This is a genomic window from Pseudomonas sp. UME65 (genome assembly GCF_014170225.1).
GTDB lineage: Bacteria > Pseudomonadota > Gammaproteobacteria > Pseudomonadales > Pseudomonadaceae > Aquipseudomonas > Aquipseudomonas protegens.
The window spans coordinates 228,705-459,390 of the sequence record NZ_LZZQ01000016.1; the positions used below are offsets into that span (position 1 = coordinate 228,705).

Below are 230,686 nucleotides of genomic sequence, written 5' to 3' on the forward strand. Positions count from 1 at the left end.
ATGTCCTGGTGGCTGTAGGCATACAGGTCGTAGGCTTCGGGCGCCTTGGCCCGGGGCGCACCCTCGGCCATGAAGGCCTGGTGGGCCAGGCGCCAGGGCACATCCACCTGGTTCATGCAATTGACGATCGGTGCCAGGGCATTGGCCTGGGCGGTGCTCGGGCTGTCCTGGTGGTCCAGCCACAGGTCGAGGCGCCCCAGGGGCTTGCTGGCCCCGGCCAGGCCGACCAGCGTCAACCCCAGAACCAGGCCGATGGGCAGCAACCAATTGGGGTTCATGGCTGCCCCTCCTGGCCGTACCACTGGCGGGCGGTGGCCGGGGCCGCGCAGCCCTCGGCATTGGCGGGCATGCGCGCGCACAGGCGTTCGCTCCATTGCTGCAGGCCCTGGTTGGGGTTGAGCGTGCGCTGGCTGGTGAACAGCTGGAGGCTGCCCAGGCCTGCCACCAGCACCATGCAGCCCAGGCCGATCAACAGCCGCCGGCGCCAGGGAGCGGGTTTTTCCCAGGAAGCCTGGGCCTTGAGTTCGCGGCGCCGCAGGCTCGCCACCCCCAGCAGCACGGCCAGGTAAGTGGCGGCGCTGACCGGGCCGCAGAAATATCCCAGGGCACCGCTGATCAGCAGGGCCGGCAGCAGGTCGCGCAGGACCAGCACCTCACGGTCCGGGTCGAGCCAGTGCGGCAGGCGTGCGCCGAGTGCCTGGTCGCGTACCCAGAGGCGGTGAGCCAGAGGCTGCCAGAGCCACCCCAGCAGGGCCCCGGCGCCGGCAAAACAGGTGCTCCAGAACAGCGTCACGCCGATGATTTCCCCCAGGCTGCCGGCTTGCGGCGCATAGCGGGCCACGGCCCCCGCCAGACAGGCGAGGACAATGCCCAGGTACATGGGCCAGGCGTTGAAGGCGAACTCCCAGTCGCGCCAGAAGAACGGCGTGCCGCCGGGCATGCCGGCCGATACCTCGGGGTGATTGGCGTGCAGCCGCGAGCTCAGTTGGCGGCAGCAGGCCCAGTCATCGGGGCGCAGGCGCCGGGCGAAGTTGCGCCGGCGGGTGAAACTGATGGGCGCCAGCAGCAGGTAGGCGGCGCGCTGTTGCGGGCTGGCCGGCGCCTGGGTGGCCAGGGCCTGCTGGCGGGCAATGAATACCGGTGCTTCGTCACGGGCTTTGAGGCGCTCCCATTCCAGCGCCGGACAGGCGTTGTCCGCACCGTTGTGCCAGCCCTGGCCGGCACACACCGCGGCGAACCCCGGGCTGGACCAGTAGGGGCTGTTGAGCAGCAGCTCCACCAGTTGCAGGTTGAACCACTGGCCCTGGTCCAGGCTGTTCAGCCAGGGCTGCTGCTGGCGTTGCGCGTAGGCCTGGAGCAGAGCCTGGTCGTCGCGCTGGGCCAGGGCGTCCTGCAGGGGCTGCAAGAGCTTTTCCTGGCACTGTTCCAGCAATGCATCGATCAGGTACTCCGGCAGTTCCAGGCGCTGCCAGGCGCTGAGCCAGTGGAACGTGGCAAAGGCCCAGGCCAGCAGCTGTTGCGACTGGTCCGGGCGTTCCACGCAGTGGCGCAACAGGCCCAGCTCGAACTCCAGCAGGCAGTCGCTCTGGATCGCCTGCTGATAGCGCAGGTCCAGTTGCTCGATGCGGATGCCCTCCAGCAAGGGGGCGACTCGCTGCGCCGGCGACAGCGGCTTTGGGCCCTGCGGCGCCTGCCCGGCCAGCGGCATCGGGTCTTCGTCCGAATGTGGATCCTGCTCCTGCATGCCCAGCCACCGGGCTTGCTCCAGCGCCGATTCATAGGCTTCGCGCAGGCGCTGGAACGCCACCGGGTCTTCATCCGGGCGAGTCTGCTTGAGCAGCCTGGCGTAGTGGCGTTTGATGGTGCGGGTATCGGCGGTGGCCGGCAGGCCGAGCAGGGTCCAGCAACTCATTGGGCGGTACGACTCCATGAAAGACCGCCGCGCCCGGGCAGTGGCGCGCTGAAACTGCGCACCCTACCGGTTTCCTGAAAAAAAGTCCCAGGCCGCATGCAACGGCCCGGGATGGGCGCTTCAGCTCACTGGCCGACGAACCAGCGGTAGTAGGGGTTGCCGCCATCGACCTGGAGCAGTTCGCGGATCTCCCGGGCCCAGGCTTCGCGGTCGCCCTCATAGGCGTGCAGGCTGGCGCGGTAGAACTGCATCAGGTTGCGGCTTTCCTGGTTCATCCGCTGGCGAAACTCGGGGCTGACATTCACCAGCACCGGTGGATGGCGCAGGTTCAGCAGCTCCGGCAGAACCCGGTTGATCTCCCGTGACCGCACCCAGGGTGCGTACTCGATGCGCGGCCGGTCATCGGTGACCGCCGGGGCATCGCCGGCAAAGCGCTGCAGGCCGTCGCGGTCGCTGACCCAGGTGGCCAGCAGCGCCTGGGCGGAATTGACCCCGACTTCCCCCAGGGCGCTGCGCACGTTGTCCTGGGCAAAGCGCCGCTCGATCCTGGCCGCATCCAGCTCGATGGGGTCCGGGGAACCCACCAGCAGCATCTCGTGGAACTCGCTGGTCCACAGGGTGGCGTAGGGGAAGACCTCGAGGAAGCTCTGCACCAGGGCGCGGGAGTCTTCGGTGTTCTGGGTCGGCAGGGGCAGCCACTGGGCCACCAGGCCCTGGGTGTTGAGGCGCCGCGCGGCCAGTTGGTAGAAGTCCCGGGAGTACAGGTTGACCACCCCGGCAGCGGAGGGCGGCGGCGGTTCCAGGGTGATCAGGTCATAGTTCTGCGGGCTGCGCAGCAGTTCCTGGCGCCCGTCCTGCAGGCGGATCTGAATGCCCGGGTCGCTGGCGGCATTGAAGTTGCCCTGGAACAGCGGCGCGGCGTCCAGTACCGCCGGTAGCAATTCCGCCACCACCCGCTGTTCCAGCCCCGGGTAGCGCAGCAGGGCCCCGGCGGTGATCCCGGTGCCGAAGCCGATCACCAGCGCCGAGCGCGGCTCGCCGTTGTGGATCAGCAGCGGCAGCAGGGCCTGGATGCGCATGTAGCGCAGTGACGGCATGGCATCGCCGGTGTTCGACACGCCCTGGATATACAGGCGATGGAAGCGCCGCTCGGGCTGGCCCTGGGTCACCACCGCCACCGTGGCGCCGCGGCCTTCCTGGTAGAAACTCAGTTCGGCGTGGCGGGCCCCGGGCAGGAGTTGCGCCAGGCGCTGGGGCGGGGTCAGCAGGGCCACGGCCAGGGACAGCAGCCCCAGGGCAACCACCCCCTGGCGCCGGCCCTTGTTCACCCCGGGGCCCTGGCGCACGGCAAGCAGGCCCACCAGCGCTGCGATCAGCGCCAGCAGCCCCAGGGTGCGCACCAGCCCCAGCCAGGGGATCAGCACGAAGCCGCACAGGGCCACGCCAATGATCCCGCCCAGGGTGTTGCAGGCCAGCACGGCGCCAACGTCGCGGCCCACTGCGCGGCCGTCACAGCACAGGCGCAGGGCCAGGGGGAAGGCCGCCCCCAGCAGCAGGGTGGGCACGAACACGATGCACAGCGCGGCCACGGCAAAGCGCCCGCTCATGCCCAGCAGCGGGCTGCCCCCCAGGCTGAGGATGAGGGCTTCGACCTGGGTCTGGGCGAGGATCAGCCAGCGCCCCAGCAGCGCCATTTCCAGCAGGGCCAGCAGCCCGGCACCGGCAATCAGCAGGCCGAACAGGCCCCAGGGGTCACGTACCCGGTCGGCCCGCGGGGCCATCAGGCTACTGCCCAGGAACAGCCCGCCCAGGTAGGTGGCCAGGACTACCGCAAAGGCGTAGGTGCGGGTGCTCATGAACGGCACGATGGACTGCGACCAGACCACCTCGTAGCCCAGGGCCACGCCGCCGGCGAGGCTGTACAGCAGCAGGGCCAGGCGTGCCGGCCGCGGGTTGCGGGCCAGCTTTGCCGGCGCGCTGGCGGGCAGGGCCTGCTGTTGTTGCAGGGCCAGGGCACCGAGGGCCGCCAGCAGGTTCAGCAGCGCGGCGGCCAGGGCGCTGCCGCGCACGCCGAGGGTGGCAATCAGCACAAAGGCGCTGAGCAGGGTGCCGGCAATTGCCCCGGCGGTGTTGGCTGCGTACAGCCTGCCACCGGCGCGGCCCAGTTGCCCCGGGTCGGCCGCCAGGGCTCGCACCAGCACCGGCAGGGTGCCGCCCATCAGCACCGCCGGGGCGCCCACCAGCAGCAGTGGCAGGCCCCAGGCCAGCAGGCCCAGGTGCAGGGCCAGTTCAGCGAAGGGTGCGGCGGCGCCGGCCAGGGCCAGGGTCGCGCCCACGGCCGTCAGCGCCACCAGCAATTCCAGCAGCGCGTACAGGCGCCAGGGATTGGCCACCCGGTCGGCCAGGCGGCCGAACAGCCAGCCGCCAAGGGCCAGCCCGGCGAAGAAGGCGCTGATACCAGTGGTGATGGCATAGACCTCGACCCCCACCACCAGGGACAGTTGCTTGATCCACAGCACCTGGAAGATCAGCGCCGCAGCGCCGGAGACAAATAACAGCAGTGCCGGAAACCACTGCGCGCGGGTATCGAGGCTGTGGCTGGCAAGGTGTGGCCGCGAGAGGGGAGAACTCATGTTCCATGGCCTTATGCAGAAATCGAAATGCCCTACGGATGGGCAGGTGCCGGAGTCCCGGCGAATGCGGACTCAAGCGTAGTACAAGACTGGCGGACGTCTTCGTCGGCAAGCCGACTCCTACAGGGAATATGCGTACCCGCCCGTAGGAGCTGGCTTGCCAGCGAAGTCGTTGGCGAGGATGACGCAGGGCTTGCGGGCCTCTTCGTCGGCAAGCCGACGCCTGCTGTGTGGGGGGGGAGAGGCCGCCCGGTGGGCCGGGCGGCGTCGGGTCATTGGGCCGGTTGAGCCTTCATTTTCTCGGCGATCTTGGCATCCACCGCGGCGCGGATCTGGTCGATGCTGAAGCTCGCCGGTTTCTGGCTCGGTGGGTATTCGATGAAGGTCTCGAGGAACTTCGCCGACTTGGTCACCGCCATCCCGGCCAGGTAGACGTTCTTGGTGTTCCAGTCATAGAACTGGTCGGACACCACGTCCGCCCGCTCGTAGGGGTCCATCCGCAAGTTGAGGATCTTCGGTACCCGTAGGCATACGAACGGCTCGCTCCAGACCCTGAACCCGCCGGGCTGGCGCTGCTCGCAGAACACCACTTTCCAGTTGTCGAAGCGCATCGACACCAGCACCCCGTCATCGTTGAAGTAGTAGAACTCGTGGCGTTCCCCCTTGGGCTGCTGGCCGGTCAGGTAGGGCAGCTGGTTGAAGCCGTCCAGGTGCACCTTGAAGCTGGCGCCACCGGTGGTGGGGGCCCAGCCCTTGAGCAGCTTGTCCTTGACCCCGCTGTCGCCGGCCGCCGCCAGCAGGGTGGGGAACCAGTCGAGCCCCGAGAACATCTCGTTGGAGACTTCCCCGGCCTTGACCTTGCCCGGCCAGCGAACCATCGCCGGCACCCGGTAGGCGCCTTCCCAGTTGGAGTTCTTCTCGTTGCGAAATGGCGTGGTCGCTGCATCCGGCCAGGAGAACTGGTTGGGCCCGTTGTCGGTGGTGTAGACGACGATGGTGTTGTCGGCGATCTTCAGGTCGTCGAGGGTCTTGAGCAGTTTGCCCACATCGTTGTCGTGCTCGACCATGCCGTCGGCGTATTCGTTGCCGGGCATGCCGCTCTGGCCCGCCATGGACTCGCGCACATGGGTGAACACGTGCATGCGCGTGGTGTTCATCCAGACGAAGAACGGCTTGTCGGCCTTGGCCTGCTTCTCGATGAAGGCCTGGGCGGCGGCGGTGGTTTCGTCGTCGATGGTCTCCATGCGTTTCTTGGTCAGGGCGCCGGTGTCCTCGATCTTGCCGTCGGCAAAACTGTGGATCACCCCGCGTGGCGAGTTGGCCTTGACGAAGTCCGGGTCGTCCTTGGGCCAGTAGGGGCGCTCGGGCTCCTCTTCGGCGTTGAGGTGGTAGAGGTTGCCGAAGAACTCGTCGAAACCGTGGGCGGTGGGCAGGTACTCATCCCGGTCGCCCAGGTGGTTCTTGCCGAACTGGCCGGTGGCGTAGCCCTGGGATTTCAGCGCCTGGGCGATGGTGATGTCGCGTTTTTGCAGGCCCACCGGGGCCCCGGGGATGCCCACCTTGGACAGCCCGGTGCGCAGCGGCGTCTGCCCGGTAATAAAGGAAGAGCGCCCGGCGGTGCAGCTGTTCTCCGCGTAGTAGTCGGTGAACAGCATGCCTTCCTTGGCGATGCGGTCGATGTTCGGTGTCTTGTAGCCGACCACGCCCATGGAATAGGCGCTGATATTGGTCTGGCCGATATCGTCGCCGAAGATCACCAGGATATTGGGTTTCTCTGCCGCCCCGGCAGTTGCCGAGAACGCCATCACCGCGGTCGCCACCAGGGCGGCCTTGGGTAGCCACTTGCGTATGCGAGTCATCTGACTTGCTCCTTTTTCGGGTTCGCTCGCCTGGGGCGAGCCACGTTGAGTGCTGTCCTGCCTTGCGTCTGTTGTTGCTTCTCCTGTGGTCATTGCGCTTGCTCGGGTGCCAGGGGCTCGAAGGGGTAGATCCGCCGCCATTCGGCGGCCATGTCCACCAGCGTCCAGCCGTGCTGCTGTGCTTGATCCAGGGCCTGGTCCAGGCGCCCGACCTGGGACTTGCGGTCGTAGGCCCACTCGCGCGCTGCGTCGGTGTGGTGCACCAGGGCCATGAACCGCTTGCCACTGCCTGCGGCGGTCCACTGCAGCATCTGCAGGTCGCCGTCGGAGTTGCCGAAAGCCAGCAGCGGGCGCCGGCCGATGATCCCGTCGATGCTTTCCGGCTTACCCGGGCCGTCGTCGTTGTGGGCCAGCTTGGCGGTGCGCAGGATCGACGGCTGGCCGTCCTGGAACTGCCACTGGGTGACGAAGTTGCTGCCGATCACCTGTTCCGGCGGGATGCCGTAGGCGCTTTCGGCGAAGGCGCGCATGAAGGCGGTGTCGCCGCCGGAGACGATGTAGGTCTTGAAATCCTGGCTGCGCAGGTAGTCGAGCATTTCCAGCATGGGCTGGTAGATCATCTGGTTGAACGGCCGCCCGGTCTTCGGGTGGCGGGCCTCGGCCAGCCAGCGCCGGGCATTGTCGATAAGGGCCTCGCTGCTGATGCCGGTATGGGTGGCGCCGATGATCTGCAGCAGGCCGTGCATGCCGCTGGCGGCCAGGGCCTGGTGATCACCTTCGAGCACGGCCTGGAACGGCTGGCGGGTCTTCCACTCGGGGTGCTGGGGCGCCAGGCGCTTGATTTCGTCGAAGGCGAACAGCACCTCGAAATAGGCCGGCTGCTCGCTCCACAGGGTGCCGTCGTTGTCGAACACGGCAATGCGCTCGGCGGGTTTCACGTAGTCCGGGCCGCCCTGGGTGGTCACGGCCTGGACGAAGGCGAGAATGCCCTGCTTGCTCGGGCCGTCCTTCCACGAGGGCAAGGGGTCGCTGTTGGCCAGGGCCAGCAGCGGGGCGGCCAGCAACAGCAGAAGGAGGGGCAGGTGGCGCACGCGCCAGGGGGCTGGAAGTGTCATGGGAAATCCTTCTCGTGACGGGGGTTGAGGGGGCGCAGGCCGTGGCCTTGAGGAGGGGCTTGCGGCGTACCTTCGGCGTGCAGCGCCGGCAGCGCCTGGCGCAGTTGCTCCAGCGCCGCACCGGCGTGGGGCGCCGGGCCATAGCAGGCCTGCAGCAGGGCGCGCAGGCGCGGGCCCAGGCTGGCCAGATCGAGGCGGCCGCTGCTGCGCCGACACCACAGGTACAGGGCACCCAGTTGCGGCGGCTGCTGCTTGAGCTGGCCCGGCACCTGTTCCCAGGCCCAGGCGGCGGAGCGCTCCCAGGCGGCCTGGCGGGCGGCCCGCCAGTGTTGCCAGGCCTGCTGCCCGCGTTGCCACCAGGGGCGGCCCAGGTACAGCGCCACAACGCCCAGCGCCAGCAGCAGGGCCAGGCCGACCAGGTACTGGGAAATGCGCCAGGGGTTTTGCCGGCCCAGGGCCTGGAGATCGTCGCGGATGGAAAACACCGGTTGATAGCGGCTGGCGGCCGTGGCCTCGAAACTCAAGGCCGGCAACTCGCTGACCTGGGCCCGATGCGCCTGGCTGTTCCACCATTTGATCCGCAGCGCCGGCAGTTGGTAGTGCCCGGGGCGCTGGATCCTGTAACTCAGGCGATCGATGCGCTGGCCACCGCTGATATGCCCGCGACCGTCATCCAGGTTGCTGATGCGCGGGGCCACCGGGTAGGCCTCCAGGCCGGCCACGGCGGCCGTTTGCGGCGGCGGCAGGGACAACCCCGGCGGGCCGTCGGCCTGCAGAGTCAGTTCGCGGACCAGGGTGTCGCCCACCGCCGCTGGTGTCGCGGACAAGCGCAGGGTCTGGGTCAGGCGCAGATCATCGGCCACCAGCACCGTTTCCCCCGGGGCGAAGCCCGGCGGCTGGCTGGCGCTGAAGGCCAGGGGCGGGGTCTGCGCCGACTGTTCGGCGCTGGCCTGGGCCGGGGTGGCGCGCACCACCAGGGGCGGGATCTGGAACGAGCGGGCCTGTTGCGGGGTGATCCGGTAGCGGTAGCGCATGCCGAAGAACGGCTGCCCGTCGAGGGTCTGGTTCAAGTGCTCGGCTTCGCCGTCGGGTGCCAGCACCAGGGCCCCGGGCAGTTGCAGCTCCGGCAGGGTCACGGCCTGGGTGAACCAGGTATTGGTCAGCACATCGACCTGCAACTGCAGGGTTTGCCCGACCATCACCGAGGTATCGGGCTGCAACTGGGCCTGCACCCGCAACTGCGGCTCTGCCGCCAGCGCCTGCCAGCCCCAGAGCATCAACCCAAGCGCCACTGCCCACAGACCTCTCAACGCTACAGGGTTCATGGCGTCACCTGCGGCGTGGTGTTGTCGAGGTCCTGCAGGCTGAACTTCTGCCGCAGGAACGCCGCCGGGGAGGTGCTGAGGTTCTGCAGCCAAAGCTCGTCGCTGGCGGCCTGCTGGGTCTCGACCTTCTTGCTCTGGCCCTTGCCCGCAGGCTTGTCGAACTTGATGGCATCGGGCTTGACCTCGGGGGCGTTCTGCTGCGCGCTCTCGGTGTCTTTTTTCAGCGCCTGGGCCAGGGCCAGGTTGGCGCGGGCCTCGGCAAACCGGGGCTGCAACTTCAGGGCTTGCTGATAGGCGGCGATGGCCTCGTCGAACTTGAAGCGCCGCACATGGATATTGCCCAGGTAGAAATACGCCGCGGCGCTGTCCAGGCGGGCGAAGCTGGCCAGGGCCAGATCGAAGTCCGCCGCTTTATAAGCCGCGATGCCTTTCCAGTAGGGGTCGGTGAACAGCGCGGCGGCGGCCGGGTAGTGGCCGTGTTCGAAGGCCCAGCGGCCTTGCTGGTCGGCGCTGAAGAAGGCGTCGGCCAAGGTATTGGCCCGGGCCGTCGGCGCTTGCAGGCTCAAGCCCAGGCCCAGCAGCAGGGCACCCAGCCAGTTCAGGCTCCAGCCGCGGCGCACGCAGCAGAACGCCAACAGCAGCAGTGGCCAGCACAGCCAGTAGCCGGCGTCTTTCCATTGCAGTTGCCGGTCGGGGGCGCTGGCCGCGGTGAAATGCTGCTGGGCATGCAACTGCACCCAGTCCAGGTCGTCGTCATTCAGGGTCAGGCTGCCCAGGGGCGCGTCGCTGGCGGCGGCCAGTTGCTTGAGCGCGGCGCTGTCGAAACGCCCCAGTTGCGGGCGGCCGTCACTGTCGGTGAGCGGCTGGCCGTTGGCGTCGCGGATGATCCCGCCGTCGCTGCTGCCGGCCGCGAGGATCAGTACCTGCAAGGGGCTGTCGGCCAGTTGCTGTTTGATCGCCGCCAATTGCGAGGTGTCGGCGCCGTCGCTGATCAGCAGCAGGCTGCCGGGGCTGTGCTCGGCCTGGAGCAGGCGCTGGGCTTGCCGGATCACCCCCAGCACATCCTTGCCCGGGCGCTGGATCAGATCGCTGCCCAGGGCCTGGATGAAGCTGTCGAGCAAGGCCGGGTCGTCGCTGGCCGGCAGTACCAGGTGGGCGCCGCCGGCGTAGGCGATCAGCCCGGTGCGGGCGCCACGGCGTTGCTGCACCAGTTGCTGCAGCTTGTGCTTGGCGGCCTCCAGGCGGCTGGGCGGTAGGTCGCTGGCGTTCATCGAGGGGGACAGGTCGAGGGCGATGATCAGCGGTGCGCGGTTGTGCAGGAAATCCGGGCGGTCCTGTTCCCAGGTGGGGCCGGCAGCGGCCAGGGCGCCCAGCACCAGCAGCGCGCTGAGCAGATGCACCGGCCGCAGGCGCTGGGAGTCCTGCGGGGTGACCAGCAGGTGCGTCAGCAGGTGTGGGGCAATGGTGCCCCGCAGGCGGGCCTGCAGGTCATGCCGGCGCTGCCAGAGCCAGGGCAGCAAGGCCCCGGGAATGATCAGCAGCAGCCACAGTGGGCGCAGGAGGTGCAGGTCGCTGAGGTTGATCTGCATTTCAGGCCTCCTGCGGCGGGCGAACCCGGTTCGGGCGCAGGCGCGGCGCCAGCCAGGCCAGCAGGTGATACAGCACCAGCAGGCCCAGGGCCGCGCCCAGGGGCCAATGGAACAAATCGCGCTTGGGCTGGTGGCGCAGGGTCTGCACTTGATGGGGGGTGAGGCGGTCGAGGGTGGCGTAGACCTGGTCCAGGGCGCTGCGGTCCTCGGCGCGGAAGTAGCGGCCACCGGTGGTCCGGGCGATCTGCTCCAGGGCCGACAGGTCGACCTTGGCTTCACCTTCGGCGCTGGGGTCCCCGATGCCGATGGTATGGATCACTACGCCTCTGGCTGCGGCCATGGCGGCGGCGTGTTGTGGGGTGATGGCGCTGCTGGTGTCGTTGCCGTCGGTGAGCAGGATCAGCACTTTTTCTGGCTCATGGGCCTGTTCCAGCAGCTTGAGCGCCAGGCCGATGGCGTCGCCAATCGCGGTGTTGGGCCCGGCCATGCCGATCCCGCTGTCTTCGAGCAGCAGGCTCAGGCTGGCGTGGTCCAGGGTCAGGGGCGCCTGGGCAAAGGCGCCGCTGCCGAACACGATCAGCCCCAGGCGATCGTCCTTGCGCCGCTGGATAAAGCCCTGGACCACTTCTTTCACTGCGCTCAGACGGTCGACCCGCTGGCCGTTGGCGTCGTTGAAATCCTGGGTCTGCATCGATTGCGAGAGGTCGATGGCGAGCATCAGGTCGCGTACCGGCCGCTGCTGTTCGAGGGGAGGCTCGACCCACACCGGCCGCGCCACCGCCAGCACCAGCAGGGCCCAGACCAGCAGGTTGAGCAGCAACTGCCCGCGGTTGCGGCGGCTGCCGGACAGTTGCGGCGCCTGGCCGACCGCGCGGCTCATGGCGGCGAAGAACGGCACCCGCACCGCGCTGCGGGCCTCGCGGTAGGCGGGCAGCCAGCGGTAGCCGAACCAGGGCAGCGGCAGCAGGAGCAACAGCCAGGGAGAGTCAAGCTGCCACATGATGCTGCTCCACCCAGGTGCGGCACTGCTCGAACAGCTGTTGTTGCTGGGCGGGCGACAGGGCCTGCAATTGCGCCTGGGGCGCGTAGGCCAGCAGGGCCAGTTGCTGGCTGAAATCATCGGGCAGCGGTAGCGGGCAATGCTGTTGCAGAAAGGCCTGCCAATCCGCCCCTCGCAGCCCCGCCACCCCCCGCGGGCCTGCAGGCGCTGGCTTGCCCGTGAAAGCGCGGGTGGCTGTGGCAAGGGCTTCCCCGGCAAGCCGGCGCCCACGGGATGTGTGGGGGGCGGGGGGCATGGACAGGGCCACGCGCTTGAGCAGTTCGGGCAAGGCGCGCAGGGCATGGATGCGCTCGTCGCTGGCTTGCAGCCGGGCCAGTTGCGCCAGCGCTTCGCGCCGATAGGCATCCCGGCGCCAGCGCCAGTAGCGCCGGGCGCCCCAGGCCAGGGCGCCGAGCAGCAGCAGGGCCAGCAGCACGGCCCAGCCCCAGGTCTGCGGCAGGTAGGCGGGCGGTGGTGGCAGGGGCATTTCCTGCAACTGGTCGATGCTGGGGAGGGTCGGGTTCATCGCCGCGGCGTTCCCAGCCTGCCCAGCTCGCTGCGCAGTTGTCCCAGGGCCTCCTGGGCCGTGCTGAACATCATCAGCGGTACCTGGCTGCGGCGCAGCAGGCTGGCCACGTCCTTGAGCCGGCCACTGAGGAAGTCCCCCAGGGGCCGGTGCACCTGGCGCTGCTCCACCGCCAGTTCCACTTGCAGTTGGCCCTGGGTCACCAGCAGCCGGCCGTTGTGCGGCAGTTCCAGGGCCAGGGGGTCATAGACCTGCAGGGCGATCACGTCGTTGTGCCGGGCCAGTTGGCGCAGGTACTGCAGGGTGCGCGGGCTGGTGCCGGCGAAGTCGCTGACGATACAGACCAGATGGTCGTGGGCGGCGAGGTTCAGGCATTGCTGCAGCCCCCGGTCCAACTGCGCGTCGCCCTCATGGTCGGGGTTGCCGGCGTGCAGTTGCTGGTTGTGCTGGACGATCCGGCTGCACAGGGCTTCCACCCGCTTGCGGCTACGCAGCGGGGCGAGGCTGTCGATGCCCTGGTCGTTGAACACCAGGCCGCCGACCCGGTCACCGGCCTGGAACACCATCCACGCCGCCAGCGCCGCCAGTTCTGCGGCCAGGGCCGACTTGAAGGCCCGCCGCGAGCCGAAGAACATCGACATGCGCTGGTCCACCAGGATCAGTGCCGGGCGGTCGCGCTCTTCGGTGAAGGTACGCACCACCGCCTTGCCGGTGCGCAAGGTGGCGCGCCAGTCCAGGTGACGCAGATCGTCGCCGGGCTGGTAGCGGCGCAGTTCGTCGAAGTTCAGGCCGCGCCCGCGCAGGCGCGAGGCGTGGTTGCCGGCGAGGATGCTGGCTTGTGGCTGGCGGGCGACAAAACTCAGGGAACGGGCCTGGAACTCCAGGGCCATCAGCTGGCTCAGGGCGACATAGACCTGCCCGTCGGCTTCGTGCAGTGGCGTTGCCATGGCGGTTCTCCTCAGGCCGGGATGGCCACGCTGTCCAGCAGCAGGTCCAGCACCTGGTCGGCGCCGACGCCGTCGGCCACCGCGTCGTAGCTCAGTTGCAGGCGGTGGCGCAGCACCGGGTGCAGCACCCTGCGCACGTTGTCCGGGCTGACGAAATCCTCGCCCTGCAGCCAGGCATCGGCGCGGGCGCAGCGGTCCAGGCCGATGCCGCCCCGGGGGCTGGCGCCGATGGCGATCCAGCGCCCCAGGTCCGGGTGATAGTCGGCGGGGTGGCGGGTGGCGTTGACCAGGTCGATCAGGTAGCGGTCGATGGCCGGGGCCACGGCCACCGCGCCGACTTCGCGGCGGGCATCGAAGATCACCTGCTGGGACAAGGCAAAGCCCGGTACCCCGGGCGTGGCGCTGCCCAGGGCCTGTTCCTCGGCGCGCAGCAGGCGCAGCACCTGGCTTTCGTCCTCGGGCTGGGGGTAGTCCAGCAGCACCTTCATCAGGAAGCGGTCCATCTGCGCTTCCGGCAGGGGGTAGGTGCCTTCCTGCTCGATGGGGTTCTGGGTCGCCAGGACGATGAACAGCTCGGGCAGGGCATGGCTGGTGCCGGCCACGGTGATCTGCCGTTCCTCCATGGCTTCCAGCAGCGCTGCCTGGACCTTGGCCGGAGCGCGGTTGATCTCGTCCGCCAGGATCAGATTGCCGAACAGCGGCCCGGGCTGGAAGCGGATCTGGTTCTGCCCCTGTTCCTGGTGCAGCACTTCGGCGCCGGTGATGTCCGAGGGCAGCAGGTCGGGGGTGAACTGGATGCGCCGCATGCTGGCTTCCAGGTGCCGGGCCAGGGCCTTGACCGTGCGGGTCTTGGCCAGCCCGGGCAGGCTTTCCAGCAGCAGGTGGCCGTTGCCCAGCAGGCCGATGACGATCTGCCGGATCACCGCTTCCTGGCCCAGCACCGCTTCGCTGATGCTGGCTTGCAGGGCCTGTATATCGTTACGTGCGCTCATGCTCGGTTCCTTGTGCATAGCCATTACCAGGGGGCCGCCACGACCACGTAGCGCAGGCTGCCGCCGATGTATTGCGGCTGGTACCAGGTGTTGCCGCAGTGTTGGTAGGCCACGCCGCTGGCCACCACCGAAACGCAGTCCGGCGGCACGCTGTCGACCTGGGTGCCGATGGCGAATGCCGCGGCGGTGGTGGCGCCGACCACCGCCGCTGCGGCCCAGGGGTGGTACCAGTCGTCGCCGTGATCGGGGGGTGGTGGCGGTGGCCCGGGCGGCCCCGGATAAGGCTGGGGCCCTGGCCCTGGATAGGGGTGTGGCTCAGGGCCCGGGCCGGGATAAGGATGCGGGCCGGGCCCTGGTCCTGGCCCGGGATGGGGCTGCGGATAGGGATGGGGCTCGGGATGCGGCCCCGGTTGCGGTGGCTGGGGCATGGGGTGCGGCATCGGCCGCGGCTGGGGCATGGGCCTCGCCGCCGGGCCGCCCCCACCCCCACCGTGGGGCACGACGAAGGTGCGGGCACCGCCGCCACCGCCGCGCAATTGCCAGGCCTGGGCCGCGGACACTTGCAGCAGGCCAAGGGTCAGGACGCTGTACAGCAACCAGTGATTGCGCTTCATGGCTGTACCTCCCCCTGTGCTGCGCTGCGCTCCAGGCGCCGCAATGGCACCTGCGTGGCGCCGGCCGGGGGCTTGAAGGCGAAGCTTGCGGCACTTGGCGCCGACTTGAGTTGCCAGCGGTAATCGACACTGTGGCGCGGCTGCTCGGGGCTGTCGCGGCGGCTGATGACCAGGCGGCAGGGCAAGGGCCGGGGCCCTTCGCGCAGCCACAGCTGCCAGTCGATGTCGCTCTGGCGGAAGGCGTAGTGGGCGCAACGCTGGTCGCCCAGGGTCTCGCTGGCGATGTACAGCGCCGACGTCAGGCCGACCTTCTGCGCGGTGTCGGCGTCCCAGCGGAACAGGTCCGCCAGGGGCAGTTCGATGCCGTAGCTGTCGCTCAGGCGCTGTACCAGAGCGTCGATGCTGGCGGGCGCCGGGGCTCGGGCATAGTAGGGGCCGCGGCTGTCGTAGAGGGTGAAGGCTTCGCCGTCGTAGTACAGGCTGCGTCGCGCGCCCTGGCTTTCGACACTGACCCGCAGCCTGTCGGGTCGCTGGGCCAGCAGTTCGGTGTGGTGGCGAAACTCCACGGCCTGGCCGCTTTCCAGCAACTGGTCGGTGACGCTGTCGGCCTGGATCGCGAACTCGCGCAGGCTGCGCAGGTAGCTGCCCATCTGCTGCAGGGCGCCGAGGGCACGAGGTTCCAGCTCATCGGCGGCGTGCAGCGGGGCACCGGCCCAGAGCAGGCCGAGCAGGGCGACAAGGACCCTTGGATAAGGCGGCATGGCGCACTCCTGTCAGAAAAAGGCCAGGGTCAGGTTGACGCTGACGCCGTTGCCCTCGGGGCGGTTCTTGGTGTCGAACTCGGGGATCCAGCGCGCGCTGATGTTGGCCTGGGCATCGGCGAACTTGCCGCTCCAGCCCAGGGTCGGCCCGGCGCCCACGGAGCGCCCGCGATAGCCGTTGAGTCTGTCTGCGGTGGGGCCCTGGTCGTCGCTGATCTGCTGGATGTAACCGACCACCAGCCCGGCGTTCCAGCCGCTGCCGAAGCCGTGGGTCCACAAGCCATCGAGGCGCAGGATGTCGCCGTTGCGGTAGTCGGCGGCGTCGTTGCGGGTGTAGAACTCCAGGGCGCCCATCAGGCTGAATTCGCCGCCCTTGCCGTCCAGATGGGTGAAGGCGATGGTCGGCATGAAGGTGTAGTTGTTCTGCCCGGGGTTGGCCAGGCGGTTGTCGTTGTAGGCCCCGGTGGGCACGTAGATCGGCAGCGACAGGGCGATATGGTCGCGCTCGTTGATGTGGTAGCCGGCGGCGATCGGCGTGACCAGCAGGTCGGCGAACTGGGTGCCGCTGTCCTGGGTACCCACCGTGCGCCCGCGGGGGCCGGTGAGGCTGGCCTGGATGTCGGTGTACTGCACCGGCACGCCGATGGCCGAGGCGTAGTTCCAGCGGCCCTTGCCGGTGTCCCAGACCCGGGTGAAGTTGCCCATGGTGTAGGACACCTTCATTTTCAGCCCCGAGCTGAGATCGCCGATGATCGGCACCTGGCCGCTGCCCTTGAGCTCGCCGTCGTAGTAGATGCTGGTCAGGGACATCACCCAGCCCGGTTCCGGGGGGATGATCCCGGCATTGGAGTAGATCTGCTGGCCGGTGATGGGCCGGCCGACCCCGCCTTCGGCGGCATGCAGCAAGGGGCTGGCCGCCAGCAGGCAAAGGGCCAGGGATGAACGCAGGGGCGAAGGGCTGGGCATGACGGGCTCCGCTTATTGTTGTTCAGGGGCGACCGGCGTCAGCGGCGGCATCTTCCACTGGCCGTTGCTGACGTCGGGTTTGGGCAGGTAGATCCGCAGCACCCCGTAGAAGGGGCCGTCGGGGGCCGGCAACCAGTTGCTTTGCAGCTCCTTGGCCGGCGGCTGGTGCTGCACATGGAGGGTCAGGCCGCCGTCGGCGTCGGTTTTCAGCGAGGGCAGCATGCGTGAGTTGATCAGGTAGCGTTGCAGCGGGTTGGCCACCAGCAGCTTGCTCTTGCCGTCGTACATCGTCAGCGACCAGAAGGCATTGGCCGGGGGCAACTGGCCCTTGGCGAAGTGCAGGCGGTAGCGATGCTGGCCGGCGTTGAGCGGCTGGCCCTGGTCATCGACGAAGTAGCCGATATAGCTGGCCTCTTCGGCGGAGTTGCCGAAGATCCCCATGTTGGCCCCGGCGTAGCGGTACAGGTAGTTGTCCTGCAGGTGCTGGCGGCTGCCGAACAGGTCGCCACTGGTGATCTTGTGGGTATCGACCTGTTCTTTCTTGAAGGCGGCGAATTCGGCCTTGCCGTCGCTGATGCCGTCTTCCAGGGCCTGCTTTTGCGCGCTGCCCAGCTCTTTGAGGGGGAAGGGCTGGCCGGGAATGATGCCGATGCTGGCCAGGCGTGCCAGCAGGTCCTTTTCCTCGGGCTGGGGCTGGGCGAAGGCCAGCATGAAGTTCAGGTAGCCGAACAGTTCCGGGCTGTCGCTCATGGTGGCGGTGGGCGGGGGCCAGTGGATCGCTGCCGGTGCCGGGGGCGGCGGCCGGCCGAGGAACTGGCTCAGCGCCTGGACCTGGTAGCTCTGCTGGATCTTCTGCACCTGCTCCAGGTCTTTTTCATCGAACAATTGGGTGCGGTACAGGGCGTAGACGATGTTGCTTTCACTGTGCAGCACCTTGTCGATACCGGCTGGCGTGGGGCCTTGCCAGTCAGGCCCGGCGATCAGGTAGTGGCCGCCCTGGTTGCCGGTGCTGCGGGTGCCCAGGTAGTCGAAGTTCTGGGTGTAGAGGTCGATCAACTGCACCGAGTAGTAGCGCTGGGCATCGATGGCCGGCAGGCTCAGTACCTGGGGTTCGGCCCGCAGGTCGAGCCAGGCGAAGGAGTAGGGGGTGTCCGAGTTGGGGGTGACGAAGGCCGTGTCCTTGGGGCTGAAGACCTGGGCGGTACCGCCGATACGGTTGAACGGTGCCTTGAAGTTGGGCCCCCCCTGATCAACGGCCTGGGTGTAGAGGGTCTTGTACATCTCCACCACCGGAAAGCCATAGAGGTAGGCCTGCTTGGCGATACCCCGGGCCTGCTCCGCGGTCGCGCTGAAGGCGCCCAGGGACGGGCCGCTGAGGGCCAGCGTCAAGACCCCGAGCAAGCTGGGCATCACAACCTTGATGATCATCGTTCGAATCCTTGCGCCAAAGTCAGGGGGGCAGGCGTTACTGCACCAGAGTGATGTCATCGAGTTTCCAGCGCTTGTCGAAGTAGGCCTCGGTGGGGGCGTAGAGCCGGAAGTAGCTGAACCAGTGCTTGCCCGGCAGGGTCTGCACCCAGTTGCTTTCCAGGCCCTTGGGGGCGCTGGGGCCGAAATACAGGTCCAGGGAGCCGTCGGGGTTTTTCTTCAGGTCCTGGCGCGATGACAGATCGGCCTTGCGCTGCGGGTTGTCGATCAGGCAGCGGCTGGCACTGTCGTAGACGGTCAGCGACCAGAACTGCCTGGCCGGCGGGTTGCTGCCCAGGTGCAGGCGATAGTGCTTGCCGCCGTCCAGCCACTGGCCGTTGTGGTCGGTGTAGGCGCCGAGGTAGGTCTGGCCCAGGCCCGGGGTCTTGGACACCATGCCCTTGGTGTTGGTGACCGCCTCGTAGAACCAGGCGCTGCGTTCCCACAACTGGTCGTAATAGGCCACGCGCTGGGACGGGTCGGCGATGTTCAGCACCTTGTCCCATTGCCGGTCTGGCCAGTACTGGGCATCGGCGAAGCGCTTGGCGAAGGTATTGGCCTGGGCGATCAGCTCACCCATGCGCGCGCCCTGTTCCAGGGCCTGGCGCTGGTGCTCGTTGGGGTTGAAGGGCTTGTCCTTCTCGATGCCGAGGCTGGCGAGCATGGCCATGTAGAAGCGGTCGCGCTCGTTGACCGGCTCCTGCTGGATGATCTGGTGCAGGCGCTCCCAGTAGGCCATGCCCCGCGGCTGGGTGCCGGACCAGGGCTTGCCGCCGGGGGACAGCAGGCGGGTCGCCGGCGGCGTCGCGCGCTGGGCGTAGGGGTACATCTTGAATTGCTGCACCAGCGCCTTGCCCTTGGCCGGGTCCGGGTCGAGCACGCGAAAGCCCACCAGCACGTTCATGGTTTGCGACTTGGCCAGGTAGTACTGGTCGGCGTCGGAAGGTTCCGGATGGCCCGGCGGCAGCACCAGGTACTTGCCGCCCTTGCCCTGGTCCGGGCCGGTCTGGCCCATGTCGGTGATCGCCCGTTGCCAGAAGTCGCCGACTCCACCGGCGGTGGGGCCGGGGGGCAGCTCGACGACCATCGGCCCGGTCTGGTTGAGGTCGACAAAACCCAGGATGTAGGGCGTGGTGGCGTTGGCGGTGATCACCCCGAGCTTGTCTTCGTAGCTTTCCAGGACCATCAGGTCGCCATTGCCGGCGTGCAGCTTGTCGCGAAATTCCCCCTGCCACTGGGCGTAGGACACCAGCGGCAAGGCCCACAGGTAGCTTTGCGTGGCCTGCTGGAAGTCCAGCTCGGCAAACAGCCCGGCAATGGCGGCCCGGGCCGGCAGTTCGCCATCCATCTTGATCGCCGTCAGGCGGCTGTTCTGCGGCTCGGGCTGGGCGCCGACCCCGCAACTGGCGGCCAGGAGCAACAGGCTGAAACCGGCAGTGCGCAGTAGTGGCTGCATGGCGCGTCCTTATTTTCCGAAAGTGACATTGATCCCGGCGAACAGGGTGAACTGGGGCAAGCCGTCGCCTTTGCGCTCCACGGTCCACTGCGGCTCGACGAAGGCGTTGAGAATGTTGTCACCGGCTTTCCAGGCCTTGCCCACCCCCAGGCCGATGGGGATGTAATGGGTGTTGTTCTTCAGGTCGAAGGTCCAGGTGCCGGTGGAGCGCAGGTACCAGCCCCGGGGCAGGTTGTGGATGATGAAGGGCTGCAGGGTGGCGCTTTCGACATGGGCGCGGTCATGGTCGCCGGCGAATGAACTCTGGTACTGCACCAGGGCCCCCAGCAGGCCCCGGGGCGAGGCATCGATGGCCACTGCGGCCAGCCCGGCCTGCCATTTTCCGGTGCCCAGTTCGTCCTGTTCGGCGGTGGGTGCGGTGATCTGCGGGCCGATGCCCAGCTGCACGCCGTCGGTCTTGAGCAGAAAGATATCGAACAGGTTGAGGTCGCCGATGCCGGTGCTGTAGCCGTGGTGCGGATCGGGGCGGGTACTGACCGGCAGGGTGGCACGCAGCAGCTGGGGGACGCCGATGAAATCCGAGGGGGCGATGGGCAGGGTGCCCCGCAGCAGGGTGTCGTTGGTGTGGGCGTTGCTGTCGTACAGGCGCGGGGTGTAGTAATCCTGCAGGTTGAGGCCGGGTGCAAGGTTCAGCGGGTTGTTGCTTTTGTTGGCGGTTTCCGCGTTGTCGGCCAGGGCCGGCAGCGATGAGCTCAGGGCGACTACGGCCCAGACGGCGGGCGCAAAAAATGCTCTGGACATGCAGGTTCAATCCTTTTGCGAACGGTCACCGAGCGGCACTTCTTGAGCCGTGGGTCAACTGATAGTGTTTCTCTCTAATACCCGTAGGAATTGTCTGATGACGCTAGCAGCTAACCTTCGCTTAGCCAGTCGAAAGGATTAATTCGTTGGTTTTTGTGCACAGGATCACTGCCGGGCTGTGGACAGGCAGTGCGTGGCGGGCGGCCCTTTGAAGGTGAGCGCCGGCGAATCTCTCTTAAAGTGTTTTGTGATCATTTCAATGTAATTTGTATGGTTATAGTGATTAATTTTTTATGTGTATAAAAACCATTAAAAACAATGAGTTATTTGTTTTTAGTGAAGTGGTTTGTAGGTTTGTGTGGGTGCCTTCTCAACAGAATCAGCAAGGATGAACCAGAATGCCCGTGGTCGAACGCACGACTTTCCTGGCCGGATACAGCCCGCAGCAGGTGCTGGATTTCTGCCTCGAAGGCGCCAACTTTCCGAAGATTTTCCCCGAGCGTGTCACGCCCTTGGGGGGCCTCGATATCAATGACCTGCGCATCAGTGTCGGGCGCCAGTTCAGCTTCCTGCACTGGATGTTCGGTGTCATACCGGCGAAATGGACGGTGGTTATACGTGAGGTCGGCGATCGGCATTTTGTCGACGAGATGCTCAAGGGGCCGCTGCGGGCCTTTCGTCATGAGCACCGGGTCGAGGCCGCCGAAGGGGGCACCCTGTACACCGACCGGGTGACCTACAGGGCCATCGGTGGTGCACCTTTGGAGTGGTTGATGGTCAATGCCTACATGGCGCGGATTTTCGATGCCCGGCACCGCAACATGCTGCGGTTGCTCAGTTGATTGCCGTGCCTTGCCCTGTTTTCCAATGCCAAGGAGCATGCCCATGAGCAAGAAGATACTGGTGGTCCTGACCAGCGTGGCCAAATACCCCAACCTGGCCCGCGCCACTGGCCTGTGGCTGGGTGAGGCGGTGCATTTCGTGAAGAAGGTCGAGGCGGCGGGCTTCGAGGTGGACTACGTCAGCCCCAAGGGGGGCTACGTACCCATCGACCCCCATAGCCTGGCCATGGCAGACGACACTGACTGGCAGTGGTACCAGGACAGCGCCTTCATGAGCCGCCTGGGCTCGACCCTCAAGCCTTCCCAGGTCAGGGCTGGGGACTATGTGGCGATCTATTACGCCGGTGGCCACGGCGTGGTCTGGGATTTTCCCGATAACCCGGAGCTGCAGGCCCTGAGCCGGGAGATCTATGAGCAGGGGGGCTATGTCAGCTCGGTGTGCCATGGCGCGGTGGGCTTGCTCAACATCAAGCTGGGCGACGGTAGGCTGCTGATCGCCGGCAAGCAGGTCACCGGTTTCTCCAATGAAGAGGAGAAACTCGCCGAACTGGACCAGTACGTGCCCTACCTGACGGAAACCGAACTGGTCAAGCGCGGTGCCCTTTACCAGAAGGCCGCTGCACCCTGGGCGCCGTTCGCGGTGGAGGATCAGCGGGTGATCACCGGGCAGAACCCGGCGTCCGGCGGCCCGGTGGCCGATCTGCTCCTGGCGCACCTCAACAAATAACCGTAGGAGCCGGCTTGCCGGCGAAGAGGCCGTTAAGGCTTGTGCACGGCTAGAAATCGCTTTCGCTGGCAAGCCAGCTCCTACACCGAAACACCCAGATTCACCCCTGTAGGAGCCGGCTTGCCGGCGAAGGCGGCCTTGAGGCTTGCGCAAGTCTCGAAATCGCTTTCGCTGGCAAGCCAGCTCCTACACCGAAACACCCAAATTCGCCCCTGTAGGAGCCGGCTTGCCGGCGAAGGCGGCCTTGAGGCTTGCGCAAGTCTCGAAATCGCTTTCGCTGGCAAGCCAGCTCCTACACCGAAACACCCAAATTCGCCCCTGTAGGAGCCGGCTTGCCGGCGAAGGGGCCCTTGAGGCTTGCGCAAGGTTTGAAAGCGCCTTCGCTGGCAAGCCAGCTCCTACAACCGGTAATGCCGGTGTCGGGGTGGGTTGTTGGACAATTTGCCCGTGGGGCATAGGTGCCCGGGCCTTTTCATGCTTAACTTCGGCCTCTCAGGAATTTCTCATTGCTGTTCCATCATCACTGTTCAATAAGGACTCCGTTCATGGCTCAAGTCACTCTCAAAGGCAACCCGGTGCAGGTTAATGGCCAACTGCCGCAAGTCGGTTCCAAAGCCCCAGCGTTCACCCTGGTGGGCGCAGGCCTGGCCGATGTTTCCCTGAGCAGCCTCGCCGGCAAGCGCAAGGTGCTGAACATCTTCCCAAGCGTCGACACCCCGACCTGCGCCACCTCGGTGCGCAAGTTCAACGCCCAGGCCAACGAGCTGGCCAACACCGTGGTGCTGTGCATCTCTGCCGACCTGCCATTCGCCCAGGCACGCTTCTGCGGCGCAGAAGGCCTGGAAAACGTGCAGAACCTGTCGACCCTGCGTGGCCGCGAGTTCATCGAGAACTACGGCGTGGCCATCGCCGACGGCCTGCTGGCCGGCCTGACTGCCCGCGCCGTGGTGGTGCTGGATGAAAACGACAAGGTGCTGCACAGCGAGCTGGTCAAGGAAATCGCCGAAGAGCCGAACTACGACGCGGCCCTGGCCGTGCTCAAGTAACAGGTTTTACAATTATTCACGGCCTGGCTCTGTCCAGGCCGTTTTTATTTGTGCTTCAGTGGCTTAGCACCGCTCCTTGAAACGTCAGTCAAAGGTAAATTGCCGGTAAAGGCGCTTTGCTAAAACGGTTCCAGTGCTTATCTTTCAGCCTTCTCAAAGAAGCCTCCCACGCGCCCAATGGTTGATCACTCCATGCAATCCTCTGTCTCCCGCAACTCCCGTCGCTGGCTGTTCGGCCTGTTCGTCCTGCTGCTGGTCGTTGGCCTGTGCTGGAAATTCTGGCCGGCCAGTACCCACCAGGAGGCCGCCGGGCAGAAAGCCGCGGCCGGGCATACCGGGCGCAGCGGTAGCATGCGCCCCGGTTTCGGCGGCGCCAGCGGGCCGATCCCGGTGCGGGTGTCACCGGTGACCCAGGGGGATTTCGCGGTGTACTACAAGGCCCTGGGCACGGTGACGGCACTGAACACCATCAACGTGCGCAGCCGGGTGGCGGGGGAACTGGTCAAGGTCAATTTCGAGGAAGGGCAGATGGTCAAGGCCGGCGACCTGCTGGCACAGATCGATCCGCGTCCGTACCAGAACGCCTTGCTCCAGGCCGAAGGCACCTTGCTGCAGAACCAGGCCCAGTTGAAGAACGCCCAGGTCGACCTTGAGCGTTACCGCGGCCTGTACGCCCAGGACAGCATCGCCAAACAGACCCTGGATACCGCCGCGGCGCTGGTGGGGCAGTACCAGGGTACGGTCAAGACCAACCAGGCGGCGGTCAACGACGCCAAGCTCAACCTGGAATTCACCAACATCCGCGCGCCGATCGCCGGCCGCCTGGGCCTGCGCCAGCTGGACGTGGGCAACCTGGTGGCGGCCAACGACACCACCGCGCTGGTGATCATCACCCAGACCCAGCCCATCAGCGTGGCCTTCACCCTGCCGGAAAACAGCCTGGAAACCGTGCTCGCCCGCTACCACAGCGGCGCCAGGCTGGCGGTGGAAGCCTGGGACCGCGGTGACGTGAAGCTGCAGGCCACAGGCGTGCTGCAGAGCCTGGACAACCAGATCGACACCACCACCGGCACCCTGAAGTTCAAGGCGCGCTTCGATAACCGCGACCAGGGCCTGTTCCCCAACCAGTTCGTCAATGTGCGGCTGCTGGCCGATACCCTGAAGAACGTGGTGCTGGCGCCCTCGGCGGCGATCCAGCTCGGCACCAACGGCACCTTCGTCTACGCCCTGGATGGCGACAACAAGGTGAAGATCCGCCAGCTCAAGGTGGGCGCCAGCAACGGCGACTCGACGGTGATCCAGGACGGCCTCAAGGCCGGTGACCGGGTGGTGATGGAAGGCACCGACCGCCTCAAGGACGGCAGCGAAGTGGAAGTGGTCAACGACAGCATCGACGTGCCCACCACCCCCACCGAACACCTGCAAGGGCAGCCCGCCGGGGCACCGGCCGCAGACGGCAAGCCGGTTGATGGCAAGGCGAAAAAGGTCGGCGCATGAATTTCTCGCGGCTGTTCATCCTCCGTCCGGTAGCCACCACCCTGAGCATGCTGGCCATTGTCCTGGCCGGCCTGATCGCCTATCGCCTGCTGCCGGTGTCGGCCTTGCCCCAGGTGGACTACCCGACCATCCGGGTCATGACCCTGTACCCCGGGGCCAGCCCGGAAGTGATGACCAGCGCGGTCACCGCGCCCCTGGAACGCCAGTTCGGGCAGATGCCCGGCCTGACCCAGATGGCCTCCACCAGTTCCGGCGGGGCCTCGGTGCTGACCCTGCGCTTCAGCCTCGATATCAATATGGACGTGGCCGAGCAGCAGGTGCAGGCGGCGATCAACGCTGCCACCAACCTGTTGCCCAAGGACCTGCCGGCGCCGCCGGTGTACAACAAGGTCAACCCGGCGGACACCCCGGTGCTGACCCTGGCCATTACCTCCAAGACCATGCTGCTGCCCAAGCTCAATGACCTGGTGGATACGCGCATGGCGCAGAAGATCGCCCAGATCAGCGGCGTGGGCATGGTCAGCATTGCCGGCGGCCAGCGCCAGGCGGTGCGGATCAAGGTCAACCCCGAGGCCCTGGCGGCCAACGGCCTGAACCTGGCGGACGTGCGCGCCCTGATCGGCGCCTCCAACGTCAACCAGCCCAAGGGCAACTTCGACGGCCCGACCCGGGTCTCGATGCTCGACGCCAACGACCAGTTGACCTCGCCCAAGGACTACGCCGAGCTGATCCTGGCCTACAACAATGGCGCGCCGCTGCGCCTGAAGGATGTGGCCGAGATCGTCGATGGCGCCGAGAACGAGCGCCTGGCGGCCTGGGCCAACGAGAACCAGGCGGTGCTGCTCAATATCCAGCGCCAGCCCGGGGCCAACGTGATCGAGGTGGTGGACCGGATCAAGGCGCTGCTGCCGAGCATCACCGACAACCTGCCGGCGGGCCTGGACGTCACCGTGCTCACCGACCGTACCCAGACCATCCGCGCTTCGGTCAAGGATGTGCAGCACGAGCTGTTGATCGCCATCGCGCTGGTGGTGATGGTGACCTTCCTGTTCCTGCGCCGGGCCAGTGCCACCATCATTCCTTCGATTGCCGTGCCGCTGTCGCTGATCGGCACCTTCGGGGTGATGTACCTGGCCGGCTTCTCGGTGAACAACCTGACCCTGATGGCCTTGACCATCGCCACCGGCTTCGTGGTGGACGATGCCATCGTCATGCTGGAGAACATCTCGCGCTTCATCGAGGAGGGCGACAGCCCGATGCAGGCAGCGCTCAAGGGCGCCAGGCAGATCGGCTTCACCCTGATCTCCCTGACCCTGTCGCTGATCGCGGTGCTGATCCCGCTGCTGTTCATGGCAGATGTGGTGGGGCGGCTGTTCCGCGAGTTCGCCATCACCCTGGCGGTGGCGATCCTGATTTCCCTGGTGGTGTCCCTGACCCTGACCCCGATGATGTGCGCGCGGCTGCTCAAGCGTGAGCCCAAGCCTGAAGAGCAGGGGCGCTTCTACCGCGCCAGCGGGGCCTGGATCGACTGGCTGATCGAAAGCTACGGGCGCAAGTTGCAGTGGGTACTCAAGCACCAGTTCCTGACCCTGATGGTGGCCATCGGTACCCTGGGCCTGACCGTGTTCCTTTATATGGTGGTGCCCAAGGGCTTCTTCCCGGTGCAGGACACCGGGGTCATCCAGGGCATTTCCGAGGCGCCGCAGTCGGTGTCCTTCGCCGCCATGAGCCAGCGCCAGCAGGACCTGGCCAAGATCATCCTGCAGGACCCGGCGGTGCAAAGCCTGTCGTCCTACATCGGGGTGGACGGCGACAACGCCACCCTCAACAGCGGCCGCCTGCTGATCAACCTCAAGCCCCACAGCGAGCGCGACCTGAGCGCAGCCCAGGTGATCGCGCGGATCCAGCCCGAGGTGGACAAGCTGCTGGGCATCCGCCTGTTCATGCAGCCGGTACAGGACCTGACCATCGAGGACCGGGTCAGCCGCACCCAGTACCAGTTCAGCCTGTCGTCGCCAGATGCCGAGCTGCTGAGCCTGTGGAGCAATCGCCTGGTGCAGGCCCTGGCCCAGCGCCCGGAGCTCACCGACGTGGCCAGCGACCTGCAGGACAAGGGCCTGCAGGTGTTCATGGTGATCGACCGTGACGCCGCGTCCCGGGTCGGGGTTTCGGTGGCGAACATCACCGACGCCCTGTACGACGCCTTCGGCCAGCGCCAGATCTCCACCATCTACACCCAGGCCAGCCAGTACCGGGTGGTGCTCCAGGCCCAGGCCGGCGAGCGCATCGGGCCCCAGGCCCTGGAGCAGATCCACGTCAAGACCACCGATGGCGGCCAAGTGCGGCTGTCGAGCCTGGCCCATGTCGAGGAGCGCCAGGCGCAACTGGCCATCGCCCATATCGGCCAGTTCCCGGCGGTGATGATGTCCTTCAACCTGGCGCCCGGTGTAGCCCTGGGGGAGGCGGTGAATGTCATCGAGCAGGTGCAGCAGGAGATCGGCATGCCGGTAGGGGTGCAGACCCGCTTCCAGGGCGCGGCGGAGGCCTTCCAGGCCTCGCTGTCGAGCACTTTGCTGCTGATCCTGGCGGCGGTGGTGACCATGTACATCGTCCTCGGGGTGCTCTATGAGAGCTACATCCACCCGATCACCATCCTCTCCACCTTGCCCTCGGCGGCGGTGGGGGCCTTGCTGGCGCTGATTCTCAGCGGCAACGACCTGGGCATGATCGCCATCATCGGCATCATCCTGCTGATCGGCATCGTCAAGAAGAACGCGATCATGATGATCGACTTCGCCCTCGACGCCGAACGCCACCAGGGCATGGCCCCGGAACAGGCTATCTACCAGGCGGCGCTGCTGCGTTTCCGGCCGATCCTGATGACCACCCTGGCGGCGCTGTTCGGCGCCGTGCCACTGATGCTGGCCACCGGTTCCGGCGCCGAGCTGCGCCAGCCCCTGGGCCTGGTGATGGTGGGCGGCCTGCTGGTGAGCCAGGTGCTGACCCTGTTCACCACGCCCGTGATCTACCTGTACTTCGACCGCCTGGGCCGGCGCTTCGGCAAGCGTGAAGACGCCCAAGAGGTGGAGGCATGAAGGGCCGCAGCCTGCCTCAAGCCTGGAGCGTGTCGGCATGAACCTCTCCGGCCCCTTCATCAAGCGCCCGGTGGCGACCATGCTGTTGTCGCTGGCGATCATGCTGCTGGGCGGCGTCAGCTTCGGCCTGCTGCCGGTGGCGCCGCTGCCGCAGATGGACTTCCCGGTGATCGTGGTCCAGGCCAGCCTGCCCGGGGCCAGCCCCGAGGTCATGGCCTCCACCGTGGCCACGCCCCTGGAGCGTTCCTTCGGCGCCATCGCCGGGGTCAACACCATGAGCAGCCGTTCCAGCCAGGGCTCGACCCGGGTGATCCTGCAGTTCGACCTGGACCGCGACATCAACGGCGCGGCACGGGAGGTGCAGGCAGCCATCAACGCCTCGCGCAACCTGCTGCCCAGCGGCATGCGCAGCATGCCTACCTACAAGAAGGTCAACCCGTCCCAGGCGCCGATCATGGTGCTGTCGCTGACTTCCGATGTACTGGAGAAAGGCCAGCTCTACGACCTGGCCTCGACCATCCTGTCCCAGAGCCTGTCCCAGGTGCAGGGCGTGGGCGAAGTGCAGGTCGGTGGCAGCTCCTTGCCGGCGGTGCGCATCGAACTGGAGCCGCAACTGCTCAACCAGTACGGCGTGGCCCTGGACGACGTGCGCAATGCCATCGCCAATGCCAACCAGCGCCGGCCCAAGGGCTCGGTGGAGGATGAGCAGCGGCTGTGGCAGATCCAGGCCAACGACCAGTTGGAAAAGGCCCGTGACTACGAGCCGCTGATCATCCACTACAACAACGGCGCGGCCCTGCGCCTGAAGGACGTGGCCAAGGTCAGCGACGGCGTCGAGGACCGCTACAACAGCGGCTTCTTCAACGACGACGCGGCGGTGCTGCTGGTGATCAACCGCCAGGCCGGGGCCAACATCATCGAGACGGTGAACGAGATCAAGGCTCAGTTGCCGGCGTTGCAGGCGATGCTGCCGGCCAGCGTCAAGCTCAACCTGGCCATGGACCGCTCACCGGTGATCAAGGCTACCCTGCACGAGGCCGAGATGACCCTGCTGATCGCCGTGGCCCTGGTGATCCTGGTGGTGTACTTGTTCCTCGGCAATTTCCGCGCCTCGCTGATACCGACCCTGGCGGTACCGGTATCCCTGGTGGGCACTTTTGCCATCATGTACCTCTACGGTTTTTCCCTGAACAACCTGTCGCTGATGGCGCTGATCCTTGCCACCGGGCTGGTGGTGGACGATGCCATCGTGGTGCTGGAGAACATCTCCCGGCACATCGACGAAGGCATCGCGCCGATGAAAGCGGCGTACCTGGGGGCCAAGGAGGTGGGCTTCACCCTGCTGTCGATGAACGTGTCGCTGGTGGCGGTGTTTCTCTCGATCCTGTTCATGGGCGGGATCATCGAGAGCCTGTTCCGCGAGTTCTCCATCACCCTGGCCGCGGCCATCGTGGTATCGCTGGTGGTGTCCCTGACCCTGACCCCGATGCTCTGCGCGCGCTGGCTCAAGCCCCACACCCCGGGCCAGGAGAACCGCCTGCAACGCTGGAGCCGGCGCAGCAACGACTGGATGATGGGCAAGTACGCCACCAGCCTGGACTGGGTGCTGCGGCACAGGCGCCTGACCCTGCTCAGCCTGCTGCTGACCATCGGCGTCACCGTGGCCCTGTACGTGGTGGTGCCCAAGACCTTCATGCCCCAGCAGGACACCGGCCAGTTGATCGGTTTTGTCCGCGGCGACGACGGCCTGTCCTTCAGCGTGATGCAGCCGAAGATGGAAATATTCCGCCGCGCCGTGCTCAAGGATGCGGCAGTGGAGAGCGTGGCCGGCTTCATCGGTGGCAACAACGGCACCAACAACGCCTTCATGCTGGTACGCCTGAAGCCGATCAAGGAACGCAATATCTCGGCGCAGAAGGTCATCGAGCGCCTGCGCAAGGAAATGCCCAAGGTGCCCGGCGCGCAACTGATGCTGATGGCCGACCAGGACCTGCAGTTCGGCGGCGGCCGCGAGCAGACCACCTCGCAGTATTCCTACATCCTGCAAAGCGGTGACCTGGGCGAGTTGCGCCAGTGGTACCCGAAAGTGGTGACGGCGCTGCGCGCCTTGCCCGAGCTCACCGCCATCGACGCCCGGGAAGGCCGTGGCGCCCAGCAAGTGACCCTGATGGTGGACCGCGACCAGGCCAAGCGTCTGGGGGTGGACATGGACATGGTCACTGCGGTGCTCAACAACGCCTACAGCCAGCGGCAGATTTCCACCATCTACGACAGCCTCAACCAGTATCAGGTGGTGATGGAGGTCAATCCGAAATACGCCCAGGACCCGATTACCCTGAATCAAGTGCAGGTGATCACCGCCGACGGCGCGCGGATTCCGCTGTCGGCCATCGCCCACTATGAGAACAGCCTGGAAGACGACCGGGTCAGCCATGAAGGGCAGTTCGCCTCGGAAAGCATTTCCTTCGACATGGCCGAGGGCGTGACGGTGGAGCAGGGCACCGCCGCCATCGAACGGGCGATCGCCAAGCTGGGCATGCCCGAAGACGTGATCGTCAAGATGGCCGGCACCGCCGATGCCTTCGCCGCCACCCAGAAGAGCCAGCCGTTCATGATCCTCGGCGCGCTGCTGGCGGTGTACCTGGTGCTCGGGGTGCTCTATGAAAGCTACATCCACCCGCTGACCATCCTCTCCACCTTGCCCTCGGCCGGGGTTGGCGCCTTGCTCTCGATCTATGTGCTGGGCGGTGAGTTCAGCCTGATCTCGCTGCTGGGGCTGTTCCTGTTGATCGGGGTGGTGAAGAAGAACGCGATCCTGATGATCGACCTGGCGCTGCAACTGGAGCGGCACCAGGGCCTGGACCCGCTGCAGTCGATCCGCAGCGCCTGCCTGCAACGCCTGCGGCCGATCCTGATGACCACCCTGGCGGCGATCCTCGGCGCCTTGCCGTTGCTGCTGGGCGGGGCCGAAGGCTCGGAAATGCGCCAGCCCCTGGGCCTGACCATCATTGGCGGCCTGGTCTTCAGCCAGGTCCTGACCCTCTACACCACCCCGGTGGTCTACCTCTATCTCGATCGCCTGCGCCACAAGTTCAACCACTGGCGTGGGGTCCGTACCGATGCTGCTCTGGAAACGCCGCTATGACCGACCAATCGTCCCGTCCCGTTACTCTGCTGTCCGCCCAGCGCCTGGCCATGGCCCGGGGCTCGCGGGCCTTGAGCCTGGGCCTGTGCGTGCTGCTGCTCAGCGCCTGCGCCATCGGTCCCGACTACCAGCGCCCGCAGGTGGCCGAGCCGGTGCACTACAAGGAAGCCGAAGGCTGGCGCCAGGCCAACCCCAGCGACGCCCTGGCCCGTGGCGCCTGGTGGGAGCTGTACGGCGATGCCCAGCTCAATGGCCTGATCGACAAGCTCAACAGTTCCAACCAGAGCGTGGCCCAGGCCGAGGCGCAGTTCCGTCAGGCCCGGGCCCTGGTGCGCAGCTCCCGGGGTTCGTTCTTTCCCAGTGTCGACCTGAGCGCCGGCAAGACCCGCGCCAGCCAGGGCACCGGCAGCAGCAGTTCGGCCCTGAGCAGTTCCAGCAGCGGCATTCGCGACACCTACAACACCCAGTTGGGGGTGAGCTGGGAAGCGGACGTGTGGGGCAAGTTGCGCCGTGACCTGGAAGCCAACGAGGCCAGCGCCGAGGCCAGCTTCGCCGACCTGGCGGCCATGCGCCTGAGCCAGCAGTCCGAGCTGGCGCAGAACTACCTGCAACTGCGGGTGATCGATGAGCAGAAGCGCCTGCTGGAGGCCACGGTGGCGGCCTATCAGCGCTCCCTGACCATGACCCAGAACCAGTACCAGGCCGGGGTCTCCGGCAAGGACGCGGTGGCCCAGGCCCAGACTCAGCTCAAAAGCACCCAGGCCGACCTGATCGACCTGATCTGGCAGCGGGCGCAGTTCGAGAACGCCATCGCCGTGCTGATCGGCGTGCCGCCGGCAGAGTTCAACCTGGCCGAGAGCAAGACCATCCCCGTGCTGCCCCAGGTGCCATTGGGCGTGCCGTCGCAACTGCTGGAGCGGCGCCCGGACATCGCCTCGGCGGAGCGTTCGGTGATTGCCGCCAACGCCAAGATCGGCGTGGCCAAGGCCGCCTATTACCCGGACCTGACCCTGAGCCTGGCCGGCGGCTACAGCAGCAGCACCTACGCCGACTGGATCAGCCTGCCGAACCGCTTCTGGTCGGTAGGGCCGAAACTGGCCATGACCCTGTTCGACGGCGGCCAGCGTTCGGCGGAAGTGGACCGCACCGAGGCGGTGTACGACCAGACCGTGGCCAAGTACCGGCAGACCGTGCTCGACGGTTTCCGCGAGGTGGAGAACTACATGGTCCAGCTCAAGGTCATGGAGGACGAGGCGGGGGTGCGCCAGCAGGCCCTGGATTCGGCCCGCGAGGCCCTGCGCCTGACCGAGAACCAGTACAAGGCCGGGCTGATCGCCTACCTGGATGTGGTCACCAGCCAGACCACTGCCCTGAGCAACGAGCGTAGCGTGCTCAGCCTGTTGCAGAGCCGGCTGATCGCCAGCGTGCAGTTGATCGCCGCCATGGGCGGTGGCTGGGATGGCCAGCTGCAGGCCAGCGAGCAGAAATAGGCCCTTGAAGGCCTTGCAGCAAGGTGGCTGCAAGGCCTGCTCGACAGCCGCAGGCAGGGCGTATCCGGAGCCGTTTGCAACTGCTCGCGACTTCCCGCAAAGCCCATGCCCACAGGGCTTGTAGGGGTATGAGACAGCCGAAAACGGCGTTCTGTCCGACTAATGGCTTTTTGCTAACTTTGTAGATGCGTTCTTCCACGCAATCAGTACAATCTGCGGTTTTGCCCGCCGCGCAGGGATGTCGGCACAACGGCCAAGAGACGCCTCATGCTCATCGGTAGCTACTCCTCCGCACTGGTCCTGATCTCCATTTTCGTGGCGATCCTCGCTTCCTATACTGCCCTCGACCTGACCGGGCGCATTGCCACCACCACCGGCCGTGCCGCTTATCTATGGATGATGGGCGGAGCCCTGGCCATGGGCGTCGGTGTGTGGTCCATGCACTTTATCGGCATGCTGGCCTTCAGCCTGCCCATCGACCTGGGCTACGACATCCAGCTCACCGCCTTGTCGCTGCTGATCTCGATCCTGTCCTGCGGCTTTGCCCTGTGGCTGGTGAGCCAGCCGCGGCTGCCGCTGTGGCAGTTGCTGTTCGGCGCGCTGATCATGGGCTCGGGCATCAGTGGCATGCACTACACCGGCATGGCGGCCATGCGCATGCAGCCGGGCATCGACTACGACCCGAGCCTGTTCGGCGCCTCGCTGCTGATTGCCTTCGGCGCGTCGCTGGCGGCGCTGTGGATTGCCTTTCGCCTGCGCCAGAACACCCCCTACGTACGTCTGGCCCGGACCGGCGCGGCGATTGTCATGGGCTTTGCCATCGTCGGCATGCATTACACCGGCATGGCCGCGGCGCGTTTCGCCGATGGCAGTTTCTGCGGCGCCCTGGGCAACGGCCTGAGCGGCAAGGGCCTGGACAACCTGGTGCTGATCACCACCCTGGCGGTGCTGATCATCGCCTTGCTGACCTCGGTGCTGGATGCGCGGCTGGAAGCCCGCACCGCGGTGCTGGCGCAATCGTTGACCGAAGCCAACAAGGAACTGACCCAACTGGCGTTGCACGACACCCTGACCGGGCTGCCGAACCGCATTCTGCTGGCCGACCGCATTGACCAGGCGATGCACCGGGTCACTGCCCATGGTGGCTGTTTTGCGCTGATGTTCATCGATCTGGACGGTTTCAAGCCGGTCAACGACGCCTTTGGCCACCACATGGGCGACCAGTTGCTGCGCGAAGTGGCCCAGCGCCTGCGCGAGGATTTGCGCAGCGAGGACACCCTGGCGCGGATCGGCGGCGATGAGTTCGTGCTGCTGGTGCAACTGGCCGAGCCGGACGATGCCCTGCGCCTGGCGGCACGCCAGGTGGGGCTGGTATCGCGCTCGTTCCGGGTGGCCGAGCACGACCTGCAGATTTCCGCCAGCATCGGCATTGCGGTGTACCCGGGCAATGGCCTGAGTGCCCAGGAACTGCTGATGAACGCCGATGCGGCGATGTACCACGCCAAGGGCACCGGCAAGAATGGCTACAGCTTTTTCGATGCCTCGATGAACAGCAATGCCCGGCGCCAGCTGCAATTGCTGCAGGATCTGCGCAATGCCCTGGAGCATCATCAGTTCCGCTTGCACTACCAACCCAAATTCGACGCTGCCAATGGCCTGCCGGTGGGGGCCGAGGCGCTGCTGCGCTGGGAGCATCCCCAGCATGGCCTGTTGCTGCCGGACAAGTTCATCGAACTGGCGGAGAAGACCGGGCTGATCATTGCCATCGGCGAGTGGGTGCTCAACGAGGCCTGCCGGCAGATGCGCGAGTGGTACGTCCAGGGCTACACCGACTGGCGCATCGCGGTGAATCTCTCGGCCTTGCAGTTCTGCCATGCCGGGCTGGTCAGGAGCGTGGCCAATGCCCTGGAACGCTACCACCTGCCGGCCAACAACCTGACCCTGGAAATCACCGAAACCACGGCGATGAACGACGCCGATGTCAGCATGCTTGTCCTGCAACAGCTGGCGGACATGGGGGTGGACCTGTCCATCGACGATTTCGGCACCGGCTATTCCAGCCTGATGTACCTCAAGCGCCTGCCGGCCAACGAGCTGAAGATCGACCGCGGCTTCGTCCGCGACCTGGAGCACGACAGCGACGATGCCGCCATCGTCTCGGCCATTGTCGCCCTGGGCCAGGCACTGGGCCTGCGGATCGTCGCCGAGGGCGTGGAAACCGGGGTGCAGCAGACCTTCCTCACCCAACTGGGCTGTGATTCCCTGCAAGGCTATTTCCTTGGCCATCCGCTGCCGCCCGAAGGTTTCATGCAGGGCATCCACCGGGGCGAAGAAAAAGCCTGAGCCTCTCGCCTTGCCGGCTGCGGTCGCGATCTGGCGGCAGTTCGCAGGGATATGGCCGCCGCCCAGGCCCCAGCCGGTTTGCGCCGTCGGTGCGCGGGGCTACCGCGCACTTCTACTGGCTTGATGTGGCACATTTGCGCAGTTTTCATCGCCGCCCGCGCGGTGTTTAATGGCTCGCGTTGATATGTTCAGTGAGGGAGTCGGCAGCATGGATAAAGTCATCGTCATCACCGGTGGCGGACGGGGTATAGGCGCCGCCACGGCAGTGTTGGCCGCGCAGCAGGGATTCAAGGTGTGCATCAACTACCAGGCCGACGAGCAGTCCGCCCTGCAGGTGCTCGAACAGGTTCGCGCCCTGGGCGTGCAGGCCATCGCGGTGCGCGCCGACGTCAGTATCGAGGATGAAGTGATCGGTCTGTTCCAGCGGGTCGACAGCGAACTGGGGCGGGTCACGGCCCTGGTCAACAATGCCGGGACCGTGGGCCACAAGTCGCGGCTGGATGAAATGTCCGAATTTCGCATCCAGAAGATCATGAAGACCAATGTCATGGGGCCGATCCTCTGCGCCAAGCATGCGGTGCTGCGCATGTCGCCGCGCCATGGCGGGCAGGGCGGCAGCATCGTCAACGTCTCCTCTGTGGCGGCGCGCCTGGGTTCGCCGGGGGAATACGTCGACTACGCCGCCTCCAAGGGCGCCCTGGACACCTTCACCATCGGCCTGTCCAAGGAAGTGGCGGGCGAGGGCATCCGCGTCAACGCGGTGCGCCCGGGCTATATCTACACCGACTTTCATGCCCTGAGCGGCGATGCCGACCGGGTCAGCAAGCTGGAATCGGCAATCCCCATGGGTCGTGGCGGGCGTCCTGATGAAGTGGCCGAGGCGATTGTCTGGCTGCTGTCGGACAAGGCCTCCTACGCCACCGGCACCTTCGTCGACCTGGGCGGCGGCCGCTGAGCCCCCGCAAGTCCGCGGCCTATCCCGTAGGGGCCGGCTTGCCGGCGAAGGGGCCCTCAAGCCTTGCGCCGACCTTGCAGACGCCTTCGCTGGCAAGCCAGCTCCTACGGTTTCTCCGATCTTGTGGCCTAACCCGTAGGGGCCGGCTTGCCGGCGAAGAGGCCCTTGAGTCTTGCGCCGCGCTTGCGGACGCCTTCGCTGGCAAGCCAGCTCCTGCGGTTTCCTCAGCGGGCGCGGCGGCGGCCGGGGCCGATCAGCAGGGCCAGCAATAGCCCCAGTACGCTGGTGCCAAAGCTCATCAACTGTGGCATCAGGAACCCCAGGGTTTCCCCCGGGCGGTTGCAGCTGTAGCCATATCCTTCGCCTTGTTCATGGGCCCAGACGCCCGGAGTGGCGCTCACGTCCACAGGCGCCGATGGTGCGGGTTCCTCATTGGAGAACCCCAGGTTCGAATGGCTCGCGCTGCGCCTTTCCAGCTGCTCGATGGCCTGCAACTGGGCGTCGTTGCAGCGGTTCTGCGCCCAATTGCCGACCACCACCAGGACGGACAGCAGAAGCAGCAGCGGCACCGGGTAATAACGCCGGGTCCGCAGCAGGGGCGCCACCACCAGCCCGGCCAGGAAACCCGCCAGCAGCAGATTGACCCAGAACCACGGGCCGCCTTCCCAGCTCGGCGGTATCAACTGCACCAGCAGCGGGGGCAGCACAACGCGGGCGAACAGCAGGCACAGGGCGGCTGCGAGCAGGGTGATCAGCAGGGTCTTGATCCAGGATTTCATGGGCAATGCATAACCTTTAAGAAGGGGCGGTAAACGGGGTCTATCAGTGCGGCGCCAGCTATTGGGGCATTGGCGGCGGGGTAAAGCGCCGGGCGTAGTCGAGCAGGTCCCGGGGGAAGACCATGTGCTTGACCGCGCTGTCGTCCAGGCCGTACAGGTAGGCCACTGCCGCGGCTTCAAAGGCCCAGTAGCCGAAGTAGGATTCACCGTCCAGGTGGGAGTCGTGCCATGGGGCCTGTTCGAACGCTTCATACCACTGGTTGCAGTACTCCACCAGCAGCTCCCGGGCCTCGTCTGCTTGATCGGCGTAGATGGCCCTGATCAGCGGCGTATAGACCGGGTGGTACCACTCATCGATGTCTGCGCGGCCCGGCAGGCAGGGCTTGAGCAGGTCCTCGATCAGGGTGTCCTCGGCGTGGTAGCCGGCGCGGTCCTGCAGCGCCACCATGCGCGGCAGCAGGTCGCGGCGTTGCAGCAGGATGCACAGGCTGATGACCTGCACGTACTCCTCGTACTGGTCGAGGTAGTCCTCGATGTTCAGCGGCGCGATATCGGGCACCTCGTTGCACAGGGCCAAGGTGCGCTGATGCTCCTCGTAGCTGGCGATCAGTGCGTCCAGCTCCTGGGCCAGCTCCGGCATGGCCTTGCCGCCGGTGTAGCCCAGGATCAGATGGTCCAGGCGTGCTCGCTTGACCTCCCAGGCCTTGAGCGAGGCTTCCTGCCCGGGGTAGTCCTCTTCCATAGAGTGTGTCTGCCAATGGGCTTCGGTACCCGCCAGGAACTCCAGGAGGATGGGGTACTGCTTCGGGTCGAGAAACACCTGCCTGCGTTGCATGTCAGTATCCGGCCTCAGTGGAAGGGCATCGGCGGCGGGGTAAAGCGCCGGGCGTATTCGAGCATCTCCCGGGGGAAGACCATGTGTGTTACCGCGCTGTCGTCCAGGCCGAACAGGTAGGCCACTGCCGCAGCTTCAAAGGCCCAGTAGCCGAAGTAGGAACCCTCGTCGCCGTCCAGGTGGCTGTCGTGCCATGGGGCCTGTTCGAACGCCTCGTACCACTGGTTGCAGTACTCCACCAGCAGTTCCCGGGGTTCATCCGGATCTTCGGTGTAGATGGCCCGGATCAGGGGCGTGGAGACGTCGTGGAACCACTGATCAACGTCTTCACGATCCGGCAGGTAGGCCTTGAGCAGGTCCTCGATCAGGGTGTCCTGGCCGTTAAAGCCGGCGCGGTCCTGCAGCAGTGCCATGCGGGGCAGCAGGTCGCTGCGCTGCAGCAGGATGCACAGGCTGATGACCTGGACATATTCCTCGTACTCGTCGGGGTAGTCTTCGATGTTCAGCGGCGCGATATCCGGCCGTTCTTCATAAACCCCCATCTTGCGCTGGTAATCTTCGTAGCCTTCGATCACCCCATCCAGCTCCCGGGCCAGTTGCTCCATGGGCGCACCGCCGGTGTAGCCCAGGATCAGGTGGTGCAGGCGCGCGCTGCGCACACTGGAAGCCTTGAGGGAGGCTTCCTGCTCGGGGCTGTCGGCCATCATCGAGTGGGTCTGCCAGTGGGCCTCTTCGCCGGCCAGGCTTTCGAGGAAGTCGTGGTACTGCTTGTGGCTGAGAAACACTTGTCTGCGGTTCATGTCGGTGCCTTGTCTCAGTACACGGGAATCAGGGTGAAGGGCGCCTTGCGCTGCGAGGCTTCCAGCAGCAGGGTCGCCAGGTCGACTTCGGCGGGCTCCAGGTCAAGCTGCTCCAGCTCTTCTTCCAGTTGCTGCGCATCGGCGGGCAGGGCAACGATCGGCAGGCGCAGGTAGGGCCGCGGGTCTTCGCCGTAGTAGACCTTCACCGGGCCCTCGGGGATGCCTTCCAGGCGGGCAAAACCCTCTTCGTCGAGGTTGCCCTCGGCTTGCGAGCCATCACTGAACACTGCTCGGTAGGCGGCGCCGGGCACCGGTTCCAGGTTGGGGTAGTGCAGGTTCAGCTCCAGCCAGTGGCCTTCACCGGTGAGGTGTTCCAGGCCCTGGTTGATGTCCTGGGCGAGGCTTGCGGCGTCGTGGGCCCCGGGTTGTGGCGCGGCGGTGAGGGTCGTTGGGCGCGGTTCCAGGGACGACTGCGGCTTGGGCGCCAGGGCCGGGCCGCGGCTGTGGGCGGCGGCCGAGTTGTTGCGTTGCTCGGCGATCCAGGGGGCGATGCGCTCTTGCACCGACACCATGAGGAACTCGGTGTGTTCGCAGGCTTCGTTGAGGTTGTGCAGCACCAGGCGCTGCTGCTGGGGCGTAAGGCTGTTGAAGGTGCTGGAGGCGCTCACGCCGCGGATGATCTCGGGCAGTTCCTCGGCCAGGCGCACGGGGTCCAGGCACTTTTCCAGCAACTGTTCGGGGCTGGTCTTCAGACGGCAGGCCAGCAGGGCGTAGCGGATCAGGTCGAAGAGTTTTTCGGCGTGGCGCTGGGGGGCGCGGTTGATCAGGCGCAGGAGGATCTTCAGGCCTTGCCCGGGGCCGGGAATCCAGCCGATCAGGGCCAGGGCCAGGTCGAAGAAGGCATCTTCCTCGTCCTTGGGGTTGTTGATGGCGTCCAGCTCGAAGATCGCCTGGATGCAGTCGTAGGCGTTGAGTTCCTGGGTCAGCAGTGGCAGGCGGCCGCGCTCGATGGCCTTGATCAGTTCGGTCTTGGCCTCTGGGTAGTCGTCGTAATACAGGTCTTCGACCATGACGTGTTCCTTTCCCTGGAAAATTGGAGCGCGGATGCTGAATGAATTGAGGGGGTGGGGCAAGGTGCTTTGGCGGTTTTTTTATGTTGGGAGGTGTTCATTGTTGTGGTTATGGGGGGGCGTTTGGTTTTGTGTGGGTGGTGAGGGGGGCATATCCGTTGCTGCGGGTGGGGCGGCTTGTGGTTTCGCTCTTACAGCGAGTCACTTTGGAAAGCCGGAATGCCGGCCCAACCCAAATTAACCAAAGGCTCTTGCCCCTCCACTCTGTGCTTCGCTGGGGCTCGGCATGCCCTCACTCCGGCATTGATCCGTGGGCCGCCGCCACCGGCCATCCCTGGTCGGGTGGCGGCTAACCCGGCATCCCTGCCGGGTTACCCACGGCTCAATGCCTGCGTTCGGCCATCGTGGTTAACGGGGCGCTCAGATCAAGAGCGTGACGGCGGCCTTGCGGCCTGCCTGAAGCTGGCGCGGTGTGTAGCGCCCCATGTAGGAGCTGGCTTGCCAGCGAAGACGTCGACCCAGGCGCTGCAAGGCTTGCGGGCCTCTTCGCCGGCAAGCCGGCTCCTACGGAGAACTGCACGGCGTATCTGACTGCTGTAGGAGCTGGCTCGCCAGCGAAGGCGTCGGCCCGGGCGGAGCATGACTTACAGGCCTCTTCGCCGGCAAGCCGGCTCCTACGGGGAACTGCACGGTGTATCTGACTGCTGTAGGAGCTGGCTCGCCAGCGAAGGCGTCGGCCCGGGCGGAGCAGGGCTTGCGGGCGCTTTCGCTGGTAAGCCAGCCGCAAATGCGGGGGCTGGTGGGGCGGTTGTGCTCAAAAGGACCGAATGATCCGCCCCAGGGTTTCCATGGCCTTTTCCGCGGCTTCGTTCCACGGGCTGCCATAGTTCAGGCGGATGCAGTTGCGAAAGCGCTGGGTCGGGGAAAAGATCGGCCCCGGGGCGATGCTGATGCCTTGGGCCAGGGCCATCTGGAACAGTTTCAGCGAGTCCATCTGCGGCGGCAGCTCCAGCCACAGGAAGTAGCCGCCGGCCGGCTGGCTGACCCGGGTCTGGGCCGGGAAGTAACGGGCGATCGCCGCCAGCATGGCGCTCTGCTGTTCTTCCAGGGCATAGCGCAGCTTGCGCAGGTGGCGGTCGTAGCCACCGTGCTGCAGGTAGTCGGCAATCGCCGCCTGGGCCGGCATCGAGGCACACAACGAGGTCATCAGTTTCAGCCGTTCGATCTTCTGCGCATAGCGCCCGGCCGCGACCCAGCCGATGCGGTAGCCCGGGGCCAGGCTCTTGGCGAAGGAGCCGCAGTGCATCACCAGGCCCTCGGTGTCGAAGGCCTTGGCCGGTTTCGGCGCCTGCTGGCCGTAGTACAGCTCGGCGTAGACGTCGTCTTCGATCAGCGGCACCTGGTGCTGGCGCAGCAGCTCCACCAGCTCCTGTTTCTTCGCCTCGGGCATGCTCGCGCCCATGGGGTTCTGGAAATTGGTCATGCACCAGCAGGCCTTGATCGGGTGCCGCTCCAGGGTCTGGGCCAGAACCCCGAGGTCGATGCCATCGCGCGGGTGCACGGGGATTTCCACCGCCTTGAGCTTGAGCCGCTCCAGCACTTGCAGGCTGGCGTAGAAGGCCGGAGCCTCGATGGCCACCAGGTCGCCGGGCTCGGTCACCGCTTGCAGGCACAGGTTCAGCGCCTCCAGGGCGCCGTTGGTGATCAGCAACTCCTCCATGGGCAGCATCAGCCCGGCCACCATGTAGCGCAGGGCGATCTGCCGGCGCAGCTGCGGATTGCCCGGCGACATGTCGGTGACCACCACCCGCGGGTCCATCTCGCGGCTGGCGCTGGCCAGGGAGCGCGACAGGCGCTGCAGGGGGAACAGGGTCGGGCTGGGGAACGCCGAGCCGAAAGGCACGGTGCTCGGGTCCTTGATCGAATCGAGCACCGAGAACACCAGTTCGCTGACATCGACTTCGGTGGATTCATTGACTTCGCTGCTGATCACCGGCTCCGAGAACGGGCTCGGCGCGTGGGCATTGACGAAGTAGCCGGAGCGCGGGCGGGCGCGGATCAGGCCGCGACGCTCCAGCAGGTAATAGGCCTGGAACACTGTCGACGGGCTGACCCCGTAGGTCTGGCTGGCGTAGCGCACCGAAGGCACACGCTGGCCCGGCCCCAGGACCCCGGAGCGGATCAGTTCGGCGATGTCATCGGCGAATTTTTCGTAGCGTTTCATCTGCGGTTGAGGATCCAGTCTGGTCATCGGGTCGACATATCTGCGGTGGCGAGGGAGTGACGAACGCCGCCAGCGGGCTGGCGGCGGGTGTCCGGTTCATTGGCTCCGGGGCCGGCCCCGGGGGGAGCCGGCTCCCTCGCCAGGGCATTCTAGAGGCTCAGCGGTTCATCGGCGCGACAAAACGACTCTTGGCCACCGCGTAGACGCCCGGGTCATCGCTGTCGCTGACCTTGAAACTGATGGCCTGGGAGCTGCTCTGCGCCTTGTCCTGGGTCATCGCCACGGACACCGGCAGGTCGGTGATTTCACCGGGGGCCAGGCTCAGCTCGGTCTTGCCCTGCAGCTCGAAGCCTTCGCCATCCACCAGGGCCAGGTGGTACTGCTGGCGTTCCTGGGTCTTGTTGATGATCTTCAGGCTGTAGATGTTCTCGATCTGGCCCAGGGCGTTCTCGCGGAACAGGCCGCGGTCCTTGCTCACGTCCAGGGACACCATCGGCCGCTGCACCAGGGCCAGGGCCAGGGCGCCGATCATCACCAGCAGCACCAGGCTATAGCCCACCAGGCGCGGACGCAGCAGGTGGGTCTTGCCGCCTTGCAACTCGTGTTCCGAGGTGTAGGCGATCAGGCCGCGGGCGTAGCCCATCTTGTCCATGATCGAGTCGCAGGCGTCGATGCAGGCAGCGCAGCCGATGCACTCCATCTGCAGGCCGTCGCGGATGTCGATGCCGGTAGGGCAGACCTGTACGCACAGCTGGCAGTCGATGCAGTCGCCCAGGCCGACATCGGCAGGCTTCACATCACGCTTGCGCGGGCCACGGCTTTCGCCGCGCACCGGGTTGTAGGAAATGGTCAGGGTGTCCTTGTCGAACATCACGCTCTGGAAGCGCGCATAAGGGCACATGTGCATGCACACCGCCTCGCGCAGCCAGCCGGCGTTGATGTAGGTGGCCGCGGCGAAGAACAGCACCCAGAACAGGCTCAGGCCGCCGATCTGCAGGGTCAGCAGTTCCTGGGCCAGGGGGCGGATGGGGGTGAAGTAGCCGACGAAGGTCAGGCCGGTGAGCAGGCTGATGCCCAGCCACAGGGTGTGCTTCATGGCCCGGCGGGCCAGCTTGTTCAGGCCCCAGGGCGCGGCCTGCAGCTTGATCCGCTGGTTGCGCTCGCCCTCGGTGACCTTTTCGCACCACATGAACAGCCAGGTCCACGAGCTTTGCGGGCAGGTGTAGCCGCACCAGACGCGGCCGGCGAACACGGTGATGGCGAACAGGCCGAAGGCGCAGATGATCAGCAGCGCCGAGAGGAGGATGAAGTCCTGGGGCCAGAAGGTTGCGCCGAAAATGTGGAACTTGCTTTCGGCCAGGTCCCAGAGCACGGCCTGGCGGCCACCCCAGTTGAGCCACACGGTGCCGAAGAACAGCAGGAACAGGAAACCTGCTCCGCTCATGCGCAGGGTGCGGAACAGGCCGCTGAAACTGCGGGTGTATACGTGTTTGTCAGTGGTCTTCGTCTTCATCTGTGTAGGGCGTGAAGGTTCGAAGGTTTCTACTAATCGGACGGGGATTCTTTCGCTCATGGTCGTTCGCTCATCAGCCTCCATCAGGCCGGGCAACTATGACCACGGATCTGTTTGCATAACAGACTCAGGTATTTGATAAAAAACCGGATCAGATGGCCCTTTGCAGCGCCCCTGCGACAACTTGCCGTACCCCCTCAGGTGCCACCAGGGAGGGCTGCAGGCCGTGCTGGCACAGGGCCGCGGAGCGGGCCCTGATCCAGGTCAGTCAAATCACCGAATCACCTTCACTGGCTTTCAGATGGCGCCGGCCGTCGGTGGCACCTGCTACGGTCAATGCGTCGGCTTCTGCTTCGGTGATGTAGACCCGCTCGCCACCCAGGTCCACCGCCGACATCGACTTGGCGCTGTCGGTGATGATGGTCACGGCGCTGGCCGGGAGGTGCTGGTGCAGGGTTTCGGTGTCGAAATAGCAGGTCTGGTTTTCGATGCGCAGGCTCATGGCGGTTACCTCAAGGCAATGGCTGTACAGGTTAGGGCGCAGGGGCTGGCCAGGGTTCGACCACGGCGATCAACGGTGGCTGGGCAGGCGCTGGCAGGCGCTGGCGCAGGCTTGTGCAGGAACTGGCTGGCCAGCGAAGGCGTCCGTGGGGTTGGCAGCCGGCTTGGGGCCTCTTCTCCGGCAAGCCGGTTCCTGCGGTGGTGGTGATGGCGGCACCTTTTGCTGGCGGGCGCGGTCCATCGCTCAGGAACCCGCGAAGGGACGAGGAGCGATCGCATGAACACCTGGTGGCAAGAAGTCTGGCTGACCCTGCAAGACGAATTCGCCGATATCGGCGATGCCCGGCAACTGACCCAGATCACCCTGCGGCTGCTGGTGGCGGCCCTGCTGGGGGGCATTCTGGGCTTCGAACGCGAGCACCAGGGCAAGGCCGCCGGGGTTCGCACCCATATGCTGGTGGCCATGGGCGCGGCCCTGTTCGTGCTGGTGCCGAGCCTGTCCGGGGCCCAGGCCGATGCCATGAGCCGGGTGCTCCAGGGGGTCATCGCCGGGATCGGTTTTCTCGGCGCCGGGACCATCCTCAAGGGCCGTGAAGAAGACCAGGGCCAGCACGTCAAGGGCCTGACCACCGCCGCCGGGCTGTGGATGACCGCAGCCATCGGTGTGGCCGCCGGCATGGGCCGCGAGGCCACGGCGGTGCTCAGTACCTTGCTGGCGCTGATGGTCTTCAGCCTGATCCCGCTGATTGTCCGGCGCCTGGAAAAGCGCCAGGACGGCTGATGCTCCGGGCCTCCCCACGCGGCTGTCTATGCTTGCTGGCTGGGCGGGCGCCCGGGCTCAGGCGCTGACCACCACCGGCGGCATGGTAGTGGGCGGGTCGCCCTTGGGTGGCGGGGTGCTTTCCGGCGGTTCCTGCTCCGGGATCGGCTCAGGCTCGCTGGGGGGCAGGGTCGGTTGGTCGATGTTGGGATCGGGGGTTTCTGCCGGGATCGGGATATTCATCGCGCTGGCCTCCTTTGTGCTTGCAGATGCACGGGCTCTTCTGGTGGACCGCAGCGGCGCGGATTTGATTCCCGCCGCTTGGCCGACCAATCGCGGTGAACTTTCGCCGCAGGCTTTGGCTCGGAACCTAAGTGCATTGATTCACCGGGGCCGCGGCCCCGCCACCAGAGCGTCGAAGACGTGAAAAAGGGGTGATGCTCGATGACTGTAGAAAAACCGACCGAACAGCAATACCAGGCGCACCTGCCGTTGTCCCAGGCCCTGCTGCTGCCGCGCATTGCCATCGAGAGCATCCGCCCGGTGCTCGACGGCGGCCAGTTCGCGGTCAAGGCGGTGGCCGGCCAGGAGGTAGAGGTGGCGTGCAAGGTATTCGCCGACGGCCACGACAAACTGGCGGTGCGGGTGCGCTGGCACAACGAGCAGCAGGACAGCTGGGCCAGCCAGGCCCTGGAAGACCAGGGCAACGACGGTTGGCTGGGGCGTTTCACGGTGCCCGAAGTGGGGCGCTACCGCTTCTGTATCGAAGCCTGGATCGATCAGTTCGCCAGCTTCTGCTACGAGCTGGAGAAAAAGCACCTGGCCGGGGTTGCGGTCAGCCTGGAGCTGCAGGAGGGCCGCAGCCATGTGCAACAGGCCGCCGAGCGCAGCGAAGGGCCGCTGCGCGAGCAGTTGCTGGCGTTGCAGCGCGAGCTGTCCGGGTTGCTGGAGGCCGAGCAGGTGGCGCTGTTTCTCAGCGAGTCCAGCGCGCGCCTGATGGCCGAGGCCGATCACCGGCCCTACCTGAGCCTGAGCCCCGAGTACCCGCTGGATGTGGAGCGGCTACAGGCGCAGTTCGCCAGTTGGTACGAGCTGTTTCCCCGCTCGATCACCGACGATCCGGCCCGCCACGGCACGTTCAACGACGTTCATTCGCGGCTGCCGATGATTCACGACATGGGCTTTGACGTGCTGTATTTCCCGCCGATCCACCCCATCGGCCGCAGCCACCGCAAGGGGCCCAACAACTCGCTGAGCGCAGGCCCGGACGATCCCGGCAGCCCCTATGCAATCGGCAGCGAGGAGGGCGGCCACGAGGCCATCCACCCGCAACTGGGCAGCCGGGAGGACTTCCGCCGGCTGCTGGCGGCGGCCGCCGACCACGGCCTGGAGATCGCCCTGGACTTCGCCATCCAGTGTTCCCAGGACCACCCCTGGCTCAAGCAGCACCCGGGCTGGTTCAACTGGCGCCCGGACGGCACCATCAAATACGCCGAGAACCCGCCGAAGAAGTACCAGGACATCGTCAATGTCGACTTCTATGCCGCCGAGGCCATTCCCAGCCTGTGGCTGGAGCTGCGGGACATCGTCATCGGCTGGGTCGAGGAGGGGGTCAAGACCTTTCGCGTGGACAACCCCCACACCAAGCCGCTGCCGTTCTGGCAGTGGCTGATCGGCGAAGTGCGCCGCCAGTACCCGGAGGTGATCTTCCTCGCCGAAGCCTTCACCACCCCGGCGATGATGGCCCGCCTGGGCAAGGTCGGTTACACCCAGAGCTACACCTACTTCACCTGGCGCAACACCAAGAGCGAGTTGTCCAGCTACCTGGCCGAACTCAACCAGCCGCCGTGGCGCGACTGCTTCCGCCCCAACTTCTTCGTCAACACCCCGGACATCAACCCGCAGTTCCTGCATGACTCGGGGCGCCCTGGGTTTCTGATCCGCGCGGTGCTGGCCACCATGGGATCCGGGCTGTGGGGCATGTATTCCGGGTTCGAGCTGTGCGAATCGGCGCCGGTGCCGGGCAAGGAGGAGTACCTGGATTCGGAGAAATACCAGATCCGCCCCCGGGACTTCTCGGCGCCGGGCAACATCATTGCCGAGATCGCCCAGCTCAACCGCATCCGCCGGCAGAACCCGGCGCTGCACAGCCACCTGGGGCTCAAGCTGTACAACGCCTGGAATGACCACATCCTGTATTTCGGCAAGCGCAGCGGCGACAACTTCGTGCTGGTGGCGGTCAGCCTCGACCCGTTCAACCCCCAGGAGGCGCATTTCGAATTGCCGCTGTGGGAAATGGGCCTGGCCGATGACGCCCAGACCCAGGGCGAGGACCTGATGAACGGCCACCGCTGGACCTGGTACGGCAAGACCCAGTTCATGCGCATCGAACCGGCGCAGCCCTTCGGCATCTGGCGCATCACCGCCACGTAGGAGCCGGCTTGGGCCCATGGGCCTTGTGCAGGCCCGGCCGACGCCTTCGCTGGCAAGCCAGCTCCCACGGTGGGGCGTGGTTTGTGGCAGCTGCGAATTCAATTTTTTCAGGAGCCCGACATGGCCAAGAAACCTCGCCCCACGACCTTTATCAAGGACCCGCTCTGGTACAAGGACGCGGTGATCTACCAGGTGCATGTGAAGTCCTACTTCGATTCCAACAACGACGGAATCGGCGATTTTCCCGGGCTGATCGCCAAACTCGACTACATCAAGGACCTGGGGGTCAACACCATCTGGCTGTTGCCGTTCTACCCCTCGCCGCGGCGTGACGACGGCTACGACATCGCCGAGTACCGCGGGGTCAGCCCCGACTACGGCACCCTGGCTGACGCCCGGCGCTTTATCGCCGAGGCCCACAAGCGCGAACTGCGGGTGATCACCGAGCTGGTGATCAACCACACCTCCGACCAGCACCCCTGGTTCCAGCGGGCACGCAAGGCCAAGCCGGGTTCGGCGGCGCGCAATTTCTACGTGTGGTCCGACGACGACCAGAAATACGACGGCACGCGGATCATCTTTCTCGACACCGAGAAGTCCAACTGGACCTGGGACCCGGTGGCCGGCCAGTACTTCTGGCACCGCTTCTACTCTCACCAGCCGGACCTCAACTTCGACAACCCCCAGGTGATGAAGGCCGTGCTCTCGGTGATGCGCTACTGGCTCGACATGGGCATCGACGGCCTGCGCCTGGACGCCATTCCCTATCTGATCGAGCGCGATGGCACCAACAACGAGAACCTGCCGGAGACCCACCAGGTGCTCAAGCAGATCCGCGCCGAAATCGACGCCAACTATCCGGACCGCATGCTCCTGGCCGAGGCCAACCAATGGCCGGAAGACACCCAGCTGTACTTTGGTGACGTCACAGGCAGCGACGGCGACGAGTGCCACATGGCCTTCCACTTTCCGCTGATGCCGCGCATGTACATGGCCCTGGCCCAGGAGGATCGCTTCCCCATCACCGACATCCTGCGCCAGACCCCGGAGATCCCGGCCAACTGCCAGTGGGCGATCTTCCTGCGCAACCACGATGAACTGACCCTGGAAATGGTCACCGACCGCGAGCGCGACTACCTGTGGAACTACTACGCCGCCGACCGCCGGGCGCGGATCAACCTGGGGATCCGCCGGCGCCTGGCGCCGCTGATGGAGCGTGACCGGCGGCGCATCGAGCTGCTCAACAGCCTGCTGCTGTCGATGCCCGGTACCCCGACCCTGTACTACGGCGACGAGATCGGCATGGGCGACAACATCTACCTGGGGGACCGGGATGGCGTGCGTACGCCGATGCAATGGTCCATCGACCGCAACGGCGGTTTCTCCCGGGCCGACCCGGCCAGCCTGGTGCTGCCGCCGATCATGGATTCGCTGTACGGCTACCCGTCAGTCAACGTCGAGACCCAGTCCGGCGATCCCCATTCGCTGCTCAACTGGACCCGGCGCATGCTGGCGGTGCGCAAGCAGTCCAAGGCCTTTGGCCGTGGCAGCCTGAAGATGCTGTCGCCGAGCAACCGACGGATCCTGGCCTATACCCGGGAATACACCGGGCCTGACGGCAAGCAGGAGATCATCCTGTGCGTGGCCAACGTCTCGCGCAGCGCCCAGGCCGCGGAGCTGGACCTCTCGGCGTTCGCGGGCATGGTGCCGGTGGAGATGCTCGGCGGGAATGCCTTTCCGCCCATCGGCCAGCTGAATTTCCTCCTGACCCTGGCGCCCTACGGTTTCTACTGGTTCGTCCTGGCGGCGGAAAACCAGATGCCCAGCTGGCACGTGGAACCGGCCCAGAGCCTGCCGGATTTCACCACCCTGGTGCTGAAGAAACGCCTCGAAGAATTGCTCGAAGCGCCATCGCGCACCACCCTGGAGCAGGAAGTACTGCCCAACTGGCTGCCCAAGCGGCGCTGGTTCGCCGGCAAGGACAGCGCCATCGACCAGGCGCGGATCGCCTACGGCGTGCGCTTTGGCGACCCGCAGCACCCGGTGCTGCTCAGCGAGATCGAAGTCACCAGCGCCGGGCGCAGCGAGCGCTACCAGTTGCCGTTCGGCCTGTTGGCCGAAGAGCAGATCAACAGCGCCTTGCCCCAGCAACTGGCCATGGCCCGGGTGCGTCGCGGGCGCCAGGTGGGGCTGATCACCGACGCCTTCGCCCTCGACAGTTTCGTGCGCAACGTGCTGCTGGCGCTGCAGGGCGCCACCTGCCTGGACAGCGAGCAGGGCCAGATCCGTTTCGAGGCCACCGCGCAGCTGGCGGCGCTGGGCCTGGGGGCCGACGCCGAGGTGCGCTACCTGTCGGCGGAGCAATCCAACAGCTCGGTGGTGGTGGGCGGCAGCCTGGTGCTCAAGCTGATCCGCAAGGTGGCGGGGGGCATTCACCCGGAACTGGAAATGGGCGCCTTCCTCACCGCTGCCGGCTTTGCCCACATCTCGCCGCTGCTGGGCTCGGTGCTGCGTCGCGATGCCCAGGGCGAAGACCATCTGCTGATGATCGCCCAGGGCTACCTGAACAATCAGGGCGATGCCTGGGAGTGGACCCAGAACAACCTCGAGCGGGCGATCCGCGACGAGCTGGCCGAGACCATGTCCGAGCAGGAGCAGCACTACAACGCCCTGGGCGAGCTCCAGGATTTCGCCGGCCTGCTGGGCCAGCGCCTGGGGGAAATGCACCTGCTGCTGGCGGCCCCCAGCGACAATCCGGATTTCGCTCCCGAGCACGCCACCGCCAAGGATGCCCAGGCCTGGAACCAGCAGGTTGCCGAGCAACTGGAGCGCGGGTTGCAACTGCTTCAACAGCACCAGGCCGAACTCGCGGCAGGGGAGCAGAAATTGCTCGGCAAATTGTTGCAGCATAAGGCGCTGATCCTGGGTCACATCCAGCAACTGGCCAAACAGTTGGTGGGGGGCGTGCGGATTCGTGTCCACGGCGACCTGCACCTGGGGCAGGTACTGGTGATCAAGGGCGATGCCTACCTGATCGACTTCGAGGGCGAGCCGGCCCGGCCCCTGGCCGAGCGCCGCGGCAAGCACAGCCCGTACAAGGATGTCAGTGGGGTCCTGCGTTCCTTCGACTACGCGGCGGCCATGGCCCTGGAGGCACCGGCGGTGGACGGCGCGCAAGGCGCGGCGGCGGGGCGGCGCAAAGTGGTCACGCGCTACCTGGCCGAGGCGCGCCACGCCTTTGTCCAGGCGTATCGGCTGGCGACGGCTAATCTTGCCCATGGCTGGCAGGACCCGGCGGCCGCGGATGCCGCCCTGGCACTGTTCAGCCTGGAGAAGGCCGCCTACGAGCTGGCCTATGAAGCGGAGAACCGTCCCGCCTGGTTGCCTGTGCCATTGCACGGCCTGGTGGGGCTGTTACGTGAACTGAAACCCTTTTCCGATATTGAGAGTGGTGGAGAGCAGTCATGAGTTTCTCGAACAAGGAACAGGGAAAGCAGCAACCGGCATTGCTTCCTTCGGCCAAGTCCATCGACGCCCTGGTACGGGCCGAACACCGCGATCCATTCGCCATTCTCGGGCCCCACGGCGATGGCGCCGGCGGGCAATTCATCCGCGCTTTCCTGCCCGGGGCGCTGAGTGTGCAGGTGCTGGACCGCGACCAGCAGCAGGTGCTCGGCAGCCTGCAAGCCGGTGAGGTGCCGGGGCTGTTTGTCGGGCACTTTCCCGAGGCCCGGCCCTATCTCTTGCGCATTCAATGGGCCGGGGGCGAACAGGTCAGTGAAGACCCCTACAGCTTCGGCCCCCTGCTGGGGGAGATGGACCTGTACCTGTTTGCCGAAGGCAATCACCGCGACCTCAGTTCCTGCCTGGGGGCGCAACTGACCACCGTGGACGGCATCGACGGCGTGCGTTTTGCGGTCTGGGCACCGAATGCCCGGCGGGTCTCGGTGGTGGGCGACTTCAATATCTGGGACGGGCGCCGGCACCCGATGCGCCTGCGCCATCCCTCCGGGGTCTGGGAGCTGTTCATCCCGCGCCTGCAGGCGGGCGAGGCCTACAAATACGAGATCCTCGGGCCCCAGGGCATCCTGCCGCTCAAGGCCGACCCCATGGCCCTGGCCACGCAGTTACCGCCGGACACCGCCTCCAGAGTCGCGCCGCCCCTGACCATCGACTGGCAGGACCAGGAGTGGATGCTGGCCCGTGGCGAGCGCCAGCGGGTGGACGCGCCGCTGTCGATCTATGAGCTGCATGCCGGTTCCTGGCAGTGCGAAGTGGACGACCTTGGAGAAGTGGCCCGCCAGTACAGCTGGGCCGAACTGGCCGAACGGCTGATTCCCTACGTCAAGGACCTGGGGTTTACCCATATCGAGCTGATGCCGATCATGGAGCACCCGTTTGGCGGCTCCTGGGGCTACCAGCCGCTGTCGCAGTTCGCCCCCAGCGCCCGCTACGGCAGCCCGCAGGATTTTGCAGCCTTCATCGACGCCTGCCACCAGGCAGGCATCGGGGTGATTCTCGATTGGGTGCCGGCGCACTTTCCCACCGATACCCACGGCCTGGCGCAGTTCGACGGCACTGCACTGTATGAGTACGGCAACCCCCTGGAAGGCTTCCACCAGGACTGGGACACCCTGATCTACAACCTGGGGCGTACCGAAGTGCACGGTTTCATGCTGGCTTCGGCACTGCACTGGCTCAAGCATTTCCACGTCGACGGCCTGCGGGTGGATGCCGTGGCCTCGATGCTCTACCGCGACTATTCGCGCAAGGCCGGGGAATGGGTGCCGAACCGCCACGGCGGCCGGGAAAACCTCGAAGCCATCGATTTTCTGCGCCACCTCAACGACGTCGTGGCCCTGGAGGCCCCGGGCGCCCTGGTGATCGCCGAAGAGTCCACCGCCTGGCCCGGGGTCAGCCAGCGCACCGACCAGGGCGGCCTGGGCTTTGCCTATAAATGGAACATGGGCTGGATGCATGATTCCCTGCATTACATCCAGCAGGACCCGGTGTACCGCGCCCACCATCACAACGAACTGAGCTTTGGCCTGGTGTACGCCTGGTCCGAGCGTTTCATCCTGCCGATCTCCCACGACGAAGTGGTGCACGGCAAGCACTCGCTGATCGACAAGATGCCCGGCGATCGCTGGCAGAAGTTCGCCAACCTGCGGGCCTACCTGAGCTTCATGTGGGCCCATCCGGGCAAGAAGCTGCTGTTCATGGGCTGCGAGTTCGGCCAATGGCGCGAGTGGAACCACGACCAGCAACTGGACTGGTACCTGCTGCAATACCCCGAGCACCGCGGGGTGCAGCAACTGGTGGGGGACCTCAACCGCCTGTATCGCCAGTACCCGGCGCTGCACGACCAGGACGACGTGCCCCAGGGTTTCCAATGGCTGATCGGCGACGATGCGATCAACAGCGTCTATGCCTGGTTGCGCTGGAGCAAGAGCGGCGAACCGCTGCTGGTGGTGGCCAACTTCACCCCGGTGCCACGCCAGGGCTATCGCGTCGGCGTACCGGTGGCGGGGCGCTGGAGCGAGTTGCTCAACAGCGATTCGCAACTGTATGCCGGCTCCAACTACGGCAACGGTGGCGAGGCCTTCAGCGAAGAGCAGAGCAGCCATGGCCAGGCCCTGTCCCTGGTGCTCAACCTGCCGCCGCTGGCCGTACTGATCCTGCGCCCTGACAGTTGACCCAGGCGTCCTGTAGCCGCTGCCGAAGGTTGCGAACGGTCTGGGCGGCGCTCCGTCGCTGGGGCGTGGGGTTTGCGAGGACGCCAACGGCTCGTCTGAAGATCGCCCAGTCAACCGGTTACAGGGAGTCGGCGGCCTCGGCGATCAGCGCGGCTACGGGCCCGGGCTGGGAAGCGAGGGAGGCGTGGCTGGCGTCCAGGTGAATGACCTTGCGGGCGTTGAGCCGGGCGGCCATGCGCTCCTGGTTCGCCGGGGCGATCATGCGGTCGGCACGGGACACCTGGTACCAGGAAGGTTTATCGCGCCATGCCGGGGCCCCGAGGGCGTCGCCGAAGGTGCTGGCCAGCGGCGCCTTCTGGGTCAGGCCCATGACCAGCCCTTCCTGGGGGCTGAGATCCTGGCAGAAGCTCTGCTGGAAACGCTCCGGACGCACCCAGAGGTAGCCGTCGCTGTCGGGCGCCAGATTGGCGGCGGCTTCGGGCGGGAACTCCTGGGTCAGGCCACCGGGGCTTTCACCCTGGTCCGGGGCGAAGGCGGCGATGTACACCAGGCCCGCGACGTTTGGCGCATGCCCGGCCTGGGTGATCACCGCGCCGCCGTAGGAGTGCCCCACCAGCAGCACCGGCCCCGCTTGCTGGGCCACCAGTTTGCGGGTCCGTTCGACGTCCTCGGCGAGGGAGGTCAGGGGCAGTTCCACGGCGCGGATCTTCTCGTAACCGCGGTTCAGCAGTTCGACGATGACCCGGTTCCAGTGGGCGGCACCGCCCCAGAAACCGTGGACCAGGACAATCGTGGGTTGCTCGCTCATCGCTTGATTCCTTCTCTGGGCTCAAGGTTGGCCCGGAGGCGGGCGCCCCCAGGCTCGGGTTCGGGGAAAAGCATGGTCGACTCTGGCGGGAATACGGCTATTTATTCATGAATTCTGATGTGCGGCCCCAGGCGGCAGGTGCACTTCCACCGCCAGCGGCAGGTGATCGGAGAGGTGGGTCCAGGGCTTGTTGCCGAGGATCTGCGGGCGGTGGCTGTGGGCGTTGCGCAGGTAGACCCGATCCAGGCGCAGCAGTGGCCAGCGGGCCGGGTAGGTCTTGGCCGGGCGGCCATGATGGCGTTCGAAGGCTTCGTGCAGGTCGTTGCGCCGGCCCAGGGTGGCGTTGCCGTGCATCTGCCAGTCATTGAAGTCGCCGGCGATGATCACCGGTGCCTCCTCGGGCAGTGATTCGAGCAACTGGCCCAGCAGCGCCAGCTGCAACTGGCGATGGCTTTCCAGCAGGCTCAGGTGCACGCAGATGGCGTGGACCTCGGCGTGGCCGGGCACATCCAGCACGCAGTGCAGCAGGCCCCGGCGCTCGGGGCCGGTGATCGAAACATCGAGGTTGCGGTACTGGCGGATCGGAAACTTCGACAACAGGGCGTTGCCGTGATGGCCGTCGGGGTACACCGCGTTGCGCCCGTAGGCGTAGTCGCTCCACATGCTGTCGGCGAGAAACTCGTACTGTGACTGCTGAGGCCAGTTGTCCAGGCGCGAGGCATGGCGCTCGTGCTCGCCCAGCACTTCCTGGAGAAACACCAGGTCGGCCTGGGTACTGCGCACGGCCTCGCGCAGTTCCGGAAGAATGAAGCGGCGGTTCAGGGCGGTGAAGCCCTTATGGGTGTTGACGGTCAGAACGCGTAACCGCTGGACCGCCTCGGGGTTGGGCTGGCGGGTGGAATCGCTGCTCACGCGGGCTCCTTGGAATCAGTGGCGGTTACAGATGGGACTGGCGACCGGTGCGTGCGTTCAGCTTATTTTCCACCCGCGCAGGCCTACATCAGGATGATCTCGTAGGGCAGGCGCAGGCGCTCCAGCAGCACCGGCGACAGCGACGGCTCCAGGCCGATCTCCGGCTCGCCCTGCAACTGGCTGGCATAGGCGTGGGCGGCGTGGCGCTTGCGGGCCACGGTCCAGGTGTCCAGGCGCAGCTTGCGCGCACGCTGCCAGGGGATCTGGTGCTCCTCGCGGGCCGCCCAGTGCCAGGCCCAGATCGGAATCTCATGAAAACGCGCACCCACCAGGCTCGCGGCCTTGGCCGTGGCCCTGCCCACGGCTTCGTGGTCGAGGTTGCCATCGGCGCGCCAGGTGCTGAACACCACGTCGGTGTCGCGCAGGTAGCGGCAGATGAAGGGCACCAGCTGCTGTTCCCGTTCGCTCAAGGCGCTGTCGGCAAAGCCGCCGCGGATCCACTTCAGGCTGTGCAGGGGCAGGCCCAGGCGACGCAGGGCTTCGGCGCTTTCCTGGGGCCGGAACACGCTCAGGCGGCGCTTGGGCCACAGCTCCGACCCGGGATGGCTGGCGCTGCCGTCGCTGATGGAAATCAGTTGCAGAGGGTGGCCGTGGTGGGCCAGTACTTGCAGCAGGCCGCCGCTGGCGACCACTTCGTCACCGGGGTGAGGGGCGACTATCACTGCCCGGGAGCCGGCCGGAACCAGGTTGGCCAGATTGATGGCCGGCACCTCGGCCAGGCTGCGGGCACTGTTCCAGATTTGGCTGGGCCAGTTGCTGTCGATTGCGGGTATGGCTTTCATGGGGTGTCACATCCCTGTTTTTCGGGCCACGGCAAGAGCGGTTGAACCTCCGTTCAGTCGCGACCCTGGGTTTGCACGCACGCTGATTCCTTGGCACCTGCCTCAGCGTGAAGTACCGGTGCCCCATACCTTTGGAGCACCGCGATTCGGGGGTAATCATACACAGCCTGGAGCTTTCCACGCAGTGCCAGCCCAGGCTTATTTGCTGATTACCAAGCCCGTCACAGGGTAGACGGCAATTCTCCCCCCGGGGAGGCGCACTGACCAATGCCATGCTGTACTTCACAGCCCTGCGCAAGGTTCGTTCAGGCCCTTGAGGTAATCGCCGAACCCACCTTTGGCCCGCGAATCCAGGCGCCCGCTGGTAATCACTTGCGGATGCCGGCTCCAGGCGATGCTGGCGCCGCAGCGCTGCAACTGCCGCACCAGCTGCACATCCTCGTGGCAGGCCAGGGCCTCGAAGCCGCCGGCGCGGACATAGGCTGCAGCGCTGATGCCGAGGTTGGCGCCATGGATGTGCCGGTGGCCATCGCTGTCCTGGTAGGCGTCGTGATAGCGGATCCGGGCCTGGGGTTCGAAGCCTTCGCTCCAGCGGTCGACGGTGACGGTGCCGCAGACGGCGTCGGCGCCCAGGGCCAGTTGGGCCACCAGCCAGTCCTCGGGTACGCGGCTGTCGGCATCGGTACAGGACAGCCAGCGGGCGCCGGCCTGCAGCAGCAACTGCGCGCCCGCGGCCCGTGCCCGTCCGACATTGCGCACCTGCAATTGCAGGTGTTGCACGGCGAACTGGCGGGCAATGTCCAGAGAACCGTCGGAGCAGCTGTCGAGCACCACCAGGATCGCCACGTCTTCATTGAGCTCGGGGTGGCTTGCGGCTTTCAGGGCGCAGCGCAGGCAGTCGGCCAGCAGTTGCTCCTCGTTATGGGCGGGTATCACCACTCCGATCATCGCAGGCCCTCCAGGGTCGCGACCGAATCCGCTTCGCGGCCCCAGAGGTCGAGGAGAAAGTCCGCTTCCTGGTGTTCCAGCAAGCGTGGCAGTTGCAAATGGCGATGGAGCAGTTCGTGCACTTGTCCGGCATCCAGGGGGCACTCGGCAATGGGCGGGCGCCAGTGGCAGGCCAGTAGCTGGCCATCCGCGGCCAGGGAGCCCAGGGCCCGTGCCACCAGTTGCGCCAGGTCGGCGGCGTCCAGGTAATAGCCGATCTCGCTGATGACGATCAGATCGAAGGGCCCCTTGGGCCAGTCCTGGGGCAGGCGACCGTGTTCCACCCGGGCGTGGGGGAAGGAGCGCAAGCGCTGCCGGGCCAGGTCCACCGCATTGCGCGCGGTGTCGTAGGCCAGCAGGCTGTCGCAGCGGCTGGCCAGTTCGGCGCTGAGTTCGCCGTTGGCACAGCCGGGTTCGAAAATGCTCCGGTAGTGGCGGCGCGGCAGGCTGGCCAGGGTGATTGCACGTTTGCGCTGTTCATACCAGCGCTGGCGAAAGGCCCAGGGGTCCTGGTCCCGGGCGAACAGCCCTTCGAAATAGCGACTGTCGACACTCATAGGAACACCACCTCAAAAGGTTGCAGCAGACGCTCGATGATGTGCGGTGCCAGCACGGGCGCCAGGCCGATCTGCGGGTCGCCCTCCAGTTGGCTGGCAAAGGCGTGGATGGCATGGCGCTTGCGGGCCACCTGGGCAGGGCTGAGCAGCACCTTGCGGGCCCGCTCCCAGGGCAGCTGCCGGCCCTCGGGATCGGCCCAGTGCCAGGTCCAGATCGGCAGTTCCTTGAGGCTCGCGCCCGCGGCCCGGGCGGCCAGGGCGCTGGCCCGGCCCACGGCTTCGTGGTCGCAGTGGCCGTCCTCGCACCAGGTGCTGAACAGCACGTCACCGGCGCGCAGGCAACCCTGGATGAACTGCGTCAGGGCGGCTTCGTCCCGGGCGACGCGGCTGTCCTCGAAGCCCGCGCGCAGCCAGGTGATGCGCTGCAGCGGCAGGCCCAGGCGGCGCAAGCCTTCGGCGGACTCCTGGGGCCGTACCTGGCTCAGGCGCTGTACCGGCCAGCGCCGGGAGCCGGGATGGCTGGCGCAACCATCGGTGACCGAAATCAGCAGCAGCTCGCGCCCCTGCGCCGCCAGCAGTTGCAGGAGGCCGCCACAGCCGAGGATTTCATCGTCCGGGTGCGGGGCCACAATCACCGCCCGCGCTCCTTGCGGGACCAGGGTTCGAATATCCACCGCGGCCATGGCCTGCAGTTGCGAGGAAGCCTGCCAGGCCTGCAGCGAGGTGCCGCGACCGACAATCGGATTGGCTTTCACAGTTGCCATCCTCCCGTGTCCGCTGCAGCGTGGGCGGCGTTGGCCAGCTGTTGCCCGAGAATGGCCAGGTCACGCTCGGCATGGCTCTGGCGGATGAACACCGGCAGGTCCGCCAGCAGCCGGGCGAAGTGCCGGTCCAGGCAATAGGGGCCGGCGCCCAGCGCCCGGCCGACGTGGTGCAGCACGCTGTCGACGCTGGCCTCGGTCACCGCCCGGGCGCGCCGGGCCAGCAACTGGCAGTTGGCCTGGGGCGCCTGATCCAACTGCCGGGCACTGTGGCGCAGCACGCAGGCGGCCTGATGCAGGGCGCTGTCCACTGCCCCCAGGTGGGCCAGGGCATGGGGCTCGTCGCGTTTGGCGCAGTGTTCGCGCAGGGGGTGTGCGATGGCCTGGGCGGCTCCCAGCCAGCAGGCGGCGATGCCGATGGCGCCTTGCCAGAAGCCCGGGCGCTGCAGGTAGTCATCCGGCCCGCCGACCCATTGGCCACGAGCCTCGTGGAAGTCAACCCGCTGGCTGCCGGTACTGGCCATGCCCACCGCTTGCCAACTGCCGCTCTCGACCTGCACCCCGGGCTGGTCCAGGGCCACCGCCACCAGGCGTTGGTGGCCGTCGGCGTCCCAGGCGGTGAGCAGGGCATGGCTGAGCACCTCGGCCCCCGAGCACCAGGCCTTGGTGCCGCTGAGCCGGCAGTGCGGGCCATCGGCAACGGCGTGCACCCGGGCCTGGGGCGGCTCCGCGGCCCAGGTGCCCCAGGTGGTGCCGGGGGGCACGGGGCAGCCCAGTTCCGCCATGATCGCCAGGGCGTCGGTGTGCCCCTCGTAGAGCTTGCACAGGCCCAGGTCATGGCCGGCGACCCTGGCCAGGGCCTGCCAGCGTTGCAGGGTGGCGCCCCCGGCGGGCAGTGGCAGGCGGTCGAGCCCGGCGCCCACCAGGGCGTCCAGGCACAGGCCCAGGGCGCGGGTGTCGGCATGCCCCAGGTCGGGGGAGTGATGCAGGAAGCCTTGCAGGTCCATGTTCAGTCTTCTTCCTCATGTTGCAGTTCGAACAGCAGCAAGGAGCGCCCGGTCACCGAATACTCGTGGCCGAAGGCAAAGCGTTCCTGGCCGCGCACCGCCGGCTGGTTGGTGTCGAGCATGCAGGTCCAGAACTCTCCGGCGGGCACCTCAGGCAGGCGGAAGTTGACGATGTCGTGGTGGGCGTTGACCACCAGCAGCAGCGTGGCATCGGCCCCGGGGCGGCGGATCCCGGTTTCCTGGGCGCGGCCGTCCAGCAGCATGCCCAGGCAGCGACCATGGGGGTCCTGCCAGTGCTCGGTGGTCATCTCGCTGCCGTCGGGAGCCAGCCAGGTGACGTCCTTGACCCCGATGTCCTCGTTGTAGCTGCCCACCAGGAAGCGCCCGCGCCGCAGGATCGGGTAGCTCAGGCGCAGCTTGATCAGGCGCTTGACGAACTTGAGCAGGGACTTGCCGTCGTTATCCAGCTCCCAGTTGACCCAGCCGATCTCGCTGTCCTGGCAGTAGGCGTTGTTGTTGCCGTGCTGGGTGCGGGCGAATTCGTCGCCGGCCACCACCATCGGCGTGCCCTGGGCCAGTAGCAGGGTGGCGAAGAAGTTGCGCATCTGGCGCAGGCGCAGGGCGTTGATCTCGGGGTCGTCGCTGGGGCCTTCGACGCCGTGGTTCCAGGACAGGTTGTTGTTGCTGCCGTCCTGGTTGTTCTCGTCGTTGGCTTCGTTGTGCTTGTCGTTGTAGGACACCAGGTCGTGCAGGGTGAAACCGTCGTGGGCAGTGACGAAGTTGACCGAGGCGTAGGGCCGGCGGCCGCGCTGGTTGAACATCTCGCCGGAGGCGGTCATGCGCCCGGCAAAATCCGCCAGTTGACCGTCGTCGCCTTTCCAGAAGGCCCGTACGGTGTCGCGGAAACGATCGTTCCATTCCACCCAGCCCGGCGGGAAGTTGCCCACCTGATAGCCACCGGGGCCGCAGTCCCAGGGCTCGGCGATCATCTTCACCTGGCGCAGCACCGGGTCCTGGCGGCAGGCCACGAGGAAGCTGTGGCGCTCGTCGAAACCGTCGTGGTAGCGGCCGAGAATGGTCGCCAGGTCGAAGCGGAAGCCGTCCACGTGCATTTCCGTGGCCCAGTAGCGCAGCGAGTCGGTGACCATCTGCAACACGCAGGGGTGGCTCAGGTCCAGGGTGTTGCCGGTGCCCGAATCGTTGATGTAGAAGCGCTTGTCGTCAGGCATCAGGCGGTAGTAGGAGGCGTTGTCGATGCCGCGCATGGACAGGGTCGGGCCTTGCTCGTTGCCTTCGGCGGTGTGGTTGTAGACCACGTCCAGGATCACCTCCAGCCCGGCTTCGTGCAGGTGGGCGACCATTTCCTTGAATTCGGCGATCTTGCCGCTGGCCAGGTAGCGCGGGTCGGGGGCGAAGAAGGCGATGCTGTTGTAGCCCCAGTAGTTGGTCATGCCCTTGTGCAGCAGGTGCTGGTCGTTGACGAAGGCGTGGATCGGCAGCAGCTCCACCGACGACACCCCGAGCTTGCGGATGTGCTCCAGCACGTCGTCCACCATCAGCCCGGCGAAGCTGCCCCGCAGGTTCTCGGGCACCGAAGGGTGGCGCATGGTGAAGCCGCGCACATGGGTCTCGTAGATGATGGTCTTGTCCCAGGGCACGCTGACCCGCTGGTCGTTGCCCCAGGTGTGGGCCGGGTCGATGACCTTGCACTTGGGCACGAAGGGCGCGCTGTCGCGCTCGTCGAAACTGAGGTCGGCATCCGGGTGGCCGATGGTGTAGCCGAACAGCGCCTCGGACCATTTCAGCTCGCCCACCAGTTGCTTGGCATAGGGGTCGATCAGCAGTTTGTTGGGGTTGAAACGGTGCCCGTTGGCCGGGTCGTAGGGGCCGTGCACGCGGTAGCCGTAGATCAGCCCCGGGTGAGCGTCGGGCAGGTAGCCGTGGAAGATTTCGTCGGTGTATTCCGGAAGTTCGATGCGTTCGAGTTCCACTTCGCCGGCATCATCGAACACACAGAGCTCGACCTTGGTGGCATTGGCCGAGAACAGCGCGAAGTTGACCCCCAGGCCGTCCCAGGTGGCGCCGAGGGGGAAGGGCAGGCCTTCACGAATGCGCGAGGGTTCGCTCTCGGGAGTGGCGGCGGGCTGCTTGGATCTGCTCATGGTTGCTCCTGCAGTGAGACGGTGACGGGCCGGGCCCTTTCTTCAGGGCGAACGCGACCCTTATGGCGCGCGGGCGCGCCACGGGTTGACGAGGACGAGATGGCCGGCGGGTGTCAGTTGGCCGGCGGTTTGCGCGGCGCCCGGGGCTTCTTCGCCGCCGCGGGTTTTTCTCCCGGGGGCACTACCACGGCGGCGGCCGACTTGGCCTTGGGCTTGGCCGCGCTCTTGGCGGCGGGCTTTCCGGTGGCAGGCTTGGCCTTGCCGGCCTTGGGTGGCGTGCTTGGAGCCAGGGCTTCGGCCTCGGCGAGCTTGCGGGCCATGTCCCAGTGCCGGGCTTCCTGGCCCTCTGGCTTACCTTCCGACTCCCAGATCTGATAAGCGAATTCACGAATGCGTTTGTCGTCGGTACTCATCGCAATGCTCCTGGACTGAATTCAAGGTTGAATCAAAAGGTTGAGCGCAAAGTCTTGCAGTGCGGCGCTAAGCATCAGCTCCCTGTGGGGTGTGACTGCCACCGTGGAAAAAAGTCCATTCAGCTTTTGCCCCGAGGCGTCGAACGGTAGCTGCACCCGGGTATCGCCCCACAGCGGCGCCTCGATCAAGGGCATTGCGCGATCCCCCAGCAGGCCGGCGACCTGCACCGGCACTATCACCACTGCCCGTTGTGCACCGTGCTCGCGCATGAACGCCAGGACCCGCCCGGCATGCTGGCCAAGCACCGGCAGCGGCTGGTAGCGGCCCCGGCGAAACAGCTCCGGGTACTGGCCACGCAGGTTCAGGGTGCGGGCGATCACGGCCTGCTTGATGCGTCCGTCGTGCCACTGGGCCAGCCACTGGCGTGGTTCGCCGCCGCGCTCCAGGGCCGCCTGCCGGGCCGGGTAATCCACCGGCCGGCGGTTATCCGGGTCCACCAGGCTGAAATCCCAGAACTCGTTGCCCTGGTACAGGTCGGGGACCCCAGGCACGGTCATGCGCAGCAAGGTTTGCGCCAGGCTGTTGAGGGCGCCCGCCGGGGCAATGGCCCGGGCCGCCGCGGCAATCGACTGGCGCAATGCCAGGCCCTGGGGCGCCAGCAGCAGGGCCTGGACAAAGGCCTGCACGGCCTCTTCGTATTCTGCGTTGGGCGCCGCCCAGCTGCTTTGCAGCTTGGCCTCGCGCAGGGCCTTGAGCTGCCATTGCCAGATCCTTTGTCCATAGCCTTGCAGGGCCGCCTGATCCTCGGCAGCCAGTTCCAGGGGCCAACTGCCCAGCAGGGTCTGGTAAAGGATCAGTTCGTCCCCCGCCGAAGGCGCATCCGCCTGCTGGCGCAGGGGCGCGGCCAGGGTGCGCCAGTGCTCCACCTGGGCGGCATACCAGGGGGCCCGTTCGCTGAGCACTGCCAGGCGCGCGCGGCTGTCCTCGCCCCGTTTGTGGTCGTGGGTGGCGCTGGTCAGCAGGTTGTCGGGGAAGCTGGCCAGGCGTTGCTGGCAGGCCGTGTGGAAGGCGGCGATCGGCGCACTGAACTGTTCGGTGTTGAAGCCCACGTCGTTGCGCGCCAGCAGTACCGCCGAGCGGTAGAAGGCGGTGTCTTCCACGGCCTTGGCCGCGGCGGGCGAAGTCAGTTGCTGGAAACGCACGCAGGCGTGGCGCAGCAGCTTGCGCCCACGGCCCGGTGGCTGCTGGCGCCAGCCCTGGCCGCCGAGCCAGCGCTCCAGGCAGTCGAGCACCGGCCTGTCGGCCTCGCCCAGGCTCTGTCGCGCGCCGTCCAGGGCCTGCTGGAACAACTGCTGGTCCTGCTGCCCGCGGCCACAGGCGCTGATATAGGTGCGGTACACCGGGAAATGCACGATCAGTTCCTGCAAGGCGCGGCGGATGGCCCCCAGGGTCAGGTCGCGGCTCATCAGGTCCAGGCGCGCCACCTGCAACAGGGCCTGGGCCACGCTTTCAAAATCGCTGGCCAGGGAGCCGTTGAGAATCTGCTGACGGGCCAGCAGTGCCTCTTCGGCGAACGCCGCGGGGCGCTGGCTGTGCCGGCTCCACAGTTCGGCCAGCACCGGCTGGCCTGCAGGGGCCTGCTGCAGCAGCGACAGTTGGTTCATGAACTCATAGCCGGTGCTGCCATCCACGCCCCAGTCGCGGTGCAGGGTTTCCCCGGCGCCGAGGATCTTCTCGACGTAGATCGGCAGGTGCTGGCCCGGGCGCAGGCGGTCGATCCGGCGCCGCAGCTTGCGGCAGTAGCTGCGCGGGTCGGCCAGGCCGTCGATATGGTCGATGCGCAGGCCGTCCACCAGCCCACGCTGGATCAGCTCGAAGATCTTGCCGTGGGTGGCTTCGAACACCGCCGGGCGCTCGACCCGCAGCCCACCCAGCTCGTTGACGTCGAAGAAGCGTCGCCAGTTGATGTCGTCGGCGGCGGTACGCCAACTGGCCAGGCGATAGCTCTGCTGCTCCAGCAGATGGTGCAGGCGCTGGAAACCTTCGTCGTGGCGTGAGTCGTAGCCTTGCAGGTGGGCGGTGACGGCCTGGTGCAGCGCCGGTTGCTGCAACAGTTGGCCCAGGGCCTGCTGCAGCGGTTGTGCCTGGGCGTGGGCGTCGCCGCTGAAACGCAGGGCGGCAAAGCTGTCGGCCAGGGGCTTGAGGGCCTGGGCGGCATCCGAAGGGCCGGCGAGGCGCAGCAGTTCCCCGAAGTCGGCGGGGCAGATGGGGAAACAGTGTTCATAGTGGCGAACATGGAAACCGCAGCGATCGTCGTCCAGCTGCAGTTGCAGGCTGCCTTCCTGCAAGGCCTGCCCATAGTCGCTGCCGAGGAAGGGCAGCAACAACTGGCCTTCCATCAGCGGGTCCGGGGAATGCCACTGGATATCGAAGAACTCACCGTACGGGCTCAGGCGCCCCCATTGCAGCAGGTCCAGCCACCAGGGGTTGTCATTGCCGCCCACCGCCATGTGGTTGGAGACGATATCCAGGATCAGGCCCATGCCGTGCTGGCGCAGGGCATCCACCAGCCGTACCAGGGCCGCCTCGCCCCCCAGCTCGGGGTTGACCCGGGTGGGGTCCACCACGTCGTAGCCGTGCATGGAACCGGCCCGCGCGCAGAGCAGTGGCGAGGCGTAGAGGTGGCTGAGGCCCAGGCCGGCGAAGTAGGGCACCAGGGGCAGCGCATGATCCAGGGTGAAGCCCTGGTGAAATTGCAGGCGCAGGGTGGCCCGTGGCATTGGTGTGGCTGGCGGGCTCATCGGTCACGCTCCAGGGCCTGCTGCCGAGCACAGGCCAGCAGCTCCAGGCGCCGCGCCGCGTCGCTGTCGTCCAGCAGGCGCCGGCTGGCAGTGGCCAGGCGCCGGCGCCAGTTGGGGTGGCTGTCGAGGGTGCCGGGCAGGTTGGCCTGTTCGTCGATGCCCAGGGCGTCCTCCAGGGGCAGCAGCACCAGGGGCGCCCGGGTGTGGCCGAGGAAACGCACGCTGGCGTCTACCACCTGGTCGGCCTCGTGGCTTTCCTCGCGAAAGTTCTGCGGGTCCTGGGCCAGGGCGTGGCGCAGGCCGTTGCGTTCGTGCTGGCGATGTTCGCGCCAGTGCCGCGCCGCCGCTTCGTCCACCAGGCCCAGGCGCTGGTTCCAGTCGATATCGCGGCCATGCCACCAGCCGTTGAGGGTCGGCAGGTCATGGGTGCTGGTGGTGGCCAGGGCATTGTCCGGCCAGTCGAGGATGGGCTTGAAGTGGCAGCCGTGGTCCTGTTCGAACAACAGCACACGCATGCCGAGCATGGCCCGGGCGGCAAGTTTTTCCCGCAGCCCGTCGGGCACTGTGCCCAGGTCTTCGCCCAGCACTATGGCCTGGTGGCGATGGGATTCCAGGGTCAGCAGGCGCAGCAGGTCGTCCACCGGGTAATAGAGGTAGGCGCCATCGCTGGGAGGCGCGCCCAGGGGAATCACCCACAGCCGTTGCAGGCCCATCACATGGTCGATGCGCAGGCCCCCGGCATGGGCGAAGTTGGCCCTGAGCATTTCGATGAAGGCGCGGAAACCGTGGCGTTGCAGGCCTTCCGGGGAAAAGGCCGATATCCCCCAGCTCTGGCCCTGGCGGTTGAGGATGTCCGGTGGCGCGCCCACCGTCAGGTTGGCCAGTAACTGCTCCTGCCGGCTCCAGGCCTGGCTGCCGCCGCCGTCGGCGCCCACCGCCAGGTCGGCGATCAGGCCGATGCCCATGCCGCCGCTGCGGGCCGCGCTTTGCGCTCGCTCCAGGCTGCGGGCGATCAGCCACTGGCAAAAGGCATGGAAGCCGATTTCGTGGGCCTGTTCCTCGGCGAAATGAGCCAGGGCCGGGCTGGCCGGATCACGCCACTGCGGCGGCCAGTGACGCCAGTCCAGGTCCTCGCCACGGGCGGCGCGCTGGGCCTGGATGGCTTCGAAGCGGCAGTGGTTTTCCAGGGCTTCGCCGGCTGCCCGGCGGTAGCTGGCGAAGTCCTCGTGCAGCGGGTGCTCGCCCTGGCAGAAGCCTTCATATAGCGCCCGCAGTGCCTGCAACTTGGCCTGGGCCGCCAGGGGCCAGTCGATCAGCGGCAACTGTTCCAGGTCCTGCAGTTGTTCGCCCAGGCCACAGGCTTCGATCGCGGTGCGCCAGGCGCGGTCGCCGAGGATCGCGCCAGGGGCGGCATACAGGCTGTTGAGGAACAGCCGGCTGGAAGGCGAATAGGGGCTGTAGCGCAGCGGGTCGCTGCTGAACATGGCGTGCAGCGGGCTGATGGCCAGGGCATCGGCGCCGCGTTCGGCGGCCTGGCGCGCCAGTTCTTCAAGGGCCTGGGTATCGCCGAAACCGCCATCGCCGGGGCGGCGCAGGGCGTACAGCTGCACGCTGAGGCCCCAGGCCCGGGGGGTGGGCTGGTGCACGGCGTCGGCCACGCTGAAGCAGCGTTCGGGGGCCACTGCCAGGACAAAGTGTTCGTCGTCGATACTCACGGCGTGGTAACCCACCGGAATCGAGCCCGGCAGCCGGCTCTCGGCATCCAGGTCCAGGTGCAGCGGGCTGCCATCCTCCAGCCGCAGGACACAGGCCGTATGCGGGGGGAAGTAGCGCGCCAGGTCCAGGCTCTGGCCGTGGTCGGCGGTCAACAGCGGGGGCAGGTGCCGGCTCTGTTGCACCCCTTGCAATTGCAGCAGGCTCTGTTCGACCTGCTGCGGGTCTTCGGCCGGATGTCCCAGGCCGGCCAGGACAGCCCGCAGGACCCGGTCCTCGACCTTCTGGGCACGGCCGTTGGCATCGATCCAGTCCACTGCCAGGCCGGCGCGGCTGGCAAGCAGTTCCAGTTGCGCATCGCTCATAGGCATTCTCCATCTGGGTCGGTCGGGGAAGAGGTGGGGGCCAGCAGCACCAGCACGCTGTAGGCAGGCAGTTGGCCCTGGCACCAGTGCTTGAGGGTGTGCGGCGGATATTCGAAGCACAGCTGCGGTGCGGCCTCGGCGGCCAGTTCGACCTGATGCGGGCCGAGGTTGAGGTCGATGCGCAACAGGCTGCCGTCCCCCAGGCGCCAGCGCGCACTCAGGGCGCCCTCGGCCAGTACCTGGCAGCCCAGGGCTCGGGCGCCGGGCAGGCGCGGAACCAGCTCGCGGCGGCGGATCTGCAACAGGCTGCGGTACAGCTCGCGGGTGGCCTCGGCCTGTCGGGACTGGGCCCGTGGGCGTGAGGCCTGGAAGGTCGAGGCGGCGTTGGGGTCGGGAATGCGCTGGCGCTGCCCGGCGTCGGCGAAGGCACTGAAGGCGGCGAATTCGTTGCGCCGGCCCTCGCGCACCGCTTCGGCCAACTGGCCCTGGTGGCTGGTGAAGAACAGGAATGGTTCCTGGGCGGCCACTTCGTCGCCCATGAACAGCAGCGGAATCATCGGTGACAGCAGCAACAGCACCGTGGCCGCGTGCAGGGCCTGGGTCGGCGCCAGTTGGTTGAGGCGTTCGCCAAAGGCCCGGTTGCCGATCTGGTCATGGTTCTGCAGAAACAGCACAAAGGCGCTGGGCGGCAGGTGCCCGCTGGGTTCGCCGCGGGCCTCGCCATGGCGGTTGGCATGGCCCTGGAAGGCGAAACCCTGGCTCAGGCAGCGGGCCAGTTGCTCAGTGGGCTGCTCGGCGAAGTCGGCGTAGTAGGCGTCGGTTTCGCCGGTCAGCAGCACATGCAGGGCGTTGTGGCCGTCGTCGTTCCACTGTGCGTCGAAGCCTTGTTGCAGCAGGCTGGCCTGATTGAACTCGTTCTCCAGGTTGAGCCACACATGGCGATCGGATGGCACTGCCTGGCGGACCCGCTGCGCCAGTTGCCGCAGGAAATCCGGATCGTCGATGGCGTGCACCGCGTCCAGGCGCAGGCCGTCGAAACGGTACTCCAGCAGCCACATCAGGGCGTTGTCGATAAAGAACTCGCTGACCTGCGGGCGGCGAAAGTCGATGGCAGCGCCCCAGGGGGTGTGCAGGTCCTGGCGAAAGAAGCCCTGGGCGTACTCCTGCAGGTAGTTGCCGTCGGGGCCGAAGTGGTTGTAGACCACATCGAGGATCACTGCCAGGCCCAGGCCATGGGCGGCATCGATCAGCGCGCGCAGTTCGTCGGGCGAACCATAGGAGGCTTCCGGGGCGTAGGGCAGCACGCCGTCATAGCCCCAGTTGCGTTCGCCGGGAAACTCCGCCAGGGGCATCAGCTCGATGGCGGTCACCCCCAGTTCCACCAGGGCCGGCAGGGCTTGCTGCACCGCCTGATAACCGCCCATGACCCCCACGTGGAGTTCGTAGATCACCGCCTCGTGCCAGGGCCGGCCGCGCCACTGCGGGTGCTGCCATTGATAGCGCTCGGGGTCCACCACCAGGCTTGGCCCGTGGACATCACCGAGCTGGGCCCGGGACGCCGGGTCGGGGACCTGGATCCGCTCGTCGATATTGAAACGGTAAGCGCTGCCCGCGGGGCAGCGCGCCTGAGTCATGAACCAGCCTTCGGGCTGGGGCTGCATGGGCAGCGACTGGCCGTCCGCCAGTTCGACGCTGACGCAGCGCGCATCCGGCGCCCACAGGGCGAACCGGGTGTGCTCGGCATCCAGCAGCCGCGCGCCATGAGTCCAGGTGTGCAGCGTGCTTGAGGGCATCGGTCCTTGCCTCTTACTGTCGGGCGGCCTGTCCCAGGGCCTTGGCCACCAGTTGCTCGTAGAGTTCGGCGTAGGGTTCCACCGCCTTGCACCAGTTGAAGGGCGCGGCCATGGCCCGGCAGCGCATGGCATTGAGCAGCGCCGGGTAGGCGAACACCTTGAAGGCCCGGGTCAGGGCTTCCTGGTAGCTGGCCACGGTGGATTCGTCGAAGAGGAAACCGGTGACGCCGTTCTCGATGGTGTCTGCCAGGCCGCCGGTGTTGCGCGCCACCGGCAGCGAGCCGAAGCGCTGGGCATACATCTGGCTCAGGCCGCAGGGCTCGTAGCGCGAGGGCATGAGCAGGAAATCGCTGCCGGCGAACATGCGCCGGGCGTCGGTCTCGTTGAAGCCGATGTGCACCCCGATGCGGCCGGGGAAGCGCCGGGCCAGGGCGCGCATGGACTGTTCTTCCTCCGGCTCGCCGCGGCCGATGATGGCGATCTGGCCGCCGGACTGCACGATGAACTCGGCCACCGCTTCGGTCAGGTCCAGGCCTTTCTGGTAGACCAGCCGCGAGACCACGGCAAACAGTGGGCCGCTGGAGGCGTCGAGGCCGAACATCTGCCGCACATGGGCGGCGTTGGCTGCCTTGCCGTCCCAGTCGCCGATGCTGAAAGGCGTGAGCAGGTGCGCGTCGGTGGCGGCGTCCCAGCTTTCATCGATGCCGTTGGGGATGCCGCTGAGCAGGCCCTGCTGGGTCTTGCTGGCGAGGAAGCCGTCGAGCCCGCAACCGAAGGCCGGGGTGGTGATTTCCTGGGCATAGGTGGCGCTCACCGTGGTGATGTGGCTGGCGTAGGCCATGCCGGCCTTGAGGAACGACAGCTTGCCGTAGAACTCCATGCCTTCCTGTTGCAGGGCATGCTCGGGGATGCCCAGTTCCGGGCACGAGGCCAGGCTGACCACGCCCTGATAGGCCAGGTTATGAATGGTGAACAGGGTCGGCGTGCGTTGCCCGCGCCAGTGCATGTAGGCCGGCGCCAGCCCGGCGGGCCAGTCATGGGCGTGCACCAGGTCGGGGCACCAGTGGATCTGCGCCAGGTTGGCCGCGATGTCGGCGGCGGCCAGCCCCAGGCGGGCGAAGCGGATATGGTTGTCCGGCCAGTCGCGGCCGTTGTTGGCGCCGTAGGGCGTGCCTTCGCGCTCGTAGAGTTCCGGGCAGATCAGCACGTAGATCACCAGGCCGTCGGGCATGTCCATACGCCCGATCTTGCAGGCCGGCAGTGCCGCGTGGCCACCCAGCTCCCCGATGATGTGGATCGGGTTTTCGCTATGCAGCACCTGGGGGTAGCCGGGGATCAGTACCCGCACATCGTGCAGGTGGGCCATGGCCCTGGGCAGGGCGGCAGAGACGTCGCCCAGGCCGCCGGTCTTCACCAGGTCGGCGATTTCCGAAGTGACGAACAGCACTCGCTTGCGGTTGGGATTGGGCCGCGCCAGCGGCAGCACCGTCTTGTTCCCAGGGACCGGAACCGAGGGGGCGGCGCGGTCGCCGGCCTGCTGTTGAGGGTGATCTCCCTGAGTGTCCAATACGGCGCTGATCATGTGTCTCTCCCGTTTTATTGATCTGTTCTGGTGTCTCGAGCGCCGCGCGTGGCCAATTCCTATGGCCGGGCGCAAACGCGCCACACGTCGATCAGCCTGCGCTGCTCGAGCGTGGAAGCAGAAAGGGTGGAGGAGCCGTTGCAAGGAATGCACCAGTGGCAGCGACCCTACCTTTAACCTGACCTTGGGCCGAAGCGAAAAGTTTCGACTTTTTCTCGGCGAATGTGACTGCCCGGTCACAGTGCGAAATTCAGTCTAGGACAGAACCTAGAGCGGTGCCGGGGGAGGTGGGTGTTTCCCGGGGTTGGCAGGGCGGGCGGCGAACGCGTCCCGACGAAAGGTCGGCCATGCACTGCCCGGGAGCGGGGCCGTTGCGGCCCGGGGGCGAAAATGGGGAGTGGCTGCCGGGGGCCGGTGCCGTTGTGGTGCGGCGCCGCCCAAAGAACGGGCACAGGCGGGCTCCTGCGCCCAGCGTCCCTGCGAGCCTGGTCGCCGCCGAGCCTGCGAGGCTGCGAAAAGCTGCGCAGGACCTTGCCTGGCGATCGCCACGGGGGGCTTTCAGTTGAGCAGGCGGATCGGCTGGCCGGCGTGCCAGGCTTGCAGGTCTTCGATCATCTGGCCGAAGAACTGCTGGTAGTTCTGCCGGCTGACATAGCCGACATGGGGCGTGGCCAGAACATTGGGCAAGCGCCGCAAGGGGTGGTTGGCAGGCAAGGGTTCCTGCTCGAATACATCCAGTGCGGCCCCCGCCAGCCGGCCCTGTTCCAGGGCGGCAATCAGCGCGGCTTCATCGACAATCGGCCCGCGGGCGGTATTGACCAGCAGCGCCCCGGGCTTCATCCACGCCAGGGCCTGGGCGTCCACCAGGCCGCGGCTGCGCTCGCTGAGCACCAGGTGCACCGAGAGCACATCGGCTTGTTCGAACAGTTGCTGCTTGTCGACATGGGTCACGCCGGCCGCGGTCGCGCGTTCAGCGGTGAGGTTCTCGCTCCAGGCAATCACCCGCATGCCGAACACCTGGCCGAATTGCGCCACCCGTTGGCCGATGCTGCCCAGGCCGAGAATGCCCAGGGTCTTGCCGTGCAGATCACCCCCCAGGCCCTGTTGCCAATCGCCTGCGCGCAGGGCGCAGGCTTCGCTCAGCAGGTTGCGGCTCAGGGCCATGAGCAGGGCCCAGGTCAGCTCCGGCGCGGCATGCTTGTAGCTGTCGGTGCCGCACACCTGGATCCCCAGGGCGCTGGCCGCCTTGAGGTCGATGGCGGCGTTGCGCATGCCGCCGGTGAGCAGCAGCTTGAGCTGCGGCAGGCTGCGTAGCAGGGTTTCATCGAACCGGGTGCGCTCGCGCATCACGCAGATCACCTGGAACGGTTGCAGGCGCCGGGCCAGGGTGGCGGGGTCTGCCGGGTAGTCGTGAAGGAAGCTGACCCGGCCGATACTATCGAGCACCGACCAGTCCACTACCTCGCGCGCTACGTCCTGCCAATCATCGATTACCGCAATCTCTAGTGCCATGTTCGGGCTCCTGGCTCAGGGTTGCTTCAACCAGCCCAGCAGGGCCTGGTGGAAAGGCTCGGGTTGTTCCATTTGCGGTGCGTGGCCCAGCCCCGGGAACTGCACCAGGGTCGAATGGGGGATGCGCTGCGCCACCTTTCTGCCCAGGTCCTGGTAGTGGCCGATGCGCGCCTTGACCTCGGGCGGCGCGATATCGCTGCCGATGGCGGTGGTGTCGGCGGTGCCGATCAGCAGCAGGGTCGGCATCTTCAGGTCCTGGAATTCGTAGTACACCGGCTGGCTGAAGATCATGTCGTAGATCAGCGCCGAGTTCCACGCCACCAGGCGCTTGCCGGGGCCCTGGTTGAGGCCGGCGAGCATGTCCACCCAGCGCTGGTACTCGGCCTTCCAGCGGCCGGCGTAATAGGTCTGCTGCTCGTAGCGGCGGATACCCTCGGCGGTCTGCTTCAGCTCGCGCTGGTACCACTGGTCGACGCTGCGCCAGGGCACGCCCAGGGCTTTCCAGTCTTCCAGGCCGATGGGGTTGACCAGGGCCAGTTGCCGTACCTGATCGGGGTATTGCAGGGCGTAGCGGGTGGCCAGCATGCCACCGGTGGAATGTCCCAGCAGGCTGGCCTGGCTGACGCCAAGTTTGGCCAGCAGTTGATGGGTGTTCTGCGCCAGTTGCTGGAAGCTGTACTGGTAGTGTTCGGGCTTGCTGGAGGTACAGAAGCCGATCTGGTCCGGGACTATCACCCGGTAGCCTGCGGCGCTCAGGGCCTTGATCGAGCCCTCCCAGGTGGCGCCGCAGAAGTTCTTGCCATGCATCAGTACCAGGCTGCGCCCGTTGGCCGGGCTCTGGGGCGGTACATCCATATAGCCCATCTGCAGTGCCTGGCCCTGGGACACAAAGCTGAAATGCTGCAAGGGATAGGGGTAGTCGAAGCCCTGCAGTTCGGGACCGTAGACCGGCGCCTGGGCGGCGAGGGCAGGCAGGGCCAGGGGCAGCAGCAAGGCACTGAGCCAGCGAGGGGTAGCAAGGGGCATAAGGAGACTCCGCAAGGTTGCGGGCGATGCTGTAGCCGCCGGATTAGGGCGACGTTAAGCCACAGGCAAACCCTGGGCGTCGGCTTGCCGACAAGGAAGGCCTTGAGGCAGGTGGTTGCGGGGGCGGGCACTTTCGCTGGCAAGCCAGCTCCTGCGCGGTGATGGGGAGCTGCGGGCGCTCAGCCGATCCAGCCCAGGGTCAGCCACGCCAGCACGGCGTAGCGCGCGCCCTTGGCCAGGGTGACCAGCAGCAGGAAGCGCTTGAGGGGTTCGCCCATGACGCCGGCCACCAGGGTCAGCGGATCGCCGATCAGCGGCATCCAGCTCAGCAGGAGCGTCCAGTGGCCATAGCGTTGGTAAGGCCCCCGGGCCCGCTCCAGGTGACGCGGGCTGACCGGAAACCAGCGGCGCTCCTTGTAGTGTTCCAGGCGCTGGCCCAGCCACCAGTTGACCAGCGAGCCCAGGACATTGCCCAGGGTCGCCACCAGCCACAGCCCGAGCACTGCCAGTTGGCTGTTGTGCAGCAACCCCACCAGCAGCGCTTCCGATTGCAGGGGCAGCAGGGTGGCGGCGCCGAACGCCGCCAGGAACAGGCCGAAGTAGGCGCCGAAGATCAACGGGCCGGGTAGTCCGCGACGACCACGTCCTTGCCCTCGCGGGTCAGGCCGATGACCTGGAAGGCATCGGCGCCCATGCCGTCCATTTCCATCCCGGGAGAGCCCATGGGCATGCCCGGGGCGGCGATGCCCAGCAGGTCATCGCGCTTGCGCAGGGCCAGCACCTGTTCGGCCGGCACGTGGCCCTCGACGAACTTGCCGTCGATCACCGCGGTATGGCAGGAGCCCAGGCGCGGGGCGACGCCGAGCCGCTGCTTGACCGCGCTCATGTTGCTTTCCACGTGGTCGGTCACGGCAAAGCCGTTGTCCTGCAGGTGCTCGATCCACTTTTTGCAGCAGCCGCAGTTGGCGTCGCGGTGCACGTCGATGGGAATCAGTTCTCCAGCCTGGGCCAGGGAGCCGATCAGCAGGGCGGACAGGGCCGCCAGACGCAGTGAGGTGTTCATCGAAAGTCTCTTTGTCGCTGATCAATAAGGAAGGGTGGCATGGCCGGCCACCCGCGGTTGCACGCTCGGGGTGGTGCATTTTGCGGTTTTTTTCGCTGGCCGCCGCTGGCTTTTGTTTCAAGGTGATACCAAGGCCGGCCAGCGGTTGTGGCCTTCAGAACCACAGGCGCAGGCCCAGGACCAGGCGCGGGTCGTTGTCCAGCTCGGCCTCGTCCCGGGCGTAGTCGGCGCTGCGGCCGTAGCTGCGGTTCCAGGTCACCCCTATATAAGGAGCGAACTCGCGGCGGATCTCGTAGCGCAGGCGCAGGCCGATCTCGCTGTCCGCCAGGCCTGCGCCCAGGCCCCGTTGCCGGTCATTGCGGCTATAGAGGTTGACCTCGGCGGAGGGCTGGAGGATCAGGCGTTGGGTCAGCAGCAGGTCGTAGTCACCCTTGAGGCGCAGGGCGGCCTGGCCGTCCTCGCCGAGGTAGGCGGTGACCTGGCTTTCAAAGTTGTACAGGGCCATGCCTTGCAGCCCCAGGGCGGCCCAGGTCTGCGGCGTGCCGGGCTTGAAGTCCTGGCGCAGGCCGCCCACCAGGTCCCACCAGGGGCCAATGGCATGGCCCCACAGGGCTTGCAGCTCGGCGTGCTCGGTGACGCACCGGGTGCGTTCGCCTTCACTGCGCAGCCAGAGCCGGTCGCGGTCGCCACCGACCCAGCCCTCGACCTCCCAGGCGACGCTGCCGCCCGGGTCGGCGTCCTGCCATTCCAACTGGTCCACCAGCAGGAAAGTGTTCAGCGACGGGCCGTGGATGTGGCCGCTGGGGCCCTGGTAGACCGCCGCCCGATCGGCATCGGTCAGCACCGGGATCGGTGTGCGGCTTCGTGTGGGGGCTGGCGCCTGCATGCTGGGCATCTGCGAGTGGTCCATGGCACCCATGGCGTGGCCGGGCATGGTGGAGGGGGCCACGCCGGGCGTCGATTGGCCCTGTGTCGGCGCCTGCATGCCGGGCATCTGCGAGTGGTCCATGGCGCCCGTGGCGGTCCCGGGCACGCTGGAATGGTCCATGCCCGGCATCGATTCGCCCTGTGCCGGTGCCCAGGGCCAGGCCAACAGGAGCAGGGCCAGGCCAACGCCGGGCTGCCGGGTGAAGCGGAGGTAATCAAGCTTCATGGTGGCGTTCCTCCTCGACCCGGACTTCGCGGAACATGCCGCTTTCCATGTGGTACAGCAGGTGGCAGTGATAGGCCCAGCGCCCCAGGGCATCGGCGGTGACCCGGTAGCTGCGGCGGGTGCCCGGGGGCATGTCGATGGTGTGCTTGCGCACCTGGAAGCGGCCGTGTTCGTCCTCCAGGTCGCTCCATAGCCCGTGCAGGTGGATGGGGTGGGCCATCATGCTGTCGTTCACCAGTTCGATGCGCAGCCGCTCGCCATACCGCAGGCGCAGGGGTTCGGCTTCGGCAAAGGGAATGCCGTCGAAGGACCAGGCGAACTTTTCCATGTGCCCGGTCAGGTGCAGGGTCAGGGTCCGGCTCGGTTCGCGGCCGTCGGGGTCGGCGAAGGTGCTTTTCAGGTCGGCGTAGCGCAGCACCCGGCGGCCGTTGTCGCGCAGGCCGATGCCCGGATCGTCCAGGCGCGGCCTGGGGTTCACCGCCTGCATGTCCACCAGGGGGTTGGCGCTTTCCGAGGTCGGGTGGCTGATCGCGGTATTCATCGCGCCGTGATCCATGGCGCCATGGTCCATGCCCGGCATTGCCCCATGATCCATGGCACCCATGGCCATGTCCGTCATGCCCAGCAGCGGTCGCGGGTCCATGGCCGGTGCCTCGGCCACGAGCCCGGGGGCGCTGGTCAGGGTACCCAGGGCATAGCCGCTGCGGTCCATGGCCTGGGCGAACAAGGCGTGGGCTCCGGCACCGGGTTGCACCAGCACGTCGAAGGTTTCGGCCACGGCAATGCGCAGTTCATCCACGGTCACGGGCACCACGTGCTGGCCGTCGGCGGCGACCACGGTCATCTGCACCCCGGGAATGCGCAGGTCGAAATAGCTCATGGCCGAGGCATTGATCACTCGCAGGCGCAGGCGTTCGCCGGGGCGGAACAGCCCGCACCATGGCTGGCCCGGGGCCTGGCCGTTGAGCAGGAAGGTATAGGTGGCGCCGCTGACATCGGCGAGGTCGGTGGGGGTCATGTTCATCTGCGCCCACATGCTGCGTTCGGCCAGCGTGGCCGCCCAGCCGTCGCGGCCGACGTCCTCGATGAAGTCGCCCAGGGTGCGCTTGTGCTGGTTGTAGTAGTCGGACTGTTTCTTCAGGGTGCGCAGGATCTGCCCCGGCTCCTCGTCGCTCCAGTCCGAGAGCAGCACCACGTAGTCGCGTTCGTAGCTGAAGGGCTCTGGTTCCCGGGCGTCGATCACCAGCGGGCCATACACCCCCAGTTGCTCCTGCAGCCCGGAATGGCTGTGGTACCAGTAGGTGCCGTGCTGCTTGACCGGGAAGCTGTAGCGGTAGAGCCCGCCGGGCTCGATGCCCTCGAAGCTCAGGCCGGGCACGCCGTCCATGTCGGCCGGCAGGATGATCCCGTGCCAGTGGATGGAACTGGGCTGGTCCAGGCGGTTGCGCACCCGCACAGTCACCCGGTCGCCTTCGCGCCAGCGCAGCAGGGGCCCGGGCAGGCTGCCGTTGATGGCCATGGCCTTGCGTAGCCGGCCGCTGAAGTTCACCGGCAACTGCTGGATGCACAGGTCGAAGTCGCTGCCGGCCAGGACCTCGGGCTGGCCCGGGCTGCTGACGGCCCAGACCGGGTTGCGCCACAGGCCGAAGCCGGCTAGTACACCACCGGCAGCCAGGGCCTTGACGAAGGTGCGGCGGGAGGGGCTGTGGAACGAGGAGGGGCGCGGCATCGGAGGCTTCCAGTCAGTCAGCGGATTGGAGCGGACTCTAATCGGCGCTGGCTGTCAGGAAACTGAGGTGGGCATTACAGATTTGTCAGTCGTCGGGCTGTTCCAGACGCTGCTTGAGGTTGCCCAGGGCCTGGCTCGAAAGCTGCTCCATGCGTGCTCGCAGGCCACTGAGCTGCAGGTCGGTGGCGTATTCCAGGGTGCGCCGGAACAGTGTGCCGTCGCCCTGCTTGCTCAACAGGTAGTGGATCGAACCGTCCAGCGCGGCGGAACTGAACAGGGTCTTGAACTCCTTGGGAAACACCGCCACCAGCACCCGGTAGCTGATGGGCAGCTGCACCCCCAGCAAGTCCATGGTTTCACTGAAGCGGTGGCCGGCGGGCAATGAACCGCACAGGCCGGTGTCGGCACGCAGGCTGGAAGGGTGCCACTCCGGCCAGCGGTCCGGCTGCGTCACGTAGTAGTAGACGGTGTCGATACTGGCCTGGATAAACAGTTCGTGGCTGATCTGTTCATGCAACAGATGTGTCTGGCGCTGTCCCATGAGGCACCTCACGTCCTTGTGACCGGAGCCTGAAATATAGCCCCGCCCCGGCGGGCTGCCAGGGGCGGGGGCAGACCGTTCAGCGGACTTTGAAGCGGCTCATCAGGTGGCTGACCTGGGCATTGGCCTGCAACAGGCTCTGGGTGTTGCTTTCCCCGGCCCGGGCGCTGTCCACCAGCTCCTCGACCATGTGTCGGATGCTCACCATGCTGCGGTTGATCTCCTCGGTCACGGCGCTTTGCTGTTCGGCGGCGGTGGCGATCTGGGTGCTCAGGCTGTTGATCTGGCTCACCGAGTCGGCCATTTCGTCGAGCCCGCTGTTGACCCGCGCCGTGGCATCCGCCGCTGACTGGCAACTGGCCTGGGTGTTTTCCATGGCGCTGACCGAGGAACTCACGCCCTGGGTCAGGCGCGCGAGCATTTCGTTGATCTGCGAGGTGCTGTCCTGGGTCCGCGCGGCCAGGGCCCGCACTTCATCGGCGACCACGGCGAAGCCGCGGCCCTGTTCTCCGGCCCGGGCGGCCTCGATCGCGGCGTTCAGGGCCAGCAGGTTGGTCTGCCCGGCGATGGCGCCGATCACCCCGAGGACCTCGGTGATGCGCTGGGCGTCGGCTTGCATGGCCTCGACCTTGTGGGTGGCATCGGCGACTTCGTCGATCAAGGCGATGACGCTGCCGGAAGCTTCGCCCACCACCACCCGGGAACGTTCTGCGTGTTCGTTGGCGCGGCGGGTGAAGTCTGCGGTCTGGGCGGCGTTGGCGGCAACGCTGTCGGCGGTGCTGCTCATTTCGGTAATGGCGGTCACCGTCTGATCGGTTTCCGAGGCATGGCGCAACAGGATCTGCTGGCTGTGGGCCGAGCTCTGCTGCAACTGCCCCAGGCTCCCGGCCATGGCCTCGGTGGCCTGGGTGACCTCGCCGATCATCTGCTGCAGGTACTGGATAAAGCGGTTCACCGAGTGGCCGATGGCCCCCAGTTCGTCCTCGGCGCGGATCACGATGCGCCGGGTCAGGTCGGCGTCGCCGGTGGCCAGGGCGTCGATATTGCCCTTGAGGATCTTCATACGCTGCACCAGTTGGCGGATCGCGTAGACCTGCAGCAACACCAGCAGGATCACCATGGGGATCTGCAACAGGCTCAGGGTGCTCAGCACGTCGTCGCGCTGGGCGGTGATCAACTGGGTCGGCAGGGCACTGGCGAGAAACCAGGGCGTGCCTTCGATGGCGCGCATGAAGAAGGTGCTGGGCACCCCGGCATTGTCGAACTCGACGCGCCGTGCCCCCTGGTCACGCTGCTGCAGGGCGGCCTGGACCTGGGCGGCGAAGGGCGAGCCGGGGCTCAGGTCGCGGATGTTCTTGAGCACGATCGGGCCGTTGATCCGCGAGCTGTTGCTGATGATCTTGCCGTCGGCTTCGACGATCAGCATCTCGGCCTTGAGTGCCTGTTCCTGGCGCGCCACCAGGTCGTTGAAGAAACCCAGGGTCACGTCGATGGTGGCCACGCCCCAGGGCTGGCCGTCGCGGCGGATGGCCATGGCGCAGTTGGTGCGCGGCTCGGCGCTGGCATCGTCCTTGTAGGCCGCAGCCCAGGCGCACTGGCCGGGGGCGGTCTGCATGCCGCCCAGGTACCAGGGCTGCTCGTAGTAGTTGGGCGCCGGGTCGCTGTTCCAGAAGGTGTTGACCACCAGTTTGCCGGAGGCGTCACGGTGCCAGAAGGTGCTGGGTTTGTTGCGCCCCGGGGTGCGCTGGCCGGGCAGGGGCCAGATGCCGCCGCCGAAGACTTTCTGTTCACCGTACTGGTCCACCAGGCCCGGCAGGACCTTGTCGATGCTGTCGCTGTCGAGCAGGGGAATGGTCTGGGTGATGCTGCGTTGCTGGGCCTGGACCTTGTTCAGTTCGCCCTGGATGCGCTGCGCCACTTCGGCGATGCGGTTGAGGGCTACCTGTTCTTCGGTATGACGCAGCTTGGGCGCTACCAGTTGGCTGATGCCCACCACCGTGAGTATCAGCATCAAGACAATGAACAGGACCAGAAACAGCGTGTAGCGGGCTTGAATCGTGCGCAAAGCGGGCATGGGACCTGTCCTTACCGAGCGATTTTTATTATTCGGGAATGCGATGCCTTGTCAGGGCATCCACAGGATGTCGGCGCGGTTTTTCCGCTCTTTAGTACGATCGTCCAAAAAAAGGCATGCCCTGGAAAAAAACTGCGCCCAGGGATGGTGGGGTAGGGCAAAGGCGCCCGGTCAAGGGCAAGGCCAGGCATGAAAAGATGACGCCTTGATGTTCGGGAAAACTTGCCGGGCCTTTTAAACAGGGCCTTTGCGGTAATTGTGTCGAGTTTGTACAAAAATTGTAAATTCAGGAAATAAAGCGTTGTTGGTGCTTGCCACGGCGTTGATACTTGCGCCCATTCAGATGTTTCAACACGGCTTACATCCTTGTTCAGGCGCCTTGTCAGAAGTTTCATGGTGCTGAAAAAGGTGATTGGAAGGCCGGACTACAGGAGTTACAGCATGGCAATCGGATACGTCGGCGGATGGACCAGCAAGGCTGGGCTGCTGGTGCAGGAAAGCCCGGGCAGCTCGTCCAAGCCGGTTTCCCAAAGCGCCAAGGTACGGCAGATGCTCAGCCTGGTAGGCCAGAACCCTACCGTGCTCGACATCCGCAAGATGGATCAGTTGAAGCTGCACAAGCAGATCAAGGGTTTCGATCCGACCAACGTCACCGCCAAGTCCCTGGGCGGCATGAGTACCTTTCTCAAGAACAATGGCCTGATTTCCGATGTCACGGCGCTGAACCTGATCAACGCGGGCGATCAGTTCGACCGTTTCGGGATTCCGAAGAACCCCGATCAGCCGTTCAATGCCCTCGAGTATTTCGCCATGAAGCTCGATGACATCCAGAACAACAACCTCAAGGGCAACAAGTACGCCAACTACCTGATCCCCGAGTACAAGAAAGCCATCTATGTACTTCAGGGTCTGCAGAACTATGGCAAGGGCAACGGCACCACGGTGACCGACAAGAACGTCTCCACCAAGGCCTGATTCCCATGGCGCGCACTGCCTGCCGGTGCGCGCCACAGCTCTGCTTTCAACGCCCCAGCAAGCCCATTACCTCTTCGGCGTACCGGGTTCCGGCGGTGGTCTGCGGGCTGAAGATCTGCTCCAGTGACGCCAGTTCCTCGGCGCTCAGCCTCACCTCCAGCGCCGCCACGTTCTCCTCCAGATACCGCCGTTGCTTGGTTCCGGGAATCGGAATCAGGTAATCGCCCTGGGCCAGCACCCAGGCCAGGGCCAGTTGCCCGCTGCTCACCCCCTTGTCCGCCGCCAACTGCTGCACCTGTTGCACCAGGCGCAGGTTGTGCTGGAAGTTTTCGCCCTGGAAACGTGGGTTGAAACGCCGGTAGTCGTCGGCGGCGAAGTCTTCCGGGCTTTTCAGGGCCCCGGTGAGAAAACCCCGGCCCAGTGGGCTGTAGGGCACGAAGGCGATGCCCAGGCGCTGGCAGGCGGCGAGGCAGCCGTTGTCTTCCTGATCCCGGCTCCATAGCGAATATTCACTTTGCAGGGCGCTGATCGGATGCACCTTGTGCGCCCGCTCCAGGGTTGCCGCCGAGGCTTCGCTCAGGCCCAGGTAGCGCACCTTGCCGGCCTGGACCAGCTCGGCCATGGCGCCGACGGTTTCCTCGATGGCCACGTCCGGGTCGACCCGGTGCTGGTAGTACAGGTCCAGGGTGTCCACCCCCAGGCGCCGCAGGCTGCCGTCGATGGCGGCGCGGATGTATTCCGGCCGGCCGTCGACCCCGCGGGCCGCCGGGTTGGCCGGGTCGCGGACAATGCCGAACTTGCTGGCCAGGAACACCTGTTCGCGCTTGCCGCGAATGGCCCGGCCGATCAGCTCTTCGTTGCTGTGGGGGCCGTAGATGTCGGCGGTATCGAGCAGGTTGATGCCCAGTTCCAGGGCCCGATGCAAGGTGGCGACGGCCTCCCGGGGATCGTTGCCGGTGGTGTAGAAATCGCTCATGCCCATGCAGCCCAGGCCAATGGCGGAAACCTGCGGGCCGTCCTGGCCCAGTTGTCGAGTGCGCATCGATGAATGCTCCGGTAAGGGGAAAGAGCCTGCAGTGTGCTACTCGACAAAAAACCGATAAACAGGCTAAAAGCGCTATCACTATTATTGAATTCTAAATAATCGGCAGGTTTGCTCCATGGATCGTTTCAACGCCATGCGCGTCTTTACCCGTATCGTCGAGCTGGGCGGCTTTGCCAAGGCTGCCGACAGTCTGCAGATGCCGCCGGCTTCGGTGACCATTCTGATCAAGCAACTGGAGGCCCATCTGGGGGTGCAGTTGTTGCACCGCACCACCCGCCAGGTCAGCCCGACCCTGGACGGAGCCGCCTATTACCAGCGTTGCGTACGCTTGCTGGCGGACCTGGAGGAGAGTGAGGCGGCGTTCTCCCTGGCCCGGCACAACCCCCGTGGACTGTTGCGTGTCGATATGCCGGTGGGCATCGGCCGGTTGCTGGTGATACCGGCGCTGCCGGAGTTTTCCGCGCGCTATCCGCAGATCGAACTGGAGATCGGCCTCAATGACCGCCCGGTGGACCTGATCCGCGAGGGCGTGGACTGTGCGCTGCGCGGCGGCCCCGCCCTGGACGAGAGCCTGGTGGCGCGGCCGCTGGCGCAGTTGCAGCAAGTCACCTGTGCCAGCCCCGGGTACCTGCGCCAGCGGGGGGTTCCCCGTACTCCGCAAGAGCTGCAAGGGCATCAGATGGTGGAGTATTTCTCCAATGTCAGCGGCAAGCGTTATGGCCTGGAATTCTTCTTCGCCGGCCAGTTGCAGCCGGTGCAGTTGCCCAAGCGGGTGGCGGTGAACAGCGCCGATGGCTACCTGGCGGCCTGCGAAGCCGGCTACGGGCTGATCCAGACCCCGTACTACCACGTTGCCCGGCAGTTGCAGGACGCGACCCTGCAGCGGGTGCTGGAGGACTACCCGCTGCCTGCATTGCCGCTGACCGCGCTGTACCCGCCCCAGCGGCACCTGTCGACCCGCCTGCGGGTATTCATCGATTGGCTGGTGGAGCTGTTCGCCCGCCCGGGCAATCACATTTCTTGCCCCTGAATGGTCGGGCGCCAGGCAGCAAAACGCCCGCGACAAGGCGGGCGCTGGTGGCGAGATCGGGCGGCTCATGGGGCCGATGGGCTGGCCGGATGACTCAGCGGTGATAGTAGCCCGGGCCGCCGTCGTAGTAGCGGTGGTGCCCGCCATCGTGGGGCATGATGATGCAGCCCGACAGGGTCAGCATGGCCAGCAGGGGAATCAGCAGCGTGATTCGACGAAACATGGATCAATCCTCAAAGGGCTCGGGGAACACGGCAGGACGACAAGGAAGAAAAAACTCCTTCGCGCCTGTACCATGTGACCCCGATTTGCCCGGCACATCCCCGAATCCGGGTATGTGCTTGGCATCGATCTTGATACACGGCAGATACAATTTCAGCTTCAGGACCCGGCAATGACTCAGAAACAACGCTTGATCTACTCGATTCTGATTTCCCTGGTGGTACTGGGAATCATGCTTGGCCTTTCCTACCTGCAGAACAACGGCATCATCAGCGAGAAGCTGTTCCAGTACATCGCCATTGGCGTGGCGGTGGTCGTGGTGGTGATCAACGGCGTGATGCGCCGCAAGGTCAAGCCCTGAGCCCGGGCTCGACGGCCTCAGGAGAGACCGTCGAGCACCGCTGCGGCCTGCTGGTGCAGGCTGTAGCTCTTGTCTGCATTGAGGGTCAGTACACCCTCGCTGCACAGCCGCTTGAGCACCTCCCGCACACTGAGAAAGGACAGGGGAATGTCCAGTTCCAGCAGTTGGCTGTGGATGCCGCGCACCCCCAGGGAGCGGTCGCTCTGGGCCGCGGTGAGCAGGGCGTCGATGACTTTCAGGCGAATCAGGCTGGTACGCAGGCCGAAGCTTTTGAGCAGGTGCTTGATTCGTTCATTACTGTTGCGCTCGGCGTTCTTGCCGAAGACACCGGCGCCGGCATTCAGGGAAGGCGTGCTGTTCACGGTGTTGCCGTCCATTGGCAGTTGCGGGTTGTACATGCAAAAACTCCTTATCAGAGCCTGATCAGGAAAAGAATGATGGATGCTCTAGTAACTAGACGAACGAGCACGGCAAATCATGAAGTCCTGAATGTAGAAAATTTGTCGGTATCAGGTCGCTGACATGTGATGGCGGGGCTTTTGGCCTTTGCGGATTAAATTTTTTTCAAGCATTTCGTCTTTATGGGCAGGCAGGCGTCGGGTGATCCGTGCGCGGCTGGATTCCCAGACTGGCGGCGTTGCCAACCGCTCCTGCACACCAGTCCTGGTTCTGTATTTTTGCATCAGGAGTCGGCGTGATCATTTCCAGGCAGTTACCGAGTTTTTGCCTTGCAGCCCTGTTTCTAAGCTTCAGCGGTGGCGCCCATGCCTTGGCGCAGCCCGAGCAGACCCGCGCCGAGATTCGCCGCACCAGCTTTGGTGTGCCGCACATCCGTGCCGACGACGAGCGCGGCCTGGGCTACGGCATCGGCTACGCCTACGCCCAGGACAACCTGTGCCTGATGGCCAATGAGGTGCTGACGGTCAACGCCCAGCGCTCGCAATACTTCGGCGCCGAGGGCCAGACCCTGGAACAGCGCGACAACCTCAGCAGCGACCTGTTCTTCAGCTGGCTCAACACTCCCCAGGCCGTGGCGGCCTTCTGGCAGGCCCAGACCCCGGCGATGCGCGAGCGCATGCAGGGTTACGTGGAGGGCTACAACCGCCAGCTGGCGGAGCGCCAGGCCCAGGGCCTGCCCGAGCAATGCCGGGGTGACTGGGTGCGGCCGCTGGCCACCTCGGACCTAGTGAAACTGACCCGACGCCTGTTGGTGGAAGGCGGTGCCGGGCAGTTCGCCGAGGCCCTTGCCGGGGCCACGCCACCTGGAGCCACGGCCCAGGCCGGGCTGCCGGCCGAGCACTGGCAACTGGCCGCGGCACGCCAGCAGCGTTTCGCCCTGGACCGTGGCAGCAACGCGGTGGCCATCGGTAGCGAGCGTTCGTTCAACGGCCGTGGGCTGCTGCTGGCCAACCCGCATTTCCCCTGGGTCGGCGGCATGCGCTTCTACCAGATGCACCTGACCATTCCCGGGCAACTGGATGTGATGGGCGCGGCCTTGCCCGGCCTGCCGCTGATCAATATCGGCTTCAACCAGCACCTGGCCTGGACCCACACCGTGGACGCCTCCAAGCACTTCACCCTGTACCGCTTGCAACTGGACCCCAAGGACCCGACCCGCTACCTGCTGGACGGTCGTTCGCTGCCCCTGGAGCGCCAGACCCTGACCGTGCAGAGCAAGGGCCCGGACGGCCAGTTGCAGCCGCGTACGCGCACGCTCTACAGCTCGGTCTTCGGCCCGATCGTGCAGTGGCCGGGGGAACTGGACTGGGATCATCAATATGCCTACAGCCTGCGCGACGCCAACCTGGACAACAGCCGGGTGCTGGCCCAGTGGTACGCGATGAACCAGGCCAGCAGCGTGGCCGGCCTGCAAGACAGCGTGCACCAGTTGCAGGGCATTCCCTGGGTCAACACCCTGGCGGTGGACGACCAGGGCCGGGCGCTGTACATGAACCAGTCGGTGGTGCCCAACGTCACCCAGGCCAAGCTGGCGCAGTGCAGTGATCCGCGGGCCGGCACCCGGGTCATCGTTCTGGATGGCTCGCGCAGTGCCTGCGCCTGGGATATCGACCCGGCAGCGGCGCAACCGGGGATCTTCGCCGCCAGCCAGTTGCCGCAACTGGCGCGCAACGACTACTTGCAGCATTCCAACGATTCGGCCTGGATGGTCAACCCGGCGGCGCCGCTGCAAGGCTTTTCGCCGGTGATCAGCGAGCAGGACGTGCCGCTGAAGATGCGCGCGCGCTTTGCTCTGGATCGCCTGAGCCGGATGCACAAGGCCCAGGTCAGTGACCTGCAGCACCTGGTCACGGACGATCAGGTGTACCTGGCCGGCCAGGTGATGCCCGATCTGCTGCAGTTCTGTGAGCAGGACCTGGGGGCGGATGCCCAGCGCCTGGGGTCGGTGTGCGCCAGCCTGAAAGCCTGGGACCGCAGCGCGGGGTTGCAGGCCGGCCTGGGCTTCGTGCACTTCCAGGGCATCATGCAGCCGCTGTTGCAGGACCCCAGCGTGTGGCGCGTGGCCTTTGACCCGAAAGATCCCCAGCACACCCCACGGGGCCTGGCCATTGGCCGGCCAGCGGTGGCCCGGGCACTGCGCGAGTCGATGCTGGCTTCGGCGCAGCAGGTCGCCGAGGCCGGGCTGGGGAGTGACGTTCGTTGGGGCGATATCCAGCAGGTCAGCCAGGGCGGCCAGCCGACCCCGGTGCCCGGCGGCCCTGAAAGCCTGGGGGTGTACAACGCCATCCAGAGCGTGCCGGCGGCCGATGGCAAGCGTGAAGTGGTCAGCGGTACCAGCTACCTGAACGTGGTCAGCTTCGACGAGCAGGGGCCGCGCGCCCTGGGGCTGCTGGCGTTCTCCCTGTCCAGTGACCCGGCCTCAGCGCATTTTCGCGACCAGACCGCTGCATTCGCCCGCAACCAGTGGAGCGTGCTGCCCTTTACCGAAGCGCAGATCCGTGCCGATGGCCAGTATCAGTTGCAGGTGATCGAAGAGCCGCGCAAGGGGGCGGTACTGGCGCGCCAGTAACGATTGAGCGTGAGCATCAAGAGGAGGCCGCCCCGGCAACGGGGCGGCCTTCAGCTTTTTGGCGGGGACTGGGGCAGTGAGTTGATTACCGGGTTGCCATCGCGATTGCGCGTCAGGTAGACCGGCAGCACCTTGGGCAGCGAGGTCAGCAGGCTCTTGATTTCCCGGGTGTTGTAGATGCCGCCGACGCGGATCTTGCCGGTGTTGGCGTCGGCGACCTGCACCGGAGTGTCCAGGTAGCGGTTGATCAGCGGCAGGGCGTCGGTGAGGGCCAGGTTGTCCAGCACCAGCTTGCCTTCGCGCCAGGCCAGGGAGCTGTCGTTGCTGTAGGTCTGGCTGATCTGCGGCTGGTAGTCTCCGGCCTTGTAGCTGGCCTGCATGCCCGGCTCCAGGCGGAAACCTTCGCCGGGCAGGGCGGTGTTGCTGCTCACCAGGACCGAGCCCTGGAGCAGGGTGACCCGCACCTGGTCCTCGTACATCCACACATTGAACTGGGTGCCGGTGACCTTGACCTGGCCATTGGCGGCCTTGACCACGAACGGGTGGCTGGCGTCGTGGCTGACCTTAAAGAAGGCTTCGCCTTTTTTCAGGGTGACCCGGCGCTGGTCCTTGTAGTTGCTGTAGGTCAGGGTGCTGCCCAGGTTCAGTTGCACCTGGCTGCCATCGGCCAGGGTCACGCTGCGCAGGCTGTCGCCGGCTTCGAATCGCTGGTAGGAGGACGGCACCCAGCCCAGTTCCCAGCCGCTGTATGCGGCCAGGGGCAGGGCGCACAGGGCGATGGCCGCCGCCACGCCATACTGCTGCCAGGTGCGCCGGGGAACGAGCTTGACCGGTGCGGGGGCTGGTGCGGCAGTGAGGGTGGAGGGGGGCAGTTGATCGGCCACTTCCCATATTTCCCGCATCGCCTCGTATTCGAAGGCGTGCAGGGGGTCGGCATCATGCCATTGCTGAAAGGCCAGACGCTCCGCGTCGCTGCAGTCGGGTTCATGCAGGCGCATGCACCATTGGGCTGCCGCTTGGGTGATGGCGTCGTATTCGGCTTCTGAGAGGATCTGTTCGCTCATTGACTCTTCCTGATTTCCCGCATTCTACCCTCCGCGGCAAGTCTTGGAGAACAACCGTCATGGCTAATGAGCATCAAAGTGAACTTATTTTCATCTGGCACGCCCTAAAACCAGGCTCTGTATCGAAAGTGAATACACAAGGAGATGGACCATGTTGAAGAAGACGCTTGCCGCATTGCTTGCCACCGCCAGCCTGCTGGGCGCCGGAGCGGCCCTGGCCGACCGTCCGGGGGCCGGTTGGATCACCATTGAAAAAGCCATTGAAACCGCAAAGACCAAAGCCGGCTACGTGGAGATCTACAAGATCGAAGCGGACAACGATGGCTATTGGGAAGGCGAAGGGCGCAAGTCCGATGGCAGTGTCTATGAGTTTCGCATCGACGGCGCCTCGGGCAATGTGCTGCGCGACCAGAAGGACTGAGCCAGGCTGATACAGCCCCCTGTGCCTTGCCACGGCAGCGCACAGGGGGCCTTTTTTTTGCTCCAGGGGGATGGTTGTTCCGGCCATCCTGGCACCTTCCCTGCAAGGCGCCGGCAGTGGTTGACAGGGTTGGAGTGCGGCGTTGTTTAATCGCCAGGTTCACACGCTGTCGCCCCCTCCAATAATTACTCTGGAGCTTCAGATGTCTGCATCGTCCGTGGTTGTTGAAACACCGCCCCAATACCTTTCTTTACCGGCCCTGGTGCAGTTGCTGGAAACGATTTTCCAACGCCACGGCTGCCGTGCCGAAGTGGCCCGCTGCCTGGCCGAGAACTGTGCCGGCGCCGAGCGCGACGGAGCCCACAGCCATGGCGTGTTCCGCATTCCCGGTTATGTCTCGACCCTGGCCAGTGGCTGGGTCGACGGCCAGGCCGTGCCGGTGGTGGAGGATGTGGCGGCGGCCTTTGTCCGGGTCGACGCCGGCAACGGCTTTGCCCAGCCGGCCCTGGCTGCCGCCCGCGAGCTGCTGGTGAGCAAGGCCCGCAGCGCCGGTATCGCCGTGCTGGCTATCCGCAATTCGCACCACTTCGCCGCACTCTGGCCGGATGTCGAACCCTTCGCCGAGGAAGGATTGGTGGCCCTGAGCGTGGTCAACAGCATGACCTGCGTCGTGCCTCACGGCGCCGACAGGCCATTATTCGGCACCAACCCGATCGCCTTCGCCGCACCCCAGGCGCAGGGCCAGCCGATCGTCTTCGATCTGGCCACCAGCGCCATTGCCCATGGCGACGTGCAGATCGCCGCGCGCAAGGGCGAGCGCCTGCCGCCGGGCATCGGTGTCGACAGCCTGGGCCAGCCGACCCAGGACCCCAGGGCGATTCTTGAAGGTGGCGCCTTGCTGCCGTTTGGCGGGCACAAGGGCTCGGCTCTGTCGATGATGGTGGAGCTGCTGGCGGCAGCCCTGACCGGGGGCAACTTCTCCTTCGAATTCGACTGGTCCGGCCACCCGGGGGCCAAGACGCCCTGGACTGGCCAGTTGCTGATCGTCATCGACCCGAGCAAGGCTGCCGGGCAGAGTTTTGCCGAGCGCAGCCAGGAGCTGGTGCGGCAGATGCATGCGGTGGGGCTCAAGCGCCTGCCGGGGGATCGCCGGCATCAGCAGCGCGAGCGTTCGCAGCACGCGGGCATCGCCATTCCCGCCGAGCAGTTGCAGCAATTGCGGGCGCTGGCCCAGGACTGAAGGCATGAAAAAGGCCAGGCCGCCATTGGCGTACCTGGCCTCAACGTTGCGTGGGGGCTTAGGAACGACGGCCCAGCAACAGGCCTACCACCAGGCCGAAACCGGCGGAGATGGCCACGGTCTGCCACGGGTGGCCACCGATGTACTGCTCGGTGGCATCCACCACCGGCTTGCTGCGCTCGCGCACATTGCTGACCGAATCCAGCGCCTGCTTGAGCTTGAGGCTGACTTGCTGGCGCAGGCTCTCACCTTCTTCGCCCACCAGGCTGGCGCTGCCCTTGAGCAGCTTTTCCGATTCTTCGATCAGCGCCTGCAGTTCGCTGAAGGCCTGGTCCTTGATTTGATCGTTTTCCGCTTGCGCGGCAGATTTACGAGCCATGAAGTTTTTTCCTTGGAAATATCGCCGCTGGTGCACAACGCATCCGCCAGCGGCTACAGGTGAATGGGTAGCAAGCAATGGAGTCCGGCGCGGGGGCAAAAGTTGCAGTTGTTTTACGCCCCCTTGGCGACCCCGGGGTAAAACCCGTAGCCCCTACAGTGTAAGATGGCGCCTATTTTACGCAGCAGGAATTTCCCATGAGTTTCAATCTGGCTAACAAGACCCTGGCCGAGCGCGCCGCCATCGAGGACGAGAAGTCCCGTCTGTTCGACCTGTGGCAGAGCAACCTGGGCAAGGCCAAGGGCGAGGCCGCGCGGCTGTTCGGCGAGCGTGGCAAGCGCAAGGGCAAGTGGGCCGAGTGGGTCCGCGCCGAGCTCGACGGCATGTCGCCGCCGGAGTACTCGAACATGGTGCGCAGTGAAGTCAATCGCCTGATGGCGGCGAACAAGTAAGGGCAAAACTCTCGACAATCGCCTCGCGTACCTTCACCAGCAGCGGGTCGGTCTGCGGGCTGGTGCGCCAGCCCAGCTCGATCGGGTAGCGCGGCAGGGCCAGGGGGCAGGGCAGCAACTGCAGCCCGGTGAGTTCGGCGATGCGCCGGGCGGCATGGGCCGGAATGGTCGCCACCGCCTGGCTGCCCTTGAGCAGAAAGGGCAAGGCGGCAAAGTGCGTGGTCGAGGCGCACACCTGGCGGCTTAGCCCCAGGTTGGCCAAGCCTTCATCGGTAATCCCGATAAACCCCTGGGACGACACCAGCAGGTGTTCCCGTGCGACAAACTCCTCAAGACTGATCTGCTGTTGCCCGGGGGCCAGGCTGGCCGGGTCTGCCAGGCACAGGTAATGGCCTTCCCCCAGCACCTGGCGGCTGAGCAGGCGTTCGGCAAAGCCGCCGGCACTGATGGCCAGGTCGACGCTGCGCTGCAACAGCGCCTCGGCGACGATCTGGCTGTGGCTCTGGCGAAAGATCAGCCGCAGCTTTGGCGCCCGCCGGGCCACGGCCTCGATCATCTGCCGGCCAAAGGCAATCTCGAAATCATCCGACAGCCCCAGCGTTACCGAGCGGCCCTGATAGTCGGCGGTGTCGGGGGCGACCATGGCCAGGCTCTGGCGGCATTTGTTCAAGGCTTCGCTGACCACGGGCTTCAACTGATTGGCCTTGAGGGTCGGCGCCAGCCCGCGCCCGGTACGCACGAACAGCGGGTCGCCATACAGCTCGCGCAGCCGGCGCAGGGCAGCGCTCATGGCTGACTGGGTCACCCCCAGGCGCAAGGCGGCGCGGCTGGCGCTGGACTCGTCATGCAGCGCCTCGAAAGCCTTGAGCAGGTTGAGGTCGACACTGGCGATATTCATCTGGTTCATATCATTAAGCACTGGAGTGGGGTTTATCGATGATCAGGGGCGGCAGCAGAATGGGCAACACCTGATTGCTCAAGGAGTCATCCCATGCCCAAGTCCGTTGTCGCTGCCCTGCAGATCGGGGCCTTGCCTGAAGGCAAGGCCGCCACCCTGGAACAGATCCTCTCGTACGAGGCCGCCATCATCGAAGCCGGCGCGCAGTTGGTGGTGATGCCCGAAGCGCTGCTGGGGGGCTACCCCAAGGGCGAAGGCTTCGGCACCCAGCTGGGCTATCGCCTGCCGGAGGGTCGCGAGGCCTTTGCCCGCTACTTCGCCAATGCCATCGAGGTCCCCGGGGTGGAAACCGATGCCCTGGCCGCGCTGTCCGCCCGTACCGGAGCCAACCTGGTGCTGGGTGTCATCGAGCGCAGTGGCAGCACCCTGTACTGCACGGCGCTGTATTTCGACCCGCAGCAGGGGCTTTCGGGCAAGCATCGCAAACTGATGCCCACCGGGACCGAACGCTTGATCTGGGGCAAGGGCGACGGCTCGACCCTGCCGGTGCTGGACACCCAGGTCGGCCGGGTGGGCGCGGTGATCTGCTGGGAAAACATGATGCCGCTGCTGCGTACCGCGATGTACGCCCAGGGCATCGAAGTCTGGTGTGCGCCCACGGTGGACGAGCGGGAAATGTGGCAGGTGAGCATGCGCCATATTGCTCACGAGGGGCGCTGCTTCGTGGTCAGCGCCTGTCAGGTGCAGGCCTCGCCCGAAGAGCTGGGGCTGGAGATTGCCAACTGGCCGGCCCAACGGCCGTTGATTGCCGGCGGCAGCGTGATCGTCGGGCCCATGGGGGACGTACTGGCCGGCCCCCTGGTGGGCCGGGCCGGGCTGATCAGCGCGCAGATCGATACCGCCGACCTGGTGCGGGCGCGCTATGACTACGACGTGGTCGGCCATTACGCCCGCCCGGATGTGTTCGAACTGACGGTGGACCAGCGCCCCCGTCCCGGGGTGCGCTTTACCTGAGCCGGCGCCATTGCTCGCGGGTGATTTCCCAGATGTCCACGGGGAATCGCCCACTGACGAACTCACCGTCCTCGGAGCGGATCAGGCGCATGCCCGCGCGTTCGGAAATCCGCCGCGAGCCCTGGTTCGGCGCGGCCTTGGGCACCCGCATCAAGGGCCGTTGCAGTACCTCGAACCAATAGTGGTCCACCACCTTGCAGGCCTCGCTCATGTAGCCCTGGCCCTGCCACGGCGGGGCCAGCCAGAAGCCGCGGTTGTTGTCGGCTTCGTCCATCAGGCTGATGCTGCCGATCATCTGCCCGGGGTTGCTGCGCAGGCGCAGCGTCCAGTGCCATTCCGTGCCCCGGGCCATCGCCGGCAGCGCCATGTCCCGCAGGAAGCTCAGGGCGCCGTCGGCCGGGTAGGGCCAGGGCACCAGGGCGTTGAGGTAGCGCACCACCTCCCACTGGGGGAATAGCTGCTGGATGGCGTCGGCGTCCGCCAGTTCCAGGGGGCGCAGCAGCAAGCGTTCGGTGCACAGCGCGGGCGTGGGGTGTGAGTCCATTGGCAAGCGATCCAAGGTGGCAAGAAGGCGTTGCATAGTCCCTGCAATGTCATCGATCACGCAAGCCGCGATGGATTTGACGCGGCCCGGGCGCTGCCGTTGAATAGCCCCCTGGTTCAGCCCCGCGACTCCTGGAAACCCCCTGTGCTTAGAAACGTCACCGACATGGACCTGCGCCTGCTGCGGATTTTCTCCGTAGTGGTCAAGTGCGGCGGTTTCACCGCGGCCCAGGCCGAACTGAACATGAGCCAGTCCAATATCAGCATGCACATCTCCAGCCTGGAAAAACGCCTCGGCTATCGGCTGTGCGAGCGCGGCAAGGGCGGCTTTCGCCTGACCGAGAAGGGCCAGCGGATCCTGGCGGCGGCCCAGGCGCTGTTCGGCGCGGTGGAGGCGTTCAAGAGCGAAGCCCAGGAGTTGTCCGGGCGTTTGGTGGGGGATCTGTACCTGGGGCTGGCGGACAACATCGCCACCTTGCCCGCGGCACGCATCGACGCGGCCATCGCGCGCTTCTATCGCCGTGAGCACGACCTGCACCTGCATGTGTTCATCAATTCGCCCACCGAGCTTGAGCGGGCGGTGATCGACGGCCAGTTGGACCTGGCCATTTCCTATTTCAGCCGCAGCCTGCCGACCCTCGACTATCAGCCACTGTACGCCGAGGAAATCGCCCTGTTCTGCGGCGCCTCGCACCCGCTGTTTCCTGTCCTGGAGCCAGAGCTTGCGCACATCAAGGCCTGTGACTGGATCAAGCACGGTTTCCTGCCCGCCAGCCAGGTGCTGCCGGTAACGCCCCAGCGCGCCTCGGCCACCGCCTACCACATGGAGGCGGTGGTCCACGGGGTACTGGCGGGCACCCACCTGGGCTACCTGCCCAGCCACTATGCCCAGCCCTGGGTCGCGGCCGGGCAGATGCGCGTGCTGCACCCCGAGACGCTGCGCTACGAGGTGCAGCACAGCATGATCACCCACGCCGGGCATGCCCGTGGCGAAGCGCTGAAGGCCTTCATCGCCGACCTGCTGGCAGAGCATGGCGGCTGATCCTGCGCTTCAGCCCAGGCAGCGGGTCAGGTGCTTGATCGACTGATAGGCAGCCAGCCCCCAGGGGCCCAGTTCCCGCCCGATGCCGCTGCCCTTGGTGCCGCCCCAGGAGGTTTCGACGAACACCGCCTGCAGTGAATTGATCCACACGTGGCCCACGTCCAGGGCGGCGGCGACCCGTTCGGCGCGCTGCAGATCGGCGCTGATCACAGTGGCCACCAGGCCGAATGCGCTGTCGTTGGCCAGGGCCAGGGCCTGTGCTTCGTCACTGAAACGGCGCATGCACAGCACCGGGCCGAAGATCTCCTCTTGCCACAACCTGCTGCTGGTGGGCACATCGGTGTACACCGTGGGCGCCACGAACCAGCCCGGCCCGGGCAGGGCATGGCCGCCCACCAGGCATTCCAGGCCCTCGCTCCTGGCCTGTTCCAGGTAGGTGCACACCGTGCGCCACTGGGCCTGGCAACTCAGGGGGCCCATGTCCACTTCCTGCTCCAGGGGGTTGCCGACCCGCAGGGCCAGCAGGGCACTGCGCAACCGCTGCAGCAAAGCATCGGCAATCGACTCGTGGACCAGCAGCCGCGAGGTGGCCGAGCACATCTGCCCGGCGTTCCAGCAAAAGCCGCCGATGATCCAGTGCACTGCCTGGTCCAGGTCGGCGTCGGCGAATACCAGGATCGGCGACTTGCCCCCCAGCTCCAGCGTCAGTGGCCGGCAGAAGGCGGCGGAGCTGGCCATCACTCGCTGGCCGGTGGCAGTGCTGCCGGTGAACGACAGCTTGTCCAGCCCCGGATGCTGGCTCAGGGCTGCGCCGGTTTCGCCGGCGCCGGCCACCAGGTTCAACACGCCCGCCGGCAAGCCCAGGGCGTCGGCGATTTCGCCGTAGACCTGCTCGATCAGGGGCGTCACTTCCGAAGGCTTGAGCACCAACGTGCAGCCCGCGGCCAGGGCCGGGGCCAGCTTCCAGGCACTGGTGACCAGGGGGAAGTTCCAGGGCACGATCAGCCCCACAACGCCCAGGGCCTCGAACCTGCAGTGGGCACTGAAGCCCGGAGCCTGCAAGGGCACCGGTTGATCCTGGCGGGCGTCCAGCTGGGCAGCGAGGCCGGCGTAGTAGTCGAAGGTGGCGATGGCGTCGTCCAGGTCCAGTTCGGCTTCGTGCCGCGGCTTGCCGTTATTGCGCATCTGCAGGGCGATCAGCCCTTCGCGGCGTTGCTGCAGGTGCCGGGCGAAGCCTTGCAGGTACTCGGCACGCCGGGCGCCGCTGAGGCTGCGCCACCCGGGCAGGGCCCGGCGCGCGGCCTGCACCGCGAGGTTCACCTGATGGGCGCTGGCCGCCGGTACCTGGGCCATGATTTGGCCCAGGGACGGGTCATGCACCGGCATCGGCGCGCCGTCGCCATCGACCCAGTGGCCGTCGATAAACAGGGCCGGTTTCATGGGCGGGCTCCTGGCAGGACGCCGTGCACGGCGTTGCGGAAGATCTGGCTGTAGTCGGCGGCGCTCAGCGGTCGGGCATTGGTGTCGGAGGACGAAATATCCGCCAGGGCCTGGGCCCCGACCCACTCGGCTTCATGGCTGTCCAGGCCGATATCCGCCAGGCAGTGGGGGATGCCCAGCTCGGCGCGCAGGGCCAGGATCCAGTCCAGGAACCCCTGGAAATCCCCCCGGGGCAAGTCCAGGTAACGGGCCAGGCGCCCGATCTCCTCGGCAATCACCGGCTGGTTGGCCACCAGCACATAGGGCAGGAGGACGGCATTGAGCAGGCCGTGGTGACGGTGATAGCGGGCGCCCAGCGGGTGGGCCAGGGCGTGGACGCCACCCAGGCCCTTCTGGAAGGCCACCGCAGCCATCGCCGAGGCCACCAGCATGCCTTCCCGGGCGTCCAGGTCCTGGCCGTGGCTCACTGCCCGGCGCAGGTGCTGCTGCACCAGGCGCATGCCTTCCACGGCAATCGCGCTGGACATCGGATGGTACAGCGGCGAGCAGAACGCCTCGATATGGTGGGTCAGGGCATCCATGCCGGTGGCGGCGGTCAGCGCGGGCGGCAGGCCGCGGGTCAGCAGCGGGTCGAGGATCACGCAGGCGGGCAGCAGTTCGGGGTGGCTGATGACCCGCTTGACCTGCTGCTGGCTGTCGGTCAGTACCGCTTCGCGGCCCAGTTCGGAGCCGGTGCCGGCAGTGGTGGGCAGGGCGATCAGGGGCGGCAGGCCCAGGCGCGGAAAGTCACTGAGGCTCGGGTAATGCTCGATCACCCGGGACCACTCGAAACGCTGCAGCCCTTGCGGGTCCACGGTGGCCAGGGCGATGCCCTTGGCGGCGTCCATGGCGCTGCCGCCGCCCAGGGCGATCAGCGAGTCGTGGCCGCCGGCCCTGAAGGCTTGGACGCCGCGCTGCACATCGTCCAGGCTCGGGTTGCTGGCCAGTTCGGCAAATACCGCAAAGCCCTGGCGGCTCTGCTCCAGGTGCGCGGTCAACAGGCCAAAGGGTTCCAGTTCGAGCATGCCCGGGTCGGTGACCAGCAAGGGCCTGGCCATGCCCAGCAGGGCGCAGCGCTGGGCCAGACCGTGCAGGGCCTCGGCGCCGCAGAAGATCTCGGTGGGGTAATTCCAGTAATGGATGGACGGGGGCATCGATGGTCTCCAGAAACATCAGGCGTGAAGCGGCCGGCGCAGCAGGCGCCGGGCCAGTAGCGGGCAGGGAATGCGCTGTCGCTGACAGCGCATGAGGATTCAGCCGCGGTCGGATGCGCTGCTGTCGCGGCGCAGGTAGGGCTTGGCCAGGACCATGTAGGTCAGGCCCAGCACGGCCAGGGTCGAGAACACCAGCACCACTGCCCAGACCTGGAACCAGGGCGCTCCGGGCGGCGCCAGGGATTCCCGGGGCCAGGCCACGTTGACGCTCTCGAACAGCAGCCAGACAAAGGCCGCGAGGTTCACCGGCAGGCCCCAGCGGCCGAGGTTGAAGACCCCGGCGTCGGGCCGCCAGCGGCCACGCAGGCGATGGACCAGGGCGCAACCGATCACAATCAGGAACACCATGAAGAAGCCCCCGCTGCCGAAGGCGATCAGGGTGCCCACGGCCGTGGCGTTCAGGCCCAGGGCCAGGCCGAAACTGGCGAACAGGGTGCAAACGAGCATGGCGGCGAAGGGCACCTTGCGCCCATCCACCCGGCGCAGGAACGCCGAGGCGGGCAGGATGGAGTCCCGGGCCATGCCGAATACCGCGCGGCCGATATAGGTCTGTACCGAGACCACGCAGGCAATGAACGCCACCAGCACCACGCCGACGAAGGGCCGCTCGGCCCAGGCGCCAAAGGCATCCACCACCGCGGGGGTGACCGGGTCCACCACCTGGCCGGCCACCAGGCCCGCGGTGTCGGTGAACGACAGGGTCACGGCAAAGGCGGTGAGCATCACCGTCAGCCCCACCAGCAGCATCGAGCGCAGGATGGCCCGCGGCGTGGAGGTGCGGGCATCGGCGGTTTCCTCGGACACCTGGGAGCAGGCATCGAAGCCGAGAAAGGCCCAGCCGCCCACTGCCATGGCGGTGACGAAGCCGCTCAGGTAGGTGCCATCGCCGCTGGCGCTGTTGCCCAGGCCTTCCAGCAGCAGCGACCAGGAGTGGTTGCGAAAGAACAGCAGCAACAGCACGCCGATGCCGATGGAGGCGATGGCTTCGGCGATGATCCCGGCGTTGACGAAGTACTTCAGCGGGTTGATCCCCAACAGGTTGACCCCCAGCCCCAACGCCAGCAGCACGGCGCCGCTGGCCACCTGGGCATTGGCCGAAGGCGGCGTGCCGGTGACGAACAGCCACAGCCAGAACCCGCCCAGGTAGGCCACGGTGGTCAGGGAAGCCAGGGCCGAGGCCAGGTACATGAAGCCGGTGAACCAGGCCCAGCGGTCTCCAGCCAGGCGCTTGACCCATTGATAGCAACCGCCGGCCAGGGGGTACTGCGAGGCGAGTTCGGCATAGACCAGCGCCACCAGCATCTGCAGGGCCAGGCACAGGGGCACGATCCAGACCCAGGACGGGCCGGTGCTCATGGCGCCCAGGGCCATCACCGAATAGATCCCCACCACTGGCGAGACCGTGGCAAAGCCCACGGAGAACGACGACCACAGGGACAGGCCGCGGTGCAGCTCCTGGCGATAGCCCTGGTGGTGCAGCAAGTGTTCATCGGTGCCCGGAGCGGGCAGGAAGTCAGTCATGGCGCACCTCGTTCAAGGGGCGGGCGCCACGATGCAGGCCGACGCAAGGGCGGCGTGATGGGGTAGTTGACATAGCGGTTCCTGGAGTCGGCAGATCAGATTGTTATTGGGATGGCCTTTAGCTGTTGTTTTTGGCGTACCGACATTGCCTGGCCTGCAGCAGCAGGCCAGGACGAGCTTACGGCGGGCAAACATCAAGATGAATACATGGATTGGTAAGCTGGCATCTGCATTTGCTGATGTTTTGCAGGGGCCGGCGACTGCCCGGCCAGCGCCAGGCATCGAGGGGATATCAGCGGGAAGCGTGGTGCTTGCCCAGCTCCAGCCGTTCACCGAGAAAGTCGACGAACACCCGCAGCTTGGGCAGCAGGTGACGGCTGCTGGGCCAGAGGATGGAGAACTTGCCGCGCTCTTGCTGGTAGTCGTCCAGCACCGCGACCAGGCTGCCATCGGCCAGGGCCCCGCAGACCACGAACTCGGGCACGTAGGCGATGCCCAGGCCCTGGGTGGCGGCGTGGATCAGCGATTCCAGGTTGTTGCTGGTCAGGGCACTGCCCAGCACCAGCGGCGGGGCTCCGTCGGGCAGGCGCAGGCTCCATTGCTGCAGCAAGCTGCCGCCGGGGAACTTGTAGCGCAGGCAGGCGTGCTGCTCCAGGTCCCGGGGCGTGCGCGGGGTGCCGCGCCGGGCGAAGTAGCCGGGGGCGCCGACCAGCACGAAGCCGAAGGGCCCCAGGTTCCTGGACTTGAGTTGCGAGTCCGGCAGCTCGCCACTGCGGATCACCGCGTCCACGCCTTCGGCGATCACGTCGATCAGCCGGTCGTTGAAGTCCAGGTCCAGCTCGATGTCCGGGTAGCGCGCGGAAAACTCCGGGAGGATCGGCAGCAGCATCCGATAGCCGATGGCCGGCAGGCTGACCCGCAGCCGGCCCCGGGGCTTGTCGCTGATCCGCGCCAGTTCGGCCTCGGCCTCCTGGACTTCGGCGACGATGCGCTGGCCGCGCTCATAGAACAGCGCGCCTTCATCGGTCAGGCTGATGCGCCGGGTGCTGCGGTTCAGCAGGCGCACGCCAAGGCGCTGCTCCAGGCGCGCCAGGGCCTTGCCCACCGCCGAGGCAGACAGCCCCAGGCGCTCGCCGGCGCCCACCAGGCTACCGCTCTGGACCACGCTGACAAACACCTGCAAGCCGTTTAGGTTGTCCATCGTTCACCTCGATTGCAGCGTTTTTGTCCGTAAAGAGCGGAAGAATGCCCTGTTTTTCAGTGATTGCGGCATACCTACCATGGATTTTTCGTAGCCCACCCCTGGTTGCCAGGGCTTGAGAGGTCCGTGTGAATCCCCAACTCGAATTACCCCTGGGGCAGGCCGCCCAAAGTCGCCGGCAGTCCGCCCATGGCGTGCTGGCCGCGGTGTGCCTGGCGGCCCTGATGCTGCCCCTGACCTTTGTCGGGGTAGCGGTGGCGACCCCGGCCATCGGCCATGAACTGGGGGGCAGCCCGCTGGCCCTGAGCTGGACCACCAATGCCTTCATGCTGACTTTTGGCAGCGTGCTGATGGCCGCCGGCACCCTGGCCGACGAATTTGGCCGCAAGCGCCTGTTCAGCCTCGGCGTGGCGCTGTTCGGCCTGAGCTCCCTGGCCCTGGTGTTCGTACCGTCGCTGCTGTGGCTGAACCTCTTGCGCGGGGTCCAGGGGCTGGCCGGTGCCGCCGCCCTGGCCGGTGGTTCGGCGGCCCTGGCCCAGGCCTTCGACGGCCCGGCGCGAACCCGTGCCTTCAGCCTGCTGGGCACCACCTTTGGTGTCGGCCTGGCGTTTGGTCCGATCCTCGCCGGGATCCTGGTGGAACAGGCCGGCTGGCGCGGGATCTTTGTCTCCGGGGCGCTGATCGGCGGCCTGTCCCTGGCCTTTGGCGTGCCGCGCATGCAAGAGTCCCGCGACCCCGACGCCCAGGGCGTGGACTGGCCGGGCACCCTGAGTTTCACCCTGGCGCTGGTGCTGCTGACCTGGGGCATCCTGCAGGCCCCGCAAAACGGCTGGAGCAACCCTTGGGTTCTGCTGTTGCTGGCGGGGGCGCTGCTGGCGCTGTGGCTGTTCATCGTCGTCGAGCGGCGTGCAGCGCGGCCGATGCTGGATCTGTCGCTGTTTCGCTATCCGCGTTTTGTCGGGGTGCAGGTGCTGCCCATCGCCACCTGCTATTGCTACGTGGTGCTGCTGATCCTGTTGCCGATCCGCTTTATCGGCGTCGAAGGCTACAGCGCCATCGATGCCGGGCTGCTGATGCTTGCCCTGTCGGCGCCGATGCTGGTGGTGCCGTTCGCTGCGGGCTGGCTCAGCCGCTGGTGCAGCGCCGGCAACCTGTCGAGCCTGGGCCTGTTGCTGGCTGCCGCCGGGCTGTGGTGGCTGAGCCGGATCGCTGCGGGCCAGGCGCCGGCCGATCGGATCTGGCCGCTGCTGCTGATCGGCCTCGGCAGCGGGCTGCCCTGGGGGCTGATGGACGGCTTGTCGGTGAGCGTGGTGCCCAAGGAGCGCGCGGGCATGGCCAGCGGCATCTTCAGCACCACCCGGGTGGCCGGCGAGGGCATTGCCCTGGCCCTGGTGGTGGCGCTGCTGGCGGGGCTGCTGCAGCACGCCCTGGCGGATCAGGCGCTGCCCGCCGAGACGTTGATGGGGGCTGCCCGGCAACTGGCCGGGGGTGACCTGCCCGGTACTCTGGCGGCGTTGCCGGCGCTGGGCCGGGAGGGGGTGCTGGCCCTGTACGGGCAGGCTTTCAGCCAGTTGTTGCAGGTGCTGACCCTGATGACCCTGCTGGCGGCGCTGGTGGTCTGGGTGACGCTGCGCGAGCCGCGCCAGCCAGGGCCGCCAGCGGCTTGATCAGCGGAACTCGAAGAATTCGTAGTGCAGGTTGCCTTGGGGAATCCGGCACTCGCTCATCAGTTCCCGGACCTGGCCCAGCAAGCCCTTGGGCCCGCAGAAGCTGACCTGGATCTGCTGCGGATCGGTTTCGGCCGCGGTGCGCTTGAGGGTCTGGGCCAGGGGCTCGGTGCCGCCGCAGTTGGCCACGAAGTTCACTCCACGGGCCTGGGCCATACCCTGCAGGGTGTCGACACTGGGGAAGGCCCGGGACGGGTTGTAGCAGTACACCAGGGTGGCCTTGTCGAACTGCCCGGCAGCTTCATCCTGCAGCCAGGAAATAAACGGCGAGATGCCCACGCCACCGCCGATCCAGATTTCCCGGGCAGCCGCCTGCGGCCGCTTGAAACGCCCATAGGGCGCGTAGATGTCCGCACGCATGCCGACCTTGACCTGGCGGCGCAGGCGTTGGGTGTAGTCCCCCAGGGCGCGGATCACGAATTCGATGCGCCCGTCATGGGCCTGGGCGCTGGCGATGGTGAACGGATGGGGTTCGCGCAGGCCTTTTTCCTGCATCGAGAGGAAGGCGAACTGCCCGGCCTTGAAAGGAAAGCCCCGGCCCTGGGGAATCAGCTCCAGGTGCAGGGAGTTCTTCTCCACCCGGACCGCCGTCACCTGGTACTCGCCGGCCTTGGCCACCAGGGGGTAGAGCAGCAGCTTGTATAGGGCGCCGAGCACGCCGAGGACGCAGAGCAGAGCCAGCCAGATACCCGAGGGCGAATCCAGGGTGATGGGCGATTTGAAGCTCAGCCAGTGCAGGATGACGATCAGGAACAGCGGGCCGGAGAGCTTGTGCCACCAGCGCCACTGGCTGTAGGGAATGTTGCGGTTCAGTGCCAGCAGCACGATCAGGCCCAGGGCCACGTAGCTCAGCTGGCGGACCAGGCGCGTCCAGTATTTGGACAGTTCGAGGATCGGCACGCTGTTCCATTCATCCAGGTTGGCCTTGAACACCAGGTGGTAGCTGGCGAATGCCAGGGCCCAGATGCCCAGCCATTTGTGCGCCTCGTAGACCCGGTCAAGGCCGCCGAACAGCCGTTCGACCCAGCCCCAGCGGCTGGCCAGCAGGCAGGACATCGCCATGTAGGCCAGGGCTGCGGTGCCCAGGATCATGCTCAGGGTGGCCGAGGTCAGCCAGGTGGCGGAAGGGATCTCCAGCAGCAGGGTGGCCGTGGTGATCAGCAGGATGCCGACAAGTGTGTGCCAGGTTTTCAAAGTGCATGACTCCGGTGAGGAAATGCCGTCATGGCGCAGCAAAGGGCGCGATGCATAAAGTGGATATGACAGGTTCAAAGCCAAAGGCTGGGTGGAATGTTAACGCTTTGGCGAGTATTCGTGGTGATCTGGGTCATCGGCCTGGCGCCGATAAAGTGTTGAAAATGATCGACTATCACTCGCATTCCGATTCCCCGGCCACCGCTTGCGCAGGCGCTGGCAGGCGGCCAAGGGCCCCTGAACCGGGCAGTGCTCTTGCGAGCGCCGTCGCTGGCAAGCCAGCTCCTACAGGGTTGTGGGAAAGGTCAACGCGCTTGTAGGAGCCGGCTTGCCGGCGAAAGGGCCCCTGAGCCGGGCGTCAGCCTCTTAACCGCCGTCGCTGGCAAGCCAGCTCCTACAGGGTTGTGGGAAAGGTCAACGCACTTGTAGGAGCCGGCTTGCCGGCGAAAGGGCCTCCAAGCCGGATGCCAGCCTCGTAAACGCCTTCTACAGGTGTTGCTTGCGGCGGGTGGCGGCTTCGCGGACGGCGGGGATGATCCAGCGCCCATAGTCGATGGTGTCGTAATAAGGGTCGTAGCCACGGTTGAGGAAGGTGGTCACGCCCAGGTCGACGTAGTCCAGCAGGGCCTGGGCCACGGTCTCCGGCGTGCCCACCAGGGCCGTGGTGTCGCCGTAGGCGCCAACGGCGCTGGCGGTGGGCATCCACAGGGCGCGGTCATGGCGGTCGCCGCGGGCTGCGGCCGCCAGCAGGCGTTCGGAGCCGGTGCCCTTGAGGCGCTTCTGCCAGGGGCTGCCGGCGGCGAACTGCGGGTTGGCGCGGATCTGCGCCAGGATCTGTTCGGCCCGTTGCCAGGCCAATTCCTCGGTGGCCCCCAGGATCAGCCGCACCGAGAGGCTGACCCGGGGCGCGGCCACCCCCGCGGCGCTGGCCGCGGCCTTGAGTTTGCCGATCTGTTCGGCTACCCCCTCCAGGGGCTCGCCCCACAGGGCGTAGAGGTCGGCGTGCTTGACCGCGATCTGGTAGGCGATGTCCGAGGAGCCGCCAAAAGAGATGGGGATATGCGGCTGCTGCAGCGGCTTGACCGGGGAAAACGCGCCCTTGAGGTTGAAGTAGCGGCCTTCGAAGTCGAAGGGTTCTTCGGCGGTCCAGGTGCGGCGCACGATCTCCAGGTACTCGTCGGTGCGTCGATAGCGCTCGGTCTTGTCCAGCAGGGTGTCGCCTTCCTGGGGCTCGGCAGTGATGCCGGTAATAGCATGCAGGCGGATGCGCCCTCCGCCGGTGGTGTGGTCCAGGGTGGCGAAGGCCCGGGCCGCCACGGTGGGGGCGCTGAGGGCCGGGCGGTGGGCAATCATGAAGCCCAGGCGCTCGGTGTGGGCCGCGGCGTAGGCGGCAATCTGCAGGCTGTCGGCGCTGCCCGGGCCGCTGGCGATCAGCACTCGGTCAAAGCCCGCGTGTTCGTGGGCGCGCGCGTGCTCGCGGATGAATGTCAGGTCGAAGTCCGGGCTGCGCACGCCGCGGGTTTCGGACCATTGGCGGGGAAAGATCATGCCGACGAATTCAATGCTCATGGGGAGTGTCCTGAGGTCGCAGAAGAAGGAAAGTGCCTAGAAGCGGTAGTCCACCTGGGCCAGCACGGTGCGTCCGGGCATGGGCTGCAGGAAGGTGTTGGTGGAGCCGGCCAGGCCGCTGACGAAGTTCAACTCGTTGGTCAGGTTGAGCACCCGCAGGGTGGTGCTCCACTGGGGCTGGCGGTAGTACAGGGCCAGGTCGAGGTTGTATTCGTCGGGGACCTTCACCGTCTTGCTCAGGTTCAGGTACCAGCTGCTGGTCCACCAGCCGGAGAGCTCGGCGCCAAAGCCCGAGTCGAAGCGGTAGTCGAGGTAGCCGCTGGCGGTGTACTCGGGGATCTGCACCGCGTCGAAGCGCCCGGAGGGCCGCTGGTTGAGGCTGTTGTTGTCGCCGAACACGGTGCCGTTGTCGGGGATGAACCCGGCGGAGGCGAAGCCGGCCTGGGAGGTGAATTCGTTGTAGGCGCTGAGCCGGGACAGGTTGAGGCCGCTGCGCAGGTGCGGGTCTGGCTGGTAGCGCAAGGTCGCCTCGGTGCCCTTGATGATCAGCCGGGCGATGTTGTTGTTGCTGTCCGGGGACTGGTCCCGGGCCTGCTTGAAGGTGGCCAGGGTCATGAACAGCTGGTCGGGGATGGCTTCGACCTTCAGCCCCAGTTCATGCAGCACGCTCAGGCTCTGGAACGCCAGGGGGTTGAGCTGGTTGGCGCCACTGCCGCTGCCCCAGCCCAGGCCGTTGGAGAAGAACCCGGTGTTGACCGCCAGGGAGCGGTCGAAGGTGTAGTACAGGGTGCTGTTCTCGGTGGGTTTGACGTAGGGGCTGACCTGGAACGCGAACAGCCGGTGGTTGTGGCTGTCGCGCCGGTCGCTGCCACCTGCAAGGACGAAGGGGTTGTCGATCCGGGCGTCGATCCAGCTGCGGCTGGCACCGATGTTCAGGCCCACCCGCTCGCCCAGGCGCAGGTTGTGCTGGCTGAACAGGGTCTTGGTGGTCCAGGTGCTTTCGGCGGTGTAGGGCGCCAGGGATTCGGCGTACAGGCCGTGGCCGGCGGGGTACATGGCCGCCAGGTTGAGCCAGCCGTAGTAGTTGGAGTATTGCGGCACCCCGGGTTGGCCGATCCAGGCGCCGTTGCCGCCGGCCGGGTTGCTGCCGGTGAGCCCCAGCAGGTCGCCGGGGTTCTTGCCCGAAGGGTCCAGGGTCAGGTCGTAGGCGTTGATGGTGGAGCCGAAATGATTGTTGGCGGCGATCGACTGGTTGAACTCGCGGCGGTAGATCAATCCACTGTTGCTGTCGTCCCGCAGGGTCAGGTCGCCGATCCGGGTTTCATTGCCCGAGCGCAGCTCGAAGCGGTTGTCCAGCAGGTTGTCCCGGGATTGCACCTGGAACGCCCCGACCGCGTCGGTGAGGTCCCGGGAGCGCTGGTAGAAGGTGCTGTTGGCCAGGGTCACGCTGGGGGACAGGTCGCCCTCGATGCGCAGTTGGGTGGTGAAGCGCCGTGAACTGCTCTGGTCTTCGCCGCGCTGGCCGGCCTGTGGCGACAGGGAAGTCAAGCCGTTGCCCGCCAGGCTCGGGTCATAGACCCAGCCGCGCAGGGTGCCGGGGCTGGCCTGGGTGTTGGGCGAGGCCGCCTGGAAGCTGCCATCCACCACGCTGTACTGGCCCTGGGCGTTGCGCTGGCGCTGCACCCAGCCCAGGGTCGGGGCATTGGCGGCACCGGAGGCCAGCACCGGCGACCACAGGGTATTGCCGTTCTGGATGATCGGCGTGGCGCGGCCGGCATAGTACTTGCCGCTGTCCACCAGTTGCTGGGTGGCGCGGTTCCAGCCGTGGGTGATGTTGTAGTCGTAGTAGTTGTCGTAGCTGGCGTTCCAGTCCACCCGTAGGTTGTCGTTGCGCCAGGCCAGGGCCCCGTAGAAGGCATCGAAATTGTTGTCGACGTTGTCGTAGTAGTCCTGCTGGCGCTGCTGGGTGATGCTCACCCGGTAGGCCAACTGGTCGCTCAGGGGGCCGGTGTTGTCGAGGCTGAACTTGCGCGAGTCGCGGGACTGGCCGTCCGGCACCCAGGCACCGAGCTCGCCGCTCAGACGGGTCTTGAACCCGCTGAAATCGGGTTTCTTGCTCAGGTAGTTGACGTAGCCGCCGCTGCCGGACACCGAACCGTAGGTCACCGAAGAAGGCCCGGCGACGATGTCCGCGCCCTCGTAGGCGTTGAAGTTGGCCGGATGGCGTACGCCATAGGCGCGTTGGCCGTCCTGGAACACTTCCGAGCCCTGGGCACGGAACTGCGGGGCGATACCGGCGTTCTGCCCGCCACCGCGGGTGATCCCCGGGGCGTACTTGACCAGGTCGTCGGCGCTGCGGATCGGGTCGTTGGTCAGTTGTTCGGCGTTGACCTGGGTGATCGAGCGCGGGGTGTCCAGGACCTTGGTTTCGGTGCCCCCATACACCGAGGTCGGTGGCCGGGTGGGCAGGGCATCGTCATCGGCCTGGCTGCTGGCCTGGACGGTGACGGTTTGCAACTGGGTATCGGCGGCGAAGAGCGGCGGCGCCAGGGAAGAAAACACCGTTACGGCCAGGGCCGGGCCGAATGCGGGGCGAGCGAAGGCGTTGGAGGGCATGGCACATGAGCCTCATATTGAATCGCATGAATGTTCTGTAGGAGCCGGCTTGCCGGCGAAGAGGGCCTGGAGGCTCGCGGTGCTCTTGCGGGCGCCTTCGCTGGCAAGCCAGCTCCTACGGGGTGTGTCGCGGTTGCGGTGGTTCCTTGTAGGAGCCGGCTTGCCGGCGAAGGGGGCCTGGAGGCTCGCGGTGCTCTTGCGGGCGCTTTCGCTGGCAAGCCAGCTCCTACGGTCGGGCGGTGGGTCAGGCGCTGTTGTTGAGCCACAACCTTTCGAAACGCCAGGTGCTGAACAGCGACTGTTCTTCCCGGGCGCCGCCCACGCGGGTGGAGACGCTGTCCAGCAGGTCGGCGTAGCCCCAGATCAGCATGCCGCCCCGTTCGTACTGGATCTGCTGGGCCTGGTGCACCAGGGCCGTGCGTCGTTGCAGGTCGGGTTGGGCCATGGCCGCGAGAAACACCTCGCTGAACTGCGGGTCGTTGAAGTGGGTCTTGTTGGACACGGCAAAGGGCGCGTCGGTGTGGATGGCGCTGGCCAGGAACGGCGCGCCGATGCTGCCGCCGGTGCTCAGGGTCCAGTCGTTGCGTTGCGGGCCCTGGAAGGTCGCCAGGTCCACCTGGCGGACCTTGAGGGTCACGCCGATGCGCTTGGCCTGTTCGGCCAGCACCAGGGCCGAGGTCAGGGCCGGCCCCGGGGTGGTCACCAGTTCCAGCTCGAGGTTTTCCTGGCCGGCCTCCTTGAGCAGTTGCGCCGCACGCTGCGGGTCGTGGGGGCGGGGCCCCAGGCTGTGGTTGAAGGTCGGATCGCTGGGGGCATAGAGGTCGTTGGCCACCCGGCCCTGGCCGTTCAGGGCGCGGCGCACCAGCTCCTCGCGATCCGCCAGCAGGCGGAAGGCCTGGCGCACCCTTGGGTCGTTGAACGGCGGCTTGTCCAGGTTCATGTCGAAGGACAGCCAGTTGCCGGTCACCGATTTCAGCAGCCGCACCCGCGGGTCGCGCTGCAGGACTTGCAACTGTTCGGTGGGCATCACGTTGGCCATGTCGATCTGCCCGGAACGCAGGGCCGCCAGGCGCGCCACCTGATCCTTGAAGTCGATGATCTCCAGTTCGTCGGCGTAGGGCTGGCCGTCCTTGTAGTAGTTGTCGAAGCGGGTGAACAGCGAGCGCTGGCCGGGGGTGAAGCTTTTCAGCTTGTAGGGGCCGGCACCCACCGGGTTGGTCACCGGGTGATAGTCCACCGGGACGATGCCACCGAAGTTGACCCAGGTTTCCGCCAGGGGCATGTAGCTACGGCCCTCGCGAAAGCTCAGGCGCACAGTGCGCTCATCGAGCTTTTGCAGGTTGTCGCGATCGACCCAGTGCAGCAGCGCCGCGTAGGGCGAGGCCAGTTGCGGGTCGGTGAGGCGGCGGATGGAGAAGATCAGGTCATCGGCGTCGATGCTCTTGCCGTGGTGGAATTCCAGGCCCTGGCGCAGGCGCAGGGTCCAGCTGCTGGCATCGGCATTGGGTTCGGCGAACTCCGCCAGGGCCAGGCGCGGTTGCATCTGCTCGTCCCATTCCCAGAGTTTGCTGTACAGCGCGAAGCCTCGGACGATGCCGCTGCCGATGGGCTTGTGGGCGTCCAGGTTGCCGCTCTGGTTGCCGTCGAGAATCCCCAGGCGCAGGCGCCCGCCGTAGCGCGGCTGGTCGCTGGCGACCGTGCCCGGGGTGCTGGAATTGTCCGCGTCGCAGCCGGCCAGCAGGCTGCTGCCCAGCAGCAGGCCGCCGCCGAACAGCGCGCTGTGGCCGAGAAAACGACGGCGGCTCAAGCCCGAGTAGTCCTGGCTCATGGCGTCAGGCTCCTGCTGGGCCGTTGGCGCTGCGCAGCTCCAGCGGCGCTTGCGGCTGACGGCTCAGGGCCGCGCGCTCGCCGCGAAAGTGCGGCAGGATGTGCTCACCCAGGCGGTAGGCTTCCTCCAGGTGCGGGTAGCCGGCGAGGAAGAACAGGTCGATACCGATGGCGTGGTACTCGCGGATCCGCGCCACCACGTTTTCGTAGCTGCCCACCAGGGCGCAGCCCGGCGGTATGCCGATGTAGCCGAAGCCGGTCCAGACATTGGGGTGGATGAAGAAATCCTCGAAGCCCTGGGTCTCGTTCTTCTGTGCGAAGCCGTTCTCGTAGCTGAGCTTGCGCGCGGTGCGCAGCCCGGCATGGGCGGCCACGGCCTTGACCGCGCCCTTGGCGATGCCCTCGTCGAAGAAGCGCTTGGCCTCGGTGCGCGCCAGTTCCTCGGTTTCCCGGGTGATGACGTCGATCGACAGGCCGAAGCGGATATCGCTGCGGCCGTACTGCAAGGCGCGCTCACGAATATCGGCGATCAACGCGGCGATCTCGTCCGGGTGCTCGGCGCGCATCAGGTAGAAGTCGGCATGCTTGGCGGCGAATTCCCGAGCGGCGATGGACGATCCCGCGGTGCAGATCAGCGGCAGCTCGGCCTTCTTCAAGGGGCCGCGCAGGCCGCCGCCTTCGGCGCGGTAGAACTGGCCCTGGTAGTGGAAGTTCTCGTTGTGCCAGTAGCCCTTGACCACGTCCATGAACTCGGTGGCGCGGGCATAGCGCTCATCGTGGTCGCTGAAGTCGCCGACCTGGCGCTGAATGGCGTCCGAGCCGCCGTTGATGATGTTCCACACCAGGCGATTGCCGGTGGCGCGCTGGTAGGTGGCGGCCTGCTGCACCGCAACCCAGGGCGTGTAGTGATAGGGCTGGAAAGCGGTGACGAACTTCAGGGTGCGGGTTTCCCGGGCCAGCAGCGAGCACACGGTCCAGGGCTCTTCGCCGGAGGGCGCGTTGACCATCAGCGCGCCGCCGAAGCCGTTGATTTCCGCGGCCCGGGCGATCTGCCCCAGGTAGTCGATGTAGGTGAAGTGGTCGCCGACGCTGAAGCCTGAGACGGCACCGGTGCTGGGCCCGCCGCGGTGCCAGTCGCCGCGGTTGCGCGGGTCGCCGGGGAGGAACTGGGTTTCGCCGTGCAGGGGCAGGCGGGTAAAGAATTCGATGCTCATGGCAGGGGCTCCGGGTTATTGCACGCTGGGGCTGCAGACGGGGGTAACGGCCTGGCCGTTGATCACCTTGTGGGCGAAGGGCACCGAGTCCTTGAGGGAGGCGTTGACCGTTTCGCTGTGGCCCAGGCCCTTGTACAGGTGGCCCTCGACCACCGATCCGGCCTTGCAGGCGTCCTGCATCAGGGCCACCTGGGTGGCGGCGGCCGGGGTCTTGTCCTCGGCTCCGGTGCCGATGAACACCGGCTGGGCGGTTTTCAGGGTCGGGTAGGACACTTGTTTCTGCCAGGCGGCCAGTTGGCTGCCCTGGTAGTCCTTCTTGGCATTGGCCGGGGTCAGGCCGACCCCCACCACGTCGCTGACCAGGGCGGCGAGGCAACTGGTACGGGCCTGCTCGAACAGCGGCAGGGCCTTGTCGGTGTAGAAGTCCTTGGGGTTGATGCTGGGGTCGTACTGCTGGGCCGCCAGCAGGGTGTAGAAGCCGTAGGCCAGGGAGGCATCAACCTTGTTCGGGTCCTGTTCGCCGACATTTTTCGCGCCGATGGTGTAGATCACCCCGGTGCCGATGCTGCCCTTGACCCCCAGGTCCGGCGCGTAGGTGGAGGCGTAGGCGGCCGAGGCGAAGGCGCCGGCACCGCCCTGGGACTGGCCGACGATCAGCACCTTGTTGGCCAGCCCGGGCACCCCGGCGACCACCGCTTTGGCGGCGTCGAGAATGCCGTAGGCGGCCATGCGGTTGTTCAGCAGCGGATGGCCGCCGGGCACGCCCAGGCCCTGGTAATCGCTGGCGACAATGGCAAAGCCTTCGTCCAGCCAGCGGCTCAGGTACTGCACGTCACGGTAGGAGCGGCCCTGCCAGGACGGCGCGCAGACATCCGCCACGCCCACCGTGCCATGGCCCCAGGAGGCCACCGGCCAGCCGCCGGCCGGGGCCTTGCCCTTGGGCAGGAACAAGGTGCCGGAGACCACCACCGGGGTCTTGCCGTCGATGCCGTCGGTGGAGCTATAGAGAATCCGTTGCGCGCTGGCAGCGTTGGGCAGGCTCAGGGTGGCTTCCAGGGGTTCGCTGCGCAGCAGCTTGCCCGGGGTCGGGGGGATCGCGTCCTGCCAGGTATAGAAGGCCGAGACCCGGCCGTCGCCCTGCAACGGGTCGGGCTTGGGCGCGTAGGTCGGGCCGGCCAGGGCCGACAGGGAGAGCGCCAGGAGGCTCAGGCCAAAGGTGAATTTTGCGGACAGTTTCATCAAGAAGACTCGTGCTCAGGGTTCAGGGATGGGTGGCGACCTGGCCGCGCAGAGCGGGCCAGTAATCACTCAGGTGCAGATCGATCAGCGCCTGGTTGGTGAAACCGGTGGCCAGGGCCGGGGTGATGTCGTAGGGCGTGCGGATCAGCTGGTTGGCCAGGGCGTAGTCGCTCAGCGCCTGATAGTGGGCCTTGAGCTGCTGGTCGCTCTTGGGCGCCCAGCGCTCCTTCCAGGCCACCGGGTCGCCCTGGTCGTCGCGGCGCAGCACGCTCTCGGCGGTGCCGGCGCGGGAGGACAGTTGGTAGTAGGCGTCCTGGTTCTGTTCCTGGGAAATCCACCAGGCGGCCTTGACCCAGGCGGTGGCCAGCAGTTGGGTAACCTCCGGGTGCTGCTCGATGAAACTGTCGGTGCCCCAGAGGTCGGAGACCAGGCGCCAGTCATTGGCCCCTTGCTTGGTGGACCAGATGATCCGGCCCACGCCCTTGTCTTCCAGGGCATAGGCCTCGCTGAGCAGCACCGCGGCGTCGACCTTGCCGGCGGACACCGCCGCCGCACCGACCTGGGGGTTGAGGTTGGCGATCTTGAAGTCGTCGAGCTTCAGGCCCTTGCTGGCCAGGAAGTTGCTGAAGGCGAACTCCCAGGGCCGGCCGCGATGCAGGGCCAGGCGCTGGCCCTTGAGGTCCTCGATGCTCTTGGCCGTGGACTGGGTGGGCACCACCAGGTAGATATTGTTGCCGCTGCCGCCGGGCACGATCAGCTTGCCGGGCACGCCGCCGGCGCCAGCGATCACCGACGGCAGGTCGCCACGCACGGCGAAGTCGATGCTGTTGTTGCTGAAGCCCTCGTTGATCTGCGGCCCGGCGCCGGCGTGGGGCAGGGCGATCCACTGCAGCTTGATGCCGCGCTGGCTCAGTTGCTGTTCCAGCCAGCCATCCTCGATCACCCGCCCGGCGATGCCGCCGAACACCGGCTTGCCGCCCTGGGTGAAGGCGACGATGGCAATCTTCACCGACTCGGGGGCCGGGTTGGCCAGGGCCGTGACACTGATCAGCAGCCCGGCCATAACGGCCAGGGTATTGCGCCATAAACCTTGCATTGCACTCTCCCTCAAAAAATAAGCCCTCAGCCCCGCCAGCCCTGCGCCGGATATCGCGGTATTTCCTGTAGGAGCCGGCTTGCCGGCGAAGAGGGCCCTTGAGCCTTGCCTCGCCCTTGCGAGCGCCTTCGCTGGCAAGCCAGCTCCTGCAACAGATATCGCGGTGTTCTCCTGTAGGAGCCGGCTTGCCGGCGAAGAGGGCCCTTGAGCCTTGCCTCGCCCTTGCGGACGCCTTCGCTGGCAAGCCAGCTCCTACGAGGGTCGGTGGTGGGTACTGGTGTCGGAAGGGATAGAGCAGATTGCATGCCAGGGCCGCTACAAAGCGCTGCAGGCCTTGCCCGGCAAGGGCTTCAGGCAGATCGACAGGCCCTGGCCCAAGCCGCCGCTGCTGATCTGCGAACAGGCAGGTGCTGGCCGATTGCTGCTCCAGCAGCAGGTGGGGAGCACCCTTCAGATATATTCATAAAAGGAATATCTAAAGATTAATTAATAATTATTTAGTCTAAATATCTTCGTGCACTATTGAGCCCGCGCTTTTACTGCCAGGAATGCACCATGTCGCTGATCACTCATCCAAACGCCCGTGAATTGACCAAATCGGTACGGGCCACCGTTCTGGTGTTCAAGGACCCGCGCTCCCAGGAATTGCTCAGTCGCATCGAGCGCCTGGCCCCCAGTGAGGCCAATACCCTGATCATTGGCGAGACCGGCACCGGCAAGGAACTGGTGGCGCGCCACATCCATCACCTGAGCCGCCGCGGGCGCGAGCCCTTTGTCGCGGTGAACTGCGGGGCCTTTGCCGAAACCCTGGTGGAAAGCGAACTCTTCGGCCATGAGAAAGGCGCCTTTACCGGTGCCACCACCCACAAGGCCGGCTGGTTCGAAGCGGCCAACGGCGGCACGCTGTTTCTCGACGAGATCGGCGACTTGCCGCTGAACATGCAGGTCAAGCTGCTGCGGGTGCTGCAGGAGCGAGAAGTGGTGCGCCTGGGCTCGCGCACGCCGATCCCGATCAATGTGCGGCTGGTGGCGGCCACCAACGTCAACCTCGCCGATGCGGTGGTGGCCGGGCATTTTCGTGAAGACCTGTTCTACCGCCTGCACGTGGCCACCATCCGCCTGCCGCCGCTGCGCGAGCGCCCGGGGGACATCCTGCCCCTGGCCGAATTCTTCCTTGAGGAACACTGCCAGCGCCTGGGCTACAACCGTGCCTCGCTGACCGAAGAAGCTGAACGCAAGCTGCTGGAGCACAGCTGGCCGGGCAACATTCGCGAACTGGAAAATGCCATCCACCACGCCTTGCTGGTGTGCCGCCAGCAACGGGTGGCACCGGGGGATCTGCACCTGGTGGACATGCGCTCCTCCGGCATCCGCCAGGAACAGGCGCCCCTGGCCGTCCCCGGGCCTCAGGCGCCGGCAGACCTGGGCCGGGCTTTGCAGGCGCTGTTCGAGCAGAACATTCCCGACCTGTACGAGCACATCGAGGAAACGATCTTTCGCGAGGCCTATCGCTACTGCCATGGCAACCAGTTGCAGACCGGGCGCCTGCTCAACATCAGCCGCAACATCGTGCGCGCCCGGCTGGAAAAGATCGGCGAGTTGAACAAGCCCCTGGCGACTTCCGCTTCCTAGATCCGCTTCCTGGACCCGAGAACCGGCCCGGGGCTTTTTTTGCCCGGGGCGGTTGACGCCTGCCGGCTTGATCTTTAGTCTTTGGAACGATCATTCCAGAAAGGTAATAGCCGTGCGTCCCAAGGAGTTCGACCCCGAGCAGATTGCCGATGCGGCCATGCAGGTGTTCTGGCAGCGCGGTTACGCCGCCACGTCCATTCAGGACCTGGTGGAAGGCACCGGCCTGAGCCGCAGCAGCCTGTACAACGCCTTCGACAGCAAGCACGGCCTGTACACCTGTGCCCTCAAGCGCTACCAGCAGATGACCAGCGCCAATATCGAGCTGCTGGGCGCCGACGCACCCGCCAGGGAACTGGTCCGGCGATTGCTGATGCGCATCGTCGACAACGAGCTGGAAGACACCCGGCGCCTGGGCTGCCTGGCGGCCAATGCTTCCCTGGAAATGGCCGGGCAGGACGCGGCGGTGGCTCAGCTCGTGGCGCAGAATTTCCAGCGTATCGAGGCGGCCCTGGAGCAGGTGCTGCGTCGCGGCCAGGAGCAGGGGGAGATCGACCCGCAGAAGAATCCCCGGGCCCTGGCCAGCTTTGTGGTGTGCACCGTGCAGGGCTTGCGGGTGCTGGCCAAGGGCAGCCTGGCGGAGCAACGACGCCAGCGCCTGCTGGATGTGGTCGAGGTGGTCCTGGCCAGCCTGTAGCAGCCGGCGTGCCGGCGAAGGGCCCCTCACAATCTGCATCAGGTTCCAGGGCGTCTTCGCTGGCAAGCCAGCTCCTACAGGGCTGGGCTTTTTTTTGCCTTTTATTGGAATGATCATTCCATAATTAATTCAACATGGGAGAGACACAGATGGCCAAGCAACCAGGATCCATTGCGGTATTAGGCATCGGCATCATGGGCGCCGCAGTGGCGCGCAATCTGCGGCGCAAGGGCTTTGCGGTACGGGCCTGGAACCGCACGCTGCAACGGGCCCAGGCGCTGATCGCGGACGATATCCAGGTATTTGCCGAGCCCGCCGAGGCGGTACGCGGGGCGCAAGTGATCATCACCCTGGGCAAGGACGGTGCCGCCGTGCTGCAAGCCATGCAGCAGGCACGGGACGGTTTCGAGCCTGGGGCGCTCTGGCTGCAGATGGCCACCGTGGGGATCGAGGCCAACGACGAACTGCAAGGCTTTGCCCGGGATGGCGGGCTGGTCTTCTACGATGCCCCGGTGCTGGGCACGCGCCAGCCTGCGGAGCAGGGCCAGTTGGTGGTATTGGGCGCGGGCCCCGAGGCTCATCGGCCGGCGTTGCAGCCGCTGCTGGAGGCCATCGCCAAGCGTGTGCTCTGGGTTGCCGAACAGCCGGGAGCCGGCAGCCGCCTGAAGCTGGCCCTCAACAGCTGGGTGCTGGCCCTGACCCACGGCGCCGCGGAAAGCCTGGCCCTGGCCAAGGGGCTGGGGCTGGACCCGGCGCTGGTGGTGGAACTGGTCAGCGGCGGGCCCCTGGACAGCGGCTATTTCCAGGCCAAGACCCGGGCCATGCTCAGTGGCGACTACAGCCCGAGCTTTACCCTGGCCAACGCCCTGAAAGACGCCGAATTGATGGTAGCGGCGGCCGCCAGAGCCGGGGTCCGGCTGGATCTGGCCGAGGCCGGAATCCAGCGTTTCCAGCGCGCCCTGGAGCAGGGCCATGGCGACAAGGACATGGCGGCCTCCTACCTCGGCTGAGCGTTTTCTTCTAGCGCTGATGCAGGCGCTGGCTTGCCAGCGAAGGCGCCCGTGAGTCGGGCGCAGGGGCTGAGGGCCTCTTCGCCGGCAAGCCGGCTCCTGCGGGAGCCTGCGCGGTGTATCTGCCTGTTGTAGGAGCTGGCTTGCCAGCGAAGGCGCCCGTGAGTCGGGCGCAGGGTCTGAGGCCCATTCGCCGGCAAGCCGGTTCCTGCGGTGATTTCTGGTCTTCTTGTGTGAGCATTCTTTCATGAACATTTGCGTACCTTTGCCGACCGCCTCCAGTAGGTTGCCGGTCTGGCGCCTGCTGGCCTTTACCCTGGCCGGTTTCATCGCCATCGTCACTGAGACGCTGCCTGCCGGGCTGTTGCCGCAGATCAGCCAGGGCCTGGGCATCAGCGAGGCCATGGCCGGGCAGTTGATCAGCCTGTATGCCCTGGGCTCGGTGGCGGCGGCGATTCCGCTGATCGCCGCCACTCGCAGTTGGCGCCGTAGGCCCTTGCTGTTGCTGGCCATCGGCGGCCTGTTGCTGTTCAACAGCCTGACCGCGTTGTCGACCCACTATCTGCTGACCCTGGCCGCGCGCTTTGCCGCGGGCATGGCGGCGGGGCTGGTCTGGGGCCTGCTGGCCGGCTATGCCCGGCGTCTGGTGGTGCCCGAGTTGCAGGGCCGGGCCCTGGCGGTGGTGGGCGTGGGCCAGCCGATCGCGCTGTGCCTGGGGGTGCCCCTGGGGGCCTGGCTGGGCACCCGCATGGATTGGCCGCAGATCTTCTGGGGGCTGTCGCTACTGGCTCTGCTGCTGTGGTTCTGGGTGCGCCTGGCAGTGCCGGACTACCCCGGCCAGCCGGCCCACCAGCGCCAGCCGATCGCGCGGATCTTTCTCACCCGGGGCCTGCCCCAGGCGCTGCTGGTGATCTTCGTGTGGATCCTGGCCCACAACATTCTCTACACCTATATCGCGCCGTTCCTCGCGTCCCTGGGCCTGGCGGCCTCTCTCGACCGGGCGCTGCTGGTGTTCGGCCTGGCCTCCCTGGTGGGGATCTGGTTCACCGGGCTCGGGGTCGACCGCTGGCTGCGCGGGCTGACCCTGTGCAGCCTCGCCGGTTTCGCCCTGGCGTGCCTGCTGCTGGGGATCGCTGCCAGCCAGCCCTGGCTGGCCTGGCTCGGCATTGGCGCCTGGGGCCTGACCTTCGGTGGCGCCCCGACCTTGCTCCAGACCGCCGTGGCGGATGTGGCCGGGGAGGGGGCGGATGTCGCGCAATCGATGCTGGTGACCATCTTCAACCTGGGCATTGCCTGCGGGGGTATGGTCGGCGGCCTGCTCTTGCAACGCTATGGCGCGGCGTCTTTTCCCTGGGCCATGGCCGCCCTGGCGCTGGTGGGCCTGATGCTGGTCTGGGGCGCGCGCAGCCATGCCTTCAAGCCGGGTCAGCGCTCTGCCTGCTGCGCCTGAGGTTGGGCGTCGCGAGCCTGTTGCAGCAGGCTCGCCCATTCATTGGCGAAGCGGTGGCAGTCCCCGGGCCAGCGCGCGGTCAATAGATTGCGGTCGCGGACCACAAAACCGCGCTCGGGGTGCTCTGCCGAATCCCGCCGGGGCAGCCAGGGCCCGGGCAGAAAATCCGCCGGGCTGGCCAGGGCCGCCTTGATCTCTTGCTCGACGCTGTGGTCGTAGGTGCGGTAGTAGCGCCCCAGCCACGGCGCGGTGACCAGCCAGGCCGCCAGCTCCATGGGCCCGGCCAGCAGGGCGGTGACCTTGCGCCCATGGAGCACCGAGCGCCCGCTGGCCGGATCGATGCAGCGTGCCAGGGCCAGGGGGCCGTGGCACACCGCGGCCACGGGTTTGTCGGCCTGGAAGAAGGCCAGGATGATCCGCCGCACCTCCTCGGATTCCAACAGGCTGCGCATGCCCCGGGCGTGGCCGCCGGGAATCAGCAAGCCCTCGTAGGCCGCCGGGTCGACCCCGGCATAGGGCAGAGGGCTGCAAAAGGCCGGGTCGCGGGTCATGGCGTGGTAGCGGGCCAGGTCGGCCGCCGGGGTCATCAACAACGGGTTGAGCGGGCCGAACCCCAGGCTCACCAGGCGCGAATCGGCGTAGGCCGGCATCCCCAGGGGGGTGGCGAACTGCGCGGCAAAACCGGCGTCCCGGGCAGCCTGCCAGGGCAGGCTGCTTTCGCTGGGGTCGTAGTCGGCGTGGGGCAGCAGAATCAGGATCATCGCGCGGGCTCGCAGCACCTAAGGGTGCGTTGCAGGTTAGCAGCCCGCCAGGGGATGCCGGCACGCCGCTGTTGCGCCGTGCCGGCATTTGTCACTTGGCCGCGGCGGCGCGGGTGCGTTCGATGTCCTGCACCAGGCCGTCGATGCGTTGCAGTTGCTCGCGGTTGTCGTGGTCCCAGGGGTGAAAGCCCGGCTTGAAGAACTGCAGCCAGGGCAGGGCGATCCGCGGGAACACCCCCTTGGGGCCGTAGAGGTACTTGACCACCTGCCACAACCCGCGCCAGTGGCCGCCGCGACGACGGTCGGCGATCAGCATGCGCACATGGAAGTCGAACACCACCAGCCAGAAGCCCAGGGTGGTGAACAGCATGCTCGCGGTGCGGATCAGGTAACGCTTGGGCCCGGGCTTGATCACGCTGTTCCAGACGTCGTAGGACACGGCCTTGTGCTCGGTTTCCTCCAGGGCGTGCCACAGCCACATCTGCCGGTAGCCCGCCACCGAATTGCCGAAGCGGCTGGGGTCGCGCAGCAGCAGGTCGGCGAGGATTGCCGTGTAGTGTTCCAGGGCTACGGTGATCGCGAGGTTGAAGGCCGGCGGGAAGTGCTTCTTCTGGAAATCGAGGAAGAAGCGCAACCGCCGGTCCAGCAGATGGGCCGGCAGCCCGGCGTCCTGCAGCAGGTCGTTGTAGCGCAGGTGCTCGCGGCTGTGCATGGCTTCCTGGCCGATGAAACCCTGGATCTGGCGCTTGAGCTCGGGGTCGTGAATCTGTTCGCGGTAGTGGCGCACGCTGTCCATGAAGAACAGCTCGCCGGAAGGAAACAGCAGGGACAACGCATTGAAGAAGTGGGTCACGTGGCTGCCTTGCTCGTGCCAGTCGCAGGCGCGTTCGGCAGGCAGTTCGACCTTGATGTCGCGGCGGATGGGCAGCATGGCTGTCGCTCCTCTAGACATGAAAAAGGGTGGGCGGCGCTACAGGCCGCGTTCGTCCTGGGGCTCGTAGACCGCCGGCCGCGTCTTGCCCGGCTTGGGCGCCATGCGCCGGCTGGCCCATACCACCAGGGCCTGGTAGGCACTGGGCAGCAAGCGGATGAACAGGTCGAGCAAGTGCGCGTCGCGGCCGATCAGCACCCGGCGCTTGTTCTTGCGCACCCCCAGCAGGATCACCTTGGCGGCGGTTTCGGCGGAGGTGATGAAGAGTTTTTCGAAGTCGTCCCGGGCCTGCTGTTCGTTGTCGATCAGGAAACCCTTGACGTTGTCGCTGATGCGGCTGGTGCGGGCGATATCCGTGCGGATGCCCCCCGGGTGCACGCAGGTGGCGGAGACCCCGTGGCCTTGCAGGTCCAGCTCCTGGCGCAGGGATTCGGTAAAGCCGCGCACGGCGAACTTGGTGGCGTTGTAGCCGCTCATGCCAGGCTGGGAGAACAGCCCGAAGACGCTGGAGGTGTTGATGATATGGCCGTCGCCGGATTGCCTGAGGTAGGGCAGGAAGGCCTGGGTGCCGTGGACCACGCCCCAGAAGTTGACGTCCACTATCCACTCCAGGTCCGCCAGGCTCGAACCTTCCACGGTGCTCGACAGCGCCACTCCGGCGTTGTTGAAGATCAGGTTGATCTGGCCGTGTTCGGCGGCGCTGGCGGCGGCCCAGGCGAACATCGCCTCGCGGTCGCCGACGTCCAGTTCCTGGCTGCTGATGCGCAGCGGCAACAGGGTCGCGGCCCGGGCCTGGGCCACGGTCTGTGCCAGGCCCTGGGGGTTCTTGTCGGCCAGGGCCAGGTGACAGCCCTTACGGGCCAGGGCGACGGCCAGGGCGCGGCCCATGCCGGAGGCGGCGCCGGTGATGGCGGCGACTTTACCGTTAAAGTTTTTCATTGAGAGCGGCCTCTTCAAGGTGCAGGGGGCGCGCGGCGGCCGGTGCGGCGGCGGGCTGGGTGTGGGGCAGGTGGCTGGCCTGGTAGTCCTGCAGTTCGAAGTGCTGCAAGGTCTTCTTGAAGCTCCAGGTGGAGCCCGGCCAGAGGGTGGTGTTCTGCCCGCTGCGCGGGTCCAGGTACCAGCTGCGGCAGCCGCCGGTGGACCAGATGGCCCCGGCCAGGCGCTGCTGCAGGCGCTGGTTGTACTGGCTTTCGACCTGGGGCCGGACTTCGATGCTGGCGATACGTTCGCGCTGCATCTGGCCCAGGGCCTTGAGGATGTAGTCCACCTGGGCCTCGATCATCAGGATCATCGAGTTGTGCCCCAGGCCGGTGTTGGGGCCGACGATCATGAAGAAATTCGGGAAGCCCGGCAGGCAGGTGCCCAGGTAGGCGTGGGCGCCCCGGGCCCAGCTGTCCATCAGGTCCTGGCCATGGCGGCCGAACAGCAGGCCTCGGGGAATCGGGTCGGTGGCCTGGAAACCGGTGCCGAAGATGATGCAGTCCACGGGGTGGCGGTTGCCGTCTGCAGTGATCACCGCGTCGCCGTCGATGCGCTGGATGTCATCAGTGATCAGCCGCACGTTGCCCCGGGTCAGGGCCGGGTAGTAGTCGTTGGAGATCAGGATGCGCTTGCAGCCGATGGTGTAGTCCGGGGTCAGGCGCTGGCGCAGCACCGGGTCGGGCACCTGTTTGCGCAGATGGCGCAGGGCCACGCGCTGCACCACCTTCATCAGTCTGGGCCGGCGGGCGAAGGCGATCACCCGGCTTTCCAGGGCCCAGTACAGCGCCGAGCGCACCAGCCGCTGGGTGAAGGGCAGGTGCTTGAAGGCCCAGCGTTCCACCGCGCTGAGCTCGCGGTCGGGCTTGGGCATGATCCACGGCGGGGTGCGCTGGAACAGCTTGAGCTGAGCCACCCGCGGGGCGATTTTCGGCACGAACTGAATGGCGCTGGCGCCGGTGCCGATCACCGCCACCCGCTTGCCTTGCAGGGCGTAGCGGTGATCCCACTGCTGGGAGTGAAACCGCTTGCCGGTGAAGGTGTCGAGCCCGGGGATGTCCGGTATCGCCGGGCGCGACAGGCCACCCATGCCGGAGATCAGTACCCGCGCACTGACTTCCCGACCATTGCTGAAGCGCAGGTGCCAGCGCTCCCGGGCTTCATCGAAGACCGCCTGTTGCAGGCCCATGTTGAAGTGCAGGTAGGGCGCCAGGGCGAAATCCCGGGCGCAGTTTTCCAGGTATTCGCGGATTTCCGGCTGGGGCGCGAACTGCCGGGTCCAGTTCGGGTTGGGCGCAAAAGAGAAGGAATAAACGTGGGATTGCACGTCGCAGGCGCAGCCGGGGTAGTGATTGTCGCGCCAGGTGCCCCCCAGGGACGCGGCGTGTTCGGCGACGAAGAAATCCTCTATCCCCGCTTGCTTGAGCTTGATCGCCATGCACAGCCCTGCGAAGCCGGCGCCGATGATGGCGATGTCAACGACCTCGGGGTCGTTGGGTGGCGAGTACGCATTCATGGTGTGTACCTCGATTGTAATGATGCTGCTGGGTGACTTTCGTCAGTGGGTGAAAACTCAGGATTGCACAATTTAAAATAATGTTTTAAAAATTAATTTAAATAAATTACCTGAAAATGTCACCTGCGCTGGTCGCCTGTGGATTTTGCGGGGCTCATCCAGGCCATGGGTGAGGCGTCACAGGCGGCACCAGGCCAGGGCGACACGCCACACCGCCAGGTCATTCCGATCACGGGCGAACGGCGCAGGGAAGCTGAGGGGGCGGGTTATGGAGTGGCTGGTAGCGGCAGCGGTATTCCTGGCGGTCAGTGCGGTGCTCTGGGTGGTGAGTTTTCGTATCAACCGCCGGATTGAAAGCCAGGTTCCGATCAACGGACGCTTTCTCGAGGTCGGTGGCGAGCGCATTCACTACACCGATGAGGGCAGGGGCCCGGCGCTATTGATGATCCATGGCCTGACCGGCTGCGGGCGCAACCTGACCCACTCCCTGGCCCCGCAACTGCGCGAACGCTTCCGGGTGATCACCATCGATCGTCCTGGTTCGGGCTATTCCACCCGGGCCCGGGGCGCCGCGGCAGACCTACCGGCCCAGGCCAGCCTGGTGGCCAGGTTCATTCGTACCCTGGACCTGGGCCAGCCGCTGGTGCTGGGGCATTCCCTGGGCGGTGCGGTGGCGCTGTCCCTGGCCCTGGACCATCGGCAATCGGTGTCCGGACTGATCCTGGTGGCCCCCTTGACCCATCCGCAGCGCATGTTGCCGCTGGTGTTCCTGTCCCTGGCAGTGCGCCCGGCTTTCCTGCGGCGCTGGATGTCCCTGACCCTGGCGGCGCCCATGGCCATGCTCGGGCGCCGTGGCCTGGTCAAGTCGGTGTTCGCTCCGGACCCGGTGCCCGAGGATTTCGCCGAGCGTGGCGGCGGGTTGCTGGGGATGCGTTCGGACAGCTTCTACAACGCCTCCAGCGAAATCGCCGTGGTCAACCGTTCGCTGCCGGGCATGGTCAAGCATTACCCCAGCCTGAAGCTGCCGGTAGGGCTGATCTATGGCTCGGCGGACCCGGTGCTCAGTTACCGCCGGCACGGTGAGTCAATGGTCGGCAAGGTGCCGGGGCTGTCCCTGGAGATCGTCCAGGGCCGGGGCCACATGTTGCCCATCAGCGCAGTCGAGCGGGTGGTGGCCATGGTCCAGCACGTCGCTTCCCAGGCTGCGCCACAACGCAGCGCAACCATCCTGCACCCGCCGTTCGCGGCTTCAAGAGCAAGTTGAGGGCGTGGTGGGGGGCGGTTTCGAGCGCCCCTGCCGCGGCGTCGACAGCAGCTGTAAATGCTTCACGGGCGACATTCGAAACAAGCCGAAAAAATAGTTGACGAGCTAACGAACCCGAGCTATTTTTTTAAAAAAATGTTTTGAATGTTTTTTTTGAAAGTGCAATTGAGCGATTAAAAATAATGAAAATAACGCCATTTCACGCTTTTGTTTTTTCATCCCTTCACGCTCTGCACAGCGCAGCCGCGCTGTCCTTTATAGCACCTGTTTCGACTGCCATCCTGCGGAGGCTGCCATGACTGTTTCCGTGGCGGCACCCGGCGTCTGGACCGATAGCAAGCGTCACCTGTGGTGGCTGGGCACCTTGCCCATGATCACCCCTCTGCTGTCGGGGATCTTCGCCCTCACCACCGGGGTGCAAGTGTTCTGGTGGAGCGGGGTCCTGGTGATCTTCGGCCTGATCCCGCTGATTGACGGCCTGATGGGGGAAGATGCCAGCAACCCGCCTGAATCCGCCGTTCCCGATCTGGAAAAACAACCCTACTACCGCTTTATCGTCTACAGCTGTGCCGTGCTATCGGTACTGTCTTTGGTGGTGACCGCCTGGATGGCCATCAGCGGGGTGGACTGGATCATCGCCGGCGGCCTGCTGCAACTGAGTGAACAACTGCACCTGCAAGGCAGCCTGGCGAGCTTCGCCGCCTTCCTCACCGAGCGTGCGCAACTGCACGGCAGTATCGGCTGGTTCACCTACCTGGGCATGGCGATGTCCACTGGCGCGGCCACCGGCATTGCCATCAACATCGCTCATGAGCTGGGGCACAAGAACCGCGGGATGGCCAAGTTCCTGGCCAAGCTGGCCCTGGCTTCGACCTTCTACGGGCACTTCTTCGTCGAGCACAACCGCGGCCACCATGTGCGGGTGGCCACCCCGGAGGACCCGGCCAGTTCGCGCCTGGGCGAATCCTTCTGGAGTTTCCTGCCGCGTACCGTGTGGTTCAGCCTGAGTTCGGCCTGGCATCTGGAAAGCCAGCGCCTGGAAAAACTCGGCCTGCCGACCCTGCACTGGAAGAACGGCGTGCTCAGCGCCTGGCTGTACAGCGTGGTGCTGTGGGGCGTGCTGATCGCCTGGCTGGGGGCGGCGGTGATTCCCTTCCTGGTGATCCAGGGGATCTACGGCTTCTCTCTGCTGGAGGTGGTCAACTACGTCGAGCACTACGGTCTGCTGCGCCAGAAACAGCCCAACGGCCGCTATGAACGCTGCTCGCCGCGCCACTCCTGGAACAGCAACCGGATCGTCACCAACATCTTCCTGTTCCAGTTGCAGCGCCACTCCGACCACCACGCCAACCCGACCCGTGCGTATCAGGCCTTGCGTCACTTCGACGAGTCGCCACAGCTGCCCTATGGCTACGCCACCATGATCGTCTGGGCCTATGTGCCGGCCCTCTGGCGGCGCCTGATGGACCACCGGGTGCTGGCGCACTACTCGGGTGATGTACGCCTGGCCAACATGCACCCGGCCAAGCGTGACGAGCTGCTCAAGCGCTACGGCTTCAGCAACACCGATTCAGACACCGCTCTTTAGTTGTACCGCTCACCCCTTCAAGTGCTGGTGAACCGGTCGTGTTCGCCTGTGATGTGCCCGCTTGAAGGGTGAGCAACGCAGTAGGCAGTCCTTAAGCAAGTTGACCGACAACAACAATAAGCAACTGTAAGGAAGTCACGGATGTCTATTTCACCGCTATTCACTGCCCAGTTGTTCGTGGTCCTGGTGGGGATCTCCCTGATGGGGGCCGCCGAAGCCGCGCGCATTGAACCGGCCAATACCGAGTTCACCGCCAAGGGCCCCATCAGCTTTGCCAAGAGCATCATCAATGCCGACTGCACCATCCAGGTCAGCGGCAAGGTCAGCCCCGACGGCAGCTTCGCCAGCGTCGAGAAAGTCGACTTCAGCGGCGGCCTCAAGTGCGGCCAGGTGGAAGCCACGCACCTGCCCTGGAAGCTGATCGCCAAGGACGAAACCAGCGGCGCCATGTCGGGTATCCAGGTCACCGTGCACGCGCCCCTGGTGGGCGGCGACTGCGGGCCGTCCACCGCCGAAGGCAGTTGGAACAACAGCACCGGAAAACTCGAAGCGGCCCAGGTCAGCCTCGACGGTGGCTGCACCATCAAGACCGTATCGATCCAGATGCCACCCACGTTCCGGGTTGCACCCTGACGCGCACGTCACACCTTTATCGAATTGAAGATTTGGCTGGAAAGGGAAGCTCGGTCGCTGTTCTCCGTGTCGTCTCGCTCAAGGCCATTACCCCGGCGAAATGAATCGCCATACATGTGAGGAAAAACAACAATGAAAGGCATCAAAACTCTCGTGTCCGCCACCGCCATCGTTGCCTGCTTGGGAGCTGCTTCCATGGCCAGCGCTGCATCCATCGCCATTGATGGTGCGAACCCGGATGGTCCGTTCACTACCCCTGGCGGCACCATCACCGTGCGCTCGCCGTCCTCGTTCAACCAGCCCGTGACCTGCAACATCAACTTCAGCGGCAACATCGCCGGCGGCGTGGCCAGCATCACCGGCGCCACCGTCAGCGGCAGCAACGCGCTGTGCAACCTGCCGAAGATCACTGGCTTGCCATGGACCCTGAGTGCCTCCAGCACCACCGCAGGTACCGTGACCAACGTGGGTTACACCATTTCCTTCTTCCCTGCCACCAACTGCGGTCCGACCACCATCAACGTGGCCTGGAGCAACGTGACTCACTCGCTGAGCCTGAGCACGCCTCAGACCCTGAGCGGTGGCTGCTCCGTGGATGTGCTGAACGCCAAGCCGTCGCCACAGGTCAGCGTGATTTAAGCGTTATCTGGAACCAAGGGCTGATCACCCGCTGAAGGACACCGCCTCGCAAGAGGCGGTGATCTGCAGATCAGGAGGGCCCTGTAGTGTCGGTTGCTATCGATAATAATAAGGAGTGGGGCATGAATAATAAGAAACAACAGTTGCAGATCGCGGTGGCACTCGCCCTGTTGGGGGGCTTTGGTGCGATCGGCACTGTTCAGGCAGGCGGCTTCACCACGCCTACCTACGGCGCTCCCGGATGGGGCCGAGCCTTCGGTGGTGGTTCGTTGTTCAAGAACGACCCCAGTGCGGCTTACAACAACCCGGCGGCCATGGCGTTTATCGATCAGAACGTGGCACAGATGACGGTCGACTACGCCCGCATCAAGATGAAATACAAAGGCGATGCCTACGATTATCAAGGGAATCCGGCCACCACCTTGCCGGTGGATGCATCCGGCGTCCCCACCAGCGGTCCGGTGCCCCTGGAGGGCAATGGTGGCCAGGGCGGCTTCACCGCCTGGTTGCCGACCGGCTTCATGGTAATGCCGATCAACGATCAGTTTGCCTTCGGCCTGAGCCAGGTCGTGCCCATGGGCATGCGCAGCACCTGGGATAACGACAATTCAAAGATCCGCGACTTTTCGGTGGATACCAAGATCGAGACCGTGGGCCTGACCGGCTCGCTGTCGTTCAAGGTCAATGACGACTTCTCCCTGGGTGCCGGGGTCATCGTCCAGCACAGCAAGGGCTTTGTCAGCCAGAACCTCAACCTGACCGGTGCCGCGGCGGTATCTCCCGGCCTGGGCGGGATCCCGCTGCCATCCGGCGTCGGGGCGAACCTGATGCGGGTCAAGGTGGACAATACCTCGGTAGGCTGGTTCACCGGCGTGGTCTGGAAACCCACCGACCGCGACACCCTGGGCCTGAACTACCACGCCAAGATCAAGAACAAGATGGACGGCAAGTACAACGTGCGTGCCGACGCGGTAGGCCGCCAGTACATGACCCAACCGGCCGGGCCCAATGGTGAAAGCCTGGTGGAACTGGCCTATCCCGGCCTGAAGCTGAACCCGGATGGCGCCAACGCCAGTGCCCAACTGGACATTCCAGCCTCCGCCGGGCTGGACTGGGTGCACGTGTTCGATGACCGCTTCACCCTGGGTGCCAGCATGCTGTGGACCCAATGGTCGTCGTTCAAGGACCTGACCCTGAAGTCCGATGGCAATACCCTGGTCTCCATCCCGTACAAGTACAAAGACACCATGATGTATTCCCTGGGTGGCGACTACCGCTTCACCGACCAGCTGACCCTGCGGGCCGGTGTGGCGTACGACCAGACACCAACCCGTAACAGCACACGTGACCCGCGGATTCCCGACAACGATCGCTGGTTCACTTCCCTGGGCTTCGGCTATGACATCAGGGCGATCCCCGGCCTGACCATCGACGGCGCCTATTCCCGGCAATTCGTCAAGGAAGCCAAGATCAAGACCCAGAACGTGGACCGTCTCGGTGCCTCGCGCCTGGATGGCAAGGTCGACGCCAAGGGCGAGGTGGTGAGTCTCTCCGCGACCTATCACTTCTGAGGGTAAAGGCTTTACCCACGCCTCGAGATAACGGCAGTACAAAGGGATTGTGCTACTGCCGTCGGCGGGACGGGTCACCTCAGGACCCGTCTTGACCTGCCATTTCCCCAAGCCCTGGCTGACATCGTTCGGCCGTTGTGCGTTGCCGAAATCACTCAAAACAATATTTAAAAATAAAATTTGAAACGCGACAGTTTCCTTTGTAGGGTGATCTTCGAGGGGCCGGCACAACGCCCAGGCTCCAAGTGGTCGTCTGCATAGAACAAGAGAGGTATTCCATGATTGTCTGGTTATTGGTGGGACTCGCCGCTGCGTTCGCACTGGCCTATCGGCAGGCCCCGGCATCCTGGTGGCTGGGCTCGGCCCTGGTCTGGCTGGGGGCAGGGCACTGGTTGGGCCTGGTGGGCTCGCTGGGCATCAGCCTCGCGGCGCTGCTGGTGGTGCTGCCGGCTGCGCTGCTGAGCGTCAAGCCGCTGCGTCGGGCCTTGCTCACCCGTCGTGCCCTGGTCATGTTCCGCAAGATCATGCCGGCCATGTCCGACACCGAGCGCGCGGCCATCGAATCCGGCACGGTCTGGTGGGATGCCGAGCTGTTCAGCGGCAAGCCCGACTGGTCGCGCCTGATAGGCGCCGCGCCGGCCAGCCTGAGCGCCGAAGAGCAGGCGTTCATGGACAACGAAGTGGAAACCCTGTGCGACATGGCCAACGACTGGGAAACCACCCAGGTCTGGCAGGACCTCTCGCCCAAGGCCTGGCAATACACCAAGGACGCGGGTTTCCTGGGGATGATCATTCCCAAGCAGTATGGCGGCAAAGGCTTCTCCCATTACGCTCACTCCCAAGTGGTGATGAAGCTCTCCACCCGCTGCTCGGCGGCGGCGATCTCGGTGATGGTGCCCAACTCCCTGGGCCCGGCCGAACTGCTGCTGCACTACGGCACCGAGGCCCAGCGCCAGCACTACCTGCCGCGCCTGGCCCGGGGCGAAGACATTCCCTGCTTCGCCCTGACTAGCCCGTACGCCGGCTCCGACGCCGGGGCCATTCCCGATACCGGCGTGGTCTGCAAGGGCCAGTTCGAGGGCCAGGAAGTGCTGGGCTTCCGGGTTACCTGGGACAAGCGCTACATCACCCTGGGCCCGATCGCCACGGTGCTGGGCCTGGCGTTTCGCGCCGAGGACCCGGACGGCCTGCTGGGCACCAAGGGCAGCCTGGGGATCACCTGCGCGCTGATTCCCACCACTCATCCCGGGGTCAATACCGGGCGGCGCCACTGGCCGCTGAACGCGGTGTTCCAGAATGGCCCCACCACCGGCAAGGATGTGTTCATCCCCCTGGAATGGGTGATCGGCGGTGGCGACCAGGTGGGCAACGGCTGGCGCATGCTGATGGAATGCCTGGCCGCCGGGCGCGCCATTTCCCTGCCCTCGGCCAACGTCGGCCTGGGCAAGGTGGCGGTGCGCGGCACCACGGCCTACGCGGCGATGCGCAAGCAGTTCGGCCTGCCCATCGGCAAGTTCGAAGGGGTGCAGGCGCCCCTGGCCCGCATGGCCGGGCACCTGTATGCCTGCGACGCGGTGCGCAAGGTCTCGGTGGCGTCCCTGGATGCCGGCGAGAAGCCCTCGGTGATCTCGGCCATCGCCAAGTACCACGTCACCGAGCGCGCCCGGGCCATGGTCAATGACGGCATGGACATCGTTGCCGGCAAGGGCATCTGCATGGGGCCCAACAACTTCCTGGCCCGGGCCTACCAGCAAAGCCCGATCGCCATCACCGTGGAAGGCGCGAACATCATGACCCGCTGCCTGATCATCTACGGCCAGGGGCTGATCCGTTGCCATCCCTATGTCTTTCGCGAGATGGAAGCGGCCCGGGATACCGGGCGCAAGGGCCTGGAAGCGTTCGACAGCGCGATGTTCGGCCATATCAGCTTCGTCTTCGCCAACACCGTGCGCGCCGCGGTGCATGCGGTCACTGGCGGGCGCCTGATCAAGGCCCCGGGCAACACCGACAAGGCCCTGGCCGGCTACTACCGGCAGATCCAGCGTCTGTCGGTGGTGCTGGCCCTGGCCTCGGACATTTCCATGGGCGTGCTGGGCGGTGCCCTCAAGCGCAAGGAAAGCATCACCGGGCGCCTGGGGGACATTCTGTCCCAGCTGTACATCCTGTCCTGCGTGTTGAAGCGCTTCGAGGACGATGGCCGGCCGCAGGCCGACCTGCCGCTGGTGCACTGGGCCGCCCAGGACTGCCTGCTGCGGGCCCATGAAGCCCTGGCCGAAGTGCTGGACAACTATCCGTCCAAGGCTGCCGCGCGGATCATCCGTGGCCTGAGCTTTCCCCTGGGCATTCCCCAGCGCAAGCCGTCGGACCGCCTGCTGGCGCAAGTCGCCGAACTGGTGCAGACCCCGGGCCCGACCCGCGACCGCCTGCTGGCCGACTCCTACATCCCGCAGCCGGACATCGACAAGCTGGCCTATGGCGAACTGGCGTTCCGCTTGCAGCCACAGGTGGACCTGATCGAGGCGCGGCTCAAGCCGGCGATCAAGCAGGGCAGCCTGGCGCCGTTGCCGATCTCCCGCGAGGCCTTCGTGATCTGGCGGGTCAAGGCCCTGGAGCTGCAGCTGATCAGCCCGGACGAGGACGAGCTGCTGGGGCGCTATGTGGAATACGGCGACCACGCGATCCAGGTCGACGACTTCCCCCAGGACTTCGGTCTGCTCGAAGCCCTGCAACAGCGTCAGGCGCACTTCGAGCAAAGCGCCAAGCCGGCCTCGCGCAAACGCGCGGCCAGCAGCGAAGACGCGGTGGCCGCCAGCGATTCGGCCTATTGACCCTCTACAGGATTGGATCGGGATCTCTTTATGTCTGACGGTTATCTTTCGTTCGTCAATTCCGGCTGGGGCCGCTGGCTGGCCCAGCGCACCGGCCTGCCGCAACCGGTGCCGCTGCAACGGCACCGCGAGGGGCAGGGCGGCAACCTGCTCAACCCGGTGGTCCTCGCCGCAGCGCCCGAGGGGCGCCTGCTGGGCGAGCTGCAACGGATCTTCGCCGCCACCGACACCGTGGCGGCCCAGGCCGCAAGCATCACCGCGCCTTCCACGGTGAAGGTCCAGGGCCTGGTGTTCGATGCCAGTGGGGTGGCCGACATTGCCCAGCTGGACGAGCTGTACCGCTTCTTCCACGCCAATGTGCGGCGCCTGACTGCCCACGGCCGGGTGCTGGTGCTGGGTACGCCGCCGGAGCACTGCAAGGAACTGGCCCAGGCGGTGGCGCAACGGGCCCTGGAAGGCTTCGTGCGTTCCCTGGGCAAGGAGCTGCGTCGGGCCATCACGGTGCAGTTGCTGTACGTCGAGCCCGGCGCCGAAGCCGAGCTGGACAGCAGCCTGCGGTTCTTCCTGTCGCGCCGCTCGGCCTATGTATCGGGGCAGGTGGTGCGCATCGGCGAACCGGTGGAAGTGCCCCGGCACATCGATTGGCAACAGCCCCTGGGCGGGCGCCGGGCACTGGTCACCGGGGCCTGCCGCGGCATCGGCCTGGCCATTGCCAAGGTCCTGGCCCGGGAGGGCGCCCAGGTGGTGTGCCTGGACATTCCCCAGAGCGAGGCCGAGCTGCAGCAGGCGGCTGCCGGGATCAAGGGCAGCGCCCTGGCCCTGGACATCACCGCGGCCAACGCCGGGCAACGCTTGCTGGAGTTCGTCGGCGAGCACGGCGCCTTCGATATCGTGGTGCACAACGCCGGCATCACCCAGGACAAGACCCTGGCGAAGATGACCGAGGCAGCGTGGCGCAAGGTCATGGCGGTCAACCTGGAAGCGCCGCTGCTGCTCAGCCAGGCGCTGCTGGAAGGCCAGGGCCTGAATCCCGGCGGGCGCATCGTCTGCGTCTCGTCGATTTCCGGGATCGCCGGCAACCTCGGGCAGAGCAACTACGCCACCTCCAAGGCCGGGGTCATCGGCCTGGTGCAGAACCTCGCCCCTTTGGCGGCGCGCCAGCAGATCACCGTCAATGGCGTGGCCCCGGGTTTTATCGAAACCCAGATGACCGCGAAGATCCCGCTGATGATCCGCGAGGCCGGGCGGCGCATGAACTCCATGAACCAGGGCGGGCAGGCCGAGGACGTGGCGCAAACCATCGCCTGGCTGGCCCATCCGGCCTCCGGCGGGATCAATGGACAGGTGGTCCGCGTCTGCGGGCAAAGCCTGCTGGGGGCCTGAGCCATGAATGCTGATACCGCAATTCGCATCATCGAGCCGCCGCCCTCCCGGGGGCAGCTGCTTTACGACGGCATCCGCAGCCTGCGCAAGCCCAAGCCGGACGCCGCGCCCCAACTGCCGACGGAGCGCCTGGTGCGCCCGGCGGTAGAGCTCAAGGCCGACGAAATAGCCCGCTACGCCCAGGCCTGCGGTTTTCGCCGGGAACACGGGGTGCCGCTGGCGTTTCCCCACACCTTGGCGTTCCCGCTGCATCTGTTGCTGCTGACCCGCCCGACGTTTCCCTATCCGGCCAGTGGCATGGTCCACCTGGCCAACCGCATCCGCCAGTACCAACGGTTGGAGGAGGGCCAGGCCCTGCGCCTGGAGGTGTTTGCCGAGCGTTGGTTGGCCCATCCCAAGGGCCAGGCGCTGTCGATTGCCACCCGGGCCCACAGTGGCGGCAGCCTGGTCTGGGAAAGCGACAGCCTGTACCTGCGCCGCGGTGTAGCCGGGCCCATCGGCGAGCCCTGGGAGGGCTTGTTGCAATGGGATGAGCAGGCCTTGGTGCGCACTCAGCGCTGGAGCCTGGGGGGCGATCTGGGCCGCCGCTTTGCCCAGGTCAGCGGCGACTTCAACCCGATCCATACCTCATGGCTGGGCGCCCGGCTGTTCGGCTTCCGCCGGCCCATTGCCCACGGCATGTGGACCCTGGGCCGGGCCCTGGCGGCCCAGCAACCGCCCCATCCTCTGGCGGCAGCCCAACTGGACTGCGAGTTCAAGCTGCCGATCTTCCTGCCGGCGGCGGTGACCCTGTGGAATCGCCTGCCGGACGGCCCGCGCCATGAGTTCGAAGTGCGCAACAACGCGGGGGACAAGCCCCACATGCGCGGTCTATTTATCTGGGGAGCTCGTTGATGGCTGAGTACAGTTTCAATCCGGCGCCGGTACGCCGGGTGGCGATCCTGGGCGGTAACCGGATTCCGTTCGCCCGTTCCAACACGGTATATGCCAATGACAGCAACCAGGACCTGCTGGTGGCGGCGTTGCAGGGCCTGGTGGATCGCTACGGCCTGTCGGGCCAGCGCCTGGGGGAGTTCGCCGCGGGGGCGGTGATCAAGCATTCGCGGGATTTCAACCTGGCCCGGGAAAGTCTCTTGTCCACCACCCTGTCGCCGCAGACCCCGGCCTATGACCTGCAGCAGGCCTGCGGCACCGGGCTTGAGGCGGCGCTGCTGGTGGCCAACAAGATCGCCCTGGGGCAGATCGAAGTGGGCATTGCCGGGGGCGCCGACACCACCTCCGACGCGCCCATCGGCATTAACGAAGGCCTGCGCCGCACCTTGCTCCAGGCCAACCGCGCCAAGGGCACCGGCAACAAGCTGCGCAGCCTGCTCAAGGTGCGCCCGGGGATGTTCTTCAAGCCGTTGCTGCCACGCAACGGCGAGCCGCGCACCGGGCTGTCCATGGGCGAGCACTGCGAAGAAATGGCCAAGCGCTGGCAGATCAAGCGCCTGGCCCAGGATGAACTGGCCCTCACCAGCCACCACCAGTTGAATGCGGCCTACCAGCGCGGCTTCTTCGATGACCTGATCACCCCGTACCGCGGCCTGAAACGCGATAACAACCTGCGGGCCGACGCCAGCCTGGAGAAGCTCGCCGGCCTGGGTCCGGCCTACGACCGCCACAACGGCACCCTGACCGCCGGCAACTCGACCCCGCTCACCGATGGCGCCTCGGTGGTGCTGCTGGCCAGCGAAGACTGGGCGGCGGCCAACAACCTGCCGGTGCTGGCCTACCTGCGTACCGGGGAAACCGCCGCGGTGAACTTTGTCGACGGCAGTGAAGGGCTGCTCATGGCCCCGGCCTATGCCGTGCCGCGCATGCTCGCCCGGGAGGGCCTGAGCCTGGAGGATTTCGACTTCTACGAGATCCACGAAGCCTTTGCCGCCCAGGTGCTGTGCACCCTCAAGGCCTGGGAGGACGCTGATTACTGCCGGGACAAGCTCGGCCTAGACGGACCTCTGGGCAGCATCGAGCGCAGCAAGCTCAACGTCAACGGCGGCTCCCTGGGCTGCGGGCATCCGTTCGCCGCCACCGGTGGGCGGCAACTGGCGACCCTGGCCAAGGCGATCCATGAGCGCGGCGGCGGCCGCGGGCTGATTTCCATCTGTGCAGCAGGCGGGCTGGGCGTAACCGCCATCGTCGAAAAATAAAATAACAAGGAGACTGCCAATGAGTGTCGTGAGCCTGCAACCCGTCGAGCGTATCTGGCTGAACGCTTACCTGCCGGGAGTGCCCAGCGATATCGAAGCCGAGATCGACCGTTACCCGTCGCTGCGGGAAGTGTTCCTCGAACACGTGGACAAGTATCGCCAACGGGTGGCCTATGTGAGCATCGGCACCGAGATGGGCTACGACCTGTGGGAGAAGCGGGTATTCGCTTTCGCCGCCTGGTTGCAGTCCAAGGGGGTGAAGAAGGGCGACCGGGTGGCGTTGATGATGCCCAACTGCCTGCAGTACCCGATCTGCCTGTTCGGCACCCTGCTGGTGGGGGCCGTGGTGGTCAACGTCAACCCGCTGTACACGGCTCACGAACTGCGGCACCTGCTCAAGGACAGCGGCGCCGAGACCGTGGTGATCTTCGAGAATTTCGCCCACACCCTGGAACAGGCGATGCCGGGCAGCCAATTGAAGAACATCGTGGTGGCCGCCATCGGTGACCTGCTGGGCACCTTCAAGGGCGCAGCCCTGAACTTCGCCTTGCGCCATGTGCAAAAGCAGGTGCCGAAATTCAACCTGCCCGGGGCCATCCGCTTTCCGGCGATGATGAAGCTGGCCAGCGTGCTGGAGCACCGCCCGGTGGAACTCAAGCAGGACGACATCGCCTTCCTGCAATACACCGGCGGCACCACGGGCGATGCCAAGGGCGCCATGCTCACGCACCGTAACATCCTCGCCAACCTGATGCAGGCCAAGGCCTGGGTCGGTGACCAGCTGGACGAGAACCAGCAGGAAACCAACGTCACCCTGTTGCCGCTGTACCACGTGCTGTCGCTGACGGTGAACTGCCTGATGTTCATGTGCCTGGGCGGGCGCAACATCCTGATCGCCAATCCGCGGGACGTGAAGCGGGTGCAGATGATCCTGCGCAAGGAAAAGTTCAGCGGCATCGTCGGGGTCAACACCCTGTTCAACGGCCTGCTGGAAAACGAAGAGTTTCGCGGCCGGGATTTCTCCGACCTGAAGCTGGCGATTGCGGGCGGCATGGCCACCCACACCTCGGTGGCCCGGCGCTGGAAGGAAGTCACCGGGGTGCCGATCATCGAAGGCTACGGCCTGACCGAGTGCTCGCCGGTGGTGAGCATCAGCCCGATCGACATTGCGCGCATGCGCGAAGGCGATTTCACCGGGACCATCGGCGTACCGCTGCCTTCGACCTGGGTGCGCTTCGTGCGCGAGGACGGCCAACTGGCCGAGCTGGGCGAGGAGGGCGAGCTGCAGGTACGCGGGCCGCAGGTGATGAAGGGCTACTGGCAGCGCCCGGAGGAAACCGCCAAGGTTCTGGACCGCCACGGCTGGCTGTCCACCGGGGATGTCGGGGTGATGAACGAGCAGGGCTTCATTCGCCTGGTGGACCGCAAGAAGGACATGATCCTGGTCTCCGGTTTCAACGTGTACCCCAACGAGATCGAAGATGTGGTGGCCCTGCACCCCGGGGTGGCGGAAGTGGCGGCGATTGGCGTCGAGGATGATGTGACCGGCGAGAAAGTGAAGATCTTCGTCGTACGCAAGGACCCGGCGCTGACCCAGGACCAGTTGCTGGCCCACTGCCGGGAATACCTCACCGGCTACAAAGTGCCGCGCTATGTAGAGTTCCGTACCCAAGAGCTGCCCAAGACCACCGTGGGCAAAGTCCTGCGCCGCGCCCTGCGCTGACCCGCAGGAGCCGGCTTGCCGGCGAAGAAACCCCTGGGCCTTGCGCCGTTCCCGAGGGCGCCTTCGCTGGCAGGCCAGCGCCTACAAGGCGTTGGGCAGGCGGACCTGGCCCGGTTGCAGGCCGAACACTTCCACGCCCTCCGGGGTCGATTGGCCCACGGTCACCGGCACCCGCTGGCCTGGTTGATCGGCCGTTGCCCGGTATTCCACGCTCATGCCGTCGGCGTCGCGCTGGATCGCCGCAGGCGGCAGCACGATGGCCTGGTCGTTGCGGTAGGTGACGATGGTCAGCCGCGCGCTCATGCCCAGGCGCACCCGTTGCAGTTGTTCGCGGCTCAGCTTGGGCACCGACAGGGTCACCGGGAATTGCGCTCCGGCACCTGCGGTTTCGTTGGGCAGGGCCAGGCTGCTGACGATATCCACCACGCCTTCCAGGCGTTCACCATCAAAGCCGTCACCGAGAATTTCCACGCGCTGCCCCTGGTGCAGTTGGTTGATGTCCAGCTCCGACACCTTGCTGACGATCTTCAGCTGTTCGATGTTGGCCAGGCCGAACAGCACTTGCCCCGGGCTCAGGCGTGAACCGGTCTGCACCGGACCGTTGGCGGCACCGGCGGTGTTCGGGCCCGCGCCGCCATTGGGTGGCGGCACCACGATGCCGGCAAAGGGGGCGACCACGTCCTTGTGCTCCAGCAGTTTGCGCAGGGCGTCGTACTTGACCGTGGCGTTGGTCAACTCCATTTCGGCAATCTGCCGGTATTCCCCCGTGCCCTGGTTCAGCGCCTGCTGCAATTCACTCTGGGCGGCGGCCAGGTCCAGGCGCTGCATCTGTGCCTGTTGCTCCTGGTCGTTGAGCTCGTTGCGCGGAATGATTCCGCGCTGGAACAGGTTCTGGCTTTCCCGCAGCTTGCGTTCGGTATTGGCCAGGGACATCTGCGAGTTGCGCAGGGTACGGCGGGCCCGGGTGACCACGGCGCCGTTGTTCCAGTCCTGCAGCTCCTGAACGGTGCGGCGGGCCTTGAGCAAGGTGGAAAGGGCTTCGCGCGACTGGATCTCCACCAGCCCCGGGTCCATCTGCAAAAGGACCTGGCCGGCCTCTACGCGCTGGCCCTGTTCCACCAGGCTGGCCTGCACATTGCCTTCGAACGGGGCGGTGAGGACCACGGTCTTTTGGGGTTCGATCTTGCCCACCAGGCCGATCTGGTGAGTCAGTACCGTGCCTTGCACGCTGACCCAGCGGGCCTCGCTGGCCGGAGTGCTGGCGGGGGACTGGAGGGTGACCAGGGCAGCGGCGCCCACGGCGAGGGCGACGGCCAGGGCCAGCGCATGCAAGGTATGGCGACGGCGCTTGCTCGCCTGCGGCTTGTCAGAAGTCATTGAGCGCAATGTCCCAGCTCTCCAAAGTCATGCCCAGGGTCAGGTCCAGTTGCGTCTGGGCGTTCAGGTAGGCGATCAGCGCATTGAGCCGGGCATTCTCGGCGTTGCGCAGGTCACCCTCGAAACTCAGCACCTGGAAGTTGCTGGAACGGCCGGCACTGAGCTTTTCCCGTTCGATGTCCAGCTTGCGCTTGGACAGTTCGCTGGCGCGCTGGGCAATCTCGTACTGGCGCCAGCGGGTGCCCAGGTCGCGCACCACGTTGTTGACGTCACGCTCCAGCACCTGGCGGGCATCGGCCAGGAGGATTTCCTGGTTCTCCACATTGACCCGGGCGTGGACCTCGGCCTGGCGGGTACTCAGGTCGCCAATGGGAATCTGCACCTGGACCCCGGCGTAGCTGTCCCAGCGCCGGTCCGAACCGTTGCTGGTGTCATTGTCATAGCGGCTGCGGGTCTGGTTGGCCCCGGCCACCAGGGATACGTCCCAGCGCGACTGGTCCTTGGCGATCACCAGGTTCAGATCGGCCTGCTGGCTGCCCAGCAGGGTAGCCAGGTATTCGGGCTGCTGGATCTGCGCAAGGCGCAGGGCCTCGCGCTGGTCGATGCTGATCTTGGCCGCCTGCAGGGCCTCGCTGGCGTGGATCCGGCTGGACATGTCCAGGGCCAGCAGACGCAGCAGCGACAGGCGGTTGACGTCCACCTGGTTGCGCGCTTCCTCCACCCCCAGCTCCTGGCTGGCGATGTCGGCTTCGGTCTGCACGATCTCGAACTCGGCCATGCGCCCGGCGCTGATCAGCGCGCGGTTGACTTCCAGCAGGGCATTGGCGCGCTTGAGGGCTTCCTGGGCGATGGTCAGCTGTTCCTGGGAACGCAGCAGCTCGCGGTAGGTGGTAATGATCGCGGTGATGGTCTGGGCGACCCCGGCCTTGAGGTTGAGGCGGTTGCTTTGTTCGGTGATGCGCGCCAGACGCAACGGCGCGGTGGTCACGTCCCAGCCGGCGCCGCGCAGCAATGGCTGGATGATCGCCAGGTCCAGGCCGTCGCTGCGCTGGCGGCCGGCCCGATCGGCTTTGTTCAGGTCCTGGATCCAGGCCATGCTCAGGCGTGTGCCGTACTCGCTCAACAGGCTGGTGGCCGGGGCCATGTTGAGGTTCTGCGTGGTGTCGCTGCTGCCCCGGGTGGTGCGGTAGTTGCCGGTGATCAGCAGCTTGGGGTTGAACACATCCTCGGCCACCCGCAGGTCGAACTTCTGCGCCACCCGCTGCAGGTACGAACTGCGGATGCTGCGGTTGTTGCGCAAGCCCAGGTAGACCGCGTCCCCCAGGGTCAGGTCGGTGACCTGCTGGCTGAGCAGGGCGCTGCGCGAGTAGTCGCTGCGCATGGTGGGAGCGGAGGGGCGATCCACCCGCTCATCGGCGCTGAGCGCCGGCAAGTACAAAAGGCACAGGCAGGCGAGTGTTCGCAGGCGCCAGTCATTCATCGCGCAACGCCTCCACCGGTTGCAGTCTGGATGCCGAAATGGCCGGGTACAGGCCGAAAAACAGGCCCACCAGCAGGGTGCTCCCGATCCCCAGCGGCAGTGCGGCTCCCGCGAGGGAGAAGTGCCAGCCGGACATCCGGGCATAGATAAAGGCCGAGGCGACCCCCAGTATCGCCCCCGACAGGGCGCCGACGGCGGTCAGGCTGACCGCCTCCAGCAGGAACAGGTTGCGGATGTCCTTTTGCCGGGCGCCCAGGGCCATGCGGATGCCGATCTCGCGGCGGCGCTCCGAGACATTCATCAGCATCACGTTCATCACCCCCACGCCACCCCCCACCAGGGAAATGCCGCCCAGGGCCATCAGCAGGTAGCCAAAGGTGCGGCTCTGCCGGGTCATGCCGTCGATGATCTGCTGCGGTACCTGCACTTCCACCTCACGTCCGCGCAGGATCTTTTTCAAGGCCTGGGTCATGGCGGCGGCGACCTGCTCCATGTTCTGGCCACCGGCGACCCGGGTCACCACGTTGTCGATCTGTGGCGAAGGGAAAATCCGCCGCATGCTGCCCTGGGGCAGGAACACCGAGTCATTGGCCTGGATTGGCACCAGCACCGCGCTGGGCTGGTTCTGCAGGATACCGATGACCAGGAACAGGTAGTCGTTGATCCGCACCCGGTCCCCCAGTTGCAGCGGGGCCCCGGCGGCGCCCAGGGTCTGAGCCACCTGATGGCCGACCACCGCATAGATTTCGTTCTGATCGAAGTCCGAGAGAAAGCGCCCCTCACGCAACTGCAGGCGCATGGCCGGCGCCAGCTCGGCGGTCGCGCCCACCACGCTGGCGTTGGCGGAGCGGCCATTGCGAATCAGCGTGGCGCTGAGCAACACCGTCGGGGCAATGTTGATCAGGCTAGGCACCGCCTGGCTCAGCGCCCGGGTGTCCAGGGCCGCGGGCAGCGGCGTGCGGCTGTCGGCGCTGGCGGGAAAGCGGGCCACCAGGGTGTCGGTGCCCATGTTCTGGAAGATCGCCGCGGCGTCCTCGGCGGCGTTGTGGCCGATGTTGATCAGTGCCACCACCGAGGAACTGCCGATGACGATGCCTAGCAGGGCCAGGATCGAACGCTTGCCCAGGGTGCGCAGGCTGACGAAGGCTTCGTGCAGCAGCTGGCTGGCGCTTTGCTCGACCTTGAGGCTCATGCCGGGCAGACCTCCTGCACCACGCCATTGGTGACACGGATCTGCCGTTCCAGGCGCTGGGCGATATTGGGGTCGTGGGTGACGATGATCAGGGTCACCCGGCGCTCGCGGTTCAGCGCCAGCAGCAGGTCCATGATGTCCTGGGCGGTGTGGCTGTCGAGGTTGCCGGTGGGTTCGTCGGCGAGGATCACCGAGGGTTCGCCCACCAGTGCCCGGGCGATCGCCACCCGCTGGCGCTGGCCGCCGGAAAGGTCCGCCGGGCGGTGGTCGGCGCGTTGCCCGAGGCCTACCTGGTCGAGCATGTGCATGGCCCGCTCCAGGGAATCACGCCGGGCCACGCCGCGGTAGCTCAGGGGCAGGGCGACGTTGTCCAGGGCGCTGAGACGCGGCAGCAGGTTGAAGCTCTGGAACACGAAGCCGATCTGCTGGTTGCGGATCGCCGCCAACTGGTCGGGGCTGGCGCGGAAGATATCGTGGCCGGCAAAGTGATAGTCGCCGCTGTCGGGCAGATCCAGCAGGCCGAGAATGTTCAGCAGGGTGCTTTTGCCGGAACCGGAGGCACCCAGGATGGCGCAGCTTTCACCGGCGTCGATGCAAAGGGAGACGTTCTTGAGAATGTGGAGCGGTTGCTCCGCCAGCCGATAGCTCTTGCCTATGCCCTGCAGGGAGATAAAACCTTGCTCGATTATCGTCTCTGTCATCGCTTACCGCGCCGGCTGGCTCGACTGGCTGCTTGAACAACCACGGGGCGCAGGGATCACGCAACAGGGGTATTCAGGGGCAGGGCCAAGCTCTGGTTTTATTTATTATTTTAAAAACATTGTTTGAATAGTAACTGCGTTCATCCTGCCACGCCAGCCGTCTGAACCGGGTAATTGAGGGCTTTTTCCAGGTTTTTTTGCGGAGAAACCCGCGGGTCACAAAAAGGCCGGTGGCCACCGTGACGGTCCCTCGGACGCTTGCTTTTAGGGCTTCTCGCAGGTATAAAAAATCAAATTTTTTTTTAAAACACTGTTCGAACGGTCAGTTTTTCATCCCAGCAAAGGTTAGTCCTCCATGGTCGCCAAGAAACTCAGTGCCCCCAATGTCACCAAGACCCGACTGCTGGAAGCGACCGAGGCATTATTTATCAAGTACGGCTACGACGCGGTGCTGCTGCGCCAGATCACCGAGCGGGCCAAGGTCAACCTGGCGGCGGTGAACTACCACTTCGGCGACAAGGATTCGCTGATGAAGGCCCTGTTGATGCAGCGCCTGGGGCCACTCAATGATCAGCGCCTGGAACTGCTGGCCAAGTGCGAGGAACAGGCCGAGGGCCCGCTGGACTGCGAAACCCTGCTGGGGGTGCTGTTCGCCCCGGCCATGGGCCTCGAGCGCAGCGACGAGAGTGGCGGCGTGGAAGGGCGCTCGTTCATTCGCTTCCTTGGCCGGGTCTACAGTGATACTTCGCCCTTTATCCAGGAATACCTCAAGGAGCATTACCAGCCGGTGTTCGAGCGCTTCTTCAAGGCCTTTGCCCTGGCTTTGCCGGACCTGCCGCGCAACGAGCTGGGGGTGCGCCTGCAATTTGCCCTCAAGGCAATTTCCGGCGTCATGGCCGGCACCGAGCTGCGCCTGCTGATGCAGGCCATGAGCCTTGGACGCCCGGCCACCGATGCTGAAGTCATGGCCAAGCTCATCAGCCTGGTGTCGGCGGCGATTCGCGCCCCCATGCAGGACCCCGATTCCGAGCAGGCCCTGGAGAAAGTCCTCGATACCCAGCGCCTGATCCGTCAGCAATCCCATTCCCTGGCCGGCTGATTCCCGGCTGAGCCGCCCGGCCCCGACAGCGCAGCAGGATCATTCGGAGCGTCAATGATTCTCGGGGCAGGTGCCCACATCTGCTAGGTTCTGCTCCTTGCATCTGCCTTGGAGCATTCGCCATGAGTTCCTCCCAACAGCATGTTCTGGCCGTCAACGGCATCGAACTCAGTGTGCGGGTCAGCGGCCCGGAACACGGGCAGCCGGTATGGCTGCTGCACGGTTTTCCCGAGTGCTGGCATTCCTGGCGCCATCAAGTGCCGGCCCTGGTGGCAGCGGGATTCCGGGTGTTCGTCCCGGAAATGCGTGGCTATGGCCGCAGCTCGGCTCCCGAGGCGGTGCAGGCCTACGACCTGCTGACCCTGTGCGCCGATATCCAGCAGGCCATGCACGCCTTCGGCCAGCAGCGGGTGTGCATCGTCGGCCACGACTGGGGCGCCCCCGTGGCCTGGCACCTGGCGCTGCTGGAGCCGCAGCGGGTGGCGGCGCTGGTGACCCTGTCGGTGCCCTTTGCCGGGCGGCCGAAACGCCCGGCCAGCGAGATCATGCGCCAGGTGCACGGCGAGCATTTCAACTACATCCTCTACTTCCAGCAGCCGGGAGTGGCCGAGGCGGAACTGGACGCCGATATAGACGCCAGCCTGCGCCTGTTCATGGGCAATGTCGGTGCATTGCTGCAACCCAAGCCGGCCGATGCCCGGTTGTTCGACGGGGTGACGGTGCCCGCAGGGTTGCCGCAGTGGTGCAGCGGGGAGGATTTCCAGGCCTATCGCCAGACCTTCACCGGGCGCGGCTTTCGCGGTGCCCTGAACTGGTACCGCAATTTCGAGCGGACCTGGAAGCGCACCGAGTTCCTGGCCGATGCCCAGGTCCAGCAACCGACCTTGTTCCTGCTGGGCGACCAGGACCCGGTGGGTGTACTGGAAGCCCATACCCTCAAGCGCATGCCGGGCAAGGTGGCGGACCTTGAGCAGCACCTGCTGGCGGACTGCGGGCACTGGATCCAGAACGAACGGCCGCAGCAGGTCAATGCCCTGTTGCTGGATTTCCTGCAGCGCCGGTTCACCTAGGGAGCCCGCCGCCCCGCAGGAGCTGGCGTGCCAGCGAACGCGCCAGCAGGTGCGGCGCAAGGTGTTCGCCGGCAAGCCGGCTGCTACGAGGCCGGGTGGTGCCAGCGAAGGGGGCCGATCAACCGAGCATTTCCCGCATCCGGTGCCAGAGCATGCCCAGGGCCAGCAGTGGTGCCCGCAGGGCCGGGCCGCCGGGGAAGGTCATGTGCGGCACGCCGCTGAACACGTCCAGGCCGCGACTGTGGCCGGCATGGATGGCTTCGGCCAGTAGCCGGGCAGTCCAGTGGGTGACGTTCAGGCCATGCCCGGAATAGCCCTGGGCGTAGTACACATTGGGGTACTGCGACAGGCGCCCGACCTGGGGGAAGCGATTGGCGGTGATGCCGATCTTGCCGCCCCACTGGAAGTCGATCGCCACATCCTGCAACTGCGGGAAGACCTTGAGCATCTTGGGTCGCATGTAGCCGGCAATATCCGCCGGATCACGCCCCGAATAGTGGCAGGCACCGCCGAACAGCAAGCGCCGGTCCGCGGTCAGTCGGTAGTAGTCCAGGCCGACTTTCTGGTCGCACAGCGCCAGGTTGTCCGGGATCAGTTGCCTGGCCCGGGCCTCGGCCAGCGGCTCGGTGGTGATGATGTAGCTGCCCGCCGGCAGTACCTTGCCACTGAGCCGTGGCTCGAGGTCTTCCAGGTGGGCATTGCAGGCCAGCACCAGGTGCCCGGCGGTGACAGTGCCGGTTGCGCAGCGCACCTTCACACTCTCGCCGTGGGTCAGTTCCAGCACCGGGCTCTGCTCGAAGATCCTTACCCCCAGGGACGCTGCCAGCCGCGCTTCGCCCAGCACCAGCTTGAGCGGGTGCAAGTGCCCAGAGCCCATGTCCACCAGCCCCCCGGCATACACCGAGGAGGCCACCACCTGCTGCATGTCCTGGGGCGCCACCAGCCGAGTGGGGTGGCGGTAGCCCAGCCTGACCAGGCTGTCCTGCTCGGCCTGGAAGGCGGCGAACTGGGCCGGGGTGTTGGCCAGCTCACAGAAGCCCCAGCGCAGGTCGCAGTCGATGGCATGTTCGCTGATGCGCTGGCGTACCACCTCCACCGAGTCGATGCCGGCCTGCTCGAGGTATTTCACCCCTTCCTGGCCGACGTAGCGGGCAAAGCCTGTGACCTCGTGGCCAATGCCGCGGATCAGTTGGCCGCCGTTGCGCCCGCTGGCGCCCCAGCCGATGCGCCGGGCTTCCAGGAGGATCACCGAGAGCCCGCGCCGGGCCAGCTCGATGGCGGTGTTGACCCCGGTGAAACCGCCGCCGATCACGCAGACGTCGGCGCTCGGTTGGCCCTCCAGCGATGGGTAGCCGGGCAGGCTGCCGGCCGAGGCGGCGTAGTAGGAGCGGGCATGCCCGTTGGCGCTGCCCGAAAGGTTTGGCTGAATCATTTGTTGGACTTCACTTTGCTCCAGGAGCGGGTCATCAAGCGCATGATGGCCGGCGACTGGGTGGTGGAGATGTACAGCTTGTCGAGCACGGCCTGAGGTGGATAGACCTCGGGGTTGTTCACCAGGTCGGCCTCCATGTACTGCTGGGAAGCCGGGTTGGGGTTGGCGTAGCCGACATAGGCGCTGACCTTGGCGATCACTTGCGGGTCCAGCAGGTAGTTGATGAAGGCGTGGGCTTCCTTGACGTTGCCGGCATCGGCGGGAATCGCCAGCAGGTCGAACCACAGGTTGCTGCCTTCCTTGGGAATCGAATAGGCGATGTTCACCCCGTTCTTGGCTTCCCTGGCCCGGTTGGCGGCCTGGAACACGTCGCCGGAGTAACCGAAGGCGATGCAGATATCACCGTTGGCCAGGTCCGAAACGTACTTGGAGGAGTGGAAGTAGGTGATGTAGGGGCGCAGGGTCAGCAGCTTGGCCTCGGCCTTCTTGTAGTCCTCGGGGTTCTCGCTGCGCGGGTCCAGGCCCAGGTAGTTGAGCACCGCCGGGAACACTTCATCCGGCGAGTCCATCATCGACACCCCGCACTGCTGGAGCTTCTTGAGGTTCTCAGGCTCCAGCAGCACCGCCCAGGAGTCGATGTGGTCGATGCCCAGTACCTGCTTGACCTTGTCGACGTTGTAGCCGATGCCATTGGTGCCCCAGAGGTAGGGCACCGAGTACTGGTTGCCGGGGTCGTTCTGCTCCAGCAGGGCCAGCAGCTTGGGGTCCAGGTTCTTCCAGTTGGGCAACTGCGAGCGGTCGAGCTTGAGGAACGCGCCGGCCTTCACCTGGCGCGCCAGGAAGTGGTTGGAGGGCACTACCACGTCGTAGCCGGTGCGCCCGGCCAGCAGTTTGCCCTCCAGGGTTTCGTTGGAGTCGAAGACGTCGTAGATCACCTTGACCCCGGTCTTGCCCTGGAAGTCGGCGAGGGTGGTCTGGCCGATGTAGTCGGTCCAGTTGTACACGCTGACACTGGGTTGTGCCTGGACGGCGGTGCTGCACAAGACCGCCAATGCTGCCGGGACCACTGCTTTCAAAAGACGCATATCGACACCTCTTCGGGTTGTTTTTGTGGATTGCAGAATGCGGGTTGTCAGACGCTGAGCAGCAGGAACTCGCGTTCCCAGGAGCTGATCACGCGCTTGAAGTTCTCGTGTTCGGCACGCTTGACCGCCACGTAGCCGCGCACGAACTTGCGCCCCAGGTACTGCTCGATGGTCGGGCAGTCCTCCATGTGTGCCAGGGCGTCCTCGATGGTGATCGGCAGGCGCAGGTTGCGCCGCTCGTAGGCCCGGCCTTCCACCGCGGCGCTGGGCTCGATGCCCTCGACCATGCCCAGGTAGCCGCAGAGCAGGCTGGCGGCAATGGCCAGGTAGGGGTTGGCGTCTGCGCCGGGCAGGCGGTTTTCCACGCGCATGGCGTCGGGGCTTGCGGTCGGAACCCGCAGGCCCACGGTGCGGTTTTCCTCACCCCATTCGACGTTCACCGGGGCCGAGGTGTCCGGCAGGAAGCGGCGGAACGAGTTGACGTTGGGGGCGAACATCGGCAGCAATTTGGGGATGTACTTCTGCAGGCCGCCGATGTGGTGCAGGAACAGCTTGCTTTTCTCACCGTTGGCATCGACGAAGATCGGCTTGCCGGTGTCGATGTCCACCACGCTCTGGTGCAGGTGCATGGCGCTGCCGGGCTCGTCGGCCACCGGCTTGGCCATGAAGGTGGCGGTGACGTTGTGCTTGAGCGCCGCCTCGCGCAGGGTGCGCTTGAACACGGTGATCTGGTCCGCCAGGTCCAGGGCGTCGCCGTGGCGGAAGTTGATTTCCATCTGCGCCGGGCCGTCTTCGTGGATCAGCGTGTCCAGGTCCAGGCCCTGGGCTTCGCACCAGTCGTAGACATCTTCGAACAGCGGGTCGAATTCGTTGGCGGCATCGATGGAGAACGACTGGCGACCGCTTTCCGCTCGGCCGGAGCGGCCCAGGGGAGCCTTGAGCGGCAGGTCCGGGTCTTCGCAGCGCTGGGTCAGGTAGAACTCCATTTCCGGGGCGACGATCGGCTTCCAGCCCTTGTCGGTGTACAGCTGCAGCACTTTCTTCAACACGTTGCGCGGCGACAGTTCGATGGGGTTGCCGAATTTGTCGAAGGTGTCGTGGATGACGATGGCGGTGGGTTCGATGGCCCAGGGCACCAGGTAGATCGATGACGAGTCGGGGCGGCAGACCATGTCGATATCGGCCGGGTCCAGCAGTTCGTAGTACAGGTCGTCGTCGACAAAATCCCCGGTTACCGTTTGCAGCAGGACACTTTCCGGCAGGCGCATGCCTCGCTCATGCAGGAACTTGTTGGTGGGTGCGATCTTGCCGCGGGCAATGCCGGTCAGGTCGCTGACCACGCACTCTACTTCGGTAATCTTGTGATCTTTCAGCCAGGAGGAAAGCTGATCGAAAGGGGCGTTCATAAAGACCTCGATTATTGGTTTTATCTGCTCCGAGGTGAGCGGGAGTATCCCGGCAAGGCTTCCCCTGCGGCGCATTGGCGACTATCTTGGGCGAGCCTTGTTGTTCCATCTATCCACTTTAAGCAGAACCAAAACGCACCAAACGAGTGCGTAAGGTCCCCCGATGACAGCGTCCAATCCGCTTCAGGTCCAAGCGTTCAACACCTTCGATGTCGCCGATCAGATCCGTGCCACCCCGGGTTGGGTCCAGCATTACCAGCAGATGTCCCCTGGCCATTTCAACGGCCTGGTGCGCTACCTGGACCTGCAGGGCGTGGAGATCTACGAGGAATGCATGAACACCCGGGTCGAGCAGAATTTCAGTGCCCCCCAAGGCGCCCTGGCGTTCTGTTTCGACCGCAGCGACAACGCGCTGTACGTGCTCAACGGCGAGAGCCGCAATATCTGGATCACCCCGGAGAACTACCAGGAAGTGGCGGTGGTGTTCGGCCCCGAGTTCGTCCGCGGCCACGGCCTGGGTGTGGAGCGCCTCGACGGGCTGTTCATGGCGCCCCTCAACAGCCAGCAGAACGCCTTGTTCTGCCGCTGGCTGAGTTCGACCCTGACCCGCCTGTCCCAGACACTCGACCCACCCAGCCGCGAAGCCCTGACCCAGCAACTCCTGGAGGACTGCCTGTACATCCTCGACAACGCCTGCGTGCGCCTGGACCGCGGCGGCCTGCAACGGCGCAGCGAGGAGCGGGGGATCATGCAACGGGTAGCGCAGTGGGCCGCCGACGTGCCCGAGGAAACCCTCAACCTGCTGGAGCTGTCCCAGGTAGCCGGAGTGTCCCTGCGCCAGTTGCAGAGTGCGTTCAAGGCCTTTACCGGGATGGCCCCCAGCCAATGGCTGCGCCTGCGCCGGCTCAACAGCGCGCACCGCGAACTGCTCAGCCGAGGGCCGACTGAGACCACGGTGGCCGAGGTGGCGATGCACTGGTCGTTCTGGCACCTGGGGCGGTTTTCCAGCAGTTACCGGGCGCTGTTCAAGGAGCTGCCGAGCCAGACCTTGAAACGCAGTGCCGTGGCGCGTCGCTAGGGCGTGCGCCCGGGCCTTGCGGGCAAGCCCTCAGTACACTTGCAATGACTGGTTGAGGTCGCGCAGGGCCTGATCCAGCCGGGCCACGGCGGTGGACAATTGCTGCTCCTGGGCCGCCTCGGCCACCAGCTCTTCCAGGCTGACGCACAGCTCCAGCAAACCTTGGGTATTGAGCAGGTAGGCCGTGCCCTTGAGCTTGTGGGCGATGGCTTTCAGGGCCTGGCGATTGCCACTGGCCAGGGCCTTGCTCAAGGCCTGCAGTTCCTCGTTGTTGCTGTTGATCACGTGCTCGGCCAGAGCGGCGTGGATGTCGCCGTTCAACGACGGCACCGCGCTCTGCGCCTGGGGGGGCGTCAGGCTCAGCTTGGGGATCAGGCGGTTCAGCCCGGCAAGGCTGATCGGCTTGGCCAGGGCACTGTCCATGCCCGAAGCCAGGCAGCGCTCCAGTTCCTCAAGCTGGGCGCTGGCGGTCAGGCCGATGATGGTGCAGGGGCGCACCCCCATCTGGCCCTCCATGCGCCGGATCGCCTGGCTCATCTCATGGCCGCTCATCTGCGGCATGTTGCAGTCGGTGATGATGATATCCACGTCATGCTCCTGCCACATGGCCAGGCCTTCCAGGCCGTTGTAGGCGATCAGGGCCTCGTGTCCCAGGTAGTTGATCTGCTGGTTGAGCAGGTACTGGCTGGGCAGGTGGTCTTCGACGATCAACACGCACAGGGGCTGGTCGGTGCTGTTGAGCACCGCTTGTTCCGCGCTGTCGGTGGCGCTGCTGCGCTCGTCGGCAACGCGCTGAAAACAGGCCTTGAAGGTCATGCGGGTACCTACGCCAAGTTCGCTCTGGACTTGCAGGCTGCCGTTCATCAGCTGGGTCAGCGAATGACTGATGGACAGGCCCAGCCCCGATCCGGCGTTGGGGTTGCTGACCACGCTGTCGACCTCGAAGAACGGGGTGAAGATCTTCTGGATCTGCGAAGCCGGAATGCCCGGGCCGGTGTCGATCACTTCGACATGGAAGTCGAGAAAGTGTTGATCTTTCACCTGGCCCACGCAACGGATATGGATCTCGCCCTGTTCGGTGAACTTGATCGCGTTACTCAGCAGGTTGGAGATGATCTGCTTGAACTTCAGGCCATCGATCCACACTTGCGCGGTGGCCCAGGCATCGAACTGCAGGTGGATGTCCAGGTGCTTCTGGCGGGCCAGGCCATCGAAGACATTGGCCACCGATTCGATCAGGTCCTTGAGGCTGGCGGCTTCCGGGCGCAGGGTCAGGCGCCCGGATTCGATCCGCGAGATATCCAGGATATGGCCGATCAGCGCCAGCAGGTTCTGCGCCGACTCGTAGGCGATATGCACGGAGCGGGTATTGAGTTCGCGGTCGTTGTCACGGGTCAGCACCAGCTCCAGCATGCCGACGATGGCGCTCAGGGGGGTACGGATCTCATGGCTCATGGTGGTCAGGAACACGGTCTTGCTGCGGCTGGCATGCTCGGCGGCTTCTTTGGCATCGCGCAACTGGTCGAGGATCAACTGGCGCTGCAGCAGGTCCAGGCGCTTGCGAATGATCCGTCGTCGCTGGCTCAGAATCCACCAGGCCGCCAGCATCAGCATCAGGCCCAGGCTGCCCAGGATTTTCCAGGTGAAGGCCGTAACACCTTTCCAGTAGCTGTCGTCGGTGCTGCCGCTGGCGCGCCAGCGACCCAGGATCTGCAGGTATTCCTGAGGGCTGATCTCGGCCATGGCCTGGTCGATGATGGCGATCAGTTGCTGCTGGCTTTGCGGTGCGGCGAAGGCGATCCGGGCTTCCTGGCCTTGCATCATGCCGTGAATCTTCAGGCTGTTCTGGAGCCTGAAGGACAGGTAGTAGTTGGCCAGGTTGGCTGGTGCCAGGGTGAAGTCCGCCTTGCCTTGGCGCACCCGGTTGAGGGCCTCGGCAACGGTGGATGTCTGCTGGACCCATAGCCGTGGATAGCGCTCGCGCAGGTCCTCGCTCTGCAGGTAGCCGGAGGCGAGCGCCACGGAGCCGATGGAGTCGCGGTTCAGCGGTGCCAGGGGCGGTGCGTCGGTCTTGCGCACAATCACATAGGGCGTAGTGACGATGGGCCGGGTGTACAGGTAGGACGCACGCCTGGGGTTGGCGCGGGCCAGTATGCTGAGGTCTGCACGGCCTTCGCGCAGGCGGGTGTCGACCTGCTTGAGCGAGCCGACCCGGGAGACCTCGAAGCGCAGCCCGCTCTTGCGTCGGATGAGGTCCAGAAGGTCCGAAGCGATGCCGTTGAACAGCCCGCGGCTGTTGAAAAACGCATAGGGCGCCAGGTCGTCGCTGATCACCAGCCGCACCGGCGGTGCATGCTCCAGCCAGAGACGCTGATCGGCGTCCAGGCGTTCGCGAAAACTGTTGGAGTCGCAGTTACCCGTACCGCCCCACATCTGCAGCGCCGATATCACCTGGCAGCGCTTGATGCCGCCCAGGGCTCGCTCGAGCAACTGTTGCAGGTGGGTATTGTCACGGGCCACGGCAAACCCGACCCGGATTTCCGGCAACCGTGCACTGTGGCTGATCACCAACTGGTCGCTGAACAATTGGCTGGATAGATAGCCGGTAGACAGCGAGTCCCCCAGGTAGATGTCTGCGTCGCCATCGAGTACCGAGCCCATGGCGGCGCGGGGGGAATCGTACAGCTGGATCAGGCCCCGTCCACCGGTGCGCAGATAGAGCTCCAGGGCCATGCCGCGGGTGGCGGCGATCCGTGTTCTGGAGATGTTCGCGCGGTAGTCCCGCAGGTCACCGCTCTCGGCATACAGGGCCAGTTCGGTGACCGCGTAGCTCGGGCTCAGCCGGACCTGGTAATCCTCTGCTTCCACCTGGGTAGCGCTGTCTACCAGATCGACCTCGCCCCTGCGCAAGGCGTGATAGGCGGCATCCGTATTGGGGTAGGTGCGGACTTCCACGGGGATCGCCAGCTCGCGCTGCAATGCCCCCAGATAGTCCGCTCCTATGCCTTCGAGTTCATGGCGCTGATTGATTTCCCGGTAGGGGGGCAGGTCGCCACTGACGATGCCGACCAACAGGGCCTCTTTGTTACGCAGCCAGGTCTGTTCATCGATGCTGGGGCGAATATCGAGGAAGTCCAGCGGCTGGCGGGCACGGATCTTCACCCTGTCCTGCGCGAATACCGGCAGGGCCAACCACAATATCAGTACGAAAAACAGCGGGCGCGGCAGTAACCTCACATCAGGTTACTCAGACCAGTTCGTTCTGCCTGGCGATGTTCACCAGATCCACCACCGAAGTGACCCCAAGCTTGCTCAAGATATTGATCTTGTGGCCGCTGACGGTCTTGTTGCTCAGGTGCAGTTTCTCGGCGATCTCAAGATTGGTCAGACCTTCAGCGAGCAGCTTGAGGACTTCCAGTTCACGATTGGTCAGCGCCGCCAGGACGTCGCTGCTGTGTTTGCCGCGGCCGCCATCGCTGAACGGCATCGACTTCTTTGGGAAGAACACATAGCCCTCGACGATGGTGTCCACCGCCTTGAGCAGTCTGGTCAGGGGTTCGTTCTTGCTCACGAAACCACTGGCTCCGGCCTGCAGGCAGCGCATGGCATAGGTGTCGACGGACTGGGCGGTGAACACCAGCACCCGCACATCCAGGTTCGCTTGGGCGATGCGCTTGAGCACGGTGAGACCGTCCATTTTTTCCAGGCTGACATCCAGGATCACGATGTCCGGCTTCAGCGACAGGATCATGTTCAGGGCGCTGATACCGTCGGCAGTTTCGCCAACAATGGAGTAGCCCTGAGTCTCCAGGGTTTTGCGAATCGCCTCACAGACTACCGGGTGATCATCGACGATCAGTACACTTTTACTCATGCCAGGTTATCCAGAATCAAAATATCTAGGTAATAAGTGAGCCAACAACGGTCAGCGCCTTGATGAAATCTGAGGCTGGTTGAGATTTTTCTCTGACCTAGGGCGGATTTGCGGAAAGCTCAAATAAGAAAATGATGCCGAATAAGCCCCTCAGGGTCATCAGAATGTCACTGGCAGGCTAGCAGGAAGCAACCTGAGTACTGCCAAGAAAATTCCTGTTTTCGAATCCATTGCTTCGGGTTGACGGGCTCTTGGCGCCGATCTCGATTGGGTAAATGCAATTCAAGACTATTCCTAAAGCCCATCCACAACGCAGAGCCTATCTTGCCCTGTCATTCAGCCAGGCACAGGGCGAGCCTGAGTGGCGGGCGGCATTCTAGTGCACTGTGCCAGCAGTGTGATGGCCCACTATTTTCCTGAGGTCGAACCAAGCGATGTTGAAGTTAAGGGTAGGGGTACTGGAGCAACATAATATTGTCCGCCACGGTCTGTACAAGCATCTGTCCAGGCAGTCGGTTCTGTGCCTGAGCGAGTTCTTCAATTTCGCCGACATGTTGGAGGCCCTGGAACAAGAGCAGCTGGACGTGCTGATGATCGGCCACCTGATGGATAGCGACCCGGTTCATCTGGTACGAAACTTGATCACCCGCTACCCCGGTCTGAAAATACTCGTGCTGCTGAACCGTCCCGACCCTGTAATTGCCTCGCAGCTGCAGGCCGTGGGCGCACATGGGGTGATGTCCAAGACGCAGTCTTTGCCGGACTACGCTGATGCGCTGCGAAGCCTGGCCCGCGGCGAGCGCTATGCCATGCTCAGCGATGGCCGGGCAAGCATGGAAAAGCCACTCTACGACGCCTAGCCGAACAGGCCGCGTAGCCCTCGATTCAAGATTTTCTTTGGAAAACTTCAAGACGTTTCTTGTTATGGCGAGGCGGCCGGCGCTCTAGAGTACCCGGCACTGGTGACCTGAAAGACTGTCGCAAGGCCGTGACGGTCGGTGGGCCAGGACCACTCGGACTAGAGGCTTGAGAGGATGGAATATCCAGTTCTGAAGACCACCATCGAACGTTCTGGAGGCGCTATGTCACTTGTCGTTAACAAGCCCTTGCGCATCGCAGTGCTGGACGATCACGCATTGATTCGCATGGCAATGCAGCTACAGCTGCAGAGCGTGGCGGATTTCCAGCTGGTGGGTTTGTATGCCAGCAGCGGCGAGCTGATCTCGGCCCTGCGTGATACCGAGCTGGACCTGCTGGTGCTCGATTACCAGCTGCAGGAATGCGACCTGGATGGCCTGCGCCTGATCCGCCTGTTGCGCAACAAATACCCGCATTTGCTGATCCTGGTGTCCTCGGCCACCGAGACGCCGTTTTTCGTCAAGCAGATCATCGATATCGGAGCCAATGGCTTTCTCGGCAAATCACAATCCCTGGACGACCTGATTCCGGCCATCCGCACGGTAGCCAGCAAGCGGCTCTATCTGTCGCCGTTGCTGGCTTTCGCCGTGCAGCACCCGCCAATCGGCCCCGCCGCCGAGCCGGGCAGCCCGCCATTGACCAGCCTTGAGACCCTGTCCCCCAAGGAGAACGAAGTCTTGCGCTGCTTTCTGGATGGCCTGCGGATCTCGCAGATCGCCAGCAAGTTTTCCCGCAGCATCAAGACCATCAGCGGGCAGAAGCAGGCCGCGTTCAGAAAGCTGGGGATCCGCACCGACGCCGAGCTGTTCAAGGTGCAGCGCAAGCTGGACCTGCATATTGCTTCCCGCGAGCCGGCAGAGGACGCCTTTCATGATGAGGCCAGCGAGCCGACGCTGCCTCCGACCCGCAGCACCCTCTAGAGTGGCAGTGACAGGCGTGAGCACTGATGCTCGTTTCCAGGCCTTGAGCTATTGACGCGCCCCGCGTCCCTTGCTTGCGCCGAACTCATCGGCCACTACAGAGCCGCTATGGCAAGCATCAAGAAGGTTGCGCTCACCATCCTGCTAAACCCCAGCATTCAGCGCGGGCGCGGTTTTCGAGGACATCGAGGGCAGGAGCGCTGCGAGGCCAGTCACTCGCTCAGCCCGGCGGCAGCAAGCGCAGCGGATCCACCGGCACGCCGTTGGCGCGGATCTCGAAGTAAAGCTGGGCGCGGTCGGTGTCCTGGGAACCGGCTTCGGCGATCTTCTGGCCCTTGATCACCATCTGCCCTTCCTTGACCAGCAGCCGGCTGTTGTAGGCGTAGGTGCTGGTGTAGGAGGGGCCGTGCTGGAGAATCATCAGGTTGCCGTAACCGCGCATGTAGCCGGCGAACGCCACCTTGCCGCCCAGGGTGGCGTGGATCGGCTGGCCCTGGGTGGTGGCGATGCGGATGCCCTGGTTGAGCTTGCCGGTGGGGGAGAAGCGCCCGATCAGCACTCCGCGCAACGGCCAGCTCCAGCCCTTGAGGGTGACCTTGGGCATGGGGGCAGGGGCCGGGGGCGCTGTTCGGCCCTTGCTGGCGGTGGTTCGCGACTTGCTGCTGACCACCCGGGTGGTCCTGGCCGCGCCGCCTACCCGCAGCACCTGGCCGACCTCCACGGTATAAGGCGCCTTGAGGCCGTTGAGCCGCGCCACCTCCTTCCAGTTGGTGCCGTTGCGGCTGGCAATGGAATACAGCGTGTCGCCGCGCTTGACCCGGTACTCGCCGGCCTTGAGGGGGCCGGAGTTGGAAGGGCTGGAGCTGCAGGCTGACAGGGTCAGGAGCAATGCGATGAAAAGCAATCTTGCGAACACGCGACATCCACTATGTCTTGACGGGGCCAAGGGGCCCGAAACTTCGGCGTTAGCCAGGCCGATAAAGCCGGCAACTATACCTGTTTGCCGATGAAGAGGCGCGTTATAGACCGCTGCCACAGCGGTTAAATTCAATCCGGATGTCACAGGACGCTGATCTTTCCTGCGCCATGAACGCCCACGGCAATCTTTGTGAACCCTCGTCGCCTGCACCGCACTAAGGCAGTACAGACCGGGAGGAATCTTATGCAAGTGCAATACCTGTTGATCGTACTGGCCGTGATCGTGCTGCTGGCCGAGATCTGGGCCATCAGAAGCCTGCTGCGCAGCGGTGCGCGGGCAGAAAACAAGGGGCTGTGGATCGTGGTGATCATCTTCGTGCCGCTGCTGGGGCTGTTGCTATGGCTGATGGTCGGCCCCAAGGCCCTGAACCGGGACGCGCCGGCCGAGCGCGGCAGAAGCTGAAAACGGGGGGCAAACCCGCTGAAGGGTTGATCACGACATGCCAAGAATTCTTACATCCCATGTGGACGAAGCCGAGCTCACCGAGCACAACGCCAAGATGTTCGGCTCGCCCAAGGAACGGCTGGACTTCTATCGCCGGGAGATCCAATACGAAACCAGCATCCTGGCCAACCGCACCGATGCCTACCTGACGGCCCAGGCATTCCTGGTAATCGCCTTCGCTTCGTGCATGGCCAACCTCAATCCGGAATGGGGCAAGCTGTTTACCCTGTCCGTGCCGCCCTTCCTGGCGTTGCTGGGGATCCTCAGCTCTCTCAATGCCTGGCCTGGCATCAGGGCCGCCTACGAGATCATCGATCACTGGCATTTCAAGCAGAGTCACCTGCTGCACAGCGAACCGGTGATGGGCCTGGCCTATGACGAATCGCCGCTGTTCTGCGAAAGCGAGTCGAGCCACAAGGGCTATCGCAAGTCTTTGCTGTTTTCCATGCGTTCGCCCTGGTTGTTCGCGGCGTTCTGGCTGCTGCTGGGGATTTGGGCGGTGTATATCCAGGTGACCAATCCGGGCTCCTGAGGGCGCAGGCTCGCTGCCTGCGCTGCGGGACACAACGCTACCGGCCTATGGGCGCCAGCTGGCCGGTGTGCCGCGCAAGCGAACGCGGCACCTGGGTGCCACGCTCGCCGGTCACTCAGTGCGGAGCGCGGGGAATGGTCTTGAGCAGGTCTTCGGGGCTGATATGGCCGACCACGGCCTCGGCGGCGCTGCCCGGTAGCGGCAGGTCGAGGATATGACCCTTGATCTTGCCCACCACATGCATTTCGCACGGCTTGCAGTCGAATTTCAGGGTCAGCACTTCATCGCCGTGTACCAGTTGCATCGGTGCCACCTTGGTGCGCACGCCAGTCACGCCCTTGGCCTGCTTGGGGCACAGGTTGAAGGAGAAGCGCAGGCAGTGCTTGGTGATCATCACCGGCACGTCGCCGTGCTCTTCATGGGCCTCGAAGGCCGCGTCGATCAGTTGCACCCCGTGACGGTGGTAGAAATCCCGGGCCTTCTGGTTGTAGACGTTGGCCAGGAATGACAGGTGCGATTCCGGGTAGACCGGCGGCGGGCTGCTTTCGGCCTTGCGCGAGCCCCGTGGGTGGGCATCGATGCGTGCGGCGTCCAGGGCTTCGATGACTTCCCGGCGCAGGGCCTTGAGCTGGGAGTTGGGGATGAAGTAAGCCTGGGGCGCGTCCAGCTTGATGCTGGTGGCGTGGTAATGGGTGGTGCCCAGCTGGCCCAGCAGATCCTGCAGTTGCCCCAGGGCCTGTTCCGGCTTGTTGGCCACGCCGAACGGGCCATCCAGGGCGACGCTGGCGCTGATGCCTTCCTCGCTGGTGGCGGTCAGTTCCAGCCGTGCTTCGCTCAGGCGTGCCAGCCAGGACAGGCCGATGCGCCGCTCGGCGGAAGTGCGGGTCAAGGCTTGCTGCCAGTTGTGGTCGAGGTTGCGGCTCAGGGGGTGGTTGGGCCGCAGACGGCTCAGGGCTTCGGGCATCTCGTTGGGTTCGACCCGATAGCGGTAGCGTTTCTCGCCATCTTCTTCGAACTCGCCACGGGCCTCGGCGATGTTGGCGCGGAAACCCACCACCTCACGCTTGACCAGCAGGTTCAGGCCATCGCCATTGGACAACGGCTCGAAGGTCACCACCTGCAGGTCGCGCTTGCCGACCTTTTCCACGGTGCCTACCGGCAGCCCGGTGAAAGTCGGCGAGTCGAAGGCGCCGATGTCGATCTTGCGCTCGCTGACAAAGTAGTCGGTGCTGCCGCGGTGGAACGTCTTGTCCGGGTCGGGCACGAAGAAATGCGCGGTACGGCCGCTGGAGGCGCGAGCCAGGTCGGGGCGATCTTCCAGAACCGCGTCCAGGCGCTGGCGGTAGTAGGCCGTGATGTTCTTCACATAGGCCATGTCCTTGTAGCGCCCCTCGATCTTGAACGAGCGCACGCCGGCTTCCACCAGGGCGCGGATGTTGGCGCTCTGGTTGTTGTCCTTCATCGACAGCAGGTGCTTTTCATAGGCGATCACGCCGCCGTGCTCGTCTTTGAGGGTGTAGGGCAGGCGGCAGGCCTGGGAGCAGTCGCCACGGTTGGCGCTGCGGCCGGTCTGGGCATGGGAAATGTTGCATTGGCCGGAGAAGGCCACGCACAAAGCGCCGTGAATGAAGAACTCGATGGCGGCATCGGTTTCGGCGGCGATGGCACTGATTTCCTTGAGGTTCAGCTCGCGGGCCAGGACCAGCTGGGAGAAACCGGCCTGGTCGAGGAACTTCGCCCGCTCCAGGGTGCGGATGTCGGTCTGGGTGCTGGCGTGCAGCTCGATGGGCGGAATATCCAGCTCCATCACCCCCAGGTCCTGGACGATCAGCGCATCGACCCCCGCGTCATACAGCTGGTGGATCAGCTTGCGCGCCGGTTCCAGCTCGTTGTCGTGGAGGATGGTGTTGAGGGTGGTGAACACCCGGGCGTGATAGCGGCGGGCGAACTCCACCAACTGGGCGATCTCGCCCACCTCGTTGCTGGCGTTGTGGCGGGCGCCGAAGCTCGGGCCGCCGATGTACACCGCATCGGCGCCATGCAGGATGGCTTCGCGGGCGATGCTCACATCGCGGGCAGGGCTGAGCAGTTCCAGGTGATGTTTGGGCAAGGACATGTTTTTTTAGTCAGGCTTATCAGGGTCAAGGCGCGCATTGTAGCGGCGAAACGCTTGCCCGGCACCCGTGTGCTGCCAGGTGGCGGCCACGCCTTGCGCGTGGCCGCCGATTGAAGCGCTGCCTCAGGCCTTTGCGGCCATTGCCGTGACTTCCACGCGCATGCCTTCCACCGCCAGGGCGGCCACGCCCACCGCGGCACGTACCGGCCAGGGCTTGGCGAAGAAACGCTGGTAGACCGCATTGAATGCCGCACGATCGGCCATGTCGGTGAGGTAGATGGTCAGGTGCATGACCCGGTCCATGGAACTGCCGGCGCGCTCCAGGGCCACTTTCAGCGCCTGCAGCGTGCATTCGCTCTGCAGGGTGATGTCCCCCAGTTCCAGGCTGCCGTCGGCGCGGGTGGGGATCTGGGTGGAGACCAGGATGCCGTTGAAACCGACCACGTCGGAGGAGATGGAATCGGCGTCCGGGTCGGGGGTGAAGCTCAGGTCTTGGTTGGCCATGGGGGTCTCTTGATTTGTGTAAGGGCGCAGCGGTCGCACTCGCTACGGTTGGTCGGAAAGATCAGTCAGGCGACAGTTCAATTTAAGACTCATGCCTTTGCGCTATGTCCATGCAGGCTTCATGAGTGAACAGGTCTGTGCAATGAATCATTGAGTACTCATCGAGTTGATGCACAAAGAGGCGAGCATTGTCCATTGGACTTCTCGAGGCCGGGAACATTTCGCTTGTCGAGCCGTCGATGAAGCTCAGGTCTCTTCGCTCAATGATTTCGTCCTTCAAACCGGAATGGCGATAACGCACCGACTCCAGATAAACAACACCGTCGCTATGAGTAAGTTTAATCGAGTGGAAGTCCGGCTTCAGGTAGTCCGGGTACTTCTTCTTCAAGTCAGGGAGTATTTCCACACCACAATTTGTCCCGATCCGAGGCACGAGATATCCGACGGATTCCTCCATTAATCCACGTATCGCTTGCCTGACTGGAATTTCAAAAAACTCGCGATTCGGTTGATAGCGAAAAGAGTCAAAACGCGTGTGCATCCGTTTTTCAACAGTTTTGCAGTCAGTCACAAGCTCGTCGTAAACGGTAATGAAATCAGTCGGCAACCCCGTACTTCGTAGATCTTTGGCCCGCTCATCAGACGTTCTCTCGGTTAATCCGATTTTGACTAATCCAGGCATGGCCGGGTTGATCATGATGTAAACAAATCCACTACTCATAAAGACGAGGCTCCAAATTGAAGTAGAAATGGCAGGGGGCCGATGACGCCTGGAGCGACTCGGTAATGGCTGTATTCGCCGATGTCATCCTTGAGTGTCTTTACGTCACTGCGAGTGGTTGAGCCATGTCTCCAGCACCCGCCGGTCCAGCTCTTCCCAGTCGGCCATGCCCAGAACCCGGGTGGTGTTCAGGCCACGCAGGTAGCCACGCAATTGATAGGCGGCGATCCGCAGGCTTTGCGGGTCGGCGCTGCTGTCACCCAGCACCTGTTCGTACTCCACCAGGTAGTCCGCCACCCGCTCACGGAATTCCGGGAGGACGGCGTCGCGAATCAAGTCAAAGGTGCGCATGGGGAATTCCTTTTTTTAGTTGTAGTCGGGCTGCCAGGCAGTCTGCCCGGGGGGCAACTATCGGTTCAAGTAATAGTGACAATCAAGCAACGCAAGTTCTGCTTTGGGCGCCAACCATGGACAATCGCCCCCGACCCACAACCATGACCGCAACGGCAGCGCCCGTGACGCTGAACCGTTGCGCACCGAACCAGGCTGTACATTTTCAGGACTTACCGATGCGCCCTCTATTTGCTCCCGCCATGACCCTGGCCACCTTGCTGCTGGCCGGTTGCGCCACCGCGCCCAACGACCCGACCCTGGTCATGCAGACCCGGAAAACCCCGGCCGAATATGCCGAGTGCGTGGTGCCCAAGCTGCAAGGCAACGCCCAGAGCCCGACGGTTTCCCAGACCCAGCGCGGTTTTCGCATTGTCGTTGCCAGCAAGGTGGCGGCAGACAACGTACTGGAAGCCTACAAGGCGCCCAATGGCGGCAAGGTGTTCCTCTACGAGCGGCACTTGCTGGCCTCCAGCTTCGCCCCGTCGAGCTTCGAACGCGCGGCCCAGGAATGCCTGTAGCCAGCCGTGTTAAACCGCCTCTTTCAGTAACTTCTCGATCTGCGCCAGCTCCCAGGTACTGAGCAGGCTCACCGGGTCGGTGCCGAAGCGTTGCCGCGTATCGAGCTGCCAGACATCGCCTTCGGCGCTGCGGCAGCTCTGGCAGTGATGCAGATGCCGGCCATCGAAATCCAGCAGCAACTGCCAACCCTCGATATCCACCTGCACCTGGCCAGCGCCCGAATGGCTGGCGCCGGGCCGTAGAGGGTAAACGCCAAGGGCGGCATCGCGCAGGCGCTGGCAGACATCTCGGGCATTCAGGCAGGGCATGGGGCTCTCGCGGGCAGTGCAGGGACAAAGGCGCTCAGGATATCCATCGACTGCGTGGGTGCAAGTGTCGATTGGTCGCTGTCCGACGCTGGCCCGGGCCAGTGGCTGGCGAACTCACTGCACGCCTGAAATGGCGCCGCAAAGCCCAGGGCCTTGCGGCAACCCCTCGATCAGAAGCTGTAGTCGGCGGTGACGAACAACGAGCGCGGTTCACCCATCAGCCATTGCTGGCCGCTGTTCTGTTGCGCCGCGGCATAACGCCGGTCCAGCAGGTTGTTCACCTGCAGGCCCAGGCGCACATCGGGCAGGGCCTGCCAGCCGAGGTTGGCATCCAGCACCGTGTAGCCGGGTACATCGACGCTATTGGCGGTGTTGGCATAACGCGCATCGACGTAGCGCAGGCCCATGCCGGCTTCCAGGCTCGGAGCCAGGGCCTTGTTCAGCCACAGGTTGGCGGTGCGTCGCGGCACGTTGGTGGGGCGATTGCCGGCCCGGGACACCGCTTTGCCAGAGACCACCTCATCGAAGTCGTCGTACTCGGCGCGCACCAACGAGGCGTTGGCCGAGACTTGCCAGCCGTGATCCAGGGCCAGCTCCAGCGAGGTTTCCAGGCCGTCGGCGGATTGCTGGCCGACCTGCTGCGCCAGGCGGGTTACCGGATCGGTGGTCAAGAGCTTTTTCTTGACGATGTGGTAGGCCGCCAGGGTCCATTCGCCACGGCCGTTCCAGAACTGCTGCTTGAGCCCGAACTCGGTCTGCTTGGCTTCGGTCAGGTCCATCTGCAACTGGCTCGGGTTGAGGCTGATCAGGTTGCTGACCCCGTCTTCACTGGTGGAGTACTGGCCGTACAGCGACAGTTGATCGGTGACCGCGAACACCAGGCCGGCGCGCCAGTTGCCGCCGGTGAGGCTGCGATCGGTGCGGGTGCCGGCGCGCAGATCACTGCGATCGATATGGTTCTGGTCGCGGCGGATGCCGGTCACCAGCGACCAGCGCTCCGACAGTTGCAGGCGGTTTTCCGCAAACAGGGCGAAAGTGCGGGTGCTGCTGTCGGTCTGGGGCGAGAAGGGCGAGCGGCTCTGGAAGTAGCCCGGTGCCGGGTTCCACGGGTCGATATAGTCGCTACCGATATCCTTGTAGGGCGAGTTGTTGGCCACGCCGAAGCGAATCCTGTTGTACTCCAGGCCGACCACGGTCCTGCTGTCCAGGCCGAACAGCGAGTGGTTGAAGGTGAAGCTCTGGCGATCGCCGATCTGCTCTTGATTGTGCTTGATCTCCAGGTAGTCGCCGCGCAGCAACTGCTCCCGGGAGCTGACCCAGTTGTAGGCTTCGGCGTTGCGCCAGTGGCGGCGGCTCTTGATGTAGTAGAGCTGGTTGCTGGCGCTGAGGTTGTCGCTCAGGGTCCAGTCGGTGTTGAGCCGGGTCCATTCGTCGTTGTAGCGCTGCACGGCGTTGCGCAGGTTGTAGTTCTTGGCCCGCAGGCTGTCGCGGTATTGGCCGGCAATCAGCGGCGTGCCGAAATAGCTGGCGGGTTCGCTTTCACCGCGTTCATGGGCCAGGGTGAAACCGAGGTCGTCGGTGGCTTGCCAGCGTAGCGCCGCGCTGAGTGCCAGGCTGCGTGACTGGCCCTGGTCGACCCAGCCATTGCTCTGCTGCTGGTTCAGGGTCAGGCGGTAGCTCAGGGTGTCGGTCAGCGAGCCGCCGCTGTCCAGGCCCAGTTGCTGGCGATCATGGGAGCCATAGCCCAGGCGCAGGCGGTTGTGGATCTCACCGTCGAAGGGCTTCTTGGCAATCACGTTGATCACCGCGCCGGTGGCGCCTTCCCCGTACAGCACCGAGGCCGGGCCGCGGATCACGTCGATGCGCTCGACCATCCACGGGTCCACCGGGAAGGTCTGGCTGCCGGCGCCGGTGTACAGGCGCGCGCCGTCGAACAGGGTCATCACCGAGGAGTGCCCGGTAAAGCCGCGGGCCGACAGTGCGGTATTGCCGTTGCCCGGGGTGGCGATGCTGGTGATGCCGGGGGAGCGGGTGACGGCATCCTGCACCGTGAGGTTGTTGCGGTTGCTGATGGCGTCGTTGCCCAGGCTGCTGGTGCTGGCCGGAGTCTCCAGGGCCGTGAGGTTCAGCCGCGAGCCGGCGGGCAGGGGCGTGTCCAGAGAGGTTTGCGGGGCGCTGGAGACTCCGCTCACTTGGGCCTCGGGCAAGACCAGGAAGGTTTTCTGTTCAGCCTGTGCCAGGGCCGGGTAGGCCATGCAAGGCAGGAGGGTGAAACACAGCGAGGGGCTCGCCAGGTGTTGCAGCAAGGAGGTGCGGGACATGCGATTCCTACTACTTGTAAGGAATGAATGAATCCCGGAGGGAACAACGCATAGGGAATCGCGGGCAGCCGCGCCCACGAAAACCGGACTGCGCCCGCCCACCGCGGGGTTGTCAAACGAAGTTGCAGGCCGGTCTCCGGGCTTGCGAGGGTCATGAGGCATTCACCTTCCCATGCCTTGGCACAGTGGTCTGTCGAATGCTTCGCTCGCTTACCGTTGCGGGGGCAGCGCCGGACTGATCATCGAAATGACGCACCGGCTTCCCGTTTAACCCCATGCACGGCGGCATGGGACACCTGAAACTGGCGCGCATATGAGCACTGCCGAGCCCTTGCGTCAATGGCATGTGGCCAGCTACGGCGGCGGTTTCAGCGCTTTATGCCAGGCAAGTCAATATATTGACCTATTTTTCCTGGCGCTTAAATAATCAACAAATATCGACGCATTATTGACGATTTTGCTTTTCTGACCCAGTATGTCGGCGCTGAGCGATTGATTATCTTGAGTTTTTTTTGACGCCAAAGCGCTGAACTCTGCTCCGAAAATAGGCGAAACAGCCTATGGCGCAGAGCAGCCACTAAAAACATGACGGCCAGGATGGCAAGTAGCCAGGGCTGATCCGTTGGCTGTGCTAGCTTCAGACGGCGTAGCCGCGATATTTCTCTTTGGAATGATCTATGTCTGCCGAACGGATACTGGTTACTGGGGGTGCTGGTTTTATCGGTTCTCACCTCGTGGATGCACTGCTGGCCAAGGGTTATGCGGTGCGGGTTCTGGATGACCTTTCCACGGGCAAGGTCGGCAATCTGCCCATGGGCGATGCTGGCCTGGAACTGCTGGTGGGGGATGCCGCCGATGCGGCACTCCTGGCGGATGCCGTTCAGGGCTGCGATGCCGTGGTGCATCTGGCTGCTGTGGCGTCGGTCCAGGCTTCGGTCGAAGACCCGGTGGCCACCCACCAGAGCAATTTCATCGCCACCCTGCGCCTCTGCGAGGCGATGACCGCGGCCGGTATCTGCCGCGTGGTGTTCGCCTCCAGTGCGGCGGTCTATGGCAATAACGGCGAGGGCACGCCGATTGCCGAAGACACCCCCAAATCTCCCCTCACGCCCTACGCGGCGGACAAGCTCGCCAGCGAGTACTACCTGGACTTCTACCGCCGCCAGCATGGGCTGGAACCGGTGATCCTGCGCTTTTTCAATATCTTCGGCCCGCGCCAGGACCCTTCATCGCCGTATTCCGGGGTGATCAGCATTTTCAGCGAGCGTGCCAAGGCCGGGCGGCCCATCACCCTGTTCGGCGATGGCGGGCAGACCCGCGACTTCGTCTATGTCGCGGACCTGGTGAAGATCCTGGTGCAGGGCCTGGAATGCCCCGCGCCGGCAGCCGATGCCACCAATGTCGGGCTCGGCGGGGTGACCACCCTCAACGATCTGATTGGCGCCCTGCAACAGATCAGCGGCAAGCCGCTGCAGGTGAGCCACGGCGCGACCCGCTCCGGGGATATCCGCCATTCCAAGGCCGACAACCGCCGCTTGCGCGAGCGCTTCGACCTGGGCACGCCCAGCAGCCTGGCCGAGGGCCTGGAACGGCTTTACCGCAGCCTTTAGTTCGTTGCCTTAGGGGCGCCCGCCCTGGCGGCTGCCCTAGAGCCTGATGTTGTGCAGATTGATCTACTGAAGAGTGAGTTATGGATATCGAGTTTCGCAGGGGGCATGTCTGCAAAGTGGTTCGACGCCTGTTTACCGCATTGGCCTTGTGTGCCACCAACACCCTGGTGCAGGCCGCACCCGCGGCGCCCGCCAGTGTCGGGTTCTGGTACGCCGAGCAGCCACCCTTGCAGGAGCTGGCGCAGTTCGAATGGGCAGTGGTCGAGCCCGGCCATATGGCCAGCGCCGATGTCGCCACCTTGCGCAAGCTCGGCAGCCAGCCGTTCGCCTACCTGTCGGTAGGGGAGTTCGACGGCAACCGCGCTGCCCTGGCCAAGCAGGCCCTGGCCCAGGGCGCGAGCCCCGTGCGCAACAAGGCCTGGGACAGCCAGGTGATGGACATCGCCACCCCGGCCTGGCGCGAACACCTGTTCAAGCGTGCCAAGGCGCTGCAGGACCAGGGCTACGCCGGCCTGTTCCTGGACACCCTGGACAGTTTCCAGTTGCTCCCCGAGGCCGATCGCGAACCGCAACGCAAGGCCCTGGCCTCGTTCCTGCGGGAACTGCACAGCCGGCTGCCCAACCTCAAGCTGTTCTTCAACCGGGGCTTCGAGGTACTGGGCGAGCTCGATGGCGTCGCCTCGGCCGTGGCGGTGGAATCCATCCACGCCGGCTGGGATGCCTCGGCCAAGCGTTACCGCCCGGTTTCCGAAGCCGACCGCACCTGGCTTGAAGGCGAACTCAAGCCGCTGCGCGCACGCAACATCCCGCTGGTGGCCATCGATTACCTGCCGGCCAACCGTCGGGAAGAGGCACGCAAGCTGGTCCGGCAATTGAGCCAGGAAGGCTTTATACCGGTGGTCACCACCCCGGACCTCAACGCCCTGAGCATGAGCACGGTGGAAGTCCAGCCGCGGCGCATCGCCATGCTCTATGACCCGCGCGAAGGGGAACTCTACGATCACGCCGGGCACCGCATGCTCGGTGGCCTGCTGGAATACCTGGGTTACCGGGTGGACTACTTCCCGGTGGACGATAGCCTGCCTGCCTACAGCTTCGCCGGCCTTTACGCCGGGGTGGTGCTGTGGATGACCAGCGGCCCGCCCGAGGACAGCCGTGCCTTCTATAGCTGGGTCGGCCAGCGCCTGGATGAGCAGGTGCCCCTGGCGATCATGGCCGGCCTGCCGATCGAGGACCGGGCGCTGCTCAAGCGCCTGGGGCTGAACCTGGCGGCGCCGGGGGCTCGCGATGCCCTGCATGTGCTGAGCCAGGACAAGAGCCTGATCGGCGCCTTCGAGGCTCCGGTGGTGGCGCGCAGCCGCGAACTGACCCGCGTGAGCCTGCTGCCCGACGGGCCGAAACCAGCCCTGGTGCTGGGCGATGACAAGGGCGGCAAGTACGTCCCGGTGGCCACCGCCGCCTGGGGCGGCATGGCCCTGGCCCCCTATGTGGTGGAGGCCAATGTGGAGCGCAGCCGCTGGATCCTCGACCCGTTCGCCTTTATCCAGAAGGCCCTGCGCCTGCCGTCCCAGCCACGCCCGGACACCACCACCGAGAACGGTCGGCGGATCGCCACGGTGCATATCGACGGTGACGGTTTCCCCTCCCATGCCGAAGTGCGTGGCACCCCGTATTCCGGGCGCCAGGTGCTGGACGACTACATTCGTCCCAACCCGTTCCTGACCTCGGTCTCGATCATCGAAGGCGAAGTCGGGCCCAAGGGCATGTCGCCGTTCCTGGCGCGGGAGCTTGAGCCCATCGCCCAGGAGATCTTCGCCGACCCCAAGGTCGAAGTGGCCACCCACACCTACAGCCACCCGTTCTACATGCAGCCGGAGAAGGCCAAGAAGGACGAGGATTTCCACGCCGAGTACGGCCTGCGCCTGAATATCCCGGGGTACAAGACCCTGGATTACAAGCGCGAGATCCTCGGCTCGCGGGACTACATCAACAGCCGCCTGACCACCGCGCAGAAACCGGTGAAGCTGGTCTTCTGGCCGGGGGATGCGCTGCCCAGCGCCGAGACCATCAAGCTGGCCTACGACGCCGGGCTGAAAAACGTCAACGGCGGGCAGACCATCCTGACCAAGGCCAACTCATCGCTCACCGGCCTGTACCCGCTGTTGCGGCCGACCTCGGGCGGCTTGCAGTACTACGCTCCGGTGATCAACGAGAACATGTACACCAACCTCTGGAAAGGCCCGTACTACGGCTTTCGCGATGTGATCGACACCTTCGAGCTGACCGACAGCCCACGGCGCCTGCGTGGCATCCACCTGTACTACCACTTCTATTCGGGCACCAAGCAGGCGTCGATCAAGGCCATGACCGACATCTACCAGTTCATGCGTGGCCAGCAGCCGCTGGCATTGTGGATGAGTGACTACCTGGACCGGGTCCACGGCCTGTACCAGGCAAGCCTGGCGCGGACCGCCAATGGCGACTGGCAGGTACGCGGCATGGACGGCCTGCGTACCTTGCGCCTGGACCCGGCGCTGGGTTGGCCGGACCTCGGCCGCTCGGTGGGGGTGGCCGGGGTGCGCGACTTGCCCCAGGGGCGCTATGTAGCCTTGAGCAGCGATCATGCGCTGTTGGCCCTGCGCCCCGAGCGCGATCCGCGCCCGGCACTGGAGCTGGCCAATATTCCCCTGCGCGACTGGCGCTATGTCAATGACCGGCAGGTGAGCTTCTCCTTTGCCGGCCAGTTCAACCTGGAATTCTCGGTGCGTTCGGCCAGCGCCTGTCGGGTCGAGGTCCAGGGCCAACGCTACGCCGGCAAGTCCGAACAGGGCCTGTGGCATTTCCAACTTCCCATGAAGCAGGTGAGTGATGCCCAACTCCTCTGCAACTAAGGCCAAGGCGCCCAGCGCGCGGCTGCTCAACCCCTGGGCCTTGCTGCTGGTGGCAATCGCCGTCGGCGTGCTGCTGTGGGCAACCTTTCGCAATGAAGAGGCGTTCCGCCCCAAGGGCGGGCAGCCGGACGAAGTGTCGGCCAGCTACGCCGAGGTGCTGCTGGCCGCACACCCGGAAAACAATGAGCTGCGCACCCAGCTGCTCGACCTGCTGATTCAGCTGGGGGACTACCCCAAGGCGGAAAAACACCTGGCCCAGTGGCAGCGGCCCGATCCGGCGCTCAAGGCCTACTACCGCTTGCAGCTCGATGCCCTGGCGCTGAACAACAGCACCGACAGCTCGGCCCTGCAGGCCCTGGCCGAACGTTTCAAGGCCTTTGACTACAAGCCGCTGCCATCGCCGCAACTGGAGCGCCTGGCCACTTTGGCCCTGAGCGCCCAGGCCCCGGGGCTGGCGGCGGATACCTATGCCGAGCTGGCGCGGCGCGACCCTACACGGCGCGAGCAGTGGCTGCCTGAAGCCGCCAAGTGGTACCAGGCCAGCGAACAGCCGGGGCGCGCGGCCGATCTCTATGTGCAGTTGCTCGATGCCAGCCAGACCCCCGAGGCGCGTCGGCAGTTTCTGCAACAGGCCTTCACCACCCTGGTGGCGGCCGATCGCGGCGATCAGGCAGTGGAGCTGCTGGCCCGAGAGCTGGCCGCACAGCCGGACGTGGAATTCGAGCCGGCGCTGCTGGACCGCGGCGTGGATGTGGCCGTGGCGCACAACCGCGTGGACCTGGCGGAACAGTTCTTCAGTGCCTGGCGCAAGGTGCAGCCCGACAGCCCGGAAATCCTCGCCAAGGAATTCAAGCAGCGCCTGGCCTTCGGTGACCTGGCCGGCGCCCATGCGGTGGGCCTGCAACTGCTCGAACAGCGGCCGGATGACCCGCAGTTGCTGGAGCAGATGGCCCATCTCGCCGAATGGCAGGGCGACTCCGCCGCCGCCCTGGGCTACTGGATCAGCCTGAGCACGCTAAGCAAGGACCCGGCGCAGTTCGAGCACACCTGGCGCCTGGCGATGCAGACCTACGACTTCGACCGGGGCATCCCACTGCTGGCGGGGATCATGGACAGCCGCGCCCTGACCAACGTCGAGCTCGATGCCCTGGTCTACGCGCAAGAGTCCAGGGGGACGCCCGAGGAGGCAGAAAAGTGGCTGCGCCGCTATGTCGCCAAATACCCGAAACAGCGTCTGGCCTGGGTGCGCCTGTTGCAGAACCTGGAAAACACCGAGCAGTACCCGCAGCGCCTGGTGGTCTGGAACCAGTTCGCCAAGCGCTATCCGCTCACCAGCACCGAACGTGTGGACTGGGCCAACAACCACCTCAAGCTGTTCGATAGCCAGGGGGCCTGGAAAGTCATCACCGCGGTGGATGGCAACAAGATCAAGGACTTCAACTACTGGCAGTCCCGCGCCGCCCTGGCCTGGGACCTGGAACTGGACGACGAGCTGCAGCTGGCGCTGGAGAAGATGCTGGCGATCAAGGGCTCGCTCAATACAGGCGACGAAAGCGAGCTGATTGCCCTGTATCGCACCCGCGATCCGCGCAAGGCCCTGCAATTGACCGTCGACAGCTGGCGCCAGGGCCACAGCCCGCAGCGCCTGGTGGCCGCCCTGCAACTGGCCCAGGAACTCCAGGACTGGCCTCTGGTGGTCGATTTGCTCAAGGAGGCCGAGCAGTACCCGGGGGCCAGCGACCAGTCCCAGGTGCTGGCCGCCCGCGCCGCGCTGGCGGTGCAGCAGGGCCAGACCGATCTGGCCCTGCGCCTGTATCAACAGGGCTTGAGCCGCTTCCCGGACGACAACACCTTCCGTGAGCGGCTGCTGTGGCTGTATGTCGATCTGGGCCGCACGGGCGAGATCAAGCCGCTGTTGCAGCAATGGCGCTCCCTGGCCCGCAGTGACAGCAGCCTGTGGCTGCCGTTCGCCGCCGCCAGCCAGTTGCTCGGGCGCAATACCGAGGCCCTGGCCTGGTATCGCCTGTACTTGCAGGCCAACCCCCGGGACTGGATGGTCCAGGCCGCCTATGCCGATGCCCTGGAGGGCGCCGGTTATGCCGACTCGGCCCAGCGCTTGCGCCTGCGGCTCGATCGCCAGGTCAGCCCGGAGCAGATCCGCGCCACGCCCCAGGGCTATGCCACCTGGCTGCGCCTGCTGGCCAGCAGCTATTCGTCACGCAAGGCGCAGAACAAGGCCATGCAATGGCAGGACGGCTCCAAGCCGATGCTGCAGCTGTGGTTCGATCAGTTCCTCGCGCGCCTGGATGACCTCAATCAGTCGGCGCAAAAGGATGAGTGGCTGGCCTGGGCCCGCAGCCGCGGCCTGAAGGTCAGCCGCTACGAGCAGATCCAGGAAGCCCTGCGCGGCAGCAATCGCCAGGCCCTGGAGCGCCTGGTGGCCAGCGGCGACCTGGACCCGGCGCAGCAGGTCGAGGCCTTGAACAGCCTGGGTCGCAGCGGCGAAGCGCTGGCGGTGGGCCTTTCGGCACTGGGTGACGAGCAACCGGCGGCGCTGCGCGAGCAACTACGCCGCCAGGCCATCGAGATGACGGAGCGCACGCCCCAGGGTATGCAAATCGCCTGGGAGCGCCAGGACTACGGCGGCCTGGTGTTCAACGGCCCGCGCCTGACCGCCGCGCGCTATCTGAACGACAACTGGTACGCCAAGCTGGTCCTGGAGCAGGGCCGCTACAGCGGCGATGTGCTGGATGAGTCGCGCCTGGGCAATGAGACCAACACCGAACTGACCTTGCAGCGCCAGCTGGAGAACGGCAACTACAAGCTGATCTTCGACAGCAGCCTGCGCAAGGACGATGACCGCAACGGCCTGGGTGCCAGCCGCACCTGGCAACTGGACAGCGGCAACGAGCTGGACGTCGGTGCCGACTGGCACCGCAAGAACGAGGACAGCGGATACATGCGCACCTTCGGCCAGCAGGATGATGTCTGGGTGGGCGGCCGGCATCGCTATTCGGCCCGTGACCAGTTGTCCTGGAACCTGGCCCAGCGCTGGTTCTCGACCCGCGGCGGCGATGACCTGGGCAGCGGCCAGGCGTTGAAGGTCGAGTTCGACCACACCTTGCAGTTCGAAGGGCCGAACTGGGAATTGCGCAGCGGTATCGACTACCAGCAGAACAGCCTGAACAACCGTTCGCTGCCCGACCTGGCCAATACCCTGGGCGGAGGCATCGATCTGGCCGGGGCCGATCTCGACAATCCGGAGCAGATCACCAGCCAGACCCTGCTGCAGAAGCGCTACGGCCAGCTGTTCTTCGGCAGTTCCTGGCGGCGCGGTTTCCCGGGGGCGCTGAACCGCACGCGGGGGCAATACACCTGGCTGGTGGATGTCAGCACCGGCTGGCAGTGGACCGACAACACCATCAACTACGCCATCAGTACCGGTGTCGGCACTGAGGTGATAGGGGATGACGAATTGGCAGTGACCCTTGGCTACCAGTCCGCGCCGCAAGGCGGGGCAGGCAAGTCCGGGGGCACTGCAGGTGTCAGCTACAGCGTGCGTTTCGGACGCTGATCATGGAATTCAAAGAGGAGTAAACCTTATGCAATCCATTCGTTGCGTGAGTCTGGCAATGGTCGCCTTGCTGATGGCCGGGTGCAGCAGCTTCACCGGGCAAAGCAGCCCCGAGTTGTCCAAGAGTGCGCGCTGGGGCGTGCTGCCGCTGGTCAACTATTCCCAGACACCCCAGGCCGGCGAGCGCAGTGAGCAGATTCTGCTCAGCGTGCTGAGCAGCCGCGGCCTGCAACCCCAGGTCTACACCGGTACGGCGGGGCAGGGCGAACAGGCCCTGCTCGACGACAACGAGCGTCTGGCCGGGGCCATGGACTGGGCCCGGGAGCAGAAGCTCGACTATGTGGTGTCCGGCAGCGTCGAGGAGTGGCAGTACAAGAACGGCCTGGATGGTGAACCGGCGGTGGGCATCAGCCTGCGGGTGGTCGAGGCCGGTACCGGCAAGGTGCTGTGGAGCAATAGCGGGGCCCGTGCCGGCTGGTCCCGGGAAAGCCTGGCCGGGGCCGCCCAGAAGGTGCTCGACAAACTTGTCGGTGACCTTCGGATCGAGTGACTGCCATGAACTCTCCACACATGGACTATGCGCTGGCGCCCCGCGCCAGCGGTCCGGCGTCCTGGCTGGAAACCTTTCTGGTGACCGCCCTGGTCATCGGCGTCGGCCTGTGGCTGGCCCCCGAGGACCCCTTGCAGGTGCAGGGCGAGTTTCCCTGGTCGGTGCTGGCGCCGCTGCTGCTGGGGGTGCGCTACGGGTTTGTTCGCGGGCTGATCAGTGCCAGCCTGCTGGTAGCGGCGTTCTTTGCCCTGCGTCATTCGGGGCTGGCGAGCTACGCCCAGGTCGCGCCGTCCTACATTGTCGGCGTACTGGTCTGCGGCATGCTGGTGGGCGAGGTGCGCGACCTCTGGGAGCGGCGTTTGCTGCGCTTGCAGATGGCCAACGAGTACCGCCAGTACCGGCTCGATGATTTCACCCGGGCGCACCAGATTCTGCGGGTCTCCCATGACCGCCTGGAGCAGCGCCTGGCGGGCAGCGACCAGAGCTTGCGCAGTTCCCTGCTGGGCTTGCGTGATCGGCTGCGTGCGGCGCCCAATGGCGGCGACCCGCTGAGCCTGCTGGCCGAGCCGGTGCTGACCCTGCTCGGCCAGTACGGCTCGCTGCGGGTGGCCGGGCTGTACCGGGTGGAGCAGGGCGCCAGTGCGGCGCCACAGCTGAGCCTCTTGGCCTCGATCGGCACCATGGGGCCCCTGGACAGCCAGGACCTGCTGGTGCGTATGTGCCTGGAGCGCGAGGAGCTGGTGAGTGTGCGTGAGGAGCTGCTGGATAGCGGCGCCCAGGCCTCGGTGTCGTCCTTGCAGGCCTGTGTTCCGCTGGTGGACACCCAGGGCCAGGTGCTGGCGATTCTGGCGGTGCGGCAGATGCCGTTCTTTGCCTTCCAGGAACGCACCCTCAGCCTGCTGGCCCTGCTGGCCGGACATATCGCCGACCTGTTGCACCCGGACCCGCAGGTTTTGCAACTGCAGAGCGCCGATGCCCAGCACTTCACCCGCCAACTCAAGCGTTCACTGGTGGATGTCGAGCGCCACGGCCTGTCCGGTTGCCTCTATGCCTTCGAGCTGACCCAGCCCAATGATGAACTGGCGCGGCTGTTCGAGCGTAGCCAGCGTGGCCTGGACCTGCACCTGAGCCTGGCCAATGCACGCGGGCACGAACTGTTGCTGGTGCTGTTGCCGCTGACCAGCGCCGAGGGCGCCCAGGGCTACCTGGCACGCCTGGGCAAGCTGGTCCACGAACACTTCGGCATGAGCGTGGAGCTGGCCGGCCTGGGGGTCAAGGTACTGCCCTACGACCTGGAGTCGGCCCGGCAACGCGATGGGCTGCGTAACTTCCTGTACAACGAGTGTGGCCTGAATGATCAGCAAGTGGCTGTTTAGCGGAGCGCTGTTTTTCGAGATCGGCAGCTGGGCCAGCCTGACGGCGCAGTTGCCCGACCTGCAGACCGCGCTGCTGTATGCAATGACCCATGGCATCGCCTGTGGCCTGCTGACCGCGGCGGTCTGGCTGCTGCTGCCGGCGCGTTATCGCCGGCCGTTGCCATGGAGCCCGCTGTTCATCTTCAGCCTGGCGTTCTTTGTGCCGCTGATCGGGGCCGTCGGGGTGATTGCCGCGATCTTTCCGGCGCTGTACCTGCCGCGCAAGCGCGAGGCGCAGACGTGGCAGGCGGTGGGCATTCCCGACCTGCCGTTTCGCGCTCAGACTCAACTGCATTCGCCCACCTTCGGTGACAGCGGGCTGCAGGATGTCTTGCGTCATGCGCCGGACCCCGACCAGCGCCTGGCGGCATTGCTCGCCACCCGGCGGATGCCGGGCAAGGAAGCGGTGCCGATCCTCAAGCTGGCCCTGGGTGACCCGAGCGACGATGTGCGGCTGTTGGCGTATTCGATGCTCGACAAGCAGGAAACCGACATCAACCAGCGGATCCAGTCCTCCCTGGAACAACTGCCCGGCGCGGCGCCGCAGAAGGCCGGAGCCTTGCACGCGACGCTGGCCCGCTGGTACTGGGAACTGGCCTACCTGGGCCTGGCCCAGGGCAGTGTGCAGCAGCACGTGCTGGGCCAGGCCGGCGAGCATGCCGAACAGGCGCTGAAGCTGGGGGAGGGCGGCGAGCTGCTGTTGCTGGCCGGGCGCATCGCCCTTGAACGCGGTGACGTCGGCAAGGCGCGCCTGCACATGCACCAGGCCGAGGAGGCGGGCATGGACCCGGCCAAGGTCCTGCCGTTCCGCGCCGAAATCGCCTTTGAAACCGGCCGCTATGCCGAGATTCCCGGGCTGCTGCGAAGCCTGCCGGCGCAAATGCAGCAACGTCCGCCCTTTGCCGGGCTGGTAAGGACCTGGACATGAAGAAAACCCCCGACTCAACCCCCATCGCCGATGTCTGCCTGCTGCTCGAGGGCACCTGGCCCTATGTGCGTGGTGGCGTGTCCAGCTGGATCCACCAGATGATCCTCGGCCTGCCGCAGCTGCAGTTTTCGGTGCTGTTCATTGGCGGCCAGCGCGAAGCCTATGGTCAGCGCCGCTATGAGATTCCGGCCAACGTCGTGCATATCGAAGAGGTGTACCTGGAAGAGGCCTGGCGCAACCCCAGGCACAAGCGCGAGGCCCACAGCGCGTCCCTGGAGGAGCTGAGCAACCTGTACCGCTACCTGCACAACCCGCAGAAGCCCGCCGCCGAGCTGGGCATCGAAGTGCTGGCATCCCTGGCCCAGGGGCGCATCACCCTGGACGACGTGCTCTACAGCCGGCCCAGCTGGGAAGCGCTGACCGAAGGCTACGAGCAGCACTGCGCCGATCCGTCCTTCGTCAACTACTTCTGGACCCTGCGCACCATGCAGTCGCCCTTGCTGATGCTGGCCAATGCCGCCCGGCACATGCCGCGGGCCCGGGTGCTGCACTCGATTTCCACCGGCTACGCCGGGCTGGTGGGCTGCATTCTCAAGCAGTTGTGGGGCTGCCAGTTCCTGCTCAGCGAGCACGGGATCTACACCAAAGAGCGCAAGATCGACCTGGCCCAGGCCAGCTGGATCGCCGAAAGCAGCAACCAGGCGCTGAACGACAGCATGGATTCCGGCTCCGGCTATATCCGCATGCTCTGGGTGCGTTTCTTCGAACGCATCGGGCATCTGGTCTATGAAAGCGCCGACCAGATCATTGCCCTGTACGACGGCAACCGCCAACGCCAGATCAAGGACGGCGCGCCCCCCGAGCGCACCCAGGTGATCCCCAACGGCATCGACCTGCAGCTCTGGACCCAGGCCCTGGAGGCCCGGGCCGAAGGCATTGCGCCGGTGGTCGGGCTGATCGGCCGGGTGGTGCCGATCAAGGACGTCAAGACCTTCCTGCGGGCCATGCGCGGGGTGGTCAGCGTGATGCCCGAGGTCGAAGGCTGGATTGTCGGACCAGAAGAGGAAGACCCGGAGTACGTCGCCGAGTGCCGCAGCCTGGTGGCGAGCCTGGGGCTGGAGCAGAAGGTACTGTTCCTGGGCTTCCAGAAAATCCAGGACATCCTGCCGCAACTGGGCCTGATGGTGCTGACCTCCATCAGCGAGGCCCAGCCCCTGGTGATTCTCGAAGCCTGGGCCGCCGGCACGCCGGTGGTCAGCAGTGACGTGGGCTCCTGCCGTGAGCTGATCGAGGGCGGCGAAGCGGCCGATCGCGATCTGGGGCTGGCCGGGGAGGTGGTGGCCATCGCCGATCCCCAGGCCACGTCCCAGGCGATCATCGATCTGCTGCGCAGCCCCGAGCGCTGGAAGTCCGCCCAGGCCGCCGGCTTGGCGCGGGTTCACCGTTACTACAGCGAAACCCTGATGATCGAACGCTATCGCGCGCTGTATCAGACGGCCATGGGCACCGCACACAAGGAGGCTGTGTAAATGGCCGGCATCGGTTTCGAACTGCGCAAGATTCTCTCCCGCGACTCCTACACGGCGACCCTGCACGCCTATGTCTATGCCGGCCTGATCAGTTCCGGGCCCTGGGTGCTGTCGATCCTCAGCGTGATGCTGGTGGGGGTGATCAGCCTCGGGCTGGTGGTGCCGGAGGTCCTGATCCGCCAGTTCCTGATCACCGTCACCTACCTGATGGCCACGTCGCTGATCCTGACCGGCGGCCTGCAGCTGTTTTTCACCCGTTTCGTGTCCGACCGCCTGTTCGAGCGCAAGTACGAGCAGATCCTGCCGAACCTGGTGGGCGTACTCTTGCTGGTGACCCTGGGCTCCGGGGCGCTGGGCATCCTGCTGCTGGTGACCCTGTTCGACCAGGCGCTGATCTACCGCCTGCTGACCCTGGCCAACTTCGTGGTGCTGTGCAACCTGTGGCTGGTGATCATCTTCCTCTCGGGGATGAAGGCCTATAACCGCATCCTTCTGGTGATGCTGGTGGGGTATGGCTTGATGGTCGGCAGCGCCTTCTACCTGCGCTACATGGGCATGGAAGGGCTGTTGCTGGCGCTGCTGCTGGGGCACAGCACGCTGCTGTTCCTGTTTCTCTACGACATCCTGCGCGAGTACCGGGCCGAGAAGCTGGTGGCCTTCGACTTTCTCGACCGCCGCCAGGTGTTTGTCAGCCTGCTGCTGACCGGGCTTTGCTACAACCTGGGCATCTGGATCGACAAGTTCATCTTCTGGTTCAACCCGGAAACTTCGAGCCAGGTGATCGGGCCGATGCGCGCGTCAATTCTCTACGACCTGCCGATCTTCCTCGCTTACCTGGCGATCATTCCCGGGATGGCGGTGTTCCTGGTGCGCATCGAAACCGATTTCGCCGAATGGTACGACCGCCTGTTCCGTGCCGTGCGCGATGGCGAGACCTTGCAGCACATCGGTTCGCTGAAGGCCGAGATGACCTTCTCGATCCGCCAGGGCCTGCTGGAAATCTGCAAGGTCCAGGGGCTGACGGTGGTCCTGCTGTTCCTCTTCGGCCCGCGCCTGCTGGAGTGGCTGGGGATGTCCAGCTACTACCTGCCGCTGTTCTATATCGACCTGATCGGGGTGAGCATCCAGGTGGTGTTCATGGCGATTCTCAACGTGTTCTTCTACCTCGACAAACGCGCCATCGTGCTGGAGCTGTGCCTTCTGTTCGTGGCCCTCAATGCCGCCCTGACCCTGCTCAGCCTGCACCTGGGGCCGAGCTTCTTCGGCTATGGCTTTACCCTGTCGCTGCTGATCTGCGTGCTGCTGGGGCTGACGCGGCTGTCGACGGCGCTGGATGACCTGGAGTACGAGACGTTCATGCTCTCGCGTTGAGGCGTGCACGGGCCCCCTCCAGGCTCGCGTTCATGACGCCAGCGCAAGCCTGGTACAGGGTCGAACGGATCACGGCTCTTTCAGGTAAGCGTTTTTTATCCGCTCCAGCGTGCCGTCCTTGCGCAGTGTCTCGACTGCCGCCTGCAAGTGGCGTACGAGCACCGCATCGCACTGTCTGGAGCAGGCCAGATACAGATCGGTCTTCATCAAGGACGGACTGACCTGCAACGTCCTGTTTGACAGCTTGCGCCAGATAGCTTGCGTTTCGGGAATGCCATTGAACCAGGCATCGACGCGCCCCATCAGCAGCAATTGCGCCGGATTCTCACCAATCTCAAACGGATAAATCTGGGTATCGCTAAAGCCCTCTGCCCGCAGTTTTTGCTCTTGGGCGCTGCCTCGGCCAACGGCGATACGGGCAAAGGTTTCCCGTGCCTGCTGCATGCTCTGGACGCGTTTATCGAGGCTGAAAAACGCTCTATCCATGGTCATGATGGGCGCGATCCAGGTGTAATCAGCCTCTCTTTCTGGCGTGCGCGACAGGGGAATGATCAGCTTGTCGACGCCTTTGCGCACGTTTTGCTGGGCTCGGGCCCAAGGCGCTTCTATGAAGTGCAGGGTATAACCGGCGCGGGTCGCCGCTTCCAGCGTCGCGTCGCCGACGATGCCATGCAGGCCGGCCTGGTCCAGCATCGATAAAGGCGGCGCGTCGACGACGTACAGGTCGAGGCTAGGGGACTCTGCGCCAGACCCTGAAGGCACCCAGACCATCAGAGCGAGCAGCGTCGTCAGGATCAGCGCCCCCCGCTGGCGCAACGTTTGACTCACATGAGTCATGGCAGTAACTCAACAAACAGTGGCATTTCATGCTCTCGGATTAACGCTGCGTATTCGACACGTACAGAGACCAACCCGCAACGACCTGCAAAGCGTGCCGCCAAGATTAGAGGGTTATGCGCAGAGATGGATGGGGTCGACGGATTTTTTGACCTCTGATAGCCATCACGGTTCAGGGCGCGCACAACCGGTGAGGGCATTGACTGGTGCGCTGATACTCACGTTGAACAGCCGTGGGCAGCGCCGTATCAGTAACCTCGCCACCTCTCCAGCCAGGGGGCCAGGCTCTGCGCATGCGCCTGATGCGCATGCAGGGGTTTTACGGGACAGCCTTAAGTTTTAGTTAAAACGCTTCAATCAAACTGCTGATTATCATTCGTAATTGGCTGACTCAGACTGCGTTCGTGCCTCCATGCTCCCTGGAGCAAGAAACGAGCGGTCTATGCCAGTCAATACTGCAACAACCCGCAGCCTGTCCTCAGCGGATGTTCCGCTATGACAGCGCTGTCTGCCCCATCATCCGCGGCCGATACGGCCGTTCACTCAGCCTTGGCCTGCTGCCATCTGCTGCTGCAACTGACCCAGGAGCACGTACCGCAAGCCGCGGCCCCGCAATCCCTGGACCCTGACCCTTCGCGGGACCTGCGCCAGGCGGTCAGGGACTATGCACGCAACGCCGGTGTCGATCTGCGCCTGGAACGCCTGGCGCTGACCCGACTGACCCCGAAGATGCTGCCCCTTGCCTGGCGCAACCAGAGCGGCGAATTCATGCTGCTGGCGCGGCTCTCGGACACCCAGGCGCTGGTGCAGCGACCTTCAATGCCGACCCCGGACATGCTCGATCGCCAGCAGTTGGCCGAGCAGTGGAGCGGGGAGGTGATTCGCTTGCGCCAGAGCGGTTTGCGCTTCGATCTGTCCTGGTTCGTACCGGAGCTGCTACGCCATCGGCGGATACTCGGCGAAGTGCTGCTGTGCTCGCTGTTGCTGCAGGTGCTGGCCCTGGCGACGCCGTTGTTCTTCCAGGCGGTGATGGACAAGGTCATGGTGCACCGGGCGCTGTCGACCCTCGACGTGCTGGTGATGACCCTGGTGGTGGTGGGCCTGTTCGAGGTGCTGCTCAAGGGCTTGCGCGAATACCTGGCGGCGCACACCGCCAACCGCATCGACATCGGCCTTGGGGTCAAGCTCTTGCGCCATCTGCTGGGCCTGCCGCTGCTGTACTTCAAGCAACGCCAGGTGGGGGCGATCATCACCCGGGTCCAGGAGCTGGACAGCATCCGCGAGTTCCTCACCGGCTCGCTGCTGACCCTGTGTGTCGACGTGGCCTTCACCCTGGTGTTTTTTGCGGTCATGGCCTGGATTTCCTGGCCGTTGACCCTGCTGGTGCTGCTGACCCTGCCCCTGTATGCGCTGCTGGCCTGGTTCAGCACCGGCCCGCTGGAGAAACGCATCGAGCGCCAGTTCTACAGTGCGGCGCGCAACACCGCCTTTCTCAATGAAAGCGTCAGCAGCAGCGAAACCATCAAGAGCCTGGCGGTGGAGCCGCGCATGCAGCGTCGCTGGGAGTCGCAGACGGCGCAGATGGTCGAGGCCGGGTTTGCCAGCCAGACCCTGGGCAGCGCCATCAGCCAGACCGTGATGCTGTTGCAGAAAGTCACCGCGGTGGCGGTGATCTGCTGGGGCGCTAGCCGGGTCATCGACCTGCAGATGAGCATCGGCCAGTTGATTGCCTTCAACATGATGCTGTCCCACGTCAGCCAGCCCGTGGCCAAACTGATCGAGGTCTGGCAGCAGTTCGTCCGGGTGCGGGTATCGGTGGACAAGCTGGGCGACATGCTCAATCTGCCGGTGGAGCAGGCCGAGGGGGATCTGCGCCCGACCCAGGCATTGCGTGGCGAAGTGCGCATCGAACAGTTGGTGTTCCGCTACCGCCCGGAACTTGAGTGGGTGCTGCGCGGCCTGGACTTGCAGATCGCCGCGGGGCAGACCCTGGGCATCGTCGGGCCGTCCGGGTCCGGCAAGAGCACGCTGACCCGCTTGCTGCAGAAACTCTACACCCCCGATGGCGGGCGCATCCTGATCGACGGCTTGCCCCTGGATCAGTTGCAGCCGGCCTGGTTGCGCAGCCAGATTGGCGTGGTGCTCCAGGAAAACTACCTGTTCAACCGCAGCGTGCGCCACAACATCGCCCTGCGCCATCCCACCGCCTCCCTGGAAAGCGTGATCGCCGCGGCGCGCCTGGCCGGTGCCCATGATTTCATCCTGCGCCTGCCCCTGGGCTACGACACGGTGCTGGCCGAAGCCGGCAGCTCCTTGTCCGGCGGCCAGCGGCAACGCATCGCCATAGCCCGGGCACTGATGGGCGACCCGCGCATCCTGATTTTCGACGAAGCCACCAGCGCCCTGGATGACGAATCCCAGGCGCTGATCCAGGACAACATGGCGAGCATCGCCCAGGGACGCACGGTGATCATCATTGCCCATCGCCTGTCTGCGGTACGGCATTGCCAACGCATCATCGCCCTGGAACAGGGGCGCATCAGTGAATCGGGCAGCCACCAGCAACTCTTGGCCAACGGCGGTTGCTACTCGCGCCTGTGGGCGCTGCAACAGGCGCTGTGCAAGGAGGCGTCATGAGGTCCGGTGCACTGTTGTCTCGCTTACGCCGCGCCTGGCAGCGCCTGGGTGACGCGCGGACGCTGCTCAAGCGCAGCCGCGACGAATACGAGTTCCAACCCGGCTACCTGGAAATTGTCGAGCGGCCACCCGCGCCCTGGGCACGTGGCACGGCACTGCTGCTGATCCTGGCGATCCTGCTGGCCCTGGGCTGGGCGATCCTCGGCTTTCTCGACATTCATGCCAGTGCCGCCGGGCGCCTCATGGTCTCCAGCTACACCAAGGTGATCCAGGCGCACGAGGCGGGTGAAGTTCGCGCCATCCATGTGCGTGACGGGCAGCGGGTCAAGGCCGGCGAGGTGCTGGTGGCGCTGAACCCGATCGGCATCGACGCCGAGTTGAGCGAGTTGCGCACGCAACTGGACTTCAAGCGTCTGGAACTGGCCCGGGCCCGTGCACTGCTGACCCCGGACCCCCTGCACAGCTACCAGACGCCTGCTGGCCTGGATGCACAGCAGGTCGCGGCGGCCCGGGAGCAACTGCTCAGTACCTGGAAGGAAATCAGCGCCAACCTGGACAGCCTCAACGCCGAAATCGCCATCAACCAGGCCAATCAAAGGGCTCGGGGCAGCGAGATCAGCGCCTTGGGCAAGCTGGCCAGCAATGTGCGCAAACGGCTCCATGCACGCCGGGCGATGGCCGCCGAACAACTGATGCCCCTGGTGGAATTGCTTGAGCAGGAAAAGGAGCAACTGGACGTCGAGCGTTCGCTGGCCCAGCAGCAGGCCGAACTGCAGGTGCTCAAGGCCCAGGCGCAGAACCGTCGGGAGCAGCGCGACAGCTTCCTGGCCAGGACCCAGCGCGAACAGCATGAATTGCTCAACCGCAGCCAACAGGAGATCGCCGTGCTCGAGCAGCAACTGATCCGTGGCCGCGACCGGCAGCGCCTGCAAACCCTGCTGGCGCCGGTGGACGGCGTGGTCCAGCAGCTAGCGGTGCATACCCTGGGCGGCGCCGTGCAAGCGGCGCAGCAGTTACTGGTGATCGTGCCCGAGGGCGCCGAGCTGGATGCCGAGGTCATGGTGCTGAACAAGGACGTCGGTTTCGTCAGGGCCGGCCAGCCCGTGGAGATCAAGGTGGATGCGTTTCCCTATACCCGCTACGGCACCTTGCGCGGCACCGTGGCCCATGTCTCCGGTGACGCCATCAAGGACGAACAGCTGGGGCTGGTGTTCCCCACGCGGATTCGCCTGGAGCGTGCGGCCATTGCCGCAGGGCAGGGCTGGATGCCCTTGCAGGCGGGGATGAGCGTGACCGGCGAGATTCGCACCGGCGAGCGGCGGGTGATCAATTACCTGCTGAGCCCGATTCGCGAGTATCAGTCCGAAGCGTTGCGGGAGCGTTGAACATGACCCGCGCTTTCGATGCCGCTTCTGAACCCTCACCGACAATGCTCGACACCGGCCTGCACGCCCTGGCCTGGGCCGCCCGGCGCTTCGACCTGAGCATCAGCGTGGCGCAACTGACTCACCGCCTGGGGCGGGTTGAAGGAGCGGCCGACAGCCTTGACCTGCGGCGCTGCGCCGGCTGGATCGGCCTGCGCGCACGGGCAGTGCAGAGCCGGGTGCAGCGCTTGCATCACCTGCCGCTGCCGGCGCTGCTGGACACCACTCGGGGCTGGGCGGTGCTGGACGCGGTGGAGGGCGACCGGGTCCGGGTGTTCTGGCCGCTGCAGGGGCAATGCCAGACCCTGTCGCGCCAGGAGCTGGCGACGCTCTGGCAAGGCCATGATCAGGGACGGGGAGAGGTGTTGCTGCTGGCCGAGCGGCATGTGCAGCTGAAGACGGGTGGTTTCGGCGTCTCCTGGTTCCTGCCGTCGATCCTCAAGCATGGGCGCCAGTTTCGCAGCGTGCTGCTGGTGTCGCTGATGCTGCAAGGCGTAGCGCTGGTCACGCCGCTGCTGTTCGAGAACATCATCGACCGGGTCCTGGTCAGTCGCGGCCTGTCGAGCCTGCAAGTGCTGGGGATCGCCATGCTGGCCCTGGCGCTGTTCGAACCCTTGTTCGGCCTCTTGCGGTCCTGGCTGTTCAGCAATGTGGCGAGCAAGATCAACGCCGAGCTGTCCGCGCGCCTGTACCAGCATCTGATCCAGTTGCCGCTGGGTTATTTCCAGCGGCGCCAGAGCGGCGAGATCATCGCCCGGGTCGGTGAGATGCAACAGATCCGCCAGTTTCTTACCGGCTCGGCCTTGACCCTGGTGCTGGACCTGGCGTTCTGCGGCTTGTTCATCGCCGTGATGTACAGCTACGCACCGCTGCTGACCTGGGTGGTGGTGGGCTCCCTGGCCCTGTATTTCCTCTTCTGGCTGTGCGTGGGCCCCTTGCTGCGCAGCCGGGCCTTGCGCGAATACGAGTTGAATGCGGCCAACACGGCGTTTCTCACCGAGACCGTGACCGGCATCGAGACCATCAAGACCGGGGCCATCGAAAGCGCCTTCCAGCAGCAGTGGCAGCGCCAGCTGGCGGCTTATGTGCGTGCGGCGTTCCACACCCGCATCGTCGGGATCTGGGCCGGGCAGGGCATCGGCCTGATCCAGAAGCTGACCGCAGCGCTGTTGCTGTGGTGGGGCGTGATGCTGGTGCTGGACGGCCAATTGAGCCCCGGCCAACTGGTGGCCTTCAACATGCTGGCCGGGCATGTGGTGGAGCCGATCCTGCGCCTGGCCCAGGTCTGGCAGGACTTCCAGCACACGCTGATTTCCCTGCGCCGCCTGGGGGACATCCTCGACAGCGACTGTGAAAGCGGCAGCGGCGGCCTGGCCTCGGTGCCAGCGTTGCAGGGCGGGGTGAGCTTCCAGGGGGTGCGTTTTCGCTACGAGGAAGACGGCCAGGAGGTGCTGCGCCAGCTGGATCTGGAGATCCAGCCGGGCGAGTTCGTCGGCATCACCGGGCCTTCCGGCTCCGGCAAATCGACCCTGACCCGCCTGCTGCAGCGCCTCTATGTGCCCCAGCACGGCCGGGTGCTGGTGGACGGCATCGACCTGGCCATCGCCGATCCGGTGGCCCTGCGCCGCAACATGAGCGTGGTGCTCCAGGAAAGCGTGCTGTTCGCCGGCAGCGTTGCCGAGAACATCCGCCTGTGCCGGCCTCAGGCCAGCGACGCCGAGGTGCGGCAGGCCGCCAGTCTGGCCGGGGCGGCGCCCTTTATCGAGGCCCTGGCCCAGGGCTACGAAACCGAGGTGGGCGAGCGGGGCGGCCAGCTCTCCGGCGGCCAGCGTCAACGCATTGCCCTGGCCCGGGCCCTGCTGACCAACCCCGGCATCCTGTTGCTGGACGAAGCCACCAGTGCCCTGGACTACGAGTCGGAAGCGGCGGTGATGGCCAACCTGCAGGGCATCGTCCGCGGCCGCACGGTGATCAGCGTCGCCCATCGCCTCAACACCCTGCGCCATGCGGACCGGATTCTGGTCATCGATCAGGGCCGGGTGCTCGAACAAGGCACACACCAACAGCTGCTCGCCCTGGACGGGTTGTATGCCCGGCAGTGGGCGCTGCAGATGAAGGATTGACCCCACCGACGGCAGGAGGACTCGCCCACCCGTCATGTCTCCCCACCCCGCAGTTCCATACCCATAGGCAGCCCTTCGCGAGACGCAGGGCTTGGCTCAAAACAGACAAAGGATCATTGCAATGGCTTTTATGTCCAAGGACTTCACGCGCCTGCTCAATACCCTGATCGACCAACAGATCAAGACGGCAGGGCGGCAAACCGAATGGTTCAACATGAGCGCCGACGAGCGTGCCGCGTACATCGGCCAGGTCGGCGAGCGCCTGCTGGAAATGCAGCAGAGCACCCTGAGCGTGCTGGCCGCCCAGCACTACCAGATGCAGGACAACCCGGTCTCGGTGGGCGACCAGTTGCAGGTGCTGCAACAACGCCGCAAAGAAATGAAGGCCATCGCCGACACGCCGGCCACCATTGCCTACAAGCAGCAATTGGACCGTGACATCCTGTTGTACAGCCGTCAGGACACGGCGATCAGCCACTATGACAGCACCTGGAGCAAGGCCCTGCGGCTGCTCAGTCCCGGTGGCGCCAAGGCCGAGGTCCTGCAAGCCGATGCGCCGGCCAAGCAGAAAGAGCTCAAGGGCCGGATCAACCGCCTGGAGAAGCACCTGAGCCTGCAGGTGGCCGACTCCACCTTCAGCCAGACCTACGTGACCCTGTTCTCCGAGCTGCAGGCCTACAAGGAGGTGAGTACCCGCTACAACGCCTGGCTCAAGGCCGCCCCGCAGCAGCAGGCCGCGAGCCTGGACGCACTGGCCAAGGCGCCCCGGGCCTCCGACGAGCTGCCGGTGAACCTTTCACTGCTGATGATGGAGGAGCGCCCGGGCTACATCCGCATGAACGTGGCGCTGGTCAATGCCAGCACCGATGGCCGCTTCAAGGACTTCTACCTGGAGCACGGCCGGCTGGTGGTGCCCACCGACGGCGTGCTGAATTTCTCCTTTGGCACCGCCGCCCGTTCCCTGGCCTGGCAGCAACAGTACCGGCTCAAGAGCGAGCCACCGTCCATGCGCTCGCCGACCTATGCACCGATTCGCTCGGTGCTGGTCAAGACCGGGTTCGTCGAGCAGTACTTCGCCAACCACCTGGTGTCGGAAAGCTCCCTGCGCGAAGGCTTCAAGGCCCAGGTGTTGAGCAACGGCCGCAAGCTGCTGTTGACCGGTGTCGATCGCAAAGTGCCCAACCAGGTCGGCATCCAGGTCTCGGGCCAGTCGCCCGGCACCAGCGTGGCCCGTGAAGTGCCCCTGGCTGGCGCCTTGAGCGAACTGATCAACCAGAACGCGGACATCACCAGCTTCCAGACCCTGGGCGTCGAAGACTATCGGCAGAACAGCTACCACCCGGACCGCGACGGCCTGTTCGTCAATATTCATGAGCTGGAGCGCTCGGTCGGCTTTGCCGAGCATCAGTACCTGCTGGAAATGCCCCAGGGTGACGCTTACCGTTCGGCGACGCCTTTTGCCCTGATGACCGTCGAGGGCGACAAGGTCAGCAGCAGCCACCTGAGCAAGGCCCAGACCGAGACCCTGTATCAATACAACGCGGCGTTTTTCGAGCGCCTGGAACAACTGCGCGGTGAGGGCTTCAAGGCCAGCCGGCTGTTTGAAGGCAGCAGCGAGCGCGCCACCTTCGTGCAACAGCTGACGCGCCTGCTCGAACGCAACCACATCACCCCGGCCGGGGTGCTGCTGACGCAACACAGCCGCCCGAGCCTGCGGGATATCAAGGGCAACAACCTGAACAAGGTGCTGTGGGAACAGGCCTTCGCCGCGTCGGTCTGGCAAAGCCACGACAACGATGATCTGCTGTTCGGCCTGGGGCAGAACCTGGTGAAGAACCAGGCGCTGAGCAAAGTCCTGCAAGGCGGTTATCTGCAGAGCGACATTGCCCAGGCCAAATTGCTGCTGGCACCGCTGTATGAACAGTGGCGTGCCCAGGCGATCGAGATGGAAACACAGCGAGTGGCCAGCGCCAACGCCGGGCAGCATCCAGGCAACCCGAAGGTGCATGTTTTCGATCAGGTGGCGGTGGAGCGCGGCCTGGACAGCAAACTGCTGAACCTGTTGTTGAGCGGCCCCCAGGGCCTGGCGCCGGCCGACGTCGCGTTGCGGCCGACGGTCGAGGCGCTGTTGTCCGGCGACCAGGGCCGCAGCCTGCGCAAGCAGGCGTTGTTCCATGCCCTGCGCCCCGTGGCCGACAGTTTTTCCAAGGCCGCGGTGCCGGTCAATGCCCATGCCGCGCTGACGCCAAAAACCGGCGCCGACAAGGTCATGATCAACAACCGGCTGAACCAGCCCGACCCCTACCTGATCCTCAATACCCACCCGGAGCAGGCCCGGACCGATGCCGCGCTGCTGATCCAGGACGACAAGTACCGCAGCTACAGCCAGTTCCGCCCCGATCCGAACAATGAAGCCACACGCTACATGAGCGACCTGGACACCCCGTTCGTGGGGGGCATTTCCGGGACCACCCAGACCGTCAGCAATGCCTTGCCGGAGTTGTTCGGTAGCGCGCCGAGCATCAAGCAGTACTGGCAGTTCCAGATGGCCAACGCGGCCTTCATGATCCGCAACGGCTACCACTCGTTCTTCGAAACCCTGTATGTCGCCGCCCGTTATGAACCCCAGGGGCCGGACAGCATCGGCAAGGACCTGCTGCAGACCTTCGACCGCTACCGTGCCGAAGGGCGCCGGGAGGCTTTGCATGGGGAGCTGTACGACGCCGTGATGGCCCGGGTCCTGCCCATCGTCAATCAAGGCCTGGCGCCGAGCGAGGAGTTCCATCCACCGCGCTTCACCGACCTGGGGCCGCTGCCCGCGCTGTTGGGGCAGGCCGCCAAGGACCGGCAACTCAAGACGGGCCTGGCGTCGCTCGGAGCCGGCTTCGAACCGCGCCAGGGCAGTGCCGACATTCACCAGTTTGCCGCCGACCCGGTGCAGTTCGCCCAGACCCACACCCTCAGTGCCGAGGCCCTGGTCAAGGCGGGGCGCTTGCCGGCCCAGGGCAACGTGCAGTTGGTGGAAGTCGCGCCCAGGCTGTATGAGCTCGAATACACCGAGCACAGCGCCAACTCCGTGAGCGGGAGCCCGGACAGCGTGCCGGCGTATTTCCTCGGCTACAACGGGCCGAACCAGGCGAACGCCGCGCCGGCCTATGTGGACATTCCCAAGCAGGCGCGCGCGGGCAGCTTCCTTTTTACCGGCACCTTGTCGGGCTGCTCGCTGGTGGTGACCAGCCTGGACGCCACTACCTATCGGGTCTATCACGACGGTCGGGTCAACAGTTCGCTGCTGTACGACAACGTGGTGATGGCGGTCGACTACAAGGACTACCAGGTGGCCGGCACCGCCGAGGGCCTGGCTGCGGCGTACATGCAGGTCGTCGACGGCCAGTGGCAGTTGGTGTTCCAGCGCCAGGAGTACCAGCGCGAAGGGCAGATGGTCTGGCCGAAGTTGCGCGAGGGTGCAGAGCCTCTTTCCATCCAGACCGCCGACAGCCAGGTGCAGGAACGCAACCGGACCCAGTTCGCCGAGTACCGCGAACAGGTGCACCAGAACCTGAAGAAGGTGGCGACCCAGTTCGGCGTGTCCACTGAAGGGGTGGCCGATGGCGTCTACAGCGGCGGCGACTTTTCTCCCGAGCACCCGGCCATTGCCGCCTGGAATCGGCTGCGCGATGCGGTCCAGGCCAAGGTCAGCGCCGACATCGAACAGCTCGGCAACCAGCGTTATCAACTCCAGGAGCATCGGCGCGGGGCCAGCGACAAGAGCCTGATCGACCAGCAGATCAAGCAGCTCAACCTCACCCAGGATTTCTACCGGGCGCAGTACGAACCGGTGTTGCGTGAGGCCGCTTCGGTGGAAAAGACCTGGCTCTGGCAGCAGATCCAGGCCAAGCAGGGCACTGCTGCGGTGGTGCGCACCGACGACACGGCGATCCAGGGTGGGGGCGATGAGCGCAGCACCAGCGTGGGCGAGCGCTACGCCATTGCCGAGGCCTATCAGCGCGGGGCCCGGGGCACGGCATTCAGTGACGGTGTGCGGGATTTTCGCGAGATCAAGATCCCCGGGCTGGACGACAAGAAGTCGGCCCTGGAGATGAAGCGCCTGTTTCTCGACGGCCAGCTCACGCCTGGGCAGCGTGGCGCCCTGAGTGCCCGCATCAGTGAGACCAGCCAGGCCGAATACATCGACAAGGTGCTGCGCCAGACCGCGACTCTCAGTGAAGACTTCCGGGGCGCCGGCAGTGTCTTCGGCCAGTTGGCGCCCCAGGACTTCTACCTGTCGCTGGTGGGGGACCGCTCCGGAGGCCGCTGCTACCCGCTGGTCAGGGCCATGGCCGTCGCCCTGGCCAGGGGCGGTGAGGCGGGGGTCAACAGCCTGGTGCAGAAGCTGTTCCTGGCCTCGGCCGATCCCCAGGCGGGCAGCTCGACCTTGCTCAAGAACAGCCTGATCCGGCTGCATTCCAATGTCGACGCGGTCCAGGCCTCCAAGGCGCTGGGGCAGTTCCAGTTGTCCGACGTGGTGGCACGGTTGGCCAACGGCAGCAGCGACTCGATGTTTGCCCTCAACACCCAGAACCACTCGATGATGGTGGGCAGTACCCAGGGCCCCGAAGGCCGTCGCTACTACTTCTATGACCCGAACGTGGGGATCTTCGCTTTCGACTCCAGCAAGGGCCTGGCCAAGGCCATGGAGCAGCACCTGGTGCGCCGAAAACTGGCGGCGCACTACGGCTCGTTCGGCAGCCAGTCGCAGCCGGCCTTCAACCTGGTCGAGATCGACACCCACAAGATGGCCGAGGTGCCGGTGGGCAGCGGGCTGAACGTTGCCGATCTGTCCCGTCCCGAGGAGTTGGCCGGTGTCATCGGCCAACGCCGCCAGGTGGAGCAGGCGGTGGGTGCCCAGCAGCGCGTCAGCCAGGACCTGCGCCTGGGCGCGGCGCTGACTACTTTCGACGCCGAGCAATGGGGCGCGCGCTTCGACGCCGCCAGCACCCGGCTGGCCCGGGAGCACCAACTGAGCAGCCAGTGGATACCGATCATCGCCAACACCGAGCCACAGCCGGAGGGCGGCTATCGGGTGCAGTTCATCAACCGCGAGCAGCCCGATCAGACCCGCTGGCTGAGCACCGACGATGGCACCTTTGTCGAATTCCGTCGTTTCGTCGATGAGCACATGAGCGTGCTCAACGAGCACTTCACCCTGGAGCATGGGCAGATCCGGCCCCGCGGCGGGGTCGGCGAAGTGGCGCATGTGGACGGCCTGAACGCCGGCTTTGCGGTCCAGACGCTGATCCAGTGGTTTGCCGACAAGAACCGCAAGGATGCGGCCCAGGGCGTGGTTTCACCGGACCTGGCCACCGCCCTGAAGATCCATAGCTACCTGGGCCTGGCGCAGATCGGCCATGGCACGGTGCAAGATGTGGCCAACATCACCCAACTGGTGCAAACCGCGTTGCGCGGCGAAGCCCTGGCCGCCGAGTCCTCGCTCAAGGACTTTGCCTCGACCCTGGGGCACACGGTCAACGAGGGCGCAGGCGTGCTGTTTGGCGGGGCCATGGTCGGCCTGGATGCCTATGAGCTGGCCCATGCCGAGAACGATGTGCAGAAAGCCGTATTCGGCACCCAGCTGGCGTTCGATTCGGCGAGTTTTGTCAGTGGCGCGGCGGGTATCGGTGCCGGGCTGATCGGCGCTTCGACAACGGCGGCGGTGCTGGGCGGCGCGGGGGTGATCCTCGGTGGCCTGGCGGTAGGCTTCACGGCACTGGCCCAGGCCTTTGGAGCGGTGGCCGAAGATGCCAAGGCGGTGGGACGTTACTTCGACACCCTGGACAAGGCCTACCAAGGCAACGGCTACCGTTATGACGAGAAACAGCAGGTGCTGGTGCCCCTGGCCGGGGCGGTGGTCAAGCGCCTCGACCTGCGCTCGAACGAGGTAGGTTTCGACAGCCAGTACATTTACCGCACTCACCACGGCTCCACCGGTTCCGGGGCGATCAACTACTTCTTCTGGGTCGGGGACTTTCCGCGGATGATCCACGACCGCGCCCAGGCGATCGAGGTGCGCAGCGGCATTGGCCACGGCGCCAAGCCGCCCAGACTCGACCACGGCGACAGCAGGACGGTGATCCTGCCGGGCACGCCCAAGTCCTACATCAGCTACGAGTACATGATCCTGCCGGGGGCCACCACCCGGCATGACACGGGTTTCGATGTGATTCGCAAGCTCGAGCAGGACCGGCGCTTCGACTACGACTTCTACATCTTCCCGAGCGAGGAGACGATCCGGCGGATTCACCAGGAGTACGTCGAGACGCCGGTAGAAGTGCTGCTCGATGGGCACAACCGGCAATTGGTGGTGCCGCAACTGCCCAAGGAGCTGTACGGCTACCTGCGCTACGACATCCAGGGCGCAGGCGGCGAATACCTGATCGGCCTCAACGAAGGCACCGAGGTCAGGCTCAGTAACCAGGCCGGTCGTCAGCCGTCACGCTGGATCATCGACAGCAGCCAGCTTGAGAGCGACAGCATCACCGTGGCGAAGGACCACTTGCTGGTGGGCGGGGTCAAGGTCAGGCTCGATCCGGCCCAGAGCGGGCAGGTGCTGCTGGTCAACGCCAAGGGCGAAGTACGGGCAGCCGATTTTGCCGGCCAGACCACCTACGTGGTGAAGGAAGACGCCAGCCAATGGCAGGTGTCCGGGCTGCGCATCGAACAGCACCTCAAGGAGCTGGCCCAGGCCCATCAGTTGCACGGCCAATACGTGGTGGTGGAGAACTACAAGCACGGTGAGCGCAATGTCGGTCGGGCGTACTACGACGTTGCCAAGGACCGCATGCTATTCACCGACACCGATGTGCAACAGGCGCGCAACGCCCAGTTGGGGGCGGTCATCGGCGAGCATGCCTACTTCGTCGATGCCGAGAACGCCGCCGCGTGGCGGGTCGATATTGCCAGCGGCAAGGTCGATGCGCAGTTCGCCCCTGCGTTCAACCAGAGCGCCGGCCAGATCAGCCGGTTCTGGCAAGAGGGCGATGCGGTGTATCTGGCCCGTCGTTATCAGCTCAAGGAGCGGGAAGCCGAACTGAGCTTCCGTATCCTCGGTGACCGCATGGAGCTGGTGGGGGTGGTCGGCGATGAGTCGTTGCTGCAACTGTCGGCAAGCAACAGCCAGCATGGCAAGGACGCCAAGACCCTGCTCAATACCCTGCTCAAGGGCTACGAGACTCAGGCCACCCAGCGCGACACCCCGGTGTACAGCCTGGGCGCGCCCGTGCTGGAGCCGACTGCGGCAGAGCTGATCACGGTGTTTGGCCTGGACAACGCCAAAGTCGCGCACCGCTACTGGGTGCGCAGCAGCGACGGCATCGTGATCAAGCCGAACCTGGCTCCACCGGCCGGGCAGGCGCCGCGCGCCGATGCCCCGGGGCAGGCGCAAAGCGCCTGGCAGATTCCGGCCGACCTGGTGTTGGCGGGCAGCCAGGCGCAGCCCGGTGGCCAGGAAGTGTTTTATTTCTACAGCAAGGCGCAGCAGGTGCTGTTCCGCCAGGAAGGGCCGGGGCAGAAGGTGCTCGACGCCGGCCAGCCAAGCGCCTTGCGGCTGAGCACGCCGCCCCTGGCCAATGTGCTCAATCTCAATGGCCATCTGCTGGCCGTGACCAACGACGGGCGCATGGCCCGGATCGAGGCGACGGGACGGCTGAGCTATGAGGCGGTCAACGAGCATTGGCTCAAGGCCCACAGTAACTGGTGGAAGAACCTCGCCGAGGTCGCCGGCAGCAATGCCACCCTGGCGGTATTCGGGGTCAAGGCCGCCGACGGCAAGAGTGCGTTGCCGGTGTGGTACCACAACGGTCAGGTGGTCGTGGCATCGTCCGCGCTGCAAGGCAAGCCGCTGCAGTTTCTCGGCTTCGACAGTGCCAGCGTCAGTGCCCGGCTGTTCGAGCCCGAGAGCGGCAAGCTCTATCTGCAGCCGCCGCTGACAGCGCAAGCACTGGCCACCGCGTTTGGCAAAGACGAGGTGCTTGAGGCCTCGGCGCAATTGCCGGCCGCCATTGACTGGATGCCCAAGCAGCCGCTGCGTTCGGCAGTCCAGGTCGATGCCGGGTTGCGCCTGACCACGGTGCAAGGCGAAGTGCTGCTGCGCAGCAACAACGGCGATGTGCAACTGGTGGCCGTGGACAAAGGCTGGCAGCAGGCACATCTGGGCAATCTGCCCCAGGCCCTGGCAACCGTGGCTGGCCAGTGGCGCGCCAAAGGCGTGTTGAGCTTGCAGGACGGCGACACCCGCGGCTGGTTCGATATTGCCAGTGGGCAGATGTTCGCCAGCAACGGCATCCCGGGTGGCAGCGACTTGCGCTTTATCGGCGTCGCTGCCGGGACGCCGAACTCGGCCTATGTCTACAGCCCGACGGCGCAGGCGCTGTATCAGGTCAAGGACGGCAAGGCGCTGCAGCTGGGCCATTACGCAAATGTCGAGCGCATCGGCTCCTCGCTGCTGCTTCAGGGAGCCAGCGGCAATGCTCCTCAGGATGACCTGGCGCCGCCGTTGATTGCCGGGGTCGACAGCGTGGTGCTGCACGGCGGCGCCGGGGATGACACCTATCGTTTCAGCCCGGCGATGTGGGCGCATTACCGTTCGGTGGTCATCGACAACGATGATCCGGGCCTGGCCCTGGATCGGGTGATCCTGCCAGTGGCCGATGGCAAGAATATCCTCGTCAGCCGTCGGGGCGAGGATGTGCAACTGACCGACACGGGCAATGGCACCGCCCTGGTGCTGCGCCAGGTGCTGGGCAGCCAGGCGGCCGCCCATGGGCATTTGCTGATCGAGCTCAAAGGCGACTCGTCGATGCTCAGCGTCGAGCAACTGCTCAAGGGCTTTGGTCCGAGCGGATCGGCCGGGGACAGCGTGTTCGAACTGGCCTGGAGCCAGCGCGAGACGCTGCCGGCGGCGAACGCTCTGAGCTCGGCGGCGGATGTGCCGGACTCGGCGGCGGATGGTCGGGGCCCCAGCCTGGCAAAACTCAGCGGGGCCATGGCGGCCTTCGCTGACACCGGCGGTGCTCGCGAACAACTGCCGAAAAACCATCAGGCCGCGCAGGCGGTGCTGGTGCCTTCACTGACCTGACCTCGCAGGAGAAACACAGGAGGGGCGCAAAGCCTCTCCTGTCTGCGGCGCCCTCTTTTCCCGGTGTTAGATCCAACCATGAGCAAACCCATGAATTCGCGGCAGCGAGCCCTTGCCGGCTGGCTGCTTGCCGTCCCGCTGCTGGCGGCGCCTCTGGCGCAGGCGGCCTCACAGCACCTGCAACACCTGTCACAACCCCGACCCGAGGCACTGCCCAGCGACCTGTGGCGGGTGTACCTGGATGCCCGGCAGAACAACAGCGAGCTAGCGGCGGCGCAGGCCGATCAGGCGGCCCGCGCCGAGGCGGTGCCCCAGGCCCGGGCCGGCCTGCTGCCCACGCTGTCCGCCAGTGCCGATCTCAATGCCACCAGCACCTCCCTGCAGCAGCCGCGGCAGGACACCCGGCGCAGTGGCACCAGTTATCAGGCGGTGCTGAACCAGCCGATATTCCGCGCCGATCGCTGGTTCACCCTCAAGGCCGCGCAAGCTGAAGACCAGCAGGCCCAGCTGGAGCTGGCCGCCGCCGAGCAGAAACTCATGTTCGACAGCGCCCAGGCCTACTTCGGCCTGCTCAAGGCCCAGGACGCCCTGGCGGCGGCCAAGGCCGAAGAAGCGGCGCTCAAGCGCCAGCAGCAACTGGCCGAACGGGGCTTGCAGCTGGGCCTGTCGGACCGCACCGATGTGCTGCAGGCCCAGGCCGGGCATGACACGGCGCGGGCCAACCGCATCGTGGCGCAGAAGCAGACCGACGATGCCTTCGAAGCCCTGGACACCCTGACGCATCAGCAGTACCAGGCGATCCAGGGGCTGCGCCACGACATGCCGGTGCTGTTGCCCGAACCCAACGACGCCCGGCGCTGGGTGGACACGGCGGTGCGCCAGAACCTGACCCTGCAGGCCAGCCAGTTTGCCCTGGAGGCGACGCAGCAGACCCTGAGCGCGCGCAAGGCCGGGCACGCGCCGACCCTGGACGCGGTGCTGCGCTACCAGACCGGGGACAACGACGCCCTGGGCTACGGCAACAGCGATATCCGTGGCAATGGCTACGGTGGCAATGTCGAGCAGCGCACGGTCGGTCTGCAGTTGAACATTCCGCTGTTCAGTGGCGGCCAGACCCGCTCCCAGGTGCGCGAAGCCCACCAGCGGATGAACCAGCGCGAGTACCTCAACGACGGCTTGCGGCGTCAAGTAGTGGAGCAGACCCGCAACCTGCATCGCGGTCTCAACAGTGGTGTCGATCAGGTGCAGGCGCGGCGCCAGTCGATCATCTCCAACCAGGGCGCCGTGCTGGCCTCGCAGATGGGCTTTCAGGTCGGAACCCGCAATATCGTCGATGTGCTGGAGGCGCAGCGTCAGCTCTATAACGCCGTGCGCCAGTACAACAACAGCCGCTATGACTACATTCTCGACACCCTGCGGCTCAAGCAGGCGGTGGGGACATTGTCGCCCCAGGACCTCAAGGCGCTTTGTGATTACCTCAAGGCCGACTACGATCCGGACCGCGATTTTCTGCCGCCGGAGTTTCCACGCCGGCTGGCAAAACGCTGACAGGGCCAGGCAATGCCTCGGACAAGTGTTGGCGGGCACCGATTTTTTTCAGGTAAAGGGGGACAGGGTTGTACGGGTTATTGGACTTCTTCGACAGTCACAGGCGCTGCTGTTATGCCCTGGGCGTGATGATCGCGGGCGGCGCCGCAGGGGCGCTGGGCAACTACTACCGTGTGCAGGTCGAAGACGTCTACCGGGCCAGCATCCAGATGCAGACCCGGGAGCAGGCCCAGGACCTGGAACAATGGAAATCCAACGGTTTTGCCATTGGCGCACTGTCGATCCTCGGGCGTCACAACCCCTCGCTCAAGCGCATTGTCCTGGAGCCCGAACCCTCTGCGGACCTGATGGAGCGGGCCACCATTCCCCTCAAGACCCTGTCCCTGGTGGTGGAAGCCAACCATGCGTTTGTTCTCAACCGGGAAGGGGTGGTGGTAGCGGCCCATGACCAGCACGGGCAGACGCCCCTGGGGCTGAACGTGGCCTTCCGCCCCTACTTCAAGGTGGCTCTCGATGGCGGCAGCAGTGTCTACGGCGCCATCAGCGCCACCACCGGCACTCGCATGTTCTACATGGCGGTACCGATCTTCGAGTCGCGTACGCGCCAGGACAAGGTGATCGGGGTGCTGGTGGCGCGTTTTGATGCCGATAGGCTCGATGCCAGCCTGAGCAAGCCGTACAGCGACGATCTGAAGATGATCCTGTCCCCCAGCGGCGTGGTGCTGGCCGCCAGTTCCCCGGCCTTTATCCTCAAGTCCGACCGCGCCTGGCCCTGGAACCGGTTCACGGGGGAGATCCGCCGCCAGTTCAGCGACTATCGGTTTGCCAACGGGGTGCCCGAACGCTTGCCCTTCGATGCCCATCAGTCGGTGGTCCAGCTGGACGGCCGGCGCTATAGCCTGTCCCGGGTGGATTTCGACTGGAATGACCCGAGCGGTCCCTGGACCCTGATCACCCTGGGCGACCTGGATACGCTGTTGCCGGGGGAACAGGTGCTGCTGATCGAGGGGCTGAGTGCCCTGGTGTTCTTGCTGTTGCTGTGGGGCGGCCTGCGGCGTCTGGCCGATGCCCGGCGGCACAAGCGCGACGTGGCGCAGATTGAGCAGAGCGAACAGCGCCTGGACATGGCCCTGCAAAGCGGGGCCCTGGGCCTGTGGGACTGGAACCTCAGCCTGGGGACGGTCATCAACAACGATGTCTGGCTGCAGATTCTTGGCTACAGCAAACAGCAGATGGAACAGGCTTTCGGCCATGGCCTGGAGCGCTGGACCGCTCTGGTGCATCCGGACGACTACGAGCCGGTCATGGCCCGGCTCAAGGCGCACCTGAACGATGAAGTCGGCGAATACCGCGCTGAGTACCGCATGCGCAACAAAGAGGGGCAATGGCTGTGGGTGCTGGACATCGGCAAGATCATGCAGCGCGACGCCAATGGAGCACCGACGCGGGTTACCGGAGTGCTGCAGGACATCAGCGAGCGCAAGGCGGTGGAAGCGCAAATCCAACAGTCACGACAGGATGCCGAGCGGGCGACCCAGGCCAAGTCGGAGTTTCTCGACTGCATGTCCCATGAAATCCGCACACCGCTGAACGCGATCATCGGCATGGCCCACCTGGCACTGGACCTGCCGCTGGAGCCGGTGCAGCGCGACTACATCGAAAAGATCGACCGTGCGGCCAAACACCTAGTGGGCACCATCAACGGCGTGCTCGACCTGTCGAAGATCGAAGCCGGCAAGCTGAGCATGGAGCAAGTGGGCTTCGACCTGCGGGAACTGGTGGACGATGTGTTGCTGCTGGTCCGCCAGCGCGCGGAAGAAAAGGCGCTGCGGCTGCAACTGGATATTCCGGCTTCACTGCCGCGCCGTTATGTGGGTGATCCGCTGCGTCTGGCCCAGGTGCTGACCAACCTGGTGGACAACGCGATCAAGTTCACCGAGGCCGGCCATATCTGTATCGGTGTGTGCCTGGTGCGCCAGTGGGATCATCAGGCGCTGCTGTGCTTCAGCGTCACCGACACCGGGGTGGGCATCAGCGACGAGCAGCAGGCCCGCTTGTTCAATGTCTTTGTCCAGGCCGACCGGTCCATCAGCCGGCGTTATGGCGGTAGCGGCCTGGGGCTGACCATCTCGAAGAAAATCGTGCAACTGATGCAAGGTGATATCTGGGTGAAAAGCCAGCCAGGGCAGGGCGCAACATTCAAGTTCAGCGTGCAGTTGAGTCTGCCGCCGTTACCGCTTGAGGAAAACTGCACCACGCCAGCCACTGGTGCCGCAGCGGGGCAGGGCGCGATCAATGACCCGGTACGCTGGCTGGCGGGGACGCGGGTGCTGGTGGTCGAGGACAACCGGCTCAACCAGGAAGTGTTGCAGGGCCTGCTGCAGCGCGTGGGGGTCCAGGTGGTGCTGGCGGCGAACGGTGCGCAGGCCCTGCGTCTGTTGCTTGAGGAGGGGCGCTTTGACGCTGTGCTGATGGATTGTCAGATGCCGGTCATGGACGGCTTCGCCACGACCCGCAAGATTCGCGGGTATCCGCACCTGCGGTGGCTGCCGATCATCGCCGTGACCGCCAGTAGCCAGGCCGATGTGCAGGGCAGGGCGGTGGCTGCCGGCATGAGCGATCTGCTGAGCAAGCCCCTGGAGGTCGCGGCGTTCTATCGGACCCTGGTGCGCTGGATCAAAGCGACGGACATGCCGGTAGCGCAAGCTCCGGCGCCTCCGGGTACAAGCGTCTTGAACTCGACTTATGCAGGCATCGACACCGCGCGCGGGCTGGCGGTGGTGAACCAGGACCTGGCCCTGCACCGCAAACTCCTGGCCGACTTTCGTGACAGCCAGCAGCAGGTCATCGAACGCTTGTGGCAAGCCCATGCCGCAGGGGACCTGGCCGCCCTCGGCTCTCTGGCCCACAGCCTGCAGGGCAACGCTGGGAACATCGGTGCCACGGCGGTCAAAGAGGCCGCTGGACAACTGGAGGAACAGGCGGGCGGGCCGGCAGCGCTGGGGCCGCTGATCGAGCAACTGGCGCGGTGCCTGGAACCGGTGCTGGCCGGCCTGGCGTCCCTGCCAGGGGCAGCCGACGGGGATCTGGCACCGCAGCAGCTGGGGCTGGACCCTGAGCAGGTGTTGGCACTGGAGCGCTTGGCCAAGCTGCTGCTCAGCCATAATGCCCAGGCCCTGGCGCTGATCGATGAACTGTACGAGCAATACCCCTGTGGCCCTCTGCGGGCCATTCAAGAGCGGATCTACCGGCTGGAGTTCCAGCAGGCCCATGACCTGCTTGTCGACTTCCAGGGCTAGCGGGTGTCCTGGGTCAGGGCCTGATAGCGGGCCATGCGGTCGGTGCAGTGCTCGACCAGGCATTGATGCAAGGCGCGCAACGACGAAGTGATCTGCGAGCGGTGCGAGACCACCAGATTCAGCGGCGCCGCGTCGGACTGCCAACCGGGCAGCAGCGCCAGCAAGCGACCGGCGAGCAGGTCCTCCACGACATTGAGCAGCGGCAGGTTGACCACGCCGTGGCCAGCCACGGCCCAGCGCCGTGCGGCATCGCCATCATCACAGCAAAAATGCCCTTGCACCGGCACGTCCTCGACCTTGCCGGCCCCATGGAAACGCCAGCGGCTCTCCGGGCGGCCAATGCTGTGGCAGATGATGCATTCGTGCTCGCTCAGCTGTTCCGGCGACTCGGGCTGGCCATGCTCGGCCAGGTAATCGGGCGCGGCGCAGGCGATGAAGTAATGCTGCTTGAGCACCGGTAGCTCGACCAGATCCAGTGCCAGGTTCTTGCCATAGCGCAACGCCGCATCGAAGCGGCCCTTGAGCAGGTCCTCTTCCTTGTCGCTCAGCGCCAGCTTGATGTACATGCGCGGCCGTTCCTGCTTGAGCCGGGCGAGCATGTCCAGCAGCAGGTTGCGGCCCAGGTCGGAAGACACCGTGAGTTCCAGCATGCCGTCATCGTGGCGCAACGAGCGCTTGCCGTTGGCCAGGATCTTCAAGGCGTGCTGGGCACTTTCCAGGTAGCGTGCGCCTTCGGGGGTGAGCTTCATGGTGCGGGTGGAGCGGGTGAACAGCCGCACGCCGAGGCGGTTTTCCAGGCGCTTGAGCCCCAGGCTGGCGGCAGCCGGGGTGATCGACATGACGCGAGCGGCGGGGGACAGGCCCTGCAGCTCGGCGATCAGAATGAACAGCTCCAGATCTGCGAAGTTAGGCATTGGCCAGGCTCACCATCCATTCACCGGCCGAAAAAGCTCTGTGACGAACTCAGCAAGGCCGCCGACAGCGGCTCCGGGTCGCCGGCGATGCACTGCTCGAACCCGGGCTGGCGGTACATCTGGCCCATGGCTTGCGCATGCCGACTGTGGAGGTCCTCGGTGCTGGCCTGGAGCAGGCTCAGGTGGTAGTTCAGTGCCAGGGCGAACAGACGGACCGACAGGGACAACTGCTCGCAGGTGTGCAGCTCGCCAGGGCCCTTGAGCAAGGCATCGGCGTGGGTGATTTTCCAGGCAAGGTTGAGGATCGGGTCTTCCGGCTCGGCGTGGGCGAGAATCTCTTCAATCAGCAGCCTGCTGTGACCCAGGGCCTGATCGATACGGCTGCCCGGCTGATTGAGGCCCATCAGCGCCAGGCAGGCAGCGCTGCGCAAGGCCGCGGGGTCGCGCCGGCTCGGGCTGCTGCGCAGCAGAATCGACAGGGTATCGAGCAGGGCCTGGAGGCGAATCTGCGGATTGCCGGCCAGTTGCAGGGTCAATGCACTGACAAAACCGTCGCGCATGTCGCTGCCGGCGCAAGGTCCGGCCACCGCTTGCAGGTCATGCAGGGGTTTGTTGCGGTAGCCCAGTTGCGTTGCCACCCGGGCCAGTACCACAGGGGGCGAAATCGGCTTGGCGATGTAATCGGCGGCGCCCAGCAGCAGCCCCAGGCGTTCGTCTTCGACGCTGCTGCGCGAGGTCAGGAAAATCACCGGAATGGCTGCAGTCGCCGGATGACTCTTGAGCTCGCTGAGCACCTGGAAGCCATCCATCTCCGGCATCAGGATGTCGAGAATGATCAGATCGGGGCTGGCACTGCGAGCCAGGGCCAGGCCACGTTCGCTGTTCTTTGCCAGCAGCACTTCATATTCGGCGGTCAGGGTTTTCGACAGCACGATCAACGATTGCGGATCATCGTCGATGGCCAGGAGCGTATAGGGCTTGGGAACATGCTCTGCGGGCATGACGAGGGGGCCTGAACAAAATAGGCCGGCAGTCTAGCGTATTTGGTTTATGGGCACCTAGCGTCCAGCTGCCGCAGTCGAAGAGAATGAATCGCCTGCTCATCCTCCGGACAACAACCGCTTTTGCCGCCAGGCCGGTGCGCTGGTGGGAAAAAGCACTTCGGTCGGCCGGAAGCGGGCGATGCCGTAGGCAGCGGCAATACGCTGGCGTTGCTGGCCCCGGACAAGCGCTTGCTGAAAACTGCTTTCGCGCTGCGCCAGCCCCAGCACATAGCCCACGCCCGCCTGGAAATCACCTCCATGGGCCTGCCACCAGGCTGCGATCAACTGCGGGTCGGGCCAGGGTAGATTCTCATCGGGGTCCATGGCGACATTGGCATCCTCAGGGTCGTCGTTCGGGCCTGCATCGAAATCCGGCAGGTCCTGCAATTCCAGATCGAGTAACGCCAGGTCTGCCCCAGTAATCTGGCTGAAGGCCTCGCCGGCGACGCGGGCATGCGGCAGGTCGCTCATCTGCTGGATCAGCCAGGGCACGCTGACCGGATCGCCCAGCAGCCCAACGGCCTGGATGCCGACGCGCTGTTGCTCAGGGTTCTGTATCAACTGACGTATCCAGGCGATGCTGTGCTCACGCCTTTGCCAGGCCAGCAGTACACAGAGCGCGCGGTACTGGAACTGGCCCGGTTGCTCGGCGAACTGCCGCAGTGGCTCCAGCGCTTCCTCGTCGCCCATCTGCGCGGTGGCCCAATTGGCCCAAAAGCGCGTGGCGGTGTCCTGGTGTTGCCGATGGGTGCGAATTGTCGGCATCAGGTCACGACGGCGCAGCTCGCCGGCAGTGCGGGCGGCACGTGCCAGGACGCTTGGGTCGGCGTGGGAAAGGCCGGTAAGCAGGGCTGGGCCGGGGTCGTGGCGGTGCATGCCACAGGCGGCCAGGCCGAGGCGCAGAAACAGGGGGTCGGGGGAGGCGAGCAGGCGATCGATCCACGGCGATACCCACTTCCAGTCGAGCCAACCCAAGGCCATCAGGTAGCCGCTCTCCGTTTCTACGGCACTTCGCAAATGCTCGCTGAGCCGTGACAACACCTGTGCGTTACCCGCCTCGAAGGCCAGCACCACACTGGCGAACAGCTCGCCAATGGCGTGTGGCCCAAGTTGAGCCAACAGGGTTTCCAGGCCGCAGGTGCCGGCGACGCGAAGGCCGTCAAGGTGGGCGTCGATGCGCTCGTCGAGTTGGCTGAGATGGTCGAAGTCGTAGTGCGGTGCGCCCAGGGCATAGTCCCGCAGGACGGCGAGGAAGCTGGCTTCTTCGACATGTTGATCCAGAATCAGCGGAATCAACTTCGAGTACATTTCAAAGTCTTGAGAAATAGTGAGTTAAGCAAGTTTCCTCCAGCTCTGCCCGTCATGTACCAAGATATCCTTTTGGCCAACAGACCAAAGCGCCCCGTTCTTAGCGGAAAGACAGTAGCAAGTATTGGGCTTTGGCATATTCCAGTTGACTGGCCGCAAAGAACTTTCATCGAGAACGTATACTTCGAACAAGGTGGCTAAATAGATTTTTCCTTGGTGTTCAGCAATGCTCCAGAAATCATCGGTGAACTCTTCGAGATCGATAATTTCCCATGTGTCTGCTCTGCCACGCAACAAAGTGCCTTGGCGGCCACATACATAACAATAACCATCAGAGGCGCATATCAATGCAGTTATTTTAAAGTTGGTTGGACTGTCGACTTGCCGCCAGTTGCCTTGCTCCCGCAGCCATATTTCTCCCTTCCAGCCGGCGGCATAGATTTCATCATTGGAGAAACCGCCCAGTGCTTCGAAGCCAAAAACACTGTCTTTACTCGTAGGCTTTGGGGCATGTACAGGCTGCCAGGCAGAAGATCCATGGCGTACATACACTTCTCGGGACACTCCGCACAAGTAGGTATATTCGCCTATCGAGCTTATCCCTCTGAGCATTAGCGGTGGCGGATCCATTTGCGACAAGCTGAGGGTCGAGCCGAGATAACCTTCCCCAATTTCACCCTCTTCGGATATTGCCAGCATCTGTTGTGACCGGTCGGTGGTCATGGCAACGGTATCCCAAGTCGCCTCGCCAACTTCTCGCCATTTTCCAGAGTTGTACTCCAGGAAAATAGTGTGCGAAACGTCCTGGGCTTCTAGTCCTATTTCCCGAAAAGCGAAAAAAGATTTCTGTGCGTCTACGGCGGCAACATAAGCGTAGTAATAATCTTCCAGCCATTCGTCAGCCATATGAATATCCGTTTATTGGGTGGTGGCTCAAGGGGAGGGCCTTCTCGCGGTACGGTTCAATACCGCTGGCTTACTTCTTCCGCTTGGTGAATGTTTTACTTTAGGGGGCTGCGTATTTGGCGGTAGCATTTTTTTATGCCCGTCGGCCAACTGTGCCGTGAGGCAGCGTTCGCTACAGTTTGACTCGGGAAACGCGCCACGAGTACTTTGCGCCGCCATGGAGGCCTCTTTACCGAATTCGCGCATATCGCCTTTCTTGACCCCAGCGATAACCCCCAGGGCTTTATGCTCGCTGTGTCGGACACCATGACTCCCATGAGTGTTCCCCCAGCCCTCAACGCACATACAAGGCGCCGTATCTTTCGAATACTCTTCCCAGCCGGGCTGGCGCTTGTTGTTACTGAACGCTCCTACAGAAAATGAGCTTTTCGGTATGACATGGTCAGGTGTTTGTGCTGGACAACATCCGGCTATACCTGCTTCGTCCTTAGGGCGGTACGGCACTAACTGACAGCGGCGAGCCGACAAGCATTTGTTTGCTTTGGCTCTTGTCGCTGTTTTGCTGGCCCAAGCGCTTTCATTGACCATTGCACCGCTCAGCTCGGCCTCTTTACAAACATTCTTTTCACCGTACGGTTTGTATTCCTGGCAGGATTTTCTTTCTCTTTTTTTCTCCCTTTTGCATTTTCCCTGGGTGCTCGGCGACATCTTGGAAAGGTGAGGCCAGGGAGGGGTATTACCTGGCTGTGAAGCATGGTTATGCGTCGTCATATCAAGGTGTCGTACTACGTTTTGACCTTCGAACTTCACATTCATCGACCAGGAAGTGAAGTACACCTTCCCCTTGATCTTGCTAGTGATGACCCCCTTCTTGGGCGCATTCCCAGCCTCATCCCCATAACTTGTCTTGAAGTAACTCTTGTCCTTGAGCATCACCTCTTTGCGGGTGATCTTGACCGTTCGTGTGCCCCGGGTGGTGTCCTTGGACATACCCGTATTGGGGTAGGGAATGGGTACCCCCATCGGTGTCGGCGGAGCCACGGGCGGGGTGAAGCAGACATCCGGAAAGCAGGCGACGGACTTGCCATCGGCTGCCTTGCAGGAAATCTCCATATTGTTGGCATACACCTCGTTGGCCATCAGGCAGCCCTCACGGTCTGGTAGCTGAGCAGGGCGGCGGCGCGTTGGCCGGCGTCGTTGCCGAGGTGGCAGAGGATATTCGGGCCGTCACCGTAGCCCTTGCGGCTGGCGGCCAGGGCCACGGCCAGCATCGTCGGGCCAATGGCGGCGCCGACTTCGCCAATGCAGTCGGCCGGGTGCCAGAGGTGGAAGAGCTCCTTGCGCACCCGCAGGGTACGGCTCAGGGCCAGGGAGGCTTCCTTGAAGTAGTACTGCTCGCCGGAGATGTCGGTGAGCCGATAATCCATTTGCTCCAACCCACAGCCAACCTCGCTCAGGGCTGCGCGTACGGCTTGAGTCAGACCTTCAGCACGCAGGGGAGTACCTTCGGCCTCCACGGTGGCCTTCTCCACGCCGAACCCCAGGCCGAGGCAGGCCAATTGCGGTTCTTCGCTGGCAACGGGGGCGGCCAGCACCACGGCGGCGGCACCTTCGCCGGGGATAAATCCGTTGGAGTTCTGGCTAGTGAGCAGGCGTTCGCGTGCTTCGAAAGCGGCCAGCGTCGGTCCATTCAAGAAGGAGTCGACGCCGGCAATCAGCACGTGGCGATGGCCGCCTTGGTAGATCAGCGTACGCGCATCAAGCAGGGCCACGGCAGCGCTGACCCGTCCATAGGCGATGACGTTGGAACTGGGATGAAAGCGCAGGCCCAATTCGGCTTCGATGGCGTGCAGCAGCCCCTTATCGAGGCCGTCGAGGCGGCCGGGGCGCTCGACTTCCGCCACCCCCAGCAGCAGCGGGGTCTTTTCCGGGTCGACGTTAGGGGTGCTTTGCAGCGCCTCGGCGATGGCGCAGGCGGCCATCTTGATCAGTTTGCTGCGCCCACGCCAGGGCTGCTCCAGAGGCACGCTGGCAGCGATCAGCCATTCGCCGCCGCAGTCGATGAAGCGGGTTTCCTGGAAGTTATCGATAGCGCAGCGAATCGCCGCGCAGCTCGCGGGTGCGCTGAGGCCAACGGCGCTGACCATGCCGGAACCGATGATGCAAAGTGCAGTCATCAGTCTGTCTCCTCGGGGGCGTGCCTGGCTTTTACCAGGGAGGAGAGCGACGGGTAGTAATCCTTGCCCAGTTCGCGGGCGCGCCACCAGCCTGTGGACATAGTGCCGACCAGCACCTGAGCGATCTCGAACATGTTGTGTCGTAGTGCACGAGAGACACGCCAGGTCAGTTGCACCTGGAGCGCGTCTGTGTCGATCAGCAGGGTATCGATCACCGCCTGCACAGTCTCGTGACCGCCTTTTTTCAGAAAGAAGGTCACCGGCACGTCCATTTCGGGGATGCGAAAGCCCGCGCGCTCCTGGCGTGTGAGGTTGAGCAGCAACACATCCTCGCCGCCACGCAGGTAAGGAATCTGCTGATCGTCAGGGGCCGCCTGAAAGTAGCGACGGTCGAAATCTTCCGGCAGAAACGGAAAGCGGTCGGCCAGCCAGGCATCGTCGTAAGTGCCAGCGAAGCGAGCACGTTGCGGCCAGCTGCGGCCGATGGGGCCAAGGGCCATAGGACGGAAGTCGCCAGAGGGACTGTCGATCGCCTTGCCCAATTCCTCGGTGCTCGGCATCGGCATGCCGACGATGGCAGCACTACCCATGCGGCTTGGAAACCAGCCACAACCGGTCGGATTGTCCAGGTAGCTGTAACGCAATTCGGAGTCTTCCGCCATCGGATGGCTGCCGCCAAAGGCCTGGGCATAAGAGATGTCCTGCTCGATGAAGGGCTGCGGCAAGCCGGGAGAAACGCCCAGTAGCCCCAATTGCCATTGTCGGGGGCCGAGGACGGAAAAGGCCTTGCTCATCTGACCGACGCGAATGCCCGCAGCCATCTGGCTCACGGGTCGCCCGCCTGGGGCATAGGCCTTGCCGCGCACCAGCACGTCGCAGAACGGCTTGACCGGTGCGAAGTCCATTTCCTGCAGGGGGGCGCTGAGACCGGGTTCGCCGAGGAAGGTATCGGCCATCAGCAGCGGTTGCTGGGTCTCGGCCAGGGTCGCCGCACGGCCGTCCAGCGGCAGATTAAACGTGCCTTTGACCACCACCACCATGGATTCGCGGCCATCGGGCTCCATGCCCTGGGTATAGGCAGCAAGCAGTTTGCTGGCGTTGAGCAATTCCATAGGCGACTACCTGTCTAGTTGATCTGCACCGAACCACCCTTGATGCGGTTGACCCCGCTGGAGCGACTGGACAGGTAGGCGCCCTGGATGATCACTTTGCCCGCGCGGGTCAGGGTGATGCTGGCCTTGCCGCAACGCAGCACGATCTCGCGTTCGGCGCGCAGTTCCAGGCGCTGGTCGTCCAGTTGCACGCTGGCAACCGGTTCGGGTGCCATGGCCTGGCTCAGCAGGCGGCCGATCACTAGCGGGCGGGAAGGGTCGCCATCTTCGAACATCAGCGCCACTTGGCTGCCGATGTCTTCAGGGGAGAGCAGGGTGGTGCTGCGGGCGGCGATGCTCTGTTGCTCGGGGCAGCCGGGGTAGGTCACCCAGGGCGCACTGGCCTGTGGCAGGTCGAGCAGTACACCGACGACTACGCCATCGATACGGGCCTGCGTGGGCAGTGAGTATTGAACCGTCATACGCGTTACTCCTAGTTTTGCAGGATCTTGCGTCCCTTGATCACCACGTTCTTGTTGGCCTTGATGTTGATCACGCCAGAGCCGTCTATGGTGATGTCCTTGCCGCTGATGCTGATGGTGCCGTCCTTCTTCATGACGATGCTGGCTTTGCCGGTCATGATGGTCACCGAGTCACCGGCATCGATGACAAGGTTCTTGCCCACCGTCAGCTCATCGTCCTTGCCGATATCGGTCGTGCGTCCTGCGCCGACCTGGCGCGATTCGTTGTCTTTTACCGTCGTTGAAAGATTGGCTCCGACGTCCACCGAGCGGTTGGTGCCCACATTGGTCGACTGGTAGAGGCCCACGTTGACGTTTTGGTAGGCCCCGACATTCACCGTTTGAAAGGCGCCGATGACAACTTCCTGCGCGGCGCCGATGGCGATCGTCTCGTTGATACCTACCGCATGGGTGCGTTGCAGGGCCACGGTCGCGGTTTCGCTGGCGCCCACGCTGATGGTGCGGTTGAGGCCTATGCTGATCGTCTCGTTACTGCCGACGCTTTCGGTACGGTTGACGCCAATGCTGATGTCCTCGTTGTTGCCCACGCTTTCGGTGCGGTTGACGCCGATGGTGATGGTCTCGTTGTGATCGACGGTTTCGGTGCGGTCGTGTTTGACATGCACAGTCTCGTCGTTATCGATGGTCTTGCTGCGGTCGTGGCCGACCCAGTGGGTCTCGTCGTTCTCGACCTCGATGTCCTGGTTCTTCTCGGCATGGATAAACAGTTGCTCCGCACCTTTCTTGTCCTCCATGCGGATTTCATTGAAGTTGGCCGGTGAGCCGTCCTTGCTCGAACGGCTTTTCACCCCGCTCTGAGTGGCATTGGCCGGTAGCGTGTAGGGCACGGTCTGTTCGGCGTTGTAGACGCGGCCAGTGATGATCGGCCGATCCGGGTTGCCTTCGATGAAACTGACGATCACTTCCTGACCGATCCGCGGGATCTGCACCGCCCCCCAGTTCTTGCCAGCCCAGGCCTGGGACACGCGCATCCAGCAGGAGCTATTGGCATTGGACTGGTCGTGGCGGTCCCAGTAGAAATGCACTTTGACCCGGCCATACTGGTCGGTCCAGATCTCCTCGCCATCGGGGCCGACCACCACGGCGGTCTGCGGCCCGCGAACAATGGGCATGGGGGTCAGGGGGAGAGGGCGGAAGGCCTGGCTGGCATCCATGCAGTCCAGCTCGCTGGTGAACTGCTCGGACAGGTCCAGCTGCGCATTTTCATAGAGTTCCTGGCGGATCTGATAGCGTGCGAACACCACCAGGTATTCGCGGTTCTGGTCCTCGCGCTCGTAGCCGGTCAGCTTGAACAAATGGCCGCAGCCCAGCCCGCGGGCGCGGCCGCGCAGCTGCACGCGTTCGAACTGGCTGTGAATGGCTTCGATGCGGGTACGCGCGTAGTGCTCGCCATCGTTGCTCTGTACGTATTCACCGGGGTAGTCGTAGAGCGGGTGGTCGCCGTTGCTGTGACTGCGCGACACACTGGAGCGCACCTCCAGTCTGGCGCGGGGGCGCTTGAAGTCGTAGTCGTTTAGCTCCAGAGAACCGGGTTGGACTTCCCGCTCCAGTTGCCAATCGTAGAAATGGTCGCGCTCGCGCATTTGCCGATCGGGCGGGTAGAAGGGCACCGAGTCATAGTCGGCCACCGTGGAGTGGGCGCCATAGGCGTCGGCAAACACCAGTACATGACGCGCCTGCTCATGGCGAAAGTAGTAATAGATGCCTTCGTGCTCCATCAACCGGCTGACGAAGTCAAAGCTGGTTTCGCGGTACTGCACGCAATATTCCCACTCGCGGTAGTTGCCGCTCAGGCTGTCTTCGAAATCGGAGAAACCGAGGTCGCGGAACACCTGCTTGATGATCTCCGGCACCGTTTTGTTCTGGAAAATCCGGCAGTCCGAAGTGCGCGTGAGCAGCCATAACCAGGGCCGTAGGCTGACGCGGTAGCCGGCGAACTGACCGTGGCCGTTCACTTGCCGGCAGCTGCAGACAATGCCGTGGAAATAGCGTTTGCTGCCGTCGTGCAGCTCCAGGGTCAGGCCCATCGGCTTGCCCAGCAACTGGTCGAATGTGATCGCTCGGTTTTCGGAGGTGAGGTCCAATTCGTAGTGGAACAACCGCCCCAGCTCTTCGTTGCCTTCCATGCTCTGCAGCAACAGGACATCGCCGCCGAGGGGACTGTCGACCTGCACCAAACGGTTGTTTTGCGTTATTGCCATAAACGACTTCCTCTGGCTCGTGTTCGGGCGTCAGTCGTCCGTCTCGCGGGGTCAGGGGAAATCGTGTCCATCCATCGCGGTACATCCACCACAGAGATGATCTCCATATCGGCCTCATAGGCACTCAGTCAAAGCGAACGTACGAGTCAATCCGGCTCCTGCGGATTAACCTTCTGTCCAGAGCCACTTGGGCATCACCTCTAACAATTTCGGTTAAAGTCTTAGCGCGGTTTAATCCTAGTCAAGAAACTCTCCGACCAATGGAGCGAACACCGAGCCGTTTCAAGGTAGGTGACCGACGGTCATTTGCTGCCCGGCTACGAGCGCGACGACATGCACCGGGAAGTGGCGCGTCATCAAGGCAACTCGCCGTTATAGCTGGCTTGGCGGCCCATGAATGGGAGGGGTTGTTCATCCATAGCGGCCCAAGCTCACCACCACCTGCGCCTCAGCGGGTTGCCCATGGCCAAGCACCTGGGTGAATCGAAGCAAAAGCTGCTCCAGCTCATGGCGCTAAGTTGCCCGATTCGCTTGAATAACGCCCCGCGTCGCCTTGCCAAACAAGCGCGCAGCCAAAGAATAAAACGGAATATTTCGAAAGGACCCGGCATGTCGTTATCCCGCTGTCTATCTGGCCTGTCCAACTTGCTGCACTACCGCCGCGAATGGTTGCGCGCCGACCTGCGGGCCGGCTTGTCCGTGGCGGCTATCCAGATCCCGATCGCCATCGCCTATGCGCAGATTGTCGGCCTGCCACCGCAGTACGGGCTTTACGCCTGTGTGTTGCCGATGATCGTCTATGCCTTGATCGGCAGCTCGCGGCAACTGATGGTCGGCCCCGATGCCGCCACTTGCGCCATGCTCGGCGGGGCCGTGGCGCCTTTGGCCATGGGCGACCTGCAGCGTACCGTCGAATTGTCGATGATCGTCACCGTGCTGGTGGGCCTGATGCTGATTGCCGCCGGGATCGCCCGGGCGGGTTTTATCGCCAGCTTCTTCTCGCGGCCGATCCTCATCGGCTACCTCAACGGCATCGGTCTGAGCCTGATCGCCGGGCAAATGGGCAAGGTGGTGGGCTTCAAGATCGAAGGCGACGGCTTCATCCTGGGGCTGGCGGACTTTCTCCAGCGCCTGGGGGAGATCCATGGCCTGACCCTGGCCGTCGGCCTGGCCAGCCTGGGCCTTTTGATCTGGCTGCCGCGACGCTATCCGCGCGTACCTGCGGCGCTGCTGACGGTGGCGCTGTTCACCTTGCTGGCCGGGCTATTGGGCTTCGACCGCCTCGGAGTGGCGATCCTCGGTCATGTGCCGGCCGGGATGCCGGAGTTGTCCTGGCCCAAGACCACCCTGGAGGAAAGCAAGAGCCTGCTGCGCGACGCGCTGGGCATCGCTACCGTGAGTTTCTGCAGCGCCATGCTCACTGCCCGCAGCTTCGCCGCGCGCCATGGCTACGCGATCAACGCCAACCATGAATTCATCGCCCTGGGCCTGAGCAACCTGGCCGCCGGAGCCTCCCAGGGCTTTGCCATCAGCGGTGCGGATTCGCGTACCGCGGTCAATGACATGGCCGGAGGCAAGAGCCAACTGGTGGGCATCATCGCCGCCCTGGCGATTGCGCTGATTCTGCTGTTTTTCACCGCGCCCATGGCGTGGATTCCGCAGCCGGCCCTGGGCGCGGTGCTGTTGATGGCGGGCTGGGGCTTGCTCGACGTCAAGTCCCTGAAGCAAATCTACCGACTCAGCCGCTTCGAGTTCTGGCTGTGCCTGCTGACCACCGTCAGTGTGCTGGGGCTGGGCGTGCTGCCGGGCATCATGTTCGCCGTGACCCTGGCCATCCTGCGCCTGCTGTACAGCATCTACCAACCCACCGACGCGGTGCTGGGCTGGATGCCCGGCATCGAAGGCCAGGTGGACATCCGCCAGTACCCGCAAGCCCGCACTGTGCCCGGCCTGGTGGTGTATCGCTTCGACGACGCGATCCTGTTCTTCAACGCCGACTACTTCAAAATGCGCCTGCTGGACACTGTGCAGCGCGAGAGCCAACCCGAGGTGGTGCTGTTCGATGCCGAGGCGGTGACCGATATCGATGTCAGCGGCATCGCGGTGCTGCGGGAAATCCGCGAGACCCTGGCCGCCCAGGGCATCTACTTCGCTATCGCCCGTGCCCGCGGTACTTTCCTGGCGATGCTGGAACGTTCGGGGATGACCCGGGAAATGGACAGCCAGTTGCTGTTCGGTTCGGTGCGTTCGGGGATCAGGACCTACCGCATATGGCGCAACAGCATGCGCGGCAAGCAATGAAGCAGAGGAGGGTGACCGGCAGGGAGCAGCCCTGCCGGCGCTTGATCGAAGCTCAGCCAGGCTGGCACGGCATCACTGGGTGATGGTCATGCTGCTGGTGGCCTGGACCGAGCCATAGCGGATGCGCGGATACGTCGGGTCGGCGTAGCTGAAATCCATCACCGTGCCGACGGAACCGAAGTACAGGGCCTGGCAATTGAAGTTCACCGCGACCTGGCCGCCGTAAGGGGTGACCCCGATGGCGACCTGGGTCGGCCCGGTCCATTCGATCTTGCAACCCAGCGTACCGCCTGCTGCGCCGGCATTGTATCCACGACAGTTCAAGGTGGCGTTGCCGTTGCTGGTATTGGGAAAGCCCGCCCATTTGGCGATGGCCAGGTTGGCCGAGCATGAAGTGTTGACGCTGCTGGCTCCCGGGGCGAGCTTGTAGACCCCCGACGGTGGCGCAAGCGTTGCCGTGACGGGCGTCAATGGCAGCGCGGCAAGGCTCGATGCCGCCTGGTTTTCCACCACGGTGGTGGGCGAGGGCGGGAGCTTGCACACCACCACGGCGCCGACGTCGTCGGACTTCTTCAACTCACCCAGCCCAGTGATATCGGCGCCGCCCTTCGACTCGCAGAAGAGTTTGCGCAACTGGGCTTTCTCTTCGCTGTCAGCCATGGACGAGGCCTGGGCCAAAGGTGCAAGTGCCAGGCCAATGACTGCAGCCATCAGCACGCTTGAACGTTTCATGATCGATTCCTTATCGGGTTATGACTGGCTGCACCCTATGAGCCCCAGGCGGTTTTTTTCATGACAAAAGCTCGGGTGTTTCGCGCAAGCAGGGGCGCTGGGGTTTTGTCCTCTCGGGGCTTGACCTGATGCCGCTATCTGCTGTTGAATGCGCGCCCTAAAGCCTCTGCAACCTTTTCTCCAAGTGGTGAAGCCAGTGCCCTACGCCAGCCAACACGCCTGATACCGACGATGGTCCATCCTGCCTGATGGCTGCCCGTGCCTAAGCACGGCGGCGCTTCATTGCCATGCCTGCCTGATCCTGTCGTTGGTTTTTCTCTTTTTTCGAGGACAAACCCATGCACACGGATATTCGTGCCACCGCGCACAACCTGGAACTGCTCAAATACCCCCGTACGCCCCACCTGCAAGGCTCGCGCCTGCAAGATGGCGACACTGACACTGGCCAGGTGCGCTATGGCGCCCTGGCCGGACAGTGGCTGGTGGTGGAAGAAAAACTCGATGGTGCCAACGCGGGCATCAGCTTTGGCGCAGGCGGCGAGTTGCTCCTGCAATCTCGCGGTCACTACCTCACCGGCGGTGGGCGCGAGCGCCAGTTCAATCTGTTCAAGCAGTGGGCCTCGGCCCATGAGCACTGGTTGCTGGAACGCCTGGAAGATCGCTTCGTGCTGTATGGCGAGTGGCTGCACAAGAAGCACTCGGTGTTCTACGACCACTTGCCACATTACTTCTGCGAGTTCGATGTGTGGGACCGCGCCACAGGGCTGTTCCTCTCCACCGCGGCGCGCCGGCGCCTGCTAGAAGGTGGGCCGGTGCTGTCGGTGCCTGTGCTGTACGAAGGCCCGGCACCGCGCCGGCATGCCGAGCTGCTAGCGCTGGTGGGCGATTCGCTGGCCAAGACCGCGCACTGGCGCCAGGTGTTCGAGCAGGTGGTGCACCGCGAAGGCCTCGACCTGGCCCGTGCCTGGCGCCAGTGCGACCGCTCCAGCCGCATGGAGGGCCTGTACCTGAAGCTCGAGGACGAGCAGCAGACCCTCGGCCGGCTCAAGTGGGTACGCCAGGACTTCGTCCAGGCCATCCTCGATGCCGACCAGCACCATGCCAGCCAACCCTTTATCCCCAATCAACTGGCCGCCGGCGTCGACCTCTATGCCCCGCGCCTGTCCATGGACTGGCAGGGCCCACGCCACGGCTACTGAAGGAGCATCTCGAAATGGATATTCAACAACTGCGCCAACTGGTCCCCGAGCCGGGGCGCGATATGGACACCGCCGCCTGCCTGTCGGCCATTCCGGCCCTGGCGCGCCTGGCCGACACACCGCAGGACCCGATCTACCACGCCGAGGGCGATGTATGGATTCATACCCGCCTGGTGGTCGAAGCATTACTGGCCCAACCCGCCTACCAGCAGGCCAGCGCCGAGCAGCGCTTTGTGCTGTTCTTCGCGGCCCTGTTGCACGACATCGCCAAACCCGACACCACGGTGATCGACAAGGATACCGGGCGTATCGGCCAGCCCGGTCATTCACGCCGGGGGGCGGTGGATGCGCGGCTGCTGTTGTGGCGCGCCGGTGTGCCGTTCGAGCTGCGCGAGCAGATCTGCCGCATCATCGCCGTGCACCAAGTGCCGTTTTTCGCCCTGCAGGGTGATCGCAGCGGCCGCAGCCCTGAGTTCCTGTTGCACAAACTGTCCTGGGAACTGCCGCTGTGGATGCTCTGTGCCGTCGCCGAGGCCGATATGCAGGGCCGCAACTACGCCGGCAAGGCCGATGTACTGGACGCCATCGAACTGTGGCGCGAACTGGCGCAGGAGGAGGGCTGCCTGCACGGACCGCGGGCCTTTGCCGACGACTACACACGCATTCAGTACCTGCGTGGCGCCCGGGTACATCCCGACTACCCGTTGCACGCGCCGCAGGGTTCGTCGGTGGTGATGCTCTCGGGCCTGCCGGCCAGCGGCAAGGACACCTGGACCGCACAGCATCACCCGGAGCTGCCGGTGGTGTCGTTCGACGACGCCCGCCAGGCCCTGGGCCTGCGCCATGGACAGAATGAAGGCGCCGCTGCGCATTACGCCATCGACCGGGCCAAGGCCTTGCTGCGAGAGCACAAACCCTTTGTGTGGAACTCGACGCACCTGTCGGCGCAGATGCGCAACCGCACCCTGGACTTGCTCTACGGCTACGGCGCGCAGGTGGAAATTCTCTACCTGGAGCGCCCCGAGGGCGAGATCATGCGGCGCAACCAGCAGCGCGACACCTCGCTGCGCAACGATGATATCCGCCGCATGCTGTTCAAGTGGGAAGTGCCACTGCCCACCGAGGCGCATCGGGTTGTTTATCAGGCGGTGACGGGGTGAGTGGTCCAGGGGGACATGGCGACGCGAGGCATGAGGCGTTTCAAACTCTATCTTCTTGAAAAAACCAACTTGAAAGTCACGGCCAGAAATCACCAGGCAAATGAAAATGTCAGAAACTGCAGAAAAAATAAGTGAGGTATTACAAGCTTTTCACCGTTTTGAAGATGGCTTGCTATTGTCGTTCGAGTTTAATTATGCGCCAGGCGAACGACTCGCAGCACAAGTTTTATTTCATGCCAGAGATCACCGTATTGACGGAAATGTTTGGAAGAAAGTCAAAGTGGTTGTCCGTGGCGTCGAAGAGCTGAGCGCGAAAGTTAGCGGTCATCAATTCAATTCAATTTGCTCGGGGGTTCGGCTGTTGAAGTTTGACGAGTATTGGTGTGTCGACATTGATGGAAATTACGCTTTGGATGCTGATCCAGCATCCATTGATCAAGTGCGCGAAGAAGGGGATCTATATGTTATTGGTCGTGATATTGAGGTTTATGAGCTTGAGGGCTAGGTGATCCTAATGAAGCTTGCAGATCTCTATAACAAGGTAATCAGTAAAGAACCGTACAATGATATGGACGTGTTCTTCGAGAGCTATGAAAGCTTTGAAGAGATTCCGCTTGTATCAAGGTATGGTCGTTTAAAGCACCTGATGGATGAAATGAGCAGCGACGGGGTGTCTGATTTCCTGACAGGGCTCGCTTTGTTTGTTTTAAATACTTTAAGAGTCTTGGAGGTTTCAACAGGTAAAGATGTTTTTTTTGCCGTGACTTTTACAGACTTTGAAGGGCTGGAGCAGCAAGGTGTTCTCATACCCAATATTTTTATTTACGCAAAGCCAGCTTCAGTCAGTTTTTTGGAAAAAGTACGAGAACATGATAGAGGGCTTGCGTCGAAGGAGATGAAGGAAGTGAAAAAACATTTTTCCAGTTGTGGGGCAGAAACGGCTTTTGATTTTTATGAAAGCAGATCTTATGACGCAGCTTGCGCTGAAGAAATTGTAAGGGTCTTTGCTGTGCCCAGGACTTCTTGAGAGTACAGGATTCGTCACCCAATCCGATTCGATGGTGAAGCACTCCAATGATGGGGTGGGAGCTATGCGATTGCTCGCTGCGTAACGTTCATGGGCTTGGTCGAAGCCTATACGCCAATTCAAAGCGTCGAAAGCGCCCGGAGTCGTGATCCAAGCCTGATAGCTGATCACAGGTCACAGGTCCTGTGAGCCTTGGAGTTATGTTATTTAACATAATATACATTATGCGTAGATACGATGTACTCATGTGGGTCACGTTACCCAAGAATTACCCAGGCTCAACTGCAACGCTGCCTACCCTCAGAAACAGCTTCTGAAGCCAGGCTTCGATCACTTTGCTGTTGCTCGCGTCTGGGCCTTCGCAATGACATCCTGGACAAACGAATCCTGATTCCTTTGCTCCTTGTAGCCAACCCAGGACTTCACCGGCCCTGGGCCGAAAAACTTCCAGTTGCATGACACCCACGAATTCCGACCGCGGATGAACACGTGGTGTGTGTCTTTCGAGATTCGTAACGCCTGTCAAAGTTCGAGCGGGAGAATTTCAAACTCAGGTGGTTGCTGACTGTGGCCCACCTGCATATCGAACTATTGAAGGTGGGCTTTGGGTAATTGCCGGGACGGCCAAGGAATCTACCGACAGAGCTCTCTGTATCGATTCACGTTGGAAACTGCAGAGTCTAGTGTTGTTGTTTTGTATTTGTAGTAGTGGATTATATTCGCCTGGGCCGGTCCGACATTGCCGAAGTATTCTTCCCAGGCATTACTCTTGGTGAGCAAGTCAGAGAGCATGGTTCTCAAGTCGTTTTCCGTCCAGGCTGTCTTGTAGCCTTTAACCTCACCAGGGGCCGGGCTGTTATGTTTTACATAATTAACCAGCAGGTACTTTCCTTCGTAGGCCATAAATACCGTATACACGGTCCCTTGAGGGGCTGACTGCCTGTACCAAGGGATCACGACAAAATGATGAACCACTGGTCCCGTACTAAAGTGCCAAACAGCTGTCTCCGAGTGCAGGCCGCGAAATAAAAGAGCCTGATCGATTTGGTACTTCATGCTTCCGTTATTTGTAATGACATCGTTTCCAACATCATTTTGCACCTTCCCGTAGACAGCGCAGCTCATTTGAATGGGCACGGAAGGACAATCCTTCAGCCCCATGAGCGTTGCATTGTTTTCTATTGCCCTGACCAGATCTTCCCCTGTCATGTTTCTTGGCTCCTGCCTAGTTGTTCAATATGCAGTTTAAATAATCGATATTGCTGCCCCTGGTGAGGATAGCTTCGATCTGCCCTTTATCAAATACACCTCGCCGCGGGTCTTGCTGAGTGTTGCCGGGTGTCGAGATATGGCTCGCGGGATGAGCTACCCTGCCCTTACAATATGACGCTTATAAATAACTAAACTAAATGAATATTTAGTTTAGTTATATTGGATATCAGGAGTTACCCATGACCTTTCCCCTTCGAACAATGGTGGGCAGTGTCGCTTTATCGGCCCTGCTGGCCACTTCTCTGGCAACGGCCGAACAAGGTCCTTCATTCAACTGCAGTGAGAAGATGACCGGGTCGATAACCGCACTGATCTGCCAGAACCCTGGTCTCGCGGCACTGGACCGCAAGTTGGCCACTATTTATCGCGACGCCCTGAAGAATGCCGGCAAGCGCGGCAATGTGCTCAAGGCCGAACAGCGTGGCTGGATCAAGGGCCGCGACGTGGGCTGGTCACCTCCTCCGCTCCAGTCATGTTCGATTGCGCGAGCAATGGCCGTATCAGTGTCACCTTCTTCCAGACCGAACCGCCCTCCCTCACCGCCTTATATAAAGGTCGGCAATCGCTGATGCTGGAGGCCAGCTCTGCCAGCGGCTCACGTTACCTAGGGCAGAACGAGAGCTTCTGGGAGCATCAGGGCGAGGCTGCTGTCACTTGGGGCCATGGGGCTGAAGAGATGATCTGCAAGAAAGCAGGCTGAGCCCTGCCGTCTGCACCGCATCGGGTGCAGGCCGCCACGCCCTGGGGGTTAGTTCCTGACAATACCCGGCGTACCGGGCGACTGCTGGCTGGCCCGATCCGGATGATCGCGCTCGATGAACCGCCGCAATCCTTCCTGGGTTTCCGGTTGATGGATCGAGCGGTTGAAGCACTGCGCTTCGATCTTCAAGCCCTCCGCCAATGGCAAGCCATAGCCGCGCACGGCCGCTTCCTTGTCCGAACGCATCGCCGGTTGCGGCAGGCCGGCCAGGACATGGGCCAGCTCCAGTGCCCGTTTCAGGGAGCGCCCACTGGGCACTATTTCGTTGACCAGGCCGATGCGGTACGCCTCCTGGGCGTCGATCACCTTGCCCGTGAGAATCAGTTCCATGGCCCGGCCCATGCCGATGATCCGTGGCAGGCGCTGGGTGCCGCCATCCGCCAGGCCGATATTCCAGCGCCGGCAGGTAACGCCGAACGAGGCGTGTTCTTCAGCGATGCGGATGTCGGCAAAACAGGCCCACTCCAGGCCACCGGCATAGGCCACGCCGTTGACCGCGGCAATGATCGGCTTGTAGATCTCGGTCCAGCGGCTGGGGCCGATGATGCCCGGGCGTTCGCCACGGTCGTGGGCTGCCATTTCATCGGCGCTGCTGGGCACCAGTTGCGCGGCCGCCTTGAGATCGCCGCCGGCGCAGAAGGCTCGGTCGCCGGTGCCGGTGATGATTGCCACCAGGGCGTTGTCATCCTCGCGAAAACGCGTCCAGGCCTCGATCAGCTCGCGGTGGGTGACCGGGCCGATGCAGTTGCGCTGCTCGGGACGATTGAAGCGGATGATCACCACAGGCCCGGACTGCTCATAGGCTATTTCGCTGAAAGTCATAAACGCTCCTGTTTATGTGTGTCCTGCGGTGAAACGGCTGCGCAATCCAGTATAGGCAGTGCTAAAAGTGAGGCTATGGCGATTTTCAGGTCACTCCGGGCTTTCTTGACAAGGAAAAAGACTGGTATGAGTTCAGAGACCCGCGCCGTCTCGGCCGAATAAAACAGGAATCAGCACCATGAAGGTAATGAAGGTATTGCCACTGCCCAGGAAAGCCGTGCCTAGGGCCTTAGTCCTGGCCCTCAGCAGTATCATCCTGTCCCTGCCCCTCGCCCAGGCCTGCACCCGGCTGACCTACCTGGGGAGCAACCAGAGCGTGATCACCGCCCGTTCCATGGACTGGAAAACCGATGTGGCGACCCATCTGTGGATCTTCCCGCAGGGCATGCAGCGCAATGGTGAGGTGGGAGCCAACTCGATCAAGTGGACCTCGCGCTACGGTAGCGTGATTGCCTCGGGCTATGACATCGCGACTACCGACGGCGTCAACCAGGCAGGCCTGGTGACCAACCTGCTGTGGCTGGTGGAGTCCCAGTACCCGGTGCCCGACAACGGCAAGCCGGGCCTCAGCATCGCCGCCTGGGCCCAGTATGTGCTGGACAACTACGCCACCGTGGCGGAGGCCGTGGATGCGCTGAAGAAAGAACCCTTTACCCTGGTGACGGCCAATGTCCCCGGGGACACGCGCCTGGCGACCCTGCACCTGTCGATTTCCGACGCCACGGGGGACAGCGCGATCATCGAGTACATCAAGGGCAAGCCGGTGATTCACCATGGCCGGGAATTCCAGGTCATGACCAATTCCCCGACCTTTGATGAACAGCTGGCCCTCAATGCCTACTGGAAATCCATTGGCGGCACCGTCATGTTGCCGGGCACCAACCGCGCCGCGGATCGATTCGCCCGGGCCTCCTTCTATGTCAACGCTATTCCCAAGGACGAGAGCCCGCAGGTCTCCCTGGCCAGCGTGTTCAGCGTAATCAGAAACGTCTCTGTGCCTTACGGCATCTCCACCCCGGGTGAACCGAATATCTCCTCCACTCGCTGGCGCACTGTAGTGGACCATCAACGCAAGCTGTACTTTTTCGAGTCGGCACTGACCCCCAATACCTTTTGGGTCGACCTGAAGAAGATCGACTTTGCAAGCACTACGGGCCAGGTGAAGAAGCTCGACTTGGGCAAGGACCAGTCCACCACCTATTCCGGCGAAGTCTCCGGCGACTTCAAGGTCACCCCCGCCTTCAAGTTTCAAGGTGCCTGAGCGGTTTCTACGCTGCCGAGGCAATGCGCCCCGAGCTCCTGAGGCCACAAGGCCCGGGAGCTCGGGGTATCACGAGGGGGCTACGGGACCAGAGTCAGTGTTGGCTGCAGGGTGATATCCAGCGTGGCCAGTGTGCAATTGCCAGTGAGGGCCTGGTTGAAGGCACTCAACTTTTGAAGGGGACCGTTCCAGGTCACGAATATGTCATTGGCCCCGCAATTGCTGGCAGGCACAAAATTGGAGACGACAAAGCTGACGCCCTCCAGCTTCAAGGAAAATACGTTTTCCGGTTTCAAGGTCCAGGGCAGATTCTTTGCCTGCAAGGACTTGCAGATTCCGTCACCGCTGATGAACACACTGTGGATCTTGGCTTCATCCTGAGCGTTGATCGAACCGCTCAGGCTGATGCCACAGGTGACCTGTGCCTGAAACGACGACGGCAGTTTTATCGAGAGGGTGCCATTGTTGCCGTAGAACGGGCCCTGGGGTGAAAAGTGTGGTGCAGCGGCCACCAGGGTCGTGGAGCACAACCCTATGACAAGCGCACTTGCGATCATCAGGCTATTCAAGCTTTTCATTGTTGTTCCTCACGCATAGGGCGAAGTGTTTCGCCGGGGTAATGGCCATGTTCGAGAGGTCATGAAAACGGCAGGACGTCCCTTTCCAGCCAAGCTTCAGGTCGGTTGCATTTCACGGGAGCGGCCAAGGCGCCAAGGAAAGTCCTCCACCCTGGGCAAAATTCAAAAACAGCATTGAAATATTTTTTTTGAATCGAATAGCTGGCAATCTCCGATCGGTCAAGGCTCCCCATCGGCCTTCAACCCTGTGGCAAGCCTGCCAGGGGCCCTGTTAGGCTAACCCGCCCACCGCGTCGCCGCGGTCTCTACAGCCCTTCGCGGAACCGCACCATGTCCTCCACCGCCCAATTCTGGCGCGACCCGAACCTGCCCTACGTCGAAAGCCGCCGGGCCTGTGACAGCCGCGCCAACTACAAGGCCCACAGCCATCCGACGGTGTCCATCGGTGCCGTGGACCGGGGTGTCAGTGTGTTCAGCGGCGGCGCCCAGGGCCCGACCCGGATCCGGGCTGGCAGCGTGGTATTTGTCCCGGCCGATTGCGCCCATGCCTGCAATCCCCTGCAAGGCAGCGCCTGGAGTTACCAGATGCTGCACCTGGACCCGCGCTGGGTGGACGCTGTGCGCGAAGAAGCGCAGCAGCATGGGTCGGCGCTTTCCCAGGTCGTGCTGAGCCACGACAGTGGCCTCTACCAGGCTTTTTGCCGGCTCAACCAGTTGTTGTTTTCCAACGCCAGCTGGCAGCACAAGGAGGCCGCGCTGATCGAGTTCATCGGTGGCTTGGCCACCCGGGAGCAACCGGTGATTGCCCTGGCGGCCGATCCGGCCCGGGCCAGCGCAGGCGTGCGCCGGGTCGTGGATTTCCTCCAGTGTGATCCGCAGCAGGCCAGGCCTCTGGAGCACTTGGCGGAACTGGCGGGAATCAGCCGCTACCAGTTGATCCGCGCCTTTCGCGCGGCCACCGGGATGACGCCCCATGCCTACCAGTTGAACCAGCGGATCATCCAGGCCCGCGCTTCGCTGCAGGCCGGGGAAGCGTCGGCAGCCCTGGCCCAGCGCCTGGGCTTTGCCGATCAGGCGCATTTTCAGCGAGTGTTCAAGGCTCATGTCGGCGTAACCCCGGGCCTGTACAAGGCCTGAGGCCGCGCAATTTTCTTCAATACCCCGGCTCTCTCGGCGCCGCAGACTTCCAGGCTTTCACGTCACTGGAAGGCTCTACCCATGATTCAACAGTTCCTGCTGGTCGCCGCCGCGCACTTTCTCGCCCTGCTCTCCCCCGGCCCGGATTTCTTCCTGGTAGCACGCATGTCCATGGCCGCGGGGTGGCGCTCGGCCACCGGCGCCTGCCTGGGCATCGCCCTGGCCAATGGTGCCTTTATCGTCCTGGCGTTTGCCGGGGTCTCGGTGTTTCGGGCAGGCAGCCCGCTGTTCCTGGCGATCCAGTTGGCCGGGTGCGGCTACCTGCTTTATATGGGCTGGCTGTTTATCCGCCATGCCGGCGCCAGTTCACTGGCCGCGGTGGACGGCAACGACGAAGCCCGGCCGCTGGGCCGGGCCACCTGGTGGCGTGGCCTGGGCATGGGCTTTCTCTCCGGCATCCTCAACCCCAAGAACGCCCTGTTCTATGTCAGCCTGGCGTCCCTGGTGGGGGCCCAGACCAGTGCCGGCTGGAAGCTGGTCTATGGCTTGTGGATGTTCAGCGCCGTGCTGTTGTGGGACGTGCTGGTGGCCCTGGCCATTGGCAACCGCCGGGTGCGCGAGCGCTTTGCCCGGGCCCTGCCCTGGCTGGAACGGGGCACCGGGGTGGTGCTGATCCTGCTGGCGCTGCTGGTGATCGGCGCCACTGTGTGGCGTCACTGATCCACGCCCCGGGCAGTGACTTCCAACTGTCATTACAAATAAACAACAAAGCAATAATCTGCCGAAAGCGCCGCTGCCGATATTGTCGCAACGGTGAACGGGCCTGCCGGGCATTGCCCGGTATCTGCCCCGCCGAAACAGTGCAAGGAGGACCTGCCATGCAACAACAGCCACGCCTGGGGTGCGGTGTCGCGATTGTCCGGGACGGCCAGCTGCTGCTGGTCAAGCGCCTGCGCGACCCGGAAGCCGGTTGCTGGGGCCTGCCCGGAGGCAAGGTCGACTGGCTGGAGCCGGTGGAACAGGCCATGCGCCGGGAAATCCACGAAGAACTGGGGCTGACCCTGCAAGGCGTGAGCCTGTTGTGCGTGGTCGACCAGATCGACCCGCAGCGCCAGGAGCACTGGGTATCACCGGTGTACCTGGCCTCGGCCCCGGCCATGCCGGCGCGCAATTGCGAGCCGCACAAGCACAGCGATGTGGCCTGGTTCGAGCTCGACCGCCTGCCCCAACCCCTGACCCAGGCCACCCGCAGCGCCGTGCGCGCCCTGGTGCAGATGGCCGCCCTGGAAAGCTGAGCAGCCACGCCCCGGCCCTTCCCGACCTGCGACCGATGGCCGCAGGCATTGGTCTAATTAGCCCGCCGCCGCTTTCGTCTGTTTGTTACCATGCGCGGGTTTTTGCCTGTCTGGCTGTTCAAAGGGCGTTATTTCATGAGTGTTCTGCTGACTCGCCGCACCCTGCTCACCAGCGCCGGAGTGCTCGGCCTGGGCCTGCTCGCCGGTTGCGACAACAGTCCCCGACTGTCCTTCAAATACGGCAAGGACCTGAGCAATCAGATTCTTGGCCGCACCTTCAAACTCACCGATTCCCAGGGCGAAACCAAGTCGCTGTCCAGCTACCGCGGCCTGATGCCGATGATTTTCTTCGGCTTCACCCAGTGCCCGGCCGTGTGCCCCACCACCCTGGCCCGCGCGGCCCAGGCCAAGAAGCTGATGGGCCGTGATGGCGACCGCCTGCAAGTGGTGTTCATCACCCTGGACCCGGAGCGCGACACACCCGAAGTGCTGGACGCCTACGTCAAGTCCTTCGACCCCAGCTTCGAGGCGCTGTACGGCACCCTGGAGCAGACCGCTGCCACCGCCAAGGAATTCGGCGTGTTCTACGAAAAGATCCCCAGCGGCTCGACCTACACCCTGTCCCACACCGCCACCAGTTTCGTCTTCGACTCCCGGGGCACCTTGCGCCTGGGGCTTTCCCAGTCCCTTACCGCCCAAGAGTGCGCGGAAGACCTGCTCACCGTCATGGAGGTTTGTTAATGCATTCCCTACAGCGCCCATCCCGTCTCAAAGCTGCCCTGCTGCTGGTTTCCCTGCTGGGCCTGGGCGGCACCGCCAGCGCCGCGACCCAAGTGGACAACGCCTGGGTCCGCGCCACCGTAGCCGGCCAGCACGCCAGCGGCGCCTTCATGGACCTCACCGCCAGCAGCGACAGCAAGCTGGTTGAGGTGCAATCGCCAGTGGCCAAGAACGTGCAGATCCACCAGTCGAGCATGCACAACGACGTGATGAGCATGCAGCAAGTGGACGCCGTGGCCCTGCCGGCCGGGCAGAAAGTCAGCCTGGACACCCACGGCTACCACGTGATGCTCATGGAGCTCACCGGCCAGATCAAGGCCGGCGACAAAGTGCCCCTGACCCTGACCGTGGAAAACGCCAAGGGCGAGAAGGAGACCATCAAGGTCGAAGCCCAAGCCCGAGCGCTGAATGCGCCGGACCACAGCATGATGAAACACTGAAAACAAGTAGCGCAAATGGCCCCAGGGCCAGCTGAAAAAGCCGCGTTCTCGTAGGACGCGGCTTTTTTTTGTCCGAGGCAAACGTCCCGACCTGGAAAACCCGACAGTCGCCAATCTCTTGAATGCTTGGCCGACTATTTCCCGCAACCGACTCATGTGCGAATCTACGCGCCATTTTTTACTAATGGCACATAGCTATTTTTTGCCGGTGCGCTGGCCTGCTAGCCAGGATTCAAAGCAAGAGCTGAAAAACAATTATCAAGGATTCGATATGTCGCCAGACCGCACTGTGATCCATGTTCTTTTTTTCGTCGGAAAATCGGGACAGCCCACCGTATTGCCATTAACCGATGCTTATGAGGTGGTGGTCCACCCGTCGTTGAATCCGGATAAAAAAAAGCCAATTGCCCTGGAAATCAACCCATCGTCTAGTGCTTCCGCTCCAGGGATGCTGCAGGTGGCATCGTTCACCGCTCTTTATGGTGACAACGGCTGCGGCAAGACTGAGATGTTGTTGGGATTGTGTGAGGGACTGACGGATTGGAGGCCGCAATCCAAAGTCGGCATGCTGTGGGAAAACCAGCAAGGTTTGCAGCTGTCATGCGGTGCGTCGTTCGAAGAAAGCGATTTGCGTTCCGATCTGACCATCCATCGTGATCCCACTGTATTGGTGCCTGATTTTTCAACGGTTTTCTACACGACCTCACCTTTTGAAAGAGTCCGGCGCGGCCGTCTGCGACGAAGAGGAGTGAAGGATGTAAGCCCACGGTTTGGCAAGGATGTGGAGTCTGAGCTAGTTGCCGCATTCAATGCCTATCCCTATCTCAAGGGGCGGGTTGATTTTGTCGGTAAGGCTCAAGTGGAGCTGAAGCTCAAGCCCTTTTCGCTGCTCGAACTGGTGACCGATTATGGAAGGAGCAAGTTAACAAATTACGAAAGTTCGGACTCAGTACTGAAAAAGCACATACAGAATATGGACCGTAACTCTTTACCAGAGATCAAGTTCATCTTGTCCTTTGCCATCTTGAACTGTGTGGACCGGATCAGTGGTCTGGATGCGAATGAACTGATCGATGACCTGCTGGAGATGATCCAAACACACGATACCGATCTGAACTTCCTGTTGTACAACCCTCCGACTCTAGACGACAGACTTACCGAAAATGCACTTCTTGCCCAACAATTGGCCAAGGCAAGCCATGCGCTGAGCGTTATCCAATTGCTGTTTGAAGACATCAATTCTTGGCGACGCAACTCCAGCCTGGCTCACCTGGATGAAAAGGTCGGTCATCACATTCGCGAACATGGAAAGCTGATTGGTGAGGTGAGCGATCTCGGCTTGCTGCAGTTCTCCTTCAAGCAACTGAGCTCCGGCCAGGCCAGCATGATGTCGCTGTACTGCTCCACCGCCCGGGCCTTCGGCGAGTTCGAGCGCGAGTCGCAGGATAGGTTGATGCTGCTGTGCATCGATGAAGGCGAGATGTTCATGCACCCCAAGTGGCAACGCATGTACATCGACAGCCTGCTGAAATTCATCGGGCAATTCGGTTCCCTGGCGAAAAGAACCCACGTGTTCATTTCCACCCATTCACTGATCGTCGCCGCCGATACACCCGCCGGCCGCCTGTTCGACCTGGACAACCAGCAACTGACCAATGCCTTCGGCTACACCCCCAAGCAAACCTTGAACTCGGTATTCGCGGTGGGAGATTTCACGGGCGAGTTCAACCTGAACCTGCTGACCAAACTCTCAGATGTGTTGAACCGCAAGGATCAAGACTTGGAAAGCATCAGGCACGCCTGGCAGATCGCCGACACACTGGCCAACGATGAGCTCAGGCACCATGTACAACAACAGTTGAGCGTGCTGATCGGAGGCCCGCATGCTCAAGCTTAAGGTGGATCCGACCGCTAAACAGCGGCACCTGCAAACCTTGGGCGAGCGTTTTGACAAGGCCATGAGTGCCTGGAAGTCACCCTTCGCCGGTTATCCGCCCTTCACATCAGACTTGAAGAAGGTGTTGCAGAGAGAGCGCGATTTCATACTTGTCGGCGATGTCAGCCGGCTACACGGGGTGATCCAACAGGTCAAACACCAAGCCGGGCCCCTTGATCAATACTTGCGAAATCGACCCAGCGCAAAGTCCGGCGCTCGGCAGGCCGATATGGAGAAGTTGATCACCAAGCTGGGCGAAATCTTCGACTACAGCAATTTCATCTACAAGGGCGTCGGCTGGAACGCCTACAAGCTGGTAGGCAGTTATGCACTGCGCATCTGCCCTTACTGCCACCTGCACCATGTGAATTACCACGGCCAGAGTGTCGGCACCCCCAGGAAACTGGAAATGCGGCCGCCCCTTGATCACTTCTTGCCCAAGTCGATCTACCCCTATCTGGCGGTGTCGCTGTACAACCTGGTGCCCTCTTGTCACCCGTGCAACTCCTCGATCAAGGGGGATGACGACCCCGCCCATACAATCCCCCATCCTTTTGACCCCGCCGCCCCCCTGGACATGAGTTTTACCCTCAAGGGGTCGGCGCTTGGGATCTCTGGAATCACCGAGGAAGAACTTGAGCTGACCGTCACTGGTAACGGGGCCTGGGGCGAGTTCACCACATTCTTCCACCTGCAGGAGCGCTACCAGTGGTACGCCCCGGAGGTGACCGACATGCTCAAGCGCAAGCAGTTTCGGGATGAGAGCGATGCGGTGGTTCAGTCGTTGATACGTGCGGATTTCATCCTTGGGTTTGCCCCGCACGACTTCGAAAAACGTGCCCTGGGCATCTGCCTGCGGGACATCGCCAAAAACCTCAAGGCGCTCTAAACCTCAATAAATCCCCCGCGCCAACCACACCGTCAGCCCACAACACTCCGGGTCTTCGCTGATGTGCTGCACCACCTCGAAACCATGGGTGTCGAGCAAGGTGCAGTATTCCCCCGGGGAGAGGCTGGCGTGGTACAGGTCTTGGCCCTCGAATTCGCCGATGGCCTCCCCTGCCTCGGGGCCGCTGGTGAACATCAGGGCACAGCCCGGGCCGGCGTGGCGTTCGAAAACGGCGAACATGGCGCGCTGATCGTCCGGGCTCAGGTGAAACAGGCTGTTCCAGGCGAGGATGCCGGCAAAATCCTGGTCCAGGGCGAGGCTGCGCATGTCAGCGTGGATCCATTGCTGCCCGGCAAAGCGCTGGCGGCAATGGTCCAGCAAGGTGGCAGAGCTGTCGACGCCGGTGACTGCACATTGGTGTTCGATCAGGTTGCGCGCAATCGGCTCGCCACCTCCGCAACCCAGGTCCAGCACCTGGCCGCCCTGCCCCATGACCCGGCGAAAGCGCTCCAGCCATGCCTGCTCTCCCTCGAAGGCCTCGGGGTTGGCCCTGCGACGCTGGTCCCAGGCCCGAGCATGACGCTGGTACAGATCGACGATATGACGGGCGGACTCGTGCATCCACAGGTTTCCGTGTGCGTGTGTGGCCGCAAATTACAGCACAACGGCGCTTGGGCCGGGCGTCAAACCGTTCAACTGCGCCCTGCCAGCTCCAGCAACTGCCCGCGCAGCCAGCGGTTGGCCGACTCGTTCTGCACTTGCTTGCTCCAGTACAGGTTGAGGCAGACCTCGGGCAGGGTCAGGGGCATGTCGAGAATCCGGTTGCCCAGCCCGGCGTTGATCAACTGCGCATTGTTGCGGGTCAGGGTCAGCAGGCCATCGCCCTGGGCCACCAGTTGCGCGGCGGTGAGAAAGTGCTGGCAGTGCTGGCGGATGCGCCGTACCACCCCCAGGTGCCCCAGTGCCAGGTCTTCGACGCAGATGCCTCGGCGCCTGGAGGTCACCGCCACATGCTCGGCCGCCAGGTAGCGTTCCACCGTCAGTTCGCCGCTGAAGCCGGGGCCGGCCATCACGCAGAAGGAGTCCTGCAGCAGCAGTTGCTGTTGCAGTTGCGGGTCGGTGAGCCGCGACAGTTCGATGGCCAGGTCAATGCGCCCGGCAATCATCTCCAGCTTCAGGTCGGCCCAGTGCACGCTGGTGCTGCGCACTTCAAGGTGCGGGGCAACACGGTTCAGGTGCGCCAGGATCAAGGGCAGGATCACCGGCTCCAGTTGCTCCGGCATGTTCAGGGTGAAACGCCGGCGGTCCCGCAACGGGTCGAAGGCCTGGGCCGGGTTGAGGCTGCGGCGCAGACCGCTGAGGGCGTCCTGGATCCCCGGGGCCAGTTGCTTGGCCAGCGGCGTGGGGGCCACGCCATAGCCTTCGCGGACGAACAGCGGATCGTCCAGCTGGGCGCGCAGGCGCGCCAGGGCGTGGCTGATGGCCGACTGGCTGAGGTGCAGCACCGAGGCGGCGCGGGTCAGGTTGCGCTCCTGGTACACCACCTCGAAGACCCGGAACAGGTTCAGGTCCAGGCGGCTCAGCCCTGACCATTCATGCGGTGAGTTCATGGTTGTGCCCTCGCAGTCTCGACCCGCAGCAGGCTAGCAGCGGGCCGGCGCCGGCAGAACCATGTAGCGCATTCATGAATCTCGATGAATAACCGTCGGTTCTGTGGTGCGCCGGGCGCTGCCTAAGATGGCCGTGCCGATAACAACAATTCAGGAGGCACCATGGACCTTGCGGCCTATCAGCAGCACCTTCACGCCCTGCAGCAGGCCGCCTGGCCCGAAGGCGCGCCGCGTACCCCGCAGTACCCCCTGGGCCAGCAGCCCCTTACCGAATACCTGCGGGCCTGGGCGCAGTCGCAAGCCAGTGCCGTGGCCCTGGACTTCTATGGCTATCAGTTGAGCTTTGCCGAGCTGGACCGGCTGTCCGACCGGTGCGCCGCCTTGCTCGGCGAGCTGGGAATCGGCCCCGGGGACCGGGTGGCGGTGTACCTGCCCAACTGCCCGCAATTGCATATCGGTTTCTGGGGCATTCTCAAGTGCGGCGCCGTGTACGCGCCGGTCAGCCCCCTGGCGCGCACCCTGGAGCTGGAGTATCAGCTCAAGGACAGCGGCGCCCGGGTGATCCTGTGCTTCGACCAACTGCTGGATGTGGTGCAGGCGGTCAGCGACGCCTGCGAGTTGAGCGCGATCCTGGCCACCAGCCTCAGCGAGTTGTGCCCGGCCACCCCGAGCATTCCCCTGCCGGACCTGCTGCGGGCGCCCAAGCGCCTGGCCCCGGGGGTGATCGACTTTTTCCCCGCCCTGGAGGCCTGTCGCGCCGCCACCCCGGCCCACCGTCCTGCCCTGGGCGATATGGCCGCACTGAACTACACCGGTGGCACCACCGGCATGCCCAAGGGCTGCATTCATAGCCACGGCGACATGCTCTACACCTGCGCCAGCTTCGTGCCAGTGGCCTTGGGCCTGAGGCAGGACAGCGTGCTGCTCAATTTCCTTCCCGAGTTCTGGATCGCCGGGGAAAACGCCGGCCTGCTGTTTCCCATCTACGCCGGCTGCCGCCTGGTGCTGCTGGCGCGCTGGGACGCCCTGGGTTTCATGGCGGCGGTGGCGCACTACCGGGTCAGCCATTGCGGGCTGCTGGTGGACAGCGCCGCCGAAGTGCTGGAGCACCCAAGCGTCGCCGACTACGACCTGAGCTCCCTGAAGGCCACCGGCTGCATCTCCTTCGTCAAGAAGCTCACCCCGGACTATCGCCAGCGCTGGCGCGCGCAAACCGGCTGCACCCTGTTCGAGTTCAGCTTCGGCATGACCGAAACCCACACCTGCGACACCTTTACCGCCGGCCTGCAGACCGACGACTTCGACCTCAAAAGCGCGCCAACCTTCGTCGGCCTGCCGGTGCCGGGCACCGAGTTCAAGGTCTGCGACTTCGACAGCGGCGCCCTGCTGCCCCTGGGCTCCGAGGGCGAGTTGTGCGTGCGCAGCCCTTCCCTGCTGCAGGGTTACTGGCAGCGCCCGGAGGCGTCCGCGGCGGCCCTGCGCGACGGCTGGCTGCACACCGGTGACCTGGGGCAGATCACCGGACAAGGGTTTATCCGCTACCTGGGCCGGCGCAAGGAAATGCTCAAGGTCAATGGCATGAGCGTGTTTCCCAGCGAGCTGGAGGCGCTGTTCGGCCAGCACCCGCAGGTGCTGGCCAGCGCAGTGATCGGCCGCGCCGATGAACGTCGGGGCCAGCAGCCGGTGGCCTTCGTTGTGCTCAAGCCCGATGCGCCCCAGGACCCGCATGCCCTGGCAGCCTGGTGCCAGGAGGTGATGGCCGCCTACAAGGTGCCGCAGATCCGCCTGGTGGCCAGCCTGCCCATGACCGCCACCGGCAAGGTCAAGAAGAACGAGCTGGAACAACAGCTCTGAGCCCTTCCTTTTCAGCATTGCGAGAATTGCCATGTTCCAGAGTCTGTTGATCGCCAATCGCGGCGAGATCGCCATCCGTATCGCCCGGGCCTGCGCCGACCTGGGCGTTCGCAGCGTCGCGGTATTCGCCGAGGACGACGCCGCCAGCCTGCACACGCGCAAGGCCGATCTGGCCCTGCCCCTCAAGGGCCGCGGGGTGGCGGCCTACCTCGACCGCCAGCAACTGATCGCCCTGGCCCTGCAACAGGGCTGCCAGGCGATTCACCCGGGCTACGGCTTTCTCGCGGAAAACCCCGACTTTGCCCTGGGCTGCCTGGAAGCCGGGCTGACCCTGATCGGCCCCGGCCCCGAGGTGCTGCAACTGTTTGGCGACAAGGCCGCGGCCCGTGCCCTGGCCGAAGATTGTGGGGTGCCCTTGCTGGAGGGCATCAACCGAGCAGTCAGCCTGGAACAGGCCGCTGCCTTTCTCGAACGCCATGGCGCGGTGATGCTCAAGGCCCTGGCCGGTGGCGGTGGCCGGGGCATGCGCGCGGTCACCGAGGCCGGGCAACTGCAGCAGGCGTTCATCCGTTGCCAGTCCGAAGCCCAGGCGGCCTTCGGCAATGGCGCGCTGTATGTCGAACAACTGCTGCAGCGGGCGCGGCACATCGAGATCCAGGTGTTGGGAGACGGCAGCGGCGCGGTCAGCCACTTGTGGGAGCGCGATTGCAGCCTGCAGCGCCGGCACCAGAAGCTGGTGGAAATCGCCCCCAGCCCGGACCTTGCCCCGCAATTGCGCCAGCAGTTGATCGACGCCGCCCTGGCCCTGGCCGCGCGAGTGCGTTACCAGGGCATTGGCACCTTCGAATTCCTTCTCGACCAGGAACACCCGGGGCGCTTCTATTTCATGGAGGCCAACCCAAGGATCCAGGTGGAGCACACGGTGACCGAGGCCATCACCGGCGTCGACCTGCTGCACACCCAACTGCGCCTTGGCGCGGGCGCCTCCCTGGCCAGCCTGGGCCTGAGCCGGCCACCAGAGCCTCAAGGCTTTGCCGTGCAGGCGCGGATCAACCTGGAACAGCCCCTGGCCGATGGCGGCATGGGGCCGGTGGCCGGCACCCTCAGTGCCTATGAAGCCCCCAGCGGGCCCGGGCTGCGGGTCGACGGCTACGGCTATGCCGGTTACCCGGTGAACCCCGGCTATGACTCGCTGCTGGCCAAGCTGATCGCCCAGGGTACGGATTTTCCCGCGGCCCTGGGCCGGGCCTATCGTGGGCTTTGCGAGTTTCGCCTGGAGGGCGTGCCGAGCAACCTGGGGCTGTTGTTGAACCTGTTGCGCCAGCCGGCGGTGCTGGACTATCAGGTGGACACCAGGTTCGTCGAAGCCCATTGGGCCCAGTTGCTGCAAGATTGCGCCGGGCAACACCGGCCGATGTTCTTTGCCCGGCAGGCCGCCACTGCGCAGAGCACTCGCAGCGATGTCCAGGCGCCCCCGGGCACGGCGGCGCTGAACGCCCCGAGCACCGGGGTGCTGGTGAGCCTGGAAGTGGCCGTGGGTGATGAGTTGCGGATTGGCCAGCGGGTTGCGGTGCTGGAAGCGATGAAGATGGAGTTCGAGGTCAAGGCGCAGAGCAGCGGTATCGTCCGGGCCTTGGCCGTCCAGGTTGGCGAGGCACTGGGCGAAGGCCAGCCCCTGCTGTTTCTGGAGCCGGCGGAGTTTGCCGACCAGGGCCAGCACAGCGAAGAGCAACTGGACCTGGCACTGATTCGCGCCGACCTGGCCGAAGTCCGCGAACGCCATGCCTTGCTGGAGGATGCCCAGCGTCCGGAGGCGCTGGCCAAGCGTCGCCGCAACGGCCAGCGCACCGCCCGGGAGAACCTCGAGCACCTGCTGGACCCGGGCAGTTTCATGGAGTACGGCGCCATGGCCCTGGCCGCCCAAAGGCGTCGGCGCAGCGTCGAGGAGTTGCAGGCCCTGAGCCCGGCGGATGGGCTGGTGGGAGGCATAGGTACGGTGAATGCCGGGCTGTTCGACGGCCAGGACGCCCGTTGCCTGGCCCTGGCCTACGACTACACGGTGTTCGCCGGCACCCAGGGGGTGATGAACCACAAGAAGACCGACCGCCTGCTGAGCCTGGCCCAGGAATGGCGGCTGCCGGTGGTGCTGTTTGCCGAAGGCGGCGGTGGCCGGCCCGGCGACAGCGACTTTGTCGGGGTCGCCGGCCTGGATTGCCATACCTTCGCCGCCATGGCCCGGCTGTCCGGCTGGGTGCCCACGGTGGGCATCGCCTCGGGGCGCTGCTTTGCCGGCAATGCCGCCCTGCTCGGCTGCTGCAACCTGATCATCGCCACCCGGAACGCCACCATCGGCATGGCCGGCCCGGCGATGATCGAAGGCGGCGGCCTGGGCAGCTTCACCCCGGAACAGGTGGGCCCGGTGTCGGTACAAGGCCCCAACGGAGTGATCGACGTGCTGGTGGCCGACGAAGCCGAGGCCGTGCAGGTGGCCAAACAGTACCTGAGCTATTTCCAGGGGCCGCTCAAGGACTGGCACTGCGCCGACCAGCGTGAGCTGCGGCATTTGATTCCGGAAAACCGCCTGCGGGTATACGACATCCGCCGGGTCATCGAGACCCTGGCCGACCGCGACAGCGTGCTGGAGTTGCGCCGGCAATTCGCCCCGGGGCTGATTACCGCGCTGATCCGCGTCGAAGGCCGGGCCTTTGGCCTGCTGGCCAACAACCCGGCGGTGCTGGGCGGCGCCATCGACGCCGCGGCCGGGGACAAGGCCGCACGTTTCATGCGCCTGTGCGAAGCCTTCGGCCTGCCGCTGGTGTCCCTGTGCGACACCCCGGGGTTCATGGTGGGGCCGGAGTCGGAGCAGCAGGCCACGGTACGCCATGTGTCACGGATGTTTGTCAGTGCCGCCAGCCTCACGGTGCCGTTCTTCACCCTGGTGCTGCGCAAGGGCTACGGCCTGGGCGCGCAGGCCATGGCGGCCGGCAGTTTTCACAGCCCGTTGTTCACCGTCGCCTGGCCCAGCGCCGAGTTCGGCGCCATGGGCCTGGAAGGTGCGGTGCGCCTGGGCTTCTCCAAGGAACTGGCGGCCCAGCCCGACCCGCAGTCGCAACAGGCGCTGTTCGACAAGCTGGTGGCCAAGGCCTACGCCCGGGGCAAGGCGCTGAACATGGCCAGCTACCTGGAGATAGACGCGGTGATCGACCCCCTGGAAAGCCGAGCGTGGCTGCTGCGTGGCCTGCAGGCCGCACCGCGCCCGGTGCCCTGGGCCGAGCGCGCGCAGGGTTTTGTCGATACCTGGTAGCCCTGCCCCTCCATCGTAGGAGCGGGCCGCTGCTCAGGCGTTGGCATCCCAGGCGACTGGGGCTTGTTCGAGGAACTGGCGCAGCTCGGCCAGCAGGGTGCTGCTGGCGTGGCTGCTGGGCCGGCTGGCGACAAACCTCAGGGCCGGCATGATTTCCTGCACGCCGTCGTAGTGCCATTGCCCCGGGGTGCGTTCGGCTTCCTGCAGGGCCCGGGCGAAGATCGCCAGGTCGCGCCGGGGCCGGGCAATGCCGCTGATGCGCTCGACCCAGCTCTCGTAGCGCTGGCGAATCTCCACCCGCCCCTGACGGACCATGGCCAGCACCCCGCAACGGCTGCGGTTGTGCACCGCCACCGGCGACAGGCCGCAATATTCGCCCAAACCGTCCCAGCCCTGCTCGGGCAGGACAAACACCGCCAGATCAATGCCCGGGTACTCCTCGATCACCGTGCCCGGATCGGCCAGCAGCGCCTCGCTGCGTTGCAGCGCGAGCATGGCCGGAGCGTACAGGGGCGCATAGCGCCGGGTGTTGTCGAGTACATCGGCCATCTGCGGCAGCAGCGCGGCGAAGCGTGTCAGCAATTGCCGGTCGTTGCTGGCCTGTGGGTCGACGCGCACCCGGGCCGCCAGGGCATGCAGGGCAAAGGCGCAGTGCAGGGCCTGGGCCGAAGTGCCCCGGGAGAAATCACCGAGGCGGGCAATGTCGATCAGCAACTGGCGGTGCCCCAGGGCATGCTCCGGCGCCAGGAAGGCATACACCGAGGCCAGCCCGTCGAGGTCGAAATGATCGCTGGTGATCACCTGCGCCCGGTCCACCGTCAACCCCTGCTGGAGAAAGCCCAGGGCACTGGTGGTGGAGAGATTGGCCTTGTGCTCGACAGGCGTCTTGTTCGCCGGCCAATGGGACAGGGTCAACAAGGTCGCCGGGGTATCGATGGAATCCAGGGAGATGTTCTCGCGGTGTGTGCTCTGGCCAAGGGGCAGGAAGCCATAGCGGCTTTGCCGGCCCAGGCGCAGGGCTGGCAAATCCAGCTCCAGGGGCGGGGCCGGCGTTGCCACCGGCCCTGGGGGCGCCGCCGGCGCAGGCGCGGTTGCACGGGTCAATTCGCCCTGCCCGCCCAGGCGATAGCCGAGCTGGCAGATATTCTCCCGGCGCAGGTCCCAGGGGTTGCCGTTGCGCACCGCGCAGCCGGGCCCGCCGACAACGCTGAGCAAGTCAGTGAAGCGGTTGTCGGCAATGCCGATCACCCTTCCTCCCAACTGCCTGAGCTGCAGGTGGTGCAAGTGCGGGGCCAGCCCCGGATCGAGGATCAAGGCCGGTTGCGGCGCATCAGTGGCAAGGCTGTTCATCGTGGTTTCCTTACAGGTCAATGACGCCAGGCGCACGCCCGACAGGGTTCAGGCTTGGGCCAGGTGCGGTGAACCGTTGCGCCGTACCTGGCGCACCGAGACAAACAGCAGCGCCGACAGCCCGGCGTACAGGCCGAACAGCCAGGCCGCAGCCTGGGCCGCGCCAGCAGTCCCGCCCGTGGAGGTCAGGCCTGCCAGGTTGACGATCATTCCCGCCAGCGCCGCCCCCAGGGCAGTGGCCACCAGTTGCACCGTGGTAATCGAGGCGCCGGCCAGTTCCTTCTGATCCTGCGGGGCCTGTTCCAGAACCCGGGACAGCAGGTGCGGCCAGGCCAGGCCGATACCGACGCCCACCAGCAGCATGGCCAGGCACACCGCCCCCAGGCTCAGGGCCGGGGTGGCGGTGGCAGGCATGAACAGGCAGGCCAGGAGCAGCCCGGCCACCACCAGGAACGGTCCGATGGCAATCGCCCGGGCCGCGCCCCGCGGGCCAAGGCCTGAGCTGAAGATCGCCCCCAGGGTCCAGCCGGCGGCCATCAGTGCGGCGATATAACCTGCCAGCAACGGCGTCTGCTGATGCAGCACCTGCAGAAACAACGGTACGAAGACCTCGCTGGTCATGCCCACCACCAGCAGGGCCATGGAAATGTACAGCGCCAGCAAGGCACTCCCGGCCTTCAGGCTATTGCGCGGCAACAAGCGTGCGCCGTCGCGGTTCTCCAGAGCGAATACCGGCACCAGCAGAACCAGCCCGGCTCCCAGCCCCAGGGCGTTGTACAGCGGCGATGGGGTGATGCTGCCGATGGAAATGGCCAGTACCACGGCGGTCAGCAACAGCAGTTGCAGGGCGGGAATCGGGCTACGGGGCGCGCTTTCCCGACTCTTGCCCGGCAACAGTGCAACAGCCAGCAGCATGAACAGCAAGGTGCAGGGCAGCAGCACCCAGAACGCCGCGCGCCAGGCCCCATGTTCGGCGAAAATTCCGCCGACCGCCGGGCCGATCAGGGTCGCTGCGCCCCACATGGCGGAAATCAACGCCATCGCCCGGGGCCACAGCGGCTCGTCGAACACCAGGCGGATCATGGCGTAGGGCAACGCGAACAGCAGGCCGCCCCCCAGCCCCTGGACGCTGCGCCCGAGGATCAGCCCGCCCATGTCCGCCGCCAGGGCGCACAGGCTGCAACCGAGCATGAACACCAGGCCCGCCAGGCCGTACGCGGCTTTGGGCCCCAGGAGCGCCAGGGCCCGGGTGGAGAGCACCGAGCCGATGATCGAGGCCACCACGAACAAGGTGGTGTTCCAGGCGTAGTAGTCCAGGCCGCCAATGTCCTTGACCACCGAGGGCAACAGGGTGGTTACCAGGTAGACGTTGATTGCATGCAGGGCCACGCCACCAGCCAGGGCCGCAGAACGCAGCCCGTTCTTGCCCAGTAACAGTGCCGACCATCCGCTTGTCGATGCCATGCCGTTCTCCATGTGTGTTGTTCGCTGTTGGGCGAA

The 230,686-nt window shown here is 65.0% G+C and carries 178 protein-coding genes, 2 pseudogenes and 1 riboswitch (1 of these 181 running past the window's edge); of the genes and pseudogenes, 76 read left to right on the forward strand and 104 right to left on the reverse strand.

Features of this window, described 5'->3' with window-relative positions:
- From A9971_RS26295 to A9971_RS26375, 17 genes are all read right to left on the reverse strand, one after another.
- Positions 1–278: the start of a DUF3829 domain-containing protein gene (locus A9971_RS26295; protein WP_103291175.1), read on the reverse strand. It extends 700 nt beyond the left edge of the window; only the first 278 of its 978 coding nucleotides appear in the window; the start codon lies at positions 276–278; its stop codon lies off the left edge, out of view.
- A complete protein-coding gene (locus A9971_RS26300; RefSeq protein ID WP_183000141.1) occupies positions 275–1,912 on the reverse strand; it encodes a molecular chaperone DnaJ in 1,638 nt (545 codons plus the stop codon). The genes A9971_RS26295 and A9971_RS26300 overlap by 4 nt, the downstream gene beginning before the upstream one ends.
- Positions 1,913–2,037: 125 nt before the next feature.
- The gene (locus tag A9971_RS26305) at positions 2,038–4,545 is read right to left on the reverse strand and encodes a fused MFS/spermidine synthase (protein ID WP_183000142.1); all 2,508 of its coding nucleotides are present in this window, start codon (positions 4,543–4,545) and stop codon (positions 2,038–2,040) included.
- A 272-nt stretch (positions 4,546–4,817) separates the two neighbouring features.
- Entirely contained in the window at positions 4,818–6,404 is a 1,587-nt protein-coding gene (locus tag A9971_RS26310; protein ID WP_183000143.1) for an arylsulfatase, read from the reverse strand.
- 89 nt (positions 6,405–6,493) lie between these two features.
- Positions 6,494–7,519, reverse strand: a complete 1,026-nt coding sequence (locus tag A9971_RS26315) for an HAD family phosphatase (protein WP_183000144.1) — start codon at positions 7,517–7,519, stop codon at positions 6,494–6,496.
- The gene (locus tag A9971_RS26320) at positions 7,516–8,844 is read right to left on the reverse strand and encodes a BatD family protein (protein ID WP_183000145.1); all 1,329 of its coding nucleotides are present in this window, start codon (positions 8,842–8,844) and stop codon (positions 7,516–7,518) included. The genes A9971_RS26315 and A9971_RS26320 overlap by 4 nt, the downstream gene beginning before the upstream one ends.
- The gene (locus A9971_RS26325; RefSeq protein WP_183000146.1) at positions 8,841–10,433 is read right to left on the reverse strand and encodes a VWA domain-containing protein; all 1,593 of its coding nucleotides are present in this window, start codon (positions 10,431–10,433) and stop codon (positions 8,841–8,843) included. Before A9971_RS26325 ends, A9971_RS26320 begins: the two co-directional genes overlap by 4 nt.
- 1 nt (position 10,434) lies before the next feature.
- Positions 10,435–11,433: a VWA domain-containing protein gene (locus A9971_RS26330; RefSeq protein ID WP_183000147.1), complete on the reverse strand. Its 999-nt coding sequence runs from the start codon at positions 11,431–11,433 to the stop codon at positions 10,435–10,437.
- The gene (locus tag A9971_RS26335; protein WP_077934065.1) at positions 11,420–11,998 is read right to left on the reverse strand and encodes a DUF4381 domain-containing protein; all 579 of its coding nucleotides are present in this window, start codon (positions 11,996–11,998) and stop codon (positions 11,420–11,422) included. Before A9971_RS26335 ends, A9971_RS26330 begins: the two co-directional genes overlap by 14 nt.
- A complete protein-coding gene (locus A9971_RS26340; protein ID WP_183000148.1) occupies positions 11,995–12,945 on the reverse strand; it encodes a DUF58 domain-containing protein in 951 nt (316 codons plus the stop codon). The genes A9971_RS26335 and A9971_RS26340 overlap by 4 nt, the downstream gene beginning before the upstream one ends.
- An 11-nt stretch (positions 12,946–12,956) precedes the next feature.
- Positions 12,957–13,937: a MoxR family ATPase gene (locus A9971_RS26345; protein ID WP_072441949.1), complete on the reverse strand. Its 981-nt coding sequence runs from the start codon at positions 13,935–13,937 to the stop codon at positions 12,957–12,959.
- 23 nt (positions 13,938–13,960) lie between these two features.
- Positions 13,961–14,551: a hypothetical protein gene (locus A9971_RS26350; protein ID WP_183000149.1), complete on the reverse strand. Its 591-nt coding sequence runs from the start codon at positions 14,549–14,551 to the stop codon at positions 13,961–13,963.
- Positions 14,548–15,312 (reverse strand): DUF2092 domain-containing protein, encoded by a 765-nt coding sequence (locus tag A9971_RS26355; protein ID WP_183000150.1) that lies wholly within the window; start codon positions 15,310–15,312, stop codon positions 14,548–14,550. Before A9971_RS26355 ends, A9971_RS26350 begins: the two co-directional genes overlap by 4 nt.
- 12 nt (positions 15,313–15,324) lie before the next feature.
- Entirely contained in the window at positions 15,325–16,278 is a 954-nt protein-coding gene (locus A9971_RS26360; protein WP_019095220.1) for a transporter, read from the reverse strand.
- Between the two features lie 12 nt (positions 16,279–16,290).
- A complete protein-coding gene (locus A9971_RS26365) occupies positions 16,291–17,688 on the reverse strand; it encodes a DUF1254 domain-containing protein (protein WP_239692726.1) in 1,398 nt (465 codons plus the stop codon).
- Positions 17,689–17,743: 55 nt separating this feature from the next.
- Positions 17,744–19,201 carry a DUF1254 domain-containing protein gene (locus A9971_RS26370; RefSeq protein ID WP_011061144.1) on the reverse strand — a complete coding sequence of 486 codons (1,458 nt, stop codon included), beginning with the start codon at positions 19,199–19,201 and terminating at the stop codon, positions 17,744–17,746.
- Positions 19,202–19,210: 9 nt separating this feature from the next.
- Entirely contained in the window at positions 19,211–20,002 is a 792-nt protein-coding gene (locus A9971_RS26375; RefSeq protein ID WP_065363978.1) for a hypothetical protein, read from the reverse strand.
- A gap of 398 nt (positions 20,003–20,400) precedes the next feature.
- On the opposite strand from A9971_RS26375, the gene A9971_RS26380 reads away from it, so the two are divergent.
- The 9 genes from A9971_RS26380 to A9971_RS26420 all read left to right on the forward strand — a co-directional run bounded on the left by A9971_RS26380 (position 20,401) and on the right by A9971_RS26420 (position 35,142).
- On the forward strand, positions 20,401–20,844 hold the full coding sequence (locus tag A9971_RS26380) for a polyketide cyclase (RefSeq protein WP_011061146.1): 444 nt from the start codon (positions 20,401–20,403) through the stop codon (positions 20,842–20,844).
- Positions 20,845–20,887: 43 nt separating this feature from the next.
- Positions 20,888–21,571 (forward strand): type 1 glutamine amidotransferase domain-containing protein, encoded by a 684-nt coding sequence (locus tag A9971_RS26385; protein ID WP_019095224.1) that lies wholly within the window; start codon positions 20,888–20,890, stop codon positions 21,569–21,571.
- A 545-nt stretch (positions 21,572–22,116) separates the two neighbouring features.
- Positions 22,117–22,617 carry a thiol peroxidase gene (tpx, locus tag A9971_RS26390; RefSeq protein ID WP_183000152.1) on the forward strand — a complete coding sequence of 167 codons (501 nt, stop codon included), beginning with the start codon at positions 22,117–22,119 and terminating at the stop codon, positions 22,615–22,617.
- A 177-nt stretch (positions 22,618–22,794) separates the two neighbouring features.
- Complete coding sequence (locus A9971_RS26395; RefSeq protein WP_183000153.1) at positions 22,795–24,114, forward strand: MdtA/MuxA family multidrug efflux RND transporter periplasmic adaptor subunit; 1,320 nt, start codon at positions 22,795–22,797, stop codon at positions 24,112–24,114.
- A complete protein-coding gene (locus tag A9971_RS26400; RefSeq protein WP_183000154.1) occupies positions 24,111–27,209 on the forward strand; it encodes an MdtB/MuxB family multidrug efflux RND transporter permease subunit in 3,099 nt (1,032 codons plus the stop codon). Before A9971_RS26395 ends, A9971_RS26400 begins: the two co-directional genes overlap by 4 nt.
- A 37-nt stretch (positions 27,210–27,246) precedes the next feature.
- A complete protein-coding gene (locus A9971_RS26405; protein WP_183000155.1) occupies positions 27,247–30,354 on the forward strand; it encodes an efflux RND transporter permease subunit in 3,108 nt (1,035 codons plus the stop codon).
- On the forward strand, positions 30,351–31,844 hold the full coding sequence (locus A9971_RS26410) for an efflux transporter outer membrane subunit (protein ID WP_019095227.1): 1,494 nt from the start codon (positions 30,351–30,353) through the stop codon (positions 31,842–31,844). The genes A9971_RS26405 and A9971_RS26410 overlap by 4 nt, the downstream gene beginning before the upstream one ends.
- Before the next feature lie 267 nt (positions 31,845–32,111).
- A complete protein-coding gene (locus tag A9971_RS26415; RefSeq protein WP_065363983.1) occupies positions 32,112–34,187 on the forward strand; it encodes a bifunctional diguanylate cyclase/phosphodiesterase in 2,076 nt (691 codons plus the stop codon).
- Positions 34,188–34,395: 208 nt separating this feature from the next.
- On the forward strand, positions 34,396–35,142 hold the full coding sequence (locus A9971_RS26420; RefSeq protein WP_015635506.1) for an SDR family oxidoreductase: 747 nt from the start codon (positions 34,396–34,398) through the stop codon (positions 35,140–35,142).
- Between the two features lie 224 nt (positions 35,143–35,366).
- Here A9971_RS26420 and A9971_RS26425 read toward each other — a convergent pair whose 3' ends face one another.
- The 7 genes from A9971_RS26425 to A9971_RS26455 all read right to left on the reverse strand — a co-directional run bounded on the left by A9971_RS26425 (position 35,367) and on the right by A9971_RS26455 (position 42,865).
- Entirely contained in the window at positions 35,367–35,921 is a 555-nt protein-coding gene (locus A9971_RS26425; RefSeq protein WP_019095228.1) for a hypothetical protein, read from the reverse strand.
- Between the two features lie 58 nt (positions 35,922–35,979).
- On the reverse strand, positions 35,980–36,756 hold the full coding sequence (locus A9971_RS26430; protein ID WP_183000156.1) for a PoNe immunity protein domain-containing protein: 777 nt from the start codon (positions 36,754–36,756) through the stop codon (positions 35,980–35,982).
- Positions 36,757–36,770: 14 nt separating this feature from the next.
- Positions 36,771–37,556, reverse strand: coding sequence for a PoNe immunity protein domain-containing protein (locus A9971_RS26435; protein WP_183000157.1), 786 nt, complete (start codon positions 37,554–37,556; stop codon positions 36,771–36,773).
- 14 nt (positions 37,557–37,570) lie between these two features.
- Positions 37,571–38,626 (reverse strand): hypothetical protein, encoded by a 1,056-nt coding sequence (locus tag A9971_RS26440; protein ID WP_183000158.1) that lies wholly within the window; start codon positions 38,624–38,626, stop codon positions 37,571–37,573.
- 814 nt (positions 38,627–39,440) lie between these two features.
- Positions 39,441–40,850, reverse strand: coding sequence for a GntR family transcriptional regulator MpaR (gene mapR, locus A9971_RS26445; protein ID WP_011061157.1), 1,410 nt, complete (start codon positions 40,848–40,850; stop codon positions 39,441–39,443).
- 157 nt (positions 40,851–41,007) lie between these two features.
- A complete protein-coding gene (gene ccoG, locus A9971_RS26450; protein ID WP_011061158.1) occupies positions 41,008–42,423 on the reverse strand; it encodes a cytochrome c oxidase accessory protein CcoG in 1,416 nt (471 codons plus the stop codon).
- Positions 42,424–42,631: 208 nt separating this feature from the next.
- Positions 42,632–42,865, reverse strand: coding sequence for a DUF3203 family protein (locus A9971_RS26455; RefSeq protein ID WP_011061159.1), 234 nt, complete (start codon positions 42,863–42,865; stop codon positions 42,632–42,634).
- A 276-nt stretch (positions 42,866–43,141) separates the two neighbouring features.
- Between A9971_RS26455 and A9971_RS26460 the strand changes: the two genes are divergently transcribed.
- Positions 43,142–43,645 (forward strand): MgtC/SapB family protein, encoded by a 504-nt coding sequence (locus tag A9971_RS26460; RefSeq protein ID WP_183000159.1) that lies wholly within the window; start codon positions 43,142–43,144, stop codon positions 43,643–43,645.
- A 57-nt stretch (positions 43,646–43,702) separates the two neighbouring features.
- Here A9971_RS26460 and A9971_RS26465 read toward each other — a convergent pair whose 3' ends face one another.
- Positions 43,703–43,867: a hypothetical protein gene (locus A9971_RS26465; RefSeq protein ID WP_019095231.1), complete on the reverse strand. Its 165-nt coding sequence runs from the start codon at positions 43,865–43,867 to the stop codon at positions 43,703–43,705.
- A 201-nt stretch (positions 43,868–44,068) separates the two neighbouring features.
- Here A9971_RS26465 and A9971_RS26470 point away from each other — a divergent pair, with 201 nt between their 5' ends.
- The 3 genes from A9971_RS26470 to glgB all read left to right on the forward strand — a co-directional run bounded on the left by A9971_RS26470 (position 44,069) and on the right by glgB (position 51,753).
- Positions 44,069–46,057 (forward strand): alpha-1,4-glucan--maltose-1-phosphate maltosyltransferase, encoded by a 1,989-nt coding sequence (locus A9971_RS26470; protein WP_053151444.1) that lies wholly within the window; start codon positions 44,069–44,071, stop codon positions 46,055–46,057.
- A 120-nt stretch (positions 46,058–46,177) separates the two neighbouring features.
- Positions 46,178–49,525: a maltose alpha-D-glucosyltransferase gene (treS, locus tag A9971_RS26475; RefSeq protein ID WP_183000160.1), complete on the forward strand. Its 3,348-nt coding sequence runs from the start codon at positions 46,178–46,180 to the stop codon at positions 49,523–49,525.
- Positions 49,522–51,753, forward strand: a complete 2,232-nt coding sequence (gene glgB, locus A9971_RS26480; protein WP_183000161.1) for a 1,4-alpha-glucan branching protein GlgB — start codon at positions 49,522–49,524, stop codon at positions 51,751–51,753. The genes treS and glgB overlap by 4 nt, the downstream gene beginning before the upstream one ends.
- A 118-nt stretch (positions 51,754–51,871) precedes the next feature.
- Here the strand turns inward: glgB and A9971_RS26485 are convergent, their stop codons facing one another.
- The 22 genes and pseudogenes from A9971_RS26485 to A9971_RS33360 all read right to left on the reverse strand — a co-directional run.
- Positions 51,872–52,561 carry an alpha/beta hydrolase gene (locus tag A9971_RS26485; protein ID WP_015635519.1) on the reverse strand — a complete coding sequence of 230 codons (690 nt, stop codon included), beginning with the start codon at positions 52,559–52,561 and terminating at the stop codon, positions 51,872–51,874.
- Positions 52,562–52,666: 105 nt separating this feature from the next.
- Positions 52,667–53,473: an endonuclease/exonuclease/phosphatase family protein gene (locus A9971_RS26490; protein WP_011061165.1), complete on the reverse strand. Its 807-nt coding sequence runs from the start codon at positions 53,471–53,473 to the stop codon at positions 52,667–52,669.
- A gap of 83 nt (positions 53,474–53,556) precedes the next feature.
- The gene (locus tag A9971_RS26495) at positions 53,557–54,315 is read right to left on the reverse strand and encodes a PIG-L deacetylase family protein (protein WP_183000162.1); all 759 of its coding nucleotides are present in this window, start codon (positions 54,313–54,315) and stop codon (positions 53,557–53,559) included.
- A 282-nt stretch (positions 54,316–54,597) separates the two neighbouring features.
- Positions 54,598–55,263, reverse strand: a complete 666-nt coding sequence (locus A9971_RS26500) for a glycosyltransferase family 2 protein (protein WP_072441934.1) — start codon at positions 55,261–55,263, stop codon at positions 54,598–54,600.
- Entirely contained in the window at positions 55,260–55,859 is a 600-nt protein-coding gene (locus tag A9971_RS26505; protein WP_011061168.1) for a trans-aconitate 2-methyltransferase, read from the reverse strand. Before A9971_RS26505 ends, A9971_RS26500 begins: the two co-directional genes overlap by 4 nt.
- Positions 55,856–56,614: a PIG-L deacetylase family protein gene (locus A9971_RS26510; RefSeq protein ID WP_065363989.1), complete on the reverse strand. Its 759-nt coding sequence runs from the start codon at positions 56,612–56,614 to the stop codon at positions 55,856–55,858. The genes A9971_RS26505 and A9971_RS26510 overlap by 4 nt, the downstream gene beginning before the upstream one ends.
- Complete coding sequence (locus tag A9971_RS26515; RefSeq protein ID WP_053151453.1) at positions 56,611–57,627, reverse strand: acyl-CoA dehydrogenase; 1,017 nt, start codon at positions 57,625–57,627, stop codon at positions 56,611–56,613. Before A9971_RS26515 ends, A9971_RS26510 begins: the two co-directional genes overlap by 4 nt.
- 2 nt (positions 57,628–57,629) lie before the next feature.
- Complete coding sequence (glgX, locus tag A9971_RS26520; protein WP_011061171.1) at positions 57,630–59,789, reverse strand: glycogen debranching protein GlgX; 2,160 nt, start codon at positions 59,787–59,789, stop codon at positions 57,630–57,632.
- 113 nt (positions 59,790–59,902) lie between these two features.
- Complete coding sequence (locus A9971_RS26525) at positions 59,903–60,202, reverse strand: DUF2934 domain-containing protein (protein WP_015635523.1); 300 nt, start codon at positions 60,200–60,202, stop codon at positions 59,903–59,905.
- A 21-nt stretch (positions 60,203–60,223) separates the two neighbouring features.
- The gene (locus A9971_RS26530; RefSeq protein WP_183000163.1) at positions 60,224–63,004 is read right to left on the reverse strand and encodes a malto-oligosyltrehalose synthase; all 2,781 of its coding nucleotides are present in this window, start codon (positions 63,002–63,004) and stop codon (positions 60,224–60,226) included.
- Positions 63,001–65,082 (reverse strand): 4-alpha-glucanotransferase, encoded by a 2,082-nt coding sequence (gene malQ / locus A9971_RS26535; protein ID WP_077934080.1) that lies wholly within the window; start codon positions 65,080–65,082, stop codon positions 63,001–63,003. Before malQ ends, A9971_RS26530 begins: the two co-directional genes overlap by 4 nt.
- Positions 65,079–66,875 carry a malto-oligosyltrehalose trehalohydrolase gene (treZ, locus tag A9971_RS26540; protein WP_183000164.1) on the reverse strand — a complete coding sequence of 599 codons (1,797 nt, stop codon included), beginning with the start codon at positions 66,873–66,875 and terminating at the stop codon, positions 65,079–65,081. Before treZ ends, malQ begins: the two co-directional genes overlap by 4 nt.
- Positions 66,876–66,888: 13 nt before the next feature.
- A complete protein-coding gene (gene glgA, locus A9971_RS26545) occupies positions 66,889–68,457 on the reverse strand; it encodes a glycogen synthase GlgA (RefSeq protein WP_011061176.1) in 1,569 nt (522 codons plus the stop codon).
- 558 nt (positions 68,458–69,015) lie between these two features.
- Positions 69,016–69,969, reverse strand: coding sequence for a D-2-hydroxyacid dehydrogenase family protein (locus tag A9971_RS26550; protein WP_015635527.1), 954 nt, complete (start codon positions 69,967–69,969; stop codon positions 69,016–69,018).
- Positions 69,970–69,984: 15 nt separating this feature from the next.
- Complete coding sequence (locus tag A9971_RS26555; RefSeq protein WP_169891686.1) at positions 69,985–70,995, reverse strand: alpha/beta fold hydrolase; 1,011 nt, start codon at positions 70,993–70,995, stop codon at positions 69,985–69,987.
- 179 nt (positions 70,996–71,174) lie between these two features.
- The gene (locus A9971_RS26560) at positions 71,175–71,612 is read right to left on the reverse strand and encodes a YqaA family protein (protein WP_011061179.1); all 438 of its coding nucleotides are present in this window, start codon (positions 71,610–71,612) and stop codon (positions 71,175–71,177) included.
- Positions 71,609–72,058: a DUF411 domain-containing protein gene (locus A9971_RS26565; RefSeq protein ID WP_047286401.1), complete on the reverse strand. Its 450-nt coding sequence runs from the start codon at positions 72,056–72,058 to the stop codon at positions 71,609–71,611. Before A9971_RS26565 ends, A9971_RS26560 begins: the two co-directional genes overlap by 4 nt.
- A gap of 154 nt (positions 72,059–72,212) precedes the next feature.
- Positions 72,213–73,211 (reverse strand): copper resistance protein B, encoded by a 999-nt coding sequence (locus A9971_RS26570; protein WP_183000165.1) that lies wholly within the window; start codon positions 73,209–73,211, stop codon positions 72,213–72,215.
- Entirely contained in the window at positions 73,201–74,940 is a 1,740-nt protein-coding gene (locus A9971_RS26575; RefSeq protein WP_183000166.1) for a copper resistance system multicopper oxidase, read from the reverse strand. Before A9971_RS26575 ends, A9971_RS26570 begins: the two co-directional genes overlap by 11 nt.
- Positions 74,941–75,025: 85 nt before the next feature.
- Entirely contained in the window at positions 75,026–75,481 is a 456-nt protein-coding gene (locus A9971_RS26580; RefSeq protein ID WP_011061183.1) for an SRPBCC family protein, read from the reverse strand.
- 79 nt (positions 75,482–75,560) lie between these two features.
- Positions 75,561–76,091 (reverse strand): annotated as a pseudogene (locus tag A9971_RS33355) (methyl-accepting chemotaxis protein); the annotation flags it as partial.
- 327 nt (positions 76,092–76,418) lie between these two features.
- A pseudogene (locus A9971_RS33360) lies at positions 76,419–77,555 on the reverse strand (cache domain-containing protein); the annotation flags it as partial.
- A 441-nt stretch (positions 77,556–77,996) separates the two neighbouring features.
- Here A9971_RS33360 and A9971_RS26590 point away from each other — a divergent pair.
- Positions 77,997–78,530 carry a hypothetical protein gene (locus A9971_RS26590; RefSeq protein WP_015635535.1) on the forward strand — a complete coding sequence of 178 codons (534 nt, stop codon included), beginning with the start codon at positions 77,997–77,999 and terminating at the stop codon, positions 78,528–78,530.
- 46 nt (positions 78,531–78,576) lie between these two features.
- Here the strand turns inward: A9971_RS26590 and A9971_RS26595 are convergent, their stop codons facing one another.
- Positions 78,577–79,572, reverse strand: a complete 996-nt coding sequence (locus tag A9971_RS26595) for an aldo/keto reductase (protein WP_015635536.1) — start codon at positions 79,570–79,572, stop codon at positions 78,577–78,579.
- Between the two features lie 118 nt (positions 79,573–79,690).
- On the opposite strand from A9971_RS26595, the gene A9971_RS26600 reads away from it, so the two are divergent.
- Complete coding sequence (locus A9971_RS26600; protein ID WP_041118100.1) at positions 79,691–80,605, forward strand: LysR family transcriptional regulator; 915 nt, start codon at positions 79,691–79,693, stop codon at positions 80,603–80,605.
- 94 nt (positions 80,606–80,699) lie between these two features.
- Here A9971_RS26600 and A9971_RS32970 read toward each other — a convergent pair whose 3' ends face one another.
- On the reverse strand, positions 80,700–80,828 hold the full coding sequence (locus A9971_RS32970; protein WP_011061188.1) for a hypothetical protein: 129 nt from the start codon (positions 80,826–80,828) through the stop codon (positions 80,700–80,702).
- Positions 80,829–80,999: 171 nt separating this feature from the next.
- On the opposite strand from A9971_RS32970, the gene A9971_RS26605 reads away from it, so the two are divergent.
- Positions 81,000–81,188, forward strand: coding sequence for a hypothetical protein (locus tag A9971_RS26605; RefSeq protein WP_015635538.1), 189 nt, complete (start codon positions 81,000–81,002; stop codon positions 81,186–81,188).
- A gap of 17 nt (positions 81,189–81,205) precedes the next feature.
- Here the strand turns inward: A9971_RS26605 and A9971_RS26610 are convergent, their stop codons facing one another.
- Complete coding sequence (locus tag A9971_RS26610; protein WP_011061190.1) at positions 81,206–81,586, reverse strand: hypothetical protein; 381 nt, start codon at positions 81,584–81,586, stop codon at positions 81,206–81,208.
- Between the two features lie 296 nt (positions 81,587–81,882).
- Between A9971_RS26610 and A9971_RS26615 the strand changes: the two genes are divergently transcribed.
- A complete protein-coding gene (locus A9971_RS26615) occupies positions 81,883–84,216 on the forward strand; it encodes an acylase (protein WP_183000167.1) in 2,334 nt (777 codons plus the stop codon).
- 50 nt (positions 84,217–84,266) lie between these two features.
- On the opposite strand, the gene A9971_RS26620 is transcribed toward A9971_RS26615, so the two are convergent.
- Positions 84,267–85,280 (reverse strand): FecR family protein, encoded by a 1,014-nt coding sequence (locus A9971_RS26620; protein ID WP_011061192.1) that lies wholly within the window; start codon positions 85,278–85,280, stop codon positions 84,267–84,269.
- 151 nt (positions 85,281–85,431) lie between these two features.
- Between A9971_RS26620 and A9971_RS26625 the strand changes: the two genes are divergently transcribed.
- Together A9971_RS26625 and A9971_RS26630 are read left to right on the forward strand one after the other, a co-directional pair.
- A complete protein-coding gene (locus A9971_RS26625; RefSeq protein WP_011061193.1) occupies positions 85,432–85,701 on the forward strand; it encodes a PepSY domain-containing protein in 270 nt (89 codons plus the stop codon).
- 202 nt (positions 85,702–85,903) lie between these two features.
- The gene (locus tag A9971_RS26630) at positions 85,904–86,941 is read left to right on the forward strand and encodes an Ldh family oxidoreductase (protein ID WP_011061194.1); all 1,038 of its coding nucleotides are present in this window, start codon (positions 85,904–85,906) and stop codon (positions 86,939–86,941) included.
- Between the two features lie 58 nt (positions 86,942–86,999).
- Here A9971_RS26630 and A9971_RS26635 read toward each other — a convergent pair whose 3' ends face one another.
- The gene (locus A9971_RS26635) at positions 87,000–87,320 is read right to left on the reverse strand and encodes a YqjD family protein (protein WP_011061195.1); all 321 of its coding nucleotides are present in this window, start codon (positions 87,318–87,320) and stop codon (positions 87,000–87,002) included.
- Positions 87,321–87,517: 197 nt separating this feature from the next.
- On the opposite strand from A9971_RS26635, the gene A9971_RS26640 reads away from it, so the two are divergent.
- Positions 87,518–87,772 carry a hypothetical protein gene (locus A9971_RS26640; RefSeq protein WP_011061196.1) on the forward strand — a complete coding sequence of 85 codons (255 nt, stop codon included), beginning with the start codon at positions 87,518–87,520 and terminating at the stop codon, positions 87,770–87,772.
- Here A9971_RS26640 and A9971_RS26645 read toward each other — a convergent pair.
- On the reverse strand, positions 87,744–88,679 hold the full coding sequence (locus A9971_RS26645) for a LysR family transcriptional regulator (RefSeq protein ID WP_183000168.1): 936 nt from the start codon (positions 88,677–88,679) through the stop codon (positions 87,744–87,746). The genes A9971_RS26640 and A9971_RS26645 overlap by 29 nt on opposite strands.
- An 84-nt stretch (positions 88,680–88,763) precedes the next feature.
- On the opposite strand from A9971_RS26645, the gene A9971_RS26650 reads away from it, so the two are divergent.
- Positions 88,764–89,684 carry a carbon-nitrogen hydrolase family protein gene (locus A9971_RS26650; protein WP_011061198.1) on the forward strand — a complete coding sequence of 307 codons (921 nt, stop codon included), beginning with the start codon at positions 88,764–88,766 and terminating at the stop codon, positions 89,682–89,684.
- Here A9971_RS26650 and A9971_RS26655 read toward each other — a convergent pair.
- Positions 89,677–90,228, reverse strand: coding sequence for a GNAT family N-acetyltransferase (locus tag A9971_RS26655; RefSeq protein ID WP_011061199.1), 552 nt, complete (start codon positions 90,226–90,228; stop codon positions 89,677–89,679). The genes A9971_RS26650 and A9971_RS26655 overlap by 8 nt on opposite strands.
- 144 nt (positions 90,229–90,372) lie before the next feature.
- Here A9971_RS26655 and A9971_RS26660 point away from each other — a divergent pair, with 144 nt between their 5' ends.
- Positions 90,373–91,269, forward strand: a complete 897-nt coding sequence (locus A9971_RS26660) for a LysR family transcriptional regulator (protein ID WP_011061200.1) — start codon at positions 90,373–90,375, stop codon at positions 91,267–91,269.
- A gap of 9 nt (positions 91,270–91,278) precedes the next feature.
- Here A9971_RS26660 and A9971_RS26665 read toward each other — a convergent pair whose 3' ends face one another.
- From A9971_RS26665 to A9971_RS26680, 4 genes are all read right to left on the reverse strand, one after another.
- Entirely contained in the window at positions 91,279–92,709 is a 1,431-nt protein-coding gene (locus A9971_RS26665; RefSeq protein WP_053151551.1) for an aldehyde dehydrogenase family protein, read from the reverse strand.
- A complete protein-coding gene (locus tag A9971_RS26670) occupies positions 92,706–93,902 on the reverse strand; it encodes an iron-containing alcohol dehydrogenase (protein WP_183000169.1) in 1,197 nt (398 codons plus the stop codon). The genes A9971_RS26665 and A9971_RS26670 overlap by 4 nt, the downstream gene beginning before the upstream one ends.
- Positions 93,903–94,001: 99 nt before the next feature.
- Positions 94,002–95,483 (reverse strand): APC family permease, encoded by a 1,482-nt coding sequence (locus tag A9971_RS26675; protein WP_183000170.1) that lies wholly within the window; start codon positions 95,481–95,483, stop codon positions 94,002–94,004.
- Positions 95,484–95,775: 292 nt separating this feature from the next.
- A complete protein-coding gene (locus A9971_RS26680) occupies positions 95,776–96,684 on the reverse strand; it encodes a LysR family transcriptional regulator (RefSeq protein WP_015635546.1) in 909 nt (302 codons plus the stop codon).
- 128 nt (positions 96,685–96,812) lie between these two features.
- Between A9971_RS26680 and A9971_RS26685 the strand changes: the two genes are divergently transcribed.
- The gene (locus A9971_RS26685; protein ID WP_183000171.1) at positions 96,813–98,351 is read left to right on the forward strand and encodes an MFS transporter; all 1,539 of its coding nucleotides are present in this window, start codon (positions 96,813–96,815) and stop codon (positions 98,349–98,351) included.
- On the opposite strand, the gene A9971_RS26690 is transcribed toward A9971_RS26685, so the two are convergent.
- The 7 genes from A9971_RS26690 to A9971_RS26720 form a co-directional block, all read right to left on the reverse strand.
- Positions 98,352–99,605, reverse strand: coding sequence for a ferric reductase-like transmembrane domain-containing protein (locus tag A9971_RS26690; RefSeq protein WP_011061206.1), 1,254 nt, complete (start codon positions 99,603–99,605; stop codon positions 98,352–98,354).
- Between the two features lie 486 nt (positions 99,606–100,091).
- Complete coding sequence (locus A9971_RS26695; protein ID WP_183000172.1) at positions 100,092–101,174, reverse strand: LLM class flavin-dependent oxidoreductase; 1,083 nt, start codon at positions 101,172–101,174, stop codon at positions 100,092–100,094.
- Positions 101,175–101,210: 36 nt separating this feature from the next.
- Complete coding sequence (locus A9971_RS26700) at positions 101,211–103,790, reverse strand: TonB-dependent receptor plug domain-containing protein (RefSeq protein ID WP_183000173.1); 2,580 nt, start codon at positions 103,788–103,790, stop codon at positions 101,211–101,213.
- A gap of 244 nt (positions 103,791–104,034) precedes the next feature.
- The gene (locus A9971_RS26705) at positions 104,035–105,618 is read right to left on the reverse strand and encodes an ABC transporter substrate-binding protein (RefSeq protein WP_123397392.1); all 1,584 of its coding nucleotides are present in this window, start codon (positions 105,616–105,618) and stop codon (positions 104,035–104,037) included.
- A gap of 4 nt (positions 105,619–105,622) precedes the next feature.
- Positions 105,623–106,831, reverse strand: a complete 1,209-nt coding sequence (locus A9971_RS26710; RefSeq protein ID WP_011061211.1) for an LLM class flavin-dependent oxidoreductase — start codon at positions 106,829–106,831, stop codon at positions 105,623–105,625.
- A gap of 15 nt (positions 106,832–106,846) precedes the next feature.
- Positions 106,847–108,070 carry a lipase family protein gene (locus A9971_RS26715; protein ID WP_183000174.1) on the reverse strand — a complete coding sequence of 408 codons (1,224 nt, stop codon included), beginning with the start codon at positions 108,068–108,070 and terminating at the stop codon, positions 106,847–106,849.
- Positions 108,071–108,092: 22 nt separating this feature from the next.
- Positions 108,093–109,166, reverse strand: coding sequence for an ABC transporter substrate-binding protein (locus A9971_RS26720; RefSeq protein ID WP_053151569.1), 1,074 nt, complete (start codon positions 109,164–109,166; stop codon positions 108,093–108,095).
- Positions 109,167–109,721: 555 nt separating this feature from the next.
- On the opposite strand from A9971_RS26720, the gene A9971_RS26725 reads away from it, so the two are divergent.
- From A9971_RS26725 to A9971_RS26740, 4 genes are all read left to right on the forward strand, one after another.
- Positions 109,722–110,798, forward strand: coding sequence for a sigma-54-dependent Fis family transcriptional regulator (locus tag A9971_RS26725; RefSeq protein ID WP_011061215.1), 1,077 nt, complete (start codon positions 109,722–109,724; stop codon positions 110,796–110,798).
- 112 nt (positions 110,799–110,910) lie between these two features.
- A complete protein-coding gene (locus A9971_RS26730) occupies positions 110,911–111,492 on the forward strand; it encodes a TetR/AcrR family transcriptional regulator (protein WP_011061216.1) in 582 nt (193 codons plus the stop codon).
- A gap of 149 nt (positions 111,493–111,641) precedes the next feature.
- Positions 111,642–112,502 (forward strand): NAD(P)-dependent oxidoreductase, encoded by an 861-nt coding sequence (locus A9971_RS26735; protein WP_026022879.1) that lies wholly within the window; start codon positions 111,642–111,644, stop codon positions 112,500–112,502.
- A 247-nt stretch (positions 112,503–112,749) separates the two neighbouring features.
- A complete protein-coding gene (locus tag A9971_RS26740) occupies positions 112,750–113,952 on the forward strand; it encodes an MFS transporter (protein WP_065364012.1) in 1,203 nt (400 codons plus the stop codon).
- On the opposite strand, the gene A9971_RS26745 is transcribed toward A9971_RS26740, so the two are convergent.
- From A9971_RS26745 to A9971_RS26760, 4 genes are all read right to left on the reverse strand, one after another.
- Positions 113,928–114,713: a type 1 glutamine amidotransferase domain-containing protein gene (locus A9971_RS26745; protein ID WP_065364013.1), complete on the reverse strand. Its 786-nt coding sequence runs from the start codon at positions 114,711–114,713 to the stop codon at positions 113,928–113,930. The genes A9971_RS26740 and A9971_RS26745 overlap by 25 nt on opposite strands.
- Positions 114,714–114,804: 91 nt before the next feature.
- Positions 114,805–115,644 carry a metal-dependent hydrolase gene (locus A9971_RS26750; protein WP_169891661.1) on the reverse strand — a complete coding sequence of 280 codons (840 nt, stop codon included), beginning with the start codon at positions 115,642–115,644 and terminating at the stop codon, positions 114,805–114,807.
- A 39-nt stretch (positions 115,645–115,683) separates the two neighbouring features.
- Positions 115,684–116,583 (reverse strand): SDR family oxidoreductase, encoded by a 900-nt coding sequence (locus A9971_RS26755; RefSeq protein ID WP_183000175.1) that lies wholly within the window; start codon positions 116,581–116,583, stop codon positions 115,684–115,686.
- Positions 116,570–118,138, reverse strand: a complete 1,569-nt coding sequence (locus A9971_RS26760; protein ID WP_072441901.1) for an NAD(P)/FAD-dependent oxidoreductase — start codon at positions 118,136–118,138, stop codon at positions 116,570–116,572. Before A9971_RS26760 ends, A9971_RS26755 begins: the two co-directional genes overlap by 14 nt.
- Before the next feature lie 268 nt (positions 118,139–118,406).
- On the opposite strand from A9971_RS26760, the gene A9971_RS26765 reads away from it, so the two are divergent.
- The 3 genes from A9971_RS26765 (at position 118,407) to praA (ending at position 121,623) form a co-directional block, all read left to right on the forward strand.
- The gene (locus tag A9971_RS26765; RefSeq protein WP_015635560.1) at positions 118,407–119,402 is read left to right on the forward strand and encodes an alpha/beta fold hydrolase; all 996 of its coding nucleotides are present in this window, start codon (positions 118,407–118,409) and stop codon (positions 119,400–119,402) included.
- A gap of 295 nt (positions 119,403–119,697) precedes the next feature.
- Positions 119,698–120,990, forward strand: coding sequence for an alkane 1-monooxygenase (locus tag A9971_RS26770; RefSeq protein WP_011061224.1), 1,293 nt, complete (start codon positions 119,698–119,700; stop codon positions 120,988–120,990).
- A gap of 141 nt (positions 120,991–121,131) precedes the next feature.
- Positions 121,132–121,623, forward strand: coding sequence for an alkane oxidation protein activator PraA (gene praA, locus A9971_RS26775; protein ID WP_015635562.1), 492 nt, complete (start codon positions 121,132–121,134; stop codon positions 121,621–121,623).
- Between the two features lie 8 nt (positions 121,624–121,631).
- Here praA and A9971_RS26780 read toward each other — a convergent pair whose 3' ends face one another.
- Positions 121,632–121,820 (reverse strand): hypothetical protein, encoded by a 189-nt coding sequence (locus A9971_RS26780; RefSeq protein ID WP_183000399.1) that lies wholly within the window; start codon positions 121,818–121,820, stop codon positions 121,632–121,634.
- Here A9971_RS26780 and praB (A9971_RS26785) point away from each other — a divergent pair.
- From praB (A9971_RS26785) to A9971_RS26815, 7 genes are all read left to right on the forward strand, one after another.
- Positions 121,756–122,262 (forward strand): alkane oxidation protein activator PraB, encoded by a 507-nt coding sequence (gene praB / locus A9971_RS26785; RefSeq protein ID WP_011061226.1) that lies wholly within the window; start codon positions 121,756–121,758, stop codon positions 122,260–122,262. The two genes, A9971_RS26780 and praB (A9971_RS26785), sit on opposite strands and share 65 nt — an antisense overlap.
- A gap of 122 nt (positions 122,263–122,384) precedes the next feature.
- Complete coding sequence (locus A9971_RS26790) at positions 122,385–123,833, forward strand: outer membrane protein transport protein (protein ID WP_011061227.1); 1,449 nt, start codon at positions 122,385–122,387, stop codon at positions 123,831–123,833.
- A gap of 278 nt (positions 123,834–124,111) precedes the next feature.
- Positions 124,112–126,661: an acyl-CoA dehydrogenase gene (locus A9971_RS26795; RefSeq protein WP_015635565.1), complete on the forward strand. Its 2,550-nt coding sequence runs from the start codon at positions 124,112–124,114 to the stop codon at positions 126,659–126,661.
- 30 nt (positions 126,662–126,691) lie between these two features.
- Positions 126,692–128,044, forward strand: coding sequence for a 3-oxoacyl-ACP reductase (locus A9971_RS26800; RefSeq protein WP_041118144.1), 1,353 nt, complete (start codon positions 126,692–126,694; stop codon positions 128,042–128,044).
- A gap of 3 nt (positions 128,045–128,047) precedes the next feature.
- A complete protein-coding gene (locus tag A9971_RS26805) occupies positions 128,048–128,938 on the forward strand; it encodes a MaoC/PaaZ C-terminal domain-containing protein (RefSeq protein WP_015635567.1) in 891 nt (296 codons plus the stop codon).
- Positions 128,938–130,236 carry an acetyl-CoA C-acetyltransferase gene (locus tag A9971_RS26810; protein WP_011061231.1) on the forward strand — a complete coding sequence of 433 codons (1,299 nt, stop codon included), beginning with the start codon at positions 128,938–128,940 and terminating at the stop codon, positions 130,234–130,236. The genes A9971_RS26805 and A9971_RS26810 overlap by 1 nt, the downstream gene beginning before the upstream one ends.
- A gap of 19 nt (positions 130,237–130,255) precedes the next feature.
- Positions 130,256–131,959 (forward strand): long-chain-fatty-acid--CoA ligase, encoded by a 1,704-nt coding sequence (locus tag A9971_RS26815; RefSeq protein WP_015635569.1) that lies wholly within the window; start codon positions 130,256–130,258, stop codon positions 131,957–131,959.
- A gap of 81 nt (positions 131,960–132,040) precedes the next feature.
- Here A9971_RS26815 and A9971_RS26820 read toward each other — a convergent pair whose 3' ends face one another.
- The 4 genes from A9971_RS26820 to A9971_RS26835 are packed head-to-tail and all read right to left on the reverse strand — an operon-like array spanning position 132,041 to position 136,709.
- Positions 132,041–133,336 carry an efflux RND transporter periplasmic adaptor subunit gene (locus tag A9971_RS26820; RefSeq protein ID WP_183000176.1) on the reverse strand — a complete coding sequence of 432 codons (1,296 nt, stop codon included), beginning with the start codon at positions 133,334–133,336 and terminating at the stop codon, positions 132,041–132,043.
- The gene (locus A9971_RS26825; RefSeq protein ID WP_011061234.1) at positions 133,326–134,816 is read right to left on the reverse strand and encodes a TolC family protein; all 1,491 of its coding nucleotides are present in this window, start codon (positions 134,814–134,816) and stop codon (positions 133,326–133,328) included. The genes A9971_RS26820 and A9971_RS26825 overlap by 11 nt, the downstream gene beginning before the upstream one ends.
- Positions 134,809–136,008: an ABC transporter permease gene (locus tag A9971_RS26830; protein ID WP_053151586.1), complete on the reverse strand. Its 1,200-nt coding sequence runs from the start codon at positions 136,006–136,008 to the stop codon at positions 134,809–134,811. Before A9971_RS26830 ends, A9971_RS26825 begins: the two co-directional genes overlap by 8 nt.
- A complete protein-coding gene (locus tag A9971_RS26835; RefSeq protein ID WP_011061236.1) occupies positions 136,005–136,709 on the reverse strand; it encodes an ABC transporter ATP-binding protein in 705 nt (234 codons plus the stop codon). Before A9971_RS26835 ends, A9971_RS26830 begins: the two co-directional genes overlap by 4 nt.
- 355 nt (positions 136,710–137,064) lie before the next feature.
- On the opposite strand from A9971_RS26835, the gene A9971_RS26840 reads away from it, so the two are divergent.
- Complete coding sequence (locus tag A9971_RS26840) at positions 137,065–137,808, forward strand: TetR/AcrR family transcriptional regulator (RefSeq protein WP_011061237.1); 744 nt, start codon at positions 137,065–137,067, stop codon at positions 137,806–137,808.
- Between the two features lie 122 nt (positions 137,809–137,930).
- Positions 137,931–138,878, forward strand: coding sequence for an alpha/beta fold hydrolase (locus tag A9971_RS26845; RefSeq protein ID WP_123430799.1), 948 nt, complete (start codon positions 137,931–137,933; stop codon positions 138,876–138,878).
- A gap of 118 nt (positions 138,879–138,996) precedes the next feature.
- On the opposite strand, the gene A9971_RS26850 is transcribed toward A9971_RS26845, so the two are convergent.
- From A9971_RS26850 to A9971_RS26860, 3 genes are read right to left on the reverse strand one after another with little or no spacing between them, the layout of a single operon-like run.
- Positions 138,997–140,310, reverse strand: a complete 1,314-nt coding sequence (locus A9971_RS26850; protein ID WP_123430798.1) for an FAD-binding oxidoreductase — start codon at positions 140,308–140,310, stop codon at positions 138,997–138,999.
- A complete protein-coding gene (locus A9971_RS26855; RefSeq protein WP_183000177.1) occupies positions 140,307–141,395 on the reverse strand; it encodes a polyamine ABC transporter substrate-binding protein in 1,089 nt (362 codons plus the stop codon). The genes A9971_RS26850 and A9971_RS26855 overlap by 4 nt, the downstream gene beginning before the upstream one ends.
- A gap of 47 nt (positions 141,396–141,442) precedes the next feature.
- Positions 141,443–142,801, reverse strand: a complete 1,359-nt coding sequence (locus A9971_RS26860) for a glutamine synthetase family protein (RefSeq protein WP_011061241.1) — start codon at positions 142,799–142,801, stop codon at positions 141,443–141,445.
- A gap of 163 nt (positions 142,802–142,964) precedes the next feature.
- On the opposite strand from A9971_RS26860, the gene A9971_RS26865 reads away from it, so the two are divergent.
- Positions 142,965–143,879, forward strand: a complete 915-nt coding sequence (locus A9971_RS26865; RefSeq protein WP_011061242.1) for a helix-turn-helix domain-containing protein — start codon at positions 142,965–142,967, stop codon at positions 143,877–143,879.
- A 30-nt stretch (positions 143,880–143,909) separates the two neighbouring features.
- Here A9971_RS26865 and A9971_RS26870 read toward each other — a convergent pair whose 3' ends face one another.
- Together A9971_RS26870 and A9971_RS26875 are read right to left on the reverse strand one after the other, a co-directional pair.
- Positions 143,910–147,116, reverse strand: a complete 3,207-nt coding sequence (locus A9971_RS26870; RefSeq protein WP_183000178.1) for an ATP-binding protein — start codon at positions 147,114–147,116, stop codon at positions 143,910–143,912.
- 10 nt (positions 147,117–147,126) lie between these two features.
- On the reverse strand, positions 147,127–147,753 hold the full coding sequence (locus A9971_RS26875) for a response regulator transcription factor (RefSeq protein ID WP_125063114.1): 627 nt from the start codon (positions 147,751–147,753) through the stop codon (positions 147,127–147,129).
- A gap of 434 nt (positions 147,754–148,187) precedes the next feature.
- Here A9971_RS26875 and A9971_RS26880 point away from each other — a divergent pair, with 434 nt between their 5' ends.
- Positions 148,188–148,613 (forward strand): response regulator transcription factor, encoded by a 426-nt coding sequence (locus tag A9971_RS26880; RefSeq protein WP_103290224.1) that lies wholly within the window; start codon positions 148,188–148,190, stop codon positions 148,611–148,613.
- Between the two features lie 222 nt (positions 148,614–148,835).
- Complete coding sequence (locus A9971_RS26885) at positions 148,836–149,591, forward strand: response regulator transcription factor (protein WP_183000179.1); 756 nt, start codon at positions 148,836–148,838, stop codon at positions 149,589–149,591.
- Between the two features lie 220 nt (positions 149,592–149,811).
- Here A9971_RS26885 and A9971_RS26890 read toward each other — a convergent pair whose 3' ends face one another.
- The gene (locus tag A9971_RS26890) at positions 149,812–150,507 is read right to left on the reverse strand and encodes a peptidoglycan DD-metalloendopeptidase family protein (protein WP_026020258.1); all 696 of its coding nucleotides are present in this window, start codon (positions 150,505–150,507) and stop codon (positions 149,812–149,814) included.
- A 246-nt stretch (positions 150,508–150,753) separates the two neighbouring features.
- Between A9971_RS26890 and A9971_RS26895 the strand changes: the two genes are divergently transcribed.
- Positions 150,754–150,972: a PLDc N-terminal domain-containing protein gene (locus A9971_RS26895; protein ID WP_015635581.1), complete on the forward strand. Its 219-nt coding sequence runs from the start codon at positions 150,754–150,756 to the stop codon at positions 150,970–150,972.
- Positions 150,973–151,009: 37 nt separating this feature from the next.
- The gene (locus A9971_RS26900; protein ID WP_011061248.1) at positions 151,010–151,546 is read left to right on the forward strand and encodes a hypothetical protein; all 537 of its coding nucleotides are present in this window, start codon (positions 151,010–151,012) and stop codon (positions 151,544–151,546) included.
- Between the two features lie 115 nt (positions 151,547–151,661).
- Here A9971_RS26900 and A9971_RS26905 read toward each other — a convergent pair whose 3' ends face one another.
- The 4 genes from A9971_RS26905 to A9971_RS26920 all read right to left on the reverse strand — a co-directional run bounded on the left by A9971_RS26905 (position 151,662) and on the right by A9971_RS26920 (position 155,238).
- Positions 151,662–153,662, reverse strand: coding sequence for a U32 family peptidase (locus A9971_RS26905; RefSeq protein WP_183000180.1), 2,001 nt, complete (start codon positions 153,660–153,662; stop codon positions 151,662–151,664).
- 123 nt (positions 153,663–153,785) lie between these two features.
- Complete coding sequence (locus A9971_RS26910) at positions 153,786–154,166, reverse strand: RidA family protein (protein ID WP_015635583.1); 381 nt, start codon at positions 154,164–154,166, stop codon at positions 153,786–153,788.
- Positions 154,167–154,248: 82 nt separating this feature from the next.
- Positions 154,249–154,887, reverse strand: a complete 639-nt coding sequence (locus A9971_RS26915) for a GIY-YIG nuclease family protein (RefSeq protein ID WP_183000181.1) — start codon at positions 154,885–154,887, stop codon at positions 154,249–154,251.
- A gap of 105 nt (positions 154,888–154,992) precedes the next feature.
- Positions 154,993–155,238, reverse strand: a complete 246-nt coding sequence (locus A9971_RS26920; protein WP_015635585.1) for a hypothetical protein — start codon at positions 155,236–155,238, stop codon at positions 154,993–154,995.
- A 218-nt stretch (positions 155,239–155,456) separates the two neighbouring features.
- Between A9971_RS26920 and A9971_RS26925 the strand changes: the two genes are divergently transcribed.
- The gene (locus A9971_RS26925; RefSeq protein ID WP_015635586.1) at positions 155,457–155,798 is read left to right on the forward strand and encodes a lipoprotein; all 342 of its coding nucleotides are present in this window, start codon (positions 155,457–155,459) and stop codon (positions 155,796–155,798) included.
- Positions 155,799–155,807: 9 nt separating this feature from the next.
- Here the strand turns inward: A9971_RS26925 and A9971_RS26930 are convergent, their stop codons facing one another.
- Together A9971_RS26930 and A9971_RS26935 are read right to left on the reverse strand one after the other, a co-directional pair.
- Complete coding sequence (locus A9971_RS26930) at positions 155,808–156,107, reverse strand: hypothetical protein (RefSeq protein ID WP_015635587.1); 300 nt, start codon at positions 156,105–156,107, stop codon at positions 155,808–155,810.
- Positions 156,108–156,277: 170 nt separating this feature from the next.
- Positions 156,278–158,428 carry a TonB-dependent siderophore receptor gene (locus tag A9971_RS26935; RefSeq protein WP_183000182.1) on the reverse strand — a complete coding sequence of 717 codons (2,151 nt, stop codon included), beginning with the start codon at positions 158,426–158,428 and terminating at the stop codon, positions 156,278–156,280.
- Positions 158,429–158,537: 109 nt separating this feature from the next.
- Positions 158,538–158,743, reverse strand: a riboswitch (cobalamin riboswitch).
- 362 nt (positions 158,744–159,105) lie between these two features.
- Here A9971_RS26935 and A9971_RS26940 point away from each other — a divergent pair.
- The 8 genes from A9971_RS26940 to pelG all read left to right on the forward strand — a co-directional run bounded on the left by A9971_RS26940 (position 159,106) and on the right by pelG (position 172,296).
- Positions 159,106–160,038: an NAD-dependent epimerase/dehydratase family protein gene (locus A9971_RS26940; protein ID WP_183000183.1), complete on the forward strand. Its 933-nt coding sequence runs from the start codon at positions 159,106–159,108 to the stop codon at positions 160,036–160,038.
- Positions 160,039–160,118: 80 nt separating this feature from the next.
- Positions 160,119–162,929, forward strand: coding sequence for a bifunctional glycoside hydrolase 114/ polysaccharide deacetylase family protein (locus tag A9971_RS26945; protein WP_183000184.1), 2,811 nt, complete (start codon positions 160,119–160,121; stop codon positions 162,927–162,929).
- On the forward strand, positions 162,907–166,503 hold the full coding sequence (locus tag A9971_RS26950) for a tetratricopeptide repeat protein (protein WP_183000185.1): 3,597 nt from the start codon (positions 162,907–162,909) through the stop codon (positions 166,501–166,503). The genes A9971_RS26945 and A9971_RS26950 overlap by 23 nt, the downstream gene beginning before the upstream one ends.
- Before the next feature lie 28 nt (positions 166,504–166,531).
- Entirely contained in the window at positions 166,532–167,053 is a 522-nt protein-coding gene (locus tag A9971_RS26955) for a transporter (protein WP_053151645.1), read from the forward strand.
- Between the two features lie 5 nt (positions 167,054–167,058).
- A complete protein-coding gene (locus tag A9971_RS26960) occupies positions 167,059–168,429 on the forward strand; it encodes a PelD GGDEF domain-containing protein (RefSeq protein ID WP_015635591.1) in 1,371 nt (456 codons plus the stop codon).
- A complete protein-coding gene (locus A9971_RS26965; protein WP_011061264.1) occupies positions 168,407–169,396 on the forward strand; it encodes a HEAT repeat domain-containing protein in 990 nt (329 codons plus the stop codon). Before A9971_RS26960 ends, A9971_RS26965 begins: the two co-directional genes overlap by 23 nt.
- On the forward strand, positions 169,393–170,925 hold the full coding sequence (gene pelF / locus A9971_RS26970) for a GT4 family glycosyltransferase PelF (RefSeq protein ID WP_041118175.1): 1,533 nt from the start codon (positions 169,393–169,395) through the stop codon (positions 170,923–170,925). Before A9971_RS26965 ends, pelF begins: the two co-directional genes overlap by 4 nt.
- Positions 170,926–172,296: an exopolysaccharide Pel transporter PelG gene (pelG, locus tag A9971_RS26975; RefSeq protein ID WP_011061266.1), complete on the forward strand. Its 1,371-nt coding sequence runs from the start codon at positions 170,926–170,928 to the stop codon at positions 172,294–172,296.
- A gap of 69 nt (positions 172,297–172,365) precedes the next feature.
- Here the strand turns inward: pelG and A9971_RS26980 are convergent, their stop codons facing one another.
- A complete protein-coding gene (locus A9971_RS26980; protein WP_041118176.1) occupies positions 172,366–173,133 on the reverse strand; it encodes an ABC transporter substrate-binding protein in 768 nt (255 codons plus the stop codon).
- Positions 173,134–173,628: 495 nt separating this feature from the next.
- On the opposite strand from A9971_RS26980, the gene A9971_RS26985 reads away from it, so the two are divergent.
- The 6 genes from A9971_RS26985 to A9971_RS27010 all read left to right on the forward strand — a co-directional run bounded on the left by A9971_RS26985 (position 173,629) and on the right by A9971_RS27010 (position 193,297).
- On the forward strand, positions 173,629–175,770 hold the full coding sequence (locus A9971_RS26985; protein WP_183000186.1) for a type I secretion system permease/ATPase: 2,142 nt from the start codon (positions 173,629–173,631) through the stop codon (positions 175,768–175,770).
- A complete protein-coding gene (locus A9971_RS26990) occupies positions 175,767–177,155 on the forward strand; it encodes an HlyD family type I secretion periplasmic adaptor subunit (RefSeq protein WP_072441861.1) in 1,389 nt (462 codons plus the stop codon). Before A9971_RS26985 ends, A9971_RS26990 begins: the two co-directional genes overlap by 4 nt.
- A gap of 2 nt (positions 177,156–177,157) precedes the next feature.
- Positions 177,158–179,317, forward strand: coding sequence for a type I secretion system permease/ATPase (locus A9971_RS26995; RefSeq protein WP_183000187.1), 2,160 nt, complete (start codon positions 177,158–177,160; stop codon positions 179,315–179,317).
- A gap of 121 nt (positions 179,318–179,438) precedes the next feature.
- Positions 179,439–188,450, forward strand: coding sequence for a TcdA/TcdB pore-forming domain-containing protein (locus A9971_RS27000; protein ID WP_183000188.1), 9,012 nt, complete (start codon positions 179,439–179,441; stop codon positions 188,448–188,450).
- A gap of 78 nt (positions 188,451–188,528) precedes the next feature.
- On the forward strand, positions 188,529–189,998 hold the full coding sequence (locus A9971_RS27005; protein ID WP_183000189.1) for a TolC family outer membrane protein: 1,470 nt from the start codon (positions 188,529–188,531) through the stop codon (positions 189,996–189,998).
- Between the two features lie 128 nt (positions 189,999–190,126).
- Positions 190,127–193,297 carry an ATP-binding protein gene (locus A9971_RS27010; protein WP_183000392.1) on the forward strand — a complete coding sequence of 1,057 codons (3,171 nt, stop codon included), beginning with the start codon at positions 190,127–190,129 and terminating at the stop codon, positions 193,295–193,297.
- Here the strand turns inward: A9971_RS27010 and A9971_RS27015 are convergent.
- The 9 genes from A9971_RS27015 to A9971_RS27055 all read right to left on the reverse strand — a co-directional run bounded on the left by A9971_RS27015 (position 193,294) and on the right by A9971_RS27055 (position 203,479).
- Positions 193,294–194,211: a LysR family transcriptional regulator gene (locus tag A9971_RS27015; RefSeq protein WP_077934126.1), complete on the reverse strand. Its 918-nt coding sequence runs from the start codon at positions 194,209–194,211 to the stop codon at positions 193,294–193,296. The genes A9971_RS27010 and A9971_RS27015 overlap by 4 nt on opposite strands.
- Before the next feature lie 20 nt (positions 194,212–194,231).
- Positions 194,232–195,212: a two-component system response regulator gene (locus tag A9971_RS27020; RefSeq protein WP_183000190.1), complete on the reverse strand. Its 981-nt coding sequence runs from the start codon at positions 195,210–195,212 to the stop codon at positions 194,232–194,234.
- Positions 195,213–195,311: 99 nt separating this feature from the next.
- Positions 195,312–196,562: a TIGR02270 family protein gene (locus A9971_RS27025; RefSeq protein WP_183000191.1), complete on the reverse strand. Its 1,251-nt coding sequence runs from the start codon at positions 196,560–196,562 to the stop codon at positions 195,312–195,314.
- 24 nt (positions 196,563–196,586) lie between these two features.
- Positions 196,587–197,468: a hypothetical protein gene (locus A9971_RS27030; RefSeq protein WP_183000192.1), complete on the reverse strand. Its 882-nt coding sequence runs from the start codon at positions 197,466–197,468 to the stop codon at positions 196,587–196,589.
- A 27-nt stretch (positions 197,469–197,495) separates the two neighbouring features.
- On the reverse strand, positions 197,496–198,608 hold the full coding sequence (locus A9971_RS27035; protein ID WP_015635604.1) for a PAAR-like domain-containing protein: 1,113 nt from the start codon (positions 198,606–198,608) through the stop codon (positions 197,496–197,498).
- Positions 198,608–199,648: a hypothetical protein gene (locus A9971_RS27040; RefSeq protein WP_155494414.1), complete on the reverse strand. Its 1,041-nt coding sequence runs from the start codon at positions 199,646–199,648 to the stop codon at positions 198,608–198,610. The genes A9971_RS27035 and A9971_RS27040 overlap by 1 nt, the downstream gene beginning before the upstream one ends.
- Positions 199,645–200,757, reverse strand: coding sequence for a DUF2169 domain-containing protein (locus A9971_RS27045; RefSeq protein WP_183000193.1), 1,113 nt, complete (start codon positions 200,755–200,757; stop codon positions 199,645–199,647). The genes A9971_RS27040 and A9971_RS27045 overlap by 4 nt, the downstream gene beginning before the upstream one ends.
- Positions 200,758–200,771: 14 nt before the next feature.
- Positions 200,772–201,218 carry a DUF6484 domain-containing protein gene (locus tag A9971_RS27050; RefSeq protein WP_019095552.1) on the reverse strand — a complete coding sequence of 149 codons (447 nt, stop codon included), beginning with the start codon at positions 201,216–201,218 and terminating at the stop codon, positions 200,772–200,774.
- A gap of 11 nt (positions 201,219–201,229) precedes the next feature.
- Complete coding sequence (locus A9971_RS27055) at positions 201,230–203,479, reverse strand: type VI secretion system Vgr family protein (protein ID WP_011061292.1); 2,250 nt, start codon at positions 203,477–203,479, stop codon at positions 201,230–201,232.
- Positions 203,480–204,088: 609 nt separating this feature from the next.
- Between A9971_RS27055 and A9971_RS27060 the strand changes: the two genes are divergently transcribed.
- Positions 204,089–205,780, forward strand: coding sequence for a SulP family inorganic anion transporter (locus A9971_RS27060; protein WP_011061293.1), 1,692 nt, complete (start codon positions 204,089–204,091; stop codon positions 205,778–205,780).
- A gap of 72 nt (positions 205,781–205,852) precedes the next feature.
- On the opposite strand, the gene A9971_RS27065 is transcribed toward A9971_RS27060, so the two are convergent.
- Positions 205,853–206,512 (reverse strand): hypothetical protein, encoded by a 660-nt coding sequence (locus tag A9971_RS27065; protein WP_015635610.1) that lies wholly within the window; start codon positions 206,510–206,512, stop codon positions 205,853–205,855.
- 338 nt (positions 206,513–206,850) lie between these two features.
- Here A9971_RS27065 and A9971_RS27070 point away from each other — a divergent pair, with 338 nt between their 5' ends.
- From A9971_RS27070 to A9971_RS27085, 4 genes are all read left to right on the forward strand, one after another.
- A complete protein-coding gene (locus tag A9971_RS27070; RefSeq protein ID WP_015635611.1) occupies positions 206,851–207,711 on the forward strand; it encodes an RNA ligase family protein in 861 nt (286 codons plus the stop codon).
- A 14-nt stretch (positions 207,712–207,725) separates the two neighbouring features.
- Positions 207,726–208,871, forward strand: coding sequence for an AAA family ATPase (locus A9971_RS27075; RefSeq protein WP_053151674.1), 1,146 nt, complete (start codon positions 207,726–207,728; stop codon positions 208,869–208,871).
- Between the two features lie 100 nt (positions 208,872–208,971).
- Positions 208,972–209,376 (forward strand): hypothetical protein, encoded by a 405-nt coding sequence (locus A9971_RS27080; RefSeq protein ID WP_183000194.1) that lies wholly within the window; start codon positions 208,972–208,974, stop codon positions 209,374–209,376.
- 9 nt (positions 209,377–209,385) lie between these two features.
- Positions 209,386–209,898 (forward strand): Imm15 family immunity protein, encoded by a 513-nt coding sequence (locus tag A9971_RS27085; protein WP_183000195.1) that lies wholly within the window; start codon positions 209,386–209,388, stop codon positions 209,896–209,898.
- Positions 209,899–210,531: 633 nt separating this feature from the next.
- On the opposite strand, the gene A9971_RS27090 is transcribed toward A9971_RS27085, so the two are convergent.
- The gene (locus tag A9971_RS27090; protein ID WP_053151678.1) at positions 210,532–211,107 is read right to left on the reverse strand and encodes a hypothetical protein; all 576 of its coding nucleotides are present in this window, start codon (positions 211,105–211,107) and stop codon (positions 210,532–210,534) included.
- Between the two features lie 242 nt (positions 211,108–211,349).
- Between A9971_RS27090 and A9971_RS27095 the strand changes: the two genes are divergently transcribed.
- Entirely contained in the window at positions 211,350–211,739 is a 390-nt protein-coding gene (locus tag A9971_RS27095) for a lysozyme inhibitor LprI family protein (protein WP_259652295.1), read from the forward strand.
- Positions 211,643–211,870 (forward strand): MliC family protein, encoded by a 228-nt coding sequence (locus A9971_RS32975; RefSeq protein WP_259652296.1) that lies wholly within the window; start codon positions 211,643–211,645, stop codon positions 211,868–211,870. The genes A9971_RS27095 and A9971_RS32975 overlap by 97 nt, the downstream gene beginning before the upstream one ends.
- Before the next feature lie 48 nt (positions 211,871–211,918).
- On the opposite strand, the gene A9971_RS27100 is transcribed toward A9971_RS32975, so the two are convergent.
- Positions 211,919–212,752, reverse strand: a complete 834-nt coding sequence (locus A9971_RS27100) for an enoyl-CoA hydratase/isomerase family protein (RefSeq protein WP_183000196.1) — start codon at positions 212,750–212,752, stop codon at positions 211,919–211,921.
- 178 nt (positions 212,753–212,930) lie between these two features.
- Between A9971_RS27100 and A9971_RS27105 the strand changes: the two genes are divergently transcribed.
- Positions 212,931–214,013: a linear amide C-N hydrolase gene (locus A9971_RS27105; RefSeq protein WP_370059139.1), complete on the forward strand. Its 1,083-nt coding sequence runs from the start codon at positions 212,931–212,933 to the stop codon at positions 214,011–214,013.
- A gap of 80 nt (positions 214,014–214,093) precedes the next feature.
- On the opposite strand, the gene praB (A9971_RS27110) is transcribed toward A9971_RS27105, so the two are convergent.
- Positions 214,094–214,591, reverse strand: coding sequence for an alkane oxidation protein activator PraB (gene praB, locus A9971_RS27110; protein ID WP_183000197.1), 498 nt, complete (start codon positions 214,589–214,591; stop codon positions 214,094–214,096).
- A gap of 330 nt (positions 214,592–214,921) precedes the next feature.
- On the opposite strand from praB (A9971_RS27110), the gene A9971_RS27115 reads away from it, so the two are divergent.
- The 7 genes from A9971_RS27115 (at position 214,922) to A9971_RS27145 (ending at position 221,068) form a co-directional block, all read left to right on the forward strand.
- Entirely contained in the window at positions 214,922–215,728 is an 807-nt protein-coding gene (locus tag A9971_RS27115; RefSeq protein ID WP_183000198.1) for an AraC family transcriptional regulator, read from the forward strand.
- Positions 215,729–215,812: 84 nt separating this feature from the next.
- Positions 215,813–216,448, forward strand: a complete 636-nt coding sequence (locus A9971_RS27120) for a LysE family translocator (RefSeq protein WP_026020264.1) — start codon at positions 215,813–215,815, stop codon at positions 216,446–216,448.
- Between the two features lie 158 nt (positions 216,449–216,606).
- Positions 216,607–217,023 carry an NUDIX domain-containing protein gene (locus A9971_RS27125; protein ID WP_011061311.1) on the forward strand — a complete coding sequence of 139 codons (417 nt, stop codon included), beginning with the start codon at positions 216,607–216,609 and terminating at the stop codon, positions 217,021–217,023.
- A 135-nt stretch (positions 217,024–217,158) separates the two neighbouring features.
- Entirely contained in the window at positions 217,159–217,764 is a 606-nt protein-coding gene (locus A9971_RS27130) for an SCO family protein (RefSeq protein ID WP_011061312.1), read from the forward strand.
- Positions 217,764–218,243, forward strand: a complete 480-nt coding sequence (locus A9971_RS27135; protein ID WP_011061313.1) for a copper chaperone PCu(A)C — start codon at positions 217,764–217,766, stop codon at positions 218,241–218,243. Before A9971_RS27130 ends, A9971_RS27135 begins: the two co-directional genes overlap by 1 nt.
- Before the next feature lie 271 nt (positions 218,244–218,514).
- A complete protein-coding gene (locus A9971_RS27140; protein ID WP_183000199.1) occupies positions 218,515–220,140 on the forward strand; it encodes an AAA family ATPase in 1,626 nt (541 codons plus the stop codon).
- Positions 220,127–221,068, forward strand: coding sequence for a hypothetical protein (locus A9971_RS27145; RefSeq protein WP_183000200.1), 942 nt, complete (start codon positions 220,127–220,129; stop codon positions 221,066–221,068). The genes A9971_RS27140 and A9971_RS27145 overlap by 14 nt, the downstream gene beginning before the upstream one ends.
- 3 nt (positions 221,069–221,071) lie before the next feature.
- Here the strand turns inward: A9971_RS27145 and A9971_RS27150 are convergent, their stop codons facing one another.
- Together A9971_RS27150 and A9971_RS27155 are read right to left on the reverse strand one after the other, a co-directional pair.
- On the reverse strand, positions 221,072–221,689 hold the full coding sequence (locus A9971_RS27150; RefSeq protein ID WP_183000201.1) for a trans-aconitate 2-methyltransferase: 618 nt from the start codon (positions 221,687–221,689) through the stop codon (positions 221,072–221,074).
- 71 nt (positions 221,690–221,760) lie between these two features.
- Positions 221,761–222,678: a LysR family transcriptional regulator gene (locus A9971_RS27155; RefSeq protein WP_011061315.1), complete on the reverse strand. Its 918-nt coding sequence runs from the start codon at positions 222,676–222,678 to the stop codon at positions 221,761–221,763.
- Between the two features lie 162 nt (positions 222,679–222,840).
- Between A9971_RS27155 and A9971_RS27160 the strand changes: the two genes are divergently transcribed.
- A complete protein-coding gene (locus tag A9971_RS27160) occupies positions 222,841–224,532 on the forward strand; it encodes an AMP-binding protein (RefSeq protein ID WP_015635627.1) in 1,692 nt (563 codons plus the stop codon).
- Positions 224,533–224,563: 31 nt separating this feature from the next.
- Entirely contained in the window at positions 224,564–227,836 is a 3,273-nt protein-coding gene (locus A9971_RS27165) for a carboxyl transferase domain-containing protein (protein ID WP_183000202.1), read from the forward strand.
- A gap of 33 nt (positions 227,837–227,869) precedes the next feature.
- Here the strand turns inward: A9971_RS27165 and A9971_RS27170 are convergent, their stop codons facing one another.
- Together A9971_RS27170 and A9971_RS27175 are read right to left on the reverse strand one after the other, a co-directional pair.
- Positions 227,870–229,186: a DUF6687 family protein gene (locus A9971_RS27170; protein ID WP_183000203.1), complete on the reverse strand. Its 1,317-nt coding sequence runs from the start codon at positions 229,184–229,186 to the stop codon at positions 227,870–227,872.
- A gap of 48 nt (positions 229,187–229,234) precedes the next feature.
- Entirely contained in the window at positions 229,235–230,650 is a 1,416-nt protein-coding gene (locus A9971_RS27175; protein WP_011061319.1) for an MFS transporter, read from the reverse strand.
- Positions 230,651–230,686: the final 36 nt, after the last annotated feature.

What these genes read in the sequence shown, in the direction of transcription:
- A9971_RS27140 (WP_183000199.1), top strand. Translation starts at nt 218,515, where the DNA reads ATGTCGCCAGACCGCACTGTGATCCATGTTCTTTTTTTCGTCGGAAAA.
- A9971_RS26680 (WP_015635546.1), bottom strand. Translation starts at nt 96,684, where the DNA reads ATGGACAACCTAAACGGCTTGCAGGTGTTTGTCAGCGTGGTCCAGAGC.
- A9971_RS26720 (WP_053151569.1), bottom strand. Translation starts at nt 109,166, where the DNA reads ATGCAAGGTTTATGGCGCAATACCCTGGCCGTTATGGCCGGGCTGCTG.
- A9971_RS27075 (WP_053151674.1), top strand. Translation starts at nt 207,726, where the DNA reads ATGGATATTCAACAACTGCGCCAACTGGTCCCCGAGCCGGGGCGCGAT.
- A9971_RS26315 (WP_183000144.1), bottom strand. Translation starts at nt 7,519, where the DNA reads ATGACACTTCCAGCCCCCTGGCGCGTGCGCCACCTGCCCCTCCTTCTG.
- A9971_RS27145 (WP_183000200.1), top strand. Translation starts at nt 220,127, where the DNA reads ATGCTCAAGCTTAAGGTGGATCCGACCGCTAAACAGCGGCACCTGCAA.
- A9971_RS26385 (WP_019095224.1), top strand. Translation starts at nt 20,888, where the DNA reads ATGAGCAAGAAGATACTGGTGGTCCTGACCAGCGTGGCCAAATACCCC.
- A9971_RS27000 (WP_183000188.1), top strand. Translation starts at nt 179,439, where the DNA reads ATGGCTTTTATGTCCAAGGACTTCACGCGCCTGCTCAATACCCTGATC.
- A9971_RS26505 (WP_011061168.1), bottom strand. Translation starts at nt 55,859, where the DNA reads ATGAGTGTCGACAGTCGCTATTTCGAAGGGCTGTTCGCCCGGGACCAG.
- A9971_RS26925 (WP_015635586.1), top strand. Translation starts at nt 155,457, where the DNA reads ATGCGCCCTCTATTTGCTCCCGCCATGACCCTGGCCACCTTGCTGCTG.
- A9971_RS26620 (WP_011061192.1), bottom strand. Translation starts at nt 85,280, where the DNA reads ATGAGCGAACAGATCCTCTCAGAAGCCGAATACGACGCCATCACCCAA.
- A9971_RS27045 (WP_183000193.1), bottom strand. Translation starts at nt 200,757, where the DNA reads ATGGAATTGCTCAACGCCAGCAAACTGCTTGCTGCCTATACCCAGGGC.
- A9971_RS27170 (WP_183000203.1), bottom strand. Translation starts at nt 229,186, where the DNA reads ATGAACAGCCTTGCCACTGATGCGCCGCAACCGGCCTTGATCCTCGAT.
- A9971_RS26805 (WP_015635567.1), top strand. Translation starts at nt 128,048, where the DNA reads ATGAATGCTGATACCGCAATTCGCATCATCGAGCCGCCGCCCTCCCGG.
- A9971_RS26855 (WP_183000177.1), bottom strand. Translation starts at nt 141,395, where the DNA reads ATGCGTCTTTTGAAAGCAGTGGTCCCGGCAGCATTGGCGGTCTTGTGC.
- A9971_RS26400 (WP_183000154.1), top strand. Translation starts at nt 24,111, where the DNA reads ATGAATTTCTCGCGGCTGTTCATCCTCCGTCCGGTAGCCACCACCCTG.
- pelG (WP_011061266.1), top strand. Translation starts at nt 170,926, where the DNA reads ATGGCCGGCATCGGTTTCGAACTGCGCAAGATTCTCTCCCGCGACTCC.
- A9971_RS27150 (WP_183000201.1), bottom strand. Translation starts at nt 221,689, where the DNA reads ATGCACGAGTCCGCCCGTCATATCGTCGATCTGTACCAGCGTCATGCT.
- A9971_RS26325 (WP_183000146.1), bottom strand. Translation starts at nt 10,433, where the DNA reads ATGCAGATCAACCTCAGCGACCTGCACCTCCTGCGCCCACTGTGGCTG.
- praB (WP_183000197.1), bottom strand. Translation starts at nt 214,591, where the DNA reads ATGAAAAGCTTGAATAGCCTGATGATCGCAAGTGCGCTTGTCATAGGG.
- A9971_RS27125 (WP_011061311.1), top strand. Translation starts at nt 216,607, where the DNA reads ATGCAACAACAGCCACGCCTGGGGTGCGGTGTCGCGATTGTCCGGGAC.
- A9971_RS26695 (WP_183000172.1), bottom strand. Translation starts at nt 101,174, where the DNA reads ATGAGCATTGAATTCGTCGGCATGATCTTTCCCCGCCAATGGTCCGAA.
- A9971_RS26950 (WP_183000185.1), top strand. Translation starts at nt 162,907, where the DNA reads ATGCCCAACTCCTCTGCAACTAAGGCCAAGGCGCCCAGCGCGCGGCTG.
- A9971_RS26345 (WP_072441949.1), bottom strand. Translation starts at nt 13,937, where the DNA reads ATGAGCGCACGTAACGATATACAGGCCCTGCAAGCCAGCATCAGCGAA.
- glgX (WP_011061171.1), bottom strand. Translation starts at nt 59,789, where the DNA reads ATGAGCAGATCCAAGCAGCCCGCCGCCACTCCCGAGAGCGAACCCTCG.
- A9971_RS26995 (WP_183000187.1), top strand. Translation starts at nt 177,158, where the DNA reads ATGACCCGCGCTTTCGATGCCGCTTCTGAACCCTCACCGACAATGCTC.
- A9971_RS27165 (WP_183000202.1), top strand. Translation starts at nt 224,564, where the DNA reads ATGTTCCAGAGTCTGTTGATCGCCAATCGCGGCGAGATCGCCATCCGT.
- A9971_RS26725 (WP_011061215.1), top strand. Translation starts at nt 109,722, where the DNA reads ATGTCGCTGATCACTCATCCAAACGCCCGTGAATTGACCAAATCGGTA.
- A9971_RS26655 (WP_011061199.1), bottom strand. Translation starts at nt 90,228, where the DNA reads ATGGACTCACACCCCACGCCCGCGCTGTGCACCGAACGCTTGCTGCTG.
- A9971_RS27055 (WP_011061292.1), bottom strand. Translation starts at nt 203,479, where the DNA reads ATGGCAATAACGCAAAACAACCGTTTGGTGCAGGTCGACAGTCCCCTC.
- A9971_RS27080 (WP_183000194.1), top strand. Translation starts at nt 208,972, where the DNA reads ATGAAAATGTCAGAAACTGCAGAAAAAATAAGTGAGGTATTACAAGCT.
- A9971_RS27175 (WP_011061319.1), bottom strand. Translation starts at nt 230,650, where the DNA reads ATGGCATCGACAAGCGGATGGTCGGCACTGTTACTGGGCAAGAACGGG.
- A9971_RS26915 (WP_183000181.1), bottom strand. Translation starts at nt 154,887, where the DNA reads ATGAGTAGTGGATTTGTTTACATCATGATCAACCCGGCCATGCCTGGA.
- A9971_RS27015 (WP_077934126.1), bottom strand. Translation starts at nt 194,211, where the DNA reads ATGCCTAACTTCGCAGATCTGGAGCTGTTCATTCTGATCGCCGAGCTG.
- A9971_RS26840 (WP_011061237.1), top strand. Translation starts at nt 137,065, where the DNA reads ATGGTCGCCAAGAAACTCAGTGCCCCCAATGTCACCAAGACCCGACTG.
- A9971_RS26795 (WP_015635565.1), top strand. Translation starts at nt 124,112, where the DNA reads ATGATTGTCTGGTTATTGGTGGGACTCGCCGCTGCGTTCGCACTGGCC.
- A9971_RS26770 (WP_011061224.1), top strand. Translation starts at nt 119,698, where the DNA reads ATGACTGTTTCCGTGGCGGCACCCGGCGTCTGGACCGATAGCAAGCGT.
- A9971_RS26920 (WP_015635585.1), bottom strand. Translation starts at nt 155,238, where the DNA reads ATGCGCACCTTTGACTTGATTCGCGACGCCGTCCTCCCGGAATTCCGT.
- A9971_RS26320 (WP_183000145.1), bottom strand. Translation starts at nt 8,844, where the DNA reads ATGAACCCTGTAGCGTTGAGAGGTCTGTGGGCAGTGGCGCTTGGGTTG.
- A9971_RS27100 (WP_183000196.1), bottom strand. Translation starts at nt 212,752, where the DNA reads ATGACTTTCAGCGAAATAGCCTATGAGCAGTCCGGGCCTGTGGTGATC.
- A9971_RS26575 (WP_183000166.1), bottom strand. Translation starts at nt 74,940, where the DNA reads ATGCCGCGCCCCTCCTCGTTCCACAGCCCCTCCCGCCGCACCTTCGTC.
- A9971_RS26815 (WP_015635569.1), top strand. Translation starts at nt 130,256, where the DNA reads ATGAGTGTCGTGAGCCTGCAACCCGTCGAGCGTATCTGGCTGAACGCT.
- A9971_RS26405 (WP_183000155.1), top strand. Translation starts at nt 27,247, where the DNA reads ATGAACCTCTCCGGCCCCTTCATCAAGCGCCCGGTGGCGACCATGCTG.
- A9971_RS26330 (WP_183000147.1), bottom strand. Translation starts at nt 11,433, where the DNA reads ATGTGGCAGCTTGACTCTCCCTGGCTGTTGCTCCTGCTGCCGCTGCCC.
- A9971_RS26885 (WP_183000179.1), top strand. Translation starts at nt 148,836, where the DNA reads ATGTCACTTGTCGTTAACAAGCCCTTGCGCATCGCAGTGCTGGACGAT.
- A9971_RS26930 (WP_015635587.1), bottom strand. Translation starts at nt 156,107, where the DNA reads ATGCCCTGCCTGAATGCCCGAGATGTCTGCCAGCGCCTGCGCGATGCC.
- A9971_RS26640 (WP_011061196.1), top strand. Translation starts at nt 87,518, where the DNA reads ATGAGTTTCAATCTGGCTAACAAGACCCTGGCCGAGCGCGCCGCCATC.
- A9971_RS27050 (WP_019095552.1), bottom strand. Translation starts at nt 201,218, where the DNA reads ATGACGGTTCAATACTCACTGCCCACGCAGGCCCGTATCGATGGCGTA.
- treS (WP_183000160.1), top strand. Translation starts at nt 46,178, where the DNA reads ATGGCCAAGAAACCTCGCCCCACGACCTTTATCAAGGACCCGCTCTGG.
- A9971_RS26625 (WP_011061193.1), top strand. Translation starts at nt 85,432, where the DNA reads ATGTTGAAGAAGACGCTTGCCGCATTGCTTGCCACCGCCAGCCTGCTG.
- A9971_RS26650 (WP_011061198.1), top strand. Translation starts at nt 88,764, where the DNA reads ATGCCCAAGTCCGTTGTCGCTGCCCTGCAGATCGGGGCCTTGCCTGAA.
- A9971_RS26350 (WP_183000149.1), bottom strand. Translation starts at nt 14,551, where the DNA reads ATGAAGCGCAATCACTGGTTGCTGTACAGCGTCCTGACCCTTGGCCTG.
- pelF (WP_041118175.1), top strand. Translation starts at nt 169,393, where the DNA reads ATGAAGAAAACCCCCGACTCAACCCCCATCGCCGATGTCTGCCTGCTG.
- A9971_RS27025 (WP_183000191.1), bottom strand. Translation starts at nt 196,562, where the DNA reads ATGTACTCGAAGTTGATTCCGCTGATTCTGGATCAACATGTCGAAGAA.
- A9971_RS26590 (WP_015635535.1), top strand. Translation starts at nt 77,997, where the DNA reads ATGGCAATCGGATACGTCGGCGGATGGACCAGCAAGGCTGGGCTGCTG.
- A9971_RS26665 (WP_053151551.1), bottom strand. Translation starts at nt 92,709, where the DNA reads ATGAAACCGGCCCTGTTTATCGACGGCCACTGGGTCGATGGCGACGGC.
- A9971_RS27010 (WP_183000392.1), top strand. Translation starts at nt 190,127, where the DNA reads ATGATCGCGGGCGGCGCCGCAGGGGCGCTGGGCAACTACTACCGTGTG.
- A9971_RS26965 (WP_011061264.1), top strand. Translation starts at nt 168,407, where the DNA reads ATGATCAGCAAGTGGCTGTTTAGCGGAGCGCTGTTTTTCGAGATCGGC.
- A9971_RS26365 (WP_239692726.1), bottom strand. Translation starts at nt 17,688, where the DNA reads ATGCCCAGCTTGCTCGGGGTCTTGACGCTGGCCCTCAGCGGCCCGTCC.
- A9971_RS27105 (WP_370059139.1), top strand. Translation starts at nt 212,931, where the DNA reads ATGAAGGTAATGAAGGTATTGCCACTGCCCAGGAAAGCCGTGCCTAGG.
- A9971_RS26440 (WP_183000158.1), bottom strand. Translation starts at nt 38,626, where the DNA reads ATGGTCGAAGACCTGTATTACGACGACTACCCAGAGGCCAAGACCGAA.
- A9971_RS26790 (WP_011061227.1), top strand. Translation starts at nt 122,385, where the DNA reads ATGAATAATAAGAAACAACAGTTGCAGATCGCGGTGGCACTCGCCCTG.
- A9971_RS26410 (WP_019095227.1), top strand. Translation starts at nt 30,351, where the DNA reads ATGACCGACCAATCGTCCCGTCCCGTTACTCTGCTGTCCGCCCAGCGC.
- A9971_RS26910 (WP_015635583.1), bottom strand. Translation starts at nt 154,166, where the DNA reads ATGGCCAACCAAGACCTGAGCTTCACCCCCGACCCGGACGCCGATTCC.
- A9971_RS26525 (WP_015635523.1), bottom strand. Translation starts at nt 60,202, where the DNA reads ATGAGTACCGACGACAAACGCATTCGTGAATTCGCTTATCAGATCTGG.
- A9971_RS26880 (WP_103290224.1), top strand. Translation starts at nt 148,188, where the DNA reads ATGTTGAAGTTAAGGGTAGGGGTACTGGAGCAACATAATATTGTCCGC.
- malQ (WP_077934080.1), bottom strand. Translation starts at nt 65,082, where the DNA reads ATGAGCGATGCGCAACTGGAACTGCTTGCCAGCCGCGCCGGCCTGGCA.
- A9971_RS27035 (WP_015635604.1), bottom strand. Translation starts at nt 198,608, where the DNA reads ATGGCCAACGAGGTGTATGCCAACAATATGGAGATTTCCTGCAAGGCA.
- A9971_RS26645 (WP_183000168.1), bottom strand. Translation starts at nt 88,679, where the DNA reads ATGAACCAGATGAATATCGCCAGTGTCGACCTCAACCTGCTCAAGGCT.
- A9971_RS26305 (WP_183000142.1), bottom strand. Translation starts at nt 4,545, where the DNA reads ATGAGTTCTCCCCTCTCGCGGCCACACCTTGCCAGCCACAGCCTCGAT.
- A9971_RS27155 (WP_011061315.1), bottom strand. Translation starts at nt 222,678, where the DNA reads ATGAACTCACCGCATGAATGGTCAGGGCTGAGCCGCCTGGACCTGAAC.
- A9971_RS27005 (WP_183000189.1), top strand. Translation starts at nt 188,529, where the DNA reads ATGAGCAAACCCATGAATTCGCGGCAGCGAGCCCTTGCCGGCTGGCTG.
- A9971_RS26765 (WP_015635560.1), top strand. Translation starts at nt 118,407, where the DNA reads ATGGAGTGGCTGGTAGCGGCAGCGGTATTCCTGGCGGTCAGTGCGGTG.
- A9971_RS26715 (WP_183000174.1), bottom strand. Translation starts at nt 108,070, where the DNA reads ATGAAACTGTCCGCAAAATTCACCTTTGGCCTGAGCCTCCTGGCGCTC.
- A9971_RS27130 (WP_011061312.1), top strand. Translation starts at nt 217,159, where the DNA reads ATGAGTGTTCTGCTGACTCGCCGCACCCTGCTCACCAGCGCCGGAGTG.
- A9971_RS27095 (WP_259652295.1), top strand. Translation starts at nt 211,350, where the DNA reads ATGACCTTTCCCCTTCGAACAATGGTGGGCAGTGTCGCTTTATCGGCC.
- A9971_RS26955 (WP_053151645.1), top strand. Translation starts at nt 166,532, where the DNA reads ATGCAATCCATTCGTTGCGTGAGTCTGGCAATGGTCGCCTTGCTGATG.
- A9971_RS26940 (WP_183000183.1), top strand. Translation starts at nt 159,106, where the DNA reads ATGTCTGCCGAACGGATACTGGTTACTGGGGGTGCTGGTTTTATCGGT.
- A9971_RS27030 (WP_183000192.1), bottom strand. Translation starts at nt 197,468, where the DNA reads ATGGCTGACGAATGGCTGGAAGATTATTACTACGCTTATGTTGCCGCC.
- A9971_RS27160 (WP_015635627.1), top strand. Translation starts at nt 222,841, where the DNA reads ATGGACCTTGCGGCCTATCAGCAGCACCTTCACGCCCTGCAGCAGGCC.
- A9971_RS26415 (WP_065363983.1), top strand. Translation starts at nt 32,112, where the DNA reads ATGCTCATCGGTAGCTACTCCTCCGCACTGGTCCTGATCTCCATTTTC.
- A9971_RS26515 (WP_053151453.1), bottom strand. Translation starts at nt 57,627, where the DNA reads ATGGACCTGCAAGGCTTCCTGCATCACTCCCCCGACCTGGGGCATGCC.
- A9971_RS27060 (WP_011061293.1), top strand. Translation starts at nt 204,089, where the DNA reads ATGTCGTTATCCCGCTGTCTATCTGGCCTGTCCAACTTGCTGCACTAC.
- A9971_RS26960 (WP_015635591.1), top strand. Translation starts at nt 167,059, where the DNA reads ATGAACTCTCCACACATGGACTATGCGCTGGCGCCCCGCGCCAGCGGT.
- A9971_RS26820 (WP_183000176.1), bottom strand. Translation starts at nt 133,336, where the DNA reads ATGACTTCTGACAAGCCGCAGGCGAGCAAGCGCCGTCGCCATACCTTG.
- A9971_RS26430 (WP_183000156.1), bottom strand. Translation starts at nt 36,756, where the DNA reads ATGCAACGCAGGCAGGTGTTTCTCGACCCGAAGCAGTACCCCATCCTC.
- praA (WP_015635562.1), top strand. Translation starts at nt 121,132, where the DNA reads ATGTCTATTTCACCGCTATTCACTGCCCAGTTGTTCGTGGTCCTGGTG.
- A9971_RS26600 (WP_041118100.1), top strand. Translation starts at nt 79,691, where the DNA reads ATGGATCGTTTCAACGCCATGCGCGTCTTTACCCGTATCGTCGAGCTG.
- A9971_RS26935 (WP_183000182.1), bottom strand. Translation starts at nt 158,428, where the DNA reads ATGTCCCGCACCTCCTTGCTGCAACACCTGGCGAGCCCCTCGCTGTGT.
- A9971_RS26485 (WP_015635519.1), bottom strand. Translation starts at nt 52,561, where the DNA reads ATGAGCGAGCAACCCACGATTGTCCTGGTCCACGGTTTCTGGGGCGGT.
- A9971_RS26735 (WP_026022879.1), top strand. Translation starts at nt 111,642, where the DNA reads ATGGCCAAGCAACCAGGATCCATTGCGGTATTAGGCATCGGCATCATG.
- A9971_RS27090 (WP_053151678.1), bottom strand. Translation starts at nt 211,107, where the DNA reads ATGACAGGGGAAGATCTGGTCAGGGCAATAGAAAACAATGCAACGCTC.
- A9971_RS26810 (WP_011061231.1), top strand. Translation starts at nt 128,938, where the DNA reads ATGGCTGAGTACAGTTTCAATCCGGCGCCGGTACGCCGGGTGGCGATC.
- A9971_RS26780 (WP_183000399.1), bottom strand. Translation starts at nt 121,820, where the DNA reads ATGGAAGCAGCTCCCAAGCAGGCAACGATGGCGGTGGCGGACACGAGA.
- A9971_RS27070 (WP_015635611.1), top strand. Translation starts at nt 206,851, where the DNA reads ATGCACACGGATATTCGTGCCACCGCGCACAACCTGGAACTGCTCAAA.
- A9971_RS26470 (WP_053151444.1), top strand. Translation starts at nt 44,069, where the DNA reads ATGACTGTAGAAAAACCGACCGAACAGCAATACCAGGCGCACCTGCCG.
- A9971_RS26355 (WP_183000150.1), bottom strand. Translation starts at nt 15,312, where the DNA reads ATGCCGCCTTATCCAAGGGTCCTTGTCGCCCTGCTCGGCCTGCTCTGG.
- A9971_RS26875 (WP_125063114.1), bottom strand. Translation starts at nt 147,753, where the DNA reads ATGAGTAAAAGTGTACTGATCGTCGATGATCACCCGGTAGTCTGTGAG.
- A9971_RS26300 (WP_183000141.1), bottom strand. Translation starts at nt 1,912, where the DNA reads ATGAGTTGCTGGACCCTGCTCGGCCTGCCGGCCACCGCCGATACCCGC.
- A9971_RS26530 (WP_183000163.1), bottom strand. Translation starts at nt 63,004, where the DNA reads ATGAGCCCGCCAGCCACACCAATGCCACGGGCCACCCTGCGCCTGCAA.
- A9971_RS26980 (WP_041118176.1), bottom strand. Translation starts at nt 173,133, where the DNA reads ATGACTCATGTGAGTCAAACGTTGCGCCAGCGGGGGGCGCTGATCCTG.
- A9971_RS26380 (WP_011061146.1), top strand. Translation starts at nt 20,401, where the DNA reads ATGCCCGTGGTCGAACGCACGACTTTCCTGGCCGGATACAGCCCGCAG.
- A9971_RS26740 (WP_065364012.1), top strand. Translation starts at nt 112,750, where the DNA reads ATGAACATTTGCGTACCTTTGCCGACCGCCTCCAGTAGGTTGCCGGTC.
- A9971_RS26825 (WP_011061234.1), bottom strand. Translation starts at nt 134,816, where the DNA reads ATGAATGACTGGCGCCTGCGAACACTCGCCTGCCTGTGCCTTTTGTAC.
- A9971_RS27085 (WP_183000195.1), top strand. Translation starts at nt 209,386, where the DNA reads ATGAAGCTTGCAGATCTCTATAACAAGGTAATCAGTAAAGAACCGTAC.
- A9971_RS26580 (WP_011061183.1), bottom strand. Translation starts at nt 75,481, where the DNA reads ATGGGACAGCGCCAGACACATCTGTTGCATGAACAGATCAGCCACGAA.
- A9971_RS26555 (WP_169891686.1), bottom strand. Translation starts at nt 70,995, where the DNA reads ATGCCCCTTGCTACCCCTCGCTGGCTCAGTGCCTTGCTGCTGCCCCTG.
- A9971_RS26605 (WP_015635538.1), top strand. Translation starts at nt 81,000, where the DNA reads ATGACTCAGAAACAACGCTTGATCTACTCGATTCTGATTTCCCTGGTG.
- A9971_RS26830 (WP_053151586.1), bottom strand. Translation starts at nt 136,008, where the DNA reads ATGAGCCTCAAGGTCGAGCAAAGCGCCAGCCAGCTGCTGCACGAAGCC.
- A9971_RS26340 (WP_183000148.1), bottom strand. Translation starts at nt 12,945, where the DNA reads ATGGCAACGCCACTGCACGAAGCCGACGGGCAGGTCTATGTCGCCCTG.
- A9971_RS26745 (WP_065364013.1), bottom strand. Translation starts at nt 114,713, where the DNA reads ATGATCCTGATTCTGCTGCCCCACGCCGACTACGACCCCAGCGAAAGC.
- A9971_RS27135 (WP_011061313.1), top strand. Translation starts at nt 217,764, where the DNA reads ATGCATTCCCTACAGCGCCCATCCCGTCTCAAAGCTGCCCTGCTGCTG.
- praB (WP_011061226.1), top strand. Translation starts at nt 121,756, where the DNA reads ATGAAAGGCATCAAAACTCTCGTGTCCGCCACCGCCATCGTTGCCTGC.
- A9971_RS26750 (WP_169891661.1), bottom strand. Translation starts at nt 115,644, where the DNA reads ATGCTGCCCATCCGCCGCGACATCAAGGTCGAACTGCCTGCCGAACGC.
- A9971_RS26595 (WP_015635536.1), bottom strand. Translation starts at nt 79,572, where the DNA reads ATGCGCACTCGACAACTGGGCCAGGACGGCCCGCAGGTTTCCGCCATT.
- A9971_RS26985 (WP_183000186.1), top strand. Translation starts at nt 173,629, where the DNA reads ATGACAGCGCTGTCTGCCCCATCATCCGCGGCCGATACGGCCGTTCAC.
- A9971_RS26670 (WP_183000169.1), bottom strand. Translation starts at nt 93,902, where the DNA reads ATGCCCCCGTCCATCCATTACTGGAATTACCCCACCGAGATCTTCTGC.
- A9971_RS26760 (WP_072441901.1), bottom strand. Translation starts at nt 118,138, where the DNA reads ATGAATGCGTACTCGCCACCCAACGACCCCGAGGTCGTTGACATCGCC.
- A9971_RS26335 (WP_077934065.1), bottom strand. Translation starts at nt 11,998, where the DNA reads ATGAACCCGACCCTCCCCAGCATCGACCAGTTGCAGGAAATGCCCCTG.
- A9971_RS26630 (WP_011061194.1), top strand. Translation starts at nt 85,904, where the DNA reads ATGTCTGCATCGTCCGTGGTTGTTGAAACACCGCCCCAATACCTTTCT.
- A9971_RS26495 (WP_183000162.1), bottom strand. Translation starts at nt 54,315, where the DNA reads ATGAAAGCCATACCCGCAATCGACAGCAACTGGCCCAGCCAAATCTGG.
- A9971_RS26455 (WP_011061159.1), bottom strand. Translation starts at nt 42,865, where the DNA reads ATGAGCCTGCGCATCGAAAACCAGACCTGCTATTTCGACACCGAAACC.
- A9971_RS26370 (WP_011061144.1), bottom strand. Translation starts at nt 19,201, where the DNA reads ATGCAGCCACTACTGCGCACTGCCGGTTTCAGCCTGTTGCTCCTGGCC.
- A9971_RS26465 (WP_019095231.1), bottom strand. Translation starts at nt 43,867, where the DNA reads ATGAATATCCCGATCCCGGCAGAAACCCCCGATCCCAACATCGACCAA.
- A9971_RS32970 (WP_011061188.1), bottom strand. Translation starts at nt 80,828, where the DNA reads ATGTTTCGTCGAATCACGCTGCTGATTCCCCTGCTGGCCATGCTGACC.
- A9971_RS26900 (WP_011061248.1), top strand. Translation starts at nt 151,010, where the DNA reads ATGCCAAGAATTCTTACATCCCATGTGGACGAAGCCGAGCTCACCGAG.
- A9971_RS27115 (WP_183000198.1), top strand. Translation starts at nt 214,922, where the DNA reads ATGTCCTCCACCGCCCAATTCTGGCGCGACCCGAACCTGCCCTACGTC.
- A9971_RS27020 (WP_183000190.1), bottom strand. Translation starts at nt 195,212, where the DNA reads ATGCCCGCAGAGCATGTTCCCAAGCCCTATACGCTCCTGGCCATCGAC.
- A9971_RS26990 (WP_072441861.1), top strand. Translation starts at nt 175,767, where the DNA reads ATGAGGTCCGGTGCACTGTTGTCTCGCTTACGCCGCGCCTGGCAGCGC.
- glgA (WP_011061176.1), bottom strand. Translation starts at nt 68,457, where the DNA reads ATGATCAGCGCCGTATTGGACACTCAGGGAGATCACCCTCAACAGCAG.
- A9971_RS26860 (WP_011061241.1), bottom strand. Translation starts at nt 142,801, where the DNA reads ATGAACGCCCCTTTCGATCAGCTTTCCTCCTGGCTGAAAGATCACAAG.
- A9971_RS26550 (WP_015635527.1), bottom strand. Translation starts at nt 69,969, where the DNA reads ATGGCACTAGAGATTGCGGTAATCGATGATTGGCAGGACGTAGCGCGC.
- A9971_RS26945 (WP_183000184.1), top strand. Translation starts at nt 160,119, where the DNA reads ATGGATATCGAGTTTCGCAGGGGGCATGTCTGCAAAGTGGTTCGACGC.
- A9971_RS26835 (WP_011061236.1), bottom strand. Translation starts at nt 136,709, where the DNA reads ATGACAGAGACGATAATCGAGCAAGGTTTTATCTCCCTGCAGGGCATA.
- A9971_RS26675 (WP_183000170.1), bottom strand. Translation starts at nt 95,483, where the DNA reads ATGACTGACTTCCTGCCCGCTCCGGGCACCGATGAACACTTGCTGCAC.
- A9971_RS26565 (WP_047286401.1), bottom strand. Translation starts at nt 72,058, where the DNA reads ATGAACACCTCACTGCGTCTGGCGGCCCTGTCCGCCCTGCTGATCGGC.
- A9971_RS26500 (WP_072441934.1), bottom strand. Translation starts at nt 55,263, where the DNA reads ATGATCGGAGTGGTGATACCCGCCCATAACGAGGAGCAACTGCTGGCC.
- A9971_RS26635 (WP_011061195.1), bottom strand. Translation starts at nt 87,320, where the DNA reads ATGGCTCGTAAATCTGCCGCGCAAGCGGAAAACGATCAAATCAAGGAC.
- A9971_RS26425 (WP_019095228.1), bottom strand. Translation starts at nt 35,921, where the DNA reads ATGAAATCCTGGATCAAGACCCTGCTGATCACCCTGCTCGCAGCCGCC.
- A9971_RS26310 (WP_183000143.1), bottom strand. Translation starts at nt 6,404, where the DNA reads ATGACTCGCATACGCAAGTGGCTACCCAAGGCCGCCCTGGTGGCGACC.
- A9971_RS27065 (WP_015635610.1), bottom strand. Translation starts at nt 206,512, where the DNA reads ATGAAACGTTCAAGCGTGCTGATGGCTGCAGTCATTGGCCTGGCACTT.
- treZ (WP_183000164.1), bottom strand. Translation starts at nt 66,875, where the DNA reads ATGCCCTCAAGCACGCTGCACACCTGGACTCATGGCGCGCGGCTGCTG.
- mapR (WP_011061157.1), bottom strand. Translation starts at nt 40,850, where the DNA reads ATGAAACGCTACGAAAAATTCGCCGATGACATCGCCGAACTGATCCGC.
- A9971_RS26845 (WP_123430799.1), top strand. Translation starts at nt 137,931, where the DNA reads ATGAGTTCCTCCCAACAGCATGTTCTGGCCGTCAACGGCATCGAACTC.
- A9971_RS26755 (WP_183000175.1), bottom strand. Translation starts at nt 116,583, where the DNA reads ATGAAAAACTTTAACGGTAAAGTCGCCGCCATCACCGGCGCCGCCTCC.
- A9971_RS26710 (WP_011061211.1), bottom strand. Translation starts at nt 106,831, where the DNA reads ATGAGCATCGAATTCTTTACCCGCCTGCCCCTGCACGGCGAAACCCAG.
- A9971_RS26705 (WP_123397392.1), bottom strand. Translation starts at nt 105,618, where the DNA reads ATGAGCCAGGACTACTCGGGCTTGAGCCGCCGTCGTTTTCTCGGCCAC.
- A9971_RS26610 (WP_011061190.1), bottom strand. Translation starts at nt 81,586, where the DNA reads ATGTACAACCCGCAACTGCCAATGGACGGCAACACCGTGAACAGCACG.
- A9971_RS26865 (WP_011061242.1), top strand. Translation starts at nt 142,965, where the DNA reads ATGACAGCGTCCAATCCGCTTCAGGTCCAAGCGTTCAACACCTTCGAT.
- A9971_RS26800 (WP_041118144.1), top strand. Translation starts at nt 126,692, where the DNA reads ATGTCTGACGGTTATCTTTCGTTCGTCAATTCCGGCTGGGGCCGCTGG.
- A9971_RS26420 (WP_015635506.1), top strand. Translation starts at nt 34,396, where the DNA reads ATGGATAAAGTCATCGTCATCACCGGTGGCGGACGGGGTATAGGCGCC.
- A9971_RS26895 (WP_015635581.1), top strand. Translation starts at nt 150,754, where the DNA reads ATGCAAGTGCAATACCTGTTGATCGTACTGGCCGTGATCGTGCTGCTG.
- ccoG (WP_011061158.1), bottom strand. Translation starts at nt 42,423, where the DNA reads ATGAGCGAAAGAATCCCCGTCCGATTAGTAGAAACCTTCGAACCTTCA.
- A9971_RS26570 (WP_183000165.1), bottom strand. Translation starts at nt 73,211, where the DNA reads ATGAAGCTTGATTACCTCCGCTTCACCCGGCAGCCCGGCGTTGGCCTG.
- A9971_RS26700 (WP_183000173.1), bottom strand. Translation starts at nt 103,790, where the DNA reads ATGCCCTCCAACGCCTTCGCTCGCCCCGCATTCGGCCCGGCCCTGGCC.
- A9971_RS26460 (WP_183000159.1), top strand. Translation starts at nt 43,142, where the DNA reads ATGAACACCTGGTGGCAAGAAGTCTGGCTGACCCTGCAAGACGAATTC.
- A9971_RS26375 (WP_065363978.1), bottom strand. Translation starts at nt 20,002, where the DNA reads ATGTCCAGAGCATTTTTTGCGCCCGCCGTCTGGGCCGTAGTCGCCCTG.
- A9971_RS26435 (WP_183000157.1), bottom strand. Translation starts at nt 37,556, where the DNA reads ATGAACCGCAGACAAGTGTTTCTCAGCCACAAGCAGTACCACGACTTC.
- A9971_RS32975 (WP_259652296.1), top strand. Translation starts at nt 211,643, where the DNA reads ATGTTCGATTGCGCGAGCAATGGCCGTATCAGTGTCACCTTCTTCCAG.
- A9971_RS26850 (WP_123430798.1), bottom strand. Translation starts at nt 140,310, where the DNA reads ATGATTCAGCCAAACCTTTCGGGCAGCGCCAACGGGCATGCCCGCTCC.
- A9971_RS26395 (WP_183000153.1), top strand. Translation starts at nt 22,795, where the DNA reads ATGGTTGATCACTCCATGCAATCCTCTGTCTCCCGCAACTCCCGTCGC.
- glgB (WP_183000161.1), top strand. Translation starts at nt 49,522, where the DNA reads ATGAGTTTCTCGAACAAGGAACAGGGAAAGCAGCAACCGGCATTGCTT.
- A9971_RS26360 (WP_019095220.1), bottom strand. Translation starts at nt 16,278, where the DNA reads ATGCCCAGCCCTTCGCCCCTGCGTTCATCCCTGGCCCTTTGCCTGCTG.
- A9971_RS26905 (WP_183000180.1), bottom strand. Translation starts at nt 153,662, where the DNA reads ATGTCCTTGCCCAAACATCACCTGGAACTGCTCAGCCCTGCCCGCGAT.
- tpx (WP_183000152.1), top strand. Translation starts at nt 22,117, where the DNA reads ATGGCTCAAGTCACTCTCAAAGGCAACCCGGTGCAGGTTAATGGCCAA.